Source organism: Aquamicrobium soli, assembly GCF_042646345.1.
Classification (GTDB): domain Bacteria; phylum Pseudomonadota; class Alphaproteobacteria; order Rhizobiales; family Rhizobiaceae; genus Mesorhizobium; species Mesorhizobium soli_A.
Map to the genome: position 1 here is coordinate 110,771 of NZ_JBHRTK010000028.1, position 165,059 is coordinate 275,829.

Genomic DNA, 165,059 nt, shown 5'->3' on the forward strand with positions numbered 1-165,059 from the left:
CGTATCTTCGGTGCAGACATCCCTTTCCTGGCTTCCTTGCGGACCAGCCACGGGCAAGACAACGGGAAGCTTGGCTTTACGCGGCACGACGGCGCCGCCAAGCGTCCTGCAATCCTGCCCCATGACCGTCCATGGGCGGCTCCAGCGGCGTCCTTCGCACGACCGGGGCCAAAGCGAACCAGCCATTCCCGGCCGGCCCGAATGCGTGACCGGCGGACCTTTCAGCCCGCCGGTCGATCCATCAACGACGCAGACCGAGCTTCTCGATCAACGCCTGATAACGCGCGCTGTCCTTGCGATTGAGGTAATCGAGCAGGCTGCGGCGCTGGGAAACGAGAGCCAGAAGACCACGGCGGGAATGGTTGTCCTTCTTGTGGTCCTTGAAATGCTCCGTCAGGTTCTTGATGCGCTCGGAAAGGATCGCCACCTGGACTTCCGGAGAACCGGTGTCGCCCTTGGCGGTCGCGAACTCGCTCATCAATTCCTGTTTACGTTCAGCAGTAATCGACATCGGATTTTTCCTTATCTGTTCGAGGAAACGAGGCGCCCATAGCCGGGATGTCGTCCAGCAAGGGTCGATGAAACATCGCGACGTGGCGCAATGTTGCGGCGCATATAGGGTAATTTTGCCGGAAAAGCCAGCGTCATTTGCAGAACCGGCCCTACAGCCACTTCTTCCACTTGAAGAAGCCGACAAGTCCCAGTGCAATTGCGGCCATGAACAGAAGCGCCAGAGGATAGCCGTAATAGCCGCGCAGTTCCGGCATGTTCCACGGCGAGGTGTCGGGATCGAAATTCATGCCCCACACGCCGACGAGAAAGGTCAGCGGCATGAAGATCACCGAGACGATGGTCAGGTAGCTGATGATGTCGTTGGTGCGCGCCTGCGACAGCGACAAATGCATCTCCATCAGGCCGGTGACGGTGTCGCGCTGGGTTTCAACCAGCTCGATCAGCCGCATGGCGTGGTCCAGCGTGTCGTTGAGGAATATCTTGGTATCGGCCGTGACACAGGGCGTCTCGCTGCGGATCAGGGCGGCAAGCGCGTCGCGCACCGGCCACAACACGCCCTTGAGGCCGTGGCTGGTGCGCCGCAATTCGTGAAGCTGCCGCATCTGCCCTTGCTGCGGCGCGTTCAGCATCTCGTCCTCGATGCCGTCGACGGCATCGCTCGCCGCCTCCACCGGCGGGAAATAGCTGTCGACGATGGCGTCGATCAGCGCATAGGCGAGATAGTCGGCGCCGCGCGTGCGCAGCCGGTTCGGCATCGGGCCATCGATGCGCTTGCGCACCGGATCGAACGGATCGCCCGCCCGCTCCTGGAAGGTGACCACGTATTTCTTGCCGAAGAATATCGAGACCTGCTCGTAGCGATGACTGGCGATGTCGTCGATCATCGACAGCACGACATAGGCGTTGTCGTCGAAGAAATCGACCTTGGGCCGCTGGCCGGTATTGACCACGTCCTCCAGCGCCAGAGGGTGCAGCTTGAAGATGCGGCCGATCTCGCCGATCAGGTCGACGCTGCCGAGCCCGGTGCAATCGAGCCACAGCAGCGGCCATTTATCGTAGTGGGCGGCGACGTCGGCAATGCCGGCCCTGTCGATCGTCTTGCATTTTTCCGGCGAGATCAGCGTCAGCCGAAGCTCGGTGCGGCCGGCCCCCGGCTCGGCGATCAGCGTCCCCGGCGATGCCCCGACCGGCGTGCGCCGCCTCTTCACCCTCGACCGCTTCATGAGCCAACAGCCCCCGCTTTACGCAATCGCGGCAGACGGCGGCCCGTGGCGAATTTACCCCCACCCCTAGCCCCTCCCCACAGGGGGGAGGGGAATGCCGAAACGCTGCTGCCAAGTCCCCCTCCCCCTTGTGGGGAGGGGCTAGGGGTGGGGATAACTGACGCCCATGCAAAAGGCGGTTTTCGCAATACAATCAGCATGCTTGCCAATGGGAGGCCGCGTGCCGCCTGTGTCAAGGGATCAGCCGCCAAAAACACGCTTGGGCTTGAACATGCCCTGTTCGATGGCGCCGATCGCGACCAGCCGGCCGCGCGCCGTGGCGCAGGCTTCCTCCGCCTCCACCGGCGCGTCGCGGCCACGGATGACGACCGAATTCCCAAGCCGGATGCGCGAGGCGGTATCGTCGCTCACCGACACCTGCGGCAGGCAATCGAGCGCGACGACGGTATCGACGAGCAGCGCGTCGATGTCCTCGAAGCGATCCGGCAGGCGGATTTCTTCCTGCGGGGCCTGCCCGTCCGAAGACGGTTTGCCGCGCCCCGCTTCGCCGAAACGGGCGGTTTCCAGTTCGGCGATGGTGACGAAATCATCCGCCGTGAACGGGTCGACTTCCATGCGGCGCAGGTCGGCGACATGGCCGAAGCAGCCGAGATCGCGTCCCATGTCGCGCGCCAGCGAGCGGACATAGGTGCCCTTGCCGCATTCGATCTCGAACAGCGTCCGCTCGGGCGAATGCTCGACGATCTCCAGCCGGCCGATCTCCACCTCGCGTGCCGGGATGTCGACCACGGCTCCGCCACGGGCGAGGTCGTAGGCGCGCTCGCCGGCGATCTTGATGGCCGAGAACTGCGGCGGCGTCTGCATGATGACGCCCGTATAGGCCGGCAGAAGCGCCTCGACCTCGGCGCGCGCCGGGCGCTTGTCCGAGTTCTTCGTCGCCTGCCCTTCCAGGTCGTCGGTCGAGCGCTCCTCGCCCCAGGCGACGGTGAAACGGTAGATCTTGGCGCCGTCCTGCACATAGGGCACGGTCTTGGTCGCTTCGCCGAGCGCGATCGGCAGCATGCCCGACGCCAGCGGGTCGAGCGTGCCGGCATGGCCGGCCTTCTCGGCGTTAAACAGCCACTTGACCTTGGCAACCGCCTCGGTCGAGCCCATGCCGACCGGCTTGTCCAGCACCACCCAGCCGGAAACCGGCCTGCCCTTCTTCTTGCCGCGTCGCGCCATCAGAACAGCCCCTCACCCTTACCCTCTACCCGTGAAAAACGGGGAGAGGGAGGCGTGGACGTCGCCGCTTGTGTCCTCTCCCCGTTTACGGGGAGAGGATGCCGGCAGGCAGGTGAGGGGCAAATGCCACCCATCATTCTTCGTCCTTCTTATCCAGATCGCGCGCCACTTCCGGCGACTTCAGCAGATCGTTGATTTTCGCAAAGTTGTCGAAGCTCGTATCCAGCCGGAACCGGAATTCGGGCATGTATTTCATCTGCCGCAGCGCCGACGACACACGGCCGCGCACGAACTTCGCGTGCTTGTTGAGCGCGGCCACGACCGCGTCGTCATCGGCCGCGCCCAACGGAGACACGAAAACCGTGGCGATCTTGAGGTCGGGCGACATGCGCACCTCCGAAACCGAGACGACGGTCTGCTCGATCAGCGGGTCGAGGATTTCGCCGCGCTGCAACGTCTCGGACAGGGCATGGCGCACCTGCTCGCCGACGCGCAGCATGCGCTGGGATGGGCCTTTGGCGGAATGGGGCATGTCTAACGGTCCTGAGGTCGCGCGTCGCGGGATAGGACCGCGCGCGGGCTGAAAGAGGGAAGGCAGCCGTCAGGCCGCCTTCCCCGGATCACACGTCGTGCCGAACGACTTAGAGCGTTCGCGACACCATCTCGACGCGGAAGCACTCGATGACATCGCCGACGCGCATGTCCTCGTAGTTCTGGAAGGCCATGCCGCATTCCTGGCCCGCCGGTACTTCCGATACCTCGTCCTTGAAGCGCTTCAGGGTCTTCAGCGTGCCTTCGTGGATCACCACGTTGTCGCGGATCAGGCGCACGCCCGCCCCGCGCTCGACCCGGCCTTCGGTGACACGGCAGCCGGCGATCTTGCCGACCTTGGTGATGTCGAAGATCTCGAGGATCTCGGCATTGCCGATGAAGGTCTCGCGGCGTTCCGGCGACAGCATGCCCGACAGGGCCGCCTTCACGTCGTCCACCAGGCTATAGATGACCGAGTAGTAGCGGATCTCGATGCCGGCCGAAACCGCAGCCTGCCTGGCATGCGCGTTGGCGCGGACGTTGAAGCCGATGATGGCGGCTCCGGACGTCTCGGCCAGCGACACGTCGGTTTCCGTGATCGCGCCGGCGCCGGAATGGACGATGCGCACCCGCACCTCGTCGGTGCCCAGGCTTTCGAGCGCGGCGTCGATCGCCTCGATCGAGCCCTGCACGTCGCCCTTGATGACCAGCGGGAATTCCTTCACGCCCGTCGCCTGCAGTTGCGACATCATCTGCTCCAGCGAGCCGCGCTGGCCGGCATGCTTGGCGGCCGCCTTGTCGCGCGCCAAGCGCTGGCGGTACTCGGTGATCTCGCGGGCGCGGGCCTCATTGTTGACCACGGCGAAATGGTCACCGGCATGCGGCGTGCCCTGGAGGCCGAGGATTTCCACCGGCATGGCCGGCGGCGCTTCCTGCACATGGGTGCCGTGGTCGTCGACCAGCGCGCGCACGCGGCCCCATTCGTTGCCGGCCACCAGGATGTCGCCCGGCATCAGCGTACCGGTCTGCACCAGCACGGTGGCGACGGGGCCGCGGCCCTTGTCGAGCTGCGCCTCGATGACCACGCCTTCGGCGGTACGGTCGGGGTTCGCCTTGAGGTCGAGGATTTCGGCCTGCAGCAGGATCGCCTCGAGCAGCTTGTCGATATTGGTGCCCTTCTTGGCGGACACCTCGACGTCCAGCACCTCGCCGCCCATCGATTCCACGAACACCTCGTGGCGCAGCAGTTCGGAGCGCACCTTCTGCGGATCGGCCTCGTGCTTGTCGATCTTGTTGATCGCCACGATGATCGGCACACCGGCCGCCTTGGCATGGTTGATGGATTCGACCGTCTGCGGCATCACGCTGTCGTCGGCCGCCACCACCAGCACGGCGATGTCGGTCGCCTGCGCGCCGCGGGCGCGCATGGCGGTGAACGCGGCGTGGCCGGGCGTGTCGATGAAGGTGATCTTCTGGCCGTTCCTCTCGACCTGGTAGGCACCGATATGCTGGGTGATGCCGCCGGCCTCGCCGGACTGCACGTTGGCATGGCGGATAGCATCGAGCAGCGAGGTCTTGCCGTGGTCGACATGGCCCATGATCGTCACCACCGGCGGGCGATTGACCAGGTCTTCCTCGTTGTCGGCGATGTTGAACAGGCCTTCCTCGATGTCGGCCTCGGCCACGCGCTTGACGGTATGGCCGAATTCGGTGGCGACAAGTTCGGCCGTGTCGGCGTCGATCACGTCGCCGGGCTTCATCATCTGGCCCTGCTTCATGAAGAACTTGACCACGTCCACCGCACGCTCGGACATGCGCTGCGCCAGTTCCTGGATGGTGATGGTCTCAGGAATGGTGACCTCGCGCATGACCTTCTCGCGCGGCTCGTTGTACATGGCGCGCTTGAACTTCTCCTGGCGCCGCCGCATGGCCGCCAGCGAGCGGGCACGCGCGTCGCCGTCTTCCGACGACAGCGCCGAGTTCAGGGTCAGCTTGCCGCGGCGGCGGTCCTCCTCGCCCTTGGCGGGCTTGGCGGGACGCGCCACTTCGGGCGTGACCAGGCGGCGCGGCGGCACGGCGGCGGCAGCGCCGGGGCGCTTCGGCTTGGCGGCGGCTTCGTCCTGATCCTCGGCAGCGAGTTCGGCGGCCTGCGGCGCACGGCGGCGGGCCTCCTCCTCGGCACGGCGGCGCGACTCGGCCTCGGCCTGCACGCGGGCTTCTTCCTCGGCCTGGCGGCGCGCCGATTCCTCGCGCTCGCGCTTGCGGCGCTCTTCTTCCTCGGCGCGGCGCTTGGCCTCTTCGAGCGCGCGCTGGCGATCTTCCGCGTCGCGGGCCTTCGAGCCTTCAAGCGCCCGGCGGCGGGCTTCCATCTCGCTGCGCGACAGGTCGTTCAGCACGACGGCGCCGCGATCGACCGGCGCCTTCGGCGCTTCCTGCACCGGGGGAGCGGCCGGAGCGGGCGCGGCCGGTTGCGGCTTGGGCGCAAAAACGGGCGCGGGCGCGGGCTCCGCCTTGTCGCCAGGCATGGAGAACTTGCGCTTCTTGGTCTCGACCACGACCTGCTTGGTGCGGCCATGCGAGAAGTTCTGGCGCACGACGCCCTGCTCCACACCCGGGCGCTTCAGCGTCAGGGTCTTCTTCGGCGTTACGCTCAAAGTCTTGTCGTCGCCCGATTTCGTATCGCTCATTCCATATCCTCTGCGGCATCATCTTCGCCAGCAACGGCCGCAAGCATTGCCAGATCGTCCGGGGTTCCGCCCCGATATCGGTCGAGCGCAACCATGCGCTTCAGAACCGCCTTGCCCGCATCGCCCGCGAGAACGGCAGCATGTATCACATTTGTGCCCCCCAATGCCAAACTCAAATCGGCCTCGGGGAAAAGTTTGTAGGCGGCAATGGCAGGACCACCCAGATGCACCACCGCCCGGCGCGCCTGGCTGATCTTGCGAATGCCGTCTTGCGATGCCTCATTGGCATGGAGCACGCAAAGTGCCAAGCCAGAACGTACCGAAGCTTCCACCTTGGTGGCGCCGAAGACGACGGCGCCGGCCTTGCGGGCCATGCCGAGCATGCCAAGGGCGTGCTTGGCCAGCAGCGCATCGACCATCGCGCCGAGATCGACCGGCACGTTGACCTTCGCCTTGAAGGCGCGCGCGAACAGGTTCTTGGCCGCCGCCGTCTCTATATGTAGGCGTTCGGCGGCAACCCAGCAACCGCGGCCGGGAAGACTCCGCTTGATATCGGGAACGACCGTCGAATCCGGGCCGACGACGAACCGGATCAGCTCATCCGGTTCGGCCTGCCTGCGCGTGACGATGCAAGTGCGATCGTTCATCTGTCTGGAAAGCGGGTCGTGTGCGATGCGCTTTCACCTCACGCACCAACGGCTTCGTCAGCGGTCTCTTCACCCGCCGCAAGCTCGTCCTCGCTGATCCAGCCGGCCTTCAGCCGCGCCGCCAGCACCATCTGCTCGGCATCGGCGCGCGACACGCCGTGCGGGGCGAGCACGCCTGGGAACACCTTGGTCTCCCCGTCCTTGCGCTCCTTCCAGCCGACCAGGTCGTCGACCGCGTAGCCGGCAAAGTCCTCGACCGTCTTCACGCCGTCCTCGCCGAGCGTCACCATCATCGCGGTGGTCACGCCGGGGATTTCGCGCAGTTCGTCGGCCACGCCCAGTTCCCTGCGCTTGGCGTCGTGCTCGGCCTCGATCTTTTCCAGGTACTCGCGGGCGCGCTGCTGGATCTCGGAAGCCGTATCCTCGTCGAAACCGTCGATCGAGGAGATTTCCTCGGCCTCGACATAGGCCACTTCCTCGACGCTGGTGAAGCCTTCGGAGGCCAGCACCTGGCCGACCATCTCGTCGACGTCGAGCGCTTCCATGAACAGCGCCGAGCGTTCGACGAATTCCTTGTGGCGGCGCTCCGACTCTTCCTGCTCGGTCAGGATATCGATGTCCCAGCCGGTGAGCTGCGAGGCGAGGCGCACGTTCTGGCCGCGGCGGCCGATGGCCAGCGAAAGCTGGTCGTCGGGAACCACCACCTCGATGCGCTCGGCATCCTCGTCGAGCACCACCTTGGCCACTTCGGCCGGCTGCAGCGCGTTGACGATGAAGGAGGCAGCCGAGGGCGACCACGGAATGATGTCGATCTTCTCGCCCTGCAACTCGCCGACGACGGCCTGCACGCGCGAGCCGCGCATGCCGACGCAGGCGCCGACCGGATCGATGGAACTGTCACGCGAAATGACGGCGATCTTGGCGCGCGAGCCCGGATCGCGGGCGACCGACTTGATCTCGATGATGCCGTCGTAGATTTCCGGCACTTCCATCGTGAACAGCTTGGCCATGAACTGCGGATGGGTGCGCGACAGGAAAATCTGCGGGCCGCGCTGCTCGCGGCGCACGTCATAGACATAGGCGCGCACGCGGTCGCCATACTTGTAGTTCTCGCGCGGGATCAGTTCGTCGCGGCGGATGATCGCCTCGCCGCGCCCGAGATCGACGATGACGTTGCCGTACTCCACGCGCTTGACGGTGCCGTTGAGGATTTCGCCGATGCGATCCTTGTATTCGTCATACTGGCGGTCGCGCTCGGCCTCGCGCACCTTCTGCACGATGACCTGCTTTGCCGACTGGGCGGCGATGCGGCCGAAATCCATCGGCGGAAGCTGCTCGGCGATGAAGTCGCCAAGCTGGGCGTCGGGGTTGCGCTCGCGAGCGGTGGAAAGCGCGATCTGGGTGGCGTAGTCCTCGACCGCCTCGACCACCTCCATCAGCCGCTGCAGCTTCATCTCGCCCGTCTGCGGGTTGATGTCGGCGCGGATGTTGGTTTCCTGGCCGTAGCGCGAGCGCGCCGCCTTCTGGATCGCGTCGGCCATGGCGTCGATGACGATCTGCTTGTCGATCGACTTCTCGCGCGCGACCGCATCGGCGATCTGCAAGAGTTCAAGCCTGTTGGCGCTTACAACCATTTCTGTTCTCCCGAGCCTCGCGCCGGACCTTGCCGGCCGGCCTGCTCATTCACGGTTCAAGTTCGTTGTCGTTTTCGGCGTCCGGCACATCGTCCGATTCGCCCCGATGCTTCCTGGCGTCCTTGCGCGCTCGGTTGTCCTTCGACAAGGCGTCGCGAATAAGGTCGTCGGTCAGGATCAGCCGCGCCTCGGCGACCGCATCATAGGGAATCGACGCCGTCGGTTCCTCGCCATAGGCGGCCTTGTCGTTGCGCACGACGAAGCCATCTTCGCCGGCTTCCTCGATCTTGCCGCGGAAGCGCTTCTTGCCGCCGACGAGGACCGAGGTCTCCACTTTCACCAAATGGCCTGCCCAGGTGGAAAAATCCGCCTTGCGCACCAGCGGCCGGTCGATGCCCGGCGACGACACTTCCAGATGATAGGCCTTCTCGATGGGATCTTCCACATCGAGCGCCGGCGAGACCGCGCGGGAAACCTCCTCGCAGTCCTCCACCGTCATGGTGCCGTCTTCGCGCTCGGCCATGATCTGCAGCGTCAGGCCGTTCTGCCCGGACAGGCGAACGCGCACGAGGCGGAAGCCGATCCCGCGCAGCACCGGCTGGACAATGAGCGCGACGCGCGCATCGATGCCGCTTTCGCGGATGATGCGGTCGTCGCCAAGATCCTCGCTAGCCGTCACAGTCGCACTATCCTTTCGGTTGGCCGTTGCGGGCTACGCCCGGGTAATAAAAAAGAGCGGGACCGGGTGGACCCACTCTTCGTCATACCGACCAAGAATTTGAGTGCGATGTAAACCCGTTTTCGCGAAATTTCAAGCCCCGTGCCGGTCCCCTGCCCATCCATGCAACCAGAGCATGGCTAATGTGCAGGATCAGGCCTGTAACAAAAAGCCGGAGAGCCTATTTATGTTGCAGCGCACAATCGTGCTGTCGTTTTCAAGGAAGGGGTTCGTCATGTCAGGCAATCGCAGGTTTTCGGGCTTTGGCCGCTTCGTGGACACGCTGGGCAGTGCCATTGCCGTGGCCAGCGCCGTCGAGTCCGGCCGCAGGCCGCTGGCCCGCGACCTCGAGGCTCTCGGGATCGATCCGCGCCAGTTCACGAAAATCCGGCATCGCTAAGCCGGTCAATCCTCGTCGCCGGCCATCTGCGCCAGCACCTCGCCTTTTCCGCGGGCACGCATGATCATCGGCACGACCACCGCCGCGATCGCCAGCACCCACAGGCCGATGGCGATCCACGAGTGGAACAGCACCGTGATATCGCCCTGGCTGATGGCCAGCGCCCGGCGTAGCTGCTGTTCCGCCATCGGCCCGAGGATGAGTCCGATCACCACCGGCGCGATCGGATAGCCGAAGCGGCGCAGGCCATAGCCGAGCAGGCCGCAGGCGAGGAGAATGCCGAGTTCGAACACCGACGGGTTGGCGCCGATGGTGCCGAGCGTGGCGAACACCAGGATGCCGGCATAGAGCCAGTGCTTGGGGATGGTGAGCAGCTTCACCCACAGGCCGATCAGCGGCAGGTTCAGTACCAGAAGCATGAAGTTCGCCACCAGCAGGCTGGCGATCAGGCCCCAGACGAGCTGGGAATTGTTGGTGAACAGCAGCGGCCCGGGCTGCAGGCCGAACTGCTGGAAGCCGGCCAGCATGATCGCCGCCGTCGCCGTGGTGGGCAGGCCGAGCGTCAGCAGCGGCACCAGCGTGCCGGCCGCGGAAGCGTTGTTGGCCGCCTCCGGCCCGGCGACGCCCTCGATGGCGCCGTGGCCGAATTCCTCCGGCTTGGGCGTCAACTGCTTTTCCACCGAATAGGACAGGAAGGTGCCGATCTCGGCGCCGCCGGCCGGCATCGCGCCGATCGGGAAGCCGATCGCCGTTCCGCGCAGCCACGGCTTCCACGAACGCGCCCAGTCCTCGCGGTTCATCCAGACCGAACCCTTGACGGATTCCACCTTGTCGTCGTCGCCCGATGTCGAGGCGGCGACGCTCAGCGTCTCGCCGATGGCGAACATGGCGACGGCGAGTGTCGTCACCTCGATGCCGTCGAGCAGGTCGGGAACGCCGAAGGCCAGCCGCGCCTGCCCGGTTTGCAGGTCGATGCCGATCAGACCGAGAGTGAGGCCGAGAAACAGCGCGGTCAGTCCCCGCAAGGCCGAATCGCCGAAGGCCGCCGACACGGTCATGAACGCCAGGATCATCAGCGCGAAATATTCCGCCGGCCCGAAGGACAGCGCCATCTTGACGATGGTAGGGGCAATCAGCGCCAGCCCCAGCGTGGCGATGAGGCCGGCGACGAACGAGCCGATGGCGGCGGTGGCGAGCGCCGGGCCGCCCTTGCCCTTGCGGGCCATCTTGTTGCCCTCCAGCGCGGTGACGATGGAGGCGCTTTCACCCGGCGTGTTAAGCAGGATCGACGTGGTCGAACCGCCATACATGCCGCCGTAGTAGATGCCCGCGAACATGATCAGCGAGCCGGCCGGGTCCAGCTTGTAGGTGACGGGCAGAAGCAGCGCCACCGTCAGCGCCGGGCCGATGCCCGGCAGCACGCCGACGGCGGTGCCGAGGGTGACGCCGATCAGCGCGTAGAACAGGTTGATCGGCTCGAGGGCGACCAGGAAACCATTGGCGAGAAGTACGAAAGTGTCCATGCCGCGCTACCCGATCGCTTCTAGCCGGTAATGAGGGTTTCGAAGGGTCCGGCCGGCAGGGTCAACTGCAGGCCCTTGGCAAAGATGAACCAGACGACGAAGGACAGCACGACGCCGATTGGAAAGGTCATCCACAGCGGGCCGCGGCCGAATCCGCGCGCCGTCGCGGCAAACAGGAGGCCCGTGGCGATCGAGAACCCGGCAATCTTGAGCAGCAGCATCTGCCCGACAAGCCCGCCGACGATCCACAGGACAGGCGCGGCCCGTTCCGGCTCGCGCTCGGGGAAGCCGCCGCGCATGGCCGAAACCGCCGTGCAGACCGCCAGGATCAGCAGGACACCGGCGATCACATAGGGAAAGGTGGTCGGGCCGACCCGCGAATAGGCGCCGCCGCCGCCCATGGTCGCGGTGCTCCAGGCGATGACGCCGGCGAGCACCGCCAGCCCCACGGCGATGGCCAGCGCCGCCTTGTCGGCGGCGCGGCCTTTCTGTTGCGGCGCGCGCTCCTGCGGGTTGCCGCTCATTTGACGAGGCCGATGTCCTTCAGGATCGACGCGGTCGCCTCGGTATCGGCCTGGAGCTGCTTGGCGAAGTCATCGCCGGCCAGGTAGGTGTTTTCCCAACCCTTGTCGGCAAGCGTCTTCTTCCAGGTTTCGGACTGCGCCATCTTCTCGATGTCGGCGGTGATCGCCGCCTTCTGCTCGTCGCTCAGGCCCGGCGCTGCCGCGACCATGCGCCAGTTCTGGATGGCGACGTCGACGCCGCCTTCCTTGAAGGTCGGCGCGTCGATGCCGTCGACCTTGGCGTCGCTGGAAATGCCGATGAGGCGCAACTGGCCGGCCTTGATCTGCGATTCGAACTCGCCGTAGCCGGAAATGCCCACCGTCACCTGCCCGCCGAGGATGGCGGCCAGCGCTTCGCCACCGCCGGAGAAGGCGATGTAGTTGACCTTGGTCGGATCGACGCCGATGGCCTTGGCGATAAGCCCGGCGGTGATGTGGTCGACGCCGCCGGCCGAACCACCGGCCCAGGAGACCGCGCCCGGATCGGCCTTCAGCTTCTCGACCAGGCCCGCCATGTCCTTGATGTCGGAGGAGGCCGGCACGACGATCGTCTCATACTCGCCGGTCAGGCGGGCGATCGGCGTCACCTTGTCGAGGGCAACCGGGGAATTGTTGGTGAGGATGGCGCCGACCATGACATAGCCGCCGACGATCAGCTGGCTCGGGTCGCCCGAGGAGTTGTTGACGAACTGGGCGAGCCCGATGGTGCCGCCGGCGCCCGGAACGTTGAAGACCTGAACGGAAGAGGAAATCTTCTCGTCCTGCAGGGCGGACTGCATGGCCCGCGCGGTCTGGTCCCAGCCGCCGCCGGGCGCTGCCGGAGCCATGATCTTGTAGTCGGCAGCCCAGGCGCTGGCGCTGGCGAACATGCAGGCCAGGGACAGGGCGATGGTCAGTTTCTTCATGGAAATCTCCAGCGTTGTTTCAAAACGAAAGGGCCGATCCGAGCCACTTGCCGACCACGCGTCATGCCGGGCAGGAAACGCCCCCTCTCATGCACGTGCAGGCGGCTTGCCGCAGGCAGAAGGATTTCCATAGAAACTTTTCCCGGCGAGGCTTGTCAACACAATGTTGCCGGAATCGGCGGCGGCCGGGCGGGGCGCCGTCAGCGGCGCCGAAACGTCAGGTAGGCGGGCCGGCGCCCTTCGTGGATGGCCTTCGCCTCGTAGCGCGTGCCCGGCCATCCGGCATAGGGCTGGTGCCAGTCGGCGGCCTCGGTCGCCTGCCATTCGAAAGCCTCGTGCGCGCGGCAGAAAAGCAGCGTCCAGTTGATGTAGCTGTCGATGTCCGAGGCGAAGCGGAAAACGCCGCCCGGTTTCAGCGCGCGGGCAAAACGGTCGAGATTGACCCGGCTGACGAAGCGGCGCTTCCAATGCCGCTTCTTCGGCCACGGATCGGGATAGAGAAGGTCGATGCCATCGAGCGAAGCGGGCGGCAACCAGTCGAGCAATTGGGTGGCGTCGTCGTCGTGGACGCGCAGGTTTGCAAGGCCGGAGGCGGTCGCGGCGGTCATCATCTTGGCCATGCCGTTGACGAACGGCTCGACGCCGATGAAGCCGGTGCGCGGGTTGGACGTGGCTTCATGGCGAAGATGCTCGCCGCCGCCGAAGCCGATCTCCAGCCGCACGGCGGAGACCTCCGCCGCAAACAGGGTGCGCAGGTCGGCCGGCGCGGGCCGCGCCAGATCGAGCCCGTAGGCCTTGAGCCCGGCCTCCAGCGCTGCCGCCTGCTGCGGCCGGATGGCCTTGCCGTGCCGACGCCCGTAGAAGGCCTCGGTCGACCGGCTCGGCCTGGAATGGGAGGTCTCTGAACTCATCGGGCTTCCGGGTCCGACAGCAGCTAGGCGCCGCGCGGGCAAAGCCTGCACGGCGCGTTTTTCTCAGGCGGCGACGGCTTCTTCCCTGAGCGCTTCCTTGAGCGCCTTGATGAGGTCGGTCCGTTCCCACGAGAAGGAACCGTCGCGGCCGGCCTTGCGGCCGAAATGGCCATAGGCCGAGGTCTTGGCGTAGATCGGCTTGTTGAGGTCGAGATGGCGGCGGATGCCCGTCGGCGACAGGTCCATCACCTTGCGCAGCGCGTCCTCCAGCTTGCCCTCGTCGACCTTGCCGGTGCCGTAGAGGTCGACATAGATCGACAGCGGCTGGGCAACGCCGATGGCGTAGGAGAGCTGGATGGCGCAGCGATCCGCCAGCTTGGCTGCGACCACGTTCTTGGCGAGGTAGCGCGCCGCATAGGCGGCCGAGCGGTCGACCTTGGTGGTGTCCTTGCCCGAGAAGGCGCCGCCGCCATGCGGAGCCGAGCCGCCATAGGTGTCGACGATGATCTTGCGGCCGGTAAGGCCGGTATCGCCGTCGGGCCCGCCGATGACGAACTTGCCTGTCGGGTTGATGTACCAGTTGCAGTCGTCGTCGATCGGCAGATCGCCGAGCGCTTCGCGGATATAGGGCTCGACGACCTGGCGGACCTTCCGGGAATCCCAGCTTTCATCGAGATGCTGGGTGGAGACGACGATCTGCGTGACCGCGGCCGGACGGCCGTTCTCGTAGCGGACCGTCACCTGGCTCTTGGCGTCTGGGCCGAGCTTGGCGGCGTCGCCCTCGCCGGCATGGCGGGCGGCGGCCATCAGTTCGAGGATCTTGTGGCTGTAATAGAGCGGGGCCGGCATCAGGTCCGGCGTCTCGGTGCAGGCATAACCGAACATGATGCCCTGGTCGCCGGCGCCTTCGTCGCCCTGCCTGTCGGAGGCATTGTCGACGCCCTGCGCGATGTCGGCCGACTGGCCGTGCAGCAGCACGTCGATGCGGGCCTTCTTCCAGTGGAAGCCAGCCTGCTCGTAGCCGATCTCGCGAATGGCCTTGCGCGCCGCAGCCTTGAACTTCGTCGGATTGATGATCGGGAAGTCCTCGGCATCCGTGAGGATGTTGCCCTGCTTGTCCTTCTTCAGGAGCGAGTCGGGAACCCGAACCTCGCCGGCGATCACGACGCGGTTGGTGGTCGCCAGCGTCTCGCAGGCGACGCGCACGTCCCAGGGGTCCATTCCGGTCTTCCTGGCCTCGCGATAGACCAGGTCGACGATCTCGTCGGAGATGCGGTCGCAGACCTTGTCGGGATGGCCCTCGGAAACCGATTCGGAAGTGAAGTAGTAATTCTGCCGCATAACGGGTGTCCCCTCTCGAAAACGATCGGCAGACCGCCGACGTGGCGAAACGTCTGTTAGCGGGGGCCAAGCCCGCTCGTCAAGCAAGCTTTGCCGCGTTTGGGCCCATATGGCGCAACGACGTTCCAAAACCGCGCCCGGGCCGGCGGCGACGCCGCATCGGCGCCCATCCCCGCGAGATCGCGAAGGATTTGCGACAGGCCAACGGACTTTTTGGTCCAGCGGCCCGTTTCAATCGTTCGAGGCGACACGGGCGATGGCGCGGCAGTTAGTCGGCGTCGTCGGCCAGCGACTTGACCAGATCGATGATCCGGCGGCGAACCTTCGGATCCGCGATCTTGACGAAGCCGCGGTTCAACTGGAGGCCCTCCGGCGTCGAGCAGAACTGGACGGCGAAAGCAGTCGAAGGGTCCTCGGAAAAGCCACGGCCGCTGGTGCTTTCCTGGCCCGGCGCATCCTCGAAGAAGAAGGCCACCGGCACGTCGATGATGGAGGCGATCGCCTGCAGGCGGCTGGCCCCGACCCGGTTGGTCCCCTTCTCGTATTTCTGTATCTGCTGGAAGGTGATGCCGAGATTTTCGCCCAGCTTTTCCTGGCTCATGCCAAGCATGTTGCGGCGAAGTCTGATCCGGCTTCCTACGTGAACATCGATAGGGTTCGGCTTCTTCTTGTTTTGTTCTATCATTTCGTCCTCGCCGAGCTTCCCGGCAATTTTTGTGTTTTCCGCCCCGACCGTCCGGTTCCGCCCAGCGGGCAATCGGGTTCCCCACGCCATCCATTATAATATGAATTTCTAATATAATCGCTGTCAATTCATCCGTAGTCTTTGCCTTACGTTCAGCGAGGCGGCCACGAGAGCGAGCAGGACCATTATCAGAAAACCGTTAACACGCCGTTGGTTAGCCGTTGCCACCGTCTGCCGCGCTATCGGCACATGTATGTCCATAGTTCCATGGGCATTCACTCCCAATGCGTCAACAATACGACCGTTGGCATCCACCACGGCAGAGATCCCGTTGTTGGCAGCACGCAGCAAAGGCAATCCATTTTCCACTGCACGAAGCTGAGCCTGCCTGAAATGTTGATACGGACCCGGCGTATCGCCAAACCACGCATCGTTGGTAACGTTTACAATAAGCTGAGTTGACGCTGCGTCAACTGCCACCAGCTCGGGAAAGATTACTTCATAACAGATGAAGGGCAGTGCCCGGATGCCGCCCGGCACCTGGATCGAATGGCGCTCGTTGCCCGCCGAAAAAACCATCGGCCCGGCGACGAGCTGGACGAGGCCGAAACGGCGCAGGAGATCGGAAAAAGGCAGGTATTCGCCGAAGGGCACCAGGTGGACCTTGTCGACCGCGTCGACGATCTCGCCGCCGTCGTTGATGGCAACGACCGAATTGTAATAGCGGCTGTCGGCGGCGGTCGCTCCGGGTTCCTCGCGCACGATGCCGGCAAGCAGCATCTGGCCCTCGTCCAGCATGTCGCCGATGGCCGTGAGCGCCTCCGGGCGCTCGGTGAACAGGAACGGCACCGAGGTTTCCGGCCACAGGACCAGCTGTGGCCTGGCATGGTCCGGTTCCGGCGCTTTCGTCGACAGCGCCACCAGGTCGGAAAAGATGCGGTCGCGCACCGAAGCGTCCCATTTCTCGGCGAGGTCGACATTGGGCTGGACGATGCGAACGTCGAGGCTTTGCGTTGCCGGCTCCGCCTTCTGCGTAAGCCGCACATAGCCGAAGCCGACATGGGCGGCGGCGATCAGGACAAACAGCGCGCCGCCGACGGCAAGATGGCGGCGGTCGGCCAAAAGCGCCGGCAAGGCGAACACGAACACGGCGAGCGCGTTCATGCCGACCATGCCGACCGCCGAAACGCTCTGCATCAGAAGCGGCACCGGCATCGCGGCATAGCCCACCGCGTTCCAGGGAAAGCCGGTGAACAGGAAGCCGCGCAGCCATTCGGCCAAGCCGAAACCGACGGCGAGCGCGGCGATGCGGCCGATGCCGCTGCTCCACAAAAGCCGGGCCACCGCCGTGGCGAAGCCGTAAAAGAAGGCGAGCATGAGCGGGATGCCGAGCACCGCGAACGGCAGGGCCCAGGCGAAACTATCGGCCTCGACCAGCAGCGCGCCGCCGATCCACCACAGGCCGGCAAGGAAATAGCCGAAGCCGAACCACCAGCCGACGGCGAACACCGGCCGCAAGCGCCCGAGCCAACCGGCGGACGGCTCCGCCGTCGCGCCGTCGATCAGCCACACCAGCACTGGGAAGGAGACGAAGCAGGCGGCGAAGAAATCGTAAGGCGCCTGCGCCAGGACTGCCAGGGCGCCGGCCAGGAAGGCCACCAGCGAGCGGCGCCAGCCCCAGAGCAGAATTATCCGGCCGGAAAGGCGCTGCATCAAGCTGTCCACGTCGCGCGAATCACGGCGACAAGATTTATCAGGCGCCGGCCTATGCTCCAAATGGTCAGCGCCTGTCTATCCGGCGCCGAGCAGGATCACGCCGACGATGAGTATGAAGCAGCCGACGATCCGCCACCGGCCGACGGGCTCTTGCAGGATGACCATGCCGAACAGCGCGCCGACCATCATCGACATCTCGCGCATCGGCGCAACGATGCTGAGCGGCGCCTGCATCGAGAGCGCCATCAGCACCAATATGTAGGACAGCGGCGACAGCAGGCCGACGCCAACGGCAAGACGCCATTTTCCCCGCATCCGCTTCAGCGCGCCATGGCTGTCATGCAGCATGAGCGGGGCGAGGAAAGCGAAACGCAGGAAGTTCGAGCACCAGTCGAGGACGACGGGATGGATGGCGAGCACCTTGACCCCATAGGCGTCGACCACCGTGTAGCAGGCGATCAGCATGCCGGTGACGACGCCCCACCGCACGCCCGTGAGCCCGCCGGGGCGGCGAAAGATGGCCAGGTTGCCTTGCGTGGAAATGAGGCCGATGCCGACGACGACGCAGAGCAGTCCCAGAATGCCGTTCGACGTCGGGGCCTCGCCTAGGAACAGGAAGGCGGCGAGCGTGGAGACCGTCGGCCCCATGCCGCGCGCCACGGGATAGACGACCGAGAGGTCGGCCACCTGGTAGCCGCGCTGGAGGCAAAGGCTGTAAGCGAGATGGACCACGCCGGTGAGCAGGATGCAGCCGACGACCGGCAGGTTCCATGCCATCTCGCCCCGCGCGAGAATCCACAGCGCCCAGGGCGCGTAAAGCACGCAGCAGAACAGATTATAGGCGAAGACGAAACTCGGTCCTGCAAGCGCAGCGCGCTTGGAAAGGAGGTTCCATGCCGCGTGGATGAAGGCGGCAAGCACGACGAGGGAAAGGGCGGCATAGGACATGAGACCTCCAGACCGTGCCTCGGCACGGCGTTCAAGTCTCGACGTCTCCGCCTCTGGGCTTTTATCCCTTGGGTGCAGCCGCGCCATGTGGCGCGGGGTCTACAACGCTCGGACCAGCAGCGGCCGGCAGCCACCCGGAACCCTAGTTGTCACTCAGTCGATGATCGTTTCTAGCCCGTCCGGCAGCACCGCCGCAAGAGGGCTTGCGGCCCCTGCCCGGGCTCAGGCCTGCTCCGCGCGCACCGCGCGGCGCCGGCGCTCGGCCTTGCCGCTGTGAACGATGCGCACGCGCTTGACGCGGCGCGGGTCGGCGTCGAGCACGTGGAACTCGAAGCCCGGGATCGCCTGCACCACCTCGCCGCGCGCCGGCACGCGGCCCAGCGTGTTGAAGATCATGCCGCCGATGGTATCGACGGAATCGCCGTGCTCGCCGGGGCTGAAATCGCTGCCGATCATCTGGGCGACTTCCTCGATTTCGGCCTTGCCGTCGACAATGAAAACACCGTCGCCGGCCTGGGTAATCATCGGCTCGTCATCGTCGTGCTCGTCCTCGATGTCGCCGACGACCATCTCGACGATGTCCTCCAGCGAGGCGAGGCCGTCGGTGCCGCCATATTCGTCGATGACCAGCGCCATCTGCGTGCGCGTCGCCTGCATGCGGCCCATCAGCTCGGAAGCGAGCATGGACGGCGGGACGAACAGCACCGGGCGGATCAGGTTGAGGTCGTCGATGCTGCGGGTGAGATCGACCCGGGCGAAGTCGAGCACGCTCGGGGCCGGCGCCTTCTTGGTCGCCCTGCCCTTCTTGACGCGGCCGACCTTGGTGATGTGGGCAAGGACGTCTCGGATGTGGACCATGCCGCGCGGGTCGTCCAGCGTCTCGGAATAGACCGGCATGCGCGAATGGCCGGATTGCTCGAAAAGCCCGAGCAAGTCGCCGAGCGAGGTGCCGATCTCGACCGCCTCGATATCGGCCCGCGGCACCATCACGTCCTCGACGCGGACTTCGCGCAGCCGAAGGATGTTGTTGAGCATGGCGCGCTCGCCGGGCGAAAACGATTCCGCGTCGCTCGCCGTCTCGGCCAGCGCGTCGGCGATCTCTTCGCGCAGCGAGGTGCCGTTGCGTTGCCGAAACAGGCCCAGCGCGCGTTGCAGAAGCGAAGGGCCGGCAGCGTGGTGGTCGCCCGAAGCGCTGCCGGACGCGGTACTCGATCCGGGTTCGTCGTCGGGCTGATCGGGGGCTCCGATCAGGTTGCCAGGCGCGGGCTGCGCGGCAATCTCTGCTTTGTCGTTCATCGTCGTCCGGTCACTTGGTCCATCGGTGTTACGCGTAGGGATCGGGAATGGCAAGCCTCGCCAGCGCCGCGCGCTCGATCGCTTCCATCTCGTCGGCCTGCGCGTCGGTCATATGGTCATGCCCGAGCAGGTGCAGAAGACCATGGACCACAAGATGCGTGATATGGTGCTCCAGCGGCTTGTTTTCCAGTTCGCTTTCGGCGGCCACCGTTTCGGCGGCCAGCACGATGTCGCCCAGCATGGGCGGCAGCGGGCCTTCCCTCGTCTCGGGAAAGGCCGGGAAGGAAAGCACGTTGGTCGGCTTTGGCTTGCCGCGCCAGTCGGCGTTGAGCACGCTGATATGGGCGTCGTCGGTGAAGGTGACGCCGAGTTCCGAATGTCCCGGGCGGCAAGCGCCGATCTCCGCGAACACGGCCGCGGTCGCGCGCTCGACCCATCCGGCCAGATCCGTCTCCGCCGGCCACTGCCCCGCCTCGACGATAACTTCGATGTCGAGCGGGGGCGAAAGGAGATTATCCGCCATGGAGTTTGGCCAGTCGCATGCGGCGAATACCCCCACCCCTGACCCCTCCCCGCAAGGGGGAGGGGGATTCCGGAACCGTTTCGCGCTTCAGAAATGGAGGCCAACGGTGGGTGTTCCCCTCCCCCTTGTGGGGAGGGGTCAGGGGTGGGGGCAGCGATCGTGAAATCACCGATCTCAATCCCATAGGCCGGGGTCAGCCCTCGACGCCGAGGCCGCGCGACACCTTGCCGTCGCGGTCGTAAGCCTTGACGATCTCGGCGACCAGCGCGTGGCGCACCACGTCCGCATCGTTGAAGCGCACCGTCACCACGCCGGAAATGCCGTCGAGGATGCGCAGCGCCTCCACCAGCCCGGACTTCGTGTTGGGCGGCAGGTCGATCTGGGTCGGGTCGCCGGTGACGATCATGCGCGAATTCTCGCCAAGCCGGGTCAGGAACATCTTCATCTGCATCGGCGTGGTGTTCTGCGCCTCGTCCAGGATGACGGCGGCATGGGCCAGCGTGCGGCCGCGCATGAAGGCCAGCGGCGCGATCTCGATGACGCCGGCGGCAATCGCCCGCTCGACCTTGTCGCCCGGCATCATGTCGTAGAGCGCGTCGTAGAGCGGCCGCAGGTAGGGATCGACCTTGTCCTTCATGTCGCCGGGCAGGAAGCCGAGGCGCTCGCCGGCCTCCACCGCCGGCCGCGACAGGATGATGCGCTCGACCAGGCCGCGCTCCAAAAGCATCGCCGCATGGGCCACCGCCAGGTAGGTCTTGCCGGTGCCGGCCGGGCCGATGCCGAACACCAGTTCGGCCCGCTCCAGCGCGCGCATATAGGCGTCCTGGTTGGGCGAACGGGCATAGATCGTCTTCTTGCGCGTGGCGATCTGGGCCGCCGCCATCTTGCCCCTGCGCTCCAGCGTGGGCAGCGTCAACTGGTCGTCCACGGCCACCGACATGCGCACCGCGCCGTCGACGTCGGACGGGCTTATCTCGCCGCCCTTCTGCAAGACCTCGTAGAGGCTGTCCAGCGCCCTGCGCGCCTGCTCCGCCGCCGGAGCCGAGCCCTTGATCGTCAACTGGTTGCCGCGCGAGCGGATATCGACGCCGAGCTTCTGTTCCAGCCGCGCCAGATTCTCGTCGAACTGGCCGTAAAGCGCGCTGGCAAGCTTGTTGTCGTCGAAGGCAAGGACAATGTGCGCCATGTCGGACGCCCCTGACGGAGCCTGGACGGGTAAAGCCTTGATCTCGGCTGGGCTCAAGCGTCTCTCCTCATGCGGCGAATCCGTCACTCCGCAGCTTCCGCAACCGGCTCGGCGTGCAGGCTGTTGAAACCCGTTCCCGTGATTCGCACTGGAATAATGTCACCGATTTCACCGGCCTTTTCATCAACAATTACCGGCTGCAGCCAGGGCGAGCGACCGACCTTCTGGCCGGCCTGCCGGCCCGGCTTCTCGATCAGGGTCTCGATCGTGCGGCCGACCATGGAAACGCTGAAAGCCTGCTGCTGTTCCACCAGCAGCGCCTGGAGGCGTTGCAGGCGCTCATCCTTCACCGCCTCGGGCACGTGGTCGTTCATTTCGGCGCCCGGCGTGCCGGGGCGCGGCGAGTATTTGAAGGAGAAGGCCGAGGCGTAGCCGACCTCGCGCACGATCGTCATCGTGTCCTCGAAATCGGCTTCGGTCTCGCCGGGGAAACCGACGATGAAGTCGCCGGACATGGCGATGTCGGAGCGGGCGGCACGGATGCGCTCGATCAGCCGCAGGTAGTCGCTCGCCTTGTGGCGGCGGTTCATCGCCTTCAGGATGCGATCCGATCCGGACTGCACCGGCAGATGCAAATAGGGCATGAGGGTGGAGAGGTCGCGGTGCGCCTCGATCAGCTCGTCGTCCATGTCGCGCGGATGGCTGGTGGTGTAGCGCAGGCGGGCGATGCCCGGGATTTCGGCCAGCCGGAACAGGAGCCGTCCCAGGCCCCATTCGCCGCCGTCCGGGCCTTGCCCGTGCCAGGCATTGACGTTCTGGCCGAGCAGCGTCACCTCGCGCACGCCGGCCGCCGCCAGCCGCTCGGCCTCGGCCACGATCTGGGCCACGGAACGCGACACTTCCGAGCCGCGCGTATAGGGCACGACGCAGAAGGTGCAGAACTTGTCGCAGCCCTCCTGCACGGTCAGGAACGCCGTTACGCCGCGCTTGATGATCTCGGCCGGCTTCGGCTGCGGCAAATGCTCGAACTTGTCGTCCAGCGCATAATCCGTCTCGACAACCTTGCCGCCGTCGCGGACCCTCGCCAGCACGTCCGGCAGGCGGTGATAGGTCTGCGGGCCGACGACGAGATCGACGGCGGGCGCGCGGCGGATGATCTCGGCGCCCTCGGCCTGTGCCACGCAACCGGTGACGCCGATGGTCAGTTGCCTGCCCTCCAGCGCCCGCTCGGCCTTCATGTCGCGGATGCGGCCAAGCTCGGAATAGACCTTTTCGGCTGCCTTCTCGCGGATGTGGCAGGTGTTGAGCAGGACCAGGTCGGCCTCGCCGATGGCGTCTGTCGCCACATAGCCGTCGGCCGCCAGCGCGTCGGTCATGCGCTGCGAGTCGTAGACGTTCATCTGGCAGCCATAGGTCTTGACGAAAACCTTCTTCGTCTCCGCCACCGCCGCCTTCTCGCCCGTCCGGCCCTCGTTTCGGACCGCCACACTATTTTCCAGTTCCATGCGGCGGCTTCTAACGCCTTTCCATGACAAAAAACAGACGATTCTATTTTCGCGGCAGGGCGGGCTGCGGATAGCGAAGGGCCTTCTCCATCAGCGCCTGCACGCGCTGTTCGACCAGCCGGGCGGTTTCCTTGCGGCTCGCCCCCTTCGAGAACACGACCGGCTCGCCGAAATGCACTTCCACGTCGAGTGCCCGCTCGCGCAGAAGCGCCAGCGCATGCGGAGCCAGATCCTCGTCCCCGATCCACGAGGCGAAATGCCGGTCGCGGCGGCCGAAGGAAACGCCATGCAGGCGCGTGTAGCAGATCGCCACCGGCTGCACGTAGACCTCGCTCGCCGCGCCTTCGGCGACGGCCATCGAGGCGGCGCCGAACAGCGTGCTCTTGAAGGGCAGCAGCATGTTGCCGTCGCCGGTCGTCCCTTCGGCAAACAGCACCATCGCATCGCCCTTGCCCAGCCGCACGGCAATCTCGCTCGCTTGGTCGCCCGACTTGCGCTTGCGCTCACGCTCGATGAACACCGTGCGCTGCAGTTTCGACAGCCAGCCGAGCAGCGGCCAGCCCTCGAGTTCGGACTTGGCAATGAAATTCACGTCGGCCAGCGAGCCGAGCACCAGGATATCGGTCCAGGACAGGTGGTTGGAGGCGACCAGCAGCGGCCGCTTGTCGGAAAGCGTGCCCGTCGCATGAACGCGAATGCCGAGCCCTTTCAGCAGCGCCCGGTGCCAAAGCCGCAGCACCCGTGTCTCGCGCCACCAGCCGGTCTTGAGCGCGACGACCTGCAACGGCGCCAGCACGAGCGTCGCCGCCATGATGAACGCCAGTGCCAGAAAAGCCCGGACCCTTGCGATCATCGGTCGTTTCGCTGGCGCAGTTCGCGGCGCATGACCAGCGCGCCGCTCGGCCCGTGTTCGGCCGAATGGTAGTAGTTGGCGCGCCGGCCCACCTCCTGGAAGCCGAAACGGCGGTAAAGGGCGATGGCGGGCGCGTTGGTCTCGTCCACCTCCAGGAAAAGCGCCTCGGCGCGCTCGCCATGCAGCTCGCGCAGCACCGCATCCATCAGCCGCCAGCCGAGGCCCAGCCGGCGATGCGAGCGGGCAACCGCGATGGTGAGGATTTCTCCCTCGCCCGCCGCCAGCCTGGCCAGCACGAAGCCAACCGGCGCCTTGGCGCCGTGGCCGACTTCGCGCACGCCGAAGCCGAATACCGTGTCCTGTTCAAGCAGCGAGGAAAATTCGTCCGCGCTCCAGGGCCGGGAAAAATCCTCACGGTGCAGGAGCGAAAGCGCGTTGCTGTCGGCCTCGGCCAGGGGCTCGACCACGAATTCCTTCCGGCCTGCGGAAAGGAAGGGAATACGCATCACGAAACCCTCGGCAGGACGAAGCCGGCCTGCGGCTTGGCATCGGCGGCGCGCAGATAGAGCGGATGGGGCTTTTCGCCCGGTTCCTTCCCGGCCGCCAGCCGGGCATAGACGGCGATATCGGCCGTCGCCGCCAGCGGCCCGAACTCGAACGATCCGCCCGCCGCGGCCGCGATCTTTCCGGCCAGAGTGCCGGACAGCACCGGGGTATCGGCCACGGCCATCTCCGTCATTTGCGCCAGTGTCGCCACCGCCGGACCATAGCGCAGGGTCATCGCTTCGTCGTAGAGGGCGGCGTGAATTTCCTCGCGCCCGCCGTCGAGCGCCACCAGCACGGCGCGGCCCGGGAATTTCCCGCGCGTTTCCTCGGCCAGCGCCTCCAGCGTGGTGACGCCCACCGCCGGAATCTTTAGCGCCAGTGCCAGGCCGCGAACGGTGGAGACGCCGACGCGCACGCCGGTGAAGGAGCCGGGGCCGACGGATACAGCCAGGGCGCCGAGGCCGGAATAGTCGATGCCGGCCTTCTCCAGCGCCTCGGCGATCACCGCCATCAGATGTTCGGCGTGGCCCTTGCCGAGGTCGAGCACGGCGCGGCCAAGTTCCCTTTGCGCGCTCGCGTCATAGACGCAGGCCGCACACAGATTTGCCGAACAATCGACAGCGAGGAGAACTCTCATTTGGTGCCTATCCGCACCCTCCGCTATGGCTCCGGGCGTTCGTCGCTCGAAAAGCCCATTCGAGGGCTTTTCGTCCGCTACGCGGACCGCTTCTCACCCTTCAGTTCCAGCCGGCGCGCATGCAGGAACGGCTCGGTGTAGCCGTTGGTCTGCTCGCGGCCCCTGAACACCAGGTCGCAGGCGGCCTGGAAGGCGATCGAGCCGTCGAAATCCGCCGCCATCGGGCGATAGAGCGGGTCGCCGGCGTTCTGGCGGTCCACCACCTTGGCCATGCGCTTCATCGTCTCCATCACCTGCTCCTCGGAGCAGACCTTGTGGCGCAGCCAGTTGGCGATGTGCTGCGAGGAGATGCGCAGCGTGGCGCGGTCTTCCATCAGGCCGACATCATGAATGTCCGGCACCTTGGAACAGCCGACGCCCTGGTCGATCCAGCGCACCACATAGCCCAGGATGCCCTGCGCGTTGTTGTCCAGTTCGGCCTGGATGTCTTCCGGCGACCAGTTCGGGCGCGTCGCCACCGGCACCGACAGCAGATTGTCCAGCTTTGCCTTCGGCCGGCTCTTCAGCTTCTCCTGCACCGCCTGCACGTTGACCTTGTGGTAGTGCGTGGCGTGCAGCGTCGCGGCCGTGGGCGACGGCACCCAAGCGGTGTTGGCGCCGGCCTTCGGGTGGGCGATCTTCTGCTCCAGCATCGCCGCCATCATGTCCGGCATCGCCCACATGCCCTTGCCGATCTGGGCGTGGCGAACCAGCCCGCATTCGAGCCCGGTGTCGACGTTCCAGTCCTCATAGGCGGCGATCCATGCCGCCTGCTTCATGTCGCCCTTGCGTATCATCGGCCCGGCTTCCATCGAGGTATGGATTTCGTCGCCGGTGCGGTCGAGGAAGCCGGTGTTGATGAAGGCAACGCGGTCCTTGGCGGCGCGGATCGCCTCCTTGAGGTTGACGGTGGTGCGCCGCTCCTCGTCCATGATGCCGACCTTGATGGTGTTTTGCGCCATGCCGAGCAGTTTTTCGACCCGCGCGAAAATCTCGACGGCGAAGGCAACCTCGTCGGGGCCGTGCATCTTCGGCTTGACCACATACATGGAGCCGGTGCGCGAATTGCGGCGCGCGCCGCTTTCGCCGACGTCGTGCAGCGCGATCAGCGCCGTGACGGCGGCATCCATGATGCCTTCCGGGATTTCCGAGCCATCCTTGAGCAGGATCGCCGGGTTGGTCATCAGGTGGCCGACATTGCGCACCAGCATCAGCGAACGGCCATGCAGGACAAGCTGGCCGCCGTCGGGCGCCGTATAGGTGCGGTCGGCGTTGAGCTTGCGCGTGAACGTCTTGCCGCCCTTGGTGATCTCCTCGGCGAGGTCGCCCTTCATCAGGCCGAGCCAGTTTCGGTACACCACCACCTTGTCCTCGGCGTCGACGGCGGCGATCGAATCCTCGCAGTCCTGGATGGTGGTCAGCGCCGCTTCCAGGATCATGTCGGCGATGCCGGCCGGATCGGTCCGGCCGATGGCGTTCTCGCGGTCGATCACGATCTCGATGTGCAGGCCGTTGTTGACCAGGAGCACGGTCTCCGGATTGGCCGCATCGCCGCGATAGCCCGCGAACTTCTTCGGGTCCGCAAGCGTGGTCGAACCGCTGCCGGCGGCAAGCTTCAGGCTGCCGCCCGCGACCGAAAGCCCGCTGACGCCGGCCCAGCTACCGGTGGTGAGCGGCACGCTTTCGTCCAGGAACGCCTTGGCCCAGGCGATGACCTTTTCGCCGCGCTTGGGATTGAAGCCCTTGCCCTTTTCGGCGCCGCCCGTCTCGGCGATGGCATCGGTGCCGTAGAGCGCATCGTAGAGCGAGCCCCAGCGCGCGTTGGCGGCGTTGAGCGCATAACGCGCGTTCATCACCGGCACCACCAGTTGCGGGCCCGCAACCGCCGCGATCTCGGCATCGACACCGGTCGTGGTGACGCTGAAAGCCGGGCCTTCCGGCACCAGGTAGCCGATCTCCTTCAGGAAAGCCTTGTAGACTTCCATGTCCACCGGCGCGCCGTTTTCGCGATACCACGCGTCGAGACTGGCCTGCATGGCGTCGCGAGTGGCGAGCAGTTCGCGGTTCCTGGGGGTAAGGTCGTGGGCGATGGCCGAAAGGCCGTTCCAGAACGCATCGGCCTTCACGCCGGTGCCCGGCAGCGCCTCGTTCACGACAAAGTCGTGAAGCTGGCGCGCAATCCGCAGCCCGGCGATTTCGATACGTTCATCAGTCATTTCGCAGTCTCCAAAACCTTCCGGCCGTCGGTACCGGCCTCGTCAATTCATGTGAGGGGGGCTTTGCCACGACGGGAAGGTGTGGTCAATTCCGCTTGGGATCAAGCAGTTGGTACCTTGGGATCAAGCCGTTGGCCCAAGAAAGTGCGCCAGCGCGCCGGCGGCCGCTTCAATCGCCGTCCGCGGGCTTGGAAATGCTGATATCCCGCGAGGATTTTTCGACGCACAGGAAGCAGCAATATTCGCAAGGCGGCCGGTCGTTGTCCGGCCCGACGCCGAAGGCGACGCCGTCGTCGCCAACCTTCCACGCCCCGAAGCAGATGCGCTCGCCCGCAATGCAGCTCACCGGCACCGACTTCTTCTCCCGCGCATCGAGGAAGTAGGCCTTGCCGCCGCCCGGCCACACCTTCTGCCGGTCCTGCCCGAACAGCTCGACCGCCACGGCATGGTGGCGGCGGTTCTTCAGATAGAAATGCATATCGGCAGCGCGGGCGCCCGGAACGGCATAAGCAGCGAGAACCAGGGCAATGACGACAAAGCGAATCATGGCAGGCCCAGCGTTGAGGCTTGATCATGCCATGAAAGAGGAGGCACAGGAATTGTTAGGCGACACACAAGCACATAAGCGATTGATTTCTGCGCTTCTCACACTGTCCCGCCAGCACTCTCATAAGCGTTCGTAAGTTGCCTCGCGAGCATTCCAGAGAGAAGTTCTTCCATCTTAGAAAGATCAATGCGACCGTCGGTCCACGCCTCATCCGCTGCGTCCAACGCATCGAAATAAGGATTCCGATTGTCGACGATTTGCTCAGGAATGGTTGGCGTTCCGGGAAAAACACTATGGGCGCGAATTGAAAGTACTACATAAGACAGAATACGCGAGGTGCGACCATTGCCGTCCGCAAAGGATGGACCCAGTTCAATCGCCACATAACATAAGACGCTAAATGGATGGCGGTCTTTACTTTCCAACTGTCATTTACGTAGTCACACAGCTCTTCGATCAGTTCAGGGACAAGATGAGCCTCAGCAGGCTTATGCTTGCTACCGACAATTTCGACGCCAGCTGGCCGGAAATTGCCAGCATACGCGCTGATGCCCGTAAGAGCCTCGCGCTGAAGCGCAAGGATGAGAGAAGGTCGCAGCTTGAAGGAGCCGCGCTCTAATGCTTGATGAACAATTTGGATGCCATAGTCAAACTGGCGAAGACCGTTTCTAGCCTCGGCCTCAGCCTTCGCTTGAGGATCGGATAGAAGCTCGGCTTCGAACGCTTTACTGTGGCGCTGGACTTGATCCGTCACCTATCGCCTCAGTGTTTGGCGCTTTGATCGAGAAGCTCCGCCTGTCGATCAATCATCTCACGAGTGATCCGATCATTCTCAAACTTGGTATTCCCATAAGCGAAACTTCGGCGTTGCTGCTCTCTCTCACGGGCCGATTGGTCCAATGTCCGAGTTGCTTCAATCAATTTTTTGAGTGCGTCCGTCATCACCATTCTCCAACAGCTTGTCGGCTGCAAATCACTATACACTCTAGCATGCGCGAGGGTTGCGACGTTGCCAACTGTCTTTCCGTTGCGTTCGATCAAATTTAGAACAGCGTCAATTGTCCCCCATCTTCAGCGCCTGGATGAACGCTTCCTGGGGGATGTCGACCTTGCCGAACTGGCGCATGCGCTTCTTGCCTTCCTTCTGCTTGTCCAGAAGCTTGCGCTTGCGCGAGACGTCGCCGCCGTAGCACTTGGCGGTCACGTCCTTGCGCAGGGCGGAAATGGTTTCGCGGGCGATCACCTTGCCGCCGATCGCCGCCTGGATCGGGATCTTGAACAGGTGGTGCGGGATCAGTTCCTTCAGCTTTTCGCACATGACGCGGCCGCGCTTTTCGGCCGCCGTGCGGTGCACCAGCATCGACAGCGCGTCGACCGGCTCCTCGTTGACCAGGATCGACATCTTGACCAGGTCGCCCTCGCGGTAGTCGGTCAGGTGGTAGTCGAAGGAAGCATAGCCCTTGGAGATCGACTTCAGCCGGTCGTAGAAGTCGAACACCACCTCGTTCAGCGGCAGGTCGTAGACCAGCATGGCGCGCTTGCCGACATAGGAGAGGTCGGCCTGGATGCCGCGCCGGTCCTGGCACAGCTTCAGGATCGAGCCGAGGTAATCGTCCGGGGTGAGGATGGTGGCGCGTATCCACGGCTCCTCGATCGAGGCGATCTTCATCACGTCGGGCATGTCGGCGGGGTTGTGCAGTTCCTTCTGCGTGCCGTCGGAGAGGTTCAGCTTGTAGACGACCGAAGGCGCGGTGGCGATCAGGTCGAGGTTGAACTCGCGCTCCAGCCGCTCCTGGATGATTTCCAGGTGCAGCAGGCCGAGGAAGCCGCAACGGAAGCCGAAGCCGAGCGCGGCCGAGGTTTCCATCTCGAACGAGAACGAGGCATCGTTGAGCCTGAGCTTGCCCATGGCGGCGCGCAAATCCTCGAAGTCGTCGGCGTCGACCGGGAACAGGCCGCAGAACACCACCGGCTGCGCCGGCTTGAAGCCCGGCAGCGCCTTTTCGGTGGGGCGCTTGTCCTCCGTGATGGTGTCGCCGACGCGGGTGTCGGCCACTTCCTTGATCGAGGCGGTGATGAAGCCGAATTCGCCGGGGCCGAGCTCGTCGACGGGAACGCGGGCGGGCGTGAAGACGCCGGTGCGCTCGACCAGGTACTTGGCGCCGGTGCCCATCATGCGCACCGTCTGGCCCTTCTTCAGCACGCCGTCGATGACGCGCACCAGCACGATGACGCCGAGATAGGCGTCGTACCAGCTGTCGACCAGCATCGCCTTCAGCGGCTTCGAGGCGTCGCCCTCGCGCGGCGGCGGCAGCTGGTTGACGATCGCCTCCAGCACGCCCTCGATGCCGATGCCGGTCTTGGCCGAAATCATCACCGCCTGGCTGGCGTCGATGCCGATGACCTCCTCCACCTGCTCCTTGATGCGCTCGGGCTCGGCGGCGGGCAGGTCGATCTTGTTCAGCACCACCACGATCTCGTGGTCGTTGTCGATGGCCTGGTAGACGTTGGCGAGCGTCTGCGCCTCGACGCCCTGGCTGGCGTCGACCACCAGCAGCGAGCCTTCGCAGGCGGCCAGCGAGCGCGACACCTCGTAGGCGAAGTCGACGTGGCCGGGCGTGTCGATCAGGTTGAGGACATAGTCCTCGCCGTTCTTTGCGCGGTATTTCAGGCGCACGGTCTGCGCCTTGATGGTGATGCCGCGCTCCTTCTCGATATCCATGTTATCGAGGACCTGCTCCTTGCCGGCCATCTCGCGCGCGTCCATGCCGCCGGTCATCTGGATCAGCCGGTCGGCGAGCGTCGATTTGCCATGGTCGATATGGGCGACGATGGAGAAGTTGCGGATATGGGAAATGGGTGTTGTCATGGCCGCGGGCTTTAGCAGGGGCGGCTTTCCCCGGCAAGCGGCGGCAGTTCGGGCGCGTGCCTACCCCACACAGGAATGTGAGGCGATGCCGCCGTGCTGCTATCGTATAGTGCGAAGCGTTCGGAAGCCAAAGGAGACAGCCATGACCAGACGGCAGATTGAAACGGCGCTGTGCCTGCTCGGCGCCGGCGCGGTCGCAACGGGCCTTGCCCTCTGGCAGGCACCGGCGAGCGCGGCCGAGGACGCGGTGGTCATCCCGCCGCCGGCCGTCGACGAACAGGCGGCGCCCGGCACGGAAACGGCGGTGTTCGCCGGCGGCTGCTTCTGGGGCGTACAGGGCGTGTTCCAGCATGTGAAGGGCGTGGAAAGCGCCGTCTCCGGCTATGCCGGCGGCAGCGCCGACACCGCCTCCTACGAAACGGTGGGCTCCGGCCGCACCGGCCACGCGGAATCGGTGAAGATCACCTACGAGCCGTCGAAGATCACCTACGGCCAGTTGCTGCAGGTGTATTTTTCGGTCGCTCACAATCCGACGCAACTGAACTACCAGGGGCCGGACCGCGGCCGGCAGTACCGTTCGACCATCTTCGTGGCCAACGACAGCCAGAAGAAAATCGCCGAGGCCTATATCGCCGAACTCGACAAGGCGAAGGTGTTCGACAAGCTGATCGTGACGACGCTGGAGACCGGCAAGACCTTCTATCCGGCGGAAGACTACCACCAGGATTTCCTGACGCGGAACCCGACCTATCCCTATATCGTCTATAACGACCTGCCCAAGATCGAGAACCTGAAGCGGCTTTTCCCCGCGTTCTACCAGGAAAAGCCGGTGCTTGTGATGGCCGAGGCCGGCAACTGAACGGACCGCATGGACAGCCTTGCCCACCCGCCAGCCCTCGATCACGACCGGCTGGCGGCGCTGCAGAAAATCTCGTTCAACTACTTTCTCGCCGAGTGCAATGCGGAAAACGGCCTGATCGCCGACCGCACCCGCGCCGGCGTGCCGGCCAGCATCGCGGCGGTCGGCATGGCGCTTACGGCCTATCCGGTCGCCGTGGCTCGCGGCTTCATGAGCCGCGGCCATGCCCGCGACAGGACGCTGAGGACGCTGCGCTTCTTCTGGAGCAGCCGGCAGGGCCCCGAGCCGGACGCCACCGGCTACAAGGGGTTCTACTACCACTTCCTCGACATGCAGAGCGGCCGCCGGGCCTGGAATTGCGAGCTCTCCACCATCGACACCGCCCTGTTGATGGCTGGCGTGCTCGTGGCCGGGGCCTATTTCCGCGAGGACGACGAGAAGGACGCCGAGATCCGCCGCCTTGCCGACGCGCTCTACCGGCGCGTCGACTGGCAATGGGCGCGAGACGGCAGCACGGCGGTGACGATGGGCTGGAGGCCCGAACGCGGCTTCCTGCCCTATCACTGGACCGGCTATGACGAGGCGCTGATCCTCTACGTGCTGGGCCTGGGGTCGCCCACCTATCCGCTGCCGCCCGAAAGCTACGAGGCGTGGCTGTCGCGCTATCGCTGGAAGAAAATCTACGGGCGCGAGCTGCTTTTCGCCGGACCCCTGTTCATCCACCAGATGTCGCATATCTGGATCGATTTTCGCGGCATCCGCGACGAATTCATGCGCGGGCGCGGCAGCGACTATTTCGAGAACAGCCGCCAGGCCACCTACGTGCAGCGGCAGTACGCCATCAACAACCCGCGCGGCTTCAGGGGCTATCACGAGAACTGCTGGGGCATCACCGCCAGCGACGGTCCGGGCGACCAGGCCGGCATCATCGACGGCGTCGGCCGGCGCTTCTGGGGCTACCGTGCGCGCGGCGTGCCCTACGGCCCGGACGACGGCACGATTTCGCCTTGGGCGACGGCGGCCTCGCTGCCGTTCGCACCGGAAATCGTGCTGCCGGCGCTGCATTACTTCCACAAGATCGGCCTCAAGGACGACCATCGCTACGGCTTCACGGCAAGCTTCAACCCGACGCTCGGCGCGAGCGACGACAATCCGCGCGGCTGGCAGGCATCGGAGCATGTCGGCATCAACCAGGGGCCGATCGCGCTGATGATCGAGAACTATCGCAGCGACTTCATCTGGCGGCTGATGCGCAACTGCCCCGCCATCGTCACCGGCCTGCGGCGCGCCGGCTTCTCCGGCGGCTGGCTGTAAGCGTGGCTATTTCGGGTTGCCGCTCACCGGATCGTATTTGATTTCCACCTTGGCGCGGTCGGTGGTGTAGTAGGTGACGTCGTAGACGCCCTCGTCCCAGTCGATTTCGCCGATGTAGCGAAAATCCTGCCGCTGCTCGACCTTGGCGATGATCTCCGACAGTTTCTTGGCGTTCTGGGGCGGCGCCTTGTCGGCCTCCTGCGCCAGCGACGTGCCGGAAAGCAGCATCAACAGGACGGTCGCAGCGGAAATCGGCTTGAGCATGGTCTTCCCTCGGGTTCGGCAAAAGGGTTCAACCCTTTTGCGCCGCCTTTGTTCCCGAGGAGGCGCTCCGTCAGGCGACGCGGCGCAGCACGCTGAACTGGAACGACTGGGAATTTCCCTGCGGGGTCGGGTGAGCCTGCCGCCGCTCGGCGACCAGCTCGAACCTCGGCCCCAGCGCCTGCGCCAGCGATCCCGGCTCGTAGCGCACGACCGGCAGGCCGCTGCAGCGTTCCGGGCCATCGGCGGCAAAGGTCGCGATGACGGCATGGTCGCCCTGCCCGACTGCGGCGTGCAGCGCCTCGACATAAGCTTCCCGGTCCTGCGGCTCGGTCAGGAAGTGGAAGGCCGCGCGATCGTGCCAGACGGCGTATTGCCGCGCCGGCCGCCAGCGGGTCACGTCGGCGGCGATCCAGTCCACCGCGACCGCCGCCGCGCCAAGCCGCTTGCGGGCGAGATCAAGCGCCACCGGCGAAATGTCCAGCACGGCGACGTCGCGGTTGCCGGCGGCAACGAGCGCATCCACCAGGCGGGACATGCCGCCGCCGATGTCGACCAGCGAAAGCGACGCGGGATCGCCCAACTCGCGGATCAGCTCGAGCGAGATTTCCGGCGTGGGCTGAAACCAGCTCACCGCGTCTTCCGCCTTGGTGGCGTAGACCTTGTCCCAGTGATCTTGCCCGCCCGTTTCCAGGATCATCTTGAGACTCCGCGAAATCCCCGGCGCCATCATGCGCCATTGCCGCCGCCGCGACAACGTGGACGGCGCGTTCCCGCTTGCCTCGCCGGGCAGCGCACGCTTTAGTCGCAGCCGATGGCCAAGGAAATCGAGCGCAAGTTTCTGGTGAAGGACGATTCGTGGCGCGCCGCGGTCGAAAAGAAGATCACCATCGTGCAGTTCTACCTGGCGATCTCATCTGAACGGTCGATCCGCCTGCGCATCAGCGACGGCAAGAGCGCCAAGCTGACGCTGAAATTCGGCAGCGACCTCAGCGTGCGCGACGAGTTCGAATATGCCGTGCCGCTGGCGGAAGCGAACGAGATGCGAGCCTTCGCCGTCGGCTCGGTCATCGCCAAGACCCGCCACCATGTGCGCCATCGGGACTTTCTCTACGAGGTCGACGTCTTCAACGGCCATCTCCACGGCCTCGTCGTGGCCGAGCTGGAAACGCCGGAAAACGTCCCGGATGAACAACTGCCGGGCTGGATCGACGGCGAGGTCACCGGCGATATCCGCTATTCCAACGCCTCGCTGGCGCTGAACGGATTTCCTTCGCTCAGGCGCTGAGCCGCCGGCCGAGCGCCAGCCAGCAGGCCGCCGCCCAGGCGGCGCCCGCGCACCAGCCGGCCAGCACGTCCGACGGCCAGTGCACGCCGAGATAGACCCGGCTTATGCCGACCAGAAGGGTGGCCAGGACGGCCACCGCCCACAGGCAGATCCTCGATGCGCGGCCTGGCGCGAAGCGGCAGGCCAGCGCGGCGAGCGTGCCGTAGGTCAGCGCCGCCCCCATCGCATGGCCGCTGGGGAAGGACAGCGTCAGGACCTCGACCAGATGCGAGACGATTTCCGGGCGCGGCCGGTCTACCGCAAGCTTGAGCAGGCTCAGCAGAAGCTGGCCGCCGCCGAGCGTCAACAGCACGAACAGTGCCGCCCTCGGGCGGCGGGCGGCGAGCAGATAGGCAAAGAGCGCCATCATCATCAGGAACAGCACGGTGGTGCTGGCAAGGCTGCTGATGTCGAGCATGGCCAGTTGCAGCCAGTGAGGCCCGACCGGCATGTCGGGGTGGCCGGCCTTGCGCAGCGCAAGCAGGAGGCGCGTGTCGAACGCATAAGGCGGATTGGCCGCCGCCACCATCACCAGCGCCAGGAAGCCGCCGATACCGGCGACCATTATCGACACGGCCGCGATGACGGTCCGGTCCGGCCTGTGCGCTGGCACGCCCGCCTGCTGGTTCATCCGCTCCACCTGCATGCGGCCTGCTCAGTTGCGCAGGCGATAGCCGGTCTTGAAAATCCAGCTTACCACGGCCACGCAGATGAGCAGGAAGGTCAGGGTCATGCCGAGGCTGACGCCGATGGATACATCTGAAGCGCCGAAAAAGCTCCAGCGAAAACCGCTGACCAGATAGACGACCGGGTTGAACAGCGAGATGGTGCGCCACAGCGGCGGCAGCATGTCGATGGAATAAAAGGAACCGCCGAGGAAGGTGAGCGGCGTGACGATCAAAAGCGGCACCAGTTGCAGTTGCTCGAAATTGCCAGCCCAGATGCCGATGATGAAGCCGAACAGGCTGAAGGTCATCGCCGTCAGCACCAGGAAACCCAGCATCCAGAACGGGTGCTCGATATGCAACGGCACGAACAAGGCCGCGGTCGCCAGGATGATGAGGCCGAGCGCGATCGACTTGGTGGCGGCCGCGCCGACATAGGCGAGGATGATTTCCAGGTAAGAGACCGGAGCCGACAGCAATTCGTAGATCGAGCCGACGAATTTCGGGAAATAGATGGCGAAGGAGGCGTTGGAGATCGACTGCGTCAGCAGCGACAGCATGATCAGCCCCGGCACGATGAAGGCGCCGTAGCTGATGCCGTCGACTTCGGTGATGCGCGAGCCGATGGCCGAGCCGAAGACGACGAAATAGAGCGAGGTGGAGATGACCGGCGACACCACGCTTTGCAGCAGCGTGCGCAACGCCCGCGCCATTTCCTGCCGATAGATGGCCCATACCGCGCGAAGGTTCATGCCTTTTCCCTCACCAGGCCGACGAAAATCTCTTCCAGCGTGCTGGCATTGGTGGCGAGGTCGCGGAACTCGATGCCGGCCGCGCCGAGGTCGCGCAGCAGCGAGGCGACGCCTGGCCGCTCGCTCTGGTCGTCATAGGTATAGACCAGCCGCCCGCCGTCGGCCGCCAGTTCCAGCCCGTAGCCGGCGAGCGGGGCCGGCACGGCACCGAGCGGTTCGCGCAGTTCCAGTTCCAGCCGCTTGCGGCCGAGCTTGCGCATCAGTTCGTCCTTGTCCTCGACGAGGATGATCTCGCCGTGGTTGATGACGCCGACGCGGTCGGCCATGGCCTGCGCTTCCTCGATATAGTGCGTGGTGAGGATAATGGTGACGCCGTCCTCGCGCAGCCGCCGCACCATCGCCCACATGTCCTGCCGCAACTCGACGTCGACGCCGGCGGTCGGCTCGTCGAGGAACAGCACGCGCGGCTCGTGCGACAGGGCCTTGGCGATCATCAGCCGGCGCTTCATGCCGCCCGAAAGCGTGATCGCCTTGGCGTCGCGCTTTTCCCACAGCGACAGGTCGCGCAGCACCTTTTCGACGAAGGCCGGGTTGGCGGGCTTGCCGAACAGCCCGCGGCTGTAGTTCACGGTCGCCCGCACCGTCTCGAAGGCGTCGAGGGTTAGTTCCTGCGGCACCAGCCCGATCAGGCCGCGCGCGGCGCGATAGGCCGTGCCGATGTCATGGCCGTCCACCGTCACCGTGCCCGAGGAACGGTTGACGATGCCGCAGACGATGGAAATCAGCGTGGTCTTACCGGCGCCGTTCGGCCCCAGCAGCGCGAAAATCTCGCCGCGCCTGATGTCGAGGTCGATCTTCTTCAGGGCGGAAAAGCCGCTGGCGTAGGTCTTGGAAACACCGGAAATGGAGATAATGGGCTGCATGCAAGCGAACTGCCGCTGAAATACACGTTCGGGAAAAGTCCGCTGAATGTCGGTTCGATTTCCCGGAAGTCAATGCCGCTGCTGACATTTCCGGCCACGGCCCGCCGCGATCGACGGCCGTAAGCTCCTTGCGCTGGCGTTCCGATCAGTCGTAGGGCGGTCGGGAAGCCATGATGTCGGCGTAGAGGTCGAAGTCGACATTGCCGCCCGACAGCACCACGGCGACGGTCTTGCCCTTGATGTCGATCTCGCCCGAGGAGAGCGCCGCGAAGGCCGTCGCGCCGCCCGGTTCCACCACCAGCTTCAGATGAGCCATGGCGTCGCGCATGGCGGCGGCCACCGCCTTCTGCGAAACGGCAACGGCGCCCGACAGCGTGGTTCGGTTGATGGCAAAGGTGATCCGGCCCGGAATGGGCGTCAACAGCGCATCGCAGATCGAGCGATGGCCCGGCTCGTTGGCGACGCGGCTGCCAGCGGCCAGCGAGCGTCGGGTATCGTCGAAATGCTCGGGTTCCGCCGCCCAGACGGCGGTCTGCGGCGAACCGTCCTTCACCGCGAGCGAGATGCCGCCGATGAGACCGCCGCCGCCGCAGGGCGCGACCACGACGTCGAGGGCGGCTCCGAGCCTTTGCGCCTGCGCCACCAGTTCGAGACCGATGGTGCCCTGCCCGGCGATGATGGCGGGATCGTCGAAGGGCGGAACCAGCACCATGCCCTTTTCGATGAACGGCAGGGCAAGCGCCTCCCGGTCATCGCCGCGGTCGTGGAGCAGGACCTCGGCGCCCATGCGCCGCACATTGGCGATCTTCATGGCCGGCGCATCCGTCGGCATGAGGATGACGGCCCCGATGCCGAACATGGCCGCGGAAGCGGCGACGCCCTGGGCATGGTTGCCGGAGGAGAACGCGACCACGCCGCGGCTGCGCTCCTCGGGCGCCAGCGTGGAAATCTTGTTGTAGGCGCCGCGAAACTTGAACGAACCGGTGCGCTGCAACACCTCCGGCTTGAACAGCAGCCGCGCGCCGAAACGCTCGTTGAGGACAGGCGATTCGAGCAGCGGCGTCTCGATGGCAAGGCCGGCCAGGCGCGCGGCGGCGGCGCGGATATCGGCAATGCCGGGAAGAACGGAAACGGCGCTCATGCGAAGCTCCTGTCGCGAAACGATCGAACCTGCCTTGTGTACGGGAACGCGGACCGGGGCGGCAACGGAAAATGACGACCCCCCTCATCGGCTGAAGGCCCGGCTCTCACGGAATATGTCGGAACCCGCTCGAATCTGATTTGAACCGAGGGGGTCTCCTCCTCGTTATGGGGCATTCGGGAAAGGAGCCCGTCACCATGCACAAGTTCATCACCTCCGCAGCCTTGGCCCTGACAGTCGCCCTCACCGGAATGCCGCTGACCTTCGGCACGGCAACGGCCCAGGACGTCCAGCTCTATCTTGGCCAGGATGGCCCGCGCATGAGGATGCGCGACGACTGCGATCCGTATCGCGAAGATTGCCGCGGATATGGCGACCGCTATCGCGATGCCCAGCGCTTCTATCGGGGCTGCACGCCGGAGCGTGCGCTCTACAAGGCCGAGCGGATGGGCATCCGCCGCGCCCGCATCGTCGATGTCGGCCGCCGCACCATCGATGTCGTCGGCCGTTCGCGCTACGGGAACCGGGTGGTCGTGACCTTCGATCGCCGCGACCGCCGCTGCGGCGTCATCGGCTAGCACCTAGCCGAGCAAGGTGCGCTTGCGCTTGGCGCCGCCGATCTTGCGCCAGGTATTGAAGCGATGGGTGGCGGCGGCGAAGGAAATCTTCATCTGCCGCGCCACCGAGTAACGCGACTTGCCCTCGTCGAACAGGCGATAGCAGCACTCCGCCCCTTCCTCGGTCAATTTGCCGTCCAGCGACTTGTTGCGCGGATTGGCCGGGTCGAAGGGTGCGACCTCCCCTTCCACCATCGCCTTCAGGCGTCCGAGATCGGCCTCGATCCGGGCGATCAGTTCGAGAACCGGCCCAGCCTCAATCGTCTTGCCGTCCTGTTTCGCGGTCATGGCTCGCCTTTTCCTATCGGTACAGGTCACGCTATATAGGTCGGCTCGTGTCATGAAAAAGGCGACGAGAGCAGCTGTCGGATCAAAAATATTGAACCACTTGCCCGCACCTGTCTGCATGGTGCGACCGGACACCCCGATTGACCGGCGCCGGCTTACCCTTTAAATTAGAATCATTCTAAACTGGATCACCCGTCACCATGCTTTCGCGATTCCTCGGCTTTGGCCGTCGTCGTTTCGATACGCTGTCGGAACAGGAAATCCTGGCGCTGGCGATTTCGTCGGAGGAGGACGACGCGCGCATCTACCGCGCCTACGCGGACGGGCTGTCGGAAAGCTTTCCGCAGTCGGCCGCCATGTTCGAGGCGATGGCCAAGGAAGAGGACGGCCACCGCGCCGCGCTCATCGAATTGCACCGCAAGCGCTTCGGCGAGCGCATCCCGCTGATCCGCCGCGAGCATGTGAAGGGCTATTACGAACGCCGGCCCGACTGGCTGGTGCGGCCGCTCGGCATTGCGCATGTGCGCGCGCAGGCCGAAACGATGGAGCGGCAGGCACAACTGTTCTATGTCGAGGCGGCCAAGCGGGCGCGCGACGCCTCGACACGCAAGCTGCTCGGCGACCTGGCAGCCGCCGAGCAGGGCCACGAGGCGCTGGCCCACAGCCTCGAGCGCAGCCACGTGCCGGCCGAGGTGCGCGACGAGGAAGCCGCCACCGAGCGCCGACAGTTCATCCTCACCTATGTGCAGCCGGGCCTCGCCGGGCTGATGGACGGCTCGGTGTCGACCCTGGCGCCGATCTTCGCGGCCGCCTTCGCCACCCACGACACGTCCCAGACGCTGCTGGTGGGGCTTGCCGCCTCCATCGGCGCCGGCATCTCCATGGGCTTCACCGAAGTCGCTTCCGACGACGGCAAGCTGTCGGGGCGCGGTTCCCCGGTCAAGCGCGGCATCACCACCGGCCTGATGACGACGGTGGGCGGGCTGGGCCACGCCCTGCCCTATCTCATCCCGCATTTCTGGACGGCAACGACGGTGGCGGCCATCGTCGTGTTCGTCGAATTGTGGGCGATCGCCTTCGTGCAGAACCGCTATATGGAGACGCCGTTCTGGCGCGCCGCCTTCCAGGTGGTGCTGGGCGGGGCGCTGGTGTTTGCCGCCGGCGTGCTGATCGGGAACGCCTAGCGCATTTTGTAGTCAGACGGGACGCCTGACGCCGCACAAATGCGTCTAAAGGATCAGCCCCTGTTCAGGGGCTTGGCCTTGTCGAAGAAATCGGCCCAGGGATCGGCCTGTTCGAGCCGGCGCAGCGTCGTCTTGTCGCCGATCGGAAAGGCATTGGGAGCGACGCCGTCCTCGACCTCCTGCCAGGTCACCGGCATGGAAACGGTCGCACCCTTCTTGGCGCGTGACGAATAGGGCGCGACGGTGGTCGAACCCTTGCCGTTACGCAGATAGTCGATGAAGATCTTGCCGGCGCGCGCCTTTTTCGACAGGGTCGCGGTGTAGCGGTCGGGCGCGGCCTGTTCCATGGCGCGGGCGAAGTCGTGGGCAAAGCCCTTCACCTGCGCCCAGTCCGCCGCCGGCTTCAGCGGCACCACGACGTGATAGCCCTTGCCGCCGGAAGTCTTGACGAAGGTCGGCAGCGACAACTCCTCCAGTTTGGAGCGGATTTCCAGCGCCGCCTCGCGCACCTTCCCGACATCGATGCCCTCGTCGGGATCGAGGTCGAAGACGATCTGGTCGGGCTTCTCCAGTTTCTCGACGGTCGAGCCCCAGAGGTGGATCTCGACCACGCCCATCTGCGCCAGCGCGGCGACACCGTCGAAATCCCTGACGAACAGAAGTTCCTCGCCGTCTTCCGGGTCCCTGGTGCGATAGATCTTCTCGTGCATGCCGGCAGAGGCATGTTTCTGGAAGAAGCGCTGGCCGCCGACGCCGTCCGGCGCGCGTACCAGCGCCAGCGGTCGATTGACGACGAACCTTTCCATGCGCGGCCACACGAGCGCATAGTGATCCAGCAGGTCCTGCTTGGAGATTTTTTCCTCCGGCCACAGCAGCTTGTCCGGATTCGACAGCGCGACCTCGGTTTTCTTCCCGGGTGACTTCGGCTTTTCCTGCACGACTTCCTCCGCCGGCTTGTCCTCGCGCAGCCCCTGATAGGAGGCATGGCGGATGATACGATCGCCCGTCCAACTGCGAAACTCCACCTCGGCCACCAGTTCGGGCCGCACCCATGTCAGGCCCTTGCCGCCCGGAACCTTCTGCGCGAACGGGGACTTCGCCGCCTTCAGCGCATCGAGCCGCTTCTTCAGGTCGTCGGCCGCCTTGCCCGAAAAGCCGGTGCCGACGCGGCCGGCATAGGCGAGCCTGTCGCCGTCGTGGTAGCCGACCAGCAGCGAGCGCAGGCCACGGCCGGTCTTTTCCGACGGCAGGTAGCCGCCGATGACGAATTCCTGGCGCTGCGTGCATTTGGATTTCACCCAGTCATGCCCGCGCCCGCCGCGATAGCGGGAATCGGCGCGCTTGGAGACCACGCCCTCCAGCCCCATGCGGCAGGCATGTTCGAGCATGACCTTTCCGGGCTCGACAAAATGCTCGCTGAAACGCAGCGCCCCGTCCTGCAGCTGGTCGCCCAAGAGTTCGCGCAGCCTTTGCTTGCGCTCGACCAGCGGCTCGTCCCGCAGGTCTTCGCCGTCCAGCCGCATCAGGTCGAAAACGTAATAGATCATGGCCTCGGCGCGGCCTTCCGAAAGGGCCGCCTGGAGCCGCGCGAAGGACGATACGCCGTCATCGGCCAGGACGACGACTTCGCCGTCGAGGATGGCATCGCTGCATTTCAGCCGGCCAAGGGCAGCGGTGACGGCGCTGCCGAACCGCTCGGTCCAGTCGAGACCGGAGCGTGTCAACAGCCGGACCTCGGTCCCGGCGATCGCCGCCTGCATGCGGTAGCCGTCGAACTTCACCTCGTGCAGCCATTCCTTGCCGCCGGGCGCGTTGTTCTCCAGCGTCGCCAGCTCGGGCTCGATGAATTCGAGCTTGCGCGCGCCGGCCGACCTTGCCTTGCGGGTGGCCGGCTTGTTCGAATGCCAGACCTTCGGCTTTTTCCCGGCAGCCGTCTTGCCCTCGCCGACCTCCTCGACGGTCAGGCCCGACTTCACCGATTCAGGCCGCTCCTGAAGGATGTCCTCGCCGGGACGGGCGGCCCCGTCGTCGGCCTTGATCAGCAGCCAGTTGTCCTTCTTCTCGCCCCGGCGCGGCTTCAGCCGCACCAGATGCCATTTGCCGGAAAGTTTTTCGCCATGCAGTTCAAAATCGATATGGCCCTTCTTCATGCCCGCGGCCGGGTCGTGCTCGGGCGTCCAGGTGCCCTCGTCCCAGACGATGACCGAGCCGCCGCCATACTCGCCCTTGGGGATGGTGCCCTCGAAGGGCGCATAGTCGATCGGGTGATCCTCGACATGCACGGCTAGCCGCTTCTCGTGCGGGTCCAGGCTGGGGCCGCGCGTGACCGCCCAGCTCCACAGTACGCCGCCATGCTCCAGCCGAAGGTCGTAGTGCAGCCTCGTCGCCGCGTGCTTGTGAATGACGAAAATGCCGCCGGCAGCCGCCCGCGCCTCGCGCGCCGGCACCTTGCCGGCCGGCTCCGCCGTTTTCGAGAAATCGCGCTTGGCGCGATATTGTTCGAGGGCCGGGCCAGCCATGGGTCAGGCCGACTTGCGCTTCGGCGCCGATTTCGACCCCGAGGCTTTCTTTTTCGCTGGCTTTGCGTCGGCCTCGCCCTCGCCGGCGCCGTCGGTCGCCAGGCTCTTCTTCAGGGCATCGAACAGGTTGACGACATTGGAGGGCTTGGCCGCGGCCTTGGGCTTGGGCGCCTTCCGGCCGGCCTTCTTGGCGCGGATCAGTTCGAGCAACGCCTCCTCGTACGTGTCATCGAACTTCGACGGATCGAACTTCGCCGCCTTCTTGTCGATGATGTGCTCGGCCAGTTCGATCATTTCCTTGTCGGTCTTCACCGCCTTGATCCCATCGAACACGGTATCGGGCTGGCGCACCGTGTTGTCGTAGCGCAGCGTCGTCAGCACCATGCCCTTGCCGAGCGGCTCGATCACCACCGGGCGTTCGCGGCGGTAAAGCACGACGCGGGCGAGCCCCGCCTTCTTCTTCGCCGCCATGGCATCGCGGATGACCGCGAAGGCGTCCTCGGACACCTTGTCGGCGGGGGTCAGGTAATAGGGCGTGTCGAGATAGACCTGCCGGATCGAGGCCTTGTCGACGAAGCCGTCGAGACTCATCATGTCGGAGGATTCGACGCGCACCGCCGCGATCTCGTCCTCCTCGATATGGACGTAGTCGCCGCTGTCGACCTCATAGCCCTTGATCTCGTCTTCGTCCTTGACCGGGTCGCCGGTTTCGGCGTCGACATAGATGCGCTTGACTGTGTTTCCGGTCTTGCGGTTCAGCACGCGGAAAGAGACTTTTTCGGCGTGCGTGACCACGTTGGTGAGCTCGACCGCGCAGGTGACGAGCGACAGTTTGAGATAACCCTTCCAGGCCGGACGCGGCGCCATGACGGCCCCTTTCCCAAAGAACCCGCTAAGGAGCCACAACGGGCGAACGGCTTTCGCGTTCCATCCGGCGCGTTCCATCCGGCGCGGGCCGGCGGCAGGACGATGCCTGTGGCCAAATTGGCACGGCGGCGAAGATCACGACAAAAGGCGTCAAAAGACCGTGAATCAGCCGCATTCCCGCCACGAACCGAGCCGGTTCGGACCGAAAGTTAACATCCGGTTCACCGAGTATTCACGCTTGCGGGCTAGGATGTTCGCAATTCGGAAGGGACATCCGAAGTTGGGACAGGGACTTGAGTACCATGCGTTTTTGGAACCACATCACCGGCTATGCCGCCGCCGTTCGTGAATTCGTCGCACCGACCTATCGGCCCGAGCGCTACTACATGCGCGGCCCCGGCCCGGCCTGCGCGCGCCGCAGCCATTCGCTCGGCTTCGGCACGCGCTGAGCGGGGCGATCACCACATCTCGTGGCGCACATTCAGCCGCTTGATCAGCGGCTGATCGCGCAGGACCGCACAGACGCGCTCGATGTTCTTCCAGGCTTCGCGGGCGCGCCCCACCTCCGGGTGCCAGGAAAACAGCATCAGCAGATAGAGGTCGGCGACCGACTGCCGTTCTCCCGCCAGCCAGCGGCGACTTCCAAGCGCCGCATCCATCACCGCCAGACCACGATCCATCTCGGCGATGGCCGCCTGCTTGACGGCGTCGGCGCCGCCGGCATCGGTGGTGTAGCGGTGGGCGTAGTAGAAGCGCAGGTCGGCCGGGTAGACGACCGAGGCCATCAACGCCATCCAGCGCAGGAAATCCGCACGGCCTGCGCCGTCGGCCGGAGCCAGCGCGGCCTGCGGAAAGCGTTCCGCCAACAGGATGCATATCGCGGCCGATTCCGTCATCGTATGCCCGTCCGGCAAGGTGAGAGCAGGCACCTGGTTCAGCGGGCTGATCTCGAGGAAGTCGGGGTCGGGTTGCGGCGTCTTGGCGACGTCGATGCATTCGAACGGCGCGCCGGCCATCTCCAGCGCGGCTTCCACCACGAAGCTACCGGAACCGGGGCGCGAATAAACCTTGTACATGAAAATCTCCCGCTACCCGGATGCTCCGGGCGCGGCGATTTGGCATGACAAACGGCGTACGCTCAAGCCGGCCGGATAGGACCAGCCGGCTTTTCCTGCGATCCACCGGCGGGCTTTCCTCAGCCGCCGAGCCCGTCGAACAGCACCGTCGACAGGTAGCGCTCGGCGAAGGAGGGAATGACCACGACCATGGTCTTGCCGGCATTTTCCGGTCGCGCGCCGACAATGGCCGCCGCCTGCAGGGCGGCGCCGGAGGAAATGCCGACCGGAACGCCTTCGAGCCGGGCAACGAGGCGCGCATTGGCGATCGCGTCCTCGTTGGAAACGGTGACGATCTCGTCATAGACGGTGGTATCGAGGATCTTGGGCGCGAAACCGGCGCCCAGCCCCTGGATCTTGTGCGGGCCGGGCTGGCCGCCTGAAAGCACCGCCGAGGCTTCCGGCTCGACCGCGACGACCTGCACCGAAGGCTTGCGTTCCTTCAACACCTGGCCGACGCCGGTGATGGTGCCGCCCGTGCCGATGCCGGCCACGAGAATATCGACGCCGCCGTCGGTGTCGTTCCAGATTTCCTCGGCGGTGGTGACGCGGTGGATTTCCGGGTTGGCGGGGTTTTCGAACTGCTGCGGGATGACCGCGCCTGGGATCGTGGCGGCCAGTTCGGTCGCCCTGGCGATGGCGCCCTTCATGCCCTTGGCGCCTTCTGTCAGCACCAGTTCGGCGCCGAGCAGCATCAGCATCTTGCGGCGCTCGATGGACATGGTTTCCGGCATCGTCAGGATCAGCCGGTAGCCCTTGGCGGCGGCGGCGAAGGCCAGCGCAATGCCGGTGTTGCCCGACGTCGGCTCGACCAGCGTCGACTTGCCGGGGGCGATCCTGCCCTCGATCTCCAGCGCCTCGATCATGGCGACGCCGATGCGGTCCTTGACCGACGCGATCGGGTTGAAGAATTCGAGCTTCGCCAGAAGATCGGCGACGACGCCCTTCCGGGCGGCGAATTTCCCCAGCCGCACCAGCGGCGTGTCCCCGATCGTCTCGGTGATGGAACCGTATACCCGCCCACGGCCGGGTTTGCGGTCAGGGGCGGCAGGATTCGTCATCGATTGTCTCCGGGAACGGGAATGGAACTGCCGGCATGATAGGGGCCGGCAGCGCAAAATCCGAGTAGGATTTTTCCTTTAAACAGGAAGTTCAAGGGATCGTGTTCTACATAGCCGACAACATCGGAATTTCATTCCATCCGGCGACCCCGGCGCTACTGCGCCCCCTGCTTGTAGGTCACCTGCCAGAGCGTGCCGTTGCTGTCCTCGCTGACGATCAGGGAGCCGTCTTTCGCCACCGCTACGCCGACCGGCCGGCCCCATACTCTCGCATCCGAGACGACGAAGCCGGTCATGAAATCCTCGTACTCGCCGGTCGGCTTGCCGTCCTTGAAGCGCAGCCGCACGACCTTGTAGCCGGTGCGCTTGCCGCGGTTCCAGGAACCGTGCAGGGCAACGAACGCATCGCCCTTGTAGTCGGCCGGAAAATTGCCGCCGGTGTAGAAGGCTATGTTGAGCGGGGCCGAATGCGCCTGCATCAGCACGTCCGGCATGGTTAACTTGCCGGCGAGGTCGGGCCGCTCGCCGACATGGCGCGGATCCTCATGGTCACCAAGATAATACCAGGGCCAGCCGTAGAACGCGCCTTCCTTCACCGTCGTGGCGTACTCGAACGGAACGTTGTCGCCGAGCCCGTCGCGCTCGTTGACGACGCACCACAACTCGCCGGTGGCGGGTTGCACGGTCATGCCCGAGCAGTTGCGCAGGCCGGTGGCGAAGACGCGGCCGTTGCGGCCGTCGGGGTCGTAGGCACGCACTTCTGCCCGGCCCTGTTCCGAACCCCAGGCGGCTCCGGGCGCGGCCGAAGCCAGCCACTTGTCGAGCCCGCCCTGCGGCCTGTCGGCCATGCCTTCCGCCACGTTGGAGCCGGAGCCGACCGACAGGTAGAGCGTCCTGCCGTCCGGCGAGAAGAGGATGTCACGCGTCCAGTGGTGGTTGGAGGGAATGTCGGGAATGATCATTTCCGGTTCGCCGGAGGCTTTCATCTCGCCATCGCGGTAGGGAAAGCGCACGACGCTGTCGGAATTGGCCACATAGACCCATTGCGGCTTGTCGGCCGGATAGAAGGCGATGCCATAGGGCTGGTTCAGCCCATCGGCGAAAACGCTCCTTTGAGCCTTCCCGCCATCCTCTCCCAGTCGGTAGACGAGAACCCGGTCCCGCCGGCTGTCGGACACGAACAGGTCGCCATTGGGCGCAACACGCACGACGCGCGGTCCGGCAATGCCGGACGCGATCAATTTTGCTGAGAAGCCCGGCGGCAGCAACGGCACCGCCTCCTTCGGCCTCGCCGCCGCGTCGGCGGCATTGACCGAGGACTGCGCCGGATCGGGCTTCGGCAGGTCCTGCGGCCGGATCAGCCGGCGGACGCCGGGCTTGTCCTGACGCCAGCCGCCAAAAGCCTGTTTTCCGGTCAGCAGGCCGTCTTGTGCAGCAGCGAGCGCCGGGGCGACCAGGACGGCGCAAGCCAGAACCGCCATCAGCAATGGGATACGCATGGTTCCTCCTGCACTTATCGACACTGACCGCAACGAAGATCGCGCCATGCCGTTCCCGCCGGCCGTGCGAAAAGCTCAGCGCAGCATGCGCGAAATGAGCTGGGCGGTGTAGTCGACCATCGGCACGATACGGGCGTAGTTCAGCCGGGTCGGCCCGATGACGCCGAGCGCGCCGACGACGCGGGCGTCCTTGTCACGGTAAGGCGCTACCACCAGCGAGGAGCCGGAGAGCGAAAACAGCTTGTTTTCCGAGCCGATGAAGATGCGCACGCCCGAGCCCTGTTCGGCAAGGTCGAGCAACTGGATCAGGCCTTCCTGCGTCTCCATGTCCTCGAACAGGCGGCGCAGCAGTTCGATGTCGGCCTGCGCGGTGATGTTTTCGAGCAGATTGGCGCGTCCGCGGACGATCAGCCGCGCCGGCAGCCCGCCCTCGGAGCCGGCCCACACCGCCAGCCCCTTCTCCACCAGATCCTGCGACAGCGTATCGAGCGCCACCCGCGTCTCTTCCTTGATGCGCGCGATCTCGGCCCTCGCCTCGCCCAGCGTGCGGCCGCGGATATGGGCGTTGAGGAAGTTCGACGCCTCATGCAACTGCGAGACGGTGACGCCTGCCGGCAGGTCCACGACGCGGTTCTCGACGTCGCCGTTCTGCGACACCAGGACGGTCAGCGCCTTGGTCGGCTCCAACTGGATGAACTCGATGTGCTTCAGCGCCGCCTCGCTCTTGGCGGCCAGCACCAGCCCTGCCCCGCGCGACATGCCCGACAGCATCTGGCTGGCCTCGGTCAGCATATGGTCGAGCGAGGCGCCCGTGCCGGAAGCCTTCACCTGCGCCTCGATCGAGCGGCGCTCGTCGTCGGACAGGTCGCCCAGTTCCATGAAGGCGTCGACGAAGAAACGCAGGCCGGTCTGCGTCGGCAGGCGGCCGGCCGACACGTGCGGCGCATAGATCAGGCCGAGATGCTCAAGATCGCTCATCACGTTGCGGATCGTGGCCGGCGACAGCGTCGAGGGCAGGATGCGCGACAGCGAGCGCGAGCCGACCGGCTCGCCGTCCCTGAGATAGGTTTCGACGATCTGGCGGAAAACCTCGCGCGAGCGTGCGTCGAGCGATTGCAGCGCGGCGGCATGGGGCGGATGGGGTATCTGTGTCGTCATCGTGTTGCCTCTGTCCTCAGGATATAGACAGCCCCTGCGGTGACGCAAGCGACGGCAATTTCCTTTGCGCCCTGCCTGCCATGCGGGTACAAGCCGGCCAGTATTTTCAACCTTCCCAAGAAAGATGCCTGAATGCGCCCTTCCAAACGCCAGTTCGATGAAATGCGAGCCATCTCCTTCGAACGCGGCATCTCCAAGCATGCGGAGGGCTCCTGCCTGGTGAAGTTCGGCGACACGCATGTGCTGTGCACGGCAAGCCTCGAGGAAAAAGTGCCAGGCTGGATGCGCAATTCCGGCAAGGGCTGGGTGACGGCCGAATACGGCATGCTGCCGCGCTCGACCGGCGACCGCATGCGCCGCGAGGCCTCCGCCGGCAAGCAGGGCGGCCGCACGCTGGAAATCCAGCGCCTGATCGGCCGTTCGCTGCGCGCCGTGGTCGATCTGCAGGCGCTGGGCGAACAGCAGATCACCGTCGATTGCGACGTCATCCAGGCCGATGGCGGCACCCGCACCGCCTCCATCACCGGCGGCTGGGTGGCGCTCTACGATTGCCTGCGCTGGATGGAAGCGCGCCAGATGGTGAAGCTGGACAAGGTGCTGAAGGACCACGTCGCGGCCATCTCCTGCGGCATCCATAACGGCGAGCCGGTGATCGATCTCGACTATCTGGAAGATTCCTCGGCCGGCACCGACGCCAATTTCGTCATGACCGGCAAGGGCGGCATCGTCGAAATCCAGGGCACCGCCGAGGGCGAGCCGTTCTCCGAGGAACAGTTTTCCGCGCTGATGGGTTTGGCCCGCAGGGGGATTTCGCGGCTGGTGGACCTGCAGAAGATGGCGGTGGGGTGAAAGGAGCCCGGATGCAGCCTTCCGCCATTCTGGAATCCGCGCTCTACGTCACCGATCTGGGTGCCGCCGAGACCTTCTATGCCGAGGTCCTGGGGCTGCAGAAGATCGCAGCGGTGAAGGACCGGCACGTTTTCTTCAAATGCGGATCGGGCGTGCTCCTGCTGTTCAACGCCGAGGCAACGCGCCAGCCGCCCGCGCCCGATGCCAGGCTGCCGGTGCCGCCGCACGGCACGAGCGGGCAAGGCCATCTCTGCTTTGCCGCCACCGCGGCCGAAATCGACGCCTGGAAGGCGCTGCTGGAAGCCAGGAACATCGCCGTCGAGGCCGATTTCCGGTGGTCGAGCGGTGGCCGCTCCATCTATTTCCGTGACCCTTCCGGCAATTCGCTGGAATTTGCCGAACCGAAAATCTGGAACCTGTGATGCAGTCTCTCGAAGCAAGAAAGATCGTCGTCGCCAGCCATAACGAAGGCAAGCTGCGCGAATTCGCCGACCTGATGGGGCCGTTCGGCTTCGAGGCGAAATCGGCGAAGGAATACGGCCTGCCGGAGCCGGACGAAACCGGCACCACCTTCGAGGAAAACGCCTACATCAAGGCCTTCGCCGCCGCCAAGGCGACCGGCCTGCCGGCGCTGTCGGACGATTCCGGCCTGTGCATCGACGCGCTCGACGGCGCTCCCGGCGTCTACACCGCCAACTGGGCCGATACGCCCGACGGCAAGCGCGACTTCGCGATGGCCATGCAGCGCGCCGAAGTGGCGATGCAGGAAGTGGGCGCGACCGAGCCGGACAAGCGCAGCGGCCGCTTCGTCGCCGTCATCTGCCTCGCCTTCCCCGATGGCGATGCGGAATATTATCGCGGCGAGGTGGAGGGAACGCTGGTCTGGCCGCCGCGCGGCGAACTCGGCTTCGGCTACGATCCGGTGTTTTTGCCCCACGGCTACGCCAAGACGTTCGGCGAAATGACGGCCGCGGAAAAACACGGCTGGAAACCCGGCCAGAAAGACGCCCTCTCGCACCGCGCCCGCGCCTTCCAGAAATTCGCCGCAGCCCGGCTGGGGTCGAGCTGAAGATGTTCTGCCGTAGCGCCCTGTCCGGTTTCCACCGCCTTCGATGCCAGGCACCACGGCAATGAGCACGATGCAACTCGACCGCTCGCCGGGGTTCGGCGTTTATGTCCACTGGCCGTTCTGCGCGGCCAAGTGCCCCTATTGCGACTTCAACAGCCATGTGCGCCACCAGCCGGTGGACCAGGAGCGGTTTGCCCGCGCTTTCGCCACCGAACTCGCCACCATGCGCGAGCGTACGGGGCCGCGCGAGGTGACCTCGATCTTCCTCGGCGGCGGCACCCCTTCGCTGATGAAGCCGGAGACGGTCGGCGCGGTGCTGGACGCGGTGGCGAAGAACTGGACGGTGCCGGCCGGCATCGAGGTCACGCTGGAGGCCAACCCGTCCTCGGTCGAGGCCGAGCGTTTTCGCGGCTACCGCGCCGCCGGCGTCAACCGCGTGTCGCTCGGCGTACAGGCGTTGAACGACACGGACCTGCGCTTCCTCGGCCGACTGCACAATGTTTCCGAAGCGCTGGTCGCCATCGATCTCGCCCGGCAGATTTTTCCGCGCCTGTCTTTCGACCTTATCTATGCGCGCCCCGGGCAGACGCCGGAAGCTTGGGAAAATGAGCTGGAGCAGGCGATCGGCTATGCCGTCGACCATCTGTCGCTCTACCAGCTCACCATCGAGCAGGGCACGCCGTTCTACGCGCTGCACAAGGCGAAGAAGTTCATCCTGCCGGACGACGACCACGCGGCCGAACTCTATGAAATCACGCAGGAAGTCACCGCCGCCCGCGGCCTGCCGGCCTATGAGATTTCCAACCACGCCAGGCCCGGCGCGGAAAGCCGGCACAATTTGACCTACTGGCGCTATGGCGAATATGTCGGCGTCGGTCCCGGCGCACACGGGCGCTTCGTGGAAAACGGGCACCGGGTGGTGACGATCGCCGAAAAGGCGCCGGAAAGCTGGGCCGACCTGGTCGAGGCGCAGGGCCATGGCGTCGTCGACGGCGAGTTGCTGACCCGCTCGGAGGAGGCCGACGAGTTCCTGCTGATGGGGCTGCGGCTGGCCGAGGGCATCGACCTTGCCCGCTACGAACACTATTCCGGGCGCTCGCTGTCGGCGACACGCCTCGCCACGCTGCAGCAGGAGGGGCTGGTCGCCTCGATCGGCAATTCGCGCTTGCGCGCAACGCCGGCCGGCATGATCGTGCTCGACGCGGTGGTGGCCGACCTCGCCCGGTAGGCCGACGGAGGGGTGCGCCATGAGCGGCGAGACGGAAAAGCACAGCTACATGATCGGGCAGGCCGAGATGGCCGCGCGGCCGCTGGAGAACGCGCTCTACCTGGTGGCGACGCCGATCGGCAATCTCGGTGACATCACGCTGCGCGCATTGGAGACGCTGGCGGCAGCCGACATCCTCGCCTGCGAGGACACGCGCGTCAGCCGCGTGCTCTTGTCGCGCTACGGCATCCGCCGCCGCACCACCGCCTATCACGAGCATAACGCCACTGAGGCCGGGCCGAAGCTGATCGCGGCGCTGGAACAAGGCCGGAGCGTGGCGCTGATTTCCGACGCCGGCACGCCGCTCGTATCCGACCCCGGCTACCGGCTGGTGGGCGAGGCGCTGGAAAGAAATATACGGGTGGTGCCGATCCCCGGCCCCTCCGCCGCGCTCGCCGCGCTGACGGCCTCCGGCCTGCCCTCCGACGCCTTCCTGTTCGCCGGCTTCCTGCCGGTGAAGACGGGGCAGCGGGCGACGCGGCTCCAGGAGCTGAAGGCGGTGCCGGCAACGCTGATCTTCTTCGAATCGCCGCGCCGGCTCGCCGACACGCTGGCGGCGATGGTTGAAGTCTTGGGCGGCACGCGCCAGGCGGCGATCGGCCGCGAACTCACCAAAGCCTTCGAGGAGACACGGCGCGGCACGCTAGCGGAACTGGCCGATCACTATCAGGCCGCCGATACGCCGAAGGGCGAGATCGTCGTCTGCGTCGCCCCGCCGGAGCATGCTGTCGAAACGCCAGCCGACGTCGACCGGCTGCTCTTGTCGCTCGCGGCCGAAATGCCGGCCTCCAAGGCGGCGGCCGAAGCGGCAAAAATGACCGGCGGCGAGCGGCAGGCGCTCTACCGGCGGCTGATGGACCTGAAAGAAGGCTGAGGCGGTGAGCAACCGCGCCACCACCAGACGGCGCCAATCCTACCGGCGCGGCCATCGCGGCGAGACGCTGGCGGCGATGGCGTTGCGGCTGAAGGGGTTCCGCATCCTCGAATGCCGCTACCGCACGCGGCTCGGCGAAATCGACCTGATCGCGCGGCGCGGCGACCTCGTGCTGATCGTCGAGGTCAAGGCGCGGCCGACGCTTGCCGAGGCGATGGAGGCGATCCGCCGGGAGTCGGAACGACGGATCGAGGGCGCCGCCGACCTGTGGCTGGCGCGCCAGCCGGATTACGGGCGGCTGGCGGTGCGCTTCGACATGGTGGCGGTGCTGCCCTGGCGCTGGCCGGTGCATGTCGAGAACATTTTTCAGGGCAGGAACTAGGGCTCGCTGCGCGTCGGGCTTGAAAGCGTCGCCGCCGCCGGCTATCGGCGGCTTTTTGGAGACTGACGATGACCCTTCCCGACAGAATGAGCGTCGACGAGCGCAGCCCCTTCTACGATGCCGAGGCGTTGGAGCGCGGCGTCGGTATCCTGTTCAACGGCAAGGAGCGGCACGACGTCAACGAATATTGCGTCAGCGAAGGCTGGATCCGGGTCGCCACGCCGAAATCCAAGGATCGCTTCGGCCAGCCGCTGACCATCAAGCTGAAGGGCGTGGTGGAGCCCTTCGTCAAGGAATAGCGCCAGCCGCCGGCCGGCGAGGGAAAAGCCAGCCGTCAGCCGGTGATGGAAAAGCCCGTCGGCACGGCGGTGCCGTCTGCGGCCTGCGCCCTGACATCGGCTACCACGGCGCCGGCCGGCCCTTGCCAGAAGCGTTCCAGCATCATCGAAACCGCTCCGTCCGGCCCCGAGATGAGCGCGGTGACCGAGCCGTCCGGCTCATTGCGCACCCAGCCGCCGAGGCCCAGCCGAACGGCTTCTTCGCGCGTCCAGAAGCGAAAACTCACGCCTTGCACGCGCCCGGTGATCTGCACCTTGTAGATTCGGTTGCTCATCGCCTTGTTACCCGCATTGGCAGCCCGCCCTGGGGCTGCGTGGTGAGCTTCTGCACCGGCCACGGCCTGGTGTCCGCGGTGGTCTCGAAGCGGAAGCGCGACATCAGAACGGCGAGCGCGATCATCGCCTCCTGCATGGCGAAGGCCGCGCCGATGCAGACGCGCGGGCCCGCCCCGAACGGCAGGTACTGGAAGCGGTCGATCTTCTCGCGATTTCCGGGGTGGAAGCGTTCAGGCAGGAAGGCGTCCGGCTTGTCCCACAGCTTGCGGTGGCGGTGAATGACCCATGGCATCACCAGCACGGCGGCCTTCGGCGGAATGTAGAGGTCCTTGTAATGCTCCGGCTCGATCGGCTCGCGGTTGATCGAAGGAGCCGGCGGATAGAGCCTCAGCGCCTCGTCGAAGGCGGCGCGGGTCAGCGGCATCGCCTCCAGCCATTTCGCCGGGTCCGGCTCGCCGGCAAGCACGGCATCGATCTCGCGCTCGATCGGCTCACGCTCCCACGGCGCCTCGGCCAGGCAGTAAAGCGTCCAGCCCAGCGCCCGCGCCGTCGTCTCGTGGCCGGCGCCGATGAAAGTGATGATGTTGTCTTCGACCTCGGCGCGGGTCAGCCCGTCCGGCCCTTCGGCCTTGAGCAGCAGCGTCAGGAAGTCCTGCGGCGCGCCGTCCGGGTCGCGCTTCAGCCGGTCCTCGCGCAGCGCCATCGTGTCGCTGACGATGCCGCGGAAATAGGCCATGGTCTTGCGGCCGCGAATGCGGGTGAGACGCGGCAGCCAGTCCGGCGCGCGCAACAGGTCGAGCGGGTCGACGCGGCCCATGGTTTCCAGAAGCCGGTCGATATCCTGAGAGAACGTCTCCTTGCTGCCGGCGATCTCGCCCGAAAACAGCGTCTCGGCAAGGATTTCATAGGTCAGCATGGTCATGTCGGCGGCGAGGTCGGTGACGGCGCCGTCCTCGTAGCGCTCGACGAATTCCAGCGCGCGCTTCAGCATCGGCTGGGCGAAGCCGAAGATGTGGCGCGGCGTGAACACCGGCGCCATCGCCTTGCGCGAGCGCCGCCATACCTCGCCTTCCGCCGTCAGCAGGCCATCACGCAGGATCGGGCGCAGGATTTTCTGGCGCACCGTCGCCATCCTGTAGTTTTTGGCGTTGTCGACCAGCACGTGGCGCACCAGCCCCGGGTCGTTGGCGATGACCAGCGGCCCGCCGACGCCGTTCACCGAAATCCACGGCTCGTTGTAGGAAGGCTCGCCCCATAGTTCGAGCGGATTGCGGTAGACGATGCGCATCATCTCCAGCGCGGATGGCGGCCGGGTGCGGGGCCGCGGCGCGGGCGGAACGAAGGGAGCGGGTCGGGCGTCCATGGCGTTCTCCGTTACGTAATCAATGTAGGGAGCGATCTCCGCCTCGTCCATGCGCCGGAACGCAGGGAAATGACGTTGGTTACCCGAAGGTGCCTGCTTGCCGGGCCGGGCCATCCGCCTTAAGTGACGGTCACCTTCGGATACTGAAAACCTGCCAGGAGACCTCCTTGAAACATCGTCTGAGCATCATCATCGGTTCCACCCGCCCCGGCCGCGCCGGCCCGGTCTATGCCGAGTGGCTCGAGGCGTTCGCGCGCCAGCATGGCGGTTTCGACCCGGTCATCACCGATATCGCCGCCTTCGACCTGCCGGTACTGGACGAGCCGCACCATCCGCGCCTCGGCAAATACGAGCAGGAGCACACCAAGGCCTGGTCGAAGGCGATCGACGCCGCCGACGCCTTCGTCTTCGTGACGCCGGAATACAACTATTTCGCCGCGCCCGCGATCGTGAACGCCGTCGATTACCTGTCGCGCGAATGGAACTACAAGCCCGCCGCCTTCTTCAGCTATGGCGGCGTCTCGGGCGGCATGCGCGCGGTGCAGGCGCTCAAGCCGCTCCTGACCACGGTCAAGGTGATGCCGATCCCGGAGGCGGTGGCGCTGCCGATGCACCTCAATTCGCGCGACGAAAAGGGTGCGTTCCAACCCAACGAGCACGTGCTCTCCGGCACCGGGACGATGCTGGACGAACTGATGCGCTGGAGCGTGGCGCTGAAGCCGTTGCGCGCGGGCTGACGCCGAGCTTCCGCGACCTCGGCCGCGGCAGGGCAAAAGGCCCTCAAATGCCTGCAAAACCTTGGAAAAACCGTCGCAAACGCCTATATTAGGGCAAGCATCGGGCCGCGATTCGCGGCCCGTTTTCCACGCCGTTGCCACGGCACCAAGCGATCGGATTTTCATGAGCGACCAGAGCGACACCGCCAACGGCGTGCCAGACGAATACGGCGCCGATTCCATCAAGGTTTTGAAGGGGTTGGATGCCGTTCGCAAGCGCCCGGGCATGTATATCGGCGACACCGACGACGGCTCGGGCCTGCACCACATGGTCTACGAGGTGGTCGACAACGCCATCGACGAGGCGCTGGCCGGCCATGCCGACCTGGTGTCGGTGACGCTGAACCCCGACGGCTCGGTGACCGTGGCGGACAACGGCCGCGGCATTCCCACCGCTATCCACAGCGGCGAAGGCATTTCGGCCGCCGAAGTGATCATGACCCAGCTTCACGCCGGCGGGAAGTTCGACCAGAACTCCTACAAGGTTTCCGGCGGCCTGCACGGCGTCGGCGTCTCGGTGGTGAACGCGCTTTCCCTGTGGCTCAGGCTGAAGATCCGCCGCCACGGGCAGATCCACGAAATGGGCTTCACGCACGGCGTCGCCGATGCGCCGCTGAAGGTTACCGGCACCTACGAGGAAACCGGAGAACCCGGCAGCTATGAGGGCCGCAGCGGCACGGAAGTGACCTTCCTGCCCTCCACCGAAACCTTCACCATGGTCGAGTTCGACCTGCCGACGCTGGAACACCGGCTGCGCGAGCTCGCCTTCCTGAACTCCGGCGTGCGCATCGTGCTTTCGGATGCCCGCCATGCCGACATCGTCCGCCACGAATTGCACTATGACGGCGGCCTGGAGGAATTCGTCAAATATCTCGACCGCGCCAAGAAGCCGCTGATCGAGAAGCCCGTCGCCATCCGCGCGGAGCGCGACGGCATCACCGTGGAAGTGGCGATGTGGTGGAACGACAGCTATCACGAGAACGTGCTGGCCTTCACCAACAACATCCCGCAGCGCGACGGCGGCACGCATCTCGCCGGCTTCCGCGGCGCGCTGACGCGCCAGATCACCGGCTACGGCGAAAGCTCGGGCCTGACCAAGAAGGAAAAGGTCAGCCTCACCGGCGACGATTGCCGCGAAGGGCTGACGGCCGTGCTTTCGGTGAAGGTTCCCGACCCGAAATTTTCCTCGCAGACCAAGGACAAGCTGGTGTCCTCCGAGGTGCGGCCGGTCGTTGAAAGCCTCGTCAACGAGGCGCTCGGAACCTGGCTCGAAGAACACCCGAACCAGGGCAAGGTCGTGGTCGAGAAGGTGATCCAGGCCGCCGCCGCGCGCGAGGCCGCGCGCAAGGCGCGCGACATCACCCGCAAGTCCACCCTCGGCGTCACCTCGCTGCCGGGCAAGCTGGCCGACTGCCAGGAGAAGGACCCGGCCAAGTCGGAACTATTCATCGTCGAGGGCGATTCGGCAGGCGGCTCGGCCAAGGGCGGCCGCTCGCGCCAGAACCAGGCGATCCTGCCGCTGCGCGGCAAGATCCTCAACGTCGAGCGCGCGCGCTTCGACCGCATGCTGTCGTCCGACATGATCGGCACGCTGATCACCGCGCTCGGCACCTCGATCGGCAAGGATGAGGTCAGCGGCTTCAACATCGAGAAGCTGCGCTACCACAAGATCATCCTGATGACCGACGCCGACGTCGATGGCGCGCATATCCGCACGCTGCTTTTGACGTTCTTCTTCCGGCAGATGCCGGAACTGATCGAGCGCGGCCATCTCTACATAGCCCAGCCGCCGCTCTACAAGGTGACGCGCGGCAAGAGCTCGCAATACATCAAGGACGAGAGCGCCTTCGAGGAATTCCTGATCGGCTCGGGGCTGGACGAGGCTTCACTGACGCTCGGTTCCGGCGAGGTGCGGACGGGGCAGGATTTGCGGGCCGCGATCGACGATGCGCTGACCGTGCGCCACCTGATCAACGGGTTGCACACGCGCTACAACCGCGCCGTGGTCGAGCAGGCGGCGATCGCCGGCGGCCTGACCCCCGACGCCTTCGTCGATCTCGGCCACGCCAACGCCATGGCGGAGCGGATCGCCCAGCGCCTCGACATCATCGCCGAGGAAACCGAGCGCGGCTGGAGCGGCCGCATGTCGACCTCCAACGAGGGGCCGGGCGGCTATGTGTTCGAGCGCACCGTGCGCGGCGTCAAGGAATACGCCCATCTCGACATGGCGCTGATCAACTCCGCCGACGCTCGCCAGCTCGACCGCTTCGCGGCACGGCTCGGCGAAGTCTACGGCCATCCGCCGGTGCTGCGCCGCAAGGAGGTCTCCGAGACGATCTCGGGGCCGCTCGCCCTGCTCGACCAGGTGTTCGCCACCGGCCGCAAGGGCCTGACCATGCAGCGCTACAAGGGCCTCGGCGAAATGAACGCCGAGCAGCTTTGGGAAACCACGCTCGACCCCAACGCGCGCTCGCTGCTGCAGGTCAAGGTCAACGACGCCGCCGGCGCCGATTCGCTGTTCACGCGGCTGATGGGCGACGAGGTCGAGCCGCGGCGCGAGTTCATCCAGGACAACGCGCTGTCGGTCGCCAATCTCGACATCTGACGGCCTTCAGGTCGAAACAACAAGGGGAACGGAACGCCTGTCGCGGCATTGTGAACGTATCGCAATCCGCACAGGAGTTACCCCATGGGACGTGGCATTCTTCTCTGGCTGCTCGGGATCCCGATCCCGATCATCATCCTCATCCTGCTGTTCTGGCGGTAGATATTTGCGCCTTCGGCGGTGCTAGCCCCGCCCCTAACCCCTCCCCGCAAGGGGAGGGGAACGGCCGGCTCCCGCTCTTTCCAGGATTGCCCACATAGTCATGACGCTACCGCAGCCCCTCGCAGAGCGACGGGTAACGGGAAGCACGCGGTGGGGGTGCGATCCTTACGGCCGCAGCGGGAAGGAAAAGTATCTTTTCGCGATGGTGGCGAAGGTCTTGTCGGCGATGATGGCGTCCAGCGCCGCGTTCAGTTCGCCGACGAGCCGGGTGTCGTCCTTGCGCACGGCAATGCCGATCTCGGTGCCGAGCGCCGGATCGGTGACGTTCTCGCCGATCTGCTCATAGGCGCTCACGCCGCCGTTGGCTTCCATCCACGGCACCATGGCGGGAGCCTCGGCGAACACCGCGTCGAGCCGGCCGTTCTGGAAATCGAGGAACATGTCGTCGCTCGACGGGTAGGCATGGAGCTCGATGGCGTCGCCGAAGTGGTCGCGCAGCCACGCTTCATGCGTGGTGGCGGCCTGCACGCCGACCGTGTGGCCCTTCAGGCTTTCGGGCGTGAAGGCAAGCCCGCTGCCCTTGTTGGTGATCATCATGCCGTAGGAAAAGTAGTAGGGCTTGGTGAACAGGATTTGCCGGCGGCGTTCGGGGGTGATCGTCATGGACGACATCAGCACGTCGAACTTGCCCGCCTGCAGCGCCGGGATGAGGCCGTCCCACGGCACCACCACCCATTCGCACTTGCGCTCCAGCTGGGCGCACAGCGCCTCGCCGATATCGACGTCGAAGCCCTGGACCTTGCCGGCGGCATCGACGAAGTTGAAGGGCGGGTAGGCGCCCTCCACCCCCATGCGCAGTGGCGCGTCACCGGCATGGGCCGCAAAGAGGAGAGCCAGCAGGCAGGCTATCGCGGCGAGGAAGGCTTTCACGAAAGATGCCACTTCTTTTGCGGCTTCATACTTACACCTCAGGGCCCATCGCATGGACGCCCCTCTCCGTCTCGGCTTCGCCGAGCCACTTCTGCCCCCAATGCATGGGGCCGAGAAAATGCCGGACGCCAAGATCCTGACGCCGGAAAGCTTGAGTTCCTCCCCCCATGAACGGGGAGAGGTGGGAGTAATGGTCCCAGAGGGCTGCCGCTTCATCAACGCCGCCCGCTCCCCGATCAACTCCGTTCAGTCCTTGGCGCGTTCCACGTAGGAACCGTCGGCGGTCATGACGACGATGCGGGTGCCGACGCCGATGTGGGGCGGCACGGTGGTCTTGACGCCGTTCGACAGGATCGCCGGCTTGTAGGAGGACGAGGCGGTCTGGCCCTTGGTGGTGGGTTCCGTCTCCACGACCTCGTAGACCGCGCGCTGCGGCAGTTCGATGGCGATGCCGACGCCCTCGTGCACCGACAGCGTCACCGCCATGCCTTCCTGCAGATAAGGAGCCTGGTCGCCGATCACGTCTTCCGCCACCGCGACCTGGTCATAAGTCTCGGGGTTCATGAAGTGGAAGCCCTCGCCGTCGCTGTAGAGGAAGGTGAACGGACGGTCCTCGACATGGGCGCGTTCGACCTGCTCGGTGGTGCGGTAGCGCTCGGACACCTTCACGCCGTCGGAAATGCGGCGCATGTCGAGCTGGGTGACGGGCGTGCCCTTGCCAGGATGGATATTCTCGGCAAAGAGGATCACATAGAGCTTGCCGTCCTTGTCGACGACATTGCCCTTACGGAGGGAACTGGCAATTACCTTCACAAGTCTTCTTCCTGAAATCTCGGGTTGCGGCCGGCTAACGCCGCCATGGTGGGCGCTTTACCTTATCTTGACGCCAACCGCCAGCCACCCCTTAGAATGAGCGCCCGCATTAGCCATGAACCCCCGTTCGCCCAAAGCCTCGCCCTGGTGGACGCCGCACGTCCACGCCGACCGGCGGCCGCGCCTGTTGCTGCGCAACCGGATCAAGGCGGCGGCGCGCGCCTTTTTCGACAGGCACGACTTCATCGAGGTCGATGCCGCCGCCCTGCAAGTCTCGCCCGGCAACGAAACGCATCTCAGCGCCTTCGCCACCACCGAGATCCGGCCCGACGCGACGGCTGCCCCGCTCTACCTGCACACCTCGCCTGAATTCGCCTGCAAGAAGCTACTGGCGGCCGGCGAGCAGCGTATCTTCAGCCTCGGCCCGGTATGGCGCAACCGCGAGCGCGGCGCGCTGCACCATCCCGAATTCACCATGCTGGAATGGTACCGCGTCGGCGAAAGCTACGAGAGCCTGATGGAAGACTGCGCTTCCCTCCTGCGGCTTGCCGCCGAGCAGGCCGGCACCGCGCGCTTTTCCTTCCGGGGCCGCGAAGCCGACCCCTTCGCCGAGCCGGAGCGGCTAACGGTGGCCGATGCCTTCCAGCGCCATGCCGGCATCGACCTTCTGGCCACCGTTACCGCCAGCGGCACAACGGACCGGGATAGGCTCAACGCCGCGCTGGTCAAGGCCGGCCTGCGCACTGCGCCGGACGATAGCTGGACCGACCTTTACAGCCGCGTCATGGTGGAATGCGTAGAGCCCAATCTCGGCATGGGCCGGGCGACCGTGCTTTACGAATACCCGATCAGCGAGGCGGCGCTGGCGCGCCCTGCTCCGCACGATCCGCGCGTGGCCGAGCGTTTCGAGCTTTATTGCTGCGGCGTGGAACTGGCCAACGGCTTCGGCGAACTCACCGACCCGGTCGAGCAACGCGCGCGTTTCGAGGCCGACATGGACGAGAAGGAGCGCATCTATGGCGAGCGCTATCCGCTCGACGAGGATTTTCTGGCGGCGCTGGCCATCATGCCCGACGCCAGCGGCGTGGCGCTCGGCTTCGACCGCCTGGTGATGCTGGCGGCGGGAGCTGCCCGCATCGAGGATGTCCTGTGGACGCCGGTGGCGGACAGCTCCGCCGGCTGACGCCATTCAGTCCGCGTCACGGCCGGCGGAAAGGCGCGAGGCCAAGGGCCTCACGCCCGGTGCGCGGCTACTTCTTTTCCGAATAGGCCCTGAGCGCCGAGGCGATTTCGCCCTTGGCCTTCTCGGCCGGCTCGAAGCCCTTGAGTTCGACCTTCTTGCTGCCCTCGGGAATGTTCTTGTAGACGGCGAAGAAGGCCTGCAGGCGCTCCTGCTCGATTTTCGGCAAGTCCGAGACTTCCTTGATCGCCTCGAAGGTCGGATCCACCTTGGAAACCGGCACGGCGACGATCTTGTCGTCCACCTCGCCGCCGTCGATCATCTTGAGCACGCCGATGGGGCGCACACGGATGACCGCGCCCGGCGCGATCGGCTCGCGCGTGTAGACGAGCGCGTCGAGCGGATCGCCGTCGCCGCCCAGCGAACTGGTGATGGAGCCGTAGTTCGCCGGATAGGCGACCGGCATGGAGACGAAGCGGTCCACGACGATGTGGCCGGTCTCGACGTCGATCTCGTATTTGGTGAAGCCGCCGGCCGGGATCTCGATGGCCGTGTAGAATTCGCTGCCGTCGTCGGCCGGCTGCGGGTGGTCCGCCAGGGCGACATAATCCGCGGCGAAGCCGGCGGCGCCGCTCAGGAAAAGAGCCGCGAGGGCGGAGAGAACGATTTTCATGAAATGCTCCAGGCAGGATTGCGTGACGCGATCCGCCTAGACGCCGTGCATTACAGGCTTGTGACATCGGCGCCGGCAAGCAGGCCGGGCCGCACAAAAGCAAAGGGCCGGCTGAGCCGGCCCCCGAAACCTCAGTGTTCCATCGCCTTGACGATGTCTTCGGTCATCTTCTTGGCGTCGCCGAGCAGCATCATGGTGCCGTCCTTGTAGAACAGCGTGTTGTCGATGCCGGCATAGCCGGAGCCCAGCGAGCGCTTGACGAACAGGCAGGTGCGCGCCTTGTCGACGTCGAGGATCGGCATGCCGAAGATCGGCGACGACTTGTCGTCGCGGGCTGCCGGGTTGGTGACGTCGTTGGCGCCGATGACATAGGCGACGTCGGCCTGCGCGAACTCGGAGTTGATGTCCTCCAGTTCGAACACCTCGTCATAGGGCACGTTGGCTTCGGCCAGGAGCACGTTCATGTGGCCGGGCATGCGGCCGGCGACCGGGTGGATGGCGTATTTCACTTCCACGCCGTTGGCCTTCAGCTTGTCGGCCATTTCGCGCAGCGCGTGCTGGGCCTGCGCCACCGCCATGCCGTAGCCGGGCACGATGATGACCTTCTGCGCGTTCATCATCAGGTAGGCGGCGTCGTCGGCCGAGCCCTGCTTGACGGTGCGCTCGATGCCGTCATCGCCGCCGGCGGCAGCCGTGTCGCCACCGAAGCCGCCGAGGATGACGGAGATGAAGGAGCGGTTCATGCCCTTGCACATGATGTAGGACAGGATGGCGCCGCTGGAGCCCACCAGCGCGCCGGTGATGATCAGCGCCAGGTTGCCGAGCGTGAAGCCGAGGGCTGCCGCCGCCCAGCCGGAATAGGAGTTCAGCATCGAGATGACGACCGGCATGTCGGCGCCGCCGATCGGCACGATCAGCAGCACGCCGAGCAGCAGCGAGGCGGCCACGATCAGCCAGAACACGAACTTCGATTCGGTGCCGACGAGCGTCACGATCAGCACCACCAGCGCCAGGCCAAGGACGATGTTGATCGCATGGCGCGCCGGCAGCAGGATCGGCTTGCCGGACATGCGCCCGTCGAGCTTGAGGAAGGCGATGACCGAGCCGGTGAAGGTGATGGCGCCGATGGCGACGCCAAGGCTCATCTCGACCAGCGCCTGCCCATGGATGGAGCCGATCTCGCCGATGCCGAAAGCATGCGGCGCATAGATCGCGGCGGCGGCCACCATGACGGCGGCAAGGCCGACCAGGCTGTGGAACGCGGCGATCAGCTGCGGCATAGCGGTCATGGCGATGCGGCGCGCGATGAACGCGCCCACCGCGCCGCCGATGGCGAGGCCGAGCACGATCAGGCCGAAGCCGCCGGGGGAAGGCACCGCCAGCGCCAGCGTGGTGACGATGGCGATCGCCATGCCGATCATGCCGTAGATGTTGCCCTTGCGGCTGGTGGTCGGATGCGACAGGCCACGCAGCGCCAGGATGAACAGGATGCCGGAAACGAGATAGAGGAAGGAAGCGAGGTTCAGCGACACGTCACTTGTCCTTCTTCTTGTACATTGCCAGCATGCGCTGGGTGACCAGGAAGCCGCCGAAGATGTTGACGGACACCAGGGCCAAAGCAATGAAGCCGAAGCCGGTCGCGGCTCCCGCCGCCGAGGCGCCGACGGCCAGCAGCGCGCCGACGACGATGACCGAGGAAATGGCGTTGGTGACGGCCATCAGCGGCGTATGCAGCGCCGGCGTCACCGACCAGACCACGTAGTAGCCGACGAAGATCGCCAAAACGAAGATGGCGAAGCGGAACACGAACGGGTCGATCGCCCCGCCCGACAGCGCATGCGCGGCGCCGCCCGCGGCATCGGCCGCACCGGAAGCCTCGAAATCCTGCAAGGCCATGCGCACGGCGGCGGATGCCTGGTCGAGTTGGTCCAGCGCTTTCTGCAGGGCTTCCATCACGCGCTCCCCTTCGTCGATTTAGCCGAGGGCTTTTTCGCCGCGGCCGGCTTCTTTGCCTTGGCCTTGGCAGGCGAAGCGTCGGCCACCAGCGTCTTGGCCGGGATGGCCGCCGGTTCGACATGCGGTTGTTCCGGCGCAGCCGCCTTGGCGAAGGCCGGGTGCACAACCGCGCCGCCGTCGGTCAGCATCGTCGCCTTGACCAGTTCGTCGTCGCGGTTGATGGCGAACGTCTTCGACGCCTTGTCGACCATCGTCTCGAGGAAGGTGTAGAGGTTCTTGGCGTAGAGCAGCGAGGCGGAGGCCGCGATCCGGCCCGGCACGTTGAGATGGCCGACAATCTTGACGCCGCCCTCGGTGATGGTGACCTTGCCGGGCACCGCGCCCTCGACGTTGCCGCCGCGCTCCACCGCGAGGTCGACCAGCACCGACCCCGGCTTCATCGAAGCCACGACCGCCGCCGAAACCAGCTTCGGCGCGGGGCGGCCGGGGATCAGCGCCGTGGTGATGACGATGTCCTGCTTGGCGATGTGCTCGGCCGTCAGCGCCGCCTGCTTGGCCTGGTATTCCTTGGACATTTCCTTGGCGTAGCCGCCCGCCGTCTCGGCTGCCCTGAACTCCTCGTCCTCGACGGCGATGAACTTGGCGCCCAGCGAGGCGACCTGTTCCTTGGCGGCGGGGCGAACGTCGGTCGCGGTCACCACCGCACCCAGGCGGCGCGCCGTGGCAATGGCCTGCAGGCCGGCGACGCCCGCGCCCATGACGAACACCTTCGCCGCCGGAACGGTGCCGGCCGCCGTCATCATCATCGGCAGGGCGCGGTCATACTCGGCGGCGGCGTCGATCACCGCCTGGTAGCCGGCGAGATTGGCCTGCGAGGACAAGACGTCCATCGACTGCGCGCGGGTGATGCGCGGCATGAATTCCATGGAAAAAGCGGTAATGCCCGCCTTGGCCATCGAGGCGACGGCCGCGTCGTTGCCGTAGGGGTCCATGGTGGCGAACACCGCGGCGCCCTTCTTGTAGCCCCTGAGTTCGGCATCGGTCGGGCGGCGCACCTTCAGCACCACGTCGGCCTTGCCGGCATCCGAGGCCTTGCCGATGGTCGCGCCCGCCTTGGCGAAGTCCTCGTCGGTGATGCGCGACGAGGTGCCGGCGCCTTTCTCGACAATGACGTCGAAGCCGAGGCCGGCAAGACGTTTCACCGTGTCGGGCGATCCCGCCACGCGGGTTTCGCTCGCGTCCACCTCACGCGGGATGAATATCGTCTGGCCCACCGCAGGATCCTTTCTGCTGGCGCTTCAAGTCCGGCGAGGTGCCGGCCCGCGCCCGCGACAGCGCATGGAAAGGTTCAGGAACGGCCTAGCGGAGGAGATAACCGCCGATGACCATGATGAGGAGGAAAAGGATCGTCGCCGAAACGAAGCCGGCCGTGGTGAAAAAGCCGAACGCCATGGCAATGAGCGTAGCGACACAAAACAGCGTGCCGTACTTGGCGAGCATGACGAACCCGTGGAAGGTGCGCTCGTGCTCGGGGTAATCCATACTAGCGCCCAGTTCGACCGGACCGGTCGGGGTGTGGTCAGCCATGCATATGCCCTCCGAATATCGTTTCTGCGCACATAGCGAAAAGCCGCGTCAAGGGCAATGGTTGTGATGCCGCACCGACACGTATCCCCGATATAGATTCGTTGGCCGGCCGGCCTGTCCCGTCAGTGCACGAGGTTGGGGAAAAGGCCGATGAGGCCGACGACGATCAGGTAGAGCGCCACAATGTAGTTCAGCAGGCGCGGCATCACCAGGATGAGGACGCCCGCGACCAGCGAGATCAGCGGCGTGAGGGTCAGGGTGGAAATGGTCATGTTCGGCTCCGCTCAGGACATGGATCGCCGGTTTCGGCGGCGGTCCACCAAGCAACGATTGGCGCGGCCAAAGGCTCCCGGGCAAGCGTTCAAAAGCGCGCGACACCGTCTCGCGCCATCGCCATGACAACGGTCCGGCTCAGGCCGCCTCGCGGTAATATTTGGCGGTCGGCAGGATGGTGAGCGGCGCCAGTTCGCCGGCCGCCGGCCGGGCGAACAGCAGCCGACGCTCCATCGGCGTCGAACGGAAGAAGGGGAAGCGCGCATAGTAGCGGGCTTCGTTGGCATAGGCGTTGGTGCGAAATAGGACGACCCTGTTGACCACACCCGGATAAGGCCGGGCCTCGCCGATCTGTTCCGAATAGTAGATGCGGCGATAGAAGCCGGCGTGGTCCTCGCGCACCGTGGACAGCCCGTAGGAAGCGCCGAAATAGAAGCAGGCCATGCCGGCCAGCCTCAGCGTCACATAGGCGAGTTGCGGATAAACGCGGGTCCACTCCGGGTCGGAAGCGAACCGGCTCATGCAGACGAACGTCTTGCCCTGCTCCAGCATCGGCTCCACGACATCGCCGAACGCCTTGGTCGAGGTCGACATCGGATAGTCGGCCGTGACGTGGTGGATGCGCATCGTGCTCAAAAGCCGCTGGTCGACATAGATGCCGAACCGATAGACATTGGGCGCCAGGTCGAGATCGTCGCTGATGATGTGGCGCGCGTCGTCCGGCACCATGTCGTTCCAGCGGTAGGCCTTGTAGCGAAGACGATAGATGTCCTCGAGGTCCTCGCCCTTGTCGCACCGCCGGTATTCGACCCTCTCGAGAAGAGAAAACACCTTGCTCGCAAGGCTTGAGGCATCCGGGCGATCTTCGTCCCCTTCTGCCTTCCCGCCAAGCGTCATCTGCCGCGTATTCATGTCAGAACCCCCGTACCACCGCCGCATCCAAGCGTCAGGCAAAACGGGGGCGTGTGTAAAGATTTAAATGAAAGAGACCTTGTTTACTCTACGTTAAGGTTAACAAAATATTAAAGTTTAGTAAAATATGAAGCACTTCTTCCCATTATGACCCCTCGCGATGCATGACAACCGAGCAGAACGGGTCTTTGGATGAAGGAAATGGGATGCCGACCGGGGCCGGTCAGCCTTCGACGAGGCGCTTGGACGCCTTCATCTTGTCGGCAAACGGCCAGATCGTGTTCGACATCGTCTTGATGCCGGAGGCGCTGAGCGCCGAGCCGAACAGGAAGCCCTGGAGCAGGTCGGGATGGATCTGCTTCGACAGGATCTTGAGCTGGTCGAACGTCTCCACGCCCTCGACCGTGACGTTGAGGCCGAGCTGGCGCGACATGTCGACGACGCCCTTCAGCAGCTTCAGCGAGCGGGAATTGCCGGTGACGTCCATGAGGAAGCTGCGGTCGATCTTGACCTTGTCGAGCGGCAGCTTGTGCAGGTAGCTCAGGCTCGAATAGCCGGTGCCGAAATCGTCCAGGGCGATCTTCACGCCCAGTGCCTTGATCTCGCGGATGAGGTCGCTGGTCGCCGACTTGTCGTCGAGCAGCGCGGTCTCGGTCACTTCGATCTCGAGGCGATGCGGGGCGAGTCCGGAAAGGGCCAGCGCGTCGCGCACCTTCTCAACCACGTCGCGGTTGCGGAAATCCTTGGCCGAAAGGTTTACCGAAACGCTGGTCTGGTCGGGCCAGTGGACGCACTCGCCGCACGCCGTCTGCAGCATGAAGGTGCTGATATCGGAAACGATGCCCATTTCCTCGGCCAGCGGAATGAACACGGCCGGCGAGACCGGGCCGAGTTCGGGATGATCCCAGCGGCACAGCGCCTCGCAACTCGCGATGCGCATGGTGCTCATCGAGACGATCGGCTGGTAGACGACACGCAGCCCGCCGGCCTCGACGGCGGCGCGCAGGTCCGCCTTCAGCAACTGCTTGTCGCGGAAGGCCTCGTCCATCGCGGTTTCAAACAGGCGCCAATTGTTCTTGCCGAGGTCCTTGGCCTCGTAGAGCGCCAGGTCGGCCTTCACGATCATCTCGTCGACATGGGTGCCGGCGACCGGCGACAGCACGACGCCGGCGCTGGCCTGGATGCGCAGGCAATGGCCGGCAACATCGATCTCGCCCTGCAGGCCGGCGAAAATGGCATCCATCAGCGAGACAAGGTGCGTCTCGTCCTCGATGCGGTCGAAAAAGACCATGAACTCGTCGCCGCCGAAGCGGCTGATGGAAACGCCGGGAGCAGAAAACGCCGCCAGCCGCTCGGCGACAGCGTAGATCAGGCCGTCGCCGATGGGGTGGCCGAGCGTGTCGTTGACGCTCTTGAAGTCGTCGAGGTCGAAGGCGGCAAGGCCACAGAGGCGGTTCTGGTCGCCCGTGGCAATCGATTCGCAGACCGTCTCATGGAAGTAGGCGCGGTTGGCGAGGCCGGTGAGGCTGTCGAACCGCGCCATGAAGCGGATCTTCTCTTCGGCCTCGACGCGCGCCGTGACATCCTCGAAAGTGATGACGCCCAGTTCCTGGCTGCCCTCGCGCGCCGAAAACTCGAAATGCTGGCCGTTGGAAAAGCCGACAAGGATCTTCCGATCCCTGCCCTCTCGCAACGCCCGCGTCAGTTGCGCCTCGACGTAGAAGCAGTCCTTCGCCGTCAGCATGCGACCGGCGACGCCACGCATCAACAGCGAGTGTACGGAACGGCCAAGCAGCGCGTCCGCCCCCTTCAGCGACATCAGGTGCGCGGCCTCCGCATTGGCCACAACGACCCGGCCGTCGGGACCCAGCATCACGAGGCCATGCGACATGGTGTTGAGCGCGCGGTTGAAGCGCTCGGCGATGTTGTTGGCACGCTTTTCGGCCGAAATCGCCGAGAACAGCGCATCGCGGATGGTATGGGCGTAGCGGTGGACCGCAAGCAGGAACGGCGTGGAGAGCAGGCCGAGCGTGACGTGATAGAAATCGCCGCGCAGGATGAAGCCGAGCGCCATCGGGCAGGTCAGCGCGACGATCAGCGTGATGACCATGCGCGGGGAGCCGTAGTTGCGGCCGGCGATGCCGAGCGCCGTCGCCAGCGCGATACAGACGGCCGCCGTTTCGGAGAAATTGTCGGTGGCCGAGGTGATGGCGATCAGGCAGAACATGCCCAGCACCGCGCCGTGCATGGCGCCCAGCACGATATAGCGGTTTTCGCGCTTGCGCGCCTGCTCGCGCGTCGCCAGCGGCGGCAGCGTGGCGAATTTGCGCATGTCGAGGACACGCAGCAGGCCCACGCCCAGCAGGGACAGCACCACGGCGAGATAGGCGGGATCGCCGGTCTTGGTCCAGACCAGGGTGATCAGGACAGATTGCGCCGCAAGGCCGATGGCAAGGGTAAAGCGGTCGCGAAAAAGGGTTTCCACGAACGGGATGTAGACGTCATCCGGCAGTTCTGTTTTCTTGCTTACGGCCACGTTCGTTCCCGCACTGGGAGCCCGAATGTGGCCTATTCGCCTTAAGAAAGGCTTAGAACCTTGCCGAATTCGTGCAAGAACTTGCAGGAAACTCTTGTAAACGGGACGAATTCACGGCCCGGCTAAACAAGCAGTATCTTTTTACTCCGCAGCCTGAAGATTCGGTAAAGCCGGTTCGCCCGCCAGCCGGGCGATCAGCCTTTCGCGCTCGGGCGCGGCTTTTTCGATGGCGGCGAGCTTCACATGGCCGTAGCCGCGAATGATCTGCGGTACCGCGGCGAGCCCTGCCGCCGCCTCGACCGTGGCGGGCGCAAGCCGTTCGGCGATGAGGTCGAGGTCGCCTTCGTACTGCGCCAGCAGCTTCCTCTCCAGCCGCCGCTCGGCGCTATAGCCGAACAGATCGAGCGGTGTCCCACGCAATCCCTTGAGGGCGGCGAGCACGCGAAACGCCTTCATCATCCACGGGCCGAAGCTGGATTTCCTTGGCTTTCCTTCGCTGTCGCGGCGCCCGAGGATCGGCGGCGCGAGATGGAATTCGAGCCGCTCATAGCTCTGGAACTGTTCCGACACCTGGCGGGCGAAGGAGCCGTCCGTATATAGCCGTGCCACCTCGTACTCGTCCTTGACGGCCATCAGCTTGAACAGGTTATCCACAGCGAGCGCCGTAACCACGGTCGAACCGGGAACCGCGCGATCCTCGTCGGCGCGAAGGGCCGCGATGCGGTCGGCGTAGCGCCTGCCGTAAGCGGCGTTCTGGTAGGCGGTGAGGAAGGCCACGCGGCGGGCGATCCGCTCGTCCAGCGTCTCGGCAGGCTTCGCGCCTTGGGAGACGCCGCCGGACTTGTTCGCCAGGTCGCGCACGAAACCGGGCTCCTGCGCAGCGCGCCGGCCCCAACGGAAGGCCGCGACGTTCATGGCGACCGCCTGGCCGTTGAGTCCGATCGCCTTTTCGATGGCTTCTGCCGACAACGGCAGGCCGCCATGCTGGAAGGCGAAGCCGAGCAGGAACATGTTGGCGCCGAGCGAATCGCCGAACAGGGCGGTGGCGGTGCGGCTGGCATCGAAGAAATGCGCCTTGCCGTCGCCGGCGGCGGCGCGGATCGCCTTCTTCAGCCGCTCGACCGGCAGCGAGAAATCCGCCTGCCGGGTAAATTCGCCCGGCATGATCTCGGCGGTGTTGACCAGGAACAGCGTGTGGTTCTCGCGGACCGCCGCCAGCACCTTCTTCGCGCCCGACACCACCAGGTCGCAGCCCAGCACGAGATCGGCCTTGCCGGCCGATACGCGGATGGCATGGATGTCCTGCGGCGAAACGGCGATGCGGACATGGGTGAACACCGAGCCGCCCTTCTGGGCGAGCCCGGCCATGTCGATCATGCCGCAGCCCTTGCCCTCCAGATGCGCCGCCATGCCGAGGATGGCGCCGACGGTGACGACGCCGGTGCCGCCGACCCCGTCGATGATGGCCGACCAGCCGTCGCGCCCGAGCAGGAACGGCGCGGGCTCGCTCACGCCCTCCAGCGGGTCGACGTTGCCGGCGATCCCGCCGGCCTTGCGCGTCTTTGCGCCATGCGCGGTAACGAAGGACGGGCAGAAGCCGTCGACGCAGGAAAAGTCCTTGTTGCAGGAGGACTGGTCGATGCGCCGCTTGCGGCCGAATTCGGTTTCCACCGGCTGCACGGAAACGCAGTTCGATTTCACGCCGCAGTCGCCGCAGCCCTCGCAGACCAGTTCGTTGATGAAGACGCGCTTGTCCGGGTCGGGATAGGCGCCGCGCTTGCGGCGGCGGCGCTTTTCGGCAGCGCAGGTCTGGTCGTAGAGCAGCACCGACACGCCCTTGACCCCGCGCAGTTCGCGCTGCACGCGGTCCAGTTCCTCGCGGTGATGGATGCTGACATGCTCCGGGAAGGTGACCCGCCCGGCATATTTGTCCGGATCGTCGGTGACGACGGCGATACGCTCGACGCCTTCGGCGCGCACCTGTCGCGCGATCATGTCGACCGTCAGCCCGCCTTCATGCGGCTGGCCGCCGGTCATGGCCACGGCATCGTTATAGAGTATCTTGAAGGTCATGTTGGCGCTGCTCGCCAGCGCGAAGCGGATGGCGAGCACGCCGGAATGGTTATAGGTGCCGTCGCCGAGATTCTGGAAAATGTGGTCGCGCTTCGAGAACGGCGCCTGGCCGACCCACTGCGCCCCCTCCCCGCCCATGGCGGTGAAGCCGATGGTCGAGCGGTCCATCCACAACGCCATGAAGTGGCAGCCGATGCCGGCGGCGGCGACCGAACCTTCCGGCACCTTGGTCGATGAATTGTGCGGGCAACCGGAACAGAAGAAGGGCGTGCGCGAGCCGACATCGACGGTGTCGGCGAGCATGGCCTGGAACTGCCGCAGATTGGCGACGCGGGCGGCGATCGCCTCCGAATGGCCGATGGTTTTCAGGATGCGCTCGCCCAGCGCAATGGCGATATCGTTGGGGTCGAGCGCGCCCTTGGCCGGGAACAGCCAGTCGCCGCGCTCGTCCCTCTTGCCGACGATCTTCGGCTGGATGGACGTTCCATAGAGGTTTTCGCGCAGCTGCACCTCGATCAGCGAGCGCTTTTCCTCCACCACGACCACGGTTTCGAGACCGCGCGCGAAATCGGCGATGTGCTGGTAGTCGAGCGGCCAGGGGCAGCCGACCTTGAACAGGCTGACGCCGAGCCGGGCCGCTTCCACCTCGTCGATGCCGAGATCGTCCAGCGCCTGGCGCACGTCGAGATAGCTCTTGCCGACGGTGATGATGCCGATGCGCGGGTTGCTGCCGCCCCTGTAGACCAGCCGGTTCAGGCCGTTGGCGTGGATGAAGGCGCTGACGGCGGCGCGCTTGTATTCGTGCAGCCGCTCTTCCTGGCCGAGGAAATCGATCTCGTTGCGGATGTTGAGGCCGCCCGGCGGTATCTCGAAATCGGGCAGGACGATGCCGAGCCGATCAAGCGAGGCATCGACCGAGGCCGTCGATTCGATATTGTCCTTGACGCATTTGATCGCGGCCCAGGTGCCGGCAAAGCGCGACAGCGCGAAGCCGTAGAGGCCGTAGTCGATGATTTCCTGCACACCGGCCGGGTTGAGGATCGGCACCATGGCGTCGACGAAGGCGAACTCGGTGGCGTGCGCGTTGGTGGACGATTCGGCCATGTGGTCGTCGCCCATGAGCGCCAGCACGCCGCCATGCTTCGACGAGCCGGCGAGATTGGCGTGACGGAAGACGTCGCCGGAGCGGTCGACGCCCGGACCCTTGCCGTACCAGAGCGAAAAGACGCCGTCATATTTGCCCTCGCCGAGCACCTCTGCCTGTTGCGAGCCCCAGCAGGCGGTGGCGGCGAGTTCCTCGTTCAGGCCGGGCTGAAAGACGATGTCGGAACCGGCGAGGTGGCCCTTCGCCTTCCACAGCTGCAGGTCGAGCCCGCCGAGCGGCGAACCGCGATAGCCGGAAACGAAGCCGGCGGTGGCAAGCCCCGCCTGCCGGTCGCGCTCGCGCTGCATGAGCAGCATGCGCACCACCGCCTGCGCGCCGGAAAGAAAGACGCGCTCCTTGGCGAGGTCGAATTTGTCGTCGAGCGCGACTTCATGCAACGTCATCAGGCATTTTCCTGCGAAGACCGGAGGGGTGAATCACGGCTCGCGTCGAAATCCGGCTTTCAGTCTTGCCCTCCATACCGGACTGGTCAAACAAAATCGAGACGGCAGGATGGCCCCGGCCCGAGGCCTGTGAGGCTCGACCCCACTCCGTCTCGGCTTCGCCGAGCCACCTCTCCCCCGTTCGACGGGGGAGAGGAAACGCTTGCCACAAGCGCGACGCCCTTTCCTCTACCCCTTCGAGGGTGAGTGGGGGTCCGTCGCGACCTGTGCGATTGCTCCGATAACCGCTCCCGTCAGCCCGACGCCGGGCAGGAGACGCCGCGCCCGCCCGGAAGCCTGCCGTCCCGGTGGCCCTCGAGCTCGGGATTGGGCTGGTAGCCGGAGCCGACGACCAGCGGCCGGTCGGGCAGCATGTCCTCATCCTGCGCCGAAACCATCGTGGTTTCGATATCCTGCAACAGCTTGCCGTCCGCCCCCTGGATGCGAATCGCCACCTTGTAGGGGCGCTCCTTGACCACGCATTCCAGCGGCGGGCTCTCGATCGTCACCTTGGTATGGCCGGGAAACAGTTTCTGCGTGAACACCAGCGACTCGCCCCCGGCGGGGTTGTCCATGGTCGTGACCGCCACCTGCCCCGCCTCGATCGGCTTCAGCGGCTTCAGCGTCACGACATAGGTGAGCATGGCCTCGCGGTAGTTGAACACGACCAGCCGGCCGGTGATCTCGAACAGCGCCTCCTTGCCGGTGTCGCGGCAGGCGCCGAGCGCCAGTGCGACGACGAGCAGGAGAAATATCCAGCCCGGCGGGCGTGTGCGCTCCTCCGCTACCCCCACTCCTAACCCCTCCCCACGAGGGAGAGGGGGACCTGGCGGGCACCTCTGCGAATTCCCCTCCCCCTCGTGGGGAGGGGTTAGGAGTGGGGGTGTGGAGCCCACCAGGAAAGGGGATTTCCAAAGGCGACTGCCCCGTCTCTCAAGAGAGGAGACGGTCGGCAGGCCAGAGGGGGGCGCGGCGGGGCGCCTACCCTGCCGATCCGGCACTGAAAATATGGCAAAGCTAGGCATCGTCCATCTCCCTTTGCGCCCGGCGGCGGTGATAGTGGCGGCTCGCCTTGCGCCGGTTGCCGCAGACCGTCATGTCGCACCACAGGCGGCTCGAATTGCGGCTCCTGTCGAGAAACAGCCAGCCGCAGTTCGGACAGATCTTCAGCCGCTCCAGCATCCCCGGTGCCAGCAGCGACAGGGCGGAAACGGCCAAGGCCGCCTCGAAGGCGATGGGCGTGGCCGGATCGCCGAAAGGCGCTGCCGCCGGTCCGATGGTTTCCCTCGTGCCCGCCAGACCCGCCGCGCAGGCCGCGAGCAAGGGCGGCAGCTCGCCGGTATCGATCCCGCCGTCGCGCGCGGCGTTCCTGCACAGGCGGTCGACCGCCTCGCGGATCGAAAGCACCACCGGAGCAATCCTTTCCGGCTCGCTAGCGTCCAGCCGCCGGCCGCCAAGCTCGGCCGCGCGAAAATTGCCGGCGGCTTCGGCGAAGCGCGCGATCTCGGCAGCATCGTCGAAGCGGTCGAAAGTCCTTTGCGGATCGATGCGCAGCACGACCGTGTTCGCCGTATCGAGCGCCAGCAGGCCGCCGGCGAAGCGATGGGATATCCAGGAAACCGTCATCCCTCTAAATCTAACCGGTATATTGCGTTTGACAAGTTATATTAGCATAGGCAACCTATGCATCATCGACCGTCTTCAAGGGCCAGGCGCGGCGGATGCTCTATTTCCTCCAGCAGGTTCTCAACGGGCTGCATTCGGGGGCGCTCTACGCGCTGCTCGCCTTCGGCTATGCGCTCACCAACGGGGTGCTGCGCCGCATCAACCTCGCCTATGGCGCGGTCTTCGCCTTTTGCGGCCATACGATGATCCTGACCGCCGTCTGGGGCTACAATACCCTGTGGCTGACGCTGCCGGCCGCGATCGCGCTCGGCATCGCGGCGGCGATCGCCTATGCGATGCTGCTCGGCCTCGTATTGTCACGCCGCGTATTCCAGCCGCTTGCCGGGCGCTCGCCCAACACCATCGTCGCCGCCACGCTCGGCGTGCTGATCGCGCTGATGGAGCTTTCGCGCCTCGCCGCCGACACGCACGACTTCTGGCTGCCGCCGATGCTGGCGCAGCCGGTGGTCTTCGCCGAAGACAAAGCCTTCAGGGCAACGCTGACGGCGATCCAGCTCATCGACTGCGCCGTCGTCGTGGCGGTGGTGGCGCTGGCGGGGTGGCTGCTGGCACGCTCGGGCTTCGGCCGCAAATGGCGCGCCGTCTGCGACGATCCGTTGACCGCCGCCCTTTGCGGCGTCGACCCCGGCGGCATCTTCCATGCCGCCGTGCTGGGCGGTGCGCTGTGTGCGGCGCTGGCCGGCATCATGGCCGGGCTCTATTACGGCAATATCGGGTTCGGCGAAGGACTGACCTACGGACTGAAAATCCTGTTCGTCACCGCCGTCGGCGGCTTCCTGTCACCGCTGCGCGCCGCCCTCGGCGCCGCCGCCTTCGGCATGGGCGAGTCGCTGTGGGCCGGCTATTTCCCGATCGAATGGCGCGATGCGTGGATGTATTTCCTGCTGGTCGCCATGCTGGTGCTGACGGCGCCCGGCCGCGACGCCAAGGTTCCCTGAAACGCCGCTGCTCAGTTGACCTGACCTTGCGCGCACGGCATACCGCTCGACAAGGCGCGCCGGAGAAAAATCGAAAAGCCGTGCGCCACCCGAAAGGGAGGAACCGGATGGGCTTATTCATCGCCCTTTACACGTCACCCGTCTTGCTTACCCTCACCGCCATTGCCCTGTTCATCGTCGCCGCGATGGTCCTCGACCCGCACATGACGCTGCTGATGCGGCTCGCCGGCGCCATCGACCGGCTGAACGCGTTCGTCGGCAATTGGGTGTCGTGGCTGATCCTCGTTTCCATCCTCGTCAGCGCCGGCAACGCCATCATCCGCAAGGCCTTCGACATGTCCTCGAACGCCTGGCTGGAACTGCAATGGTATCTCTACGGCGGCGCTTTCCTGCTGGCCGCCGCCTATACGCTGAAGCAGAACGAGCATATCCGCATCGACATCGTCTACGGCCTGTTCTCTCGGCGCGTGCAGCACTGGATCGACCTTTTCGGCCACATCTTCTTCCTGATGCCGTTCGCGGTGCTGATGAGCGTCTACCTGGTGCCCTATGTCAGCCGCTCGGTGAGAAGCGGCGAGATGTCGACCAATGCCGGCGGCCTCATCATCTGGCCCGCCAAGGCGTTGCTTCTGGCCGGCTTTCTCCTGCTTGCCCTGCAGGGCGTCTCCGAGATCATCAAGAAGATCGCCGTGATGCGCGGCCATATGGACGACCCCAACCCGTTCGTCTCTGCCCATGAACAGGCCAAGCTCGAGGCCGAAGCACTGGCCGACGAGGTGCGCGGATGATGGAACTCATCGCCCAGAACATGGCTCCGATCATGTTCTGCTCGCTGATCGTGTTCATGCTGATCGGCTATCCCGTCGCCTTCGCGCTCGCCGCCAACGGCCTCCTGTTCTTCTTCATCGGCGTCGAACTCGCACCCTATTCCAGCGGCACGATCAATCTTTCCTGGCCGCTGCTGACCGCGCTTCCCGACCGTTTCTACGGCGGCGTCATGGCCAACGAGACGCTTCTGGCGATTCCCTTCTTCACCTTCATGGGCATCGTGCTGGAGCGCTCCGGCATGGCCGAGGACCTGCTCGACACCATCGGCCAGCTGTTCGGGCCGATCCGCGGCGGGCTTGCCTATGCCGTCATCATCGTCGGCGCGCTGCTTGCCGCCACCACCGGCGTGGTTGCCGCCTCGGTCATCGCCATGGGGCTGATCTCGCTGCCGATCATGCTGCGCTACGGCTACGACCGGCGGCTCGCCTCCGGCGTCATCGCCGCCTCGGGCACGCTGGCGCAGATCATCCCGCCCTCGCTCGTCCTCATCGTACTGGCCGACCAGTTGGGCCGCTCGGTCGGCGACATGTACAAGGGCGCGCTGATCCCCGGCCTCGTGCTCACCGGGCTCTATATGAGCTACGTCCTGATCGTCTCGATCGTGCGGCCGAAAATGGTGCCGGCGCTGCCCAAGGAAGCGCGCACGCTCGGCCACGGCGTGCTGTCGCTGATCGCAGCCCTTGCCGCCACCGTGCTGGCCGGCTACGCCGCCTACCGCTATCTCGAGCCGGAGCACGGCACCAACGCCGAAATCCTCGGGGCGGCCGCCGGCATCATCTTCATCTATCTGGTCGCGCTCGCCGACAAGGCCTTCAACATCAACGCCATGTCGCGGCTGGCGCAGCAGGTGGTGATCGTGCTGATCCCGCCGCTGGCGCTGATCTTCCTCGTGCTCGGCACCATCTTCCTCGGCATCGCCACCCCGACCGAGGGCGGTGCGATGGGCGCGGTGGGCGCGCTCGTCATGGCGGCGATCAAGAAGCGGCTGTCGTTCGACCTCGTGCGGCAGGCGCTGCATTCCACCACGCGGCTGTCGGCCTTCGTGATGTTCATCCTGATCGGCGCGCGGGTGTTCTCGCTGACCTTCTACGGCGTCAACGGCCATCTGTGGGTCGAGCACCTGCTGGTGTCGCTGCCGGGCGGCGAGGTCGGCTTCCTCATCGTCGTCAACCTGCTCGTCTTCTTCCTCGCCTTCTTCCTCGATTTCTTCGAGCTGGCCTTCATCATCGTGCCGCTGCTGGCACCGGCGGCCGAAAAGCTGGGCATCGACCTCATCTGGTTCGGCGTGCTCCTCGGCATCAACATGCAGACCAGCTTCATGCATCCGCCCTTCGGCTTCGCACTTTTCTACCTGCGCTCGGTGGCGGCGCGCGTGCCCTATCTCGACCGCATCACCGGCAAGCGCATCGAGCCGGTGACGACCGGACAGATTTATTGGGGAGCGGTGCCGTTCGTCGGCATCCAGATCTTGATGGTGGCGCTCACCATCATGCTGCCCGGCATGGTCACCCACTACAAGGGCAAGGTCGTCGACCCGAACAGCGTCGACATCAAGATGCCCGACCTGCCCGGCCTGACACTGGAGCCGCTGGGCATCAAGCAGCCGGCAACGGACAAGCAGGCCCCCGCCGCGCCTGCTCCCGGCACGCCCGACCTTTCCACGCCACCCAACTTCGGCGCCCCGGCCAAGCCCGCCGCCCCGGCGACCCCGGACCTGTCGCAGCCGCCGAATTTCAATTGAGATTTACACGCGCGGCACCCCCACCCCTGACCCCTCCCCACAGGGGGAGGGGGATTTGGCTCGGCGCTTCAGGAGGGGTGGGGTATCTCGCCCGCAAATAAACGAGCGCTTGGCCCCCTATCCTACAGCTTGCCGGCGCGCTGCTGGATCATCATGAAGGTGTCGAAATTATATTCGGCGACCTGCTGCCACAGATAATGATCCTTGCGGAAGGCGGCGATCGATTCCCAGATCTTCTTGAAGTCGGCGTTGGAGGCCGTCACCTCGGCGTAGATCTCGTTGGCGGCGTCGAAGCAGGCCGACAGGATTTCCTGGTTGAAGGGCCGAAGCTGGGCGCCGTTGGCGACCAGCGAGCGCATCGCCGGCGGGTTCACATAGTCGTATTTCTGCAGCATGTCGGCGTCCGCCGCGCGGCAGGCGGTGTGCAGCAAGGCCTTGTAGGCCGGCGACAGCCCTTCGTACTTCTCCTTGTTGAACATGAAGTGGACGGTCGGGCCGCCTTCCCACCAGCCGGCGTAGTAATAGAACGGCGCGACCTTCTGGAAGCCGAGCTTTTCGTCGTCGTAGGGGCCGACCCATTCGGCGGCGTCGATGGTGCCTTTCTCCAGCGCCGGGTAGACATCGCTGCCGGCAAGCTGCTGCGGCACGGCACCCAGTTTCTCCATCACCCGCCCGGCAAAGCCGGCGATGCGCATCTTGAGGCCCTTGAGGTCGTCCAGCGTGTTGATTTCCTTGCGGAACCAGCCGCCCATCTGGGTGCCGGTATTGCCGCCGGGCAGGCCGAACAGGCCCTGCTTGGCCAGAAACTCGTTGTAGAGGTCGATGCCGCCGCCATGGTAATGCCAGGCATTGCGGCCGCGCGCGTTGAGCGAGAACGGAACGTCGGAAGCCAGTGCCCAGGTGGGGTCCTTGCCCCAGTAATAATATCCCACGGTATGCGCCACCTCGACCGTACCGGCGCTGGCCGCGTCGGCGGCCTGCAGGCCGGGCACGAGTTCGCCGCCGGCAAAGACCTGGATCTGGAAATTGCCGTCGGTTGCTTCCGAAACCATCTTCGACATGACTTCGGCGCCGCCATAGACGGTGTCGAGCGACTTCGGGAAGGACGAGGTCAGCCGCCAGGTGACCTTGGGATTGGATTGCGCGATGGCGGGTGTCGCCAGCGCCGCAGCGGCGGCCGCAGCGCCGGCGCCGGTCGCGCCGGCCTTCCTGATGAATGAACGACGATCCATAAAAGTCCTCCCGGAATCCATAAACAAGCAGGCTTGCCCGCCGTAAGCTGGATCGCAGCGCGACCCGGCGGAAAGCCCCGGCAAAACAAATCACGGCGAAGGTGCCGAGTCCAGCGCGGCAGCGCTAAAGCAAGCAGGGTTTCGTCGCAGCCGGAGCCGGCGAAACTTGCCATGGCAATGACACAGTGGATCGCCTATTTTAGCCGCACAAACGCTTCCCGATTCAGGTATCCGCATGGCCCAGCCCCTTGTCGCCGTCTCGACCGACGTAAAGCAGTTCGAGAACTACACCTGGCACGCCGCGCCGCAGCAATATCTGGAAGCCGCGATCTCGGCCGCCGGGGTGTTTCCGGTGCTGGTGCCCTCCTTCGGCGACCGGCTCGACCTCGACGAACTGCTGGGGCGCGTCGACGGCGTCATGCTGACCGGCTCGAAGTCGAACGTGCACCCCTCGCTCTACGGCGGCGACGCCAGCGAGAAGAACGGCCCCTATGACGAAGCGCGCGACTCCACGACGCTGCCGCTCATCCGCCGCGCCATCGAGCGCGGCGTGCCGCTGCTCGCCATCTGCCGCGGCATCCAGGAGATGAACGTCGCGCTCGGCGGCACGCTCGGCACCGAGATCCAGGAACGGGAAGGCTCGCTCGACCACCGCGCGCCGGTCAGCGACAACCAGGACGAACGCTTCGCCATCCGCCAGAGCGTGACCATCGAGCCCGGAAGCTGCCTGGCCGGCGTGTTCGGAGCCGGCGAGATCATGGTGAACTCGGTGCACCGGCAGGGCGTCGACCGGCTGGGGCCGAAGCTTCAGGTCGAGGCGGTGGCCGAGGACGGCACGGTGGAAGCGATTTCGGTCAAGGGCTCGCGCGCCTTCGCCGTCGGCGTCCAGTGGCATCCCGAATACTGGGCGAGGTCCGACAGCGCCTCGCAGAAGATTTTCCGCGCTTTCGGCGAAGCCGTGCACCAGCACGCCGCCGCCCGGATGGCAGCGCGCACGGCTGCGGAGTAGGCAAGCCTACTTCGCCTTGACGTGCCGCGTCTCGGGAACCGGCGTCAGCGCCTTCCCTTGGGAAAACCACGACACCAGATTGTCCACGCACAGGTCGGCCATGGCTTTTCGGGTATGGACCGAGGCCGAGGCGATATGCGGCAACAGCACCATGTTGGGCGCGTCGAGCAGTATCGGCGGAATGTTCGGCTCCTCGGCGAAGACATCGAGGCCCGCGGCCGCGATGACGCCGCCGTGCAAGGCAGCGACCAGCGCGTCGTCGTCGACCGTGGTGCCGCGCCCGATATTGATCAGCACGCCCTCTTTCCCGAGCGCCGCGAGTACCTCGGCATCGATGGCCTTTTCCGTCGAGGCCCCGCCGGGAACGACGCAGATCAGGGTGTCGACCGCCTGCGCCAGCCCCTTCAGCGTCGCATGATAGGCATAGGCCACGCCCTCGACCGGGCGGCGGTTGTGATACGCGATGGCGAGGCCGAACGCCTCCAGCCGGCGCGCAATGGCGAGGCCTATCCGGCCGAGGCCGAAGATGCCGACGGTGCGGCCGCGCAGCGTCAGCGGCGACTGGCGGTAATTGCCCTTGCTCACCCACTTGCCCTCGCGCAGCCATGCCTCGGCGCGCGGAAGCTCGCGGACGGTGGAGATCAGCAGGCCGACGGCGGTGTCCGCGACCTCCTCGGTCAGCACGTCCGGCGTGTTGGTGACGACGATGCCGCTCCTTCCGGCATAGACGGCATCGACGCCGTCATAGCCGACCCCGAAATTGGTTATGATTTCGAGATTAGGCAGCGCGTGCATGAAATCCGCGCCAAGAAACGACTTGTCGACGGCCGGCGAAGCGGCGATGCCGCGCACCTTGTCGCGCAGTTCGGCGGTAACGAGCGCCGGATCGCTCTGGTCGATGCAGACCATCCTGAAAGTCCGGCCGATGCGCTCGACCGCATGCGGATGCAGCTTTCCCGGTACCAGCACGGTAACGGAGCGAAGGTCGGCAGTCATGGGCATGGTCTCTTTATTGCTGGCACCCGTCTTTACTGGCGCTCGACGGGCCTGCCGGTCGATTGGCGCACATGCAGTTCCGGCTTGATCAGTTCCTGCGGCCGGCGCACCGTCTGGCCGTTCAGCTTGTCGAGAAGCGCGCTGGCGGCACGGCGGCCGACCTCGCGCTGGCCGTTCCAGACGGTGGTGAGCGCCGGCGTGGCGATCGAGGCTTCCTCGAGATCGTCGTAGCCGGTCACCGAAACGTCGACCCCCGGCACGAGGCCGGCGCGGGCGATGCCGTTCATCAGGCCGATGGCGACGAGGTCGTTCCAGCAGCAGGCGGCGGTCGGCTTGTCCTTCAGCGCCAGGAACTGGCTCGCCGCCTCGAAGCCTGCCTGCTTGGTGCGCGGCCCGGCGATGCGCCACGAAGGCTTGACCTCCAGCCCCGCCGCTTCCATGGCGTTGACATAGCCCTGGTAGCGGTCGTGGCCGGTCGAGGTCTGCTCGGTGCCGCCGATCATGACGATGCGCTTGTGGCCGAGCGAAATCAGGTGGTTGGTGGCGAGCGCCGTGCCATAGGCGTCGTCGCCGCGGAACACCGGCACATGCGCCTCCTCGACATCGCGGGCGATCAGCACCGCCGGCAGGCCATTTTCCTCCGCCGTCAGGATGTCGGAGGCCGGCGTGCCGATGGCCGGCGACATGATGACGCCATCGGCGCCGAGTTGCAGAAGCGTGTCGATGAAGGTGCGCTGCTTTTCCAGCTGGTCGTAGTGGTTGGACAGCAGGAAGGTCTGGCGGCTGCGGTCGAGCTCGCTCTCGATCGAGCGCAATATCTCGGCATAGAACGGGTTCATGATGTCGTGCACGACGACGCCGACGATGCCGGAACGGGACGTGCGCAGCGAGGCGGCGCGGCGGTTGTAGATATAGCCGATGGCGCGGGCGTGTTCCTTGATGCGATCGCGTGTCGAGCCGGCGACAAGCGGACTGTCGCGCAAGGCCAGCGAAACCGTGGCCGTCGATACGCCGAGCGCATCGGCGATGGTCGAAAGCTTGATCTTCTGTGCCAGAGCGACGCCCCCGATTTAAACCATTCGACTGTTTAAACAGTTTAAATCGGGCTTATGCCATCGATTTCCGGCAAATCAAAGTTTTTTCGCCAGCACTTCCGTTTCGGTGTCGGGCGAGGCGTGGTTGAGCACGCGCAGCCGGTGCTCGCGGTGCACGATGTAGAGGCCGCTCAGGACGATAATGGCCGCCCCGGCCAGCGTCCAATGGTCGGGGAACTGGTGGAAAACGAACCAGCCCATGGCGATCATCCAGATCATCTGCGAATAGGGATAGGGCGCAAGCGCCGTGGCGGTGGCCAGGCTGTAGGCCTTGACCAGGAACCAGTGGCTGACGCCGCCGAGCACGCCGAGCATCGCCAGGACGAACCATTGCAGGAGCGTATCGGGGAGCGTGAGCGAGAAGGGCAGCACCGGCAAAAGCAGGATCGTTGGCGAGAGGGCGGCGAAAAGGATCAGGCTTTCCGGCGTCTCGCTGGCCGACATGCGCCGGGTCATGATCACATAGAAGCTGTTCGACAGGATCGAGCAGAAGGCCAGCACATGGCCGACGCCGAACACGCCGACGCCCGGACGGGCGATCACCAGCACGCCGACAAACCCGATCCAGATGGCGAGCCAGCGCCGCCAGCCCGCCCATTCGCCGAGCATCGGGCCGGCAAGGGCGGTGATCACCATCGGGCCGAAGAAATAGATCGAGGTCGTCTCGGCCAATTGCAGGTAGCGCAGCGCCAGGATGTTGAACACGGTGGAGCCGGCGAGGAAGGCGCCGCGCAGGATATGGGCCGGCAGGTTCCGGGCCAGGAAACGCCGGCTGTCCTTCCAGCCGCGAAACAGGATGCCGACCAGCACGACATGGCCGGCAAAGCGGCACCAGGCGATGAAGAACGGCGCGACGCCGGCAAGAACCAGGAACTTGCTGGAGGTGTCCAGAAAGGTGAAGCCGATATAGGTGAGGAGGATATAGAGGATGGCCGCCGGCGGCGTGGCCTGCTCGGATTTCGAAGCTGATTGAGGCAAGACAGGACGCTTTCGTGCTGGGCCGGGCGCCCCCTGCCGTTACCGCTGGCGGGCAACGACATCGAGCGTCATGGCCATAGCATCAAGGCGGTGGGCTGGCAAAGCCACACCGGTGATATCGTGCGTCCAGACGGGCCTCAGGCGCTCGCCTCGGCGACCTCTTCTTCCGCGGCTTCTTCCACCACGATCGGCTGTTCGCCCGACAGGTTCGCCTCGATGCGCGCCAGCATCTTGAAAAGCGCCTTCTGCTCCTTCTTGTCGAGCCCCTTCAGCGCCTGCTTCTCGGTCTTCCTCACCGACTTCTCGATGTCGCGGATGGTGCCGCGGCCAAGCTCGGTCAGGTAGATGTGGGCCTGGCGGGCATCGGCGTCGGAAGCGCGCTTTTCCAGGAAGCCCTGGGCCTGCAAGCGGTTGATGGTCTTGGTGATGGTCGGCGGGCGCACGCCGAGGCGGCCGGCGAGCTTGCCGGGCGTCTGGCCGTCCTCCTCCTCCAGCGCCAGCATGATCTGGTCCTGTCCGGCGTAAAAACCATGCGCCAGCAGGCGGGCCGCAAGGGCAGTGCGCGCCAGCCGGGCCGCCGAATGCAGCCGGCTCATCGTCGCAGTTCTATCGGGCTTGGCCATGTTTTCCTCTCGATCGGGATAGGCGGCAGCATACCACGCGCCGCCGCTCGCACTCGCCTCGTCTTTCGCGCCCGCGAAACCTTTTTGCCGGCAAGCGAAACCGCAGCGGCATGCTTATCGCAGAGCCACATTGCAGTTTCATGACAGTTCTTATCCGGCTGAATTCTTCCCGGCCGTACCGGCTAGACGGCCTGCCCGGCGCACCATCCCGAGGACCACGCCCACTGGAAATTGTAGCCGCCGAGCCAGCCGGTGACGTCGACCACCTCGCCGATGAAATAGAGGCCCGGCACCGACCTTGCCGCCATCGTCCGGGAATCGAGGTCGCGCGTATCGACGCCGCCCAGCGTCACCTCGGCCGTGCGGTAGCCTTCCGAACCCGACGGCTTGATGCGCCAGCCATTGACCGCCGCCTCGATGCGGCGAAGTTCCTTGTCCGGCATGTCCGCCAGGTTCTTCAGCGCGCCGGATTGCTCGGCAATGGTCTGGGCAAGCTTTTTCGGCAGGAACGCAGAAAGCACCGTCTGCACCGCCTGTTTGCCGTTGCGGGCGCGCGCCTCGCGCAAAACCCCGAACACATCGACGCCGGGCGCCATGGCGATGCCGATCTCGTCACCCTCGCGCCAATAGGACGAAATCTGCAGGATGGACGGGCCGCTGATGCCGCGATGGGTGAACAGCATGGCTTCATCGAACCGCGCCTTGTTGCAGGACACCTGCGCGTCCACGGCGATGCCTGCCAGCGGCTTCAGCCGCTCCAGCGTATTGGGTTCGAAGGTGAGCGGCACCAGCGCCGGGCGCGTCTCGACGATGCCGACGCCGAACTGGGCGGCGACCTCGTAGCCGAAGCCGCTCGCCCCCATCTTCGGGATCGACTTGCCGCCGCTCGCCACTACGAGCGAGGCGCAACCGACCGGACCGCCGGCAAGTCCCACGACGAACCGGTCGCCGGCCTTGTCGATCTTCTCGACGCGGGTATTCAGCCGCAATTGCGCGCCATGGCGCTTCATCCCGTCCAGCAGCAGCGCGATGATCTGCGTGGCCGACCCGTCGCAGAACAATTGCCCCAGCGTCTTTTCATGGAAGGCGATGCCGTGGCTTTTCACCAGCGCCAGGAAATCATGCTGGGTGTAGCGCTTCAGCGCCGAGATGCAGAAATGCGGGTTGCGCGAGAGAAAATTCCTGGGGCCGGCATGGATATTGGTGAAATTGCAGCGGCCGCCGCCCGAGATGCGGATCTTCTCGCCGGCCGCCCGCGCGTGATCGATGACGAGCACCGAGCGACCGCGCTTTGCCGCCTCGATGGCGCACATCATACCGGCGGCGCCCGCCCCCACGATCACGACGTCGAAAAATTCCACTGCCACCGCCCCGAACTGTCGTCGCCCCTACAGCATGCAGGCCGTTCGCCGCGTGCATATCCCGGCGGCTTCGCCGCCGATCTGGCCCAATGCGAAACCGGCTGGATTGGCCGTGCAAAACGAACGGCGCCATCCTATATGGAGGCGACAAATTCCGATTGAGGTCCTGACATGAGCGAAGCCCAGACGCAAATCCCCGTAACCGTACTTACCGGCTATCTCGGCTCCGGCAAGACCACGCTGCTCAACCGCATCCTCTCGGAAAACCACGGCAAGCGCTACGCGGTCATCGTCAACGAGTTCGGCGAGATCGGCATCGACAACGACCTGATCGTGGAATCCGACGAGGAAATCTACGAGATGAACAATGGCTGCGTGTGCTGCACGGTGCGCGGCGACCTGATCCGCGTCGTCGAGGGCCTGATGCGCCGTCCGGGCCGCTTCGACGCCATCGTGATCGAGACGACCGGGCTCGCCGACCCGGTGCCGGTGGCGCAGACCTTCTTCATGGACGACGACGTGCGCTCCAAGACCAAGCTCGACGCCGTCGTGGCGCTGGTCGATGCCAAGCACCTGCCGCTCAGGCTGAAGGACAGCAAGGAGGCCGAGGACCAGATCGCCTTTGCCGATGTCGTCGTGCTCAACAAGACCGATCTGGTCACGCCGCAAGAGTTGCGCGACGTGGAAGCGACGGTCCGCGCCATCAACCCGGCGGCCAAGATCCACCACACCACCCGCGCCGGCCTGCCGCTGACCGACGTGCTCGACCGCGGCGCGTTCGACCTGTCGCGGGCGCTGGAAAACGATCCGCATTTCCTCGAGGCGCATGACGATCATGACCACGACCACGATCATGAATGCGGCCCGGACTGCGACCACGACCATCATCACCACCACCATGACCATGATCACCACGATCACGACCATGCGCATCCGTCGCCCATCCACGACGTGACGGTGCAGTCAGTATCGCTGCGCGGCGGCGAAATGGACCCGAAGAAGTTCTTCCCGTGGATCGAGAAGGTCACGCAGATGGAAGGCCCGAACATCCTGCGCTTGAAAGGCATCATCGCCTTCAAGGGCGACGACGAGCGCTACGTCATCCAAGGCGTGCACATGATCATCGAAGGCGACCACCAGCGCGCGTGGAAGGACGGCGAAAAGCACGAAAGCCGGCTGGTGTTCATCGGCCGCAAGCTCGACGCCGAGCGGCTGAAGCAAAGCTTCGAGGCCTGCCAGGCTGTTGCGGTGAACTGACAGCCCTGCTATCGCGCCTCGATGGTTGCGTTTCTTTCCACCCCGCATTGGCCGGCCGAGACTTTCGAGGCAATCCGATAATGCCCACCGTTGCCCCGCTCGATCTCGACGGCCATTGCGTCGCCGTCGCCTTCCTGAACGACATCCCGCATTTCGCCATGGCCGATGGCGCGGTTCACAGCCTCGACCACGGGCACAAGACATGCCAGGCGAATGACGGCCTGCTGTACGCCTTCCACGACGCGGCCGGCGAGCGCCTGGTTACCGGCGGCGAAGACGGCAAGGTGTTTGCCGTTACCGCTGACGGCCAGGCGACTGAACTGGCGAGCGCCGGCAGGAAATGGATTTCAAACGTCGCCGCCGGCCCGCAGGGCGCGGTGGCCTACAGCGCCGGCAAGAACGCCTATGTCCGCTTCGCCGACGGCAAGGTGAAGGAATTTTCGCATCCGCGCTCGGTGGAAGGCATAGCCTTCGCGCCGAAGGGCATGCGCATCGGCGTTGCCCGCTACAACGGCGCGACGCTGCATTTTCCGGCCACCGACGGCAAGCCGGTGGAACTGGAATGGGCCGGCGCCCACACCGGCATCACCTTTTCGCCGGACGGCAATTTCCTCGTTACCTCCATGCAGGAGAACGCGCTGCACGGCTGGAAGCTGGCTGACGGCAAGCACATGCGCATGTCCGGCTACCCGGCCAAGGTCAAAAGCCTGTCGTGGAGCGCCAAGGGCCGCTGGCTCGCCAGCTCCGGCGCGCCTGCCGCCATCGTGTGGCCGTTCACCGGAAAGGACGGCCCGATGGGCAAGGCTCCGCTGGAACTGGGCACGCGCGGCAATGCCATGGTCACCTCCGTCGCCTGCCACCCCAGCGAGGACGTGACGGCCATCGGCTATGACGACGGCATGGTGATCGCCGCGCGCTTCGCCGATGCCAAGGAAGTGCTGTTGCGCCGGCCGGGCAAGAGCGCCATCACCTCCATGGCCTGGGACAAGGGCGAGCGGCGCATCGTTTTCGGCTCGGCCTCCGGCGACTGCGGCGTCATCGACATATCGGCCTGACGGCTCGCCATTGCCTGCCGGCGGACACGCCGCTAGAACTGCGGCAAGAGAGGCAATCCGGCAGGCATACCTTGGATCTGGCAGGAACGGCGGGCGGCATTTCCGCCGCACGCATCGCGGCACTTCGGGAGCGGGAGGCGGAGCGCTTCCGCGCGGCACGGCCGAAATCGCAGGCGCGCCTCGGCAACGGCATTGCCGGCTTCCTCGGCGGCGTGCCGATGCACTGGATGACCGACTGGCCGACCCCCTTCCCCATCCTGGTCGAGCAGGCCAGGGGCGCCGTCATCACCGACATCGACGGCAACCGGCTCGACGATTTCTGTCTCGGCGACACCGGATCGATGTTCGGCCATTCGCCGCCGCCGGTGGCGCGCGCCATCCGCCGCCAGGCCGGACGCGGACTGACCTACATGCTGCCGTCCGAGGACGCGCTGGCCATCGGCCCATTGCTGCAGGAAAAGTTCGGCCTGCCCTTCTGGCAGATCGCCACCACCGCCACCGATGCCAACCGCTTTGCCCTGCGCGTGGCGCGCGCGGTGACGGGCCGCGACAAAATCCTCGTCTTCAATGGCTGCTACCACGGCTCGGTCGACGAAACGATGGTACGGCTGAAGGACGGACGGCCGGTCAACCGGCCGGGACTTGCCGGCGAATCCCGCGACCTCACGAAGCGAACGCGAATCGTGGAGTTCAACGACATTCCGGCGCTGGAAGCGGCTCTGGCGGATCATGACGTGGCCTGCGTCATCACCGAACCGGTGCTGACCAATTCCTGCATGGTGCTGCCCGATCCGGGCTTTCACGACGCGCTGCGCGCGCTCACGCGCAAGGCCGGTACGCTGCTCCTGATCGACGAGACGCACACCATTTCCACCGGTCCGGGCGGCTACACGGCGAAATACGGCCTCGAACCGGACCTGTTCGTGCTCGGCAAGCCGATCGCCGGCGGTGTCCCGGCCTCGATCTGGGGCATGAGCGAGGAAGTCGCCTCGCGCTACAACGCCTATAACCAGAGCAAGGAACCCGGCTACTCCGGCATGGGCACCACGCTGTCGGCCAACCCGCTGCAATTTTCGGCCATGCGCGCCTGCCTTGAAGAGGTGATGACGGCCGATAACTACGCGCATATGGAAAAACTCGCCGAGCGGCTGGATGCGGGCCTGACGGTGGCGATCCGCCACCATCGCCTGCCGTGGCATGTCGCCCGCGTCGGCGCGCGCGTCGAGTTCATCTGCGCGCCCGGCCCGCTGCGCAACGGCACGGAGGCGGAGAGCGCCCACGCGCCGGAACTGGAGGCCGCCGTCCATGTCGCGCTGGTCAATCGCGGCGCGCTGATCGCGCCCTTCCACAACATGATGCTGGTCTCGCCGGCTACCACAGCGCGGCAGGTCGACCGACTGATTTCCGCCTTCACCGACATTGCCGGCCAGTTGGCGGCGCAGGAAAGAACCCCATCATGACCTCCCCTTCGGGCTCGACGCCCGCCGAAGCGACGGCCTTCCTCGCCGCACACCCCGAGATCGAAGCCTTCGACATCGTGCTTGTCGATGCCAACGGCATCGGGCGCGGCAAGATCATCCGCCGGCACGAGTTGATGCCGCTGTTCGAGGGCGGGCGGCATATGCCGATCTCCATCCTCGGCCTCGACATCACCGGCGAGGACGTCCACGAGACCGGGCTGATCTGGGACAGCGGCGACGGCGACCTGCGCGCCTGGCCGATACCCGGCACGCTGGTGCCGCTGCACGGCACACAGCCGCCGCGCGGCCAGGTGATGCTTTCCATGTACCATCTCGACGGCGCGCCGATGACCTCCGATCCGCGCCATGCGCTCGAACGCCAGGTTCAGGCCTTCGCCGACAAGGGCCTGCATCCGGCCGGCGCCTTCGAGCTGGAATTCTTCCTGCTCGCCAACGAGCGCGACGGCGATGGCAAGGTGCAGCCGGCGCGCGCCGTGCTCGACGGCCGCCACTCGGGCAAGACCGAGGTCTATTCCGTCGATCACCTGCACGGCATGGAACCGCTGTTTTCCGACATCTATGCCGCCGCGAAGCTGCAGGACATTCCGGTGGAAACGGTGATTTCCGAATATGCGCCGGGCCAGTACGAACTGACGCTGCACTACCGCAAGGGCATCCTGCGCGCCGCCGACGACCTCGTCATGCTGAAGCGGCTGGTGCGGATGCAGGCGCGCCGGCATGGCGTGACCGCCTGCTTCATGGCCAAGCCGATCGAGAAATATGCCGGCTCGGGCATGCATCTCCACGTCTCGCTGCAGGACGACGCCGGCACCAACCTGTTTTCGGAAAAGGCCGGCGAGAAGTGGGCGCCCAGCCTGTTGCACGCCATCGGCGGCCTCGGCGCGACCATGGCCGAATCCATGCTGGTGTTCGCGCCGCACGCCAATTCATGGCGGCGCTTCGTGGCGCAGTCCTATGCGCCGGTGGCGCCGACCTGGGGCGTCAACAACCGCTCGGTGGCGCTGCGCGTGCCGGCGGGCGACATCAAGGCGCGGCGCATCGAGCACCGGCCCTCCGGCGTCGACGCCAATCCCTATCTGGTGGCGGCAACGGTGCTGGCCGGGGTCGGCAAGGGGCTCGAGGAACGGCTCGATCCCGGCCCCGAGACCACCGGCAACGGCTACGAGGCCGACAATGCGGCCTCCTCTATGCCGATCGACTGGCGCGACGCCATCGAGGCCGCGAGAGGCTCGGACTTCCTGAAGACGGCGCTGGGCGAGGACCTCCATCGCACCTTCGTCGCCATCAAGCACGCCGAATATCTGCGGGTCGCGCGCACCGTCAGCGAACTGGACTACCACCTCTACCTGCACGAAGTGTGAGGCCCGGTCGGCGGAACCATCCTCCTGCCTGGCGATTGCTTCGTCAGGAGAATCGAGATGGCAGGTGAACCGGGTGAAGACGCGACCACGCTGGAAGAGGCGCGACGGGAAGCGAAGCACTGCCGCCGATGCCCGCTGTGGCGCAACGCCACCCAAACGGTTTTCGGCGAGGGTCCGGGCGATGCGGACGTGGTGTTCGTCGGCGAGCAGCCCGGCGACCAGGAGGACATCGCCGGCGAGCCGTTCGTCGGACCGGCGGGCAGGATGTTCGACGCCATTCTCGACGAAGCCGGCATCGAGCGGAAGAAGGCCTACGTCACCAACGCGGTAAAGCATTTCAAGTTCGAGCCGCGCGGCAAGCGCCGCATCCATTCCAAGCCCAATGCCGGCGAGGTCCGCGCCTGCTATTGGTGGCTGGACAAGGAACTCGGCCTCATCCGGCCGAAACTCGCGGTGGCGCTGGGGGCGACCGCGGCCCTGGCGCTGCTCGGCAAGGCGGTCGCCGTCACCAGGCAGCGGGGCCAGGTCATGGAAACCTCAAACGGCCTTCGGGTGTTCGTCACCATCCACCCGTCCTTCATCCTGCGCATCCGCGAACCGGCGGACAAGGCGGCCGAGCGGGACCGTTTCCTGGACGATCTCAGGGCCGTGAAGGCATTGCTGGCTTAAGCAGTCCCGTGCCTAGCGCACCAATATCGCGCGAAGATCGTTGACATTGGTGCCTGTCGGCCCCGGCACGAACAGGTCGTCGACGGCGTTGAAGGCCGTCCAGGCGTTGTTGCCGGCGAGCATGGCCTTGGCATCGACGCCCTCGGCGAGCATGCGCCGGACCGTCGAGCCGTCGCAGAAGGCGCCGGCATTGTCTTCCGAGCCGTCGATGCCGTCCGTATCGGCGGCCAGCGCATCGATGCCTTCCACTCCGGCGATGCCGATGGCGAAGGCGAGCAGGAATTCCGAATTGCGGCCGCCCTTTCCCCCCCCTCTGCCAACAGGGGCGCGCAGCGTCACCGTCGTCTCGCCCCCGGACAGGAGCAGGACCGGCTTCCTGAACGGGCGGTCCTTGCCCGCGATCTCGCGGGCGATTGCCGCATGGACGGAGCCGACCTCGCGCGCCTCGCCCTCGATGGAATCGGACAGGATGACCGCCTCGACGCCGAGCCGCCTGGCTTCGGCGGCCGCCGCTTCCAGCGATACGCCGGCGGAGGCGATGAGGTGCACTTCGTTGCGGGCAAAGCGCGGATCGTCGGGCCGGGGCGCATCGGCGGCGGGCGACTTGATGTGCGCCATCACCGCCTCCGGCAGCCGGATGCCGTAGGCGGCGATGAAGTCGAGCGCGTCCTGCCGGCTGCCCTCGTCGGGCACGGTCGGACCCGACGCCACCAGCGCCGGGTTGTCGCCGGGAATGTCGGACACCACCAGCGACACTACCCGGGCCGGGAAGGCGGCGGCGGCCAGCCTGCCGCCCTTTATGGTCGAGACATGCTTGCGGATGGTGTTCATGGCGGCGATCGGCGCGCCGGAGGCGAGCAGCGCCTCGTTGACGGCGACCTCGTCGGCCAGCGTCATGCCATTGGCCGGCGACGGCAGCAGCGCCGAGCCGCCGCCCGAAATCAGCGCCACCACCAGGTCGTCCTCGGTCAGCCCCGAAACCTTGTCGAGCAGGCGCCGCGAGGCATCGAGCCCGGCGAGATCTGGGACCGGATGCGCCGCCTCGATGATCTCGATGCGCTCGCATTTCGTGCCGTAGCCGTAGCGGGTGACGACCAGCCCGTCGATCGGCCCGTCCCAGGCCTTCTCGAAGGCCGCCGCCATCTGCGCGGAGCCCTTGCCGGCGCCGATGACCACGGTGCGCCCCCTCGGCTTCGCCGGCAGGTGGTCGCGGATGGTCTTTTCAGGATCCGCTGCCGCAACCGCGGCAGTGAAGATCGAGGTCAGGAACGATTTCGGATCGAGGTTCATTTTGCCTCCGCCAAGCCGTCGCACGGTTTGTACGACAGGACCGGCCGGGTCAAGCATGAAGGTCAGGCAATGGCACCAAGATCGCTCTTGGCCGGCCTGCCGGCAACATAGACCTCGCGCACCGCCCGGTCGTCGCCCAGCGTCTGCAGCAGGAAAAGCTCCTCGGCGAGCGTGCCCACCGTTTCCATGCGAAGCCGCATTCCCGGCGTGGCGGCCGAATCCAGCACGACGATATCGGCGTCGGTGCCCTGTTCGAGCGTGCCCACTTTGTCGGCCACGGACAAGGCCTCGGCATTGCCGCGCGTCAACTGCCAGAACGATTGGAACGGGTTCAGTTTTTCGCCGTTCAGGGCGATCACCTTGTAGCCCTCGTCCATGGTGCGCAGCATGGAATAGTTGGTGCCGCCGCCGACATCGGTGGCGGTGGCGATCCTGAGCGGCTTCTCGCGGCGGCGAAAGCGCTGGTAGTCGAACAGGCCGGAGCCGAGGAACAGGTTCGACGTCGGGCAGAACACGGCGACCGAGCCGCTGTCCGACAGGGCGTCCGCCTCGCGCTCGGAGAGGTGGATGCAATGGCCGAGCAACGTCCTTTGCCCCAGCAGGCCGTAGCGGTCGTAGATGTCGGTATAATCCTTGGCCTGCGGGTAAAGCTCGCAGGTATAGGCGATCTCGGCGTGGTTCTCCGACAGATGCGTCTGCACATGCAGGTCCGGGAATTCCCTGGCCAGCGTCCCGGCCATTTCCATCTGCTCGGGACTGGAAGTGATGGCAAAGCGCGGCGTGATGGCGACATGCTGGCGGCCTCTGCCGTGCCATTCGCCGATCAGCGCCCTGGTGTCGTCATAGCCCGATTGCGGCGTGTCGAGCAGGCCATCGGGCGCGTTGCGGTCCATCATCACCTTGCCGGCGATGTTGAGCATGTCGCGGGCGTGGCTTTCCTCGAAGAACGCCTCCGCCGAGGCCTTGTGCACCGAGCAATAGGCTGCGACCGTGGTGGTGCCGTGGCGCACCATCTCGTCCAGGAACAGGCGCGCGATGCGGCGACCGTGCTGGGCGTTGGCGAACTTCGTTTCCTCGGGAAAGGTGTAGGTGTTCAGCCAGTCGAGAAGTTCCGCGCCATAGCTGGCGATAACCTGCATCTGCGGGAAATGCACATGCGCGTCGATGAACCCCGGTAGGATCAGGTGCGGCCGGTGGTCGATCCTTTTCGTGCCTTCGCCCGCCTGCCTTTCGACTTCGGCGTAAGGTCCGGCGGCGACGATCTTTCCGTCCCGGAGCAGCAGGCCACCGTCTTCCTCATAGGCATAGGCGGCATGGTCGTCGATACTTTCAGGCCAGCGCAGGAAGGAAAGCGTGCGGCCTCGCAGGAGGGTGTCGGCTACCATAGGACACCCCCACCCCTAACCCCTCCCCACAAGGGGGAGGGGGATCCCTTCGCCGATCGAGGCAAGTCGTGATTCTGTCCAGCGTAACGGCACCCGAATCCCCCTCCCCCTTGTGGGGAGGGGCTAGGGGTGGGGGTCATTTTCGTAATCATGCTATTTCCCCGCCTCCTCGAACCACGCGACCAGAAGTTCCCGTTCCTTATCGCTGATCTGGGTGACGTTGGCCGGCGGCATGGCGTGGCTCCTGCCGGCCTGCAGGTAGATTTCGCGGGCGTGAGCGGCGATCCCCGCGTCGTTGTCCAGGATCACGCCCTTCGGCGCATGGTAGACGCCTTCATAGGACGGCTCGGCCGCGTGGCACATGGCGCAGCGGCCCATCACCGTGTCGCGCACGGCCGGGAAATGAGCGGAAGCGACATAGATGTTTTCAGCCGAGGAAGTCTTGACCTCCCCGGTCAACACCTTCGGCACCGTCGACAGCCAGATAACGATGACGAACAGGATGGCGGTGACGAGCCAGGTCCAGGTCGGGTTGCCCTTGCGGGCGTGGTGGGTGTTGAAATAATGCCGGATCAGCACGCCCATCATGAACACCAGCGAGGCGATGATCCAGTTGAACTGGGTGCCGAACGCCAGCGGATAGTGGTTCGACAGCATCAGGAACAGCACGGGCAGGGTCAGGTAGTTGTTGTGCAGCGAGCGCTGCTTGGCGATCCTGCCGTATTTCGGGTCGGGCTTGCGGCCGGCGATGAGGTCGGCCACGACGATCTTCTGGTTCGGGATGATGACCATGAAGACGTTGGCCGACATGATGGTGGCGGTGATCGCGCCAAGGTGCAGGAAGGCGGCGCGGCCGGTGAACAGGTGCGTCAGCCCCCAGGCCATGAACACCAGGATGACGTAGAGCAGGATCATCAGGCCGGTGTCGGCCCTGCCGATCAGGAAGCGGCACAGGATGTCATAGACCAGCCAGCCGCCGGCAAGGCAGGCCAGCGAAATAAGGATGCCGACCGGCACCGACACGTCGAGCACGTTGGGGTCGATGAGGAAGAGGTCCGCGCCGGCGTAATAGACGATGACGAGCAGGGTGAAGCCCGACGCCCACGTCATGTAGCTTTCCCACTTGAACCAGGTCAGGTGCTCCGGCATCTCGGCCGGCGCCACCAGGTATTTCTGGATGTGGTAGAAGCCGCCGCCGTGCACCTGCCATTCCTCGCCATAGGCGCCGGCCGGCAGGCCGGGCCGCTGCCGCAGGCCGAGGTCGAGCGCGACGAAATAGAAGGAAGAGCCGATCCAGGCGATGGCGGTGATGACGTGCAGCCAACGCACCGCAAAGGCCAGCCAGTCCCAGAATATCGCAAAATCGAGCATGAGCATCCTCCCTCCCCGAATTTCGCGACATTACGGCCTGACGCGCAAACGAAAAGAGGCAGCGTACACGATGACTTTCAAAAAAAGTTAGAAAATACTACGCTGACTGTTACGCTACCGCTATGTGCCACGAAACGAGCTCCCATGGCCTATCTCGACAACATCTCCGTCTTCGTCCGCGTCGTGGAACTGGGTAACCTGTCGGCGGCCGGACGCGACATGCGCATCTCACCGGCCGTCGCCTCCAACCGCATCAAGGAACTGGAAAAGCACCTGGGCGTGCGGCTGTTCAACCGCACCACGCGCCAGTTGATGCCGACCGAGCACGGCACGGTGTTCTACACCGGGGCCAAGCGGGTGCTGGAAGCCATTTCCGAGGCCGAGGCCGCCGTCGGCACGCTTTCCGGCCAGCCGCGCGGCACCATCAAGGTCACGGCGCCGCTGGGGCTGGGGCGGCGGCTGATCGCTTCCGGCATTCCCGAATTCCGCGACAAATATCCCGACATCGAGGTGCGGCTCAGGCTGTCGGACCACAATGTCGATATCATGAAGGAAGGCATCGACGTCGCTTTCCGGCTCGGCATCATCGAGGATTCCTCGCTGCGCCTGCGCGGCATCATGGAGTGCGAGCGGGTGCTGGCCGCCGCCCCGGCCTATCTGGACGCGCGGGGCGAGCCGGCGAGCCCGCAGGAGTTGCTCGGCAACAGGCATGACTGCCTGATGCTGCGCTATCCCGGCAGCCGCGAGTTCTACTGGATGCTGCAAATGCCGGAAGGGCCGCACAAGTTCGAGGTGCACGGCCCCTTCGACACCGACGACGGCGACGTGCTGACCGGCTGGGCGCTGGCGGGGCGCGGCATCATCAACAAGCCGCGCTTCGAGATCGAACCCTATCTGCGCGACGGCCGGCTCAAGGTCATCCTGCGCGATACGCCGCCGACACCGGTCCAGTTCGCCGCCGTCTACCCGCACAAGAAATTGCAGGACCCCAAGATACGCCTGCTGCTCGACTTCATGGCCGAGCGCTGCCAGCGGCTGATCAAGGAAGTGCTGGCGGGAAAATAGCCGCGCTCCTCAAGGAACCAGAAGGCGTGCCGGGCATTGTTGGAGGGACGGGTCGGCCAGGCTGATTTCCGTGCCAAATCGCCATGGAGCGTTCGAATGCCAAACCATCCCACCCATAACGACCTCAAATCCAACGCCAAGAAGGTTTCGACCGAAATCCTCAACGCCCGGCTCGCGGATGCCATCGATCTCGCGCTCATCACCAAGCAGGCGCACTGGAACATCAAGGGACCGCAGTTCATCGCCATCCACGAGATGCTGGACACCTTCCGCACGGATATCGACGTCCATGTCGACACCATCGCCGAGCGCGTGGTGCAGATCGGCGGAACCGCGCTCGGCACCTCGCAGACGGTGGTCAAGGCATCGCCGCTCAAGCCCTACCCGACCGACATCTACACGACCAAGGATCATCTGACAGCGCTCATCGAGCGCTATGCGGTCGCGGCCAACAACGCCCGCGCCGCCATCGACGAGACGGACGAGGCGGGCGACGCCGACGCCGCCGACATCCTCACCGCCTATTCGCGTTCGCTCGACAAGGCGTTGTGGTTCCTCGAAGCCCACACCCAGGAAAAAGAATAGACGGCCGCCCGGCGGTGGTCAGCGCGCGGCGTGCCCGACGGGCGCGGCATGAAGCGCCAGTGCCGTCATGATCTCGGCGGCGGCAAGGGCCGCGATGACCGCCGGGCGCTTGTCCTTCACCGCCTCGCCGCCGATCGGCGAGACGAGGCGCGAGAACTCCGCCTCGGTGCCGCCGGCCGTCTTCAGGAACCAGCTCCTGAACGTGGCTTTCTTGGTCTTGGAGCCGATCATGCCGACATAGGTCGCGTCGCCGCGCTTCAGCGCTTCGGCCACGATCAGGAAATCGAGCGCGTGGTCATGGGTCAGCACCGCGAAGGCCGAACCGGCGGGTGCGGCGCGCACCACTTCCTCGGGCATCGGCGTAAGCCGCGTCTCGACCCCCGGCGCTACCCCTTCCAGTTCGTCCGCGCGCGTTTCCACCACCACGGCATGCACCGGCATCAGCGCGCAGGCGGCCGCCATCGCCTTGCCGACATGGCCGCCGCCGAGGATGTAGAGATGCGGCAAGGCGCCCTCCTCGGCCTCGGCCCTTTCCACCTGCGCGGAAGCGACCGCTGACGTTCCGGGCCGGATCGATACTTCCACCCGGCCGCCGCAGCACTGGCCGATTTCCGGGCCGAGCGGGATGTCGAGGGTCGTCCCGTGCACGGCCTCGCCCTCGAAGCCCGACTTCAGCATCTGCCGCGCCTTGTCGATCGACATGTATTCGAGCTGGCCGCCGCCGATGGTGCCATGCGTGGCCGTCGGCGAAACCAGCATCGCGGCCCCGGCTTCACGCGGGGTCGAGCCCTTGGTCGCGGCGACCTCGACGACCGCGAAGCGGTCGGCGCGGGCAAGAAAATCCTTCAGGTTCTTTACGGCCATGCTCATGTCCAGCCTCCAACCGGAATGCTGCACTTTCCAATATAGTCCTTGAACGCCGGCTGCGCTATTTCGCAGCCACCTTCTTCATTCTCTCCACCGCCATCAGCACCCGCTCCGGCGTCGCGGGGGCGTCGAGGCGCGGGCAGACCTTGTGGTCGGCGACGCTCGCCACCGCGTCCGCCAGCGCGTGCAGCACCGACAGGCCGAGCGGCAGCGGGGGCTCGCCCACCGCCTTGGAGCGGTGAACGGTCGGCTCGTAGGCTTCCGACCAGTCCGTCAGCGCAACGTTGAAGATCTTCGGCCGGTCGGAGGCGAGCGGAATCTTGTAGGTGGACGGCGCATGGGTGCGCAGGCGCCCCTTGCCGTCCCACCACAGTTCCTCCGTGGTCAGCCAGCCCATGCCCTGGATGAAGCCGCCTTCGACCTGGCCGAGGTCGATGGCCGGGTTCAGCGAACGGCCGGCATCGTGCAGGATGTCGGTGCGCTCGACCACATATTCCCCGGTCAGCGTGTCGATCGACACTTCCGAGCATGCCGCGCCATAGGCGAAGTAGTAAAAGGCATGGCCCATGCCCTTGGCGCGGTCCCAATGGATTTTCGGGGTCTTGTAGAAGCCCGCCGCCGAAAGCTGGACGCGCGCCGTATAGGCCTGCAGCACCAGTTCGTTGAACGAAATCTCCTGGTTGCCGACGCGCACGCGGTTGGGCAGGAACACCACCTGGTCCTTCGGCACCTGGTGCGTCTCGGCAGCGAAGTCGATCAGCCGGTCCTTGATCTGGCGCGCCGCGTTCTGCGCCGCCATGCCGTTCAGGTCGGCGCCAGAAGAGGCCGCCGTCGGCGAGGTGTTGGGCACCTTGCCGGTGGTGGTGGCGGTGATCTTCACCCGCTCGATGTCGATCTGGAACTCCTCGGCCACCACCTGCGCCACCTTCATGTGCAGGCCCTGCCCCATTTCGGTGCCGCCATGGTTCATGTGCACCGAACCGTCGGTATAGACATGCACCAGCGCGCCGGCCTGGTTGGAATCGGTACGGGTGAACGAAATGCCGAACTTGACCGGCGTGAGCGCGATGCCGCGCTTGATGAAACGGCTGTTGGCGTTGAAGGCCGCGATCTCGCGGCGGCGGCCGGCATAGTCGCAACTTTCCTCCAGTTCAGCGACGATGCGCTGGATGATGCAGTCCTCGACCTTCTGGTGATAGGGCGTGACGTCGCGGCCGGCGCGCTTGTCCATCGGGTCATAAAAATTCAGCTTGCGGATATCGAGCGGGTCCTTGCCCACCGCGAAGGCGATCTCATCGATGACCCGCTCGGCGCCGACCATGCCCTGCGGGCCGCCGAAACCACGGAAGGCCGTATTCGACACGGTGTTGGTGAACAGCGGCGCCGACCTGGCGTTGACCGCCGGGTAGAAATAGGTGTTGTCGCAGTGGAACAGCGCGCGGTCGCCGACCGGACCCGAGAGGTCCGCCGAAAAGCCGCAGCGTAGCGCGTAGGTATAGTCGATGCCGAGGATGCGGCCCTCGTCGTCGAAGCCGACATCGTAGTCGATGGCGAAGTTGTGCCGCTTGCCGGTCGCGGTCATGTCCTCGTCGCGGTCGAGGCGCAGCTTGACGGCGCGGTTGTGCTTCTTGGCGGCGATCGCCGCCAGCACCGCCGTCTGGTTGGCCTGCGTTTCCTTGCCGCCGAAGCCGCCGCCCATGCGGCGCACCTCCACCGTCACCGCGTGGTTGGGCACGCCGAGCGCATGCGCGATCATGTGCTGGGTTTCGGTCGGCCCCTGCGTCGAGCAATGGACGGTCACCTCGTCGTCCTCGCCGGGCACCGCCAGCGACACCTGCCCCTCGAGATAGAAATGGTCCTGCCCGCCGAGTTCCATGCGGCCCTTGATGCGGTGCGGCGCGGACGCAAGCGCCTTGGCCGCATCGCCGCGCTTCAGGACCATCGGCGTGGTGACCTGCCGGGCGGTTTCCACGTCGAGGTCATATATGTCGATGATCGGAGGCAGTTCCTCGTAGTCGATCTTGGCAAGGCGGGCGGCGCTGCGCGCCTCGGCCCGCGTACTGGCCAGCACGACGAAGACCGGCTGGCCATGGAACAGCACCTCGCCGTCGGCCAGGATGGGATCGTCGTGCATGCCGCTCGGCGAAACGTCGTTTTCGCCGGGAATGTCCTTCGCCGTCAGCACGTCGATGACGCCGGGCGCCGCGCGCACCGCCGACAGGTCCATCGACTTGATGCGGCCGTGGGCGACCGTGGAAAGGCCGAGGCCGAGATGCAGGGTGCCGGCCGGCTCGGGAACATCGTCGATATAGATCGCCGTGCCGCTGACATGCTTATGCGCGGAATCATGGCTGAGCTTGCTCGCGACGCCGCCGGTGATCTTCGCGGCCTTCAGGTTGGGAGTGTGCTTGGTCATCATGCTGCCTCGTGCCGGGAAACCTGCACCGGTCCCTTGAAACCGGACGTCTCCGCATGAAAGCGCAGCAGCAGGTTGCGCGCCGCCATCGACCGATAGTCGGCTGTCGCGCGCATGTCGGTCAGCGGCTGGAAGTCGCTGGCATATTCGGCCATCGCCGCGACCACCGTTTCTTCCGTCCACGGCTTGCCGGCGAGCGCCTTCTCGACGGCGGACGCCCGTTTCGGCGTCGCCGCCATGCCGCCGTAGGCGATGCGGATTTCGGCGACCGTGCCGTCCCTGGCCAGCCGCAGGAAGAAGGCGCCGAGCGTCGCGGTGATGTCCTCGTCGCGCCGCTTGCTCACCTTGTAGATGGCGAAACGGTCGCCTGGCGAGGGCAGCGGCACCGTCACCCTCTCCACGAATTCGCCCGGCTGGCGATCCTGCTTGCCGTAGGCGATGAAGTATTCTTCCAGCGGGATCGTGCGCCGCTGCTTGCCCTTGCGCAGGGTGAGCATGGCGCCGAGCGCGATCAGCGGCGGCGGCGTGTCGCCGATCGGCGAGCCGTTGGCGATGTTGCCGCCGATGGTGCCCATGTTTCGCACCTGCTCGCCGCCGATGCGCTCCACCAGGCGGCCGAGCGGGGGAACGTGCCGCGAAAGCGTCGACAACGCCTCCGAATAGGTGACGCCGGCGCCGATCTCCAGTTCGCCGTCCCTGTGCGTGATCGTGCGCAGCCCGGCGAGGTTGCCGATGAAGACGACCGGGGAAATATCGCGCATCTGCTTGGTCACCCACAGGCCGACATCGGTCGAGCCGGCGACCACGGTGGCGGCGGGCTCGGCTTCCAGCACGGCGGCGAAATCGTCCACGTCGGCCGGCACGACCAGCCGCTTCCTGCCCGATCCGACCTCGACGCGAGCGCCGGTGTCGAGCGCCTTCAGCCGCGCCGTGATCGCCTCGCGCTCCCGCCGCAGCGGGTCGCTCTCGGCCTTGCCGTAACTGGAAATGGCGCGCGCGGCGCGCATGATCGCCTCATAGCCGGTGCAGCGGCACAGATTGCCCTGCAGGGCCTTTTCGATCGCCTCGTTGGAGGGATTGGCGTCACGCATCCACAAGCCGTAGAGAGACATGACGAAGCCCGGCGTACAGAAGCCGCATTGCGAACCGTGGAAATCCACCATCGCCTGCTGCACCGGATGCAGCTTCGCGCCCTCGCCGGCAAGGTGCTCGACGGTGACGACATGGCAGCGGTCGAGCGAGCCCATGAAGCGGATGCAGGCGTTGACGCTCTCGTAGACGAGGCCGTCCGCCGTCAGCTTTCCGACCAGAACGGTGCAGGCGCCGCAGTCGCCTTCCGCGCAGCCTTCCTTGGTGCCCTTGAGGGAACGGGAAAGACGCAGCCAGTCGAGCAGCGTCGCGTCAGGCTCGACATCGGAAACGGCGACATTCTCGCCATTGAGAATAAAGCGCAACTCGGTGCGCGGCTCTAGCTTCGGCATGGTTTCAGCTCCCCCTATAGGTAGAATAGCCGTAGGGCGAGACAAGCAGAGGCACGTGATAATGTACCGCTTCGGCCAGCCCGAAGCGAAGCGGTATCGTGTCGAGGAAGGCGGGCTGCGGCAGGGCCACGCCCTGTCCCCGCAGGTAATCGCCGGCGGCAAAGACCAGTTCGTACTCACCGGGGGCGAACGCATCGCCCGCCAGCAGCGGCGCGTCGCAGCGGCCATCGGCGTTGGTGACAACCGTCTTCAGGAGGATACGGCTGTCGCCCGAAAGGCGGAACAACTGGATGGAAAGGCCGCCCGCCGGCTTGCCCGTCGCCGTGTCCAGCACATGGGTGGTCAAGCTTCCCCCACCGGATCCGGTCTGCCCCATCTTCTGGCCTCCTCCCTGCCGTCCTCATTCCCAACTGGAAACTGTGCGCCATTTAAGAGCCTAGCAGAAGGCGTGGTCGAGCGCCTGGCTCCAAAAACACTTTCAAAAATTTCGAGGGAATGTCATCGACCCCTTTGGCCTATCCTGAGCCATAATTTTCGGTGGGAGCGGAAATCCATGCGTTACCAGAGAAACATGCGCGGCTACGGCGCCAACCCGCCGGACCCGAAGTGGCCCGGCGCAGCGCGGGTCGCGGTGCAGTTCGTCGTCAACTACGAGGAAGGCGGCGAAAACTGCATCCTGCATGGCGACGCGGCCTCGGAAGCGTTCCTCTCCGAAATCACCGGCGCCTTGCCCTGGCAGGGCATGCGGCACTGGAACATGGAATCGATCTACGAATACGGCGCGCGCGCCGGCTTCTGGCGCCTGCACCGCCTGTTCGGCGAACAGGGCGTGCGCCCAACCTGCTACGGCGTCGCCAGCGCCCTCGCCCGCGCGCCCGACCAGCTCGCGGCGATGCAGGAAGCCGGCTGGGAAATCGCCTCGCACGGGCTGAAATGGATCGACTACCGCAACCACTCCGTCGAGGACGAGCGCCGCGACATCGAGGAGGCGATCCGCCTGCACACGGAAGTCACCGGGGAGCGCCCGACCGGCTGGTACACGGGCCGCAACTCCGACAACACGGTGCGGCTGGTGGCCGAACAGGGCGGGTTCGCCTATTGCTCCGACACCTATGACGACGACCTGCCCTACTGGCTCGACCATGACGGCCACGGCAACCCGATGCAGCCGCTGCTCATCATCCCCTATACGCTCGACGTCAACGACATGCGCTTCGGCATCCAGGCCGGCTTCTCGAACGGCGAGCAGTTCTACACCTACATGAAGGACAGCTTCGACACCCTCTACCAGGAGGGGATCGAGGGGCGGCCGAAAATGATGACCATCGGCCTGCACTGCCGCCTGATCGGCCGGCCCGGCCGTTTCGGCGCGCTCAAGCGCTTCATCGAATACGTCAAGAGCCATGACAAGGTGTGGCTGCCGCGGCGCATCGACATCGCCGAACACTGGCACGAGCACCATCCGTACGAAGCGCCGGTATTGCGGCCCTCGCGCATGGATCGCTCCGATTTCGTCAAGACCTTCGGCGGCGTCTTCGAGCACTCGCCGTGGATCGCCGAGCGCGCTTTCGACTTCGAACTGGGAACCGTGCACGACAGCGCTGGCGGCCTGCACAACGCGCTCTGCCGCGCCTTCCGCTCGGCCACCGAGGCGGAACGGCTCGGCGTGCTGAAGGCCCACCCCGATCTTGCCGGCAAGATCGCCATGGCCAAGCAGCTCACCCCGGAATCGACGAAGGAACAGGCCTCCGCCGGGCTCGACATGCTTACCGACAAGGAACGCGAGCTGTTCTCAAGGCTCAACGCGGCCTATGTCACCAGTTTCGGCTTCCCCTTCATCATCGCCGCCAAGGGCCGCAGCAAGGAGGAAATCCTTGCCGCTTTCGAAGCCCGTATCGGCAATGACCGAGAAACGGAATTCAGGACCGCCTGCCGCGAGGTCGAGCGGATCGCCCTGCTTCGCCTCAAGGACATGCTGCCAGGCTGAGCGTCGCCGCGACGCCCCGTAACGAAAAGGAACAAGAAATGGCCGGACGCACCTATTACGCCCCGACCGGCGGCCTGCCGCCGCAGACGCAGCTTCTGACCGACCGCGCCGTGTTCACGGAGGCCTATGCCATCATCCCCAAGGGGACGATGAGCGACATCGTGGCAAGCCTGCTGCCGAACTGGGAGAAGACCCGCGCCTGGATCATCGCCCGGCCGCTGTCTGGTTTTGCCGAGACGTTCTCGCAATACATCATGGAGGTGCTGCCCGGCGGCGGCTCCGACCGGCCGGAGCCGGATGCCGGGGCGGAAGGCGCGATGCTGGTGGTCGAGGGGCAGCTGACCATCACGCTCGACGGCAGAAAGCATACGCTTGCGCCCGGCGGTTTCGCCTTCATCCCGCCGGCGAGCAACTGGCAGGTGCGCAACGAAGGCGGCGTGCCCGCGCGCTACCACTGGATCCGCAAGGCCTACGAATATGTCGACGGCCTTGCCGCGCCGGACCCGGTCTTCGCCAACGAAGCCGAGATCGAGCCGGCGGCGATGCCCGACACCAACGGCGCCTGGGCGACGACGCGCTTCGTCGATCCGGCCGACCTGCGCCACGACATGCACATGACCATCGTGACGCTGAAGCCCGGCGGGGTCATCCCCTTCGCCGAAACGCATGTCATGGAGCACGGGCTCTACGTGCTGGAAGGCAAGGCGGTCTACCACCTCAACCAGGACTGGGTGGAGGTCGAGGCCGGCGACTTCATGTGGCTGCGCGCCTTCTGCCCGCAGGCCTGCTACGCCGGCGGGCCGGGCAATTTCCGCTACCTGCTCTACAAGGACGTCAACCGCCACCCCAGGCTCGGCGGCTTCGGGCGCTGACCATGAGCCGCATCATCGCCCAGCCCCTGACGCGCGAGAATTTCGCCCCGTTCGGCGACGTGATCGACACCAACGGCGACAACCACTACCCGATCAACGAGGGCAAGTGCGAGCGCTACCATGCGCTGGCGCGCGCCGAGGCAGGCGGTCCGGGCGGCCATGTCATCATCAACCTGTTCAAGGGCACGCCCTACGCCTTCCCGCTAATGCTTTCGATGGTGGAGCGTCATCCTTTCGGCAGCCAGGCCTTCATCCCGCTGTCGCCGCGCCCGTTCCTGGTCGTGGTCGCACATGACGGGCCGGACGGCCCGACCGCGCCGAGCGCCTTCGTCACCGCGCCGGGGCAAGGCGTGAACTATCGCCGCAACCTGTGGCACGGCGTGCTGACGCCCATCGGCGAGCCGCAGGATTTCGTCGTGGTCGACCGCGGCGGCGACGGCTCCAACCTCGAAGAGTTCTATTTTCCGCGTCCCTACGAAATCCACCTGCCGGAGGGGTTCGGCTCATGACGGACATTTCGCTGATCGACCGCCTGCTCGACGTCATCGAGAACGACATCGTGCCGAAGACGGCGGAGGGCGTGGCCGAGGGCAACAAGCTGTTCGGCGCGGCCATCCTGCGCAAGGACGACCGCTCGCTGGTGCTGGCCGAGACCAACAACGAGACCGAAAACCCGCTCTGGCACGGCGAAGTCCATTGCCTGAAGCGCTTCTACGAGATGCCGACGGCCGAGCGCGTCGACACGAAAGACGCCATCTTCCTCGCCACCCACGAGCCCTGCTCGCTCTGCCTGTCGGCCATCACCTGGACCGGCTTCGACAATTTCTACTACCTGTTCTCGCACGAGGATTCGCGCGATTCCTTTGCCATCCCCCACGATCTCAAAATATTGAAGGAAGTTTTCACGCTCGATCCCGGCGGCTACAACGCCGAGAACGCCTATTGGAAAAGCTTTTCCATCCGCAAGCTGCTGCGGTCGCTTCCCGACGCCGAGCGCCAGCGGCTGGAAGCGCGGATCGGTCGGATTTCCGCCCGCTACGACGCCCTGTCCAGCCAGTACCAGGCAGGCAAGACCGACAACGACATTCCCCTGAACTGACCGGCTTTTCGGCTTGCTGCCGAGCCCTTGCACACCGTCGCTGCACGGGGCGATCACGCTTGGCCCTATTGGGCCACGAGCGCCGTGTTATTTACGCCATTGCATGTCGCTTTCGGCCTTGCGCTCCGCTCGGGCTTACCCTCATTATCGGCCCAACAACAAAATTCAATCCGGCCATACTGACCGGGCAAACCAGAGTGAGGAACACCAGGATGTCCAAGGAACTCGAATTTCTTAGCCGGCGCGTCGCCTCCGGCAAGCTGAACCGCCGCGACTTTCTTGGCCGCGCGGCAGCGCTGGGCGTTTCCGCCGCTTTCGCCAACACGCTGCTGGCCGACGCGGCGCGCGCGGCAGGCCCCGTCAAGGGCGGCACGCTCAAGGCCGGCCTGCAGGGCGGTGAATCGTCCAACGTGCTCGACCCGGCCCTCAACCTTTCCCAGGTGAACTTCTCGTTCGGCAAGTGCTGGGGCGAACTGCTGGTGGAACTCAACCCCGACGGCAGCCTCGAAAACCGCATCGCCGAAGAGATCGGCTCCTCGGCCGACGCCAAGACCTGGACGATGAAAATCCGCAAGGGCATCGAGTTCCACGACGGCAAGACGGTAAAGCCCGAAGACGTGGTGGCCACGCTCGAGCGCCACAGCGACGCGAAGTCGAAATCGGCCGCGCTCGGTATCCTGCAGGGCATCGACAGCATGAAGGTGGACGGCGACAACGTCGTCGTCGCGCTGAAGGACCCGAACGCCGACTTCCCCTACCTGATGGCCGACTATCATCTGGTCATCCAGCCGAACGGCGGCAAGGACAACCCCAATGCCGGCATCTCGGCCGGCCCCTACAAGGTGACCATCAACGAGCCGGGCGTGCGCTACGGCGGCGAGAAATTCGCCAACTACTGGCAGGGCGACAAGCTCGGCCATGCCGCGGAGGTCGAGATCGTCGTCATCAACGACGCGACGGCACGCACCTCCGCCCTGCAGGGCGGCCAGGTCAACATGATCAACCGCGTCGAGCCCAAGATCGTCGACCTGGTCAAGCGGGTCCCGGGGGTGACGATCCAGACGGTGTCGGGCCGCGGCTTCTACCCGTTCAACATGTTCTGCGACACCGCGCCCTTCGACAACAACGACCTTCGGATGGCGCTGAAGCTCGCCATGGACCGCGAGGAACTGCTCGACAAGATCCTGCGCGGCTATGGCGAGGTCGGCAACGACATGCCCGTCAACAAGGCCTATCCGCTGTTCTCCGACGACATCGAGCAGCGCAAGTTCGACCCCGAGAAGGCGGCGGAATTCTACAAGAAGTCCGGCCATTCCGGCTCGATCCTGCTGCGCACCTCCGACGTCGCCTTCCCCGGCGCGGTCGATGCAGCTCAGCTCTACCAGCAGAGCTGCGCCAAGGCCGGCATCAAGATCGAGATCAAGCGCGAGCCGGGCGACGGCTACTGGTCGGAAGTGTGGAACAAGCAGCCCTTCTCGCTTTCCTACTGGGGCGGGCGGCCGACGCAGGACCAGATGTATTCCACCGCCTACATCTCCAGCGCCGACTGGAACGACACCCGCTTCAAGAGCGAGAAGTTCGACAAGATGGTCATCGCCGCGCGCGGCGAACTGGACGAGGCCAAGCGCAAGCAGATGTACCGCGACATGGGCATCATGATGCGCGACGAAGGCGGGCTGATCGTGCCCTTCTTCAACCAGTATATCGACGCCTCCGGCAAGGGCGTGCAGGGCTGGGTCAGCAACCCGGCGCAGGAGATGTGCGGCGGCTATGCACTGGCGATGTGCTGGCTGGAAGCCTGAGCCGGCCTTGCGCTCATGTCTTCCCCCATCCTGAAACTCATAGCCCAGCGCGTTGCGCTGGGCGTCCTCCTGATGTTCGCCGTTTCGGTGCTGATTTTCGCCGGAACGCAGATCCTGCCCGGCGACGTCGCGCAATCCATCCTCGGCCAGGCGGCGACGCCTGAAGCGCTGGCCAACCTGCGTGCCGAACTCGGCCTCAACGATCCGGCCTATATCCGCTATTTCCGCTGGCTGGGCGGCGTCTTGACCGGCGACCTCGGCACGGCGCTTTCGAGCGGCCAGGATATTGCCAGCTCGATCGGCACGCGGCTGTGGAACACGCTGTTCCTCGCCTTCTGCGCGGCCATCATCTCGGTGCCGCTGGCGATCATCCTCGGCCTTCTCGCCGTGCGCTATCGCAACGGCTGGGTCGACAAGCTGATCTCCGGGCTGGCGCTGGCCTCCACTTCGTTTCCCGAATTCTTCATCGGCTACCTGCTCGTCTATTTCTTCGCCGTGAAGTGGCAGATCTTCCCCGGCATCTCCACCGTCTACGAGGGCATGCCGTTCCTCGACAGGCTGGAGGCGATCGCGCTGCCGACCGCCGCGCTGACCCTGGTGGTGCTGGCGCAGATGATGCGCATGACGCGCGCCGCCATCCTCAACCTGATGCAGTCGGCCTTCGTCGAGACCGCCGAGTTGAAGGGCCTGTCGGCCTTCGCCATCATCCGCAAGCACGCCTTGCCCAACGCGGTGGCGCCGATCGTCAACGTGGTGATGCTCAACCTCGCCTACCTGATCGTCGGCGTCGTCGTCATCGAGGTGATCTTCGTCTATCCCGGCATGGGCCAGTACCTGGTCGACCATGTCGCCAAGCGCGACGTGCCGGTCGTGCAGGCCGTGGGGCTGATTTTCGCTGCCGTCTACATCACGCTCAACATCGTCGCGGACATAGCGTCAATCGTCGCCAATCCGCGCCTCAGGCATCCGAAATAGGGGCGGCGAACGTGCTCGACCTGAAGAACATTCCCCTTCCCGCCCTGCTCGGCATGATCTTTACCGTGCTGTTCCTGATCGCGGCCATCTTCGCGCCCTGGATTGCGCCCTACGGCAACGGCGAGATCGTCGGCGACGTCTGGCAGCCGATGTCGTCGCAGTTCTGGTTCGGCACTGACAATCTCGGCCGGGACCTTCTTTCGCGCATGATCTTCGGCGCGCGCACCACTATCTTCATCGCCGTGCTGGCCACCGCGCTGTCGTTCACGCTGGGCTCGACGCTCGGCTTCTGCGCCGCCGTGCTCGGCGGCTGGTTCGACACCGGCATGTCGCGCCTGGTCGACCTCCTGATGGCGATCCCGACGCTGATCCTCGCACTGGTGGTGCTGTCGGTGCTGCCCTCGACGCTGGTGACGCTTATCCTGGTCATGGGCATACTGGACTCCACGCGCGTCTACCGGTTGTCGCGCGCGATCGCGGTCGATATCGAGGTCATGGATTTCGTCGAGGCGGCCAAGCTGCGCGGCGAAGGCATGCGCTGGATCATCTTTCGCGAGATCCTGCCCAACGCGCTGTCGCCGCTGATTTCCGAACTCGGCCTGCGCTTCATCTACGCCATCCTGTTCCTGTCGGCGCTGTCCTTCCTCGGGCTCGGCGTGCAGCCGCCGGACGCCGACTGGGGCGGCATGGTCAAGGAGAACAAGGACGGCATCGTCTTCGGCATCGGTGCTGCCCTCATTCCGGCGGCGGCGATCGCCGTCCTCGCCATCTCCGTCAATCTCGTCGCCGACTGGATTCTCAATCGCACGACCAGCCTGAAGGGAGGGCGCGGATGATGGCCGACCCGAAGACCGCGCCCCTGAAGAAGCCCGGCATCCTCCTCGACATCCGCAACCTGCGCATCGAGGCAACGGTCTACCCGCCCGGCGAGCCGCCGAAAGACATCGTCATCGTCCACGACGTGTCGCTGACGCTGGAGAAGGGCAAGGTGCTCGGCCTGATCGGCGAATCGGGCGCCGGCAAGTCCACCATCGGCCTGTCGTCGATGGGCTATGGGCGCGGCGGCGTGCGCATCACCGGCGGCGAGGTCATCCTCAACGGCCGCGACATTTTGAAGGGCGGCAAGGACGGCCTGCGCAAGCTGCGCGGGCGCGAGGTCTGCTACGTCGCTCAGTCGGCGGCGGCGGCCTTCAACCCGGCGCACCGGCTGATGGACCAGGTGGTGGAAGCCACGCTGCTGCACGGCCGGGCGACGCGCGCGGAAGCCGAGAAGCGCGCCGTCAAGCTGTTCAAGGCGCTCAGCTTGCCCGACCCCGAGCATATCGGCGAGCGTTTCCCGCACCAGGTGTCGGGCGGCCAGTTGCAGCGCGTGATGACGGCGATGGCGCTCTGCTCCGAGCCGGACCTGATCGTGTTCGACGAGCCGACCACCGCGCTCGACGTGACCACGCAGATCGACGTGCTGGCGGCGATCAAGCACGCGATCCGCGAGACTGGCGTCGCGGCGCTCTACATCACCCACGACCTCGCCGTCGTCGCCCAGGTGTCGGACGAGATCATGGTGCTGCGCCATGGCCGGCTGGTCGAGTGGGGCGGAACCCGCCAGATCATCAAGGAACCGCGGCAGGACTACACCAACGCGCTGGTCTCGGTGCACGAGATCGAGCACGAGGAGAAGAAGCCTGGCACCGCGCCCTTCCTGTCGGTCAAGAACGTCACGGCCGCCTATGGTGGCGGCGCCGTCAAGGTGCTGAAGAACGTCTCGGTCGACATCTATCCCGGCCAGACGCTGGCCGTGGTCGGCGAATCCGGCTCCGGCAAGTCGACGCTGGCGCGCGCCGTCACCGGGCTCCTGCCGCCGGAGGAAGGCAGCGTCACCTTCGACGGACGCCCGCTCGCCAGGCGCATGCGCGACCGGCCGAAGGAAGACCTGCGCCAGTTGCAGATGATCTACCAGATGGCGGACGTCGCCATGAACCCGCGCCAGACGGTCGGCACCATCATCGGCCGGCCGCTGGAGTTCTACTTCGGCATGCGGGGGCGCGAGCGCGACGCCCGCGTCATCGAATTGCTCGACAAGATCGAGATGGGCAAGGGCTTCATCGACCGCTATCCGGCCGAGCTGTCGGGCGGCCAGAAGCAGCGTGTCTGCATCGCCCGCTCGCTGGCGGCCAAACCCAAGCTGATCATTTGCGACGAGGTGACCTCGGCGCTCGATCCGTTGGTTGCCAACGGCATCCTGAAACTGCTGCTCGAGTTGCAGGCCGAGGAGAACGTCGCCTACCTGTTCATCACCCACGATCTCGCGACGGTGCGCTCGATCGCCGATTCAATCGCGGTGATGTATCGCGGCGAAGTGGTGCGCTACGGTTCGAAGTCGAAGGTGCTGGCGCCGCCCTTCGACGCCTATACCGACCTTCTGTTGTCCTCGGTTCCGGAAATGGAACTGGGCTGGCTGGAAAAGGCGATCAAGGGCCGGCGTATGGAAAGCGCCGGAAACTAGAGCGGGTCCGGACACGGACCCGTTTGGCACTCCTGCCGGTCTATCCCGGCAGCCATCACGCATGCGGCCCGCGGGAAGGCGTCACATGCGTATGACATTGACGCGGTAGGGACATCTGCATCGCAGACGAATCCTTGCCCACAAAGGGGGAAAGCCATGACCAACGAACTCGACCATCTCGCGCGGCTCGCCGGCAAGGGCCGGATAACGCGCCGCGACTTCCTCGGCCGCGCCGCGGCCCTGGGCGTCTCGGCAGCGCTTGCGGGAACGCTCGCCGAGCGCGCCTTCGCGCAGACGCCGGTCAGGGGCGGCATCATCAAGGCAGGGTTGCAGGGCGGCGAATCGACCAACAGCCTCGACCCGGCGCTGAACCTTTCCCAGGTGACCTTTTCCTTCTGCAAGCAATGGGGCGAGTTCATCGTGCGGCTGACCGCCGACGGCGGGCTGGAAAACAGGATCGCCGAGGAAATCGGCGCTTCGGCGGACGCCAAGACCTGGACCATCAAGGTCCGCGACGGGATCGAGTTCCATAATGGCAAGACGGTGACGGCCGAGGACGTGGCGGCGACGATCGAGCGCCATGCCGACGAGAAATCCAAGTCCGGCGCGCTCGGCATCCTGCGCAACATCAAGGGAATCAAGGCCAGCGGCAACGAGGTGATCTGCACCCTGGCGGATGCCGACGCCGACTTCCCCTACCTGATGGCGGACTACCATCTCGTCGTCCAGCCGAACGGCGGCAAGGACGACCCCAATGCCGGCATCAGCGCCGGCCCCTACAAGGTCGCCGTGAACCAGCCCGGCGTGCGCCATGGCGGCGAGCGATTTGCCAATTACTGGCGTGGCGACAAGGCGGGCCATGCCGACCAGGTCGAGATCGTCGTCATCAACGACGCCACCGCCCGGCTCGCCGCGCTGCAGGGCGGCCAGGTGCACATGATCAACCGCGTCGAGCCCAAGATCGTCGACCTGGTCAAGCGGGTGCCCGGCGTCAGCATCGAGAACGTGCCCGGCAAGGGTTTTTATCCGTTCAACATGTTCTGCGACACCGCGCCGTTCGACAATCATGACCTCAGGATGGCGCTGAAGCTCGCCATGGACCGCGAGGAGATGCTGGAAAAGATCCTGCGCGGCTACGGCGCGGTCGGTAACGATTTCCCGATCAACAAGGCCTACCCGCTGTTTTCCGACGATGTCGAGCAGCGCAAGTTCGACCCCGAGAAGGCGGCCGAACTCTACAAGAAATCCGGCCATTCCGGCTCGATCCTGCTGCGCACCTCGGACGTCGCCTTCCCCGGCGCGGTGGACGCCGCGCAACTCTACCAGCAGAGCTGCGCCAAGGCCGGCATCAAGATCGAGATCAAGCGCGAGCCGGGCGACGGCTACTGGTCGGAAGTGTGGAACAAGCAGCCCTTCGCACTCTCCTATTGGGGCGGGCGCGCCACCCAGGACCAGATGTATTCGACCGGCTACATCTCGACGGCGGACTGGAACGACACCCGCTTCAAGAACGAAAAATTCGACAAGATGCTGTTTTCGGCCCGCGCCGAACTGGATCAGGACAAGCGCAAGGCGATCTACCGGGACATGGCCGTGCTGATCCGCGACGAGGGCGGCCTGATCGTGCCGTTCTTCAACGAGTTCATCGATGCCGCTGCTACCGACAAGGTCGGCGGCTTCGTGAAGAACCCACAGGGCGAAATGATGGACGGCTACGCGCTCAACGAGTGCTGGCTTTCCGCCTGATCGTTCGCCTCCAGACCAACCAGGCGGGGTGAGCCTTCACTCCGCCTGTTTCATGCGAGTCCAGAATGCCGCTTTCCTCGAAACTTCTCCTCATCATCCTCGACGGCGTTCCGTGGCGGAACTGGCGGCGGCTGTTCGGCAATCTCGAAGGCTGGGTGCAGTCCGGCGAGGCGCAGGTGTGGAGAATGCGCTCGGTGCTGCCCTCTACCTCGGCCTGCTGCTACGCCTCGATCCATACCGGCGTGTCGCCGCAGGTACACGGCATCCGCTCCAACGAGGATCGCTTTCGCGTCACCCAGCCCGACATCTTCTCGCAGGTCAGCAGGGCCGGCGGCAAGACCGGGGCGGTGACGCATTCCTACTGGTCGGAATTCTTCAACCGCTTCCCGTTCGATCTCGTCGACGACATGGAATATGACGAACCGGGCGGCCCGATCACGCATGGCCGCTTCCACACCATGACCGGCTACAACGCGCGCAACCAGATGACGCCGAGCGACGTCGACCTGTTCGCCACGCTGACCATGCTGACGAAGCGCTTTTCCATCGACTACGGCATCCTGCATACCTGCACGCTGGACTCGATGGGCCACCGCTTCGGCCACGACTGCGGCGAGATGGACCACGCCTGCTACGCCATGGACGGCATGCTGGCGGCCTTCCTGCCGCGCTGGCGCGAGGCCGGCTACGAGGTGATCGTCACCGCCGACCATGGCCAGACCGACCGCGGCCACCATGGCGGGCACGAGGATTTGCAGCAGGATTTCGCCCTGTATTATTTCGGCCCGGCGAAAGGCCCGGCGAGCGATACCTTGCTCGACCAGTTGCAACTGGCGCCGACGGTGCTCAACCGGCTGGGCGCCCCTGTGGCCGAAACGATGCGGGCGCGGCCGTTCCTGGATTGAGCCATCCCACGGCGATGGCGAACGCCGAATAAAAATAGAGAGCAGCGGGACGTGCCCGCCGCTCTGTGGTAATTTCCAAATCCGCCTTTTTTCAAGGGCGTATCGGAAGAGGGTGGAAACGGATCACCGTTTCCTGCCGCTGCTTAGTCGCCCCAGCGGGAACGATGATCCTGGGCAGCCTGCTCAGGCGCAGCCTGATGGTTGATATACACCTGCGAGCCCGTCGAAACCGACGAGGTGTAGGTGCTGTCGACGCTAGCCGGAGGCGGGTTCTGGCCGGCAGCATCAACACGGTAGTTCGAGGCAAAAGCGCTGCCAGCGGCAACGAGGAGAGCAGCAGTGGTAAGAGCAATGGTCTTCATTTTAAAACACTCCAGATAAACTGTCTTTCGTCTGTCCGGCAAACGGCGTGTCTTGGGAGGAAAGCGCGTCGTTCGGACAGACCCGATGTGGGGGAGGCCCCGCGCACTTTCCAGTCACGAAGTTTTTCCGCCTGGACCAAGAATCAACCGGTTGAAATCGCATTTTCACAACCTAGCGCCACAATTTTTCCGAGCGTTTTCAATCGATTATAAAAATACTGGAACAATGGCCGGCAAAGGTTTCCGCGCCAGCGTTCACACCGTCTTGTACACATCGTCAACCGGAAGAACCCTAAACCGGCAAAAGATCGGTTGGCTTTCGCAAAGGCGGTCAGGGAATCAGTCGCCGGCCTGCAAGTAGCCGGCCGCGATCTCGCGCATGCGCGGGCGGGAAAAGCTCGGGCCATGGCCGCCGTGGCCGATGCGGATCGGCAGATCGAGCAGGCGCAGCATGGTGCGCCGGTAGGCGGCACGGTCGGAATCCGGCAGGTCGTCGAGCAGCGTGTCGTCGTAGACGGCATCGCCGCTGAAAAAGGTGCCGTCCTTTTCGTCGAACAGGCCGATCGAATCCGGCGAATGGCCGGGAAGGTGCAGCACCGTGAAGCTGCGGTCGCCGAGATCGACGCGGTCGCCTTCGGCGAGAACGCGCGTCAGCGGCGCCGGTTCGATGCGATAGCCGGCGGCTTTCCATCCGTGCCGGGGCAGCCGCGATACAGCGCCTTCCAGCGTCCTGAACTCGTCGGCATAGGTCGCCGCATCGCCCATGCGGACGAATTCCCCGGCGCTCTGGACCGGGCCGGCGCGCAGCGCAAACTCGTGCAGCGAGCCGACATGGTCGAGGTGGATATGGGTGGCGACGGCGAGCAGCGGCTTACCCGCCGGCGCATCGATCTCCGGCGCCAGCGGGCAGATACCCATGCCGGTATCGACCAGGAGATCGATGTCGCTTCCGCGCACATGCCAGATATTGGCGCGCATATATTCGTGCACGAACGGCTCGGTCAGCATCGTCGTCGTGGCATCGACCACGGTCTTGCTGAACCAGCCGCTCATGCCGCGCACAGCCTCAGACGAACGGCTTGCCGACCTTGTATTTCTCCGGCACCAGCCGCTTCAGGTAGGCCATGCCCTTTTCGGACAGCTGGTTGGCGTCGGGCTGCATGAAATCGTCGGGCATGTGGCGGGTCTTGCCGGCGACGCTCGCCAGCGGCACCTTTTTCAGCACCGTCTTGTCGCCGTCATAGGTGACCGCGACAGATCCGCCGCCCTCGCCCGCCACGGTGACGGCGAAGGCGCCGGCATCGAAGGCCTCGCGGGCGTCCACGGCATTGATCGCGCCGACATAGCCGCGCGGCATATAGCCCAGCGCATCGACGCGCGCCCGCTTGCCGGGCAGGCCCTCGGCCAGCGCGTGCTCGAGCGCGGCGGTCAGGTCGCTGCCCGACAGCTTGACGTTGCCGTGCTGGTCGCGTTCCAGTTTCTCCGGCGGCACCAGGCTTTCCACCAGCGCCTTGCCGTCGGCGGTGGAGACGCCTTCCGAAACGGCGACGATGCAGCGCTTGTGGCGGTCGAGCGTGGAGCGCACGTCCTCGATGAAGCGCTCGGTCGAGAAGGCCCGCTCCGGCACGTAAATCAGATGCGGGCCGCTGTCGCCGTCGAGCCGCCAGGCGGCCGAGGCGGCGGTGAGGAAGCCCGCATGACGGCCCATGACGATGGCGACATAGATGCCGGGCAAGGCGCGGAAATCGAGGTCCACCGACAGGAATGCGCCGGCGACGAACTCGGCCGCCGAGATGAAGCCCGGCACATGGTCGTTCTCGACAAGGTCGTTGTCGATGGTCTTGGGCGCATGCACGAAGGCGATCTTGCCGTCGGCAGCGTCGGTCAGGATCTGCTGCGTGCCCGAAGTGTCGTTGCCGCCGATATAGATGAAGGCATCGGCGCCGACTTTTTGCAGGCCCTTCAGAACCAGTTCGCAATAGGCGGCGTCCGGCTTGTCGCGGGTGGAGCCGAGGGCGGCGCTCGGCGTGCCGGCGATCAGGCGAAGCTGCTCTTCGGGAATGGCCGACAGGTCGACATAATTGCCGTCGCGGATGCCGCGCACGCCGTGGATCGAGCCGAGCACCTTGGCCCCCGGATGCTTCCTGCGCACTTCCAGCGCTGCGCCGACCATGGTCTGGTTGATGACGGCAGTGGGGCCGCCGCCCTGCGCGATGACGAAGGTTCCGGACATTTCGTTCCTCCAAACGGTCGATTGACGCGTGCCTTACAGGCGCTTGCCTGTCTTTGGCATCGCACACCCGGGGAGGCAAGAGGCGAGCGGCGATCAGACAGGGCTATCGCATATGGAATTTTCTCTATTCTGGCCGGCGTGATACCCCACCCCTAACCCCTCCCCACAAGGGGGAGGGAGACGCCGACGCCACCGTTTCAGCCAAAATCGGCATGATCGATGCGTTGTAGCAATGCCGCAAAGTCCCCCTCCCCCTTGTGGGGAGGGGTTAGGGGTGGGGGTCGGCGACGGTCGAGGAAACTCCATATGCGATAGTCTTGGACGATCAGGCGACCAGAACCGGGTTTCTCTTGGACACGCGGCTGTAGAGATCGATGATATCCTGGTTGATCAGCCGCACGCAGCCCGACGACATCGCCTGGCCGATCGACCACCATTCCGGCGAGCCATGGATGCGGTAGCCGGTATCCCGGCCGTCCTGGAACAGGTAGAGCGCCCGCGCGCCGAGCGGATTGTCCAGCCCGCCGGGCTGGCCGCCCTTCCATTTCACCAGTTCCGGCTTGCGCTGGATCATTTCCGGCGGCGGCGTCCAGGTCGGCCATTCGCGGCCATATTGCACATTGGCGCGGCCCGACCAGCGGAAGCCGTCGCGGCCGATGCCGACGCCGTAGCGGATGGCCTCGCCGCCCTGCTGCACCAGGTAGAGATGCCGCTCCTGCAGCCGGATGACGATGGTGCCGGGCGCCTCGCCGGTGGGGTCGACGACGATCTGGCGGCGGAATTCCGGCTTGACCTTCAGGTAAGGCACCGCCGGCACGACGAAGCCGCCATCGGTCAGCCCGGCATACATGACGTCCGGGCTGGTGATATGCTTGTCGACGCTGATGCTCGGCCGGACCGGGCGAATCGAGCCGGTGCTCATCGTGTCGAGCTCGAAGGCCGACGACATGTCGCCCATGCTGGTGCAGCCGCTGACGGCCAGCACCGCCGTCGCTCCGGCCCCGGACAGGACGGCGCGACGGGACAGCACCATCTGCGCCGGCTCGCTGCTTTCGGGGGAAACCTGATGGGGCGGCCACTCACGCATGTACGAAACCTTATGCTGAGGGCGCTGAAGCATGATCCCGCCCGACGAGGCATTTTCGGCAATCATGGTTGACAAAGCGTGAACATGCCGCGCGACCGCAACCGCAGATAGAGTGGCTGGTCGAGGCTCTTTACATCTTCGCCGCGCTGGCGCTTCCTTCCCGTCCCACTGCGAAAGAGACGAGCATGACGTTTGAGACCTGGATCGCTTTCTGCGCTGCTTCCGCCGTCCTTCTGGTCATTCCCGGCCCGACCATCCTGCTGGTCGTCTCCTACGCGCTCGGACAGGGCCTGCGCACCGCGCTGCCCATGGCCGCCGGCGTGGCGCTGGGCGACTTCACGGCCATGACCTTGTCGATGCTGGGCGTCGGCGCGCTGCTGGCGGCTTCGGCCACCGTGTTCACCGCGCTCAAGCTGGTCGGCGCGGCCTACCTGATCTATCTCGGGGCCAAGCTGTTTCGCGCCGGCGGCACGCTGCGGGCGGAGCCGCGCACGGACACCGCGTCGGCCGCAAGGATGATGGCGCACGCCTGGCTGGTCACCGCGCTCAACCCGAAGAGCATCACCTTCTTCGTCGCCTTCCTGCCGCAGTTCCTCGACCGCCATGCGGATTTCTGGACCCAGATGCTGATCTTCGAGGCGACGTTCCTCGCCCTCGCCTTCGCCAACGCACTCGGCTACGCGCTGGTGGCGGCCCGCGCGCGCCGGCTTGTCGGCAACGAGAAGGCGATCCGCCTGTTCAACCGCACCGGCGGCACGCTTCTGGTGGGCGCGGGCGTCGCCACCGTCGCGCTGCGCTCCGGCAGCTGACGAAACTGGCCGGACCAGAATTTTTGCGAGGTACGAAAAAAATCGCCCTCGACCCGTTCCCAGCGCCGGCATTTTGCTGTTAGATGCCGGCTCAGGCGCTGAAACGGGGAGGAAGGAACCATGTATCTCGGCCTCGATCTCGGCACATCCGGCGTCAAGGCGCTGCTGATCGACGACGACCAGAACGCGGTCGCCAGCGGCCATGCCGCGCTCGACGTGTCGCGCCCCCACCATGGCTGGTCGGAGCAGGACCCGGCGTACTGGCTCAAGGCCTGCGATGAAGCCATCGGCGAACTGAAGGCGAGCCATCCGAAGGAACTCGCGGCGGTCAAGGGCATCGGCCTTAGCGGCCAGATGCATGGCGCGACGCTGCTCGACGACGCCGACAAGGTGCTGCGTCCCTGCATCCTGTGGAACGATACGCGCAACCATGCCGAGGCGGCGCAACTCGACGCCGACCCGCGCTTTCGCGCCATCACCGGCAACATCGTCTTTCCCGGCTTCACCGCGCCCAAGCTTCTGTGGGTGAGGAACAACGAGGCAGCCGTCTTCGCCAAAACGGCCAGGGTGCTGCTGCCCAAGGATTTCTTGCGGCTGTGGCTTTCCGGCGAACATATTTCGGAAATGTCGGACGCGGCCGGCACTTCCTGGCTCGATACCGGAAAACGGCGCTGGTCGCCCCAGTTGCTGGCAGCGACCTCGCTCGATGAAAGCCATATGCCCTCGCTGGTCGAAGGCACCGAACAGGCGGGCGGGCTGCGCGCCGAACTCGCCTCGGGCTGGGGCATGAAGGCCGGCATCCCGATCGCCGGAGGGGCCGGTGACAATGCGGCGTCCGCCTGCGGCATGGGCACGGTCGGCGAAGGCCACGCCTTCGTTTCGCTCGGCACGTCCGGCGTGCTGTTCGCCGCCAATGCCGCCTACCTGCCGAACCCCGAAAGCGCGGTGCACACCTTCTGCCATGCCCTGCCCGCCACCTGGCACCAGATGGGCGTCATCCTGTCGGCCACCGATTCGCTCAACTGGCTGTCGCAGATCACCGGCAAGAGCGCAGGCGAACTGACCGACGAACTCGGCGAGGCGCTGAAGGCGCCGGCCGGCGTCACCTTCCTGCCCTATCTTTCGGGAGAGCGTACGCCCTACAACGATTCCGCCATTCGCGGTTCCTTCACCGGGATCGGCCACGAATCGGATCGCCCTGCCCTGACGCAAGCCGTGCTGGAGGGCGTCGCCTTCGCCTTCCGCGACAGTCTCGAGGCGCTGGCCAAGGCCGGCACCACGCTTTCGCGCGTGACCGCCCTCGGCGGCGGCTCGCGCTCGCGCTACTGGCTGAAGGCCATCGCCACGGCGCTCCAGATCCCGGTCGACCTTCCGGCCGACGGCGACTTCGGGGCCGCCTTCGGCGCCGCCCGCCTCGGCCTCATCGCGGCCACGGGCGCCGATCCGGCCAGCGTCTGCACCGCGCCCGCCACCGACGCCACCATCGAGCCGGACCAGCGCCTCGGCGATGCGTTCGAGCAAGCCTACCAGCGCTACCGCGCGCTTTATCCCGCCATCAAAAATGCCTGTCGATAAGGCTCCCGTACCCCCACCCCTAACCCCTCCCCACAAGGGGAAGGGGAACTGGTTGCGTATCGCCCGTTCCCGGTCCGGCTGGGAGCAGCCTGTACGCCCGGGATTCCCCTCCCCCTTGTGGGGAGGGGTCAGGGGTGGGGGGGTAAGTCCACGCCACTCACCAAGGAGTATGCATCATGACCACCGGATTTTTCGGCGACATCAAGCCGGCGCGATATGAGGGGCCGGATTCGACCAATCCGCTCGCCTACCGCTACTACAACAAGGACGAGATCGTCGCCGGCAAGCGCATGGAGGACCATCTGCGCTTCGCCGTCGCCTATTGGCACTCCTTCGCCTGGCCGGGCGGCGACCCGTTCGGTGGCCAGACCTTCGACCGGCCGTGGTTCCCCAAGGCCGGCGGCGTCGACACGATGGAACTGGCGAAACTGAAGGCCGACGTCGCCTTCGAGATGTTCACCGCGCTCGACGCGCCCTATTTCTGCTTCCACGACGCCGATGTGCGGCCTGAGGGCGCGACCCTCTCCGAAAGCGCTGCCCGCCTCGACGAGATCGCCGATTATATCGGTGCCAAGATGGAAAAGACCGGCACCAAGCTGCTTTGGGGCACGGCGAACCTGTTTTCCAACCGCCGCTTCATGGCGGGTGCGGCGACCAATCCCGACCCGGATGTCTTCGCCTACTCGGCCGCCACGGTGAAGGCCTGCATGGACGCCACCCAACGGCTCGGCGGCGAGAACTACGTTCTGTGGGGCGGTCGCGAAGGCTACGAAACGCTGCTCAACACCGATCTGAGGCAGGAACAGGAGCAGGCCGGCCGCTTCCTGTCGATGGTCATCGACTACAAGCACAGAATAGGTTTCAAGGGCACGATCCTGATCGAGCCGAAGCCGCAGGAGCCGACCAAGCACCAATACGACTACGACGTCGCCACCGTCTACGGATTCCTGAAGAAGTTCGGGCTGGAGAAGGAGGTGAAGCTCAACATCGAGCAGGGCCACGCCATCCTCGCCGGCCATTCCTTCGAGCACGAACTGGCGCTGGCCAACGCGCTCGGCGTGTTCGGCTCCATCGACATGAACCGCAACGACTACCAGTCCGGCTGGGATACCGACCAGTTCCCCAACAACGTGCCGGAAATGGCGCTCGCCTATTATTACGTGCTGCAAGGCGGCGGCTTCACCACCGGCGGCACCAATTTCGACGCCAAGCTGCGCCGGCAGTCACTCGACCCGCAGGACCTTCTGATCGGCCATATCGGCGCCTTCGACTGCTGCGCGCGCGGCCTCAAGGCGGCGGCCAAGATGATCGAGGACAAGGCGCTGTCCGGCCCGCTCGCCGAGCGCTATGCCGGCTGGAAATCGGCCGAGGCGCAGGCGATGCTTTCGGGCAAGCGGACGCTGGAGGAGATCGCCCAGCGCGTCGTTGCCGAAAAGATCGAGCCGCAGCCGAAGTCGGGCCGGCAGGAATATCTGGAAAACATCGTCAACCGCTACGTGTGAACGCCGACGGAATCGTCTTTCCGCAACGCAGGCGCGTGGGACAAAAATTTGCCCCACGCGCCATTCAATCGCCCCGCTCTTGCCTTCATGAAGCCGTCACGCGTCACCTATATTCTGGCCATGCAACGAGCCGGAAGAAAGGAGGCGAACCGATGCATCACGAACGCGAAATCGACGCCCTGCTCTCGACGAGCGAGGCCGGATCGATTTTTGACCGCCTGATGGCCATGCCCCGCACCGACGAGACGGCCACGCAGGCGAACGAATGGGATCGCGCCGTGGCCAGCCGATTCCAGACGCATCTCGTCAAGCAGATGCGCTCCGTCATCGACAATGGCGGCTGCCAGCAGAACGCCGCCTGAACCGGGCTGCGTCCCCTCTCCTCACCCACGCCGCAACCTGACCGGCGCTTCACCGAAAGCCTTGGAAAAGGCCCGCGAAAACCCCGCGGCGGACGAAAATCCCGTCCGCCCGGCAATGTCGGCCATGGCGATGCGCGTATCGAGCACCAGTCGCCGAGCGGCACTCAGGCGCAGCCTCAGATAATAGGCGCCGGGCGTCTCGCCGATCGAGCCGCGAAAGACGGTCTCCAGCGTGCGGGCGGTAACGCCCGTGCGCCGGGCAATGGCGGCGATGGTGAGCGGCTGGTCGATATGCGCTTCCATGAGCCGCACCGCTTGCGCCAGCCGCGGATCGTAGCCGTCGAGCCGGCCGAGCGACACCAGCGGCTGGGCGTCGGTCGCCGCGCGCGCCTGGTCGTAGATGAACACGCTCGCCACATCGAGCGCCACCGCCATGCCGAGCCGCGCGCGGATCAGGTGCAGCATGAGGTCGAAGGTCGGCACGGCGCCGCCCGACGTGAAGACCGGCCCGTCGATGACATAGCGGTCCGGGCGCACGTCCACCCCCGGAAAGGCCGCCGAAAAGTCCTCCATGTCCTCCCAATGCGTGGTGGCCGCCCTGCCCTCCAGCAGGCCGGCGCGCGCCACCAGCCAGGTGCCCGCCTCGACGCCGCCGCAGGCGCGGGCCGTGCGCGCGGCGCGGCGCAGGCCGGCAAGCAGGGCCGAGGTGGCATAGTTCTGCGTGCCGAAGCCGGCCACGACGGCAAGCATGTCGGTGGGTTCGGCCGCGTCGAAGGCCCCGCTGACCGCGACCGGCAGGCCGCAGGTGGTGACCGGCGCCTCGCCGGTCATCGACACCAGCCTGAAATCGAACAGTTTCTCGCCGGCGATGCGGTTGGCTGCCCTGAGCGGATCGACGGCGGAGGCCACGCACATGATCGAGGCCCCCGAGAACACCAGCAGCGTCACCTTGAGCGGCGTGTGCTCGGTACGAAAGATCGTCGGCTTTTCGTTTCGCGTCATAGGCTCTTCGTAAATCGCAAAGCATGACTTCGCAAGCGGCGCGATGATCCCGCCACGATCCAAATCGAGATGGGAGGAAACCATGCCGCTGGCCATGAATCGCGAGGTCTTCATCACCTGTGCCGTCACCGGCTCTGGCGGCACTCAGGACCGCAGCCCGCACGTGCCGCGCTCGCCCAAGCAGATCGCCGATTCGGCGATCGAGGCCGCCAAGGCGGGCGCCGCCGTCGTGCACTGCCATGTGCGCGACCCGGAAACCGGCAAGCCGCGCCGCGACGTTTCCCTCTACCGCGAGGTCACCGACCGCATCCGCGCCGCCAATGTCGACGTGGTGCTGAACCTCACCGCCGGCATGGGCGGCGACATGGTGTTCGGCTCCACCGAAAGCCCGCTGCCGCTCAACGAAAAGGGCACCGACATGGCCGGGGCCGCCGAGCGCGTCGAGCATGTGCGCCAGTGCCTGCCCGAAATCTGCACGCTCGACTGCGGCACGATGAACTTCAACGAAGCCGACTACGTCATGACCAACACGCCCGGCATGCTGCGCGCCATGGGCGGCATGATGACGGAAATGGGCGTCAAGCCGGAGATCGAAGCCTTCGACACCGGCCACCTGTGGTTCGCCAAGGAACTGGTCAAGGAAGGCGTCTTGAAGTCCGACGCGCTGGTGCAGCTGTGCATGGGCGTACCGTGGGGCGCGCCCGACGACCTCAACACCTTCATGGCGATGGTCAACAACGTGCCGTCCGACTGGACGTGGTCGGCCTTCTCGCTCGGCCGCAACCAGATGGCCTATGCGGCGGCGGCGGTTCTGGCCGGCGGCAATGTCCGCGTCGGGCTGGAAGACAATCTGTGGCTCGACAAGGGCGTGCTTGCCACCAACGCGCAGCTGGTCGAACGCGCCGTCACCATCGTTTCCAACATGGGCGCACGCGTGATCGGACCGGAAGAGGTGCGCAAGAAGCTCGGCCTGACCAAGCGCGCGCCGGTCGCGGCGTAGGCGCAGAAGGGGGAGGAGCAAGGATGGAAACCGTCAAGTTTACCGCCATGAAGGACGGCGACCGCGAGGACTACGCCTTCCTGACCGAACACGAGACAGAGTTCGCCGCCAAGACCGGCGAGCGCCTGCTCGACGCGCTGGTGAAGCTCGACCAAGGCCTGTCCGGCTACAAGATCACGCGGCTCGGGCATTCGCTGCAGGCGGCCACGCGCGCCTGGCGCGACGGCGCCGACATCGACTGGATCGTCAGTGCCCTTCTGCACGACATCGGCGACATCTACGCGCCCTACAACCACGACGAATATGCCGCCGCGATCCTGAAGCCGTTCATACGCGAGCAATGCACCTGGGTGGTGGAAAAGCACGGAGACTTCCAGCGCCTCTATTACGCCCACCACGTAGGCGGAAACCAGCATGCGCGCGACAAGTTTGCCGGCCATGCCTATTACGACGACTGCGATCTGTTCTGCGAACGCTGGGACCAGACGAGCTTCGACCCCGACTACGACACGCTGCCGATCGAATTCTTCGCGCCCTTCGCGCTCGAAGTGTTTGCACGCAAGGCCTACGACCCGGCGGTGATCCGCGCGGGCGTGCGCGTGCCGCTCACCGATCCGGAAACAGCCAAACAGAGAAGCGGAGCTTCGGCATGACCCTCATCACCAAGGCAGCCACCATCGGCGGTGGCGTCATCGGCGCCGGCTGGGCCGCGCGCCTTCTTCTCAACGGCATCGACGTCTCCATCTTCGACCCGGACCCGGAGGCCTCGCGCAAGGTCGCCGAGGTCATGAAGGGCGCGCGCCGCGCCTACAAGCAGATGGCCACCGCCGGCCTGCCCAAGGAAGGCAAGCTCACTTTCGCCAAGTCCATCGCCGAGGCGGTGTCCGACGCCGATTTCATCCAGGAAAGCGTGCCCGAGCGGCTCGACCTCAAGCACAAGGTGCTGGCCGAGATCGACCTGCATGCGCCCGCCAACGCCATCATCGGCTCCTCCACCTCGGGCATCAAGCCGTCGGACATGCAGGTGGCGATGACCAAGCACCCCGAGCGGCTGGTGGTCGGCCACCCGTTCAACCCGGTCTATCTCCTGCCGATCGTCGAGGTCGTCGGCGGCGCGCAGACCTATCCGGAGGCGATCGAGGTCGCCAAGGAAATGTACGCCTCCATCGGCATGAAGCCGGTGATGATCCGCAAGGAGATCGAGGCCTTCGTCGGCGACCGCCTGCTGGAAGCGGCATGGCGCGAGGCGCTGTGGCTGATCAAGGACGGCATCTGCTCGGTCGAGGAACTGGACGACATCATGCGCTACGGCTTCGGCCTGCGCTGGGCGCAGATGGGCATGTTCCAGGTCTACCGCGTCGCCGGCGGCGAGGCCGGCATGCGCCACTTCATGGCGCAGTTCGGGCCGTGCCTGAAATGGCCGTGGACCAAGCTGATGGACGTGCCGGAGTTCAACGACGAACTGGTCGACCTGATCGCCACGCAGTCGGACGAGCAGTCCGACAAGTGGTCGATCCGCGAACTGGAAAGAATCCGCGACGAAAACCTCGTCGGCATCATGGACGTGCTTTCCCGGACCAACAAGGGCAAGGGCTGGGGCGCCGGCGCGCTGCACAAGGACTATGTGAAGCAGCTCGGCAAGCTGGCGGCCAGGAAGGAACTGTCCAAGGCCGCCGCGAAGGCCAAGGCGGAAAAGCCGAAGAAAAAGGCGGCACCCGTCAAGGCAAGGAAGAAATGAAAAGCACGCCGGCCCATTTCACCCCCACCCCTGGCCCCTCCCCACAAGGGGGAGGGGAATCTCGTTGAGGCTTTTCTACAAGCCGGTTGGCGCTGGCCCCAAGATGGCAGCGCCGATGAAATCCCCCTCCCCCTTGTGGGGAGGGGTTAGGGGTGGGGGTGCCCCGCGTAACCATTCAGAGGCGTCACCATGAATTTCGGCCTTTCGGAAGAACAACAGCTTATCGTCGACACCACGCGTGCCTTCGTGGAGAACGAGCTTTACCCGCATGAGCGCGAGGTGGAGCGCAGCGGCCATTTGCCGATGGAACTCATCAAGGAGTTGCAGCAGAAGGCAATGGCCGCCGGCCTCTATGCGGCCAACATGCCGGCCGAGGTCGGCGGCGCGGGGCTCGATACGCTGTCCTGGCTGCTCTACGAGAAGGAGCTCGGCCGCGCCAACTACGCGCTGCACTGGACCTGCGTGGCGCGCCCCTCCAACATCCTGCTCGCCGGCACCGACAAGCAGAAGGAAAAGTACCTCTATCCGTGTATCCGCGGCGAGACCTGGGACTGCCTGGCGATGACCGAGCCGGGCGCCGGCTCCGACCTGCGCGGCATGAAGGCGACCGCGGTTCAGGACGGCGACGACTGGGTGCTCAACGGCACCAAGCATTTTATCAGCCACGCCGATATCGCGGGCTTCGCCATCGTCTTCATGGCTTCGGGCGAAGAGGAAACGCCGCGCGGCAAGCGCAAGAAGATCACCGCCTTCTTCGTCGACAAGGGCACCAAGGGCTTTACGGTGCGTGACGGCTACCGCAACGTCTCGCATCGCGGCTACACCAATTCGGTGCTGGAATTCGACGATTGCCGCCTGCCCAAGGAACAGGTGCTGGGCGAGGTCCACAAGGGTTTCGAGGTTGCCAACAGCTGGCTCGGCGCGACCCGCCTGCAGGTGGCCTCCACCTGCCTCGGTCGGGCCGAACGCGCGCTTGGCCACGCCATCGACTACGCCGCGCAGCGCCAGCAGTTCGGCCAGCAGATCGGCAAGTTCCAGGGCGTGTCGTTCAAGCTGGCGGACATGGCGATGGAGCTGAAGGCCGCCGAACTGCTCACCCGCGAGGCCGGCTGGAAATACGACCAGGGCACCGTCACCGACCAGGACATGGCCATGGCCAAGCTGAAGGCGACCGAGGTTCTGGCCTTCATCGCCGACGAGGCGATCCAGATCCATGGCGGCATGGGGCTGATGGACGACCTGCCGCTGGAGCGCATCTGGCGCGACGCCCGCGTCGAGCGCATCTGGGAAGGCACCTCGGAAATCCAGCGTCACATCATTTCGCGCGCGCTGCTGCGGGCGGTGGGGGGCTGATCGTGCAGGTTTCCGTGCTTCATACCCCCACCCCTTACCCCTCCCCACAAGGGGGAGGGAGACTTCAACGTTTCAGAATCCCCCTCCCCCTTGTGGGGAGGGGTAAGGGGTGGGGGATCTACCGATGACGCACCGCCTCGACCGCCTCCTGCGGCCCCGGTCCATCGCGATCATCGGCGGCGGCGCCTTCGGCACCAATGTCGTCGAGCAATGCCTGAAGATGGGTTATGCCGGCAGGATCTGGCCGGTGCATCCGAGCCGGGCGGACGTACACGGCGTGCCCGCCTTCAAGTCGGTCGCCGACCTGCCGGGCGCGCCGGATGCGGCCTTCGTGGCCGTCAACCGCACGCTCACCATCGACATCATCCGCCAGCTTCGCGAGCGCGGGACCGGCGGCGCGATCTGCTTTGCCGCCGGCTTCCTCGAAACCGGCAATGACGACGCCGAGGGCGCCGGCCTGCAGCAGGCGCTGGTCGAGGCGGCCGGCTACATGCCGATCATCGGTCCGAACTGCTACGGCCTCATCAACTATGCCGACGGCGCGCTGCTGTGGCCGGACCAGCATGGCGGCAAGCGGCTGCAATCCGGCGAGCGCGGCGTCGCCATCATCACGCAATCGTCCAACATCGCCTGCAACCTGACCATGCAGAAGCGCGGCCTGCCGGTCGCCTTCCTGATGACGGCCGGCAACCAGGCCCAGACCGGTCTCTCCGAGATGGCGCTGGGGCTGATCGAGGACGAGCGCGTCACGGCCCTTGGCCTGCATATCGAAGGCTTCGATTCGGTCACCGGCTTCGAGAAGCTGGCCGCGCGCGCCCGCGAACTGAAAAAGCCGATCGTCGCCATGAAGGTCGGCCGCTCCGAGCAGGCGCGCGCCGCCACCATCTCTCATACCGCGTCGCTGGCCGGCTCCGACGCCGGCTCGGAAGCTTTTTTGAAGCGGTTGGGCATTGCCCGCGTCGATTCCATTCCCTCCTTCCTCGAAACGCTCAAGCTGCTGCACGCCGTCGGTCCGCTTGCGGGCGGAAAGCTGTCGTCGATGAGCTGCTCGGGCGGCGAAGCCTCGGTGATGGCCGATACGGCTGAAGGCCGCAGCGTCGGCTTTCCCGCGCTTGCCGAGGCGCATCGCGCCAAAGTCAAGGAAACGCTGGGGCCGCTGGTGGCAGTGGCCAACCCGCTCGACTACAACACCTTCATCTGGAACAACGAACCGGCGATGACCGTGTCGTTCTCCGCGATGGTATCGGGTGGCTTCGACCTCAACCTCTTGGTGCTCGACTTCCCGCGCACCGACCGCTGTTCGGACGCCGACTGGTGGACGACGGTGAATGCCTTCGAGGCGGCGTTGAAGGCCAACGAGGCCAGGGGCGCCATCGTCGCGTCCATGCTGGAAAACCTGCCGGAGGAGCACGCGATGGCGCTGTTCGAGCGTGGCATCGTGCCCATCCACGGCATCGTGGAAGCCTTCGATGCGGCGGAAGCGGCAGCGTTCATCGGCGCGGCGTGGAACAGGTCGGAAAGCTTACCCCCACCCCTCACCCCTCCCCACAAGGGGGAGGGGAATTGTGAGGCGTTGACGCCCCCCTCCCCACAAGGGGGAGGGGTGAGGGGTGGGGGTACGGGCCCCTCAGGCTTCCCGGCTCTCTCACCGTCAGCCCACCCCGACGAAGCCGAGGCCAAGGCGCTGTTGCGCGAGGCCGGCCTGCCGGTGCCGCAAGGCCTGCGCGCGGCAAGCGTCGAAGAGGCCGTCTCCGCCGCCGAACAACTGGGCTTTCCGGTCGCGCTGAAGGCGCTCGGCGTCGCCCACAAGTCGGAAGCAGGCGCGGTCAGGCTCAACCTGAAAACCGCCGAGGACGTGCGCTCGGCGGCGGCAGCCCTGCTGCCACTCGGCTCGGGGCTTTATGTCGAGCGCATGGTGCAGGGCGGCGTCGCCGAGATCATCGTCGGCTTCACCCGCGATCCCGTCTTCGGTCCGGCGATGACGCTCGGCAGCGGCGGCGTGCTGGTCGAACTTTTGCAGGACAGCGCGACGCTTCTGCTGCCCGCCTCGCGCGACGAGATCGAGGCGGCGCTGCGCGGCCTGAAACTGTTCCCGCTGCTCGACGGCTATCGCGGCCGGCCGAAGGCCGACCTCGCCGCCGCCATCGATGCGGTTGCCGGCATCGCCGGTTTCGTGGCCGAGCGGGCCGGAGTAATCGCAGAACTCGACATCAACCCGCTTATCGTCTGCAGGCAAGGCGAAGGCGCCTTTATCGCCGATGCCCTGCTGGTTCTCGAAGGGAAGAAACATGACTGACGTCATCACCACGCGCCGCGAAGGCATGGTCCTCGAAGTCACGCTCGACCGGCCCAAGGCCAACGCCATCGATCTCGCCACCTCGCGGCTGATGGGCGAGACATTCAGGGCGTTCCGCGACGACCCCGAGTTGCGCGTCGCCATCGTCAGGACGGCCGGCGACAAGTTCTTCTCGGCCGGCTGGGACCTGAAGGCGGCCGCCGGCGGCGATGCGGTCGACGGCGACTACGGCGTCGGCGGCTTTGCCGGCCTGCAGGAACTGCGCGACCTCAACAAGCCGGTGATCGCCTGCGTGAACGGCATGGCGGTGGGCGGCGGCTTCGAACTGGCGCTGTCCTGCGACCTCATCTACGCCTCCGACCATTCCTCCTTCGCGCTGCCGGAAATCCGCGCCGGCACGCTGGCCGACGCGGCGACGATCAAGCTGCCGAAGCGCATTCCCTACCATGTCGCCATGGACCTTCTGTTCACCGGCCGCTGGATGGACGTCGAGGAAGCCCATCGCTGGGGGCTGGTCAACGAGGTGCTGCCCAAGGAAAAGCTGGAGGATCGCGTCTGGGAGATCGCCCGCCTTCTCGCCGGCGGGCCGCCGCTGGTGTTCGCCTCCATCAAGGAAGTGGCGCGCAAGGCCGAGGCGATGGAGTTCCAGGACGCCATGAACTGGATCACCAAGCGCAAGTTCCGCACCGTCGACGAGCTTTACGCCTCGGAAGACAACATGGAAGGCTTCAAGGCCTTTGCCGAAAAACGCGACCCGGTGTGGAAGGGCAAGTAGGCTCTTCTGCCGGACGCCGGGATCGGACTGGCCATGACCGACTATCGAAAGCTGATCGATGCCGAGACCTGGGCGTTCATCGAGCGCACCAGTGCCTGGTATCCGCCGGAGACGGTCGATTACACGATCGAGCGGCAGCGGGAAATCTACGACCGGATGTGTCGCGAGTTCTTCGCCGGCTACCCTGAGGGCGTGGCGGCCGAGACCATGGCGATCGAGGCCCCCGGCCGCTCCATCCCTGTCCGCCTCTACCGTCCCGGGCCGTCCGATGGTCCGGCGGTCGTTCTCTACTTCCATGGCGGCGGCTTCATCCTCGGCGGGCTGGACAGCCATGACGATGTCTGCGCCGAGCTTTGCGGGCGCACGGGCTACACGGTGGTATCCGTGGATTACCGCCTTGCGCCCGAGCACAGGCATCCGGCCGCCTTCGACGATGCGCTGGCAGCCTTCGAATGGGCGATTTCGGCCTATGCGCAGCCGATGGTGCTGGCCGGCGATTCGGCCGGCGGCAACCTGGCGGCCGCCGTCAGCCACGCCACACGCGGCCATCCCCGCCGCCCGGCCGGGCAGGTGCTGATCTATCCGGGGCTGGGCGGCGATACCTCGCGCGGCTCCTATGTCCGCCACGCCGAGGCGCCGATGCTTAACATGCGCGACCTCGAGTTCTACCGGCAGGCAAGAGGGGGCGACCCGCAAGAGGACGCCGATCCGACCCTCGCCCCGCTTGCCGATACGGATTTTTCCGGCCTGCCTCCTACCGTGGCGATCACCGCTGAATGCGACCCGCTTTCCTCCGATGGCGAAACCTATCGCGACCGCATCGTCGCCGCCGGCGGCAAGGCCTTCTGGCACGAGGAACAGGGCCTCGTGCACAGCTATCTGCGCGCCCGCCACAGCGTGCGCCGGGCCGAAGCGAGCTTTACCCGCATCGTCGGCGCCATAGCCGCGCTCGGCAGGGGCGAATGGCCCTGGTGAGCCGGCCAGCCGGCTGACCCCTCCCCTCCCGCGAGACTTCCTGGCGCCAGCCTCGGCGCGCATGCGTTCGCGCGCATCAAAGTTCTTGATTTGTTCTCATTTCCGAAATAGGAATAATTTCATGAGAACAGCGATTCGCCAGCCTGCCGAGAACCCCTTCGAGAGGGCGAAAATGGAACAGATCGTGCGCGCAGACATTGCAGCTTTCACGACAGGAAGGGCCGAAATGGCCAATGCGATGATCGAACAGAGCGGCGTGCGGGTGCGGCCGGACCGCAATCGCGGACGCGCGGCCGGGATCAACCCGTCCGGCCGTTTCGAGCCGGTCAGCCGCCATGTCTTCGATGACGGCTGGGACAGCATCGAGGAGCTGCCGCCGTTCAAGACCGAGGTGCAGGTGGAAAAGCCGCGCACCATCATCACCCGCAACACGTCGCCCGATATTTCCTTCGACCGCTCGATCAATCCCTATCGCGGCTGCGAGCATGGCTGCGTCTACTGCTTCGCCCGCCCCACGCACAGCTATATGGGCCTGTCGCCGGGGCTCGATTTCGAATCCAAGCTGTTCGCCAAGCCGGATGCGGCGCGGCTGCTCGACAAAGAATTGTCGAAGGAAGGCTATCAGCCGCGCACCATCGCCATCGGCACCAATACCGACCCCTACCAGCCGATCGAGAAGCGCTACCGCATCATGCGCGAAATCCTCGAAGTGCTGGAGGCGCGCGGCCACCCGGTCGGCATCGTCACCAAATCGGCGCTGGTAACGCGCGACATCGACATCCTGTCGCGCATGGCCGAGCGCGGGCTGGCCAAGGTGGCGCTGTCGGTGACAACGATGGACCGGATGCTGGCGCGCACCATGGAGCCGCGCGCCTCGACGCCGACCAAGCGGCTGGAAGCGATCCGCCAGCTTTCGGACGCCGGCATCCCCGCCTCGGTGATGGTGGCGCCGATCATCCCTAGCCTCACCGATGCCGAGATGGAGCGCATCCTCGATTCCGCCCGCGCCGCCGGCGCGCGGGAGGCGGGCTATGTGGTGCTGCGCCTGCCGCTCGAAGTGTCGCCGATCTTCAAGGACTGGCTGCTGCGCCATTACCCGGATCGCTACCGCCACGTCATGTCGCTGATCCGTTCGATGCGCGACGGCAAGGACTACGATTCGGAATGGGGCAAGCGCATGAAGGGCGCCGGTCCCTATGCCTGGCAGATCGGCAGGCGCTTCGAACTGACGGCCAGGCGGCTGGGGCTCAACCTCGAACGGCGGACGCTCAGGACCGACCAGTTCGTCGCGGCCGCCCGCGAGAACGAACAGTTGATGCTGCTTTGAACGGCCCCTGCCGCCCGCGGCAGGGATGATGAAAGGAATCCGTCCGGCCCCTCCCCGGCCAGTAGACGGTGCCTTTCCGGCTCGCTGCCCCGAGCGGCCGGAAAGGCTTGCGGAGAATCGGTTCCGATGCGAGTCTCGCCGCATCATGGCTCGCGCGCGTTCCGATTCTCCGCCTCTCTTCGAGATCGTGGAAAAACCCGACTTTTCCTTCGAGACGAAGGCGATGGCCAGCGGGTTATGGCCGGTCGCCGGCATGGACGAGGCCGGGCGCGGGCCGCTCGCCGGCCCGGTGGTGGCGGCCGCCGTCATCCTCGACCCGGCCAACATTCCCGAGGGACTGGACGATTCCAAGCGCCTCTCCCACCTGCAGCGCGAGGCGCTATTCCTGAAGATCGTCGGCTCCGCGCTCGGCGTGTCGATGGCCTCGGTCTGCGCGGAAGGCATTGATGCCAGCAACATCCTCAAGGCCAGCCTGGAAGCGATGCGGCGGGCGCTGGTCGGCCTGCCGATTCCCGCAAGGCTGGCGCTGGCGGATGGCCGCGACGTGCCACCTGGCCTGCCCTGCGAAGGCCGGGCACTCATCAAGGGCGATCAGCGCTCGCAGTCGATCGCAGCCGCCTCCATCATTGCCAAGGTGATGCGCGACCGCATGATGACCTGCTGCGGCAGCCGGCATATGCACTACGGCTTCGAGGTCCATATGGGCTATGCGACGGCGCGCCACCGCGCGGCGATCGACACGCACGGACCGATTCCCCGGCTGCACCGCGTCTCGTTTTCCCCCTTCCGGCGTGACGGCGAACCTGCCGAAGAATAGAGCGGCGGACGCCCGGATAGCCCCGTCTCCCTGTTCCAGCCGCATTTGTGCGACGCCAGACGATTCCGCCCGGCTGCAAGATGCTCCGGCCACAAAAACCGCCATGCCGCCGCCAACAAAAAAGCCGCCGGAAAATCCAGCGGCTTTTTTTCAAATCCTGTTGACCGAACTCAGTTGAGCTTGGCCTTCACTTCCTGCAACGAGGCCTTGAACAGGTCGGCGCCGGCCTTGGCGTCGCTCTTGGCCGCAAGCAGCGTGCGGGCGGCCTCGACGGCCAGCTCGACGGCGCTGGAGCGGACTTCGGCGACAGCCTCGCGCTCGGCCTGCGCGATCTTCTGCTCGGCGACCGCGGTGCGGCGGGCCACGTAATCCTCGGTACGGCTCTTGGCTTCCTGTGCCAGGGCCTCGGCCTCGCGCTTGGCCGCCTCGACGATGGCGGCGGCTTCCTGCTCGGCTTCCTTGCGCTTCTTCTGGTATTCGGCCAGCAGCGCTTGGGCTTCGTCACGGAAGCGGCGGGCTTCCTCCAGTTCGCCGCTGATGCGCGCGGCGCGCGTGTCGAGCGACTTCGACACCATCGCCGGTACTTTGACGTACAGGCAGATGCCGATGAAGATCAGAAGGGCGATCAGTACCCAGAATGTTGCGAGAGCGGTTGCGTCCATTTCGAGTTCCTCAGCGCGCCACGGATTTCACGGCGGCGGCCACGGCTGCCTTGTCGCTGTTGCCGACGAGTTGTTCGAGGATCGCGCCGGCCGTGCTCTCGGCGATGGCACCGACATCCTTCATCGCCGACGCCTTGATCGAGGCGATGCGGCTTTCGGCATCGGCCAGCTTCGCTTCCAGCTCGGCCTCGATCTTCTTGCGGGAAGATTCGGCGCCGGCCTTGGCGGTGTCGCGAGCCTGCTGGCCAATGGTGTTGGCATTGGCCTTGGCTTCAGCCAGTTCCTGCTCGTAGGCGGCAACGGCAGCGTCCGCCTCGCCCTTCAGCCTGTTGGCCTGGTCGAGATCCTGGGCGATGCGGGAACTGCGCGTATCGAAGATGCCGGCAAGACGCGGCATCACAACACGTTTGAGGAACAGGTAGAACAGGCCGAAAGTGATCGCCAGCCAAAAGATCTGCGACGCGAAGGTCGCCGGATCGAACGGAGGAAACGAGCTTTCATGCGCGGCGTTGGCGGGAACTTCCGTCCCCGTATGAATCTCGCCGGCCGGCTGCGCGCTCGACCCGTCGGTGGCCGGCGCTGTTTCTTGCCCGTAGGCTGGTGTCACGAACATAACCTGTCCTCGTCATAAGGGCCGGCCGCGGCGCGGCACGGCCCTGCCATCAGCGATCAATCAGCCGAACAGCGCGAGCAGGGCGATGAGCAGCGAGAAGATGCCCATGGCTTCCGTCACGGCGAAGCCGAAGATCAGGCGGCCGAACTGGCCATCGGCAGCCGACGGATTGCGCAGCGCGCCAGCCAGGTAGTTGCCGAAGATGTGGCCGAGGCCGATACCGGCGCCGCCCATGCCCAGGCATGCAATACCCGCGCCGATGTACTTTGCTGCTTCTGCTTCCATTTGTTCAACTCCTTATGGGTCTCGATAATTTCAGGTCTTGATGGTTTCTGTCGTCGACGCAGCCCGGCTGCGAGCGAACCTAGTGCCCCGGATGCACCGCGTCGGCGAGGTACATGCAGGTGAGGATGGCGAAAACGTAGGCCTGGAGGGCGGCGACCAGCAGTTCCAGCGCGGTGATCGCCACCGCCATGGCCAGCGGCATGACCGAGCCGGCGATGCCGACCGCGCCCATGGCGCTGAGCGACACCACGAAGCCGGCAAAGACCTTGAGCGTGATGTGGCCGGCCAGCATGTTGGCGAAAAGACGAACCGAAAGGCTGATCGGACGCGAGAGGAAGGAAATCACCTCGATGCCGACGACCAGCGGCATCAGCACCAGCGGCACGCCGCTCGGCACGAACAGTTTGAGGAAGCCGAGGCCGTGCTTGTAGAAGCCGTAGACCACGACGATGCCGATCACCAGCATCGCCAGCGCGAAGGTGACGATGATGTGGCTGGTGATGGTGAAGAAGTAGGGGAACAGGCCAAGCAGGTTGGCCGCCAGCACGAACATGAAGATCGAGAACACGAAGGGGAAGAAGCGCATGCCCTGCGGGCCAGCGGCATCCTTCAGCATCGAGGCCGTGAACTCATAGAGCAGTTCGGCGCTGGACTGCCAGCGCGACGGAACGAGCGCACGCCGAGAGGTGGCGAAATAGAAGAAGGCGCCGGCAAGAACGACGACCACGACCATGAACAGCGAGGAATTGGTGAACGACAGATCGTACCCGCCGACATCGAGCGGGAAGATCTTGTTGATATGGAACTGGTGGATCGGATCGACCTTGTCAGCTGCCACGTTCATTCCTCACGAAAGCCACGAACGGCTTTTATCTAATTCACCATGCGCACGAAACTGCGCAGCCTATTCATCCTTCGGGCCGGTTTTCCGGCCACTTTGCCCAAAGCCCGCGACCATACCGGCCGACCGCAGGACATTAAGCACGCCCGAGCCGAAGCCCAGAAGTAAAAACACGATCAAACCCCAAGGAGAAGTTCCGGCGAAGTGATCGATCGCCCAGCCGATGCCAGCCCCCACCGCAATGCCGGCGATGAACTCGCTGGACATCTTGAACGCCTGACCATAGCCGCTCAAACTGCCCGTTCTGGCCTTACTTTCCCCCTCGGCTCCCTCGGTCCTCCTTGCGGCAAGAGCTGCCTCAAGTCGGCGCCGGCGGCGCTCAAGTTCGTCGTCGTGGATGTCGCCTTTGCTCTGGTGTTCCGGGCCGGTCTTTCCGGTTTCGTCTGGCCTTTTTTCGCCGGCCATTCGCAACCCCCTGCCCGCCCACAACGTCGCCGTCGGTCCGCATCCAAGTCGCGGGCAACATAGTTAGAGGGCCAGCAACCGTCAAGCCACGGCGCGGGATTCAAAAGCAAGTATTTTACCGTGTTAAATCAATCGCTTACCTAAGTGCGACATCGTGCCCGCCATCGATCTCCGGCTCGGCGGGGCGAATCCCGCGCCATCGGCGCGGTACGAGGGTCAACTCCAGCCGCCGCCATAGGTGCGGTAGAAGATGTGAAGACCGATCTTCGTCATCTTCTTCATCGTGCGCGCCCAGCCGGGGCTGACATAGCTGGCGTAATAGTGGGTGGAGGACCCGACCTCGGGCAGGAAGATCTTGCCGGCGGTGACCGCCATGGCGATGTCCTGCGCGATCTTGTAGTGGCGCGGGCTTTCGACCCGGTCTTTCCGGCCGTCGCAGGCAAAGGAGAACTGGCAGGCGTTGCGCCAGTTCTCGTTCTGGTAGACGACGCCGCAGATGCTGCCCGGATAGGCCGGGTTGCGCACCCGGTTGAGGACGACCTGGGCAACGGCGGCCTGGCCGCGCAGGGATTCGCTTCTCGCCTCGAAATAGATCGCATTGGCGAGGCAGGTCTGCTCCGGCTTGGAAAAGACGCTGGCCGGCAGCGGGTTCTGGATCCAGGCATGGTCGCCCTTGGCCATGGGCGGGATGAAGCGTCCGGCATCCGGCTTCTCGTCCTTCAGCAGCGCCTCGAAGGGCGAGGCCTTGGCATAGTCGGGCTCGGCCGGGGCGTAGGCGGTCGCCAGGACATCGGCCTTGTCGTTGGTAACGAGCGAGGCGAGCATCGCCGGCACGCCGGCCGGCTTCCTGTCCTCGCGCGGATGGAAGGCAGCGGCGATCTGGATTTCCCTGCCCTTTATCCCGGGCTTGGCGAAGGTCAGCTTGAGGCCGCTGTTCATGGTCGGGCGCAGCAGGTAGCTGGTGCGCTGGAAGATCGAACCAGCGGAGAAATTCTTCGGCGGCGCCACCGGCACGACCTGGACGATGCGGCCCTTCTTTTCGCCGCGCGTGATGCGCTCCTCGTCGGGAGTGGCGCCGGCCGCAGCCCCCTTGCCGCGGAAGGCGACGGTGCCGACGCCGGCCAGCTCGACGCCGGAACCGGAGATGGAACCGGTGACCGTGGTGTCGACGAAAGGCATCTCGGCCGCATGAACGGAGCCGGCGGCCGATTTCTCGACATAGGTGTTCCACCGCGTCTGTGCTTCGAGCCCCGAAACGAGACTGGTCATGTCCTGATAGGCGCCGACCGTCGGGAAGCCGATCCAGATGCCGAGCCCGACGACGAGAGGGGACACGAAGGAACGTTTTATCCCACCGGCGGCGGCAGCCATCGGCCGCTTCGAAAGACGTCGATGCACGAAACTCTCCAGAACGCGAAACAAACCCCCACGAGAGTTTTAGGGTGAAGCATTAACCTTGATGGAGCGTTAACGGGCGGGCCCGGAGCAGGCGCCATGAGCCTCTGGATGGCCGCGATTGTGCCGCCCGCCACAAAATCCGTGGCCGCTTCTGCGCGAAGCACCGGGAGGATTCCGTCCGGCCAAAAATTATTTTATGAGCGATATCGAAGATGCCTCTCTTAAAAAGCGTCACCGATGACCGACACCGTCATAAGCCTCAGTTCCATCCCCCCGCGATTCGGGGGGCTTTTTCCGACCCTGACGTCCCTGCTGCGACAGGAACTTCCGGCGCGCGAGATCAGGCTCAACATCCCCCGCGCCTATCGCCGCTTCCCCAACTGGGACGGGCGTCTTCCGGAGGTGCCGGCCGGCATCACCATCCATCGCTGCCAAGAAGACCTTGGGCCTGCCACGAAGGTGCTGCCGACGGCCAAGGATCTGCGCGGCCACGACGTCGACATCCTGTTTTGCGACGACGACAAGATTTACGACCCGGACTGGCATGCAAGGTTCAAGGCGCAGGCCAGGTTGCGGCCGAACACGTGTATCGTCGAAGCGGGCGAAACCTTTCCGGACATCGCCGACACCCACCGGCACCCCGACCGCCTCCCGAGGGCCACGCGCCGGCAAAAGGGCCTCGGCTATCGCCTTTTCAGGATCGCGACGCTCGGCCTGATCAAGCCCGGCCAGTACCGGAACAGCGGCTATGTCGACCAGATCTCGGCGTGGTCGGGCGTGCTGGTGCGCCCGGACTGGTTCAGCGACGCGGCATTCGATATCCCCGACATCCTCTGGACGGTCGACGATCCTTGGCTGTCCGGCCATCTCGAGATGAGCGGGATTCCGATCTGGCTGAACGCCCGCTCCAAACAGGTGGCGTCAACCGATGCCGGAACCATCTACGCGTTGCTCAAGCATGTCGAGGACGGGCATGGCCGGGTCGAAGCGGACCTGGCGGCAATCAGCTATTTCCGCAGCCGATGGAACATCTGGAAAAAGGCGGGGCCGGTGGCGCAGCTCAACGGCATGACCACCTCGATGAAGGCGCTCAGCCTGGCCGGCCAGGAGCCGTAGGACTTTCACAGGCGTGGCTGGTCGCCGGCAACCGTTGTTGCGGGCCGGCATGGGGCGGGCCGGCGAACCGGCCCACCCGGGGGACGCTGCCAGATCAGTAGTCGATCACGCCTTCCAGCGCATAGTGCTTGATGGTCTTGCGGTTGGCGATCAGTTCCTCGACGGTCGGCTTGCCGGTCATGGCGCGGGAAATGGCCAGCTTGGTCGCCTCGTAGTTGGTCCGGTAGAGGTCCTTCTTGTCGAGGTTCTCGTCCTCGGCGCAGCGCGGGTCGAGCCAGACCGTGATGATCATGCACAGCTCGGCCGCCTGGTCGCGCGGCAGGATGTCTTCGGCCAGGCAGTCGACGATGGCGTCGCCCATGGCCGCCTGCACCACGCCGCCGAGCAGTTCGGCATAGGCCATGCTCTTTATCGTGACCTTGGTGGTCATCATCGTCGCCGGCTTCACCGCCTGGTTGAGATCGCGCACCACGAACATGCGCGTATGGCCCTTGGCCTGCCCCAGCATGGAAGCGAAGGCATGCCCGACCGGCCCCTTGACCGAACCGATCACGACCTCGGGCATGGCATCCGTCGCCTGCCCTTCCGCCGCCAGGACGGTCGCTTCCCCCGTACGAAACCAGATGTCAGTCATTGTGCTCTCCTGCTCGATGAAGGCGCGACCCTAGCCAGCGCGGCGAGGCTGGTCCAGCCGGCGTCCCGAGGCCAAAACGCCGCATGGAGGAGGCTCAGGTCCGCTTCTTCGCCCGGCCCGCGAACGGGTTGTCCGACGTGCGCAACGCCATGCGGATCGGCACGCCCGGCATGTCGAAGGCCTCGCGCAGGCTGTTGGTCAGGTAGCGGACATAGGACTGCGGCACGGCGTCGGGCCGCGAGCAGGAAACCACGAAACCCGGCGGCCGGGTCTTGGCCTGCGTCAGGTACTTTATCTTCAGCCGGCGACCGGCGACGGCGGGCGGCGGATGATGAGCAAGGATGGTCTCGAGCCAGCGGTTGAGCTTGCCGGTCGAGACGCGGCTGTTCCAGACGCGGTGCGTGCGCACCACCGCCTCCATCAGCTTGTCGAGCCCCCGGCCCGTCTCGGCCGAAACCGGCACGGCCTGGATGCCGCGCACCTGCGGCAGCAGCCGCTCGGTTTTTTCCCGCAGTTCGGCAAGCACCGCCTGCGGATGGTCGATCAGGTCCCACTTGTTGAAGGCGATGACAGGCGCGCGTCCCTCGCGGATGATGAGGTCGGCGATCTGCAAATCCTGCTTCTCGAAGGGGATCGTCGCATCGAGCACGATGATGACGATCTCGGCGAAGCGGACGGCATGCAGGCCGTCCTGCACAGACATCCTCTCCAGCTTTTCCTGGACGCGCGACTTGCGGCGCATTCCGGCGGTGTCGAACAGCTTCATCGGGCGGCCGCGCCATTGCCAGTCGACGGAAATGGAATCGCGGGTAATGCCCGCTTCCGGCCCGGTCAGCAGGCGCTCCTCGCCGATCAGCGCGTTGATCATCGTCGACTTGCCGGCGTTGGGGCGGCCGACGACGGCGATGCGCATCGGCTTGTTCTCGTCGTAGGCCGGAACTTCCTCGGCATCCGGATCGGCGATGTCCTCGCCGATCAGTACGTCGCTGGCGGCGATTTCCCCGTCGTCCTCGTCCTCCTCGCCAAACACCCTGTCGGCGCCCAGCGCCTCGACCACGGCGTCGCGCAGGTCGGGCAGGCCGACCCCGTGCTCGGCGGAAAACGGAACCGGCTCGCCAAGGCCCAGTTCCCACGCTTCCAGCATGCCGCCCTGCGCGCCGCGCGCCTCCGCCTTGTTGGCGATCAGCACCACCGGCTTGCCCGACTTGCGCACGATGCCGGCAAAGGTCGTGTCGTCCGGCAGGAGGCCGGCCTTGGCGTCGACCATGAAGAAGATCAGGTCGGCTTCCTGGATGGCGATCTCGGTCTGCGCCCGCATGCGGCCCTGCAGGGTCGAGGGCGCGGCATCCTCGAAGCCAGCGGTATCGATGACCTCGAAATGCAGGTCGTAGAGCTTGGCGGCGTGGCTGCGGCGATCGCGGGTCACGCCAGGCGTATCGTCCACCAGCGCCAGCTTGCGGCCGGCAAGACGGTTGAAGAGCGTCGACTTGCCGACGTTGGGACGGCCGATGATCGCGACCTTGAAGCTCATCTAGGAGGCTGCGCCCGAACCGCGAATGAGCCCGGCCATGACGGTGGCGCGCTCCCGCACGCCGCCCGGGGTGGTCTCGTCGGCAATGATCTGGTCGAACAGCTTGAGTGCGTCGGCGTTCTTGCCGTCCTTCCAGGCGGCGAGGCCGAGCGCCTCGCGCGCGCCGTGGCGCAAGGGGTTGGTGTCGCCGGTCAGGGACTCGACGCGGCTCGACACATCGGCAAAGGAGCCATGATCGACAAGCAGCAGGGCCGCGCGCAGCCGCGCCATGTCGCGCAGGATCGAGGGAATGGCGTTGTCGGCCGCGACCGCGTCGAAATCCTGGATCGCGGCGGCGAAGTCGCCGCCGTCGGCCTTGACGGTTGCCGCGCGCATGCGCGCCAGAAGCGGATAGGCGCCGTAGCCATCCTTCTCGAGTTGGGTGAAGGCGGCGATCGCTTCATCGGTCTTGCCGCTGTCGGCCAGCGCAAGCGCCTGCGAATAGGCGTCGCCCGAGGCATTGGCTCGGGTCTCGTCCCAGTAGCGGTAGCCGACATAGCCGGCCGTGCCAAGGAGGATGAGCGCGACGGCCGCGACCACGAAGGCGCCGTAGCGGTCCCACAGGACCTTGACCCGTTCCTTGCGGAATTCCTCGTTGACTTCGCGAATGAAATTGTCGTCGGCCATGGATGCTGCTAATCCGGCTGGCACGGTCCACGCGCCCGGCGGCGGCCGGCCCGAAACCATGCGCAAATTCAAAAATGCCGGAGGTTGCCGGTCCCTTTTCGTGGACATGCGGCATTCCAGGCGGCTTGATGCGCCTCGCGTTGTAGCGAAATTTCGCCGGCATGGAAGGGGGCGGGGCCTGAAATTAAGCGCCTGCGGGCTTTTCCCGCATCCAAAGCCGGCGTAAGCGACCGCACCCGCGCCACATTTGCCCGCTAGCGGCAATGGCCTGCGCCGACCGCCCATCCGAGTTCATGCCTGAGCCCATCTCCCGTCATCGCCTGTCCCGCCCTGCCCTGCTTTCGCTGGCAGCACTGCTGTGCGCCACCGCCGCGCGGGGCGATCCGCCGATGGTCCGTGACCCGGCGGCGGCGAGGCAGGTCGTCATCATTTCCTTCGACAGCGCGAACGACATTTCGCAGTGGCAGCGCAGCCGTGCGCTCGCCCGGCGCACCGGCGCGCATTTCACCTACTTCCTGTCCTGCGTCTACCTGCTGTCGAAAGACACCCGCAAGCAATATGCCGGACCGCACAACGCCGCCGGCCGCTCCAACATCGGCTTTGCCCCGACGCGGCAGGACGTGGCCGAGCGGCTGGAGCAGATCCGGCTGGCCGCCGCCGAAGGCCACGACATCGGCAGCCATGCCTGCGGCCATTTCGACGGCAAGGACTGGACGAAGGCCGACTGGCTGAACGAGCTTGCCAGTGCCCGGCGCATCTTCGAGAACGCCTATGCCATCAACGGCATTTCGCCCGAGCCCGAGGACTGGCGGCGCTTCGCCGCAAGCGCGGTGGTCGGCTTCCGTGCGCCTTATCTGTCGGCCAGCCCCGCTTTGTACCGGGCACTCCCCGAGGCGGACTTCACCTATGACGCCAGCGGCGTCTCGCGCGGCCCGGCCGAGCCGGAAGCCATCGCCGGCATTACCCGGTTTTCCCTGCCGCTGGTGCCGGAAGGGCCGAAGGGCCGGCCCGTCATCGCCATGGACTACAACCTTTATGCCCGCCATTCCGGTGCGCGCGAACGGCTAGCGGAGGCAAAGACCTTCGAAGACCGGGCCTACGACGCCTTCAAGGCGGCCTTCGAAAAGCAGTATGCGGGCAAGCGCCTTCCGCTGGAAATCGGCTTCCACTTCACGCTGATGAACGGCGGCGCCTACTGGAACGCGCTGGAGCGCTTTGCCGGCGAGGTGTGCGTGAAAGCCGATGTCGAATGCATCAGCTACCGCGACTATGTCGCGCGCCACAATCCCGACAAGCCGGTGAACGTCGACGGCTGACGGCAGTTGCCAAGCCGGCCCCTTCAGTGGGCCGGCTGGTCCTCCGGCCGCACGCCGGCCTGTTCGCGTTCCAGGTAGTGACGGTCGATTTCCGGCAGCGGCGCGCCCTGCAGCGTCGCCTCGAAGGCGCGCAGGCGCTTGTGCACCGACTGCAGCTCCACGATCGTCGACCACGAATTGAGCAGGAACTGGAGCGAGCCCGTCACTCGCCCGAAGGCGTTCGATATCTGGTTGAGCGCGCCGAAGGTGATCTTGTGCGCCACCAGCGAGGGCCCGAGGATGATGAAGGAGAAGATATTGTCGGCCTGGAGGTAGGTGTAGCGCACGACGTTGAAATAGATGTAGTGGAAATAGAGGCGGAAATAATTCTTCCGCACATTGTCGAACAGCGCCACCGTGATTTCCGGCTTGGCGCGGTCGTCGTGATCCTCGCCATAGACCAGTTCCTTGCGATAGGCGGCCTCGACGCGCTGGTTGCGGAATTGCAGGCCCGGCAGCTTCATGCCGGCAACCATCACCGCCACCGTGCCGAACAGGCACCAGAATAGCGCGGCCAGCACGAGCGGCTGCGGTACCTCGCCGACGATGGGCAGTTCGGTGATGTGCGCCTGCAAGCCGATCATCACGGGCAGGAAGGCAATGAGCGTCATGATCGACTGCACGAAGCTGGAGCCCAGATCCTCCATGATCTGCGAAAAGCGCATCGTGTCTTCCTGGATACGCTGCGAGGCGCCCTCGATATGGCGCAGTTCGGTCCAGTAGGCCATGAAATAGCTGTTCATCGCCGTGCGCCAGCGGAAGATCCAGTGGCTGACGATGAAGGCATTGATCACCGACACGTTCATGCCCACCAGAGCGAGCCAGGCGAAACTCGCCGCGCCCTGATAGAACTCGCCGGCGGTCGACTGGCCGGTGCCCGACATCAGGCCCTGCACATAGTCGAAGAACGGCCCATACCAGTTGTTGACGGCGACCGAGACCTGCACGTTGAAATAGATCAGGAACAGGATGACGGCGGTGACGAGGATCGACCAGTTCTGCCACGGATGCGGCGCATACCAGCGCCAGAAGGCATAGAAGATCAAAACGCCCAGCGTGAAGTAGATGTAGAACCACAGGAACGGCTTCGACCACAGGACGGTGATGCCGATGATGGGCGGCGTGTCCGGGGCGGGCAGTCCCAGCCCGATCGCCGAGCCCATCGCGTCGCCCCCGGAAAACCACACCAGCACCAGGAACAGGCTCCAGGCGGCAGCACTGGAAAAGAAAAGCTTCGGGTGCGGAAAGAAGGATACGAACAAGGCGGCATTTCCCCCTTCGGCCGCACCATCGGCGGCATTGCTGTCGGGCGGGCATAAAGTCACAGTTTTTGCGGCAAGGGAATGGCCGCTAGGCCATTGTGCGAATTACATTTTGGTTATGCAGCAACCACGCGCGGCCGGCGTACCGACCAGACGATCAGGGCCGACGCGACGAGAACGGCGCCCGCCAGCATCGAAGGAACGAAGAAACTGCCCGTCCATTCCGCCAGGTAGCCGGCGACGATCGGGCCGATGATCTGGCCGACGCCGAACGACGCCGTCATCAGCGCGAACAGGCGCCGGAGCGCCAGCGGCGCCAGCAGCCTGCCCGCCTGCAGGCCGAGCGCGGTGGCGGCGATGAAGGTGACGCCGAGCAGCGCGCCGCCGACCAGCGGGCCGATATGGCCGCCAAGGGCGACGCTGGCGGCGACGCCCACGGCCTCGACCAGGCAGCTCGCCACATAGGCGCCATAGAGGCCGATCCGGTTGGCGACCTGATGCCAGAGCCAGACCGAGAAGATGCCGGTCAGGCCGGTGACGAGCCATACCATCGCCTCGAAGGTGCGGCTGCCGCCGCCCTGGCGCACGATGGCGATGAGAAACGTCGCGGTCACCACATAGCCGAAACCGAACAGGCCGTAGGCGAGGATGATGCGGGCAAGCGCGCGGTCCTTCGGCAGCGGCGGCTCGCGCCGGTCGGCGCCGTTGCCGGCAGGGCCAACCGGCGCGAGCAGCATAACGGCCACGAAACCGCACAGCGCGAGCGCGGCGGACCAGAACCAGCCGGCGGCCCAGCCGGCGTGGTCGGCCAGCAGCACGCCCATCAGCGCCGCCGATACGGCGATGCCGAGACCGACGCCGCCGAAGTGCATCGCCTGCAGGTCGTCGCGCCGGGCAAGGCTCAGATGGCTGAAGACGATGCTGGCCATGAACACCATGACGAAGGCGCTGGCGAGCCCGGCCAGGAAACGGATGCCGAGGAACGCCGCCACCGATTCGGTCAGGCCCATCAGGGCGCACAGCAGGGCCGTCCCGCCGAGCCCGGCCAGAACCAGCCGGCGCTCGTGCCCGTGCGCCCAGCCGCCGGCGGCGGCGAGCGCGCCGAGCAGGTAGCCGAGATAGTTGGCGGAGGCGATCCAGCCGGCCTCGGCGGCCGACAGGCCGAGCTCTTCCATCATGCCGGGCAGGATCGGCGTATAGACGAAGCGTCCGATGCCCATGGCCACCGCCATGGCGATCATGCCGGCACAAGCCAGCCGCAGGGGGGAGGGCGAGACGTTTTGCATTTGGCGCGCACCCTATTGGCGCGGCAAAAGCGAAACAATGCGCTTCAGTTGGGCCAGCCGAAAGACAGGCACTCGTGGCGGTGGAAAGCCGGCCGGCGGAGGTCTATGTAGAAGCCAGTTCCAATACTCACAGGCAGGACCATGACCACCCACAGCAGCGATTTCTCCGCTTCGATCGACCCGATAAAGCTGGACAGGCTCGCCGAGGTCGCGATCAAGGTCGGCCTGCAATTGCAGCCGGGGCAGGATCTGGTGCTCACCTCGTCCATCGCCGCCCTGCCGCTGACGCGCAAGATCGTCGAGCATGCCTACAAGGCCGGTGCCGGGCTGGTGACGCCGATCTTCAGCGACGACGAGATCACGCTTTCGCGCTTCCGCTACGGCAGCGACGCCGGCTTCGACCGCGCCGCCGGGTGGCTCTACGAGGGCATGGCCAAGGCGTTCGACGCCAATGCGGCCCGCCTGGCCGTGCGCGGCGACAACCCTTCGCTGCTGTCGGAGCAGGACCCGGCCAAGGTCTCGCGCGCCAGCAAGGCCAATTCCGTGGCCTACCAGCCGGCGCTGGAGAAGATCACCGGCTTCGACATCAACTGGAACATCGTTGCCTATCCGGAGCTGGCATGGGCGAGGCAGGTGTTCCCGGACGACAAGGACGACGTGGCGGTGGCGAAACTCGCCGACGCCATCTTCGCCGCCTCGCGCGTCGACGTCGACGACCCGATCGGCGCGTGGAAGGCGCATAACGCGGCCTTGAAGAGCCGCACCGAATGGCTGAACGGCCAGAATTTCTCCGCGCTGCACTTCACCGGCCCCGGCACCGACCTGACCGTCGGGCTCGCCGACGAGCACGAATGGATGGGCGGCGCCTCCGTCGCGAAGAACGGCGTCACCTGCAATCCGAACATCCCGACCGAGGAAGTGTTCACCACCCCGCATGCCATGCGGATTTCCGGCCATGTTTCGTCCACCAAGCCGCTGTCCTACCAGGGCACGCTGATCGACAACATCTCGGTGCGCTTCGAGGAAGGCCGCATCGTCGAAGCGAAGGCCAGCAAGGGCGAAGATGTGCTGAAGAAGGTGCTCGACACCGACGAGGGCGCGCGCCGGCTGGGCGAAGTCGCGCTGGTGCCGCATTCCTCGCCGATCTCGAAGAGCGGCATCCTGTTCTACAATACGCTGTTTGACGAAAACGCCTCCTGCCACATCGCGCTCGGCCAGTGCTACTCCAAGTGCTTCCGCAATGGCGCGTCGCTGACGCCGGAGGAAATCGCCAAGCGCGGCGGCAACAAGAGCTTCATCCACATCGACTGGATGATCGGCTCGGACAAGATCGACATAGACGGCCTTCATGCCGACGGCCGCAAGGTGCCGGTGATGCGAAAGGGCGAGTGGACCTGAAGGAGGATCGATGGCAAAGCATGAGGTGGCCATCAAGCGCGTCTACGAGCCGCCGGCCGACAGCGACGGGCAGCGCGTTTTGGTCGACCGGCTGTGGCCGCGCGGCCTGAGCAAGGACAAGGCCGGCGTGGCGCTGTGGCTGAAGGAGATTGCGCCCAGCACCGAGTTGCGAAAATGGTTCGGCCACGAGCCGGAAAAATGGCCGGAGTTCCAGAAGCGCTTTCGCGACGAGCTGGACGGCAACGGCGAGGCTGTCGGGCAGCTGCGCGCGCTTGCCGACAAGGGCAAGGTAACGCTGCTCTACAGCGCCCACGACGAGCGGCACAACAATGCCGTGGCGCTCGCCGCCTACCTTCAGGCCGGCAAGTAGCGGCTACTTGCCAAAGGCTTCGGCATAGATCTCGGGCTTGAAGCCAACCAGCAGGCGGCCCCCGAGATCGAGGACCGGGCGCTTGATCATGGATGGGTTAGCCAGCATCAGCACCTTGGCCTTGCCGGCCTCGAGGTTTTCCTTGTCGGCGTCCGCCAGCTTGCGGAACGTGGTGCCGGCCTTGTTCAGAAGCACTTCCCAGCCGAGCTTTTCCACCCAGCCGTCGAGCCTTTGCGGCTCCAGCCCCTGCTTGCGATAGTCATGGAAGGCATAGTCGACGCCGTGGCTTTCCAGCCAGTTGCGCGCCTTCTTCATCGTGTCGCAATTGGGAATGCCGTAGATGGTGACCGCCAAGAAACTGCCCTCGAAATCCGCTTTTTACGGGGACAACCTAGCCATCACGCCTCAGGCTGTCGATGCCGCGGCACTTTCCGGTTGTGGATTGCCCTTGCCCACGGCCGATGCGCCCTAGATAATCCACGCGTGTACAATCGACGCAAAACCGGAGTGCCGTAGCAAAGCGGCTCGATACTGACCAAGGAGATTGACGTGGGAATTTTTGACAAGATCAAGGGGGCCATCTTCGGCAGGGCGGAAGCCGCACCGGCGCAAGCGCCCGCAGGCAGCGCTGCTCCCGGCAGCCAGCCTTCCGCGCCGGCCGCACCGGCGCCGACCGCCAGCGCCTCGCCCGCGCCTGCACAGGCGGTGGACGTGGCGGCCATTCTTAACGCCGCCGTCGCCGCCAAGAAGCAGAAGCTGAACTGGAAGACCTCGATCGTCGACCTGATGAAGGCGCTCGACATGGAGAGCAGCCTTGCCGAGCGGAAGGAACTGGCGGCCGAACTCGGCTATACCGGTTCCACCAGCGACAGCGCGGCCATGAACATGTGGCTGCACAAGGCGCTTCTGAAGAAGCTCGCCGAAAACGGAGGCAAGGTACCGGCCGACCTGCTCGACTGACGGCAGCATTCACTGCGGAAAGGGCGGGCCTGTCGGTCCGCCCTTTTTCCTTGTCCGACCGTCAGGCCTTAGCGCCAGACGAAATGCGGCAGGATGAAATCGGGCGTCGCGTCATGTTCGGCAAAGGCCTGCTCAAGCTCCGCCGGGCCCAGTTCGGCAAGGATGCCGGAGCGCACCAGCGCGGCCGAAACACCCACTCCCTTGGCGCCGGCGATGTCGTGCTCGATGCTGTCGCCGATGCCGACGATCCTATGCTTCGGCGGATCTCCGAGAACGCGCATGGCGGCCTGGTAGATCGACGGGAACGGCTTACCGATCCGCTCCACCTTCCCACCCAGTTCCTCGTAAAGGTCGGCAATCGCCCCGGCCCCGTATTTCAGGCCGGCTTCGGTCAGCATGATCTTGTCGGGGTTGGTGCAGATCAGCGGCACGCCCATGCGGGCAGCGGGCGCAAGCAGCGCGCGGTAATGGTCCATCGGCCTGGTGTCGCCCTCGCTTCCTGAAAGCAGGACGACTTCGGCGCGCGCGCCGTCCTCCACCAGTTCGAGGCCGAGCCCGTCCACGGCGGAATAATCCTTGCCGCGCGACAGCAGAAGACAGCGCGTTCCGGCGGCCAGCCGCTCGCCGCCCAGCTCGCCCGCGAACTTGCGCCACGCCACTTCGCCGGAACTGAGGAAGCTGTCCCAGGTTCCCGCCTCGAAGCCGAGGCCGAGCAGGCGCTTCTCGTTCTGGCTGGCGCGCTTGCCGGAATTGGAGACGAGCACGATCTTCTTGCCGGCCGCCTTCAGCGCGGCCAGTGCCTCGACCGCGCCCGGATAGGGCGCGCTGCCGTCGTGCAGCACGCCGAACTGGTCGATGAAGAAGACGTCGAAGCGCGCGGTAAGGTCGCGCAGATCGTCCAGCGTTTCAGGCGCCATCGTCAGAACACTCCCGCGTCGCGGCCGCCCGCCAGCGCCAGCCGCGCCGTGCCGGCGGCGGCCTCCTCCGACAGTGCCGCGAGCATCGGAACGCCGAGCCGCGCCTGCCGCATGGCTCGCCAGACCGGGTTCTTTGCCCCGCCGCCGACGCTCCTGACCGAGCGCAGCTTTGGCGCGCCGAGTTCCGCCAGGCGGGCATAGGCCAGCGCCTCGATGCCAGCGATTCCCTCCAGCATGCCGGCGAGGAATGTCGCGTCGTTCTCCGGGCGTGGCGCCAGGCGCGGCTGCATTTGCGGGTCCGCGATCGGGAAGCGTTCGCCCTTGGCGAGCAGTGGATAGTAGTCGAGGCCGGTGGAGACGGCCGGGTCGATCGTTTCCGACAGTTCGGCGATCCGGTCGCCCGTGAAAAACTGCGCCAGCACCTTGCCGCCGGTGTTGGAAGCCCCGCCGGCCAGCCAGCCGGAGCCGACCCTGTGGCTGTAGATGCCGTATTGCGGCGCAAAGACCGGCGCGTCCGACAGAAGCTTGATCGTCAAGGACGACCCCAGCGCGGTAACGCCGTCGCCGGGTTCCGTGGCGCCGGTGGCAAGGAACGAGGCGCAACCGTCGGTGGTGCCGCTCACCACGACCACCTCCCGCGGCAGGCCGAAGCGTTCTGCCACGGCAGAAGTCAGCGTGCCGGTCGGCGTTCCCGGCGGCACCACCTGCGGCAGCAGCGAAGCATCGGCGCCCGTCCGTGCGATCCAGTCCGGCCAGCGCCGGGCGACCGGGTCGTAGCCGGTCTTGAGCGCGTTGTTCTCGTCACTGACATCGAAGCGGCCGCTGAACCGGCCGGCGATCCAGTCCGCCTGGTGCAGGACATGGCTGGCCTTCGCGGCCGATTGCACCTGCATGAGCTTGGCGAGCCCCGAGGTCGCGCCGTGGGCCGCGCTTTCGGCCGGCGCATGGGCCTTGATGGCCGCCAGCATGGCGGCGTCGCCAACCGGATCGTTGTACATGAGCGCGGCGGCCAGCGGCGCGCCGTCGCGGTCCACCGGCAAGACCGTGCCCGAGGTGCCGTCGACCGCCAGCGCCCTGACCCGCGTCCGGTCGATCCCCGCCAGCACCCGGTCGAGCGCGTGCTCGACGGCCTGCCACCAGACCGCCGGATCGCGCCAGTCGTCGCCGAAATCGCTCATCGCGGCGCTTGCCTGCGCCACGATGCTGAAATCCGGCGCCATCGCGACGACGCGCGCGCCGGACGTGCCGACATCGATGCCGAGCGCCAGAGCCGAGTTCATGATGCGACCGTCCTCCTCAGGCGCCGTAGCCGATGATGCCCTTGACCTCCAGGAAGTCATGGATCGCCCAGTCGGCATATTCGCGGCCGTTGCCCGACTGCTTGTAGCCGCCGAAGGGCGCGAAAGTGTCCCATTCCGGATAGTTGATCGATACCTGCCCGGCGCGCAGGCGCGAAGCCACGGCGCGGGCATGCTCGATGTCCTGCGACTGCACATAGGCGGCAAGGCCGTAGACCGTGTCGTTGGCGATCCTGACCGCGTCGTCGTCGTCCTCATAGGAGATGACGGACAGCACCGGCCCGAAGATTTCTTCCTTCTCGATGGTCATGCCGGGCTTGACGTGGCCGAACACGGTCGGCCGCGCATAGTAGCCGCGATTGAGGTGCTCGGGCCGGCCGGGGCCGCCGGTGACCAGCGTGGCTCCTTCCTTGATGCCGGCCTCGATCAGGCGCTGCACCTTGTCGAACTGCAACTGGCTGACCAGCGGGCCGAGCTGGGTGTCCTCGGAGCGCGGGTCGCCGACCTTGTGCGCCTCGGCCGCCTTCCTGGCGATCGCCAGCGCCTCGTCATGGCGCGCGGCCGGCACCAGCATGCGGGTCGGCGCATCGCAGGACTGGCCGGTATTGCCGAAGCAGCCCTCGACGCCCTTCGCCACCGCCTGCTCGAAATCGGCATCGGCCAGGATGATGTTGGCCGACTTGCCGCCCAGTTCCTGCGCCACGCGCTTGACCGTCTCGGCGGCCGTCTTGGCGACGATGATGCCGGCGCGCGTCGATCCGGTGAAGGAGACCATGTCGACGTCCGGGTGGCCGGCCATGACCTGGCCGACATCCGGCCCGTTGCCGTTGACCATGTTGTGGACGCCCTTCGGCGTGCCGGCGGCCTCCATCACCTCGGAGAAGATGATGCCGCTGATCGGCGCGATCTCGGACGGCTTCAGCACCACGGTGCAGCCGGCGGCGATCGCCGGCGCCACCTTGCAGACGATCTGGTTGAGCGGCCAGTTCCACGGCGTGATCAGCGCGCAGACGCCGATCGGCTCCTTGACGACCATGGTGGCGCCGCGCTTCTCGCTGAAGGAATAGGTCTCCAGCGCCTTGATCGTCGCTTCCATATGCGCGCGGCCGGCCCAGGCCTGCGCGTCGCGCGCCCAGGAGATCGGCGCGCCCATTTCCTGGCTCACGGCCTGCGCGATATCCTCGTAGCGCTCGTTGTAGATTTCGAGGATGCGGTTCAAGAGCTTCAGGCGCTCCTCGCGCGTCGTCAGCGAAAAGGCGGGAAAAGCCGCCTTGGCCGCCGCCACCGCCTTGTCCACGTCGGCCTTCGAGCCCACGGAGATCGTCGTGTAGGCCTCCTCGGTCGACGGGTCGATGACGTCCAGCGTCGCCGGGACGACCGGTGCAACCCACTTGCCGTCGATGAAGAATTTGAGGTGGTTGCTCATGGCATGCTCCGATTCTGGTAAAAGCCTCTATCCGGGGCGGTGTCCGTTCTTGCCGCAGCCGTCGCGCCGTTTCAATGCCGCCGCTGCCCTCAATGGCGCAATATCTTGCCGAGGAAGGCCCGGGCCCGTTCGGTGCGGGCGTTGGAGAAGAACGCATCGGGCGTGCCGCTCTCGACGATGGCGCCGCGATCCATGAACACCACGCGCTGGGCGACGCTGCGGGCAAAACCCATTTCGTGGGTCACCACCATCATGGTCATGCCCTCTTCGGCGACCGAGACCATGACGTCGAGCACTTCGCTGATCATCTCCGGGTCGAGCGCCGACGTCGGCTCGTCGAACAGCATGATCTTGGGGCGCATGCCGAGGCAGCGCGCGATCGCCACGCGCTGCTGCTGGCCGCCCGAAAGCTGCGCCGGATAGGCGTCGAACTTGTCGCCGAGCCCGACCTTGACCAGCAGCTCGCGGCCATACTCCTCGGCCTGTGCGCGCGGGGTCTTGCGTACGTGGATCGGCGCCAGCGTCACGTTTTCCAGCGCGGTCTTGTGCGGATAGAGGTTGAAGGACTGGAACACGAAGCCGATCTCGGTGCGCAGCAGCGTCATGTCGGTGGCCTTGTCGCCGAGGCGCTGGCCGTCCACCACCAGGTCGCCCTTCTGGATCTGCTCGAGGCCGTTGATGCAGCGGATCAGCGTCGACTTGCCCGAACCGCTGGGGCCGCAGACCACGACCACCTCGCGCGGCTGGACGCTGAGCTCGATGTCGTTGAGGACATGGAGCGGACCGAACCATTTGTTGACGCCGCGAAACTCGATCACACAGAGCCACCTTCCAGCATGGGGTTCACAGTTGCACCTCGCCCTGCCCGGCGCCGAGGCGCGCTTCCAGCCGGCGGGCGAGCAGGATCAGCGGATAGCATACGATGAAATAGCCGACGCCAACGAGGAAGAACACGAGAAGCCCGTTGGGCACACGCTGCACGACCAGCCAGCCGACACGGGTGAGGTCGGTAAGGCCGATGGCCGAAACCACCGACGAATCCTTGACCAGCAGCACATACTGGCCGACCAGCGGCGGCAGCACGACCCGCATCGCCTGCGGCAGCACGACAAGGCGCATGCGCTGCCATCGGGCGAGACCGGACGCCAGCGCCGCCTCGACCTGCCCCTTCGGCACGGAATCGATGCCGGCGACGACGATCTCGCAGATGAAGCAGGCATTGAGATTGACGAGCGCGACGATGCCGGCGCTGAAGGCGTCGAGCTCGAGCCCGAGTTCGGGCAGGATGAAGAAGACGATGAATATCTGCACCAGGAACGGCGTTCCACGGATGAGGTCCACCCAGGCGCCGATGATGCCGGCCAGCACCCGGTTGCCGGCGGTGCGCAGGATGCCGAGGCCAAAGCCGATCAGCGTGCCGCCGGCGAGCGCGATCAGCGACAGCAGCGCCGTCATGCCGAGGCCGCGCAGCGCCAGGGGGTAGCTTCCGTAGAGGCTCTCCAGTTGCTGCCAGATCATGCGCGCCCCCGCGCAGGCCTGAGGCCGAGCCAGCGCCCGGAAAGCGCGGCCACGCCCTTAAGGCAGTAGTAGAGCAGGAGATAGAAGGCGGCGACGGTGAGGAACCCTTCGGCCGGCATGAACCGGTCGGAGGCGAGCAGTTGCCCGGCACGCGTCAGTTCGGCGACCGAGATCAGCGACAGCAGCGCCGAATCCTTGACCAGCACGATCGCCTGGCTGAGCAGCGGCGGGATCGTGACCTTGAAGGCCTGCGGCAGGATGACCAGACGCATGCGCTGGCGATAGGTCATGCCGGAAGCGATCGCCGCCTCCACCTGCCCGCGCGGAATCGACAGGATGCCGGCGCGAACGATCTCGGCGACATAGGCGCCGCTGTTGAGCGACAGCGCCAGCACGCCCACGACGAACTCCGGCAGGATGATGCCGAGGCGCGGCAGGCCGAAATAGAGGAAATAGAGCTGCACCAGGAGCGGCGTCGAGCGGATGATGTCGATATAGGCCTTGGCCGGGGCGCGCAGCGGGCGCGAGCGCTGAAGATTCAGCGCGCACAGCACGATGCCGACCAGCAGCGCGCCGGCGAAGGAGACGACCGACAGCCAGACCGTCGTGACGAGGCCCTGCCCGAACAGGGGCAGATACTCGCCTATCGTGCGGAAGCTGAAATTTTCGAGCATCAGGCGACGGTCACCCCTGGCCAGGCCGCGCTACAGGCGGGAATGCGGCCGGCTCCGCGCCGATTGCGATCGACGCGAAGCCTGTCATTGCCGCTATAGCGGAGACGGACTTAGTGGTCCTTCTTCCAGTCCTCGGAGTTGACCCAATAGTTGAGGTTCTGCTCCAGGCGCCCGTCGATGGTTACCTGATCGAGGAACAGGTTCATCCAGATCAGGAGGTCCGGCTCGTCGTAGCGCGTGGCGAACGCCAGCGGTTCCTTCGACAGCAGATCGGGCATGATGGTGAAGGTGCCGGCCGGATAGGCGGTCGACTGGCCCTTGACGGCGGAGACGTCGTTCACGCCGCAATCGGCCTGGCCGTTGTTGACGGCATCCAGGAGCAGCGGCCCGCCGCCCTTGTAGCTCTTGATGTCGGCTTCCGGGAACGCCTTCTTGGCTTCCTTCTCGCCCGTGGCACCGAGCAGCACGGCAATCTTGGTGCCAGGCGCCTTGCAGTCGTCGGCGGTCTTGAACTTGCCGTCGCCCTTCGTGAAGACGGTGCTGCCGGTGTACATATAGGGGTTGGTGAAGGCCACCTTCATCGCCCGCGCCAGCGTCGGGGTCATGTCGGCCACCAGCAGGTCGGCCTTGCCAGAAAGCAGCGCCGGGATAAGGCCATCCCAGTCGAAGTCGAGGAAATTGATCTTCACGCCCATTTCCTGGGCCATCAGCTTGGCAAGCTCGACCGAACTGCCGGTGCGCTCACCCTTGGAATCGATCAGGGAGAAGGGCGGGCCCTGCGTCTGCACCGCGACCCGCAGCTCCCCGCGCTTGACGATGTCGTCCAGCGCCCCGGCACTCGCCGCGCTGGTGAGGCCCGCCAGGGCTAGCGCCGCGACGAACAGTTTGACGATTTTCATGCTAGTCTCTCCTCCACGTGATCGCTTGCCCTTGTCGGGCTTTTTTGAACGACCCTGCCCCATGGCTGGGCCGCCATCAAAACTTTGCTGCTCCGCGCACCTGTTTTTTCGGAACCCTCCGCGCGCCCGCAGCCCGCCAAGCAACAGGGTAAGGGGCAGGCCCGTCAAGAGGGCAGGCGAAGTATTTCACCTGCCGCCCTCCCGCATCGGCAGCGCCGGGCGATACGGGCGGCTGGCGAAAGTCCGTCAGGCCGCTGAAAAATGGTCGGCCATGGTGCGGATGATCAGCGCCGTCGAGGCCGCGCCCGGGTCCATGTGGCCGAGCGAACGGTCGCCGAGGCGGGCCGCCCGCCCCTTCGACGCCAGCATCGCCTTGGTGGCTTCGGCTCCCTCCTGCGCGGCCTTCGCAGCCGCATCGAGGCTGCCGCCGATGCCCGCGCCGCCCTGCGCCGCCTCGGCAGCCGCTTCCGCCGCCGGAAGCCAGGCGTCGACCATGGTCTTGTCGCCGCGCTCGGCCTTGCCGCGGTCCTGGATGCCCTTGGCCATGGCGGCGACGACCGCCACCATGTCGTCGCGGTCGAGTTCGGCCTTGCCCTTCACGGCCGCTCCGGCGCGCATGAAGGCGGTGGCGTAAAGCGGACCGGACGAGGCGCCGACGGCGTTGAGAAACGACTTGGCGGCGGTGTTGAACACCGTCACCGGCTCCGCCGAGGCGTCCAGCCCGGCCACCGCCTCCTTGACGGCGGAAAAGCCGATACCGAGGGACACGCCGTGGTCGGCGTCGCCGATGACGCCATCCAGTTCCGACAATCGGTCCTTGTCGGCTTCGATGGCATCGGCCACGGCAATGAACATGGCAACGAGGTCTTGGGTGGAAATGGTCATGGCGTTTCCCGGATGTGAGGAGGCAACCGGCTCAGCCGGCACGGAACATGGCGCAGTCGCAAGGGTGGTCGAGCAGTTCGGTCAGTTCGTCGTCGAGGCTGATGAGCGTGATCGACATGCCCGCCATCTCCAGCGAGGAACAATAGGTGCCGACCCAGTTCGCATGCACCTGGATGCCGCGGCGGGCCAGCCGCTCGTGCACGCGCCGGTTGATGACATAGAGTTCCATCAGCGGCGTCGAGCCCAGCGAGTTGACCAGGACGGCGACCTTGGAGCCTTCCTTGGCCGGCAGTTCGGCGAAGATGCGCTCCAGGATGTCGTCAGTCACCTCGTCGGCCGAGCGCAGCGGTTCGCGCACCACGCCGGGCTCGCCATGGATGCCCATGCCGATTTCCATCTCGTTGAGGCCGATCTCGAAATTGTGGCGCAGCGTCTGCGGCAGCGAACAGGGCGACAGCGCCACGCCGACGGTGAAGGTGCGCTCGTTGGCCTTGCGGGCGATGCGCTCGCATTCGTCCAGCGAGGCCATCCGGTCGGCGGCGGCGCCCGCCATCTTGAAGACGAAGAAATTGCCGGCGACGCCGCGCCTTTTCTCCTTCTGGTCGATTGGCGCGGAGGCGACGTCGTCCGTCGTCACCACGGTGCGGACCTCGATGTCCTCCATGCTGGCCATCTCGGCGGCCATGTCGAAGTTCATCACGTCGCCGGCATAGTTGCCGTAGAGATAGAGCACGCCGGCGCCGGTATCGACGGCCTTGGTGCATTCGAGGATCGGGTCCGGGGGCGGCGAGGCGAAGACGTTGCCGACGGCGCACCCGTCGGCTAGCCCCTTGCCGACGAAGCCGACGAAGGACGGCTCGTGGCCGGAACCGCCGCCGATGACGATGCCGACCTTGCCCTTGCGCGGCTCCGCCACGGAGACGACCGAGCGCGGGCTGTGCTCCAGTTGCCGCACATGGTGAGGATGCGCCTTGATGATGCCGTCCAGCATCTCCTCGATGATGTTCTTCGGATCGTTGATCAGCTTCTTCGTCTTCATCGGATTTCCCTCCTCAACCTGTGACCTTTTCATTCCGCGCAAGGCATTCAGCGAGGCCGGTACGCCCTCGGCCTGGAGAATGCCGTGCGCCGTCGCCGCATCGGTAATCAGCACATTGGCATAATGGCCTTTCAGCGCCGCAAGGATAGCCGGCACCTTCTCCACGCCGCCCGCCACCGCGATCCGGAGCTTGATGCGCGAAATCTCTTCCAGCGTCAGCCCGATCATGCGCGCGTCGAGCGGTCCCCTGGCCGGGGCGCCGCGATTGTCGATGAAACGGCCGGCGACCATGCCTATCGCGTGGCGCAGCGTCTGCTCGGCCTCCTCGCCCTCCGGCACCAGCCGGGTTTCGAACAGCGAACTGCCGGGACGGGTGGAACAGATGCCGAAAACGACCTTGTCGGCGCGGCGCGCGGTCTCGAACTGGCCGCGCAGCACCATCTCTTCCATCAGGATATCGCGCACCGCCACGCTGGAGACGATGGCCGGCGCGGTGATGTTGACGGCGCGCGCGCCCATCGCCGTGGCCAGCCGGGAGACGCACAGTTCCGGCGTGAAGCCGATGGGCGCGGTCATCCCGCCCGTCAGTTGCACCACCGAAAGGTCGGCCATCCGCTGCGTCGACATCGAGCGCGCGAGCGCCATCATCGTGCGACCCCAGCCGATGCCCACCGTGTCGCCTGGGCGGATGAGCCGCTCCAGCACGCGCGCGCCCGCCTGCCCCAGCCGGTCGACCAGCGCCGAGCCGGTCGCACCGTCGGGGATGACGATGCAGTCGCTCAACCGGAAGCGTTCCTTCAGCGCCCGCGCGATCATGAACTCGCTGAGGCGCGCCGGCTCCATGGTCAGGGTGACGATGCCGCGCTGGCGCGCCTCGGCCAGGTAGCCGTTGACGGTGGCGCGCGAGATTCCCATCGCCTTGGCGATCTCGTTCTGCGTCATGCCGTCCTGCGCATAGAGCCAGCCGGCCCACAGCAGAGGGTCGTTGCGGAAGTGCAACGGCATTGGAGCAGGCGCTTCAACCTGCCGGATCAGGCCACTACCGAGGTCGCTCATCTGTCCACTTTTGCCAACTTGACAATTGTCTTACCGCATCTGAATATTGTCGCCAATAGCAGTTTATCGGACGGCTGGGTCGGTTTCGCGGAAATCATGCGAGGGGTCATGAAGGCCTCGGGCGTGACCCTCGACATGACGCCGCCGGCAATGTCTTGACGTTACCTAAGCCGCTATACCACAGGGAGGAAATCAGCATGACGGTCTTCAAATCCCCGGGATCGGGGTCCAAATTCGTGTTGCCCCGGCGCAGCCTGCTCAAGGGCGGCGCGGCACTGGGCATGTCCACCGCGCTCGGCGCGCCCTTCATCAACCGGCTGTTCGCGGCGGAAGAACATCCGCTCGCCGGCCAGTCGATCGAAATGAACATCCTCGGCATCGCCGGCTGGGTGCCGTCCTCGCTCGGCGTCAAGATGTCCCCCCTGTTCGCCGACTTCGTGAAGGAGAAGTACGGCTACAACGTCTCCTTCGCCTTCGCCGAAGCGCCGTTCTCCGACCTGTTCCAGAAGGCGGCGACCTCGCTCGCGACCAAGAGCCAGGAATACAACATCATCATCTCGGACTCGCAGTGGCTGGGCGCGCTGGCCAAGCCGGGCTGGATCCTCAAGCTCAACGACGTCATCGAGAAGAACCCGGCGCTCCAGCTCGAATGGTATTCGCAGACCGTCGTCGACACCTACATGACCTATCCGGACGGCACCAAGGACATCTGGGGCCTGCCGCAGGAAGGCGACGTCGAGGCGCTCTACGTGCGCAAGGACTGGCTGGAGGACCCGAAGGAAAGGGAAGCCTTCCAGGCCAAGTACGGCAAGCCGCTGCCGCAGACCTTCGAGGACTTCGACGCCCTCACCATGGACGAGTTCGAGAAGATCGCCGAGTTCTTCACCCGTCCGGACGACCAGCGCTGGGGCTTCGCGCAGCAATACAGCCGCGTCTACGACTTCGCCACCTGCGCCTTCAACAACTTCCTGTGGAGCCGCGGCGGCGAGATCTGGGATCCGGCGACCGGCCAGATCGAGGGCATCCTCAACACGCAGCAGAACGCGGATTCGCTGCAGGCATTCAAGGACTGGCTGAAATATTGCCCGCCCGGCGCCACCAACTACGGCATCGCCGAAGGCATCGACGTGTTCACGCAGGGCAAGGTCTTCTCCACCATCCAGTGGGCGGCCGTCGGCTCGGCGATGATCACCGAGGAACTGAAGGGCAAGGTGCTGGTCGTTCCGCCGCCGAAGCACGGCACGGGCGACGCCGCCAAGCGCATCTGCTCGATGGGTGGCCAACCGTGGGTGATCAACGCCTTCAACGACGAGAAGAAGATGCGCGTCGCCATCGACTTCATGAACTGGTGGTACCAGCCCGATACCGCCGTCGAATTCGCCAAGCGCGGCGGCAACCCTTGCGACAAGGCGACCCTCTCGCGCGACGATTTCAACGACATCAACCCCTGGAACCAGACCTACAAGTTCATGCTCGAGGAAGGCCGCTCGCGCGACTTCTGGCATGATCCGAAATATTCGGAGATGCTGGCGATCCAGCAGGAAGGCTATTCGTCCTTCGTGACCGGCCAGTCGAGCGACCCGAAGGCGGTGCTGGACTACATCGCCTGCGCCCAGCAGCAGATCCTCAGCGACGAGGGCGTGGCCAAGACGGCGCCAAGCGACGCTTGCGCTACCACCTCGCTCTGAGGCAGTCTTAACGACGGGCGGGCATCGGCTACCGGCCGGTGCCCGCTTCCCCATCAGCGGCCGACGCGCCGCATGACCAAGGGCACTTGATTTATGTCGGCAATCCCGTCGAGGCCCCCGCTGGCACGCCTGTTCGACGACCGTCGCACGATGGTCCTCACCCTTCTGGCGCCGGTGATGCTGTTCTTCATCGTCTTCAACACCATTCCGACGCTGTGGCTGCTCGGCCTTTCCTTCTATAATTTCTCGCTGACCTCCGGCATGCCACCGGAATTCATCGGCGCCCGCAACTTTGTCCAGATATTCAATTCCAGGAACGGCATCTGGCTCGACCTGTCGCGCACCTTCACCTTCGTGGTCTGCGGCGTCGGCATCCAGACGGTGCTGGGGGCTGCCCTCGGCTTCCTGTTCTGGGGCTCGCGCGACATGCCCGGCCGGCGCGTGGCGCTCACCATGCTGTTTGCGCCGATGGTGCTGACGCCGGTCGCCACCGGCACCTTCTTCCGCTTCATCTACGACCCGACCTTCGGCGTGCTCAACGCCATCTCCAACGGCCTGTTCGGCACCGGCCCGATCGATTTCCTCGGCAATCCCTCGATCGCCTTCTGGGCGGTGCTGGCGGTCGATTGCTGGATGTGGACGCCGTTCATGACGCTGATGACGCTGGCCGCCCTCGGCTCGGTTCCGAAGGCGGAACTGGAAGCGGCCGAGATCGACCGCGTGCCCTTCCTGCGCCGGCTGTCGCTGGTCATCTGGCACCACGGCAAGTTCATCCTGATGCTCGGCATCCTGTTACGCACCATCGATTCCTTCAAGACGCTCGACCTCATCATCCCGATGACCAAGGGCGGCCCCGGCCAGCAGACGCGGCTGGTGGCGATGGAGGTGAACAAGCAGGCCTTCGAAAGCTTCAACATGGGCTGGTCCTCGGCCTATTCGGTGCTGCTGCTTTTGATCTCGATCGCCATGACCAGCGTCTTCATCTACGTGTTGCACCTGCGCCGCAGGCGGGAGGGCTGAGCGATGGCAAGACTGCGCTCCGGACTGTACTACGCCGGCCTGTGGCTGATCTCGCTGGTGTTCTTCGCGCCGATCGCCTGGATCGTGCTGGCCTCGTTCAAGACCCGCTCCGACATCCTCGCGGTGCCGCCGAAGCTTCTCTTCACGCCGACGCTGGAGAACTATGTCGACCTGTTCCAGCGCCAGTCGCTGTTCCTGCAGCTCGGCAACTCGATCCTCCTGTCGCTCGGCGCGGTCGTCATGGCGGTGTTCGTGTCCTTCCTCGCCGCCTTCTGCTTCTCGCGCTTCAAGCCGAAGGGCACCGACTTCCTGATGTTCCTGCTGCTGTCGATCCGCATGCTGCCCGGCCCGGCCGTCATCCTGCCGGTATTCCTGATGTATGCGGCCTTCGGCTGGAAGGATTCGCATCTGTGGCTGATGCTGTTCTACGCCATGTTCTCGATTCCCTTCTCGGTGTGGATCCTGAAAGGCTTCCTCGACGGCGTATCGACGCGCTTCGACGAGACCGGCATCGTCAATGGCGGCTCGTGGTTCCACGTCATCTTCAAGGTGGTGCTGCCGCAGGTGCGGCCCGGCCTGATCGCGGCCTTCATCTTCAACCTGATCTTCGTGTGGAACGAATTCCTGTTCAACTTCATCATCGGCGGCGTGACGACGCAGAACATTCCCTATGCGCTGGCGGTCGGCACCTATGCGGACGGCGGCGTCAACTGGACGTTCATCTCGGCCATGACCTCGGTCTACATCATCCTGCCGATCACCTTCATCTACATCTTCCAGAAGTATCTGCTCGTCGGCATGACGTTCGGCACGGTGCGAGGCGAGGTCTGATGCCATGAGGCGCGTGCGCACCTTTCCCGAACGGCTCGAAACGATCATGATCCTGGCGCTTGGCGCCGGCATCCTGCTGATCGCGCAGCGCTACAGCCTGATGCTCTACAAGGTCGGGCTGTCGATCCTCGTCATCGCGACGCTGCTGCAGATCGCGGTCGGCAACCTGCGCAAGGACGCTTCGGTCGGGCGAAGCCTGCTCTTCATCCTGATGGTGCTGGCAATCATCGTGGCCGTCTTTTCGATCGGCATTTTCCTCGTGCCTTATTTCGCACAGCTTGGACGGTAGGTAGACCGTGGCCGTAGAATTCCAGTCCATCACCCGCACTTACGGCGCCAAGCGCGTGCTCGACGGCTTCGACCTCCAGGTCGAACCGCAAAGCTTCACCGTGCTCTGTGGCGCTTCCGGGTCCGGCAAGTCGTTGCTGTTTCGCCTGCTCGTGGGGCTGGAGCAGCCGGACAGCGGGCGCATCCTGCTCAACGGCCGCGACATCACCAACGAGCCGCCGGCGGCGCGCGCCATCGGCTACGTGCCGCAGAATTTCGCGCTCTATCCGCACCAGACGGTGGCGCAGAACATGGCCTATCCGCTGACGCTGGCCAAGACGCCGAAGGCCGAGATCGCCAAGCGCGTCGACCGCACCGCGGGCATCCTGTCGATCACGCATCTTCTCAACAAGACGCCGGACCAGCTTTCCGGCGGCGAGAAGCAGCGCGTGGCCGTGGCGCGCGGCCTGCTCAAGGACGCCGAGATCTTCGTGCTCGACGACCCGCTGGTCGGCCTCGACTACAAGCTGCGCGAGCGGCTGATGGACGAGTTGAAAAGCCTGCGCGAGGAATTGAAGGCGACCTTCCTCTACGCCACGTCCGACAGCCTCGAGGCGCTGAACATGGCGCAGCGGCTGGTGGTGGTCGATGCCGGCCGCGCCGTCCAGCACGACAGCGCCATCGCCGTTTATGACGATCCGCGCTTTGCCCGCTCGCTCGACCTCATCGGTTTTCCGCATGCCAACCTGCTGCCGGGGCGCATCGAGAACGGGCAGGTCGAGGCCGGGCCGCTGCGCTTCAGGACGCCGCCGGGCTTGCGCGACGGCGGCATCGTGGCCGGCCTGCGCCCGGAGGCCATACATTTCGAAGGCTCGCCGCGCGGCGCCAGCGACGACCTCGCCATCGACAGCCGCGTGACGCTGGTGGAAAACCTCGGCGGCGAGGCGGTGGTCTATCTCGAGGCCGGGAACAGCCAGTTGACGGCGGCGCTGCCGCTTTCGCGCATCGCGCCGCCGGAATTCGGCGCCGAGGTCCGGGTGGTCGTCGATCCGGCCGACATCATGCTTTTCGACGCCGCCTCCGGCGTGCGTCTCGACGGCGGGGCAAACTGATGGCCGATATCGTCATCGATCACGTCACCAAGCGCTTCGCCAATTTCACGGCGGTGGACGACATCGCCATGAGCTTCGCCGACGGCGAGGTCGCCTGCCTGCTCGGCCCGTCGGGCTGCGGCAAGACCACCCTGATGCGCATGCTCTCCGGCCTCGAGACGCCGACCTCCGGCCGCATCCTGTTCGGCGGCCGCGACGTCACCCGCCTGCCGCCGCGCAAGCGCAATGTCGGCATGGTGTTCCAGTATCCGGTGATGTACCCGACGCTGTCGGTGCGCGAAAACATCGCCCTGCCCATGGTCTACGACCGCCAAGTCTCGACCGCCGAGCGCGAGCGCCGCGTCGAGGAAGTGCTCGACGTTCTCGACATCAGGCCGCTGGCGGACGCCTTCATCGAAAATCTCAGCGCCGGCAACCGGCAGAAGGTCGCGGTCGGCCGCGCGGTGGCGCGCCAGTCGGAGATCGTGCTGTTCGACGAGCCGACGACCAATGTCGAGGTCAACGCCAAGCTGCACCTGATCCGCGCCTTCAAGCTGGTGGCGCAGCGGCTGAAGCAGACCATCGTCTACGTCACGCACGACCAGACCGAGGCGATGACGCTCGCCGACCGCATCGCGCTGATGCAGGCCGGCCGCATCCTGCAATACGACCGTCCGCAGGTGCTCTACAACGAGCCGACCTCGGAGTTCGGCGGCTGGTTCCTTGGCAACCCCGGCATGAACTTCGTGCCGGCCGAGGTGGCCGGCGGCAAGATCACCTCGCCTATCCTGGCCGCCCCCCTGCCCGCCCCGGCCGGCCTCAAGGCCGGGGGAAAGACCACGATCGGCATCCGCCCGGAACAGGTCCGCATGGTGGCCGGACCGCAGGACGGCAGCGTCGCCGCCACGCTTACCGAGCAGGCGATCGGCATTGCCGGGCGCTACCTGACCAAGGCGCGCATCGGCCACACCGTGCTCAAGGTCAATACCGAGAGCCGGCCGCCCGCCCCGCTCGGCGGCACTGTTCACCTGATCGCCCCCAGAGAGCGCGTCATGCTGTTTTGCGACGGCCAGCGCGTCACAGCTTGAGGACATTCATGCGTTACGACGTTTCGGTCATCGGCCTTTACATTCTCGATGTCCTGGGCCGCCCGGTCACCCGTATTCCCGACCGCGGCAATGTCGAGTTCATCGAGGAAATCAAGCTGACGGTGGCCGGCACCGCCGGCGGCGTCGTCATCAACACCGCCAAGCTCGGCCTGAACAGCCTGGCGGTGGGTGCTGTCGGCAATGACGAGAAGGCCGACTTCGTCATCGGCGCCATGGAGCGGCACGGCATCGACGCCAGCGCCATGCAGCGGCTGGACGGCGTGCCGACGTCGGCCACCATCCTCAACATCCGGCCGAACGGCGACCGCCCCGCCCTGCACCAGCGCGGCGCCTCCGACCATTTCGACCTGCCGGGGCGCCTCTACGACCAGGTGTTCGATGCGCCGATCGTGCATCTCGGCGGCACCGGCCTGTTGCGCACGCTGGACGGCGAGAAAAGCGTCACCCTGCTCAAGGAAGCCAAGCGGCGCGGCTGCACGGTGACCTTCGACCTGATCGCGGCGACCGCCGAAACGGCCGGCATCGTGCTGCCGCTGCTGCCGCATATCGACTATTTCATGCCCTCCATCGAGGAGGCGCGCGACATGTCGGGACAGACCACCGTCGAGGACTGCGCCTCCTTCTATCTCGACCACGGCGCGAAAACCTGCGCCTTCACGCTCGGCGGCGACGGCGCCTATTATGCCGACCACACCGGCACGCGGCTGAAGGTCCCCTCCTATGTCATCGACGTGGTCGATACGACCGGCTGCGGCGACGCCTTCGACGCCGGCTTCATCACGGCGCTTCACCACAAGATGAACCCGGAAGACAGCATGCGCTTTGCGCAAGCCGTCGCCGCGCAGGTGGCGGGCGGGCTGGGCTCCGATGCCTGCGTTACCTCCTTCGACGACACGCTGGCGTGGATGAAGAACCACAAGACCCGCTGAAGCCGGATTTTCCGCACCGGGCTGCGCCGGCCCGTGCTACAAGGCGGGATACTGCCTGGAGGGAGGTTTCGCCATGTTCGGGGATATCGAGGGAACCGGCTTCGAGCCGCTGGACGAACGCTTCTCGCAATGCTTCGTCGATCACGTAGCGGTGGAGCGGCTTTGGACCGGCGGGCGCTGGCTGGAGGGGCCGGCGTGGTTTTCCGCCGGCCGCTATCTCGTCTTTTCCGACATCCCCAACAACCGCATGATGCGCTACGACGACACCGACGGCTCGGTATCGGTGTTCCGCCAGCCGTCCAACAATTCCAACGGCAACACCGTGGATTTTCAAGGCAGGCTGGTCACTTGCGAGCACCAGGCGCGGCGCGTCACCCGCACCGAGCATGACGGCAGCATCACCGTCATCGCCGACCGCTTCCAGGGCAAGCGCTTCAACTCGCCCAACGACGTGGCGGTGCACCCGGACGGCTCGATCTGGTTCACCGACCCGCCCTACGGCATCCTCACCGATTATGAGGGCGACCGCGCGGAACTGGAACAGGACGGCAGCCACGTCTACCGCGTCGGCCCCTCGGGCGGCGAGGCCGTGCGCGTCATCGATACGATGGTGAAGCCCAACGGGCTGGCCTTCTCGCCGGACGGGTCGACGCTCTATGTCAGCGACACCGGCGTCAGCCACCAGAAGGGCGGGCCGAAGCATATCCGCAAATTCCGTCTCGACGGACCGTCGCTGAAGGACGAAGGCGTCTTTGCCACCTGCACCGCCGGCCTGTTCGACGGCTTCCGCTTCGACGTCGCCGGCCGCCTCTGGACCAGCGCCGGCGACGGCGTGCATTGCTACGATCCCGACGGCACGCTGCTCGGCAAGATCAGGATCCCGGAAACCGTTTCCAACCTGGCCTTCGGCGGGCCGAAGCGAACTCGCCTGTTCATCACCGCGCGGCAGTCGCTCTATTCCGTGTTCGTCGTGCCGAAGGGCGCCGCGCCGGGTTGAGGCATCTTAGCCTCTTCATCCGTACCGGGGCTATGGCCGGCCCCTCATCCGGCCGCTTCGCGGCCACCTTCTCCCCGATGGGGAGAAGGGAAAGATATCGCTGAAGCCGGCCATTCCCTCTCCCCACCGGGGAGAGGTCGCCCGAGCGTAGCGGAGGGCGGGTGAGGGGCACTTCGATAAAGCGCAAGGGGGCTTACCGAGGCGAGATACCCCCACCCCTAACCCCTCCCCACAAGGGGGCAGTGTTTACATCAGACTTAGTTTGGATTCTTCTTGGGCTGTTTG

General features: G+C 65.6%; 159 protein-coding genes. 64 read left to right on the forward strand and 95 right to left on the reverse strand.

Annotation, left to right across the window (positions count from 1 at the left end; translation table 11 throughout):
• Positions 1–241 precede the first annotated feature (241 nt).
• From rpsO to rimP, 8 genes are all read right to left on the reverse strand, one after another.
• On the reverse strand, positions 242–511 hold the full coding sequence (gene rpsO, locus ACFOHJ_RS20980; RefSeq protein WP_378224352.1) for a 30S ribosomal protein S15: 270 nt from the start codon (positions 509–511) through the stop codon (positions 242–244).
• 151 nt (positions 512–662) lie between these two features.
• Entirely contained in the window at positions 663–1,736 is a 1,074-nt protein-coding gene (gene corA / locus ACFOHJ_RS20985; protein WP_378224354.1) for a magnesium/cobalt transporter CorA, read from the reverse strand.
• A gap of 240 nt (positions 1,737–1,976) precedes the next feature.
• Positions 1,977–2,960, reverse strand: a complete 984-nt coding sequence (gene truB / locus ACFOHJ_RS20990; protein ID WP_378224356.1) for a tRNA pseudouridine(55) synthase TruB — start codon at positions 2,958–2,960, stop codon at positions 1,977–1,979.
• Positions 2,961–3,093: 133 nt separating this feature from the next.
• A complete protein-coding gene (gene rbfA / locus ACFOHJ_RS20995; protein WP_378224358.1) occupies positions 3,094–3,492 on the reverse strand; it encodes a 30S ribosome-binding factor RbfA in 399 nt (132 codons plus the stop codon).
• Between the two features lie 109 nt (positions 3,493–3,601).
• Positions 3,602–6,178 (reverse strand): translation initiation factor IF-2, encoded by a 2,577-nt coding sequence (infB, locus tag ACFOHJ_RS21000; protein ID WP_378224359.1) that lies wholly within the window; start codon positions 6,176–6,178, stop codon positions 3,602–3,604.
• Positions 6,175–6,825: an RNA-binding protein gene (locus tag ACFOHJ_RS21005; RefSeq protein WP_378224362.1), complete on the reverse strand. Its 651-nt coding sequence runs from the start codon at positions 6,823–6,825 to the stop codon at positions 6,175–6,177. Before ACFOHJ_RS21005 ends, infB begins: the two co-directional genes overlap by 4 nt.
• Positions 6,826–6,863: 38 nt before the next feature.
• Entirely contained in the window at positions 6,864–8,459 is a 1,596-nt protein-coding gene (gene nusA, locus ACFOHJ_RS21010; RefSeq protein ID WP_378224364.1) for a transcription termination factor NusA, read from the reverse strand.
• 49 nt (positions 8,460–8,508) lie between these two features.
• Positions 8,509–9,138, reverse strand: a complete 630-nt coding sequence (rimP, locus tag ACFOHJ_RS21015; RefSeq protein WP_378224367.1) for a ribosome maturation factor RimP — start codon at positions 9,136–9,138, stop codon at positions 8,509–8,511.
• 175 nt (positions 9,139–9,313) lie between these two features.
• Between rimP and ACFOHJ_RS21020 the strand changes: the two genes are divergently transcribed.
• Positions 9,314–9,577 (forward strand): hypothetical protein, encoded by a 264-nt coding sequence (locus ACFOHJ_RS21020; RefSeq protein WP_378224369.1) that lies wholly within the window; start codon positions 9,314–9,316, stop codon positions 9,575–9,577.
• A gap of 5 nt (positions 9,578–9,582) precedes the next feature.
• Here the strand turns inward: ACFOHJ_RS21020 and ACFOHJ_RS21025 are convergent, their stop codons facing one another.
• The 20 genes from ACFOHJ_RS21025 to lepA all read right to left on the reverse strand — a co-directional run bounded on the left by ACFOHJ_RS21025 (position 9,583) and on the right by lepA (position 30,386).
• The gene (locus ACFOHJ_RS21025) at positions 9,583–11,100 is read right to left on the reverse strand and encodes a tripartite tricarboxylate transporter permease (protein ID WP_378224371.1); all 1,518 of its coding nucleotides are present in this window, start codon (positions 11,098–11,100) and stop codon (positions 9,583–9,585) included.
• A 20-nt stretch (positions 11,101–11,120) separates the two neighbouring features.
• Positions 11,121–11,624: a tripartite tricarboxylate transporter TctB family protein gene (locus ACFOHJ_RS21030; protein ID WP_378224372.1), complete on the reverse strand. Its 504-nt coding sequence runs from the start codon at positions 11,622–11,624 to the stop codon at positions 11,121–11,123.
• A complete protein-coding gene (locus ACFOHJ_RS21035) occupies positions 11,621–12,568 on the reverse strand; it encodes a Bug family tripartite tricarboxylate transporter substrate binding protein (RefSeq protein ID WP_378224375.1) in 948 nt (315 codons plus the stop codon). Before ACFOHJ_RS21035 ends, ACFOHJ_RS21030 begins: the two co-directional genes overlap by 4 nt.
• Positions 12,569–12,768: 200 nt before the next feature.
• Entirely contained in the window at positions 12,769–13,479 is a 711-nt protein-coding gene (gene trmB, locus ACFOHJ_RS21040; RefSeq protein ID WP_378224377.1) for a tRNA (guanine(46)-N(7))-methyltransferase TrmB, read from the reverse strand.
• Between the two features lie 63 nt (positions 13,480–13,542).
• Positions 13,543–14,820: a methionine adenosyltransferase gene (gene metK / locus ACFOHJ_RS21045; protein ID WP_378224379.1), complete on the reverse strand. Its 1,278-nt coding sequence runs from the start codon at positions 14,818–14,820 to the stop codon at positions 13,543–13,545.
• A gap of 268 nt (positions 14,821–15,088) precedes the next feature.
• A complete protein-coding gene (locus tag ACFOHJ_RS21050; RefSeq protein WP_378224382.1) occupies positions 15,089–15,505 on the reverse strand; it encodes a helix-turn-helix domain-containing protein in 417 nt (138 codons plus the stop codon).
• A gap of 123 nt (positions 15,506–15,628) precedes the next feature.
• Positions 15,629–17,218, reverse strand: coding sequence for an apolipoprotein N-acyltransferase (gene lnt, locus ACFOHJ_RS21055; RefSeq protein ID WP_378224384.1), 1,590 nt, complete (start codon positions 17,216–17,218; stop codon positions 15,629–15,631).
• Positions 17,219–17,296: 78 nt separating this feature from the next.
• Entirely contained in the window at positions 17,297–18,169 is an 873-nt protein-coding gene (locus ACFOHJ_RS21060) for an EamA family transporter (protein ID WP_378224385.1), read from the reverse strand.
• Between the two features lie 222 nt (positions 18,170–18,391).
• The gene (locus ACFOHJ_RS21065; protein WP_378224387.1) at positions 18,392–19,465 is read right to left on the reverse strand and encodes a hemolysin family protein; all 1,074 of its coding nucleotides are present in this window, start codon (positions 19,463–19,465) and stop codon (positions 18,392–18,394) included.
• 28 nt (positions 19,466–19,493) lie between these two features.
• Positions 19,494–19,988, reverse strand: coding sequence for an rRNA maturation RNase YbeY (ybeY, locus tag ACFOHJ_RS21070; RefSeq protein WP_378224389.1), 495 nt, complete (start codon positions 19,986–19,988; stop codon positions 19,494–19,496).
• Between the two features lie 193 nt (positions 19,989–20,181).
• The gene (locus ACFOHJ_RS21075) at positions 20,182–21,174 is read right to left on the reverse strand and encodes a PhoH family protein (RefSeq protein ID WP_378224390.1); all 993 of its coding nucleotides are present in this window, start codon (positions 21,172–21,174) and stop codon (positions 20,182–20,184) included.
• A gap of 83 nt (positions 21,175–21,257) precedes the next feature.
• The gene (gene miaB / locus ACFOHJ_RS21080) at positions 21,258–22,679 is read right to left on the reverse strand and encodes a tRNA (N6-isopentenyl adenosine(37)-C2)-methylthiotransferase MiaB (RefSeq protein ID WP_378224392.1); all 1,422 of its coding nucleotides are present in this window, start codon (positions 22,677–22,679) and stop codon (positions 21,258–21,260) included.
• Between the two features lie 43 nt (positions 22,680–22,722).
• Positions 22,723–23,532 (reverse strand): lysophospholipid acyltransferase family protein, encoded by an 810-nt coding sequence (locus ACFOHJ_RS21085; protein WP_378224395.1) that lies wholly within the window; start codon positions 23,530–23,532, stop codon positions 22,723–22,725.
• Positions 23,529–24,038: a GNAT family N-acetyltransferase gene (locus tag ACFOHJ_RS21090; RefSeq protein WP_378224397.1), complete on the reverse strand. Its 510-nt coding sequence runs from the start codon at positions 24,036–24,038 to the stop codon at positions 23,529–23,531. Before ACFOHJ_RS21090 ends, ACFOHJ_RS21085 begins: the two co-directional genes overlap by 4 nt.
• Complete coding sequence (gene tsaB, locus ACFOHJ_RS21095; RefSeq protein ID WP_378224399.1) at positions 24,038–24,715, reverse strand: tRNA (adenosine(37)-N6)-threonylcarbamoyltransferase complex dimerization subunit type 1 TsaB; 678 nt, start codon at positions 24,713–24,715, stop codon at positions 24,038–24,040. The genes ACFOHJ_RS21090 and tsaB overlap by 1 nt, the downstream gene beginning before the upstream one ends.
• 77 nt (positions 24,716–24,792) lie before the next feature.
• Positions 24,793–26,970, reverse strand: a complete 2,178-nt coding sequence (locus tag ACFOHJ_RS21100; RefSeq protein WP_378224402.1) for a malate synthase G — start codon at positions 26,968–26,970, stop codon at positions 24,793–24,795.
• Positions 26,971–27,139: 169 nt separating this feature from the next.
• Positions 27,140–27,517, reverse strand: coding sequence for a hypothetical protein (locus tag ACFOHJ_RS21105; RefSeq protein ID WP_378224404.1), 378 nt, complete (start codon positions 27,515–27,517; stop codon positions 27,140–27,142).
• Between the two features lie 313 nt (positions 27,518–27,830).
• A complete protein-coding gene (locus tag ACFOHJ_RS21110) occupies positions 27,831–28,271 on the reverse strand; it encodes a Fic family protein (protein ID WP_378224407.1) in 441 nt (146 codons plus the stop codon).
• A gap of 8 nt (positions 28,272–28,279) precedes the next feature.
• Entirely contained in the window at positions 28,280–28,459 is a 180-nt protein-coding gene (locus tag ACFOHJ_RS21115; RefSeq protein ID WP_378224410.1) for a hypothetical protein, read from the reverse strand.
• Positions 28,460–28,571: 112 nt separating this feature from the next.
• Positions 28,572–30,386: a translation elongation factor 4 gene (gene lepA, locus ACFOHJ_RS21120; RefSeq protein ID WP_378224413.1), complete on the reverse strand. Its 1,815-nt coding sequence runs from the start codon at positions 30,384–30,386 to the stop codon at positions 28,572–28,574.
• A 142-nt stretch (positions 30,387–30,528) separates the two neighbouring features.
• Between lepA and msrA the strand changes: the two genes are divergently transcribed.
• Positions 30,529–31,245 carry a peptide-methionine (S)-S-oxide reductase MsrA gene (gene msrA / locus ACFOHJ_RS21125; RefSeq protein ID WP_378224416.1) on the forward strand — a complete coding sequence of 239 codons (717 nt, stop codon included), beginning with the start codon at positions 30,529–30,531 and terminating at the stop codon, positions 31,243–31,245.
• A gap of 9 nt (positions 31,246–31,254) precedes the next feature.
• Positions 31,255–32,559, forward strand: a complete 1,305-nt coding sequence (locus ACFOHJ_RS21130) for a glucoamylase family protein (protein WP_378224418.1) — start codon at positions 31,255–31,257, stop codon at positions 32,557–32,559.
• Positions 32,560–32,565: 6 nt separating this feature from the next.
• On the opposite strand, the gene ACFOHJ_RS21135 is transcribed toward ACFOHJ_RS21130, so the two are convergent.
• Positions 32,566–32,823: a PepSY domain-containing protein gene (locus tag ACFOHJ_RS21135; RefSeq protein WP_378224420.1), complete on the reverse strand. Its 258-nt coding sequence runs from the start codon at positions 32,821–32,823 to the stop codon at positions 32,566–32,568.
• Between the two features lie 70 nt (positions 32,824–32,893).
• The gene (locus tag ACFOHJ_RS21140; protein WP_378224422.1) at positions 32,894–33,520 is read right to left on the reverse strand and encodes a class I SAM-dependent methyltransferase; all 627 of its coding nucleotides are present in this window, start codon (positions 33,518–33,520) and stop codon (positions 32,894–32,896) included.
• Positions 33,521–33,634: 114 nt separating this feature from the next.
• Between ACFOHJ_RS21140 and ACFOHJ_RS21145 the strand changes: the two genes are divergently transcribed.
• The gene (locus tag ACFOHJ_RS21145) at positions 33,635–34,108 is read left to right on the forward strand and encodes a CYTH domain-containing protein (protein WP_378224424.1); all 474 of its coding nucleotides are present in this window, start codon (positions 33,635–33,637) and stop codon (positions 34,106–34,108) included.
• On the opposite strand, the gene ACFOHJ_RS21150 is transcribed toward ACFOHJ_RS21145, so the two are convergent.
• The 4 genes from ACFOHJ_RS21150 to ACFOHJ_RS21165 all read right to left on the reverse strand — a co-directional run bounded on the left by ACFOHJ_RS21150 (position 34,098) and on the right by ACFOHJ_RS21165 (position 37,628).
• A complete protein-coding gene (locus tag ACFOHJ_RS21150; RefSeq protein ID WP_378224427.1) occupies positions 34,098–34,778 on the reverse strand; it encodes a phosphatase PAP2 family protein in 681 nt (226 codons plus the stop codon). The genes ACFOHJ_RS21145 and ACFOHJ_RS21150 overlap by 11 nt on opposite strands.
• Before the next feature lie 24 nt (positions 34,779–34,802).
• Positions 34,803–35,564, reverse strand: a complete 762-nt coding sequence (locus ACFOHJ_RS21155; protein ID WP_378224429.1) for an ABC transporter permease — start codon at positions 35,562–35,564, stop codon at positions 34,803–34,805.
• On the reverse strand, positions 35,561–36,487 hold the full coding sequence (locus ACFOHJ_RS21160) for an ABC transporter ATP-binding protein (RefSeq protein ID WP_378224432.1): 927 nt from the start codon (positions 36,485–36,487) through the stop codon (positions 35,561–35,563). Before ACFOHJ_RS21160 ends, ACFOHJ_RS21155 begins: the two co-directional genes overlap by 4 nt.
• Positions 36,488–36,632: 145 nt before the next feature.
• Positions 36,633–37,628 carry a threonine/serine dehydratase gene (locus ACFOHJ_RS21165; protein WP_378224435.1) on the reverse strand — a complete coding sequence of 332 codons (996 nt, stop codon included), beginning with the start codon at positions 37,626–37,628 and terminating at the stop codon, positions 36,633–36,635.
• Between the two features lie 197 nt (positions 37,629–37,825).
• On the opposite strand from ACFOHJ_RS21165, the gene ACFOHJ_RS21170 reads away from it, so the two are divergent.
• Positions 37,826–38,206 carry a hypothetical protein gene (locus ACFOHJ_RS21170; protein ID WP_378224437.1) on the forward strand — a complete coding sequence of 127 codons (381 nt, stop codon included), beginning with the start codon at positions 37,826–37,828 and terminating at the stop codon, positions 38,204–38,206.
• 3 nt (positions 38,207–38,209) lie between these two features.
• On the opposite strand, the gene ACFOHJ_RS21175 is transcribed toward ACFOHJ_RS21170, so the two are convergent.
• Positions 38,210–38,533, reverse strand: a complete 324-nt coding sequence (locus ACFOHJ_RS21175; RefSeq protein WP_378224439.1) for a hypothetical protein — start codon at positions 38,531–38,533, stop codon at positions 38,210–38,212.
• A 200-nt stretch (positions 38,534–38,733) separates the two neighbouring features.
• Here ACFOHJ_RS21175 and mbfA point away from each other — a divergent pair, with 200 nt between their 5' ends.
• Positions 38,734–39,717: an iron exporter MbfA gene (gene mbfA, locus ACFOHJ_RS21180; RefSeq protein WP_378224442.1), complete on the forward strand. Its 984-nt coding sequence runs from the start codon at positions 38,734–38,736 to the stop codon at positions 39,715–39,717.
• A gap of 53 nt (positions 39,718–39,770) precedes the next feature.
• On the opposite strand, the gene ligD is transcribed toward mbfA, so the two are convergent.
• Positions 39,771–42,236 (reverse strand): DNA ligase D, encoded by a 2,466-nt coding sequence (gene ligD / locus ACFOHJ_RS21185; RefSeq protein ID WP_378224444.1) that lies wholly within the window; start codon positions 42,234–42,236, stop codon positions 39,771–39,773.
• 3 nt (positions 42,237–42,239) lie between these two features.
• A complete protein-coding gene (ku, locus tag ACFOHJ_RS21190; RefSeq protein ID WP_378224447.1) occupies positions 42,240–43,103 on the reverse strand; it encodes a non-homologous end joining protein Ku in 864 nt (287 codons plus the stop codon).
• Positions 43,104–43,405: 302 nt separating this feature from the next.
• On the opposite strand from ku, the gene ACFOHJ_RS21195 reads away from it, so the two are divergent.
• Entirely contained in the window at positions 43,406–43,552 is a 147-nt protein-coding gene (locus tag ACFOHJ_RS21195) for a hypothetical protein (RefSeq protein ID WP_378224449.1), read from the forward strand.
• Positions 43,553–43,561: 9 nt separating this feature from the next.
• Here ACFOHJ_RS21195 and ACFOHJ_RS21200 read toward each other — a convergent pair whose 3' ends face one another.
• From ACFOHJ_RS21200 to hrcA, 4 genes are all read right to left on the reverse strand, one after another.
• The gene (locus ACFOHJ_RS21200; protein WP_378224452.1) at positions 43,562–44,179 is read right to left on the reverse strand and encodes a glutathione S-transferase family protein; all 618 of its coding nucleotides are present in this window, start codon (positions 44,177–44,179) and stop codon (positions 43,562–43,564) included.
• Between the two features lie 119 nt (positions 44,180–44,298).
• Positions 44,299–45,279 (reverse strand): cysteine synthase A, encoded by a 981-nt coding sequence (gene cysK / locus ACFOHJ_RS21205; RefSeq protein WP_378224454.1) that lies wholly within the window; start codon positions 45,277–45,279, stop codon positions 44,299–44,301.
• A 155-nt stretch (positions 45,280–45,434) separates the two neighbouring features.
• Positions 45,435–46,778, reverse strand: coding sequence for a PQQ-dependent sugar dehydrogenase (locus ACFOHJ_RS21210; RefSeq protein ID WP_378224457.1), 1,344 nt, complete (start codon positions 46,776–46,778; stop codon positions 45,435–45,437).
• A gap of 75 nt (positions 46,779–46,853) precedes the next feature.
• Positions 46,854–47,936: a heat-inducible transcriptional repressor HrcA gene (gene hrcA / locus ACFOHJ_RS21215; RefSeq protein WP_378224460.1), complete on the reverse strand. Its 1,083-nt coding sequence runs from the start codon at positions 47,934–47,936 to the stop codon at positions 46,854–46,856.
• 132 nt (positions 47,937–48,068) lie between these two features.
• Here hrcA and rph point away from each other — a divergent pair, with 132 nt between their 5' ends.
• The 7 genes from rph to ACFOHJ_RS21250 all read left to right on the forward strand — a co-directional run bounded on the left by rph (position 48,069) and on the right by ACFOHJ_RS21250 (position 52,676).
• Positions 48,069–48,785 carry a ribonuclease PH gene (rph, locus tag ACFOHJ_RS21220; RefSeq protein WP_378224463.1) on the forward strand — a complete coding sequence of 239 codons (717 nt, stop codon included), beginning with the start codon at positions 48,069–48,071 and terminating at the stop codon, positions 48,783–48,785.
• 11 nt (positions 48,786–48,796) lie between these two features.
• Positions 48,797–49,207, forward strand: coding sequence for a VOC family protein (locus ACFOHJ_RS21225; RefSeq protein WP_378224466.1), 411 nt, complete (start codon positions 48,797–48,799; stop codon positions 49,205–49,207).
• Positions 49,207–49,854, forward strand: coding sequence for an RdgB/HAM1 family non-canonical purine NTP pyrophosphatase (rdgB, locus tag ACFOHJ_RS21230; protein ID WP_378224469.1), 648 nt, complete (start codon positions 49,207–49,209; stop codon positions 49,852–49,854). Before ACFOHJ_RS21225 ends, rdgB begins: the two co-directional genes overlap by 1 nt.
• 70 nt (positions 49,855–49,924) lie before the next feature.
• Positions 49,925–51,082: a radical SAM family heme chaperone HemW gene (hemW, locus tag ACFOHJ_RS21235; RefSeq protein WP_378224723.1), complete on the forward strand. Its 1,158-nt coding sequence runs from the start codon at positions 49,925–49,927 to the stop codon at positions 51,080–51,082.
• Positions 51,083–51,101: 19 nt separating this feature from the next.
• Positions 51,102–51,995 carry a 16S rRNA (cytidine(1402)-2'-O)-methyltransferase gene (gene rsmI / locus ACFOHJ_RS21240; RefSeq protein WP_378224472.1) on the forward strand — a complete coding sequence of 298 codons (894 nt, stop codon included), beginning with the start codon at positions 51,102–51,104 and terminating at the stop codon, positions 51,993–51,995.
• A gap of 4 nt (positions 51,996–51,999) precedes the next feature.
• Complete coding sequence (locus ACFOHJ_RS21245) at positions 52,000–52,377, forward strand: YraN family protein (protein ID WP_378224475.1); 378 nt, start codon at positions 52,000–52,002, stop codon at positions 52,375–52,377.
• 68 nt (positions 52,378–52,445) lie between these two features.
• Positions 52,446–52,676, forward strand: a complete 231-nt coding sequence (locus tag ACFOHJ_RS21250) for a DUF3297 family protein (protein ID WP_378224478.1) — start codon at positions 52,446–52,448, stop codon at positions 52,674–52,676.
• 35 nt (positions 52,677–52,711) lie between these two features.
• On the opposite strand, the gene ACFOHJ_RS21255 is transcribed toward ACFOHJ_RS21250, so the two are convergent.
• Both ACFOHJ_RS21255 and ACFOHJ_RS21260 read right to left on the reverse strand, forming a co-directional pair.
• A complete protein-coding gene (locus ACFOHJ_RS21255) occupies positions 52,712–52,990 on the reverse strand; it encodes an acylphosphatase (protein ID WP_378224481.1) in 279 nt (92 codons plus the stop codon).
• Positions 52,987–54,354, reverse strand: coding sequence for a cytochrome P450 (locus ACFOHJ_RS21260; RefSeq protein WP_378224484.1), 1,368 nt, complete (start codon positions 54,352–54,354; stop codon positions 52,987–52,989). The genes ACFOHJ_RS21255 and ACFOHJ_RS21260 overlap by 4 nt, the downstream gene beginning before the upstream one ends.
• A gap of 167 nt (positions 54,355–54,521) precedes the next feature.
• On the opposite strand from ACFOHJ_RS21260, the gene ACFOHJ_RS21265 reads away from it, so the two are divergent.
• Both ACFOHJ_RS21265 and gyrB read left to right on the forward strand, forming a co-directional pair.
• Positions 54,522–55,091, forward strand: coding sequence for an NADPH-dependent FMN reductase (locus ACFOHJ_RS21265; protein WP_378224487.1), 570 nt, complete (start codon positions 54,522–54,524; stop codon positions 55,089–55,091).
• Positions 55,092–55,254: 163 nt separating this feature from the next.
• Positions 55,255–57,735 (forward strand): DNA topoisomerase (ATP-hydrolyzing) subunit B, encoded by a 2,481-nt coding sequence (gene gyrB, locus ACFOHJ_RS21270; protein ID WP_378224490.1) that lies wholly within the window; start codon positions 55,255–55,257, stop codon positions 57,733–57,735.
• Positions 57,736–58,062: 327 nt separating this feature from the next.
• On the opposite strand, the gene ACFOHJ_RS21275 is transcribed toward gyrB, so the two are convergent.
• Together ACFOHJ_RS21275 and efp are read right to left on the reverse strand one after the other, a co-directional pair.
• Positions 58,063–58,827 (reverse strand): transporter substrate-binding domain-containing protein, encoded by a 765-nt coding sequence (locus ACFOHJ_RS21275; RefSeq protein ID WP_378224492.1) that lies wholly within the window; start codon positions 58,825–58,827, stop codon positions 58,063–58,065.
• A 246-nt stretch (positions 58,828–59,073) separates the two neighbouring features.
• On the reverse strand, positions 59,074–59,640 hold the full coding sequence (efp, locus tag ACFOHJ_RS21280; RefSeq protein ID WP_378224493.1) for an elongation factor P: 567 nt from the start codon (positions 59,638–59,640) through the stop codon (positions 59,074–59,076).
• A 115-nt stretch (positions 59,641–59,755) separates the two neighbouring features.
• On the opposite strand from efp, the gene epmA reads away from it, so the two are divergent.
• A complete protein-coding gene (gene epmA, locus ACFOHJ_RS21285; RefSeq protein WP_378224495.1) occupies positions 59,756–60,823 on the forward strand; it encodes an EF-P lysine aminoacylase EpmA in 1,068 nt (355 codons plus the stop codon).
• A 67-nt stretch (positions 60,824–60,890) separates the two neighbouring features.
• Here the strand turns inward: epmA and ACFOHJ_RS21290 are convergent, their stop codons facing one another.
• The 11 genes from ACFOHJ_RS21290 to ACFOHJ_RS21340 all read right to left on the reverse strand — a co-directional run bounded on the left by ACFOHJ_RS21290 (position 60,891) and on the right by ACFOHJ_RS21340 (position 74,043).
• Positions 60,891–61,493 (reverse strand): inorganic diphosphatase, encoded by a 603-nt coding sequence (locus ACFOHJ_RS21290; RefSeq protein ID WP_378224496.1) that lies wholly within the window; start codon positions 61,491–61,493, stop codon positions 60,891–60,893.
• Positions 61,494–61,624: 131 nt separating this feature from the next.
• Complete coding sequence (locus ACFOHJ_RS21295; protein ID WP_378224499.1) at positions 61,625–63,025, reverse strand: NAD(P)(+) transhydrogenase (Re/Si-specific) subunit beta; 1,401 nt, start codon at positions 63,023–63,025, stop codon at positions 61,625–61,627.
• A 1-nt stretch (position 63,026) separates the two neighbouring features.
• A complete protein-coding gene (locus ACFOHJ_RS21300; RefSeq protein ID WP_378224501.1) occupies positions 63,027–63,446 on the reverse strand; it encodes an NAD(P) transhydrogenase subunit alpha in 420 nt (139 codons plus the stop codon).
• Positions 63,446–64,723, reverse strand: coding sequence for a Re/Si-specific NAD(P)(+) transhydrogenase subunit alpha (locus ACFOHJ_RS21305; RefSeq protein ID WP_378224503.1), 1,278 nt, complete (start codon positions 64,721–64,723; stop codon positions 63,446–63,448). The genes ACFOHJ_RS21300 and ACFOHJ_RS21305 overlap by 1 nt, the downstream gene beginning before the upstream one ends.
• 85 nt (positions 64,724–64,808) lie before the next feature.
• On the reverse strand, positions 64,809–65,036 hold the full coding sequence (locus tag ACFOHJ_RS21310) for an aa3-type cytochrome c oxidase subunit IV (RefSeq protein ID WP_378224506.1): 228 nt from the start codon (positions 65,034–65,036) through the stop codon (positions 64,809–64,811).
• A 122-nt stretch (positions 65,037–65,158) separates the two neighbouring features.
• Positions 65,159–65,308: a DUF3096 domain-containing protein gene (locus tag ACFOHJ_RS21315; protein ID WP_378224509.1), complete on the reverse strand. Its 150-nt coding sequence runs from the start codon at positions 65,306–65,308 to the stop codon at positions 65,159–65,161.
• A 139-nt stretch (positions 65,309–65,447) separates the two neighbouring features.
• On the reverse strand, positions 65,448–66,221 hold the full coding sequence (locus ACFOHJ_RS21320) for an N-acyl amino acid synthase FeeM domain-containing protein (RefSeq protein WP_378224512.1): 774 nt from the start codon (positions 66,219–66,221) through the stop codon (positions 65,448–65,450).
• A gap of 223 nt (positions 66,222–66,444) precedes the next feature.
• Positions 66,445–68,757: a putative bifunctional diguanylate cyclase/phosphodiesterase gene (locus ACFOHJ_RS21325; protein ID WP_378224515.1), complete on the reverse strand. Its 2,313-nt coding sequence runs from the start codon at positions 68,755–68,757 to the stop codon at positions 66,445–66,447.
• A gap of 141 nt (positions 68,758–68,898) precedes the next feature.
• Positions 68,899–72,378: an indolepyruvate ferredoxin oxidoreductase family protein gene (locus tag ACFOHJ_RS21330; protein ID WP_378224518.1), complete on the reverse strand. Its 3,480-nt coding sequence runs from the start codon at positions 72,376–72,378 to the stop codon at positions 68,899–68,901.
• 293 nt (positions 72,379–72,671) lie between these two features.
• Positions 72,672–73,211, reverse strand: a complete 540-nt coding sequence (locus tag ACFOHJ_RS21335) for a hypothetical protein (protein ID WP_378224521.1) — start codon at positions 73,209–73,211, stop codon at positions 72,672–72,674.
• A gap of 223 nt (positions 73,212–73,434) precedes the next feature.
• Positions 73,435–74,043, reverse strand: a complete 609-nt coding sequence (locus ACFOHJ_RS21340) for a CGNR zinc finger domain-containing protein (RefSeq protein ID WP_378224523.1) — start codon at positions 74,041–74,043, stop codon at positions 73,435–73,437.
• A gap of 95 nt (positions 74,044–74,138) precedes the next feature.
• Between ACFOHJ_RS21340 and ACFOHJ_RS21345 the strand changes: the two genes are divergently transcribed.
• From ACFOHJ_RS21345 to ACFOHJ_RS21355, 3 genes are all read left to right on the forward strand, one after another.
• Positions 74,139–75,041, forward strand: coding sequence for a branched-chain amino acid ABC transporter permease (locus ACFOHJ_RS21345; protein WP_378224526.1), 903 nt, complete (start codon positions 74,139–74,141; stop codon positions 75,039–75,041).
• Between the two features lie 203 nt (positions 75,042–75,244).
• The gene (locus ACFOHJ_RS21350; RefSeq protein ID WP_378224725.1) at positions 75,245–75,829 is read left to right on the forward strand and encodes a TRAP transporter small permease subunit; all 585 of its coding nucleotides are present in this window, start codon (positions 75,245–75,247) and stop codon (positions 75,827–75,829) included.
• On the forward strand, positions 75,829–77,610 hold the full coding sequence (locus ACFOHJ_RS21355) for a TRAP transporter large permease (RefSeq protein ID WP_378224727.1): 1,782 nt from the start codon (positions 75,829–75,831) through the stop codon (positions 77,608–77,610). The genes ACFOHJ_RS21350 and ACFOHJ_RS21355 overlap by 1 nt, the downstream gene beginning before the upstream one ends.
• Before the next feature lie 122 nt (positions 77,611–77,732).
• On the opposite strand, the gene ACFOHJ_RS21360 is transcribed toward ACFOHJ_RS21355, so the two are convergent.
• Positions 77,733–78,842, reverse strand: coding sequence for a TRAP transporter substrate-binding protein (locus tag ACFOHJ_RS21360; protein WP_378224528.1), 1,110 nt, complete (start codon positions 78,840–78,842; stop codon positions 77,733–77,735).
• Between the two features lie 235 nt (positions 78,843–79,077).
• Here ACFOHJ_RS21360 and ACFOHJ_RS21365 point away from each other — a divergent pair, with 235 nt between their 5' ends.
• Positions 79,078–79,851 carry a gamma-glutamyl-gamma-aminobutyrate hydrolase family protein gene (locus tag ACFOHJ_RS21365; RefSeq protein ID WP_378224529.1) on the forward strand — a complete coding sequence of 258 codons (774 nt, stop codon included), beginning with the start codon at positions 79,078–79,080 and terminating at the stop codon, positions 79,849–79,851.
• Positions 79,852–79,857: 6 nt separating this feature from the next.
• Here the strand turns inward: ACFOHJ_RS21365 and ACFOHJ_RS21370 are convergent, their stop codons facing one another.
• From ACFOHJ_RS21370 to ACFOHJ_RS21390, 5 genes are all read right to left on the reverse strand, one after another.
• Positions 79,858–80,853: a 2-hydroxyacid dehydrogenase gene (locus tag ACFOHJ_RS21370; protein WP_378224531.1), complete on the reverse strand. Its 996-nt coding sequence runs from the start codon at positions 80,851–80,853 to the stop codon at positions 79,858–79,860.
• Positions 80,854–80,879: 26 nt separating this feature from the next.
• Positions 80,880–81,902, reverse strand: coding sequence for a LacI family DNA-binding transcriptional regulator (locus tag ACFOHJ_RS21375; protein ID WP_378224730.1), 1,023 nt, complete (start codon positions 81,900–81,902; stop codon positions 80,880–80,882).
• A 75-nt stretch (positions 81,903–81,977) separates the two neighbouring features.
• Positions 81,978–82,919 carry a DMT family transporter gene (locus ACFOHJ_RS21380; RefSeq protein WP_378224533.1) on the reverse strand — a complete coding sequence of 314 codons (942 nt, stop codon included), beginning with the start codon at positions 82,917–82,919 and terminating at the stop codon, positions 81,978–81,980.
• Between the two features lie 137 nt (positions 82,920–83,056).
• Positions 83,057–83,542 (reverse strand): MarR family winged helix-turn-helix transcriptional regulator, encoded by a 486-nt coding sequence (locus tag ACFOHJ_RS21385; protein WP_378224536.1) that lies wholly within the window; start codon positions 83,540–83,542, stop codon positions 83,057–83,059.
• A 182-nt stretch (positions 83,543–83,724) separates the two neighbouring features.
• Complete coding sequence (locus ACFOHJ_RS21390; RefSeq protein WP_378224539.1) at positions 83,725–84,903, reverse strand: BaiN/RdsA family NAD(P)/FAD-dependent oxidoreductase; 1,179 nt, start codon at positions 84,901–84,903, stop codon at positions 83,725–83,727.
• Between the two features lie 171 nt (positions 84,904–85,074).
• On the opposite strand from ACFOHJ_RS21390, the gene ACFOHJ_RS21395 reads away from it, so the two are divergent.
• The 5 genes from ACFOHJ_RS21395 to ACFOHJ_RS21415 all read left to right on the forward strand — a co-directional run bounded on the left by ACFOHJ_RS21395 (position 85,075) and on the right by ACFOHJ_RS21415 (position 90,726).
• Positions 85,075–86,160, forward strand: a complete 1,086-nt coding sequence (locus ACFOHJ_RS21395) for a CobW family GTP-binding protein (RefSeq protein ID WP_378224542.1) — start codon at positions 85,075–85,077, stop codon at positions 86,158–86,160.
• Positions 86,161–86,240: 80 nt separating this feature from the next.
• Positions 86,241–87,215 carry a WD40 repeat domain-containing protein gene (locus ACFOHJ_RS21400; protein WP_378224545.1) on the forward strand — a complete coding sequence of 325 codons (975 nt, stop codon included), beginning with the start codon at positions 86,241–86,243 and terminating at the stop codon, positions 87,213–87,215.
• Positions 87,216–87,292: 77 nt separating this feature from the next.
• Positions 87,293–88,675: an aspartate aminotransferase family protein gene (locus ACFOHJ_RS21405; protein WP_378224733.1), complete on the forward strand. Its 1,383-nt coding sequence runs from the start codon at positions 87,293–87,295 to the stop codon at positions 88,673–88,675.
• Positions 88,672–90,057 carry a glutamine synthetase family protein gene (locus ACFOHJ_RS21410; RefSeq protein ID WP_378224547.1) on the forward strand — a complete coding sequence of 462 codons (1,386 nt, stop codon included), beginning with the start codon at positions 88,672–88,674 and terminating at the stop codon, positions 90,055–90,057. Before ACFOHJ_RS21405 ends, ACFOHJ_RS21410 begins: the two co-directional genes overlap by 4 nt.
• Before the next feature lie 57 nt (positions 90,058–90,114).
• Positions 90,115–90,726 carry a UdgX family uracil-DNA binding protein gene (locus ACFOHJ_RS21415; RefSeq protein ID WP_378224549.1) on the forward strand — a complete coding sequence of 204 codons (612 nt, stop codon included), beginning with the start codon at positions 90,115–90,117 and terminating at the stop codon, positions 90,724–90,726.
• Positions 90,727–90,738: 12 nt separating this feature from the next.
• Here ACFOHJ_RS21415 and ACFOHJ_RS21420 read toward each other — a convergent pair whose 3' ends face one another.
• From ACFOHJ_RS21420 to ACFOHJ_RS21430, 3 genes are all read right to left on the reverse strand, one after another.
• Positions 90,739–92,016 carry a glycerate kinase type-2 family protein gene (locus ACFOHJ_RS21420; protein WP_378224552.1) on the reverse strand — a complete coding sequence of 426 codons (1,278 nt, stop codon included), beginning with the start codon at positions 92,014–92,016 and terminating at the stop codon, positions 90,739–90,741.
• 62 nt (positions 92,017–92,078) lie between these two features.
• Positions 92,079–93,401, reverse strand: coding sequence for a guanine deaminase (gene guaD, locus ACFOHJ_RS21425; protein WP_378224553.1), 1,323 nt, complete (start codon positions 93,399–93,401; stop codon positions 92,079–92,081).
• 153 nt (positions 93,402–93,554) lie between these two features.
• Positions 93,555–94,772, reverse strand: coding sequence for a urate hydroxylase PuuD (locus ACFOHJ_RS21430; protein WP_378224555.1), 1,218 nt, complete (start codon positions 94,770–94,772; stop codon positions 93,555–93,557).
• Between the two features lie 144 nt (positions 94,773–94,916).
• Between ACFOHJ_RS21430 and ACFOHJ_RS21435 the strand changes: the two genes are divergently transcribed.
• Positions 94,917–95,837, forward strand: coding sequence for a LysR family transcriptional regulator (locus ACFOHJ_RS21435; protein WP_378224558.1), 921 nt, complete (start codon positions 94,917–94,919; stop codon positions 95,835–95,837).
• Between the two features lie 96 nt (positions 95,838–95,933).
• Positions 95,934–96,422: a DNA starvation/stationary phase protection protein Dps gene (dps, locus tag ACFOHJ_RS21440; protein ID WP_378224559.1), complete on the forward strand. Its 489-nt coding sequence runs from the start codon at positions 95,934–95,936 to the stop codon at positions 96,420–96,422.
• Positions 96,423–96,440: 18 nt separating this feature from the next.
• On the opposite strand, the gene xdhC is transcribed toward dps, so the two are convergent.
• Genes xdhC through uraH form a run of 4 tightly spaced genes read right to left on the reverse strand, consistent with a single transcriptional unit; the run spans position 96,441 to position 101,562 of the window.
• Positions 96,441–97,292, reverse strand: coding sequence for a xanthine dehydrogenase accessory protein XdhC (gene xdhC, locus ACFOHJ_RS21445; protein ID WP_378224562.1), 852 nt, complete (start codon positions 97,290–97,292; stop codon positions 96,441–96,443).
• 58 nt (positions 97,293–97,350) lie between these two features.
• Positions 97,351–99,705, reverse strand: a complete 2,355-nt coding sequence (xdhB, locus tag ACFOHJ_RS21450; protein WP_378224735.1) for a xanthine dehydrogenase molybdopterin binding subunit — start codon at positions 99,703–99,705, stop codon at positions 97,351–97,353.
• Positions 99,705–101,186: a xanthine dehydrogenase small subunit gene (xdhA, locus tag ACFOHJ_RS21455; protein ID WP_378224564.1), complete on the reverse strand. Its 1,482-nt coding sequence runs from the start codon at positions 101,184–101,186 to the stop codon at positions 99,705–99,707. Before xdhA ends, xdhB begins: the two co-directional genes overlap by 1 nt.
• 4 nt (positions 101,187–101,190) lie before the next feature.
• A complete protein-coding gene (gene uraH / locus ACFOHJ_RS21460; protein WP_378224567.1) occupies positions 101,191–101,562 on the reverse strand; it encodes a hydroxyisourate hydrolase in 372 nt (123 codons plus the stop codon).
• A 177-nt stretch (positions 101,563–101,739) separates the two neighbouring features.
• Here uraH and puuE point away from each other — a divergent pair, with 177 nt between their 5' ends.
• From puuE to ACFOHJ_RS21510, 10 genes are all read left to right on the forward strand, one after another.
• Complete coding sequence (gene puuE, locus ACFOHJ_RS21465) at positions 101,740–103,173, forward strand: allantoinase PuuE (protein WP_378224569.1); 1,434 nt, start codon at positions 101,740–101,742, stop codon at positions 103,171–103,173.
• 38 nt (positions 103,174–103,211) lie between these two features.
• Positions 103,212–104,045, forward strand: coding sequence for a bifunctional allantoicase/(S)-ureidoglycine aminohydrolase (locus ACFOHJ_RS21470; protein WP_378224571.1), 834 nt, complete (start codon positions 103,212–103,214; stop codon positions 104,043–104,045).
• Positions 104,046–104,047: 2 nt separating this feature from the next.
• A complete protein-coding gene (locus ACFOHJ_RS21475; RefSeq protein WP_378224573.1) occupies positions 104,048–104,554 on the forward strand; it encodes an ureidoglycolate lyase in 507 nt (168 codons plus the stop codon).
• Positions 104,551–105,144, forward strand: coding sequence for a nucleoside deaminase (locus ACFOHJ_RS21480; RefSeq protein ID WP_378224575.1), 594 nt, complete (start codon positions 104,551–104,553; stop codon positions 105,142–105,144). The genes ACFOHJ_RS21475 and ACFOHJ_RS21480 overlap by 4 nt, the downstream gene beginning before the upstream one ends.
• 212 nt (positions 105,145–105,356) lie before the next feature.
• On the forward strand, positions 105,357–106,946 hold the full coding sequence (locus ACFOHJ_RS21485; RefSeq protein ID WP_378224577.1) for an ABC transporter substrate-binding protein: 1,590 nt from the start codon (positions 105,357–105,359) through the stop codon (positions 106,944–106,946).
• 15 nt (positions 106,947–106,961) lie between these two features.
• Positions 106,962–107,921, forward strand: coding sequence for an ABC transporter permease (locus ACFOHJ_RS21490; RefSeq protein WP_378224580.1), 960 nt, complete (start codon positions 106,962–106,964; stop codon positions 107,919–107,921).
• Positions 107,922–107,932: 11 nt separating this feature from the next.
• Positions 107,933–108,757, forward strand: coding sequence for an ABC transporter permease (locus ACFOHJ_RS21495; protein ID WP_378224583.1), 825 nt, complete (start codon positions 107,933–107,935; stop codon positions 108,755–108,757).
• Complete coding sequence (locus tag ACFOHJ_RS21500; protein ID WP_378224737.1) at positions 108,757–110,424, forward strand: ABC transporter ATP-binding protein; 1,668 nt, start codon at positions 108,757–108,759, stop codon at positions 110,422–110,424. The genes ACFOHJ_RS21495 and ACFOHJ_RS21500 overlap by 1 nt, the downstream gene beginning before the upstream one ends.
• Before the next feature lie 156 nt (positions 110,425–110,580).
• Positions 110,581–112,170 (forward strand): ABC transporter substrate-binding protein, encoded by a 1,590-nt coding sequence (locus ACFOHJ_RS21505; RefSeq protein WP_378224585.1) that lies wholly within the window; start codon positions 110,581–110,583, stop codon positions 112,168–112,170.
• A 65-nt stretch (positions 112,171–112,235) separates the two neighbouring features.
• Complete coding sequence (locus tag ACFOHJ_RS21510) at positions 112,236–113,075, forward strand: alkaline phosphatase family protein (RefSeq protein WP_378224588.1); 840 nt, start codon at positions 112,236–112,238, stop codon at positions 113,073–113,075.
• 143 nt (positions 113,076–113,218) lie between these two features.
• On the opposite strand, the gene ACFOHJ_RS21515 is transcribed toward ACFOHJ_RS21510, so the two are convergent.
• From ACFOHJ_RS21515 to ACFOHJ_RS21530, 4 genes are all read right to left on the reverse strand, one after another.
• A complete protein-coding gene (locus ACFOHJ_RS21515) occupies positions 113,219–113,437 on the reverse strand; it encodes a hypothetical protein (RefSeq protein ID WP_378224589.1) in 219 nt (72 codons plus the stop codon).
• 339 nt (positions 113,438–113,776) lie between these two features.
• Positions 113,777–114,490, reverse strand: a complete 714-nt coding sequence (locus ACFOHJ_RS21520) for an MBL fold metallo-hydrolase (RefSeq protein WP_378224591.1) — start codon at positions 114,488–114,490, stop codon at positions 113,777–113,779.
• A gap of 13 nt (positions 114,491–114,503) precedes the next feature.
• The gene (locus tag ACFOHJ_RS21525) at positions 114,504–115,670 is read right to left on the reverse strand and encodes a diphosphate--fructose-6-phosphate 1-phosphotransferase (RefSeq protein WP_378224594.1); all 1,167 of its coding nucleotides are present in this window, start codon (positions 115,668–115,670) and stop codon (positions 114,504–114,506) included.
• 325 nt (positions 115,671–115,995) lie between these two features.
• The gene (locus tag ACFOHJ_RS21530) at positions 115,996–116,757 is read right to left on the reverse strand and encodes a L,D-transpeptidase (protein ID WP_378224597.1); all 762 of its coding nucleotides are present in this window, start codon (positions 116,755–116,757) and stop codon (positions 115,996–115,998) included.
• 185 nt (positions 116,758–116,942) lie between these two features.
• On the opposite strand from ACFOHJ_RS21530, the gene ACFOHJ_RS21535 reads away from it, so the two are divergent.
• The 4 genes from ACFOHJ_RS21535 (at position 116,943) to ACFOHJ_RS21550 (ending at position 121,005) form a co-directional block, all read left to right on the forward strand.
• Positions 116,943–117,566 (forward strand): LysE family translocator, encoded by a 624-nt coding sequence (locus ACFOHJ_RS21535; RefSeq protein WP_378224598.1) that lies wholly within the window; start codon positions 116,943–116,945, stop codon positions 117,564–117,566.
• A gap of 120 nt (positions 117,567–117,686) precedes the next feature.
• A complete protein-coding gene (xylB, locus tag ACFOHJ_RS21540) occupies positions 117,687–119,141 on the forward strand; it encodes a xylulokinase (protein WP_378224600.1) in 1,455 nt (484 codons plus the stop codon).
• Between the two features lie 176 nt (positions 119,142–119,317).
• Positions 119,318–120,643 (forward strand): xylose isomerase, encoded by a 1,326-nt coding sequence (xylA, locus tag ACFOHJ_RS21545; protein ID WP_378224603.1) that lies wholly within the window; start codon positions 119,318–119,320, stop codon positions 120,641–120,643.
• A gap of 152 nt (positions 120,644–120,795) precedes the next feature.
• A complete protein-coding gene (locus ACFOHJ_RS21550; RefSeq protein ID WP_378224606.1) occupies positions 120,796–121,005 on the forward strand; it encodes a hypothetical protein in 210 nt (69 codons plus the stop codon).
• Positions 121,006–121,026: 21 nt separating this feature from the next.
• Here ACFOHJ_RS21550 and ACFOHJ_RS21555 read toward each other — a convergent pair whose 3' ends face one another.
• On the reverse strand, positions 121,027–122,007 hold the full coding sequence (locus ACFOHJ_RS21555; protein ID WP_378224607.1) for a GlxA family transcriptional regulator: 981 nt from the start codon (positions 122,005–122,007) through the stop codon (positions 121,027–121,029).
• Between the two features lie 82 nt (positions 122,008–122,089).
• Here ACFOHJ_RS21555 and ACFOHJ_RS21560 point away from each other — a divergent pair, with 82 nt between their 5' ends.
• The 9 genes from ACFOHJ_RS21560 to ACFOHJ_RS21600 all read left to right on the forward strand — a co-directional run bounded on the left by ACFOHJ_RS21560 (position 122,090) and on the right by ACFOHJ_RS21600 (position 132,288).
• Complete coding sequence (locus ACFOHJ_RS21560; protein ID WP_378224609.1) at positions 122,090–123,007, forward strand: BKACE family enzyme; 918 nt, start codon at positions 122,090–122,092, stop codon at positions 123,005–123,007.
• Between the two features lie 23 nt (positions 123,008–123,030).
• Positions 123,031–123,660 carry an HD domain-containing protein gene (locus ACFOHJ_RS21565; protein ID WP_378224611.1) on the forward strand — a complete coding sequence of 210 codons (630 nt, stop codon included), beginning with the start codon at positions 123,031–123,033 and terminating at the stop codon, positions 123,658–123,660.
• Positions 123,657–124,745 carry a 3-hydroxyacyl-CoA dehydrogenase NAD-binding domain-containing protein gene (locus ACFOHJ_RS21570; protein ID WP_378224614.1) on the forward strand — a complete coding sequence of 363 codons (1,089 nt, stop codon included), beginning with the start codon at positions 123,657–123,659 and terminating at the stop codon, positions 124,743–124,745. The genes ACFOHJ_RS21565 and ACFOHJ_RS21570 overlap by 4 nt, the downstream gene beginning before the upstream one ends.
• 189 nt (positions 124,746–124,934) lie before the next feature.
• Entirely contained in the window at positions 124,935–126,098 is a 1,164-nt protein-coding gene (locus tag ACFOHJ_RS21575) for an acyl-CoA dehydrogenase family protein (protein WP_378224617.1), read from the forward strand.
• 124 nt (positions 126,099–126,222) lie between these two features.
• A complete protein-coding gene (locus tag ACFOHJ_RS21580) occupies positions 126,223–128,394 on the forward strand; it encodes an acetate--CoA ligase family protein (protein ID WP_378224620.1) in 2,172 nt (723 codons plus the stop codon).
• Entirely contained in the window at positions 128,387–129,169 is a 783-nt protein-coding gene (locus ACFOHJ_RS21585) for a carnitinyl-CoA dehydratase (RefSeq protein WP_378224622.1), read from the forward strand. The genes ACFOHJ_RS21580 and ACFOHJ_RS21585 overlap by 8 nt, the downstream gene beginning before the upstream one ends.
• Before the next feature lie 33 nt (positions 129,170–129,202).
• Complete coding sequence (locus tag ACFOHJ_RS21590) at positions 129,203–130,144, forward strand: alpha/beta hydrolase (RefSeq protein ID WP_378224625.1); 942 nt, start codon at positions 129,203–129,205, stop codon at positions 130,142–130,144.
• Between the two features lie 172 nt (positions 130,145–130,316).
• Positions 130,317–131,471 carry a PA0069 family radical SAM protein gene (locus tag ACFOHJ_RS21595; protein ID WP_378224740.1) on the forward strand — a complete coding sequence of 385 codons (1,155 nt, stop codon included), beginning with the start codon at positions 130,317–130,319 and terminating at the stop codon, positions 131,469–131,471.
• 145 nt (positions 131,472–131,616) lie between these two features.
• On the forward strand, positions 131,617–132,288 hold the full coding sequence (locus ACFOHJ_RS21600) for a ribonuclease HII (RefSeq protein WP_378224627.1): 672 nt from the start codon (positions 131,617–131,619) through the stop codon (positions 132,286–132,288).
• A gap of 170 nt (positions 132,289–132,458) precedes the next feature.
• Here the strand turns inward: ACFOHJ_RS21600 and ACFOHJ_RS21605 are convergent, their stop codons facing one another.
• From ACFOHJ_RS21605 to ACFOHJ_RS21630, 6 genes are all read right to left on the reverse strand, one after another.
• A complete protein-coding gene (locus ACFOHJ_RS21605; protein ID WP_378224629.1) occupies positions 132,459–132,950 on the reverse strand; it encodes a F0F1 ATP synthase subunit B in 492 nt (163 codons plus the stop codon).
• Positions 132,951–132,960: 10 nt separating this feature from the next.
• On the reverse strand, positions 132,961–133,563 hold the full coding sequence (locus ACFOHJ_RS21610; protein WP_378224632.1) for a F0F1 ATP synthase subunit B: 603 nt from the start codon (positions 133,561–133,563) through the stop codon (positions 132,961–132,963).
• A 60-nt stretch (positions 133,564–133,623) separates the two neighbouring features.
• Positions 133,624–133,848, reverse strand: coding sequence for a F0F1 ATP synthase subunit C (locus ACFOHJ_RS21615; RefSeq protein ID WP_136354606.1), 225 nt, complete (start codon positions 133,846–133,848; stop codon positions 133,624–133,626).
• Positions 133,849–133,927: 79 nt separating this feature from the next.
• Complete coding sequence (locus tag ACFOHJ_RS21620; protein ID WP_378224634.1) at positions 133,928–134,686, reverse strand: F0F1 ATP synthase subunit A; 759 nt, start codon at positions 134,684–134,686, stop codon at positions 133,928–133,930.
• Between the two features lie 66 nt (positions 134,687–134,752).
• Positions 134,753–135,154: an AtpZ/AtpI family protein gene (locus ACFOHJ_RS21625; protein WP_378224637.1), complete on the reverse strand. Its 402-nt coding sequence runs from the start codon at positions 135,152–135,154 to the stop codon at positions 134,753–134,755.
• Positions 135,155–135,370: 216 nt separating this feature from the next.
• Positions 135,371–136,552, reverse strand: a complete 1,182-nt coding sequence (locus tag ACFOHJ_RS21630; protein ID WP_378224639.1) for a cell wall hydrolase — start codon at positions 136,550–136,552, stop codon at positions 135,371–135,373.
• A gap of 237 nt (positions 136,553–136,789) precedes the next feature.
• On the opposite strand from ACFOHJ_RS21630, the gene ACFOHJ_RS21635 reads away from it, so the two are divergent.
• Positions 136,790–137,668: a glycosyltransferase family 2 protein gene (locus ACFOHJ_RS21635; RefSeq protein ID WP_378224642.1), complete on the forward strand. Its 879-nt coding sequence runs from the start codon at positions 136,790–136,792 to the stop codon at positions 137,666–137,668.
• Positions 137,669–137,762: 94 nt separating this feature from the next.
• Here ACFOHJ_RS21635 and fae read toward each other — a convergent pair whose 3' ends face one another.
• From fae to ACFOHJ_RS21650, 3 genes are all read right to left on the reverse strand, one after another.
• On the reverse strand, positions 137,763–138,302 hold the full coding sequence (gene fae / locus ACFOHJ_RS21640; protein ID WP_378224645.1) for a formaldehyde-activating enzyme: 540 nt from the start codon (positions 138,300–138,302) through the stop codon (positions 137,763–137,765).
• Positions 138,303–138,396: 94 nt separating this feature from the next.
• Positions 138,397–139,833 carry a ribosome biogenesis GTPase Der gene (der, locus tag ACFOHJ_RS21645; protein ID WP_378224646.1) on the reverse strand — a complete coding sequence of 479 codons (1,437 nt, stop codon included), beginning with the start codon at positions 139,831–139,833 and terminating at the stop codon, positions 138,397–138,399.
• Positions 139,834–140,499 (reverse strand): tetratricopeptide repeat protein, encoded by a 666-nt coding sequence (locus ACFOHJ_RS21650; RefSeq protein ID WP_378224648.1) that lies wholly within the window; start codon positions 140,497–140,499, stop codon positions 139,834–139,836. It abuts the gene before it with no gap.
• Positions 140,500–140,792: 293 nt separating this feature from the next.
• Between ACFOHJ_RS21650 and ACFOHJ_RS21655 the strand changes: the two genes are divergently transcribed.
• Positions 140,793–141,815 (forward strand): polysaccharide deacetylase, encoded by a 1,023-nt coding sequence (locus ACFOHJ_RS21655; RefSeq protein WP_378224650.1) that lies wholly within the window; start codon positions 140,793–140,795, stop codon positions 141,813–141,815.
• A gap of 23 nt (positions 141,816–141,838) precedes the next feature.
• On the opposite strand, the gene sbmA is transcribed toward ACFOHJ_RS21655, so the two are convergent.
• Together sbmA and ACFOHJ_RS21665 are read right to left on the reverse strand one after the other, a co-directional pair.
• Positions 141,839–143,116, reverse strand: coding sequence for a peptide antibiotic transporter SbmA (sbmA, locus tag ACFOHJ_RS21660; RefSeq protein WP_378224653.1), 1,278 nt, complete (start codon positions 143,114–143,116; stop codon positions 141,839–141,841).
• Positions 143,117–143,232: 116 nt separating this feature from the next.
• Complete coding sequence (locus ACFOHJ_RS21665) at positions 143,233–144,402, reverse strand: YbfB/YjiJ family MFS transporter (protein WP_378224656.1); 1,170 nt, start codon at positions 144,400–144,402, stop codon at positions 143,233–143,235.
• Positions 144,403–144,543: 141 nt separating this feature from the next.
• Between ACFOHJ_RS21665 and ACFOHJ_RS21670 the strand changes: the two genes are divergently transcribed.
• Together ACFOHJ_RS21670 and ACFOHJ_RS21675 are read left to right on the forward strand one after the other, a co-directional pair.
• Entirely contained in the window at positions 144,544–145,800 is a 1,257-nt protein-coding gene (locus ACFOHJ_RS21670; RefSeq protein ID WP_378224658.1) for an aminopeptidase, read from the forward strand.
• A gap of 10 nt (positions 145,801–145,810) precedes the next feature.
• Complete coding sequence (locus ACFOHJ_RS21675; RefSeq protein ID WP_378224660.1) at positions 145,811–146,170, forward strand: DUF488 domain-containing protein; 360 nt, start codon at positions 145,811–145,813, stop codon at positions 146,168–146,170.
• Positions 146,171–146,173: 3 nt separating this feature from the next.
• Here the strand turns inward: ACFOHJ_RS21675 and ACFOHJ_RS21680 are convergent, their stop codons facing one another.
• On the reverse strand, positions 146,174–146,524 hold the full coding sequence (locus ACFOHJ_RS21680) for an ArsC family reductase (protein ID WP_378224663.1): 351 nt from the start codon (positions 146,522–146,524) through the stop codon (positions 146,174–146,176).
• A 195-nt stretch (positions 146,525–146,719) separates the two neighbouring features.
• On the opposite strand from ACFOHJ_RS21680, the gene ACFOHJ_RS21685 reads away from it, so the two are divergent.
• On the forward strand, positions 146,720–147,130 hold the full coding sequence (locus ACFOHJ_RS21685) for a DUF3597 domain-containing protein (protein ID WP_378224665.1): 411 nt from the start codon (positions 146,720–146,722) through the stop codon (positions 147,128–147,130).
• A gap of 68 nt (positions 147,131–147,198) precedes the next feature.
• Here ACFOHJ_RS21685 and ACFOHJ_RS21690 read toward each other — a convergent pair whose 3' ends face one another.
• The 9 genes from ACFOHJ_RS21690 to ACFOHJ_RS21730 all read right to left on the reverse strand — a co-directional run bounded on the left by ACFOHJ_RS21690 (position 147,199) and on the right by ACFOHJ_RS21730 (position 156,791).
• On the reverse strand, positions 147,199–148,047 hold the full coding sequence (locus tag ACFOHJ_RS21690; RefSeq protein ID WP_378224668.1) for a TIGR01459 family HAD-type hydrolase: 849 nt from the start codon (positions 148,045–148,047) through the stop codon (positions 147,199–147,201).
• Positions 148,048–148,049: 2 nt separating this feature from the next.
• The gene (locus tag ACFOHJ_RS21695; protein WP_378224671.1) at positions 148,050–149,327 is read right to left on the reverse strand and encodes an FGGY-family carbohydrate kinase; all 1,278 of its coding nucleotides are present in this window, start codon (positions 149,325–149,327) and stop codon (positions 148,050–148,052) included.
• A 16-nt stretch (positions 149,328–149,343) separates the two neighbouring features.
• On the reverse strand, positions 149,344–150,771 hold the full coding sequence (locus tag ACFOHJ_RS21700) for an aldehyde dehydrogenase family protein (protein WP_378224674.1): 1,428 nt from the start codon (positions 150,769–150,771) through the stop codon (positions 149,344–149,346).
• A gap of 89 nt (positions 150,772–150,860) precedes the next feature.
• Positions 150,861–151,589 (reverse strand): amino acid ABC transporter ATP-binding protein, encoded by a 729-nt coding sequence (locus tag ACFOHJ_RS21705; RefSeq protein WP_378224677.1) that lies wholly within the window; start codon positions 151,587–151,589, stop codon positions 150,861–150,863.
• A gap of 25 nt (positions 151,590–151,614) precedes the next feature.
• The gene (locus ACFOHJ_RS21710) at positions 151,615–152,289 is read right to left on the reverse strand and encodes an amino acid ABC transporter permease (RefSeq protein WP_378224680.1); all 675 of its coding nucleotides are present in this window, start codon (positions 152,287–152,289) and stop codon (positions 151,615–151,617) included.
• Positions 152,286–152,963, reverse strand: coding sequence for an amino acid ABC transporter permease (locus ACFOHJ_RS21715; RefSeq protein ID WP_378224683.1), 678 nt, complete (start codon positions 152,961–152,963; stop codon positions 152,286–152,288). Before ACFOHJ_RS21715 ends, ACFOHJ_RS21710 begins: the two co-directional genes overlap by 4 nt.
• 110 nt (positions 152,964–153,073) lie before the next feature.
• Positions 153,074–153,862 (reverse strand): ABC transporter substrate-binding protein, encoded by a 789-nt coding sequence (locus ACFOHJ_RS21720; RefSeq protein WP_378224686.1) that lies wholly within the window; start codon positions 153,860–153,862, stop codon positions 153,074–153,076.
• A gap of 246 nt (positions 153,863–154,108) precedes the next feature.
• Positions 154,109–154,747 carry a dihydroxyacetone kinase subunit DhaL gene (dhaL, locus tag ACFOHJ_RS21725; RefSeq protein WP_378224689.1) on the reverse strand — a complete coding sequence of 213 codons (639 nt, stop codon included), beginning with the start codon at positions 154,745–154,747 and terminating at the stop codon, positions 154,109–154,111.
• A 31-nt stretch (positions 154,748–154,778) separates the two neighbouring features.
• Positions 154,779–156,791, reverse strand: a complete 2,013-nt coding sequence (locus tag ACFOHJ_RS21730) for a bifunctional sugar-binding transcriptional regulator/dihydroxyacetone kinase subunit DhaK (RefSeq protein ID WP_378224691.1) — start codon at positions 156,789–156,791, stop codon at positions 154,779–154,781.
• Positions 156,792–157,039: 248 nt separating this feature from the next.
• Between ACFOHJ_RS21730 and ACFOHJ_RS21735 the strand changes: the two genes are divergently transcribed.
• The 8 genes from ACFOHJ_RS21735 (at position 157,040) to ACFOHJ_RS21770 (ending at position 164,774) form a co-directional block, all read left to right on the forward strand.
• The gene (locus tag ACFOHJ_RS21735; protein ID WP_378224694.1) at positions 157,040–158,530 is read left to right on the forward strand and encodes an ABC transporter substrate-binding protein; all 1,491 of its coding nucleotides are present in this window, start codon (positions 157,040–157,042) and stop codon (positions 158,528–158,530) included.
• A 93-nt stretch (positions 158,531–158,623) separates the two neighbouring features.
• Positions 158,624–159,550 carry a carbohydrate ABC transporter permease gene (locus tag ACFOHJ_RS21740; protein WP_378224695.1) on the forward strand — a complete coding sequence of 309 codons (927 nt, stop codon included), beginning with the start codon at positions 158,624–158,626 and terminating at the stop codon, positions 159,548–159,550.
• A 3-nt stretch (positions 159,551–159,553) separates the two neighbouring features.
• Positions 159,554–160,381 (forward strand): carbohydrate ABC transporter permease, encoded by an 828-nt coding sequence (locus ACFOHJ_RS21745; RefSeq protein ID WP_378224697.1) that lies wholly within the window; start codon positions 159,554–159,556, stop codon positions 160,379–160,381.
• 4 nt (positions 160,382–160,385) lie between these two features.
• On the forward strand, positions 160,386–160,670 hold the full coding sequence (locus ACFOHJ_RS21750) for a hypothetical protein (protein WP_378224700.1): 285 nt from the start codon (positions 160,386–160,388) through the stop codon (positions 160,668–160,670).
• 7 nt (positions 160,671–160,677) lie between these two features.
• Complete coding sequence (locus ACFOHJ_RS21755) at positions 160,678–161,760, forward strand: ABC transporter ATP-binding protein (RefSeq protein WP_378224703.1); 1,083 nt, start codon at positions 160,678–160,680, stop codon at positions 161,758–161,760.
• The gene (locus tag ACFOHJ_RS21760) at positions 161,760–162,827 is read left to right on the forward strand and encodes an ABC transporter ATP-binding protein (RefSeq protein WP_378224704.1); all 1,068 of its coding nucleotides are present in this window, start codon (positions 161,760–161,762) and stop codon (positions 162,825–162,827) included. The genes ACFOHJ_RS21755 and ACFOHJ_RS21760 overlap by 1 nt, the downstream gene beginning before the upstream one ends.
• A gap of 8 nt (positions 162,828–162,835) precedes the next feature.
• Positions 162,836–163,777: a carbohydrate kinase family protein gene (locus ACFOHJ_RS21765; protein ID WP_378224706.1), complete on the forward strand. Its 942-nt coding sequence runs from the start codon at positions 162,836–162,838 to the stop codon at positions 163,775–163,777.
• A gap of 73 nt (positions 163,778–163,850) precedes the next feature.
• On the forward strand, positions 163,851–164,774 hold the full coding sequence (locus ACFOHJ_RS21770) for an SMP-30/gluconolactonase/LRE family protein (protein WP_378224709.1): 924 nt from the start codon (positions 163,851–163,853) through the stop codon (positions 164,772–164,774).
• Positions 164,775–165,059: the final 285 nt, after the last annotated feature.

What these genes read in the sequence shown, in the direction of transcription:
- ybeY (WP_378224389.1), bottom strand. Translation starts at nt 19,988, where the DNA reads ATGGCGGATAATCTCCTTTCGCCCCCGCTCGACATCGAAGTTATCGTC.
- tsaB (WP_378224399.1), bottom strand. Translation starts at nt 24,715, where the DNA reads ATGAGAGTTCTCCTCGCTGTCGATTGTTCGGCAAATCTGTGTGCGGCC.
- ACFOHJ_RS21400 (WP_378224545.1), top strand. Translation starts at nt 86,241, where the DNA reads ATGCCCACCGTTGCCCCGCTCGATCTCGACGGCCATTGCGTCGCCGTC.
- ACFOHJ_RS21160 (WP_378224432.1), bottom strand. Translation starts at nt 36,487, where the DNA reads ATGCAGCCCATTATCTCCATTTCCGGTGTTTCCAAGACCTACGCCAGC.
- ACFOHJ_RS21550 (WP_378224606.1), top strand. Translation starts at nt 120,796, where the DNA reads ATGCATCACGAACGCGAAATCGACGCCCTGCTCTCGACGAGCGAGGCC.
- ACFOHJ_RS21300 (WP_378224501.1), bottom strand. Translation starts at nt 63,446, where the DNA reads ATGGAAGCCCTGCAGAAAGCGCTGGACCAACTCGACCAGGCATCCGCC.
- ACFOHJ_RS21150 (WP_378224427.1), bottom strand. Translation starts at nt 34,778, where the DNA reads ATGAACCAGCAGGCGGGCGTGCCAGCGCACAGGCCGGACCGGACCGTC.
- ACFOHJ_RS21255 (WP_378224481.1), bottom strand. Translation starts at nt 52,990, where the DNA reads ATGAGCAACCGAATCTACAAGGTGCAGATCACCGGGCGCGTGCAAGGC.
- ACFOHJ_RS21615 (WP_136354606.1), bottom strand. Translation starts at nt 133,848, where the DNA reads ATGGAAGCAGAAGCAGCAAAGTACATCGGCGCGGGTATTGCATGCCTG.
- ACFOHJ_RS21060 (WP_378224385.1), bottom strand. Translation starts at nt 18,169, where the DNA reads ATGTCCTATGCCGCCCTTTCCCTCGTCGTGCTTGCCGCCTTCATCCAC.
- cysK (WP_378224454.1), bottom strand. Translation starts at nt 45,279, where the DNA reads ATGACGAATCCTGCCGCCCCTGACCGCAAACCCGGCCGTGGGCGGGTA.
- ACFOHJ_RS21100 (WP_378224402.1), bottom strand. Translation starts at nt 26,970, where the DNA reads ATGACTGATGAACGTATCGAAATCGCCGGGCTGCGGATTGCGCGCCAG.
- ACFOHJ_RS21410 (WP_378224547.1), top strand. Translation starts at nt 88,672, where the DNA reads ATGACCTCCCCTTCGGGCTCGACGCCCGCCGAAGCGACGGCCTTCCTC.
- hrcA (WP_378224460.1), bottom strand. Translation starts at nt 47,936, where the DNA reads ATGACGACACAGATACCCCATCCGCCCCATGCCGCCGCGCTGCAATCG.
- ACFOHJ_RS21065 (WP_378224387.1), bottom strand. Translation starts at nt 19,465, where the DNA reads ATGAACGACAAAGCAGAGATTGCCGCGCAGCCCGCGCCTGGCAACCTG.
- trmB (WP_378224377.1), bottom strand. Translation starts at nt 13,479, where the DNA reads ATGAGTTCAGAGACCTCCCATTCCAGGCCGAGCCGGTCGACCGAGGCC.
- guaD (WP_378224553.1), bottom strand. Translation starts at nt 93,401, where the DNA reads ATGGTAGCCGACACCCTCCTGCGAGGCCGCACGCTTTCCTTCCTGCGC.
- ACFOHJ_RS21290 (WP_378224496.1), bottom strand. Translation starts at nt 61,493, where the DNA reads ATGAAAATCGTTCTCTCCGCCCTCGCGGCTCTTTTCCTGAGCGGCGCC.
- ACFOHJ_RS21505 (WP_378224585.1), top strand. Translation starts at nt 110,581, where the DNA reads ATGACCAACGAACTCGACCATCTCGCGCGGCTCGCCGGCAAGGGCCGG.
- ACFOHJ_RS21370 (WP_378224531.1), bottom strand. Translation starts at nt 80,853, where the DNA reads ATGCCCATGACTGCCGACCTTCGCTCCGTTACCGTGCTGGTACCGGGA.
- ACFOHJ_RS21345 (WP_378224526.1), top strand. Translation starts at nt 74,139, where the DNA reads ATGCTCTATTTCCTCCAGCAGGTTCTCAACGGGCTGCATTCGGGGGCG.
- ACFOHJ_RS21225 (WP_378224466.1), top strand. Translation starts at nt 48,797, where the DNA reads ATGCAGCCTTCCGCCATTCTGGAATCCGCGCTCTACGTCACCGATCTG.
- ACFOHJ_RS21330 (WP_378224518.1), bottom strand. Translation starts at nt 72,378, where the DNA reads ATGACGTTGCATGAAGTCGCGCTCGACGACAAATTCGACCTCGCCAAG.
- ACFOHJ_RS21250 (WP_378224478.1), top strand. Translation starts at nt 52,446, where the DNA reads ATGACCCTTCCCGACAGAATGAGCGTCGACGAGCGCAGCCCCTTCTAC.
- ACFOHJ_RS21595 (WP_378224740.1), top strand. Translation starts at nt 130,317, where the DNA reads ATGGAACAGATCGTGCGCGCAGACATTGCAGCTTTCACGACAGGAAGG.
- ACFOHJ_RS21535 (WP_378224598.1), top strand. Translation starts at nt 116,943, where the DNA reads ATGACGTTTGAGACCTGGATCGCTTTCTGCGCTGCTTCCGCCGTCCTT.
- ACFOHJ_RS21515 (WP_378224589.1), bottom strand. Translation starts at nt 113,437, where the DNA reads ATGAAGACCATTGCTCTTACCACTGCTGCTCTCCTCGTTGCCGCTGGC.
- ACFOHJ_RS21315 (WP_378224509.1), bottom strand. Translation starts at nt 65,308, where the DNA reads ATGACCATTTCCACCCTGACCCTCACGCCGCTGATCTCGCTGGTCGCG.
- ACFOHJ_RS21670 (WP_378224658.1), top strand. Translation starts at nt 144,544, where the DNA reads ATGACCACCCACAGCAGCGATTTCTCCGCTTCGATCGACCCGATAAAG.
- dps (WP_378224559.1), top strand. Translation starts at nt 95,934, where the DNA reads ATGCCAAACCATCCCACCCATAACGACCTCAAATCCAACGCCAAGAAG.
- ACFOHJ_RS21520 (WP_378224591.1), bottom strand. Translation starts at nt 114,490, where the DNA reads ATGAGCGGCTGGTTCAGCAAGACCGTGGTCGATGCCACGACGACGATG.
- ACFOHJ_RS21395 (WP_378224542.1), top strand. Translation starts at nt 85,075, where the DNA reads ATGAGCGAAGCCCAGACGCAAATCCCCGTAACCGTACTTACCGGCTAT.
- ACFOHJ_RS21650 (WP_378224648.1), bottom strand. Translation starts at nt 140,499, where the DNA reads ATGGCCGACGACAATTTCATTCGCGAAGTCAACGAGGAATTCCGCAAG.
- rph (WP_378224463.1), top strand. Translation starts at nt 48,069, where the DNA reads ATGCGCCCTTCCAAACGCCAGTTCGATGAAATGCGAGCCATCTCCTTC.
- ACFOHJ_RS21750 (WP_378224700.1), top strand. Translation starts at nt 160,386, where the DNA reads ATGAGGCGCGTGCGCACCTTTCCCGAACGGCTCGAAACGATCATGATC.
- miaB (WP_378224392.1), bottom strand. Translation starts at nt 22,679, where the DNA reads ATGGAACTGGAAAATAGTGTGGCGGTCCGAAACGAGGGCCGGACGGGC.
- ACFOHJ_RS21605 (WP_378224629.1), bottom strand. Translation starts at nt 132,950, where the DNA reads ATGGACGCAACCGCTCTCGCAACATTCTGGGTACTGATCGCCCTTCTG.
- ACFOHJ_RS21035 (WP_378224375.1), bottom strand. Translation starts at nt 12,568, where the DNA reads ATGAAGAAACTGACCATCGCCCTGTCCCTGGCCTGCATGTTCGCCAGC.
- ku (WP_378224447.1), bottom strand. Translation starts at nt 43,103, where the DNA reads ATGGCGCCGCGTCCGGCCTGGAAGGGTTATCTCAAACTGTCGCTCGTC.
- ACFOHJ_RS21710 (WP_378224680.1), bottom strand. Translation starts at nt 152,289, where the DNA reads ATGATCTGGCAGCAACTGGAGAGCCTCTACGGAAGCTACCCCCTGGCG.
- ACFOHJ_RS21695 (WP_378224671.1), bottom strand. Translation starts at nt 149,327, where the DNA reads ATGAACTCGGCTCTGGCGCTCGGCATCGATGTCGGCACGTCCGGCGCG.
- ACFOHJ_RS21420 (WP_378224552.1), bottom strand. Translation starts at nt 92,016, where the DNA reads ATGAACCTCGATCCGAAATCGTTCCTGACCTCGATCTTCACTGCCGCG.
- lnt (WP_378224384.1), bottom strand. Translation starts at nt 17,218, where the DNA reads ATGCAGCGCCTTTCCGGCCGGATAATTCTGCTCTGGGGCTGGCGCCGC.
- ACFOHJ_RS21675 (WP_378224660.1), top strand. Translation starts at nt 145,811, where the DNA reads ATGGCAAAGCATGAGGTGGCCATCAAGCGCGTCTACGAGCCGCCGGCC.
- infB (WP_378224359.1), bottom strand. Translation starts at nt 6,178, where the DNA reads ATGAGCGATACGAAATCGGGCGACGACAAGACTTTGAGCGTAACGCCG.
- ACFOHJ_RS21115 (WP_378224410.1), bottom strand. Translation starts at nt 28,459, where the DNA reads ATGACGGACGCACTCAAAAAATTGATTGAAGCAACTCGGACATTGGAC.
- xdhA (WP_378224564.1), bottom strand. Translation starts at nt 101,186, where the DNA reads ATGCCGAAGCTAGAGCCGCGCACCGAGTTGCGCTTTATTCTCAATGGC.
- ACFOHJ_RS21260 (WP_378224484.1), bottom strand. Translation starts at nt 54,354, where the DNA reads ATGGACGCCCGACCCGCTCCCTTCGTTCCGCCCGCGCCGCGGCCCCGC.
- ACFOHJ_RS21075 (WP_378224390.1), bottom strand. Translation starts at nt 21,174, where the DNA reads ATGGCGCACATTGTCCTTGCCTTCGACGACAACAAGCTTGCCAGCGCG.
- ACFOHJ_RS21715 (WP_378224683.1), bottom strand. Translation starts at nt 152,963, where the DNA reads ATGCTCGAAAATTTCAGCTTCCGCACGATAGGCGAGTATCTGCCCCTG.
- ACFOHJ_RS21740 (WP_378224695.1), top strand. Translation starts at nt 158,624, where the DNA reads ATGTCGGCAATCCCGTCGAGGCCCCCGCTGGCACGCCTGTTCGACGAC.
- ACFOHJ_RS21435 (WP_378224558.1), top strand. Translation starts at nt 94,917, where the DNA reads ATGGCCTATCTCGACAACATCTCCGTCTTCGTCCGCGTCGTGGAACTG.
- ligD (WP_378224444.1), bottom strand. Translation starts at nt 42,236, where the DNA reads ATGGCTGGCCCGGCCCTCGAACAATATCGCGCCAAGCGCGATTTCTCG.
- gyrB (WP_378224490.1), top strand. Translation starts at nt 55,255, where the DNA reads ATGAGCGACCAGAGCGACACCGCCAACGGCGTGCCAGACGAATACGGC.
- ACFOHJ_RS21210 (WP_378224457.1), bottom strand. Translation starts at nt 46,778, where the DNA reads ATGCGTATCCCATTGCTGATGGCGGTTCTGGCTTGCGCCGTCCTGGTC.
- ACFOHJ_RS21430 (WP_378224555.1), bottom strand. Translation starts at nt 94,772, where the DNA reads ATGCTCGATTTTGCGATATTCTGGGACTGGCTGGCCTTTGCGGTGCGT.
- ACFOHJ_RS21020 (WP_378224369.1), top strand. Translation starts at nt 9,314, where the DNA reads ATGGCTAATGTGCAGGATCAGGCCTGTAACAAAAAGCCGGAGAGCCTA.
- ACFOHJ_RS21195 (WP_378224449.1), top strand. Translation starts at nt 43,406, where the DNA reads ATGCGTTTTTGGAACCACATCACCGGCTATGCCGCCGCCGTTCGTGAA.
- ACFOHJ_RS21745 (WP_378224697.1), top strand. Translation starts at nt 159,554, where the DNA reads ATGGCAAGACTGCGCTCCGGACTGTACTACGCCGGCCTGTGGCTGATC.
- ACFOHJ_RS21165 (WP_378224435.1), bottom strand. Translation starts at nt 37,628, where the DNA reads ATGAGCGCCGTTTCCGTTCTTCCCGGCATTGCCGATATCCGCGCCGCC.
- ACFOHJ_RS21510 (WP_378224588.1), top strand. Translation starts at nt 112,236, where the DNA reads ATGCCGCTTTCCTCGAAACTTCTCCTCATCATCCTCGACGGCGTTCCG.
- ACFOHJ_RS21320 (WP_378224512.1), bottom strand. Translation starts at nt 66,221, where the DNA reads ATGAATACGCGGCAGATGACGCTTGGCGGGAAGGCAGAAGGGGACGAA.
- fae (WP_378224645.1), bottom strand. Translation starts at nt 138,302, where the DNA reads ATGACTGACATCTGGTTTCGTACGGGGGAAGCGACCGTCCTGGCGGCG.
- ACFOHJ_RS21600 (WP_378224627.1), top strand. Translation starts at nt 131,617, where the DNA reads ATGGCTCGCGCGCGTTCCGATTCTCCGCCTCTCTTCGAGATCGTGGAA.
- ACFOHJ_RS21610 (WP_378224632.1), bottom strand. Translation starts at nt 133,563, where the DNA reads ATGTTCGTGACACCAGCCTACGGGCAAGAAACAGCGCCGGCCACCGAC.
- ACFOHJ_RS21570 (WP_378224614.1), top strand. Translation starts at nt 123,657, where the DNA reads ATGACCCTCATCACCAAGGCAGCCACCATCGGCGGTGGCGTCATCGGC.
- puuE (WP_378224569.1), top strand. Translation starts at nt 101,740, where the DNA reads ATGCGTTACCAGAGAAACATGCGCGGCTACGGCGCCAACCCGCCGGAC.
- ACFOHJ_RS21665 (WP_378224656.1), bottom strand. Translation starts at nt 144,402, where the DNA reads ATGCAAAACGTCTCGCCCTCCCCCCTGCGGCTGGCTTGTGCCGGCATG.
- ACFOHJ_RS21565 (WP_378224611.1), top strand. Translation starts at nt 123,031, where the DNA reads ATGGAAACCGTCAAGTTTACCGCCATGAAGGACGGCGACCGCGAGGAC.
- ACFOHJ_RS21480 (WP_378224575.1), top strand. Translation starts at nt 104,551, where the DNA reads ATGACGGACATTTCGCTGATCGACCGCCTGCTCGACGTCATCGAGAAC.
- xdhC (WP_378224562.1), bottom strand. Translation starts at nt 97,292, where the DNA reads ATGAGCATGGCCGTAAAGAACCTGAAGGATTTTCTTGCCCGCGCCGAC.
- ACFOHJ_RS21360 (WP_378224528.1), bottom strand. Translation starts at nt 78,842, where the DNA reads ATGGATCGTCGTTCATTCATCAGGAAGGCCGGCGCGACCGGCGCCGGC.
- rdgB (WP_378224469.1), top strand. Translation starts at nt 49,207, where the DNA reads ATGCAGTCTCTCGAAGCAAGAAAGATCGTCGTCGCCAGCCATAACGAA.
- ACFOHJ_RS21765 (WP_378224706.1), top strand. Translation starts at nt 162,836, where the DNA reads ATGCGTTACGACGTTTCGGTCATCGGCCTTTACATTCTCGATGTCCTG.
- ACFOHJ_RS21085 (WP_378224395.1), bottom strand. Translation starts at nt 23,532, where the DNA reads ATGATCGCAAGGGTCCGGGCTTTTCTGGCACTGGCGTTCATCATGGCG.
- ACFOHJ_RS21525 (WP_378224594.1), bottom strand. Translation starts at nt 115,670, where the DNA reads ATGTCCGGAACCTTCGTCATCGCGCAGGGCGGCGGCCCCACTGCCGTC.
- ACFOHJ_RS21385 (WP_378224536.1), bottom strand. Translation starts at nt 83,542, where the DNA reads ATGGCCAAGCCCGATAGAACTGCGACGATGAGCCGGCTGCATTCGGCG.
- ACFOHJ_RS21485 (WP_378224577.1), top strand. Translation starts at nt 105,357, where the DNA reads ATGTCCAAGGAACTCGAATTTCTTAGCCGGCGCGTCGCCTCCGGCAAG.
- ACFOHJ_RS21735 (WP_378224694.1), top strand. Translation starts at nt 157,040, where the DNA reads ATGACGGTCTTCAAATCCCCGGGATCGGGGTCCAAATTCGTGTTGCCC.
- metK (WP_378224379.1), bottom strand. Translation starts at nt 14,820, where the DNA reads ATGCGGCAGAATTACTACTTCACTTCCGAATCGGTTTCCGAGGGCCAT.
- ACFOHJ_RS21635 (WP_378224642.1), top strand. Translation starts at nt 136,790, where the DNA reads ATGACCGACACCGTCATAAGCCTCAGTTCCATCCCCCCGCGATTCGGG.
- ACFOHJ_RS21350 (WP_378224725.1), top strand. Translation starts at nt 75,245, where the DNA reads ATGACGCTGCTGATGCGGCTCGCCGGCGCCATCGACCGGCTGAACGCG.
- ACFOHJ_RS21655 (WP_378224650.1), top strand. Translation starts at nt 140,793, where the DNA reads ATGCCTGAGCCCATCTCCCGTCATCGCCTGTCCCGCCCTGCCCTGCTT.
- ACFOHJ_RS21730 (WP_378224691.1), bottom strand. Translation starts at nt 156,791, where the DNA reads ATGCCGTTGCACTTCCGCAACGACCCTCTGCTGTGGGCCGGCTGGCTC.
- ACFOHJ_RS21140 (WP_378224422.1), bottom strand. Translation starts at nt 33,520, where the DNA reads ATGATCCTGGAAACGGGCGGGCAAGATCACTGGGACAAGGTCTACGCC.
- uraH (WP_378224567.1), bottom strand. Translation starts at nt 101,562, where the DNA reads ATGGGGCAGACCGGATCCGGTGGGGGAAGCTTGACCACCCATGTGCTG.
- ACFOHJ_RS21340 (WP_378224523.1), bottom strand. Translation starts at nt 74,043, where the DNA reads ATGACGGTTTCCTGGATATCCCATCGCTTCGCCGGCGGCCTGCTGGCG.
- ACFOHJ_RS21500 (WP_378224737.1), top strand. Translation starts at nt 108,757, where the DNA reads ATGGCCGACCCGAAGACCGCGCCCCTGAAGAAGCCCGGCATCCTCCTC.
- ACFOHJ_RS21625 (WP_378224637.1), bottom strand. Translation starts at nt 135,154, where the DNA reads ATGGCCGGCGAAAAAAGGCCAGACGAAACCGGAAAGACCGGCCCGGAA.
- ACFOHJ_RS21530 (WP_378224597.1), bottom strand. Translation starts at nt 116,757, where the DNA reads ATGCGTGAGTGGCCGCCCCATCAGGTTTCCCCCGAAAGCAGCGAGCCG.
- ACFOHJ_RS21770 (WP_378224709.1), top strand. Translation starts at nt 163,851, where the DNA reads ATGTTCGGGGATATCGAGGGAACCGGCTTCGAGCCGCTGGACGAACGC.
- ACFOHJ_RS21310 (WP_378224506.1), bottom strand. Translation starts at nt 65,036, where the DNA reads ATGGCTGACCACACCCCGACCGGTCCGGTCGAACTGGGCGCTAGTATG.
- rbfA (WP_378224358.1), bottom strand. Translation starts at nt 3,492, where the DNA reads ATGCCCCATTCCGCCAAAGGCCCATCCCAGCGCATGCTGCGCGTCGGC.
- ACFOHJ_RS21365 (WP_378224529.1), top strand. Translation starts at nt 79,078, where the DNA reads ATGGCCCAGCCCCTTGTCGCCGTCTCGACCGACGTAAAGCAGTTCGAG.
- ACFOHJ_RS21415 (WP_378224549.1), top strand. Translation starts at nt 90,115, where the DNA reads ATGGCAGGTGAACCGGGTGAAGACGCGACCACGCTGGAAGAGGCGCGA.
- ACFOHJ_RS21005 (WP_378224362.1), bottom strand. Translation starts at nt 6,825, where the DNA reads ATGAACGATCGCACTTGCATCGTCACGCGCAGGCAGGCCGAACCGGAT.
- ACFOHJ_RS21105 (WP_378224404.1), bottom strand. Translation starts at nt 27,517, where the DNA reads ATGATTCGCTTTGTCGTCATTGCCCTGGTTCTCGCTGCTTATGCCGTT.
- ACFOHJ_RS21030 (WP_378224372.1), bottom strand. Translation starts at nt 11,624, where the DNA reads ATGAGCGGCAACCCGCAGGAGCGCGCGCCGCAACAGAAAGGCCGCGCC.
- ACFOHJ_RS21050 (WP_378224382.1), bottom strand. Translation starts at nt 15,505, where the DNA reads ATGATAGAACAAAACAAGAAGAAGCCGAACCCTATCGATGTTCACGTA.
- ACFOHJ_RS21580 (WP_378224620.1), top strand. Translation starts at nt 126,223, where the DNA reads ATGACGCACCGCCTCGACCGCCTCCTGCGGCCCCGGTCCATCGCGATC.
- ACFOHJ_RS21760 (WP_378224704.1), top strand. Translation starts at nt 161,760, where the DNA reads ATGGCCGATATCGTCATCGATCACGTCACCAAGCGCTTCGCCAATTTC.
- truB (WP_378224356.1), bottom strand. Translation starts at nt 2,960, where the DNA reads ATGGCGCGACGCGGCAAGAAGAAGGGCAGGCCGGTTTCCGGCTGGGTG.
- epmA (WP_378224495.1), top strand. Translation starts at nt 59,756, where the DNA reads ATGAACCCCCGTTCGCCCAAAGCCTCGCCCTGGTGGACGCCGCACGTC.
- ACFOHJ_RS21090 (WP_378224397.1), bottom strand. Translation starts at nt 24,038, where the DNA reads ATGCGTATTCCCTTCCTTTCCGCAGGCCGGAAGGAATTCGTGGTCGAG.
- ACFOHJ_RS21700 (WP_378224674.1), bottom strand. Translation starts at nt 150,771, where the DNA reads ATGAGCAACCACCTCAAATTCTTCATCGACGGCAAGTGGGTTGCACCG.
- ACFOHJ_RS21170 (WP_378224437.1), top strand. Translation starts at nt 37,826, where the DNA reads ATGCACAAGTTCATCACCTCCGCAGCCTTGGCCCTGACAGTCGCCCTC.
- ACFOHJ_RS21475 (WP_378224573.1), top strand. Translation starts at nt 104,048, where the DNA reads ATGAGCCGCATCATCGCCCAGCCCCTGACGCGCGAGAATTTCGCCCCG.
- rsmI (WP_378224472.1), top strand. Translation starts at nt 51,102, where the DNA reads ATGAGCGGCGAGACGGAAAAGCACAGCTACATGATCGGGCAGGCCGAG.
- ACFOHJ_RS21135 (WP_378224420.1), bottom strand. Translation starts at nt 32,823, where the DNA reads ATGCTCAAGCCGATTTCCGCTGCGACCGTCCTGTTGATGCTGCTTTCC.
- lepA (WP_378224413.1), bottom strand. Translation starts at nt 30,386, where the DNA reads ATGACAACACCCATTTCCCATATCCGCAACTTCTCCATCGTCGCCCAT.
- corA (WP_378224354.1), bottom strand. Translation starts at nt 1,736, where the DNA reads ATGAAGCGGTCGAGGGTGAAGAGGCGGCGCACGCCGGTCGGGGCATCG.
- ACFOHJ_RS21155 (WP_378224429.1), bottom strand. Translation starts at nt 35,564, where the DNA reads ATGAACCTTCGCGCGGTATGGGCCATCTATCGGCAGGAAATGGCGCGG.
- ACFOHJ_RS21175 (WP_378224439.1), bottom strand. Translation starts at nt 38,533, where the DNA reads ATGACCGCGAAACAGGACGGCAAGACGATTGAGGCTGGGCCGGTTCTC.
- xylA (WP_378224603.1), top strand. Translation starts at nt 119,318, where the DNA reads ATGACCACCGGATTTTTCGGCGACATCAAGCCGGCGCGATATGAGGGG.
- ACFOHJ_RS21200 (WP_378224452.1), bottom strand. Translation starts at nt 44,179, where the DNA reads ATGTACAAGGTTTATTCGCGCCCCGGTTCCGGTAGCTTCGTGGTGGAA.
- ACFOHJ_RS21690 (WP_378224668.1), bottom strand. Translation starts at nt 148,047, where the DNA reads ATGGCGCCTGAAACGCTGGACGATCTGCGCGACCTTACCGCGCGCTTC.
- ACFOHJ_RS21025 (WP_378224371.1), bottom strand. Translation starts at nt 11,100, where the DNA reads ATGGACACTTTCGTACTTCTCGCCAATGGTTTCCTGGTCGCCCTCGAG.
- msrA (WP_378224416.1), top strand. Translation starts at nt 30,529, where the DNA reads ATGACCAGACGGCAGATTGAAACGGCGCTGTGCCTGCTCGGCGCCGGC.
- ACFOHJ_RS21590 (WP_378224625.1), top strand. Translation starts at nt 129,203, where the DNA reads ATGACCGACTATCGAAAGCTGATCGATGCCGAGACCTGGGCGTTCATC.
- ACFOHJ_RS21560 (WP_378224609.1), top strand. Translation starts at nt 122,090, where the DNA reads ATGCCGCTGGCCATGAATCGCGAGGTCTTCATCACCTGTGCCGTCACC.
- hemW (WP_378224723.1), top strand. Translation starts at nt 49,925, where the DNA reads ATGCAACTCGACCGCTCGCCGGGGTTCGGCGTTTATGTCCACTGGCCG.
- mbfA (WP_378224442.1), top strand. Translation starts at nt 38,734, where the DNA reads ATGCTTTCGCGATTCCTCGGCTTTGGCCGTCGTCGTTTCGATACGCTG.
- ACFOHJ_RS21145 (WP_378224424.1), top strand. Translation starts at nt 33,635, where the DNA reads ATGGCCAAGGAAATCGAGCGCAAGTTTCTGGTGAAGGACGATTCGTGG.
- dhaL (WP_378224689.1), bottom strand. Translation starts at nt 154,747, where the DNA reads ATGACCATTTCCACCCAAGACCTCGTTGCCATGTTCATTGCCGTGGCC.
- ACFOHJ_RS21720 (WP_378224686.1), bottom strand. Translation starts at nt 153,862, where the DNA reads ATGAAAATCGTCAAACTGTTCGTCGCGGCGCTAGCCCTGGCGGGCCTC.
- nusA (WP_378224364.1), bottom strand. Translation starts at nt 8,459, where the DNA reads ATGGTTGTAAGCGCCAACAGGCTTGAACTCTTGCAGATCGCCGATGCG.
- ACFOHJ_RS21130 (WP_378224418.1), top strand. Translation starts at nt 31,255, where the DNA reads ATGGACAGCCTTGCCCACCCGCCAGCCCTCGATCACGACCGGCTGGCG.
- ACFOHJ_RS21490 (WP_378224580.1), top strand. Translation starts at nt 106,962, where the DNA reads ATGTCTTCCCCCATCCTGAAACTCATAGCCCAGCGCGTTGCGCTGGGC.
- xylB (WP_378224600.1), top strand. Translation starts at nt 117,687, where the DNA reads ATGTATCTCGGCCTCGATCTCGGCACATCCGGCGTCAAGGCGCTGCTG.
- ACFOHJ_RS21585 (WP_378224622.1), top strand. Translation starts at nt 128,387, where the DNA reads ATGACTGACGTCATCACCACGCGCCGCGAAGGCATGGTCCTCGAAGTC.
- ACFOHJ_RS21555 (WP_378224607.1), bottom strand. Translation starts at nt 122,007, where the DNA reads ATGACGCGAAACGAAAAGCCGACGATCTTTCGTACCGAGCACACGCCG.
- ACFOHJ_RS21575 (WP_378224617.1), top strand. Translation starts at nt 124,935, where the DNA reads ATGAATTTCGGCCTTTCGGAAGAACAACAGCTTATCGTCGACACCACG.
- rpsO (WP_378224352.1), bottom strand. Translation starts at nt 511, where the DNA reads ATGTCGATTACTGCTGAACGTAAACAGGAATTGATGAGCGAGTTCGCG.
- der (WP_378224646.1), bottom strand. Translation starts at nt 139,833, where the DNA reads ATGAGCTTCAAGGTCGCGATCATCGGCCGTCCCAACGTCGGCAAGTCG.
- ACFOHJ_RS21355 (WP_378224727.1), top strand. Translation starts at nt 75,829, where the DNA reads ATGGAACTCATCGCCCAGAACATGGCTCCGATCATGTTCTGCTCGCTG.
- ACFOHJ_RS21470 (WP_378224571.1), top strand. Translation starts at nt 103,212, where the DNA reads ATGGCCGGACGCACCTATTACGCCCCGACCGGCGGCCTGCCGCCGCAG.
- xdhB (WP_378224735.1), bottom strand. Translation starts at nt 99,705, where the DNA reads ATGACCAAGCACACTCCCAACCTGAAGGCCGCGAAGATCACCGGCGGC.